Source organism: Psychromonas sp. SA13A, assembly GCF_011378715.1.
Classification (GTDB): Bacteria; Pseudomonadota; Gammaproteobacteria; order Enterobacterales; family Psychromonadaceae; genus Psychromonas.
Genome location: NZ_WTKU01000006.1, coordinates 1 through 218162, shown reverse-complemented (window position 1 = coordinate 218162; position 218162 = coordinate 1). Strand labels below are relative to the sequence as shown.

General features: G+C 37.4%; 185 protein-coding genes and 1 pseudogene. 123 read left to right on the top strand and 63 right to left on the bottom strand.

Annotation, left to right across the window (positions count from 1 at the left end):
- On the top strand, positions 1 to 1009 hold a 1009-nt coding region (locus GQR44_RS08325), incomplete at its 5' end, for an IS30 family transposase (protein WP_240923598.1).
- 580 nt (positions 1010 to 1589) lie between these two features.
- On the top strand, positions 1590 to 3275 hold the full coding sequence (locus GQR44_RS19965) for a flagellin (RefSeq protein WP_166371156.1): 1686 nt from the start codon (positions 1590 to 1592) through the stop codon (positions 3273 to 3275).
- A gap of 615 nt (positions 3276 to 3890) precedes the next feature.
- Here the strand turns inward: GQR44_RS19965 and GQR44_RS08315 are convergent.
- A complete protein-coding gene (locus tag GQR44_RS08315; RefSeq protein ID WP_166371154.1) occupies positions 3891 to 4262 on the bottom strand; it encodes a GxxExxY protein in 372 nt (123 codons plus the stop codon).
- A 979-nt stretch (positions 4263 to 5241) separates the two neighbouring features.
- Here GQR44_RS08315 and GQR44_RS08310 point away from each other — a divergent pair.
- From GQR44_RS08310 to GQR44_RS08190, 25 genes are all read left to right on the top strand, one after another.
- Positions 5242 to 6948: a flagellin gene (locus GQR44_RS08310; protein WP_166371152.1), complete on the top strand. Its 1707-nt coding sequence runs from the start codon at positions 5242 to 5244 to the stop codon at positions 6946 to 6948.
- Positions 6949 to 7036: 88 nt separating this feature from the next.
- On the top strand, positions 7037 to 7453 hold the full coding sequence (locus GQR44_RS08305; RefSeq protein ID WP_166371150.1) for a flagellar protein FlaG: 417 nt from the start codon (positions 7037 to 7039) through the stop codon (positions 7451 to 7453).
- Positions 7454 to 7663: 210 nt separating this feature from the next.
- Positions 7664 to 9703 carry a flagellar filament capping protein FliD gene (gene fliD, locus GQR44_RS08300; protein ID WP_166371148.1) on the top strand — a complete coding sequence of 680 codons (2040 nt, stop codon included), beginning with the start codon at positions 7664 to 7666 and terminating at the stop codon, positions 9701 to 9703.
- Positions 9704 to 10046: 343 nt separating this feature from the next.
- Positions 10047 to 11450 (top strand): tetratricopeptide repeat protein, encoded by a 1404-nt coding sequence (locus GQR44_RS08295; RefSeq protein WP_166371146.1) that lies wholly within the window; start codon positions 10047 to 10049, stop codon positions 11448 to 11450.
- On the top strand, positions 11447 to 12154 hold the full coding sequence (pseF, locus tag GQR44_RS08290; protein ID WP_166371144.1) for a pseudaminic acid cytidylyltransferase: 708 nt from the start codon (positions 11447 to 11449) through the stop codon (positions 12152 to 12154). Before GQR44_RS08295 ends, pseF begins: the two co-directional genes overlap by 4 nt.
- A gap of 3 nt (positions 12155 to 12157) precedes the next feature.
- Positions 12158 to 12844: a methionyl-tRNA formyltransferase gene (locus GQR44_RS08285; protein ID WP_166371142.1), complete on the top strand. Its 687-nt coding sequence runs from the start codon at positions 12158 to 12160 to the stop codon at positions 12842 to 12844.
- Positions 12834 to 13907: a pseudaminic acid synthase gene (gene pseI / locus GQR44_RS08280; protein WP_166371140.1), complete on the top strand. Its 1074-nt coding sequence runs from the start codon at positions 12834 to 12836 to the stop codon at positions 13905 to 13907. Before GQR44_RS08285 ends, pseI begins: the two co-directional genes overlap by 11 nt.
- Positions 13900 to 14565 carry a PIG-L deacetylase family protein gene (locus GQR44_RS08275; RefSeq protein ID WP_166371138.1) on the top strand — a complete coding sequence of 222 codons (666 nt, stop codon included), beginning with the start codon at positions 13900 to 13902 and terminating at the stop codon, positions 14563 to 14565. Before pseI ends, GQR44_RS08275 begins: the two co-directional genes overlap by 8 nt.
- Positions 14565 to 15602 (top strand): UDP-2,4-diacetamido-2,4,6-trideoxy-beta-L-altropyranose hydrolase, encoded by a 1038-nt coding sequence (gene pseG, locus GQR44_RS08270; protein WP_166371136.1) that lies wholly within the window; start codon positions 14565 to 14567, stop codon positions 15600 to 15602. Before GQR44_RS08275 ends, pseG begins: the two co-directional genes overlap by 1 nt.
- Complete coding sequence (locus GQR44_RS08265) at positions 15599 to 16141, top strand: GNAT family N-acetyltransferase (protein ID WP_166371134.1); 543 nt, start codon at positions 15599 to 15601, stop codon at positions 16139 to 16141. Before pseG ends, GQR44_RS08265 begins: the two co-directional genes overlap by 4 nt.
- A gap of 23 nt (positions 16142 to 16164) precedes the next feature.
- The gene (locus GQR44_RS08260; protein WP_166371132.1) at positions 16165 to 16410 is read left to right on the top strand and encodes an acyl carrier protein; all 246 of its coding nucleotides are present in this window, start codon (positions 16165 to 16167) and stop codon (positions 16408 to 16410) included.
- 14 nt (positions 16411 to 16424) lie between these two features.
- Complete coding sequence (locus GQR44_RS08255; protein WP_166371130.1) at positions 16425 to 17153, top strand: SDR family oxidoreductase; 729 nt, start codon at positions 16425 to 16427, stop codon at positions 17151 to 17153.
- The gene (locus GQR44_RS08250; protein ID WP_166371128.1) at positions 17150 to 18580 is read left to right on the top strand and encodes an AMP-binding protein; all 1431 of its coding nucleotides are present in this window, start codon (positions 17150 to 17152) and stop codon (positions 18578 to 18580) included. The genes GQR44_RS08255 and GQR44_RS08250 overlap by 4 nt, the downstream gene beginning before the upstream one ends.
- Positions 18577 to 19638, top strand: coding sequence for an acyl-protein synthetase (locus tag GQR44_RS08245; RefSeq protein WP_166371126.1), 1062 nt, complete (start codon positions 18577 to 18579; stop codon positions 19636 to 19638). The genes GQR44_RS08250 and GQR44_RS08245 overlap by 4 nt, the downstream gene beginning before the upstream one ends.
- Positions 19622 to 20833 carry an acyl-CoA reductase gene (locus tag GQR44_RS08240; protein ID WP_166371124.1) on the top strand — a complete coding sequence of 404 codons (1212 nt, stop codon included), beginning with the start codon at positions 19622 to 19624 and terminating at the stop codon, positions 20831 to 20833. The genes GQR44_RS08245 and GQR44_RS08240 overlap by 17 nt, the downstream gene beginning before the upstream one ends.
- Before the next feature lie 73 nt (positions 20834 to 20906).
- On the top strand, positions 20907 to 21860 hold the full coding sequence (locus tag GQR44_RS08235) for a glycosyltransferase (protein ID WP_166371122.1): 954 nt from the start codon (positions 20907 to 20909) through the stop codon (positions 21858 to 21860).
- Complete coding sequence (gene glf / locus GQR44_RS08230; protein WP_166371120.1) at positions 21861 to 23051, top strand: UDP-galactopyranose mutase; 1191 nt, start codon at positions 21861 to 21863, stop codon at positions 23049 to 23051.
- Positions 23052 to 23105: 54 nt separating this feature from the next.
- Positions 23106 to 24182: a GDP-mannose 4,6-dehydratase gene (gene gmd / locus GQR44_RS08225; protein WP_166371118.1), complete on the top strand. Its 1077-nt coding sequence runs from the start codon at positions 23106 to 23108 to the stop codon at positions 24180 to 24182.
- A complete protein-coding gene (locus tag GQR44_RS08220; RefSeq protein ID WP_166371116.1) occupies positions 24175 to 26022 on the top strand; it encodes a radical SAM protein in 1848 nt (615 codons plus the stop codon). The genes gmd and GQR44_RS08220 overlap by 8 nt, the downstream gene beginning before the upstream one ends.
- Positions 26022 to 27935: a glycosyltransferase gene (locus GQR44_RS08215; protein ID WP_166371114.1), complete on the top strand. Its 1914-nt coding sequence runs from the start codon at positions 26022 to 26024 to the stop codon at positions 27933 to 27935. The genes GQR44_RS08220 and GQR44_RS08215 overlap by 1 nt, the downstream gene beginning before the upstream one ends.
- Positions 27932 to 28783, top strand: coding sequence for a sugar nucleotide-binding protein (locus GQR44_RS08210; protein ID WP_166371112.1), 852 nt, complete (start codon positions 27932 to 27934; stop codon positions 28781 to 28783). The genes GQR44_RS08215 and GQR44_RS08210 overlap by 4 nt, the downstream gene beginning before the upstream one ends.
- Entirely contained in the window at positions 28780 to 29145 is a 366-nt protein-coding gene (locus GQR44_RS08205) for a cupin domain-containing protein (protein ID WP_166371110.1), read from the top strand. Before GQR44_RS08210 ends, GQR44_RS08205 begins: the two co-directional genes overlap by 4 nt.
- A 19-nt stretch (positions 29146 to 29164) precedes the next feature.
- Positions 29165 to 31003, top strand: coding sequence for a radical SAM protein (locus GQR44_RS08200; protein WP_166371108.1), 1839 nt, complete (start codon positions 29165 to 29167; stop codon positions 31001 to 31003).
- Between the two features lies 1 nt (position 31004).
- Positions 31005 to 32861, top strand: a complete 1857-nt coding sequence (locus GQR44_RS08195; protein ID WP_166371106.1) for a hypothetical protein — start codon at positions 31005 to 31007, stop codon at positions 32859 to 32861.
- 123 nt (positions 32862 to 32984) lie between these two features.
- The gene (locus GQR44_RS08190; protein WP_166371104.1) at positions 32985 to 34397 is read left to right on the top strand and encodes a putative sugar O-methyltransferase; all 1413 of its coding nucleotides are present in this window, start codon (positions 32985 to 32987) and stop codon (positions 34395 to 34397) included.
- Between the two features lie 39 nt (positions 34398 to 34436).
- Here the strand turns inward: GQR44_RS08190 and GQR44_RS08185 are convergent, their stop codons facing one another.
- The 6 genes from GQR44_RS08185 to fliS all read right to left on the bottom strand — a co-directional run bounded on the left by GQR44_RS08185 (position 34437) and on the right by fliS (position 40394).
- Entirely contained in the window at positions 34437 to 35882 is a 1446-nt protein-coding gene (locus tag GQR44_RS08185) for a phosphomannomutase (protein ID WP_240923597.1), read from the bottom strand.
- Between the two features lie 9 nt (positions 35883 to 35891).
- Positions 35892 to 37316 carry a mannose-1-phosphate guanylyltransferase/mannose-6-phosphate isomerase gene (locus GQR44_RS08180; RefSeq protein WP_166371102.1) on the bottom strand — a complete coding sequence of 475 codons (1425 nt, stop codon included), beginning with the start codon at positions 37314 to 37316 and terminating at the stop codon, positions 35892 to 35894.
- A 123-nt stretch (positions 37317 to 37439) separates the two neighbouring features.
- Positions 37440 to 38606 carry a UDP-4-amino-4,6-dideoxy-N-acetyl-beta-L-altrosamine transaminase gene (pseC, locus tag GQR44_RS08175; protein WP_166371100.1) on the bottom strand — a complete coding sequence of 389 codons (1167 nt, stop codon included), beginning with the start codon at positions 38604 to 38606 and terminating at the stop codon, positions 37440 to 37442.
- On the bottom strand, positions 38603 to 39604 hold the full coding sequence (gene pseB / locus GQR44_RS08170) for a UDP-N-acetylglucosamine 4,6-dehydratase (inverting) (protein WP_166371098.1): 1002 nt from the start codon (positions 39602 to 39604) through the stop codon (positions 38603 to 38605). The genes pseC and pseB overlap by 4 nt, the downstream gene beginning before the upstream one ends.
- 42 nt (positions 39605 to 39646) lie before the next feature.
- Positions 39647 to 39946, bottom strand: a complete 300-nt coding sequence (locus GQR44_RS08165; RefSeq protein WP_166371096.1) for a hypothetical protein — start codon at positions 39944 to 39946, stop codon at positions 39647 to 39649.
- A gap of 52 nt (positions 39947 to 39998) precedes the next feature.
- Complete coding sequence (fliS, locus tag GQR44_RS08160; RefSeq protein ID WP_166371094.1) at positions 39999 to 40394, bottom strand: flagellar export chaperone FliS; 396 nt, start codon at positions 40392 to 40394, stop codon at positions 39999 to 40001.
- A gap of 438 nt (positions 40395 to 40832) precedes the next feature.
- On the opposite strand from fliS, the gene GQR44_RS08155 reads away from it, so the two are divergent.
- The 6 genes from GQR44_RS08155 to GQR44_RS08130 all read left to right on the top strand — a co-directional run bounded on the left by GQR44_RS08155 (position 40833) and on the right by GQR44_RS08130 (position 49069).
- On the top strand, positions 40833 to 42284 hold the full coding sequence (locus GQR44_RS08155; RefSeq protein WP_166371092.1) for a sigma-54 dependent transcriptional regulator: 1452 nt from the start codon (positions 40833 to 40835) through the stop codon (positions 42282 to 42284).
- 273 nt (positions 42285 to 42557) lie between these two features.
- A complete protein-coding gene (locus GQR44_RS08150; protein ID WP_166371090.1) occupies positions 42558 to 43667 on the top strand; it encodes an ATP-binding protein in 1110 nt (369 codons plus the stop codon).
- 2 nt (positions 43668 to 43669) lie between these two features.
- On the top strand, positions 43670 to 45229 hold the full coding sequence (locus GQR44_RS08145; protein WP_166371088.1) for a sigma-54 dependent transcriptional regulator: 1560 nt from the start codon (positions 43670 to 43672) through the stop codon (positions 45227 to 45229).
- Positions 45230 to 45376: 147 nt separating this feature from the next.
- The gene (locus GQR44_RS08140; RefSeq protein ID WP_166371086.1) at positions 45377 to 46396 is read left to right on the top strand and encodes a Fe(3+) ABC transporter substrate-binding protein; all 1020 of its coding nucleotides are present in this window, start codon (positions 45377 to 45379) and stop codon (positions 46394 to 46396) included.
- A complete protein-coding gene (locus GQR44_RS08135; RefSeq protein WP_166371084.1) occupies positions 46386 to 48017 on the top strand; it encodes an iron ABC transporter permease in 1632 nt (543 codons plus the stop codon). Before GQR44_RS08140 ends, GQR44_RS08135 begins: the two co-directional genes overlap by 11 nt.
- A complete protein-coding gene (locus tag GQR44_RS08130; protein ID WP_166371082.1) occupies positions 48017 to 49069 on the top strand; it encodes an ABC transporter ATP-binding protein in 1053 nt (350 codons plus the stop codon). The genes GQR44_RS08135 and GQR44_RS08130 overlap by 1 nt, the downstream gene beginning before the upstream one ends.
- 265 nt (positions 49070 to 49334) lie before the next feature.
- Here the strand turns inward: GQR44_RS08130 and glnD are convergent, their stop codons facing one another.
- Positions 49335 to 51950 (bottom strand): [protein-PII] uridylyltransferase, encoded by a 2616-nt coding sequence (gene glnD, locus GQR44_RS08125; RefSeq protein ID WP_166371080.1) that lies wholly within the window; start codon positions 51948 to 51950, stop codon positions 49335 to 49337.
- A 139-nt stretch (positions 51951 to 52089) separates the two neighbouring features.
- Complete coding sequence (gene map, locus GQR44_RS08120; protein WP_166371078.1) at positions 52090 to 52878, bottom strand: type I methionyl aminopeptidase; 789 nt, start codon at positions 52876 to 52878, stop codon at positions 52090 to 52092.
- A 410-nt stretch (positions 52879 to 53288) separates the two neighbouring features.
- Here map and rpsB point away from each other — a divergent pair, with 410 nt between their 5' ends.
- From rpsB to tilS, 17 genes are all read left to right on the top strand, one after another.
- Positions 53289 to 54020 carry a 30S ribosomal protein S2 gene (gene rpsB / locus GQR44_RS08115; RefSeq protein WP_028867456.1) on the top strand — a complete coding sequence of 244 codons (732 nt, stop codon included), beginning with the start codon at positions 53289 to 53291 and terminating at the stop codon, positions 54018 to 54020.
- Positions 54021 to 54119: 99 nt separating this feature from the next.
- The gene (tsf, locus tag GQR44_RS08110; protein WP_166371076.1) at positions 54120 to 54989 is read left to right on the top strand and encodes a translation elongation factor Ts; all 870 of its coding nucleotides are present in this window, start codon (positions 54120 to 54122) and stop codon (positions 54987 to 54989) included.
- A 196-nt stretch (positions 54990 to 55185) separates the two neighbouring features.
- Positions 55186 to 55926, top strand: a complete 741-nt coding sequence (gene pyrH / locus GQR44_RS08105) for a UMP kinase (RefSeq protein WP_028867458.1) — start codon at positions 55186 to 55188, stop codon at positions 55924 to 55926.
- A gap of 207 nt (positions 55927 to 56133) precedes the next feature.
- Positions 56134 to 56691 carry a ribosome recycling factor gene (frr, locus tag GQR44_RS08100; protein ID WP_028867459.1) on the top strand — a complete coding sequence of 186 codons (558 nt, stop codon included), beginning with the start codon at positions 56134 to 56136 and terminating at the stop codon, positions 56689 to 56691.
- Positions 56692 to 56756: 65 nt separating this feature from the next.
- Positions 56757 to 57500 (top strand): polyprenyl diphosphate synthase, encoded by a 744-nt coding sequence (uppS, locus tag GQR44_RS08095; protein ID WP_166371180.1) that lies wholly within the window; start codon positions 56757 to 56759, stop codon positions 57498 to 57500.
- Positions 57501 to 57532: 32 nt separating this feature from the next.
- Positions 57533 to 58384, top strand: coding sequence for a phosphatidate cytidylyltransferase (locus GQR44_RS08090; RefSeq protein ID WP_166371074.1), 852 nt, complete (start codon positions 57533 to 57535; stop codon positions 58382 to 58384).
- A 2-nt stretch (positions 58385 to 58386) separates the two neighbouring features.
- Positions 58387 to 59628: a 1-deoxy-D-xylulose-5-phosphate reductoisomerase gene (ispC, locus tag GQR44_RS08085; protein WP_166371178.1), complete on the top strand. Its 1242-nt coding sequence runs from the start codon at positions 58387 to 58389 to the stop codon at positions 59626 to 59628.
- The gene (rseP, locus tag GQR44_RS08080; RefSeq protein WP_166371071.1) at positions 59622 to 61022 is read left to right on the top strand and encodes a sigma E protease regulator RseP; all 1401 of its coding nucleotides are present in this window, start codon (positions 59622 to 59624) and stop codon (positions 61020 to 61022) included. Before ispC ends, rseP begins: the two co-directional genes overlap by 7 nt.
- A 142-nt stretch (positions 61023 to 61164) precedes the next feature.
- Complete coding sequence (gene bamA / locus GQR44_RS08075; protein WP_205963002.1) at positions 61165 to 63582, top strand: outer membrane protein assembly factor BamA; 2418 nt, start codon at positions 61165 to 61167, stop codon at positions 63580 to 63582.
- Positions 63583 to 63692: 110 nt separating this feature from the next.
- Entirely contained in the window at positions 63693 to 64211 is a 519-nt protein-coding gene (locus GQR44_RS08070) for an OmpH family outer membrane protein (RefSeq protein WP_240923596.1), read from the top strand.
- Between the two features lie 12 nt (positions 64212 to 64223).
- Positions 64224 to 65246, top strand: coding sequence for a UDP-3-O-(3-hydroxymyristoyl)glucosamine N-acyltransferase (lpxD, locus tag GQR44_RS08065; RefSeq protein WP_205963001.1), 1023 nt, complete (start codon positions 64224 to 64226; stop codon positions 65244 to 65246).
- Between the two features lie 11 nt (positions 65247 to 65257).
- The gene (gene fabZ / locus GQR44_RS08060; RefSeq protein ID WP_166371069.1) at positions 65258 to 65710 is read left to right on the top strand and encodes a 3-hydroxyacyl-ACP dehydratase FabZ; all 453 of its coding nucleotides are present in this window, start codon (positions 65258 to 65260) and stop codon (positions 65708 to 65710) included.
- Entirely contained in the window at positions 65710 to 66498 is a 789-nt protein-coding gene (gene lpxA, locus GQR44_RS08055) for an acyl-ACP--UDP-N-acetylglucosamine O-acyltransferase (RefSeq protein ID WP_166371067.1), read from the top strand. Before fabZ ends, lpxA begins: the two co-directional genes overlap by 1 nt.
- Before the next feature lie 76 nt (positions 66499 to 66574).
- Positions 66575 to 67723, top strand: coding sequence for a lipid-A-disaccharide synthase (lpxB, locus tag GQR44_RS08050; RefSeq protein ID WP_166371065.1), 1149 nt, complete (start codon positions 66575 to 66577; stop codon positions 67721 to 67723).
- Positions 67723 to 68343 (top strand): ribonuclease HII, encoded by a 621-nt coding sequence (gene rnhB / locus GQR44_RS08045; RefSeq protein WP_166371063.1) that lies wholly within the window; start codon positions 67723 to 67725, stop codon positions 68341 to 68343. Before lpxB ends, rnhB begins: the two co-directional genes overlap by 1 nt.
- 29 nt (positions 68344 to 68372) lie before the next feature.
- Entirely contained in the window at positions 68373 to 71921 is a 3549-nt protein-coding gene (dnaE, locus tag GQR44_RS08040; protein WP_166371170.1) for a DNA polymerase III subunit alpha, read from the top strand.
- Positions 71922 to 71929: 8 nt separating this feature from the next.
- A complete protein-coding gene (tilS, locus tag GQR44_RS08035; protein ID WP_166371061.1) occupies positions 71930 to 73318 on the top strand; it encodes a tRNA lysidine(34) synthetase TilS in 1389 nt (462 codons plus the stop codon).
- Here tilS and GQR44_RS08030 read toward each other — a convergent pair.
- Positions 73298 to 74191, bottom strand: a complete 894-nt coding sequence (locus tag GQR44_RS08030; protein WP_166371059.1) for a GGDEF domain-containing protein — start codon at positions 74189 to 74191, stop codon at positions 73298 to 73300. The two genes, tilS and GQR44_RS08030, sit on opposite strands and share 21 nt — an antisense overlap.
- Positions 74192 to 75023: 832 nt before the next feature.
- Between GQR44_RS08030 and frsA the strand changes: the two genes are divergently transcribed.
- From frsA to GQR44_RS08010, 4 genes are all read left to right on the top strand, one after another.
- Positions 75024 to 76283, top strand: coding sequence for an esterase FrsA (gene frsA, locus GQR44_RS08025; RefSeq protein WP_166371057.1), 1260 nt, complete (start codon positions 75024 to 75026; stop codon positions 76281 to 76283).
- 57 nt (positions 76284 to 76340) lie between these two features.
- Entirely contained in the window at positions 76341 to 76715 is a 375-nt protein-coding gene (gene crl / locus GQR44_RS08020) for a sigma factor-binding protein Crl (RefSeq protein ID WP_166371055.1), read from the top strand.
- 261 nt (positions 76716 to 76976) lie between these two features.
- On the top strand, positions 76977 to 78086 hold the full coding sequence (proB, locus tag GQR44_RS08015; protein WP_166371053.1) for a glutamate 5-kinase: 1110 nt from the start codon (positions 76977 to 76979) through the stop codon (positions 78084 to 78086).
- Between the two features lie 42 nt (positions 78087 to 78128).
- The gene (locus GQR44_RS08010; RefSeq protein ID WP_166371051.1) at positions 78129 to 79376 is read left to right on the top strand and encodes a glutamate-5-semialdehyde dehydrogenase; all 1248 of its coding nucleotides are present in this window, start codon (positions 78129 to 78131) and stop codon (positions 79374 to 79376) included.
- 210 nt (positions 79377 to 79586) lie between these two features.
- Here GQR44_RS08010 and xseA read toward each other — a convergent pair whose 3' ends face one another.
- On the bottom strand, positions 79587 to 80915 hold the full coding sequence (xseA, locus tag GQR44_RS08005; RefSeq protein WP_166371049.1) for an exodeoxyribonuclease VII large subunit: 1329 nt from the start codon (positions 80913 to 80915) through the stop codon (positions 79587 to 79589).
- A gap of 177 nt (positions 80916 to 81092) precedes the next feature.
- Between xseA and guaB the strand changes: the two genes are divergently transcribed.
- The 12 genes from guaB (at position 81093) to lpdA (ending at position 98421) form a co-directional block, all read left to right on the top strand.
- Positions 81093 to 82559, top strand: coding sequence for an IMP dehydrogenase (gene guaB, locus GQR44_RS08000; RefSeq protein ID WP_166371047.1), 1467 nt, complete (start codon positions 81093 to 81095; stop codon positions 82557 to 82559).
- Between the two features lie 190 nt (positions 82560 to 82749).
- Positions 82750 to 84330 carry a glutamine-hydrolyzing GMP synthase gene (gene guaA / locus GQR44_RS07995; protein WP_166371045.1) on the top strand — a complete coding sequence of 527 codons (1581 nt, stop codon included), beginning with the start codon at positions 82750 to 82752 and terminating at the stop codon, positions 84328 to 84330.
- A 200-nt stretch (positions 84331 to 84530) separates the two neighbouring features.
- Positions 84531 to 85076: a 1,6-anhydro-N-acetylmuramyl-L-alanine amidase AmpD gene (gene ampD, locus GQR44_RS07990; protein ID WP_166371043.1), complete on the top strand. Its 546-nt coding sequence runs from the start codon at positions 84531 to 84533 to the stop codon at positions 85074 to 85076.
- Positions 85077 to 85786: 710 nt separating this feature from the next.
- A complete protein-coding gene (gene glgC, locus GQR44_RS07985) occupies positions 85787 to 87073 on the top strand; it encodes a glucose-1-phosphate adenylyltransferase (protein ID WP_166371041.1) in 1287 nt (428 codons plus the stop codon).
- A 665-nt stretch (positions 87074 to 87738) separates the two neighbouring features.
- Positions 87739 to 88212 carry a hypothetical protein gene (locus tag GQR44_RS07980; protein WP_166371039.1) on the top strand — a complete coding sequence of 158 codons (474 nt, stop codon included), beginning with the start codon at positions 87739 to 87741 and terminating at the stop codon, positions 88210 to 88212.
- 35 nt (positions 88213 to 88247) lie between these two features.
- Positions 88248 to 89174, top strand: a complete 927-nt coding sequence (locus GQR44_RS07975) for a tripartite tricarboxylate transporter substrate binding protein (protein ID WP_166371037.1) — start codon at positions 88248 to 88250, stop codon at positions 89172 to 89174.
- Between the two features lie 82 nt (positions 89175 to 89256).
- Positions 89257 to 89733 (top strand): tripartite tricarboxylate transporter TctB family protein, encoded by a 477-nt coding sequence (locus GQR44_RS07970; RefSeq protein WP_166371035.1) that lies wholly within the window; start codon positions 89257 to 89259, stop codon positions 89731 to 89733.
- A 9-nt stretch (positions 89734 to 89742) separates the two neighbouring features.
- On the top strand, positions 89743 to 91233 hold the full coding sequence (locus tag GQR44_RS07965) for a tripartite tricarboxylate transporter permease (protein WP_166371033.1): 1491 nt from the start codon (positions 89743 to 89745) through the stop codon (positions 91231 to 91233).
- 403 nt (positions 91234 to 91636) lie between these two features.
- A complete protein-coding gene (pdhR, locus tag GQR44_RS07960; RefSeq protein ID WP_166371031.1) occupies positions 91637 to 92386 on the top strand; it encodes a pyruvate dehydrogenase complex transcriptional repressor PdhR in 750 nt (249 codons plus the stop codon).
- Positions 92387 to 92582: 196 nt separating this feature from the next.
- Positions 92583 to 95243, top strand: coding sequence for a pyruvate dehydrogenase (acetyl-transferring), homodimeric type (gene aceE, locus GQR44_RS07955; protein WP_166371029.1), 2661 nt, complete (start codon positions 92583 to 92585; stop codon positions 95241 to 95243).
- A 57-nt stretch (positions 95244 to 95300) separates the two neighbouring features.
- On the top strand, positions 95301 to 96884 hold the full coding sequence (gene aceF / locus GQR44_RS07950; RefSeq protein WP_166371027.1) for a dihydrolipoyllysine-residue acetyltransferase: 1584 nt from the start codon (positions 95301 to 95303) through the stop codon (positions 96882 to 96884).
- Between the two features lie 106 nt (positions 96885 to 96990).
- On the top strand, positions 96991 to 98421 hold the full coding sequence (gene lpdA / locus GQR44_RS07945; protein WP_166371024.1) for a dihydrolipoyl dehydrogenase: 1431 nt from the start codon (positions 96991 to 96993) through the stop codon (positions 98419 to 98421).
- A gap of 536 nt (positions 98422 to 98957) precedes the next feature.
- On the opposite strand, the gene GQR44_RS07940 is transcribed toward lpdA, so the two are convergent.
- Positions 98958 to 101762: a bifunctional aconitate hydratase 2/2-methylisocitrate dehydratase gene (locus GQR44_RS07940; protein WP_166371022.1), complete on the bottom strand. Its 2805-nt coding sequence runs from the start codon at positions 101760 to 101762 to the stop codon at positions 98958 to 98960.
- Positions 101763 to 102600: 838 nt separating this feature from the next.
- On the opposite strand from GQR44_RS07940, the gene GQR44_RS07935 reads away from it, so the two are divergent.
- Positions 102601 to 103434 (top strand): winged helix-turn-helix domain-containing protein, encoded by an 834-nt coding sequence (locus GQR44_RS07935; protein ID WP_166371020.1) that lies wholly within the window; start codon positions 102601 to 102603, stop codon positions 103432 to 103434.
- Between the two features lie 192 nt (positions 103435 to 103626).
- Positions 103627 to 103989 (top strand): YacL family protein, encoded by a 363-nt coding sequence (locus GQR44_RS07930; RefSeq protein WP_166371018.1) that lies wholly within the window; start codon positions 103627 to 103629, stop codon positions 103987 to 103989.
- Between the two features lie 143 nt (positions 103990 to 104132).
- Here the strand turns inward: GQR44_RS07930 and mgtE are convergent, their stop codons facing one another.
- From mgtE to kdsC, 9 genes are all read right to left on the bottom strand, one after another.
- Complete coding sequence (gene mgtE, locus GQR44_RS07925) at positions 104133 to 105494, bottom strand: magnesium transporter (RefSeq protein ID WP_166371016.1); 1362 nt, start codon at positions 105492 to 105494, stop codon at positions 104133 to 104135.
- Positions 105495 to 105509: 15 nt separating this feature from the next.
- A complete protein-coding gene (locus GQR44_RS07920; protein WP_028867492.1) occupies positions 105510 to 105785 on the bottom strand; it encodes an HPr family phosphocarrier protein in 276 nt (91 codons plus the stop codon).
- A gap of 6 nt (positions 105786 to 105791) precedes the next feature.
- Positions 105792 to 106634 (bottom strand): RNase adapter RapZ, encoded by an 843-nt coding sequence (gene rapZ, locus GQR44_RS07915; protein WP_166371014.1) that lies wholly within the window; start codon positions 106632 to 106634, stop codon positions 105792 to 105794.
- A gap of 16 nt (positions 106635 to 106650) precedes the next feature.
- Positions 106651 to 107094, bottom strand: a complete 444-nt coding sequence (gene ptsN / locus GQR44_RS07910) for a PTS IIA-like nitrogen regulatory protein PtsN (protein ID WP_166371012.1) — start codon at positions 107092 to 107094, stop codon at positions 106651 to 106653.
- 94 nt (positions 107095 to 107188) lie between these two features.
- Positions 107189 to 108634 (bottom strand): RNA polymerase factor sigma-54, encoded by a 1446-nt coding sequence (locus GQR44_RS07905; protein WP_166371010.1) that lies wholly within the window; start codon positions 108632 to 108634, stop codon positions 107189 to 107191.
- 49 nt (positions 108635 to 108683) lie between these two features.
- Positions 108684 to 109415, bottom strand: a complete 732-nt coding sequence (gene lptB, locus GQR44_RS07900; RefSeq protein WP_299660652.1) for an LPS export ABC transporter ATP-binding protein — start codon at positions 109413 to 109415, stop codon at positions 108684 to 108686.
- Positions 109412 to 109972 carry a lipopolysaccharide transport periplasmic protein LptA gene (gene lptA / locus GQR44_RS07895; protein ID WP_166371006.1) on the bottom strand — a complete coding sequence of 187 codons (561 nt, stop codon included), beginning with the start codon at positions 109970 to 109972 and terminating at the stop codon, positions 109412 to 109414. Before lptA ends, lptB begins: the two co-directional genes overlap by 4 nt.
- On the bottom strand, positions 109959 to 110522 hold the full coding sequence (gene lptC / locus GQR44_RS07890) for an LPS export ABC transporter periplasmic protein LptC (protein ID WP_166371004.1): 564 nt from the start codon (positions 110520 to 110522) through the stop codon (positions 109959 to 109961). Before lptC ends, lptA begins: the two co-directional genes overlap by 14 nt.
- A complete protein-coding gene (gene kdsC, locus GQR44_RS07885; protein WP_166371002.1) occupies positions 110523 to 111071 on the bottom strand; it encodes a 3-deoxy-manno-octulosonate-8-phosphatase KdsC in 549 nt (182 codons plus the stop codon). It abuts the gene before it with no gap.
- A gap of 370 nt (positions 111072 to 111441) precedes the next feature.
- Between kdsC and GQR44_RS07880 the strand changes: the two genes are divergently transcribed.
- Genes GQR44_RS07880 through murA form a run of 7 tightly spaced genes read left to right on the top strand, consistent with a single transcriptional unit; the run spans position 111442 to position 115916 of the window.
- Positions 111442 to 112248 (top strand): ATP-binding cassette domain-containing protein, encoded by an 807-nt coding sequence (locus GQR44_RS07880; protein ID WP_166371000.1) that lies wholly within the window; start codon positions 111442 to 111444, stop codon positions 112246 to 112248.
- Positions 112248 to 113036: a lipid asymmetry maintenance ABC transporter permease subunit MlaE gene (gene mlaE / locus GQR44_RS07875; protein ID WP_166370998.1), complete on the top strand. Its 789-nt coding sequence runs from the start codon at positions 112248 to 112250 to the stop codon at positions 113034 to 113036. Before GQR44_RS07880 ends, mlaE begins: the two co-directional genes overlap by 1 nt.
- A 1-nt stretch (position 113037) precedes the next feature.
- Positions 113038 to 113511 carry an outer membrane lipid asymmetry maintenance protein MlaD gene (gene mlaD, locus GQR44_RS07870; protein ID WP_166370996.1) on the top strand — a complete coding sequence of 158 codons (474 nt, stop codon included), beginning with the start codon at positions 113038 to 113040 and terminating at the stop codon, positions 113509 to 113511.
- Entirely contained in the window at positions 113511 to 114131 is a 621-nt protein-coding gene (locus tag GQR44_RS07865) for an ABC transporter substrate-binding protein (RefSeq protein WP_166370994.1), read from the top strand. Before mlaD ends, GQR44_RS07865 begins: the two co-directional genes overlap by 1 nt.
- Positions 114128 to 114379: a hypothetical protein gene (locus tag GQR44_RS07860; protein ID WP_166370992.1), complete on the top strand. Its 252-nt coding sequence runs from the start codon at positions 114128 to 114130 to the stop codon at positions 114377 to 114379. The genes GQR44_RS07865 and GQR44_RS07860 overlap by 4 nt, the downstream gene beginning before the upstream one ends.
- A 9-nt stretch (positions 114380 to 114388) precedes the next feature.
- Positions 114389 to 114637 (top strand): BolA/IbaG family iron-sulfur metabolism protein, encoded by a 249-nt coding sequence (locus GQR44_RS07855; RefSeq protein ID WP_166370990.1) that lies wholly within the window; start codon positions 114389 to 114391, stop codon positions 114635 to 114637.
- A 19-nt stretch (positions 114638 to 114656) separates the two neighbouring features.
- A complete protein-coding gene (gene murA / locus GQR44_RS07850) occupies positions 114657 to 115916 on the top strand; it encodes a UDP-N-acetylglucosamine 1-carboxyvinyltransferase (RefSeq protein WP_166370988.1) in 1260 nt (419 codons plus the stop codon).
- A 132-nt stretch (positions 115917 to 116048) separates the two neighbouring features.
- On the opposite strand, the gene GQR44_RS07845 is transcribed toward murA, so the two are convergent.
- From GQR44_RS07845 to GQR44_RS07830, 4 genes are all read right to left on the bottom strand, one after another.
- Positions 116049 to 116216: a hypothetical protein gene (locus tag GQR44_RS07845; protein WP_166370986.1), complete on the bottom strand. Its 168-nt coding sequence runs from the start codon at positions 116214 to 116216 to the stop codon at positions 116049 to 116051.
- A gap of 44 nt (positions 116217 to 116260) precedes the next feature.
- A complete protein-coding gene (gene degS / locus GQR44_RS07840) occupies positions 116261 to 117325 on the bottom strand; it encodes an outer membrane-stress sensor serine endopeptidase DegS (protein ID WP_166370984.1) in 1065 nt (354 codons plus the stop codon).
- A 176-nt stretch (positions 117326 to 117501) separates the two neighbouring features.
- A complete protein-coding gene (gene pykF / locus GQR44_RS07835) occupies positions 117502 to 118911 on the bottom strand; it encodes a pyruvate kinase PykF (RefSeq protein ID WP_166370982.1) in 1410 nt (469 codons plus the stop codon).
- A 224-nt stretch (positions 118912 to 119135) separates the two neighbouring features.
- Positions 119136 to 120482 carry a DegQ family serine endoprotease gene (locus tag GQR44_RS07830; protein WP_166370980.1) on the bottom strand — a complete coding sequence of 449 codons (1347 nt, stop codon included), beginning with the start codon at positions 120480 to 120482 and terminating at the stop codon, positions 119136 to 119138.
- A 247-nt stretch (positions 120483 to 120729) separates the two neighbouring features.
- Between GQR44_RS07830 and zapE the strand changes: the two genes are divergently transcribed.
- The 9 genes from zapE to GQR44_RS07785 all read left to right on the top strand — a co-directional run bounded on the left by zapE (position 120730) and on the right by GQR44_RS07785 (position 127711).
- Positions 120730 to 121839, top strand: coding sequence for a cell division protein ZapE (gene zapE / locus GQR44_RS07825; RefSeq protein ID WP_166370977.1), 1110 nt, complete (start codon positions 120730 to 120732; stop codon positions 121837 to 121839).
- A 341-nt stretch (positions 121840 to 122180) separates the two neighbouring features.
- On the top strand, positions 122181 to 122609 hold the full coding sequence (gene rplM / locus GQR44_RS07820) for a 50S ribosomal protein L13 (protein WP_028867510.1): 429 nt from the start codon (positions 122181 to 122183) through the stop codon (positions 122607 to 122609).
- A gap of 15 nt (positions 122610 to 122624) precedes the next feature.
- A complete protein-coding gene (gene rpsI, locus GQR44_RS07815) occupies positions 122625 to 123014 on the top strand; it encodes a 30S ribosomal protein S9 (RefSeq protein WP_025565144.1) in 390 nt (129 codons plus the stop codon).
- 111 nt (positions 123015 to 123125) lie between these two features.
- Positions 123126 to 123650, top strand: coding sequence for a non-heme ferritin (gene ftnA, locus GQR44_RS07810; protein WP_166370975.1), 525 nt, complete (start codon positions 123126 to 123128; stop codon positions 123648 to 123650).
- A 249-nt stretch (positions 123651 to 123899) separates the two neighbouring features.
- Positions 123900 to 124490 (top strand): ubiquinol-cytochrome c reductase iron-sulfur subunit, encoded by a 591-nt coding sequence (petA, locus tag GQR44_RS07805; RefSeq protein WP_166370973.1) that lies wholly within the window; start codon positions 123900 to 123902, stop codon positions 124488 to 124490.
- Positions 124490 to 125767, top strand: coding sequence for a cytochrome bc complex cytochrome b subunit (locus tag GQR44_RS07800; RefSeq protein ID WP_166370971.1), 1278 nt, complete (start codon positions 124490 to 124492; stop codon positions 125765 to 125767). Before petA ends, GQR44_RS07800 begins: the two co-directional genes overlap by 1 nt.
- A complete protein-coding gene (locus GQR44_RS07795; RefSeq protein ID WP_166370969.1) occupies positions 125767 to 126504 on the top strand; it encodes a cytochrome c1 in 738 nt (245 codons plus the stop codon). Before GQR44_RS07800 ends, GQR44_RS07795 begins: the two co-directional genes overlap by 1 nt.
- 106 nt (positions 126505 to 126610) lie before the next feature.
- Positions 126611 to 127246 carry a stringent starvation protein SspA gene (sspA, locus tag GQR44_RS07790; RefSeq protein ID WP_166370967.1) on the top strand — a complete coding sequence of 212 codons (636 nt, stop codon included), beginning with the start codon at positions 126611 to 126613 and terminating at the stop codon, positions 127244 to 127246.
- Between the two features lie 33 nt (positions 127247 to 127279).
- The gene (locus GQR44_RS07785) at positions 127280 to 127711 is read left to right on the top strand and encodes a ClpXP protease specificity-enhancing factor (RefSeq protein WP_205963006.1); all 432 of its coding nucleotides are present in this window, start codon (positions 127280 to 127282) and stop codon (positions 127709 to 127711) included.
- Between the two features lie 335 nt (positions 127712 to 128046).
- Here the strand turns inward: GQR44_RS07785 and GQR44_RS07780 are convergent, their stop codons facing one another.
- The 9 genes from GQR44_RS07780 to miaB all read right to left on the bottom strand — a co-directional run bounded on the left by GQR44_RS07780 (position 128047) and on the right by miaB (position 138374).
- Positions 128047 to 129015 carry an alpha-L-glutamate ligase-like protein gene (locus GQR44_RS07780; RefSeq protein WP_166370963.1) on the bottom strand — a complete coding sequence of 323 codons (969 nt, stop codon included), beginning with the start codon at positions 129013 to 129015 and terminating at the stop codon, positions 128047 to 128049.
- 3 nt (positions 129016 to 129018) lie between these two features.
- Positions 129019 to 130545 carry an inactive transglutaminase family protein gene (locus GQR44_RS07775; protein WP_166370961.1) on the bottom strand — a complete coding sequence of 509 codons (1527 nt, stop codon included), beginning with the start codon at positions 130543 to 130545 and terminating at the stop codon, positions 129019 to 129021.
- Positions 130546 to 130554: 9 nt separating this feature from the next.
- Positions 130555 to 131346 (bottom strand): ATP-dependent zinc protease, encoded by a 792-nt coding sequence (locus tag GQR44_RS07770; RefSeq protein WP_166370959.1) that lies wholly within the window; start codon positions 131344 to 131346, stop codon positions 130555 to 130557.
- A 101-nt stretch (positions 131347 to 131447) separates the two neighbouring features.
- Positions 131448 to 132818 carry an MATE family efflux transporter gene (locus tag GQR44_RS07765; RefSeq protein ID WP_166370957.1) on the bottom strand — a complete coding sequence of 457 codons (1371 nt, stop codon included), beginning with the start codon at positions 132816 to 132818 and terminating at the stop codon, positions 131448 to 131450.
- A 64-nt stretch (positions 132819 to 132882) separates the two neighbouring features.
- The gene (gene lnt, locus GQR44_RS07760; RefSeq protein ID WP_166370955.1) at positions 132883 to 134517 is read right to left on the bottom strand and encodes an apolipoprotein N-acyltransferase; all 1635 of its coding nucleotides are present in this window, start codon (positions 134515 to 134517) and stop codon (positions 132883 to 132885) included.
- A complete protein-coding gene (locus GQR44_RS07755; RefSeq protein ID WP_166370953.1) occupies positions 134514 to 135386 on the bottom strand; it encodes a transporter associated domain-containing protein in 873 nt (290 codons plus the stop codon). Before GQR44_RS07755 ends, lnt begins: the two co-directional genes overlap by 4 nt.
- Before the next feature lie 9 nt (positions 135387 to 135395).
- Positions 135396 to 135872 (bottom strand): rRNA maturation RNase YbeY, encoded by a 477-nt coding sequence (ybeY, locus tag GQR44_RS07750; RefSeq protein ID WP_166370951.1) that lies wholly within the window; start codon positions 135870 to 135872, stop codon positions 135396 to 135398.
- Positions 135872 to 136906 carry a PhoH family protein gene (locus tag GQR44_RS07745; RefSeq protein ID WP_166370949.1) on the bottom strand — a complete coding sequence of 345 codons (1035 nt, stop codon included), beginning with the start codon at positions 136904 to 136906 and terminating at the stop codon, positions 135872 to 135874. The genes ybeY and GQR44_RS07745 overlap by 1 nt, the downstream gene beginning before the upstream one ends.
- Positions 136907 to 136952: 46 nt before the next feature.
- Entirely contained in the window at positions 136953 to 138374 is a 1422-nt protein-coding gene (gene miaB, locus GQR44_RS07740) for a tRNA (N6-isopentenyl adenosine(37)-C2)-methylthiotransferase MiaB (RefSeq protein ID WP_166370947.1), read from the bottom strand.
- A 255-nt stretch (positions 138375 to 138629) separates the two neighbouring features.
- On the opposite strand from miaB, the gene GQR44_RS07735 reads away from it, so the two are divergent.
- The gene (locus GQR44_RS07735; RefSeq protein ID WP_166370945.1) at positions 138630 to 139814 is read left to right on the top strand and encodes an FAD-dependent monooxygenase; all 1185 of its coding nucleotides are present in this window, start codon (positions 138630 to 138632) and stop codon (positions 139812 to 139814) included.
- 193 nt (positions 139815 to 140007) lie between these two features.
- Here GQR44_RS07735 and GQR44_RS07730 read toward each other — a convergent pair whose 3' ends face one another.
- Together GQR44_RS07730 and GQR44_RS07725 are read right to left on the bottom strand one after the other, a co-directional pair.
- Positions 140008 to 141693 (bottom strand): NAD-dependent malic enzyme, encoded by a 1686-nt coding sequence (locus tag GQR44_RS07730; protein ID WP_346774332.1) that lies wholly within the window; start codon positions 141691 to 141693, stop codon positions 140008 to 140010.
- A 208-nt stretch (positions 141694 to 141901) separates the two neighbouring features.
- Entirely contained in the window at positions 141902 to 142810 is a 909-nt protein-coding gene (locus GQR44_RS07725) for a LysR family transcriptional regulator (RefSeq protein ID WP_166370941.1), read from the bottom strand.
- A gap of 293 nt (positions 142811 to 143103) precedes the next feature.
- On the opposite strand from GQR44_RS07725, the gene GQR44_RS07720 reads away from it, so the two are divergent.
- The gene (locus GQR44_RS07720) at positions 143104 to 143790 is read left to right on the top strand and encodes a type 1 glutamine amidotransferase domain-containing protein (RefSeq protein ID WP_166370939.1); all 687 of its coding nucleotides are present in this window, start codon (positions 143104 to 143106) and stop codon (positions 143788 to 143790) included.
- Between the two features lie 205 nt (positions 143791 to 143995).
- On the opposite strand, the gene GQR44_RS07715 is transcribed toward GQR44_RS07720, so the two are convergent.
- Positions 143996 to 144190 (bottom strand): CPXCG motif-containing cysteine-rich protein, encoded by a 195-nt coding sequence (locus tag GQR44_RS07715; protein ID WP_166370937.1) that lies wholly within the window; start codon positions 144188 to 144190, stop codon positions 143996 to 143998.
- Between the two features lie 448 nt (positions 144191 to 144638).
- Here GQR44_RS07715 and GQR44_RS07710 point away from each other — a divergent pair, with 448 nt between their 5' ends.
- The 5 genes from GQR44_RS07710 to GQR44_RS07690 all read left to right on the top strand — a co-directional run bounded on the left by GQR44_RS07710 (position 144639) and on the right by GQR44_RS07690 (position 148157).
- Positions 144639 to 145583: a hypothetical protein gene (locus GQR44_RS07710; protein WP_166370935.1), complete on the top strand. Its 945-nt coding sequence runs from the start codon at positions 144639 to 144641 to the stop codon at positions 145581 to 145583.
- Between the two features lie 59 nt (positions 145584 to 145642).
- Entirely contained in the window at positions 145643 to 146236 is a 594-nt protein-coding gene (locus GQR44_RS07705) for a DJ-1/PfpI family protein (RefSeq protein WP_166370933.1), read from the top strand.
- Between the two features lie 134 nt (positions 146237 to 146370).
- Positions 146371 to 147006: a LysE family transporter gene (locus tag GQR44_RS07700; protein ID WP_166370931.1), complete on the top strand. Its 636-nt coding sequence runs from the start codon at positions 146371 to 146373 to the stop codon at positions 147004 to 147006.
- Positions 147007 to 147089: 83 nt separating this feature from the next.
- Complete coding sequence (gene sugE, locus GQR44_RS07695; RefSeq protein ID WP_166370929.1) at positions 147090 to 147407, top strand: quaternary ammonium compound efflux SMR transporter SugE; 318 nt, start codon at positions 147090 to 147092, stop codon at positions 147405 to 147407.
- Positions 147408 to 147440: 33 nt separating this feature from the next.
- Positions 147441 to 148157, top strand: a complete 717-nt coding sequence (locus GQR44_RS07690; RefSeq protein WP_240923595.1) for an NAD(P)H-binding protein — start codon at positions 147441 to 147443, stop codon at positions 148155 to 148157.
- Positions 148158 to 148313: 156 nt separating this feature from the next.
- Here GQR44_RS07690 and budA read toward each other — a convergent pair whose 3' ends face one another.
- Together budA and GQR44_RS07680 are read right to left on the bottom strand one after the other, a co-directional pair.
- A complete protein-coding gene (budA, locus tag GQR44_RS07685) occupies positions 148314 to 149114 on the bottom strand; it encodes an acetolactate decarboxylase (RefSeq protein ID WP_166370927.1) in 801 nt (266 codons plus the stop codon).
- Positions 149115 to 149219: 105 nt separating this feature from the next.
- Positions 149220 to 149852 carry an antibiotic biosynthesis monooxygenase gene (locus GQR44_RS07680; protein ID WP_166370925.1) on the bottom strand — a complete coding sequence of 211 codons (633 nt, stop codon included), beginning with the start codon at positions 149850 to 149852 and terminating at the stop codon, positions 149220 to 149222.
- A 241-nt stretch (positions 149853 to 150093) separates the two neighbouring features.
- Between GQR44_RS07680 and GQR44_RS07675 the strand changes: the two genes are divergently transcribed.
- The 5 genes from GQR44_RS07675 (at position 150094) to GQR44_RS07655 (ending at position 155090) form a co-directional block, all read left to right on the top strand.
- Entirely contained in the window at positions 150094 to 150588 is a 495-nt protein-coding gene (locus tag GQR44_RS07675; RefSeq protein WP_166370923.1) for a hypothetical protein, read from the top strand.
- 262 nt (positions 150589 to 150850) lie between these two features.
- Positions 150851 to 151849, top strand: a complete 999-nt coding sequence (gene thiB, locus GQR44_RS07670) for a thiamine ABC transporter substrate binding subunit (protein ID WP_346774331.1) — start codon at positions 150851 to 150853, stop codon at positions 151847 to 151849.
- A gap of 7 nt (positions 151850 to 151856) precedes the next feature.
- Entirely contained in the window at positions 151857 to 153488 is a 1632-nt protein-coding gene (gene thiP, locus GQR44_RS07665) for a thiamine/thiamine pyrophosphate ABC transporter permease ThiP (protein ID WP_166370919.1), read from the top strand.
- Positions 153481 to 154191 carry a thiamine ABC transporter ATP-binding protein gene (thiQ, locus tag GQR44_RS07660; protein WP_166370917.1) on the top strand — a complete coding sequence of 237 codons (711 nt, stop codon included), beginning with the start codon at positions 153481 to 153483 and terminating at the stop codon, positions 154189 to 154191. The genes thiP and thiQ overlap by 8 nt, the downstream gene beginning before the upstream one ends.
- A gap of 296 nt (positions 154192 to 154487) precedes the next feature.
- Entirely contained in the window at positions 154488 to 155090 is a 603-nt protein-coding gene (locus GQR44_RS07655; RefSeq protein ID WP_166370915.1) for a PEP-CTERM sorting domain-containing protein, read from the top strand.
- 131 nt (positions 155091 to 155221) lie between these two features.
- On the opposite strand, the gene cra is transcribed toward GQR44_RS07655, so the two are convergent.
- Positions 155222 to 156202 carry a catabolite repressor/activator gene (cra, locus tag GQR44_RS07650; protein WP_166370913.1) on the bottom strand — a complete coding sequence of 327 codons (981 nt, stop codon included), beginning with the start codon at positions 156200 to 156202 and terminating at the stop codon, positions 155222 to 155224.
- A 259-nt stretch (positions 156203 to 156461) separates the two neighbouring features.
- Here cra and fruB point away from each other — a divergent pair, with 259 nt between their 5' ends.
- Genes fruB through fruA form a run of 3 tightly spaced genes read left to right on the top strand, consistent with a single transcriptional unit; the run spans position 156462 to position 160430 of the window.
- Positions 156462 to 157592, top strand: a complete 1131-nt coding sequence (gene fruB / locus GQR44_RS07645) for a fused PTS fructose transporter subunit IIA/HPr protein (RefSeq protein WP_166370911.1) — start codon at positions 156462 to 156464, stop codon at positions 157590 to 157592.
- 3 nt (positions 157593 to 157595) lie between these two features.
- Entirely contained in the window at positions 157596 to 158630 is a 1035-nt protein-coding gene (locus tag GQR44_RS07640; protein WP_166370909.1) for a 1-phosphofructokinase, read from the top strand.
- 30 nt (positions 158631 to 158660) lie between these two features.
- Entirely contained in the window at positions 158661 to 160430 is a 1770-nt protein-coding gene (fruA, locus tag GQR44_RS07635; protein ID WP_166370907.1) for a PTS fructose transporter subunit IIBC, read from the top strand.
- A 115-nt stretch (positions 160431 to 160545) separates the two neighbouring features.
- On the opposite strand, the gene proB (GQR44_RS07630) is transcribed toward fruA, so the two are convergent.
- A complete protein-coding gene (proB, locus tag GQR44_RS07630; protein WP_166370905.1) occupies positions 160546 to 161649 on the bottom strand; it encodes a glutamate 5-kinase in 1104 nt (367 codons plus the stop codon).
- A gap of 666 nt (positions 161650 to 162315) precedes the next feature.
- Between proB (GQR44_RS07630) and ahpC the strand changes: the two genes are divergently transcribed.
- From ahpC to GQR44_RS07610, 4 genes are all read left to right on the top strand, one after another.
- Positions 162316 to 162873, top strand: coding sequence for an alkyl hydroperoxide reductase subunit C (gene ahpC, locus GQR44_RS07625; protein ID WP_028867546.1), 558 nt, complete (start codon positions 162316 to 162318; stop codon positions 162871 to 162873).
- A 206-nt stretch (positions 162874 to 163079) separates the two neighbouring features.
- The gene (gene ahpF / locus GQR44_RS07620; RefSeq protein WP_166370903.1) at positions 163080 to 164672 is read left to right on the top strand and encodes an alkyl hydroperoxide reductase subunit F; all 1593 of its coding nucleotides are present in this window, start codon (positions 163080 to 163082) and stop codon (positions 164670 to 164672) included.
- 410 nt (positions 164673 to 165082) lie between these two features.
- Positions 165083 to 165904 (top strand): hypothetical protein, encoded by an 822-nt coding sequence (locus tag GQR44_RS07615; protein WP_166370901.1) that lies wholly within the window; start codon positions 165083 to 165085, stop codon positions 165902 to 165904.
- 135 nt (positions 165905 to 166039) lie between these two features.
- Positions 166040 to 166198, top strand: a complete 159-nt coding sequence (locus GQR44_RS07610) for a YqaE/Pmp3 family membrane protein (protein WP_166370899.1) — start codon at positions 166040 to 166042, stop codon at positions 166196 to 166198.
- Between the two features lie 135 nt (positions 166199 to 166333).
- On the opposite strand, the gene GQR44_RS07605 is transcribed toward GQR44_RS07610, so the two are convergent.
- Complete coding sequence (locus GQR44_RS07605; RefSeq protein WP_166370897.1) at positions 166334 to 167032, bottom strand: hypothetical protein; 699 nt, start codon at positions 167030 to 167032, stop codon at positions 166334 to 166336.
- Between the two features lie 409 nt (positions 167033 to 167441).
- Positions 167442 to 167855, bottom strand: coding sequence for a hypothetical protein (locus tag GQR44_RS07600; RefSeq protein ID WP_166370895.1), 414 nt, complete (start codon positions 167853 to 167855; stop codon positions 167442 to 167444).
- Between the two features lie 531 nt (positions 167856 to 168386).
- Here GQR44_RS07600 and GQR44_RS19765 point away from each other — a divergent pair.
- Together GQR44_RS19765 and GQR44_RS07590 are read left to right on the top strand one after the other, a co-directional pair.
- A pseudogene (locus GQR44_RS19765) lies at positions 168387 to 168524 on the top strand (excalibur calcium-binding domain-containing protein); the annotation flags it as partial.
- Between the two features lie 67 nt (positions 168525 to 168591).
- Complete coding sequence (locus tag GQR44_RS07590) at positions 168592 to 169068, top strand: DUF3465 domain-containing protein (protein WP_240923594.1); 477 nt, start codon at positions 168592 to 168594, stop codon at positions 169066 to 169068.
- Between the two features lie 104 nt (positions 169069 to 169172).
- Here GQR44_RS07590 and GQR44_RS07585 read toward each other — a convergent pair whose 3' ends face one another.
- On the bottom strand, positions 169173 to 170387 hold the full coding sequence (locus GQR44_RS07585) for a DEAD/DEAH box helicase (RefSeq protein ID WP_166370893.1): 1215 nt from the start codon (positions 170385 to 170387) through the stop codon (positions 169173 to 169175).
- A gap of 5 nt (positions 170388 to 170392) precedes the next feature.
- Between GQR44_RS07585 and GQR44_RS07580 the strand changes: the two genes are divergently transcribed.
- Positions 170393 to 170593, top strand: coding sequence for a hypothetical protein (locus tag GQR44_RS07580; protein ID WP_166370891.1), 201 nt, complete (start codon positions 170393 to 170395; stop codon positions 170591 to 170593).
- Between the two features lie 51 nt (positions 170594 to 170644).
- Here the strand turns inward: GQR44_RS07580 and GQR44_RS07575 are convergent, their stop codons facing one another.
- Positions 170645 to 172261 carry an ABC-F family ATPase gene (locus GQR44_RS07575; protein WP_166370889.1) on the bottom strand — a complete coding sequence of 539 codons (1617 nt, stop codon included), beginning with the start codon at positions 172259 to 172261 and terminating at the stop codon, positions 170645 to 170647.
- A 713-nt stretch (positions 172262 to 172974) separates the two neighbouring features.
- Between GQR44_RS07575 and GQR44_RS07570 the strand changes: the two genes are divergently transcribed.
- Positions 172975 to 173718 (top strand): hypothetical protein, encoded by a 744-nt coding sequence (locus GQR44_RS07570; RefSeq protein WP_166370887.1) that lies wholly within the window; start codon positions 172975 to 172977, stop codon positions 173716 to 173718.
- A 611-nt stretch (positions 173719 to 174329) separates the two neighbouring features.
- Here the strand turns inward: GQR44_RS07570 and GQR44_RS07565 are convergent.
- Positions 174330 to 176573, bottom strand: coding sequence for a peptidase U32 family protein (locus tag GQR44_RS07565; RefSeq protein ID WP_166370885.1), 2244 nt, complete (start codon positions 176571 to 176573; stop codon positions 174330 to 174332).
- A 287-nt stretch (positions 176574 to 176860) separates the two neighbouring features.
- Between GQR44_RS07565 and GQR44_RS07560 the strand changes: the two genes are divergently transcribed.
- A complete protein-coding gene (locus GQR44_RS07560) occupies positions 176861 to 177334 on the top strand; it encodes a peroxiredoxin (RefSeq protein WP_166370883.1) in 474 nt (157 codons plus the stop codon).
- Positions 177335 to 177537: 203 nt separating this feature from the next.
- Here GQR44_RS07560 and GQR44_RS07555 read toward each other — a convergent pair whose 3' ends face one another.
- A complete protein-coding gene (locus GQR44_RS07555) occupies positions 177538 to 178356 on the bottom strand; it encodes a fumarylacetoacetate hydrolase family protein (protein ID WP_205962999.1) in 819 nt (272 codons plus the stop codon).
- Between the two features lie 120 nt (positions 178357 to 178476).
- Positions 178477 to 179172: a DNA/RNA nuclease SfsA gene (sfsA, locus tag GQR44_RS07550; RefSeq protein ID WP_166370881.1), complete on the bottom strand. Its 696-nt coding sequence runs from the start codon at positions 179170 to 179172 to the stop codon at positions 178477 to 178479.
- A 136-nt stretch (positions 179173 to 179308) separates the two neighbouring features.
- Here sfsA and GQR44_RS07545 point away from each other — a divergent pair, with 136 nt between their 5' ends.
- Both GQR44_RS07545 and GQR44_RS07540 read left to right on the top strand, forming a co-directional pair.
- Entirely contained in the window at positions 179309 to 179506 is a 198-nt protein-coding gene (locus tag GQR44_RS07545; protein WP_166370879.1) for a hypothetical protein, read from the top strand.
- 78 nt (positions 179507 to 179584) lie between these two features.
- Positions 179585 to 181213 carry an NAD(P)/FAD-dependent oxidoreductase gene (locus GQR44_RS07540; RefSeq protein WP_166370877.1) on the top strand — a complete coding sequence of 543 codons (1629 nt, stop codon included), beginning with the start codon at positions 179585 to 179587 and terminating at the stop codon, positions 181211 to 181213.
- A 177-nt stretch (positions 181214 to 181390) separates the two neighbouring features.
- On the opposite strand, the gene GQR44_RS07535 is transcribed toward GQR44_RS07540, so the two are convergent.
- Positions 181391 to 183007, bottom strand: coding sequence for a B12-binding domain-containing radical SAM protein (locus GQR44_RS07535; RefSeq protein WP_166370875.1), 1617 nt, complete (start codon positions 183005 to 183007; stop codon positions 181391 to 181393).
- 242 nt (positions 183008 to 183249) lie between these two features.
- Between GQR44_RS07535 and GQR44_RS07530 the strand changes: the two genes are divergently transcribed.
- Complete coding sequence (locus tag GQR44_RS07530) at positions 183250 to 184182, top strand: D-2-hydroxyacid dehydrogenase (RefSeq protein WP_166370873.1); 933 nt, start codon at positions 183250 to 183252, stop codon at positions 184180 to 184182.
- A gap of 145 nt (positions 184183 to 184327) precedes the next feature.
- Here GQR44_RS07530 and GQR44_RS07525 read toward each other — a convergent pair whose 3' ends face one another.
- From GQR44_RS07525 to queF, 7 genes are all read right to left on the bottom strand, one after another.
- The gene (locus tag GQR44_RS07525) at positions 184328 to 185623 is read right to left on the bottom strand and encodes an NCS2 family permease (protein ID WP_166370871.1); all 1296 of its coding nucleotides are present in this window, start codon (positions 185621 to 185623) and stop codon (positions 184328 to 184330) included.
- Positions 185624 to 186044: 421 nt separating this feature from the next.
- A complete protein-coding gene (locus tag GQR44_RS07520; RefSeq protein WP_166370869.1) occupies positions 186045 to 187775 on the bottom strand; it encodes a hypothetical protein in 1731 nt (576 codons plus the stop codon).
- Positions 187776 to 188131: 356 nt separating this feature from the next.
- Positions 188132 to 188920, bottom strand: a complete 789-nt coding sequence (gene xni, locus GQR44_RS07515) for a flap endonuclease Xni (protein ID WP_166370867.1) — start codon at positions 188918 to 188920, stop codon at positions 188132 to 188134.
- Between the two features lies 1 nt (position 188921).
- Complete coding sequence (gene ppnN / locus GQR44_RS07510; RefSeq protein WP_166370865.1) at positions 188922 to 190274, bottom strand: nucleotide 5'-monophosphate nucleosidase PpnN; 1353 nt, start codon at positions 190272 to 190274, stop codon at positions 188922 to 188924.
- A gap of 296 nt (positions 190275 to 190570) precedes the next feature.
- A complete protein-coding gene (locus GQR44_RS07505) occupies positions 190571 to 192040 on the bottom strand; it encodes a diguanylate cyclase (RefSeq protein ID WP_166370862.1) in 1470 nt (489 codons plus the stop codon).
- Between the two features lie 67 nt (positions 192041 to 192107).
- The gene (locus tag GQR44_RS07500; RefSeq protein WP_166370860.1) at positions 192108 to 194138 is read right to left on the bottom strand and encodes a GGDEF domain-containing protein; all 2031 of its coding nucleotides are present in this window, start codon (positions 194136 to 194138) and stop codon (positions 192108 to 192110) included.
- A 312-nt stretch (positions 194139 to 194450) separates the two neighbouring features.
- Entirely contained in the window at positions 194451 to 195308 is an 858-nt protein-coding gene (queF, locus tag GQR44_RS07495) for an NADPH-dependent 7-cyano-7-deazaguanine reductase QueF (RefSeq protein ID WP_166370858.1), read from the bottom strand.
- A 104-nt stretch (positions 195309 to 195412) separates the two neighbouring features.
- Here queF and syd point away from each other — a divergent pair, with 104 nt between their 5' ends.
- From syd to GQR44_RS07465, 6 genes are all read left to right on the top strand, one after another.
- Positions 195413 to 195970 (top strand): SecY-interacting protein, encoded by a 558-nt coding sequence (gene syd / locus GQR44_RS07490; protein ID WP_166370856.1) that lies wholly within the window; start codon positions 195413 to 195415, stop codon positions 195968 to 195970.
- Positions 195971 to 196225: 255 nt separating this feature from the next.
- Positions 196226 to 197110, top strand: a complete 885-nt coding sequence (locus GQR44_RS07485) for a DMT family transporter (protein ID WP_240923593.1) — start codon at positions 196226 to 196228, stop codon at positions 197108 to 197110.
- Between the two features lie 445 nt (positions 197111 to 197555).
- Positions 197556 to 198404 carry a PA4780 family RIO1-like protein kinase gene (locus GQR44_RS07480; protein WP_166370853.1) on the top strand — a complete coding sequence of 283 codons (849 nt, stop codon included), beginning with the start codon at positions 197556 to 197558 and terminating at the stop codon, positions 198402 to 198404.
- Positions 198405 to 198903: 499 nt separating this feature from the next.
- Complete coding sequence (locus tag GQR44_RS07475) at positions 198904 to 199341, top strand: TerB family tellurite resistance protein (RefSeq protein ID WP_166370851.1); 438 nt, start codon at positions 198904 to 198906, stop codon at positions 199339 to 199341.
- Positions 199342 to 199363: 22 nt separating this feature from the next.
- Positions 199364 to 201028 (top strand): SagB/ThcOx family dehydrogenase, encoded by a 1665-nt coding sequence (locus tag GQR44_RS07470; protein WP_166370849.1) that lies wholly within the window; start codon positions 199364 to 199366, stop codon positions 201026 to 201028.
- Between the two features lie 37 nt (positions 201029 to 201065).
- Complete coding sequence (locus GQR44_RS07465) at positions 201066 to 201458, top strand: 4a-hydroxytetrahydrobiopterin dehydratase (protein ID WP_166370847.1); 393 nt, start codon at positions 201066 to 201068, stop codon at positions 201456 to 201458.
- 130 nt (positions 201459 to 201588) lie between these two features.
- Here the strand turns inward: GQR44_RS07465 and GQR44_RS07460 are convergent, their stop codons facing one another.
- Positions 201589 to 202110, bottom strand: coding sequence for a GNAT family N-acetyltransferase (locus GQR44_RS07460; RefSeq protein ID WP_240923592.1), 522 nt, complete (start codon positions 202108 to 202110; stop codon positions 201589 to 201591).
- A gap of 168 nt (positions 202111 to 202278) precedes the next feature.
- Here GQR44_RS07460 and GQR44_RS07455 point away from each other — a divergent pair, with 168 nt between their 5' ends.
- Positions 202279 to 202902: an alpha/beta family hydrolase gene (locus GQR44_RS07455; RefSeq protein ID WP_166370843.1), complete on the top strand. Its 624-nt coding sequence runs from the start codon at positions 202279 to 202281 to the stop codon at positions 202900 to 202902.
- Between the two features lie 376 nt (positions 202903 to 203278).
- Positions 203279 to 204346 carry a branched-chain amino acid aminotransferase gene (locus tag GQR44_RS07450; protein ID WP_166370841.1) on the top strand — a complete coding sequence of 356 codons (1068 nt, stop codon included), beginning with the start codon at positions 203279 to 203281 and terminating at the stop codon, positions 204344 to 204346.
- Between the two features lie 180 nt (positions 204347 to 204526).
- Here GQR44_RS07450 and GQR44_RS07445 read toward each other — a convergent pair whose 3' ends face one another.
- The gene (locus GQR44_RS07445; RefSeq protein WP_166370839.1) at positions 204527 to 205483 is read right to left on the bottom strand and encodes a LysR family transcriptional regulator; all 957 of its coding nucleotides are present in this window, start codon (positions 205481 to 205483) and stop codon (positions 204527 to 204529) included.
- A 192-nt stretch (positions 205484 to 205675) separates the two neighbouring features.
- Here GQR44_RS07445 and GQR44_RS07440 point away from each other — a divergent pair, with 192 nt between their 5' ends.
- From GQR44_RS07440 to GQR44_RS07430, 3 genes are all read left to right on the top strand, one after another.
- Complete coding sequence (locus GQR44_RS07440; protein WP_166370837.1) at positions 205676 to 206881, top strand: multidrug effflux MFS transporter; 1206 nt, start codon at positions 205676 to 205678, stop codon at positions 206879 to 206881.
- Between the two features lie 137 nt (positions 206882 to 207018).
- On the top strand, positions 207019 to 207807 hold the full coding sequence (locus GQR44_RS07435; RefSeq protein WP_166370835.1) for a M48 family metallopeptidase: 789 nt from the start codon (positions 207019 to 207021) through the stop codon (positions 207805 to 207807).
- A 413-nt stretch (positions 207808 to 208220) separates the two neighbouring features.
- On the top strand, positions 208221 to 208709 hold the full coding sequence (locus GQR44_RS07430) for a hypothetical protein (RefSeq protein ID WP_166370833.1): 489 nt from the start codon (positions 208221 to 208223) through the stop codon (positions 208707 to 208709).
- A gap of 163 nt (positions 208710 to 208872) precedes the next feature.
- On the opposite strand, the gene GQR44_RS07425 is transcribed toward GQR44_RS07430, so the two are convergent.
- A complete protein-coding gene (locus GQR44_RS07425; protein WP_166370831.1) occupies positions 208873 to 209856 on the bottom strand; it encodes a hypothetical protein in 984 nt (327 codons plus the stop codon).
- Between the two features lie 255 nt (positions 209857 to 210111).
- On the opposite strand from GQR44_RS07425, the gene GQR44_RS07420 reads away from it, so the two are divergent.
- A complete protein-coding gene (locus GQR44_RS07420; RefSeq protein ID WP_166370829.1) occupies positions 210112 to 210570 on the top strand; it encodes an Lrp/AsnC family transcriptional regulator in 459 nt (152 codons plus the stop codon).
- A gap of 105 nt (positions 210571 to 210675) precedes the next feature.
- Here GQR44_RS07420 and pntB read toward each other — a convergent pair whose 3' ends face one another.
- From pntB to rapA, 4 genes are all read right to left on the bottom strand, one after another.
- Complete coding sequence (gene pntB, locus GQR44_RS07415; protein WP_166370827.1) at positions 210676 to 212046, bottom strand: Re/Si-specific NAD(P)(+) transhydrogenase subunit beta; 1371 nt, start codon at positions 212044 to 212046, stop codon at positions 210676 to 210678.
- A 2-nt stretch (positions 212047 to 212048) separates the two neighbouring features.
- The gene (locus tag GQR44_RS07410) at positions 212049 to 213590 is read right to left on the bottom strand and encodes a Re/Si-specific NAD(P)(+) transhydrogenase subunit alpha (protein ID WP_166370825.1); all 1542 of its coding nucleotides are present in this window, start codon (positions 213588 to 213590) and stop codon (positions 212049 to 212051) included.
- A 342-nt stretch (positions 213591 to 213932) separates the two neighbouring features.
- Positions 213933 to 214592, bottom strand: a complete 660-nt coding sequence (locus GQR44_RS07405; protein ID WP_166370823.1) for an RluA family pseudouridine synthase — start codon at positions 214590 to 214592, stop codon at positions 213933 to 213935.
- A gap of 65 nt (positions 214593 to 214657) precedes the next feature.
- Complete coding sequence (gene rapA, locus GQR44_RS07400) at positions 214658 to 217570, bottom strand: RNA polymerase-associated protein RapA (protein ID WP_166370821.1); 2913 nt, start codon at positions 217568 to 217570, stop codon at positions 214658 to 214660.
- Positions 217571 to 218162: the final 592 nt, after the last annotated feature.

Here is a 218162-nt window from a genome sequence, read left to right as displayed (position 1 = left end):
TATGCTTATCGCTTTTTCTCCGGCAAGAGATGCAACAATGAAAACATATAAACAACTGACCTACGAACAACGATGCCAGATTTATGCGCTAAAGAAAATAGGCATGAGTCAAAATAAAATAGCTAAACAACTGAATGTGAATCAATCAACGCTTAGTAGGGAGCTTTCTCGCAATACAGGTAAGCGAGGTTATCGAATTAACCAGGCCCAACAAGCTGCAGTTAAAAGGCGTATTGAAGCGCGTAAAGCGATTAAAATGACATCTACTCTGATTGCATTAATAAATGTAAAACTAGGTGAAAAATGGAGTCCTGACCAAATCTCAGGATGGCTTAAGAAAGAGCATGGTACCAGTATTAGCGATGAAACTATTTACCAACATATTTGCTCCAATAAGCGGAGTGGTGGTCAATTATTCCAATATCTGCGTCGAAAAGGCAAGGCTTACCAAGCGCGCAATAAAGATAAACAAGCTGGTCGAGGTTTTATCAAGAACCGCGTCAGTATTGATGAGCGACCTAATATCGTTGATACACGTAGCCGAGTTGGTGATTGGGAAATAGATTTAGTCATTGGTAAAGGGCACAGCGGCGCATTAGTGACTATTGTTGAGCGTAAAACGCGTTTTACAGTATCGACACGTATTGATGATAAGTCAGCAAAGACTGTCACTGCGGCCACACTTGCATTATTAAAACCATTTAAAAATGCAGTATTAACCATCACCGCTGATAACGGTAAAGAGTTCGCTTATCACGAAGAGTTAACCAAAAAATTAAAGTGTGCAGTCTATTTTGCAGACCCATACTGTTCATGGCAACGTGGTTTGAATGAAAATACAAATGGTTTGTTAAGACAATATTGGCCCAAATCTACCGACTTTAAAAAAGTATCGAATTCATTAGTAAAAGAGGTAATATTGAAACTCAATGACAGACCAAGAAAGAAATTAGATTACAATACGCCAGCCAAATTAATGGCTGAACATATGGTAGCTATAGCTGCTTAGTCGTTATGCACTTCAGAGTTGAATCCGCCTATGATTACACTCAGCCCCAATTCATTCAGAACGTACGAACCCCTTTAAAACTCGCGCTATCTAAGATCTAATGAAGATCTTTTTTTTGTTTATGCTCGCCAATCTATCGCTAGTGTCGGCGGTTGATACTCATAATTATTGTTAATATTCACGGACTTTATAGCGCCCTTAGATTGGCATAAGTAGTTTGATAATATCCCACTAATACCATTGCCCCTTCTTTAATATCAATCCTCTAAATTTCTATGCCTTTAGCCGCTACAAGCCGTCGCGTCATTTTTTAGTGGCGGTAACAATACACCGCCTCGATTTTTTGACTTTCTGAATATCTTCACCGAATTGAGTATTTATTTAATATCAATAACTTAATGTTGTAATTGTAAGTTACTAATATTAAATAAATTTATTTTAATTTCTCTCGATAGAATATTAAAAATAAAAGTTGGCATAAAAATCGCTTTACAACCCTTGAGAGTAAAAAATTGACGGCAAAACGAACAAATCTTGCCGATTTCCCCAATAAGGGACTGAAGGAACAAAGGAGCAATTTATGTCACAAGTAATCAATACTAATATCATGTCGCTAAATGCACAGCGTCAGTTAAATAAAAGCCAAATTACACAAAATGAAGCCATGGAGCGTTTATCTTCTGGTTTGCGTATCAACAGCGCAAAAGATGATGCAGCGGGCCTTGCAATTTCAACTGGTATGCAATCACAAATTAAAGGAATCAATCAAGCAGTTCGGAATTCAAATGACGGCATATCAATGACGCAAACAGCAGAGGGGTCAATGGATGAAATGACCAACATCCTACAGCGTATGCGTGAGCTATCAGTACAAGCGGCAAATGATACAAATTCGTCTGAAAATAAAGCCTCAATTCAACAAGAGGTTGATCAGTTATACAGCGAATTAGACCGTATTTCAGAAACGACACAGTTTAATGGTAGAAATTTATTAGATGGTTCAAATCCATCCACCACATTGCAAATTGGTGCTAATTCAGGTGAAAATTTAACTTTTTCTATCCCTTCTGTAACCACTGCTGCACTTGGACTTGATGGTGGTGTTAATAAAGGCGATTTAAATGGTGGTCGTGTAGGTACTACAGGTACTGATGCTGGTGATGTTGCAATAAATGGTATCGATATTAGTGCTGTTGCAGCAGATGCTGGCGCAGAAGAGATGGCGCGGGTTATTAATTTAGCAACAGCTTCAACTGGAGTGTTAGCAGATGCATATAATGTAGTTGAAGGAATGAGTGATAGTACAACTAGTGGCATAACAAATGGACTAGAAATCTCTGTTGGTTCAGGAAGTACAATAACACTCGGCGCAACATCATCAATGGCAAATCTTGCTGAAACAATCAATCGTGATGTGGAAGGTGTGACTGCTACAGTGGGCGACGCAGGTAATCTTATCCTTAATAATGATACGGGAGAGTCAATAACTATCGGAGGGGATGTTGGAGCTTCTGGCTTAGAGGGATCGCCGACAACTTTTGAAGGTTATTTAGGATTAACCAGTCAAAGTAACGAACCGATACAAGTTAGCCTGGGGAGTAGTGGTAGTACAGGTGATAATGAGCAATTTGGATTTATGGTTACTAATGGTAGCGCCGTTACAGGCAATCAAATCACTGGTATTGCTCCTATAGCTGCTGCTGATGCTATTTCTATTAATGGTGTTCCATTAGAGATATTAGGTACACCCTCGGCCGCAGATAAAATAGATGCGATTAATGCCTTAACAGACCAAACGGGGGTTACTGCTACACCTTCGGGGAGTGCTGGTATATTACTAACTTCAGCTGATGGTGGGGATATTGTTGTAGAAAGTGGTCAAGCCGCTTTGTCCGACCAAAAAGATTCTTTGGAAAAATTAGGTTTAATTGATGTTGGTGGGACAGGAGTAACAGATTTAAACTTAAGTGTAACGACTTCTGAAAAAGCGGTTAGAAGCTTAGATAAAATCGATAATGCTTTACAGCAGATTTCAGAATCCCGTGCAGGGTTAGGTGCGATTCAAAACCGTTTAAGCTCTACTATTTCTAACTTAGAGAATGTATCGCAAAATTTATCGGCATCTAACTCGCGTATTCAAGACGCAGATTTTGCAGCTGAAACCTCTAAAATGAGTAAAGCGCAAATATTACAACAAGCAGGTACCTCAATGTTATCGCAAGCGAATGCAAGTACACAAAATGTACTGTCATTACTGCAAGGATAAAGTGAGTTGATAAACTCGTTTAATAAAGGCAATTTATTGCCGACTTAATTCGATTTATCATTACAAGTAAAATGGGTGAATATCTTACAGGTTTTTACTCTCATTTTCTCCTCAGTTCCCACCCATTTAAAGGCAGCCTAGGCTGCCTTTTTCTATACTAGTTACCACGACCAAAGCCATTAACTACAAGAAAACCTTTAAAAAATTAAAAAACATTAAAGGGTTACAATAAATAAAGTGTTTTAAGATTTTGACCTTACTTCTTCACCCTTCGTGGTTAAATCGCTTTTGACCTTGAAACCGCAAACCCCATTAACCACGAAGCCGCTGCGCTGCACAGAGGACACGAAGAAAACCCTTAAACAGGTTAAAAGATTAAAAAATAAATAAGGTATTTAGGTTGCCCTAATAAAATTATTTTGTGGGTCTTAGGTCTTGACCTTACTTCTTCATCCTTCGTGCCTTCGTGGTTAATTGCTTTTGCTTTTGCTTTTGCTTTTGCTTTTGCTTTTGCTTTTGACTTTGACTTTGACTTTGATCTTTATTTTCATATTCCAAGTTTCGTGGTTAATAGCTTTTGGTTTGGTATATCAGAGTCATCCGATTGCAGATAAATTAAAGCTTAAATCGCTTAATACCATTTTTCAAAACAACGGTATTAAAATTGATTAATAAACCTGTTTGTATATTCGCTAGTTTCATATAAGTGATAATTTGCGCTTCATGTATCGCAGTTAAATGCTGAACACTTTTAAGTTCGACAATAAGCTTGCCCGCAATGACTAAATCAAGTCGATAAGCACAATCAATTTCAACGGACTTATATTTGATAGGTAAAGTAAGCTGTTGTTGATAAGGTATGTTGAGGCATGATAATTCATAGGCTAGGCATTTCTCATAACTAGACTCCAACAACCCTGGGCCCAATTGTTTATGAACCTCAATCGCACACCCAATCACTTGATACGATAAATCATCAAAATCCATATTCATATCCTCCGTATTTAAAGTAATTATGATTATAGATAGCTAATGCTAATCCCACCATTAACCTAAAGATCCATTTACATGAAGAAAACACTTAAAAAGCTAAAACCGTAAAACCCATTAACCACGAAGCCGCTGCGCTGCACAGAGGACACGAAGAAAAGCCTTAAAAAATTAAAAAACGTTAAAGGGTTAAAAATCAATAAAGTATTTTAAGGTTTTGATCTTACTTCTTCACCCTTCGTGCCTTCGTGGTTAAATTGTTTTTGATCTTGAAACCGAAACCCCATTAACCACGAAGCCGCTGCGCTGCACAGAGGACACGAAGAAAACCCTTAGAAAATTAAAAAACGTTAAAGGGTTAAAAATCAATAAAGTATTTTAAGGTTTTGATCTTACTTCTTCACCCTTCGTGCCTTCGTGGTTAATTTGCTCTTGACCTTGACCTTGACCTTGACCTTGACCTTGACCTTGACCTTGACCTTTACAACCATAATTTCGTGATTAATCGGTTTGATTCCCAAGGAAGGCCACAGAGTAGCTATCGCCACACAAAGAACACGAAGAAAAACCTAATAAAATTATTTTTTAGGTTTTTGACCTTACTTCTTTACCCTTCGTGCCTTCGTGGTTAATTAGCTTTTGACCTTGACCTGGCTTTTACACGTAAAATTTTGTGGTTAATGCTTTTGATTTTCACCCCAGAAACCCTCGGTGGTTAAGGGCTTTAGATCCTTTTAAAAAATAAAACGATCTTTTTTTAATCTACCCCTAAAGTAATTGTTTTGTCGGTCGATAAAGTTATTAAGTCCGAACATCGACTGTTTTGAAAATGAACCGTTTAGCTAGAAAAATTTTTAATTAAACAAAAACATTAAAGTTATTTTTTAAGCGGTCGATACTAATTACATACTTAATCAAACTGATTAAAAGTTTTATAAACAACTTAAGTCAGAAATAAATAACCAAGGAGCACATCATGGCCTCAGTAGTAAATACAAATGTAATGTCAATTAACGCTCAGCGTCAATTAGGCAAATCACAAGCAACACAAAATGAAGCAATGGAACGTTTATCTTCTGGCTTACGTATCAACAGTGCAAAAGATGATGCAGCGGGTCTTGCTATTTCAACCGGCTTTCAATCACAAATTACAGGTATTACCCAAGCAGTTCGTAACGCCAATGATGGTGTGTCAATGACACAAACCGCTGAGGGTTCAATGGATGAAATGTCTAATATCCTACAGCGTATGCGTGAGCTATCAGTGCAATCTGCGAATGATACCAACTCATCTTCTAACCGTGCGGCCATTCAAGAAGAGGTTGATCAATTACACAGTGAATTAGACCGTATCGCAGAAACAACAGAATTCAATGGTACTAAACTATTAAATGGCACTGCAGGTGAAACAACATTGCAAGTTGGTGCAAATTCAGGTCAAACATTAAGCTTCTCAATTGATTCTGTTACAACCAATGATTTAGGTCTTAATGGTAACCTTAATAAAGCTGAGTTAAATAGTGGTCGAGTTGGGATTGCTGATACGGCTGCTGATGAGTTTACTGTCAACGGAACTGATATCGGTGTTGTAAACCTCGATGAAGGTGACTCAGCAGTAGCATTGAAAGATGCTATTAATCTTAAAACATCTGAGACGGGCGTCACTGCTAGTGCTTATAATGTAGTGCAAGGCGATGATGCTAGTGCAACTGTAACAGGCATTACAAATGGGCTTGAAATTTCTGTTGGTTCGGGTTCTGCAGTTACACTGGGTGCTACCTCATCAATGAGCAGTTTAGTTGAAACAATTAATCGTGATGTAGCCGGTGTAACAGCATCTTTGGGTGATAAAGGTGAGCTATTACTAACTAATGATACTGGTGAAGATATTGGTATTAAAGCTAGTGCCGCTGACAAAGCCGCTGCTGGTTTTAGTCAACAAACAGATGATACCGAAAAAGTTTATGCAGGCTACATAGCTTTAGATTCTGCAGATAATACTGATATAGCAGTAGATGGTACATCGGCTGCCAAAGCTGGATTTGCTGTATCAAATGGTGCAGATTCAATTACTGGAGCTGGGTTCACACTAGCGGAAATAAAAGCTGAAGATAAATTGCAAATAAATGGTGTTGATATTGGTGCTATTGGCGATGGTTCTGCGCCAACAGCAAGTGAACTTGAAGACCATCTTAATAGTTATTCAGATCAAACTGGGGTTACTGTAACTGTTGATGCCTCAGATGGTATACAATTTTCTGCTGAACCTGGCGTTGGTGTTGAAGTATCATCATCAGCTTCTACACAAGAACTTCGAAGCACCGCCCTTGGTAAGCTTGGAATGGGCGGTGAAATGGGCGGTAAAGTTATCGACTCTTTAGGCACTAACGTATCCACAATGAATGGCGCAATGGACTCTATTGATAAAATTGACTCTGCTTTAGAGCAAATCAGTGCTTCACGTGCAGGATTAGGTGCAATTCAAAACCGTTTAAGCTCTACTATTTCTAATTTAGAAAATGTATCACAAAACTTATCTGCTTCTAACTCACGTATTCAAGATGCTGACTTTGCGACAGAAACGTCTAAAATGAGTAAAGCACAGATATTACAACAAGCAGGTACATCAATGTTGTCACAGGCTAATGCTTCAACGCAAAGCGTACTTTCTCTTCTTGGTTAGAACGCTAGGGCTCTTAATTGATTGATTTAATAGCTCCCTAGCAATAGGGGGCTTTTTTGCTTATTAGGTAGGCTAAAAGAGGTTTATTATGTCAGAACTAAATATTGCAACATCGGCAGCGGGATATACAGGAATAAAGCAAGAGAATTCAGTTGATTCTTTAGTCAAAGCTTCCATTTCCCCTTCAGAAGCGGTGGTTACTGAAGCAACTCAAGCAACAAATGCACTGCAAATAGATAAAGAATTAAAAGGGATGCCTTTAGAAAAAGAGCAACCTCTCACTGATAAAGAAGTGAACGATACAGTAGATGAGTTGAATAGTTTTTTACAGGATATGAAACGTAATTTATCATTTTCTGTGGATGATACATCAGGTGAAAGTGTTATCCTTGTTAAAGACTCTGAAAGTGAAGAAGTGATCCGCCAGATCCCTTCTGAAGAGTTAGTGGTTTTACGTAAAAAAATGGATGATTTAACGGGGCTGCTTTTTGATACTAAGGTATAAATGATTAATTTTTAATCATTATTTGTTAATTGCTAAATAATTAGAGTAATTTAGTTTTTGCTTAATGGTTTCATGTGATTGAGCAAACTAGCGCAAATTAATTTTTCAACATGATATTAGTTTTATTAAATATGGTCATAACTTTATTTTATGGATTGATTCTTGCTTATAATTTTTAATGAAAAAGTATAAGCGGATTAAGGGGCAATAATGACATCAATTACTTCAACTGGCTTAGGTTCTGGGCTTGATATTAACAGTATCGTTACTGCCATCGTTGATGCTGAAAAAGATCCTGCCTTAGCCTCGATGACAAGTGCAGCAGCTGCTGCAACGGCAGCTATTTCTGCTTATGGTGTATTAAATAGTGAACTATCTGCATTTAAAGATTCCTATGAAGATCTTTCTCGCAGCTCAACCTTTTCAGCTGCGACGTCTTCAAGTAGCGACAGCGGCATACTAAATGCCACTCTTGGTATTGGGGCTGCAACAGGAAGTTGGAGTTTTGAAGTTGAGCAACAGGCGAAAGCACAAACAATTGTTTCATCTTCTGCTAATTCCTATACTGATTCTGCCTCTGAAGTGGGCACAGGTACTATCTCTCTTAGCTATGGCTCATACGGAACTGATGGTTCATTCTCGATCAACCCAGATAAAGCAATAGAAACATTAACCATTGATGCCTCAAACAATTCACTGGGCGAATTACGTGATGCTATTAATGAAGGCGATTATAGTGTTTCTGCTTCCATTATTGATGATGGTAGTAACTATCGACTAGTATTAACCAATAAAGAAACAGGCGAAGAAAACGCAATGCAATTGACCGTTGTCGATGATGATGGTGATAATAGTGATGCAACTGGTTTATCTGCATTAACTTACTCTGCTGACGTCAAACACATGGATCAAACATCTACCGCTCAAGATGCAAAAATCATTATGAATGGCATTGAAATAACCCGTTCGACTAATGAGATAAGCAGTGTTATTGAAGGGGTTACCTTAAATATCGGTGGTGAAACTGAAGTGGGTGAAACGGTTTCTTTAACTATCACTCAAGACACCAGCGCAGTAGAAGAGCAGATTAATGCTTTTGTTGAAAATTACAATAATACTATTACGCAGATGAATTCGTTGACTGCTTACGGTGGAGAGTCTGGTTCTGATGGTGCTCTTAATGGTGATTCAACGGTACGTAATATTCAAAATCAAATGCGAGCTGTGTTAAATACGACTGTATCTCACAGTGGAGGCGTTGTTCAAAGTTTTGCTGATTTAGGTATGTTGACCAACTTAGATGGTACATTATCGTTGGACGAAGATACTTTAACCGCTGCGATGAATAATGATATGGAAAGTATTGCTAACTTTTTTACTGCCTCTGGTGGTGCAAGTGACTCATTAATTGATTTTGAAAGTAAAAGTACTTTTACAGTGCCTGGCACTTATGATCTGGAAGTAACAAAGCTCGCCACGCAAGGCGTGTTAACAAACTCTGCTCCGACGATGCCATTCACTATTGATTCGAGTAATGATACTTTTAAAATACGTCTCGACGGCTTTCTTTCTAATGATATTGTATTATCCGCGGGAACTTATAATACGATGGAAGAATATACGACTGAACTGCAGTCTAAAATAAACTCCGATGCTAACTTTGTCGAAAATGATTTAAATATGAGTATTCTTGAAAGTGCAGGAGTACTTTCTTTTACCTCTAATAGTTACGGTTCGTCATCTACGGTTGCAATAACAGAAGTTGAAAATGCAAGTCTAGGCTTAACTGTTGGTGGTGGTATTAATGGCGAAGATGTTGAAGGGTTAATTGCTGGTGTGATTGCTTCTGGTGAGGGACAATATTTGTTATCTAATAGTGGCGACTCCCAAGGTCTCAAGGTACAGGTGAACGGTGGTGATTTGGGTGATCGCGGTACCGTTACTTATTCTCAAGGAATGAGCTCAATGTTTGATGATATGCTCGATGGTGTTATAGACAGTAATATTAGCTCATCTGAAGGTGACACAGGTACAAGTGGCACCACCATTGATGGAAAAGTTGATTCACTTTACAAAAAAATAGCATCGTTAGAAGAACAAGAAGAGAGTTTGACTTATAAAATGGATAAATTAGAGACTCGTTTATACACTCAATTCAACGCCATGGATATTGCTGTGTCTAGTTTAAATAACACGATGTCATACCTTGAATCTACTTTAGATGCATTGCCTGGATATAGTAATGATTAAACTTGATAATTTATTACTTGCTTACATAAAAAAGTAGGTTGTGACATAAGCAATCGTTGATAGTTTTTCTATTGCAGACTAATACCTCGGACCTTTCATTTATAAGTAGTTAAGTTAGCAGTAATATTACTGCTAACTAATTGTATTTTAAATAGCATTAGTGAAACCCTTAATTCATTAATACTATTTCCTTGTAGTTGAGTTGAACTTTAGACTTTTCATTATATTTTCTTTTTATCGTCATATTGACCCTCCTATCTGTATAATAACTAACTAAAATAACCATCTGCACTGAATGATTAAACATATACGAGTGCTTAGTGTAAGTAAGGAAGCCAATATAATGCAGTCTCAAAAAATGCTGATTAAATTAAAAAAAGCACAATCAGAGTTTCAAAAAGGTAATTACTCAAAGTCGGTTTCTGCTTGTAAAAAAATACTTGAAAAAGAAAAAGGTTATGTTCCAGCTTTAAAACTATTAATTACTAGTTTAATTAAATTAAATCGCTTTTCAGAAGTCGAGATTGCTTTACATAAGGTAATAAAGTTAGTTAATAAAGAGGAGGCTTACCCTTTATTGCATTTGTTGGGTTGTAATTATATAAGTCAATTCAAATATTCTATGGCTTTAGGTATATTGGAAAAACTATTTAATCAAACTGGCGAGAGTAAAGTCTTATTAGATATTGCTTTATCCTACTTTAAACTTGGTAATTATGAAGCTGCTCGTGATGTATATTTTAAATTAATTGAATTAGAGCCAAATAACCATCAAGCTAAATTTAATCTTTATCCTATTTTATTACATTTTAAAGACTATAAAAATGCATGGGTTTGTTTCCATAGCCGGCTTCAACGCCAAGAAATAATTGATCAAGTGCATTGGTTCGCTCCTCAATGGAATGGTGAGTCACTGGTAGGAAAAAAAATATTAATTTACCCTGAGCAAGGTATTGGTGACAACTTGTCTTATGCTGAATGCTTTGAAGAGGCTATTTCTGACGCTCATGAAACCCATATCGTTTGCGATAAGCGCTTGAAAGATCTTTATACACATAATTTCACTGATGCAACAATCCTATCTTATGAAGATATCAATAGAGAGCAGTCCATCAATGCTGACTTTGACTGCCAAGTTTTAGCTGGGTCACTGTCATATTTATATAGAGAAACTGCTGAGTCATACTCCAATCAAAAGAGTTTACGTATCGAAAAAGGATTAGTTACTGAAATTAACAATTTGCTTTCCAAAAAAAATCTACGTGTAGGACTTTCTTGGTTTCATGGCCGCAGAAATGATGGCAATGAGTATTCTATGTATCTTGAAGAGTTGCTACCAATTTTAAAAATAGAAGGTATTGAATGGGTTAATTTACAGTTTGGTGAGTGGCAAGATGAAATAGAAAATATGAAGGCGAAGCATGGTATAACTATCACACATATAGAAGAGTGCTCTGCGGCTGGTGACTTTAACCAATATGGTGCATTGATTGCTAATTTAGATTTAGTCATTGCTTCTAGTAATGCTGCACTAATGTTTGCTTCTCGCCTAGGGATAGATACTTGGGTATTTTTACCTGATATTAATGATGAAGTGCAAATAAATAGCAGCCGAGATCCTTTGGCTATTAAACACGATCGTGCATTTTATAATGGAAATACAAAAACATGGGATGTTGTTATTCAACAATTTAGAGAAGAATTACTTTCGCGTTTAGAAAAGCTTTCCCATAAAGAGAATAGATGAAAAATATTGCAATAATTCCGGCTCGTGGTGGTAGTAAGCGTATTCCTCATAAAAATATTAAGCTTTTTTGCGGTAAGCCAATTATTGCTTATAGTATTGAAGTCGCGTTAAAATCAAAGCTATTTGATGCAGTTTTAGTGTCAACTGATGATGAAGAAATAGCTACAGTTGCTAAAAAATATGGAGCAGAAGTTCCTTTTATGCGACCTGAACACTTAGCGGATGATTACACTGGAACGACAGAAGTTATAAAGCATGCTATTGAAGAATACCAAGGAATGAGACATATTATTAATTTTGCTTGTTGTATCTATGCAACAGCTCCTTTTTTGCAAGAACAGACTATCTTAGAAGCAACGTCTCAATTAGTAGATCATCCAAGCAAACGTACTGCTTTTACTGCTTGTAAATTTAACTACCCTATACAGCGTTCATTTACGATTGATTTTCCTGAGCAGAACGTTAAACCTATTGATGAATCCTCGCTCACTAAACGCTCTCAAGATTTACCGAGTGTATATCATGATGCTGGACAGCTTTATATTGCAAAAGCCGAGGATTTCTTAAATGGTACATTTAATATCTTTTCCGATACGTCTATTCCCATTATTTTACCTCATTATTTAGTACAGGATATTGATGATGAGGATGATTGGATAAGAGCGGAATATATGTATCAAGCTTTTCTTAAAGGTAATCATTAAATCATGTCTGCATTTTTAGTTTTGTCGGAACAGTCTCGGCATAAAATATTATTTGAAAAATTATCCAATACATTAATGGGTGACTGGTATTTCATTGATAATAAAAGTAATTTTAATTTACAGATCATCTCTCAAATTAATCCGCTTTATATTTTTATTCCTCATTGGTCTTATAAAATCCCATTAGAAATAACGGAACGTTTTGCTTGTGTCATTTTTCATATGACAGACTTACCTTATGGTCGCGGGGGAAGCCCCTTACAAAACTTGATTGTCCGTGGGTTTAAAGAAACTAAATTGACCGCTTTTAGGTGTATTGATGAATTAGATGCGGGCCCTGTTTATTGTAAAGCTACATTGATACTCTCTGGCACTGCAGAAGAGATATTTAAAGAAGCAGACCAATTGGTTATGAAATTAATTTTTGACATCATTCAGAATGACTTAACTCCCAAAGAGCAGCAAGGCGAGGTCGTCTCATTTCAGCGGCGAACACCTCAACAAGGTGATATTATACTATTAACTACGCTCAATAATATTTATGACTATATTCGTATGTTAGATGCCGATGGTTATCCTAATGCATTCATTGATAGTAAATATTTTAAACTTAATTTTTCTAATGCAAGCTTTGAAAATAATGAACTGACTGCAAAAGTGGTGTTCAAGGAATTAAATAATGACAGTTAAACTTAACAATGAAGTCTTTATCCAAAATAGAAAAATTGCATTAACAGAGGCGCCTTTTGTTATTGCTGAATTATCGGGTAATCATAATCAATCATTAGATCTTGCGTTTAAAATGATAGAAGCCGCTGCAGGAGCTGGCGTCGATGCGATAAAGTTACAAACCTACACAGCAGATACAATGACTTTAGACTGCGATGCTGATGATTTTCAAATATTTGAAGACAGTAACCTCTGGAAAGGTAACTCTTTATACAAGTTATACCAAAAAGCTTATACCCCTTGGGAATGGCATAAAGCATTATTTGGGAAAGCAAATTCATTAGGTTTAATTGCATTCAGTTCGCCCTTTGATATTAGCGCCGTTGAGTTTTTAGAAACATTAGATGTTCCCTGCTACAAGATTGCTTCATTTGAAAATAATGATATTCCTCTTATTAAGCGAATTGCTCAAACTGGCAAGCCCGTCATTATTTCAACAGGCATGGCATCATTAGTTGAAATCGCGGAAGCGGTAGAAACATTGAGAGAAAATGGATGTTCACAAATTGTATTATTAAAATGCACCAGTGCTTATCCTGCTTTACCTGTTCAGGCTAACTTAAAAACAATCCAACATTTAAGAGATACATTTCAATGCGAAGTGGGTATTTCTGATCATACTTTAGGTATTGGCGTCGCGTTGGCAGGCGTCGCTTTAGGTGCTTCGGTGATAGAAAAACATTTTGTATTATCGCGTGATGCTGGTGGTGTTGACGCAGCTTTTTCATTAGAGCCAAGCGAGCTTAAAATGCTTGTGTCAGAAAGCCGTTCGGCTGCATTAGCTGGCGGTAACGTTTTATACGGGGGTGACAGTAGTGAGCAGGATTCTAAAAAATATAGACGCTCAATTTATATCTCTGCAGATGTCGAAGGTGGCGATGTTTTATCGTCAGATAATATTAAAATTGTTCGACCAGGCTTAGGATTAGCACCAAAATATTATGATCATGTATTAGGGCGTAAAATTGCTAAAAAGACAGCAAAAGGAACTGCATTGACTTGGGAGTTGTTTAAAAATGACTAATGTACTTGTTGTTGTCGCGCATGCTGATGATGAAGTTTTAGGCTGTGGAGGAACAATCGCTAAACATAGTGAAAATGGCGATCACGTTACGTTACTTGTGATGACTAATGGCGTTTCTGCACGGGAGCAATGCCATAAAAATTCACAATTAATTCGTGAGAAAGCATTAGCAAATTCTTGTGAAATATTAGGTATTAAGTCGGTAATTCAATGTGATTTTCCAGATAATCGAATGGATAGTATCGATTTATTAGAAATCGTTAAAACAATTGAAGTAAAAACAAGTGGATTAAATCCCAGTGTTGTTTACTGCCACTCTCCTGCAGATTTAAATATTGATCATAAGATATGTGCTCAAGCGACTTTAACGGCTTTCCGACCACTACCAGAAACATCTACAAAAACGATATTAGCCTTTGAAGTACTTTCGAGTACAGAGTGGGATTTTTCTTCTGTTTCTTTTCAAGCAAATTGGTTTGAAGATATCTCTGCATCTTTTAATAAAAAGCAACAAGCACTCGCTTGTTATGAAGATGAATTACGATCGGCACCTCACCCTCGCTCGTTAATTATTTGTGAAGCACTTGCTAATCTCCGAGGTTCAACGATTGGGGTAAATAAAGCAGAGGCATTTCAATTACTGCGACATCAAAGATAATGTCTGAGCTTTTATTGTTTAGGTTTGATGCATCAAGTGAAATGGGTATTGGTCATGCTTTTCGCTGTATGGCACTGATAGAACAATTAAGCTTACAAGATAGAGTTCAGTGTTTAGTCATTGCAAAACCGCCACCACAATTTATTGTTGATCGGTTAAATGTATTACAAGCATCATTAGTGTTACTTGAGGTAGACATCTCTACTGAGGTAGAGCTAGCGGTGATCGAAAAAGAGTGTTCGGCGCGAAGTGCCAAGGCGATTGTGTTAGATGGTTACCAGTTTACTCAAGACTATCGAAAATCACTTTTTAGTTTAGGGCTTAATGTGATCGTATTTGATGACTGCAATGATTTAGAACGATTATTCTGCCATCTTGTGATTAATGCATTGCCCTTTGCCTATGAGCTTGGCTATGAACATAGTGCACCGACAGCCTTACATCTATTAGGGTTAGATTACAGTATCATTCGCCATGAATATTTAATCGCAAAATCGCTTCCCTTTCAGTCTCGTGATAAATTATTAATTAACTTTGGTGGCAGCGACATTGCTGATTTAACCTTGCCACTGATTAAAAAATTAATGGCCGCAGAGTTAGTTGATACGCCTGAGGATATTATCATCATCACTGGCGGCGCTTATGCTAAACAGAGTGAAGTAGCTAAGTTATCGGCTTTAGGTGGATTTACACACATTCATAACTGTACGAACATGTCTGAAGTATTGCCTTTATGTAAAATGGCCATTTGTGCCCCTGGAAGTATTGTCTATGAGCTTGCTTTTTGTGGGGTTCCAAGCTTATTTTTGACTGTTGCTGATAACCAGTTATTATCTGCAAAAGCACATCAAGAACTTGGCTGGTGTAAAGTTGAAAATGGTTTAAAGAGACAGGGAATGGATAATACTTTAGATCATTTAATTTCATTGTGGCCACAGGAGAAGGTATTAGAAAAAATGTCATCTCGTGCAAATTACTTGATTGATGGCAAAGGTGTTAAGCGTATTTGTGATGAAATTAAAGGACTATTACCATGATGCTGAGTGGTTATGGTATTGAGTTATCCTTGGTTACCGAGGACAAGATAGAAAAAATAAGAGGGTGGCGTAATCATCCCGAGATTATTGATGTGATGCTAGATAAAAATGAAATATCGTCAGAGGAACAAAAAGCTTGGTTTCAATCCTTAAAAGAAAAGCAACATTGTTTATATCTACTCATCAGCTATAAAAATGAAGATATAGGCATGATTTATGCTCAAGTAGGTGAGAATCTGTCATTAACAATGGCAAAGAGTATTTCTCCTGGACTCTATATTGCGCCAGATTGTAAGTATAAAAACAGTGTATTAGCATTTTGCCCTTCGCTTGTTTTTATTGATTATCTATTTAAGCAAGGTACTTGTGAAGAATTAGTCGCACAGGTTTTTGAGTTTAATGAAAGTGCGATTCGATATAATAAAATGCTAGGTTATCAAACGGTTGGAGTGGATGAGCAAGGTCTATTGACAATGAGACTTAATCGCAGTGATTTTGAATTTGCTAAAAAAGAGTTAAGTAAAATATTACGTTTTTAAAAACGTCACAGGATAAGCCAGTTATGACAGACCAAATAAGATTAAAAAATGTATTCTCTACTGCGTTAGAGTTACCGATTAATGAAGTTGATGATGAGTTAAAATACAATGCAGATCCGCGTTGGGATTCAACTGCCCATATGATTCTCATTGCACAGCTAGAATCAGAATTTGATGTGATGCTTGATATTGACGACATTATCGATATGAGTTCATTCCATCAAGCGAAAATCATTCTGCAAAAATATAATTCAGATTTATCGTTTTAGGCGAGGTGTATAGATTGGTTATTCTTATAACAGGCGCTTATGGCGGTATTGGTCGTGATATCTGTTTATCCTACCTAAAAGTTGCGAGAGAGTTATTCATCACAGGGCGAGATCCAGTAAAGCTTAATCAATTAATGGATGAATTGAATCAATTCTCAGACGTTCCTATTCATGCAATTCCTGCTGATGTTAATGATGACGTCACCATCACTAATATATTTCAACAAATTAATAACCAATGTAAACGTTTAGACGTACTTGTACACTGCGCAGGAATCTTAACTCAAAAGTCGTTAATGATGACTCGATTAGCTGACATACAACTTGATATTAGTACTAACTTGATTAGCAGTATTGTCTTTTGCCAACAGGCAAGCCGGTTGATGTCGAGAAATAAACAAGGAGTGATCACCTTGATGAGTTCTGTTGTCGCGAATCAAGGTAGCGCAGGACAAAGTGTTTATGGTGCATCAAAAGCAGGTGTTGAAGGATTAGTAAAATCCTTAGCGAAGGAATTTGGCCCGTTAGGTATTCGGATTAATGCTATTGCACCAGGGGTGATTAATACAGAGTTAGTATCTGCTTTTACTGAACAAGATAAAAGTAAATTAGCTGATAAAACTTGTCTCAAACGATTGGGAGAACCAGAGGATATAACACCAATAGTTCAGTTTTTATCTTCAATGGGAGCTACCTATATTACAGGACAAGTGATAGCCGTAGATGGTGGGTTAGCCCTTTGAGCGCTAATGGTGCATTTTGGAATACTGAACAGTTAGCTGAACAGTATGGTAATAATATTGCCTTAATTGAAAGAGTTAATAACGTTGATAATGTAGTGACCTACTTGCAATTAGATCATCTCGTTACTTCAGCTAAAGTTGTATTGTATAAACGTTTACAAGGGGAGCCTGAGCAAAAAAAATTGTTGATGATGGTTGCACACAATTCAATTAATAGCATTGTGTATTACTTGGCTGCTTTACAATTAAAACTGGTTATCTGGTGGGTCGATAAAAATAGCGATGAAGCCCGTTTACAGGAGTTACAACAACACTATGCCGTTAACTTGTTTATTGATAATGGCGAAATAACAAAGCTTAGTAATCACGTTAATCGATTACACCCTGACTTAGCAATACTCATCACTACTTCTGGTAGTACCGGTAGTCCAACACTTGTTCGCTTAAGTTACAAAAATTTAGCGAGTAATTGTCATGATATCGTTCAAGCATTATCATTAAAGTCACTTGATAACACCATAACGACATTACCGCTTCAATATAGCTTTGGTTTGTCGATTGTAAACACTCACTTACTTTCAGGTTCAGCTATCGTTTTGAACGAGCATTCTTTCGTTAGTCGCGACTTTTGGAACTTGATGACAGAGCATAATATTCAGTGCTTATACGGTGTTCCTCATAGTTTTGACATGTTATTAAAGTTGTCATTACCTCGTTTGCCTTTAAAATCATTACGATTTATGGCGGTTGCTGGTGGGAAGTTATCTGCTGATAAAGTTTCTGTTATTAATGATTATTGCAGTGATAATAATAGCCAATTTTATGTGATGTATGGTCAAACGGAAGCAACGGCAAGATTAACGATTTTATCACCCATTAAAACAGCACAAAAACCTTTTTCGATTGGCAAAGCAATTAATGGAAGATTGTGGTTAGAAAGTGATGATAAAGTTATTGATACTGCTGGTGCTGTTGGCGAACTTTGTTACCAAGGTGATAATGTGATGATGGGACTTGCTGAAACGGTCGATGATTTAGCACTACCTTTAATGCTGTCAATATTACATACAGGTGACCTTGCACAGTTTGACCAAGAGGGGGACTTTGAAATAGTCGGGCGCTTAAAAAGGATCGTAAAAGTAGCGGGACATCGCATCAATTTAGATGAAATTGAAAAGTACTTTTCCGCACAACATCGCAGTGTTGCCTGTACAGGTCAAGATGATAAAGTATTTTGTTATTTATTAAATGAATCATCTCATGAGCAAAGCCAGTTGAAACAATATAACAAGCAATTGAGTGAATATTTATCGATACATTCAAGTTACTTTGATTGGATTTGCGTAAACACGTTCCCTTACCTCACATCAGGAAAATTAGATTATCAACAACTTGATCAAATGCATCTGAGTAGGGAAAAGTCATGAATTGGCAAAACTTACTGACATTGCCAGTTTATGATTTAGCGCGAAATGAAAAACAAAGTATATTTTCTCCTGCGTTATTAACATTAGCTAAACATCATTATCAACATAGTGATGACTATCGTGCGATTATTGATAGTGTCTACCCTGATTTTTTACAACGTGGCGAAGTACCAGCGCTTGCCGTTCGTTTATTCAAGCACCATCTACTCAAAAGCATTACAGAACAAGAAATTTTTAGAATTACCACTTCATCTGGTACAACCTCGCAGCAGGTTTCTCAAATTGTATTAGATAAAGAAAATGCTATGCGACAACAAAAAGTCTTAGCGACAATAATGAAACAGTGGTTAGGCAGTAAACGTTTGCCGATGTTAATTATTGACCATCCCAATGTAATCAAAGATAAATTCTCTTATTCAGCTCGTGGCGTCGGTATTCAAGGTATGTCATTGTTTGGTTTTGATCATACTTATGCATTAAATGAAGATATGAGTATTAACCTTGACGCAGTAAGTCAATTTTTTGACAAACATAAACGTAAAAAAATATTAATTTTTGGTTTTACCTTTATTATTTGGCAGTATTTCATTCAACAACTTAATGAACTCAATATTCATTTTGATGTTGATGAAGCTGTTTTATTACATAGTGGTGGTTGGAAAAAGTTACAGGATAAAGCCGTTTCAAACAAAGAATTTAAATCTGAACTTAATCATGTATTAAGCAATACTAAAATTCATAACTTTTATGGCATGGTAGAGCAGACTGGAACTGTTTATGTCGAATGTGAAGCTGGTTATCTACATTGCCCTATTTGGAGTGATATCAGCATTCGTAAAAAATCAGACTTAACTGAAGAAAAATCAGGAATAGAAGGCATTATTCAGGTGAACTCATTACTGCCTTCTAGTTATCCTGGGCATTCACTATTAACAGAAGATTTAGGTGTTTTATTAGGTGAAGATAATTGTACCTGTGGCCGAAAAGGCAAGTATTTTCAAGTTAATGGGCGATTAGCGAAAGCGGAAGTAAGGGGTTGCAGTGATACTCAATCTTAAAGCGATACCTGTCAAAATATTATTACCAGTAGCTCATTCAGGTGACATAGAAACAACCTTAATTTGTACGCCATTTTCAGATAAATTAATTAATGAATTAAGCCTATTAGGTACCTATTTAATGTCTCGAGGTCGCACTACTTCTAGTATTGTTGCTACGGGGTATTGGCTGAGAAAAAGTCATCTGTTATCAATAAAATCACAATATCCAACGGATGAACTGCAAGCTAAAGGCATGGTCTTTCATATCGCACCGGGTAATGTTGATACGCTCTTTTTCTATTCAATGATCATTTCAGTATTGTGTGGCAATCAAACCTTATTGAGAATGAGTAATGATTTAAATGAAGATGCACAGAAGCTATTAAAATTTATTAATCAATTTTTGAGTGAGTCTTCAAATATTATTTTATTGCCATCATTAATGACGGTTATTCAATATAAATATAACGATCAAGTGACTGCTGAAATATCGGCTTGCTCAACTGCAAGAGTAATATGGGGAAGCGATCAAACCATTGAAAATATTAGTAAATTTCCACTTTCAACAATATTACAAGAAGAGTCAGAAGTAAGTTCAAATAACATCTGTTTTCCCGATCGATATTCCGTAGCTATTATCCAACTGGATGATGAAACAGACATTGAAAGTGCATCCGAAAATCTACTGCGTGATATCAAACCCTACTTTCAACAGGCTTGTTCATCCCCTAAAGTAATTTATTGGTTAAATACGGCACAAGGCTTGCAAGATAAATTTTGGAAAAGAGTGAGTCAACATTTAAGTGCACAAGAAAAGCTAGATGTAGCCGATCTTATGTCACAGTTATTATTCGTGCAAAGACTACCTTTGTTGCTTAATACTCAAAAAATCAATAAAAACAAAACTTTATTAAAAAAATATGATGTTATACAAGTAGTTGAGGTTGAATCCCTTACCTTAGATAGCATAAAGTCACATACAGGCTTATGGGTGTTATTAAGTAAACAAATTAAACACTTAGATGAAATTAAGTTATTTGAACATTGTCAGACCGTGACAATGTCAGGCTTAGACCAATCAGATTGCTTGAGTTGGAAAGAAACAACACCGCAACCAATGAAACGCGTTGTACCGGCAGGGCAAGCACTAGCTTTCTCTCATGTGTGGGATGGAGTTGATTTAGTAAAGGAGCTAACTATTAAAAGTTTCTAAACTAAGTTATTGAGCTAGTTATTTGAGTGAGTGGTTTAGATGCTTTTTCCTATTTTAAAAGAGAACGTTTCCCATGTTAAAACTAAGTGTCATCGTGCCCGTTTATAATCTAGAGAAATATGTAGAGGAGTGTTTGTTAAGCCTTCTCGAACAAAAAACTGATTTTGTTTATGAAATCATTGTGTCAGATGATTGCTCAACTGATAGTTCTTCCTCTATTATTCGTGATCTTCAAATACAATTCCCCAATAAACTAAAGTCTATTATTAAGACAAAAAATGAAGGCTTAGCAGAAAATATTCGTAGCTTATTAAAAGCAGTAAAAGGTCAATACATTGCTTATATTGATGGTGATGATCTTGCTTTACCAAATAAATTACAATGCCAAGTCGATTATCTAGATGAACATGAAAAATGCGGCATGGTTTATCATGAATCAGATGTATTTGATTCTAATACCAATTTGTCTTTAAAGAAATATAGCCGAGATTATTATAATTGGCAGTACATAGAGACTAAATCAACGGTTAATGACTTAATATTGTATGGGACGTTTTTGCAGGCAGGTACGGTCATGTTCAGAAATCATTCGCGGTTACTTGAGTCTGTATCTGAACGGTCACAAATTATTCTAGATTATCCTTTTTATATTTCTCATGCTGCGTTATTAGGTGGCTCAATTGATTTTATCGATCAGATGCTAGGGCGCTATCGTATTCATCAGGATAGTTTTGGACAACAAACACAACACTCTGTGGAGCGACGTTTGCAATCTCTAAATGACATGTGCTATGCCTGTGAAAGGGCTAGTAATTTTGGTATTGATGAATCGGTTATTCAAAAAGGGGTTTACCATCATTATTACTCTACCGCATTGTATTTTTTAAAAAAAGGTAACCTAAAACAGTTTTTAGATTTGATTATTCAATCTACAGATAGTATGTGGTTTTTTGATGATAAGCATAAATTTACTTATCAAAATAGACTTTCACCTTCACTGGTCTATAAGCAATTAGGCTTCAAATAAATGCAAGTTAAAAAATATGATGTCATTATTGTTGGTGCTGGATTCTCTGGTGCGGTAGTCGCAGAACAATTTGCTAGCCAAATGAATAAGAAAGTTTTAGTGCTTGAACAGCGAAATCACGTGGCTGGAAATTGTTTTGATAAAATAGATTCAAATGGCGTACGTATCCATCAATATGGTCCTCACCTTTTTCATACTCGTCATGTAAATGTATGGAACTATTTAAGTCAGTTTACTAAATGGCATAAATATGAGCATAAAGTGTTAGGCAGTATCGATGGAAAACTAGCACCTGTTCCTTTTAATTTAAACTCTCTACATGTATTTTTTCCTAAGGAATTAGCCTCAATTTTAGAGAGAAAGCTAATTGCTAAATATGGGGATGGTGCAAAAGTTCCAATTCTTGAACTAAAGAAAACAGATGATACGCAACTGCAAGAGCTGGCCAAGTTTATTTATGATAAATTATTTGTTAATTACACATGTAAACAGTGGGGATGCAAGCCTGAAGAAATAGCACCTGAAGTTACTGCTCGAGTCCCGGTTGTGCTCTCTCGTGATGATCGATATTTTCATGATAAGTATCAAGGTGTACCTGATAAGGGATATACCGCTTTAGTTAAAAATATATTAATGCATAAAAACATCACAACTAAGTTGAGCTGTACTGCAAGTGAGTTAGTTAAGCTTGATATTATAAATAAAAAAATATTAGTTTCGGGAGAAGAATTTAACGGCGTTCTCGTCTATACCGGAATGTTGGATGAGCTATTTAATTATAGCCTAGGGGAATTACCTTATCGTTCCCTTAAATTTAAATTTGAACAACATGATAAAGAATACTATCAACCAGCGACAACTGTAAATTATCCAAATGAGCACAAGTATACTCGTATCACCGAATTTAAACATTTACAGCCCAATTTATCTGGCATTCAACAAAGTACAACCATCGTTAAAGAATTCCCATTAGACTATTGTAGGCACGATTTATGCAAAAGTGTTCCGTACTACCCAATTTTGAATGATGCTAATAATAGTAAGTATTTGGATTACGAATGTTTAATTAAAGAATTTTGTAACGTATTGATTGCTGGGCGTTTGGCGAAATATAAATACTTCAATATGGATGACACAGTGTTAAATGCAATTGAAGCATTTGAAGAATTTAGAGGAAAATATAATGAATAATAAATGCGTGTTTTTTTCTTTACATATCACTCGGTTGGTTAAAGGAATTAGATAATGAAAAAAGCACTGATATTTGGAGTTACTGGCCAGGATGGATCATATTTAGCTGAGTTATTGATTGAAAAGGGCTATGAAGTACATGGAGTAAAGCGACGTTCTTCATCTTTTAATACAGTTCGTATTGAGCATTTATATCAAGATATTCATGTCAAAGGAAGAGCATTCCACCTTCATCACGGAGATATTACTGACTCCAGTAACGTAGTGAGATTGTTACAAAGTATTCAGCCAACTGAAGTCTACAATTTAGCCGCACAAAGCCATGTTGCTGTTTCTTTTGAGCAACCAGAATACACCGCTAATGTAGATGCTGTTGGCACATTGAGGATTTTGGAAGCTATTAGAATTCTTGGTCTTAAAAACAAGACAAAGTTTTATCAGGCTTCCACTTCTGAGCTTTATGGCAAAGTTCAAGAAATCCCGCAAACTGAATCAACACCTTTTTATCCTCGCTCACCTTATGCTATTGCTAAATTGTATGCTTATTGGACCACTGTAAATTACAGAGAGGCATATGGAATTTATGCATGTAATGGGATTCTATTTAACCACGAGTCGCCAAGACGGGGGGAGACCTTTGTTACACGAAAAGTGACAATGGCATTAACTCGAATAAAGTTAGGTCTTCAAGAAAGGTTATACTTAGGTAACTTGGATGCACTAAGGGACTGGGGGCATGCTAAAGATTATGTTCGAATGCAGTGGTTAATGTTGCAACAGGATAAACCTCAAGATTTTGTTATTGCGACAGGTAAGCAGTATTCAGTTAGAGAGTTTGTTAAACGTGTTGCAGATGAATTAAGTATTAAACTTACCTGGAAAGGAACGGGTGTAGAAGAAAAAGCATATAGCGAAGATGGTTCTGTCATTATAGAAATCGACCCAATGTATTATCGACCTACTGAGGTAGAAACTCTGTTAGGTGACCCTTCAAAAGCAAAAGAAGAACTAAATTGGGAACCTGAAATTACTTTTGACGAACTTGTAAAAGAAATGGTTGCTGAAGACCTCAAAAAAGCAGAAGTAGAATATTTAATTAGTAAAAATAAGAGTGGTACTGGGCATGAATAAAATAAGTGTGTTACTTGTTAACCCTCCCTGGTATCAACAACCTCAAGAAAAAATACCTGGTTGGCATGGTGTTAGGGCTGGTTCTCGCTGGCCTCATGATTTTCCATATTATTCTCATACAGTAAAAAATGGAATTGTCTCTGAGTTATTAGGAACGTACATACCTTTCCCATTTTGGCTGGCAACTGCTTCTGCATTGCTGAAGGAAAATGGGTACGATGCTTATTTGCACGATTCAATTGCTCTTGGGGAAACCTATGAGAGTTTTACAAATTTTGTCCAAAATTACAATGCAGATTTCATGGTGTTTGAAACAGCTTCTGCTACTTTGGAACATGATTTATCGATAATAGATAAAATAAAAAAGTATGACCCTAGTGTGGTTATAATTTTGACTGGTCTTCACATCGAGCTGGAAGATCCTTCTTTTTTGCAAGCACATCCTCAAATAGACTATATCGTGTATGGGGAGTATGAAGGATCCTTGCTAAATCTAATGAAAGCATTAGAAGGAGAGGGGGCTCTTACAAATGTTTCAGGGCTTGTTTATAGAGATAGCCTAGGTAAAGTTAACAAAACAAATTTTATAGAAGTATCCAAATTTAACCATTTACCATGGCCAGATCGCTCAGATAAAAACTGTTTAAAAAATTACAATGATACTGCTTCTGGTTTACCGACACCTCAATTACAAATTATGGCAACGCGAGGTTGCCCTTATGGCTGTGTGTTTTGTATTTGGCCACAAATTTTTTATAAAGGTGGAAAATTCCGTAAACGTGATGCTGAAGATGTCGTTAGTGAGCTTTCTTTTTATATGGAGGGCGGTGATTATAAAAGTTTTTATTTAGATGACGATACTTTCAATATTAACCGAAAATTTGTTATTGAATTGGCAGAAAAAATTTCAGAAGCTGGTTTAAACAAATATCCTTGGGGGGTAATGGGGCGGGCAGACCTTATCGATCAAGAACAGTTGGATGCGTTGCATAAGGCTGGATTACACAGTGCAAAATTCGGCGTCGAATCTGCTTCGCAAGAAGTATTGGATAATGCCAAAAAACATATATCGATAGATAAAGTAATTGAAGGGATTAAGCTAACCCATGCGATGGGAATAAAGGTTCACTTGACGTTTACTATTGGGTTACCTGGAGACACTAAGAAATCAATTGAAAGCACTATCGAGCTAGCTTGCCAGCTACCCTGTGAATCAGTGCAATTCTCAATTGCGACGCCATACCCCGGTACTACTATGTATGATAATTATAAACAGGAAGGCTGGCTTGTTTCTGATAAATGGAGTGATTATGTTGGATCATCAAGTGCAGTTTGTAGGACTGAAAACTTTTCAGCCGCAGAGCTTGAGTATTATGTTCAGCATGCAATGTCTCGATATGCAGAGGCTGATTCTCTGAGAAAGCTAGGTTGCCCTAACTTCATAAGTCGCTTAGAAAAAAAATTGAGTAACACGCTAAAACCTGGTGCGACTATTGTTGTTTTGCAAAGTGCTCGAGTCTCCTTTACCTGCGAATTGATTAAAGCGTTAATAAAATTGGGTTATCAAATTAGTGTGTATACACACCATCGTTTTAATGAAAGCTTTGAGTTAATTAAAGGGGACCTTCGAATTCATTCTTTTTCTGAGTCGAGCAATTTTGAGTTAAATGCATTAAAGCAAAATATCGACGATCTTCTTCAAAAAAATAAATTTGAGGGGGTTGTTATCCCATATAGCCATCGCTTTGGTTCCGGTTATGATGAAGTCGAAAATGTAGCTAAATATCTTGGTGGAAGCATTGTTGCGGGTATTAATTTGGATGGGGAAATCATTAAGTAATGGCAAAAATATTAGCGATAGGAGCATTTAATTATCCATATGTTAGGGACAATTGGTTAACCCCTATAAAAGCTCTATATGGTGACAATGCGATATCTGTTGATGTTAACACGCTACTGTCAGATCACAATATAAAGTGGCTTGAAGAATATATATTTGATTTAGTCAATGATCATGGCGTTCAGCTAGTTCTTTTTTATCACGATATTATCTTTGCTGATTTCAAGCCTTCTTTTTTTGACACATTAAGAAAGCATAAAGTAACGATTAGTGCTTTTTATGCTGATGATGAGCCATCTATTTGGTACCAAAGGAATATAAAGTACGATGGTAACTATGATTTTGTAGCCTCTCATTCTAAGGCAGGTGCAGAGCTTCGTGCGGAGCAATTCCCTCTACAGCGCAGTTGTTATCTACCTTGGGGATACAGCTCTGAGCAGTTTTTTCCTCATTTCAATGAAAATTATAAATACGATGTTGTTTTTATTGGCAAAAATAAACAATCAGTTAATCAACAAGGAGTGTACATAGAAGACGGAAAAGAAAGAGATAACCTGTTGGAAAAATTAGCTGATATGTGTGATCGTCATCAATGGGGATTTAGTATATTTGGTTTTGGCTGGCAACATAATAAAAAATTATGTAAATATTATCGGGGACAACTCGACGAGCAACAGTTGCTAAACGTATTACAGCAAACCAGAATTGTATTCAATCCTGCATTTTCGAGTGATGGTCAAAAACAATCAGCCCAAACAAAATTACGACATTTTGAAGTTGCAGGTAGTGGCGCAGTACAACTTACTAACTACAACAAAGAATTAAGCGCTCTTTTTAAAAGTAATCATGAGATATTGGTTTTTGAAAATGATAAAGAAATTGAGCCAATTTTAAGTGCATTATTGAGTGATGATTTGAGATTGAAGCAGATTGGTCGCAACGCTTATGATTGCGCTCATAAAAAACATTTAATGTCACAAAGAATTGACTATTTGGTAAAGCAGTCATTTGGAAAAAAAATAGATTTTTTGAATAGTTCAAGAAAAAAAGTTGCACTCTTAGGTATTGATGACATTAATGAGATGTTTGTTACTGGATATTTGGACAATTATAAGGAATATGATTATCTACATATTATTCCCAAAGCGGTCGAAGTAGATATTGATTATGCTTTTTTAGCTCCCCAGTTAGATTTAAATCCTGAATTATTAACTTTTAGACTGAATTGTATTTGTAATAACCCCAAAAGAGATTGGGTGCAACCGCGCAGGGAAGAAATATACAGCCAACTGCTAGAAGGCTTTTCGTCTTCTAGCATGCTCACTCAACCAATAATACTACAAAATAAAGTAAGAGAACTATTTTCATATCCAGAGCTACCAGACAAAGTGAACCTTGCTGGGTTATTAATAAAAACTAAAAATGCCAAGGAAATCATCCAAGCAATTATAACCGATGGATTCTATTCAAAAAAAATGGTTAGCAAAGCAATCTGCGGAAGTATTTATCTTAATGAAAATTATTACCGAAAGGAATTGGGCAATCAGCCTAAATATATTAATTCCCTTGTTGAGGCCTTGACATATGCATCAACCTATAATGCTTCTGTTGCAATTTATGGGTTGCGCGGGGACATGTCTGAAACTGTAATGGCTCACTTATGTAAATGTACTACTGTGAATATTTGGGGGCTGATAGACAATGGTCTGAAAGGGCAGTTCTTTTTAGACTGGCAAGTCAGAGGACAAGAGGCATTAGAATTATTGGATAAACCTGATCTCTTATTTATTTCAGCTGCAATTTCTGGACCTTCAATATATCAGGCGATAAATCATCTACAAGATTCTATAAAGATAATGCCTTTATATGATTTATCCAATCCTATATGGGAAACAATGAAGGTGAAAATATGAGAGTAATTATAATTGGTGCGAGTGGTTATATTGGCAGCATCTTGTCTAGAGGGCTTGGTCCTACTTTTTCTATATTAGAGATAAATGGGCCAAACACTCGCAGTGGGTTAAGTGTTGATTTTACAAGTTTGCCTCAAGTTGATGAATTTAAAAAACTCGTTGAACCAATTGACGTAATTATAAACTGTATTGGTTTTAAAGATATTAATCGTAGTGAACTTGAGCCTGATTTAGCTTACAGAATAAATGTACTTACAGTAAAAAATCTGCTGTCCATATTTTCTGAACACTGCAACATAATCCATTTAAGCACCGATTTCGTCTTTGGTGGGAGCTCTGGAAAATATAAAGAAAGCGATAAATGTAACCCCTTAACTGTTTACGGAAAAACCAAGCTTTCTGCTGAGGCTTTAATACGGGAAAGTGCTGCAGAAGGAGCGATTGTTAGGATTTGTGCCCCTTTTGATAATCAGGCAGCGTTTCCTAAGTTTATTACAGAGTCTATCTCGAAGAATAGGGTTATTGATTGCTATCAAGACGCATACTATTCGCCTTTGTCAGTTTTACATTTTGTAAAAATGATGGGTAACCTCATTCTTTCACTGGAAGGTGCCTTAAAAACACTCCATTTTTCTGGAGAAAGAATAAGTCGATACCATTTTGCAAAGTTATATTCAGAATCACTTGTCGGCAATAGTGAATTAATCTCTCCAATCAACAGAGAAAAAACTAATTTGTTACCCATGTCTGATATATCAATTGATAATCATTACACTTTGCAGTTTTTAAAATATGCGTTGCCACCTATAAAAAAGCAAATTGAGCGTGAGGTAAGGTTTGAAATATGAAAAAAATTTATCCGTATTTTATTAATAAAGACGAACGAGGGGTTATCAAAGGAATCTGTAACCATTTGAAGATTGAGGAAATTAATTTTGTTAAATCTGAAGCTAATATAATACGGGGGGGGCATTACCATAAGGATACCCAGGAACTTTTTTATATTATAAATGGTGAAGTAGAAGTAGAAATTCAAGATTTGAAAGGAAATGTTTTAAGCTCTGATAGATTCATATCTGGGGATATATTTGTTATTGAACCCTATGAGCTTCACACATTTAAAGTTTTGGTTCAATCTTGCTGGATAAATGCATTAACTAAAAAATTCAGCTTAGATTCACCAGATATTTATCAACTAAATAAAAAATAAAAAATAAAAGGATAAAAAGATGAAAGTTCTATTTTCTAATCCACCTTGGCATGAAAAACCTGTTGATGGTAATTTAGGCTGGCGTGGCGTTCGAGCTGGTTCTCGATGGCCACATACTTTTGAGTACGCTAAACATGAGCCTGTTGATGGAATAATCCCGGAATTAATAGGCGGATACCTTCCATTCCCATTTTGGCTTGCTACGGCGGGAGCGCTTGCCAAAAGACATGGCTTTGATGCTTATACGAGAGACTCTATTGCCTTAGGTGAAACTTACGAATCATTTTATAATTTTATTACTGAGTTTATGCCTGATTTTTTCATCATTGAAACAGCTTCTGCAACATTAGAGCATGATTTAGAAATTGTGCGTAATGTACGTAAAATTCAGCCGTCGGTTAAAGTTGTGTTTACTGGCCTCCATACTGAGCTTGAAGAAACACAGTTTCTATTGGCACATAAAGAACTTGATTATGTTGTATACGGTGAATATGAAGGATCCGTTATTACTCTGCTTGATAGGCTCAGAGCCGGTGAGTCAATTTCAGAGGTTCCGGGGTTAATTTTCAGAAATGATTTAATTGGGGCTCAGAAGAATGAATTTGGGAAATTAATCAAGCTAGATGAATTACCTTGGGCGGAGCGAGAAGATGGTGTGCCAGCAGAAAACTATTTCGATGGTGTTTGTGGTTTAAAACGGCCTCAGTTACAACTGATGTCGACCCGAGGGTGCCCTTATGGCTGTATTTTTTGTGTGTGGCCACAAATGTTTTATAAAAGCGGAAAATTCCGTAAACGTTCGCCTCAAGATGTAGTAGATGAAATAAAAGCTAATTTGGAAAAAGTGGATTATAAAAGTTTCTATATCGATGACGATACATTTAACGTAAACCGTCGCAACGTTATCGATCTCGCAAACTTAATTAGAAAAAATAATTTGCATACCATTCCTTGGGGATCAATGGGCCGTGCCGATCTGGTCGATGATGAACAATTAGATGCTCTGGTTGAAGCTGGCATGTTCAGTGTTAAGTATGGCGTTGAGTCCGCTTCTCAGCAAGTTCTTGATGCTGCCGATAAGCAAATTGACTTAAAGAAAGTGATAAAAGGTATTGAAATGACAGCCGCCAGAGGCATAAAAGTTCATTTAACGTTCACCTTTGGCTTACCTTTAGATACCGTAGAAACAATTGAAGATACCATTGCACTCGCTTGTCGATTGCCTTGTGATACCGCCCAATTCTCAATTGCGACTCCTTATCCCGGGACCGTAATGTATGACATGTATAAGGAAAATGGCTGGCTGACGAGTGAAGACTGGAAAGATTATGTCGGGTCAACGAAAGCAGTCTCAAGAACAGAGCATTTCACTGGTGAAGAGCTGGAGTTTTATGTCAAGGAGGCTTATAGACGTTTCAATGAATCGCGCTGGGCTAAATATCTCCGTGATGGAAGTTTTGATCAAAAAGTGATCGAGTTACTCGCAACTAAAAAGGGCAATGGAAAAGTCGCTATTTTTCAATCTGCTCATTTGAATTTTACAAAATTTCTTATTGAAACGGTTCAATCTGCAGGAAGAGAAGTTGTGGTCATTTGTCACGAACGATTTAAAGATAACTTTAATAAGTTACTAAAACCTAATGAAATGTATACCTTTGACAATGTATATAACTTTGAGCTGGCTAGCTTAAGCTCATTCATTAATGAAATTAGTACATTGGGAGTTGTTAGTGATGTTATCACACCTTATTCAAATGATGATGGTGAAGGTTATGAACAGGTTGATGCTTTAGCTAACTGCTTTATAGGTACTGCAGTTACTAGGGTCACGATGTCTGGAAAAGTGATTGAGAAATAATATGATTTTAGCGATAGGTGCATTTAACATAGAATATATTCATGATAATTGTCGGGAACCTCTTAAGCACATATATGGTGACAGTATTACTACGGTTAATGCACTGCCGTTAATTTTATACTTAGGTTTAAAAAAAACAGAAAATATTATTTTTCAACAAATTGAAAATAATCATGTGACAACAGTTTTTTTCTATCATGATTGGATAAAAGGCAGTTTTAGTGAATGCTTTTTTACAGAGATACGTAATTTAGGTATCAAAACCGCTGCTTTTTATCCTGATGATGAACCTGAGTATTGGTTCAATGATAACCTAAAGTATGATCATCATTATGATGTGATTGGAACACACTCTGAGCAAGGTTGCTTAAGAAGACTGGAAAATAATGATAAGTGTGATGTTATACATGCACCCTGGGGGTTTAACCCTAGGATTTTTTCGAGCTTAAATATAGCTAAAAAATATGATCTGATTTTTGTCGGTAAACACAAATCATTAAAAGAAGATGGACAAGCTAGAACCGCTTTTTTAGAAGAAATAGTTAAGTTGGTTGAGCTTAACGGTTGGAGCTTTGCTATCTATGGTTATGGATGGCAACGTCACCCTACGCTTGCTAAGTATTGGCTAGGAGCGGTAACAGGGGAGGAATTGCCTAAGGTAATTTGTTCTGCAAAAATAGTTTTAAACCCTGCATGGTCATCAGACTCAGAAAGCCCTAAACCTCAAGTGAAATTGCGTCATTTTGAAGTGTTGGGTACCCGTAATATTCAATTAACTAATTTCAATAGTGAATTGCTACAAACGATTGGTCCTGTTCCGCACGTTGTTTATTACAAAGAACTTTACGAGCTTGATTATGTTATTTCTGATGTTTTAAATAGAGATGATAACAAAGTTCAAATAGAACCTTATGAAAAACTACATAGTATGGATGCTCGCTTACAAAAAATAATTGAGCATGCCAAAAAAAATGATTTAAGCGCAGTGAGCGAGTTATCTCAAGTTAAAGTAGAAAAAGTGCGATATAGCTTATTTGAGAACCAAGAAGACTTCACTAATAAGGTGCTGCAATTAGCAAAGAGATGTGATTATCTGCATTTTATTAACGATGGTTTTTCAGATAATTATTGCGATTATACAAATTACAATTTATCTAACGCTTCTCCTGACTCATTTATTAAAATAAATTTTTCAATAAATTTTTCAACGCATCAAAAAAACCATTTGCATACTGATGATGCCAATAATGTTTTTTGGGAGTTCTTTGATCAACACCGCGACTATAATTATTGGCAGTGTAAATACCCCCAATTTCTAGAAAAAATATCCCGTATTATTGAGTTAAATAGCGAAAAAATACCTATTGAGGGTGTTCTAATTCCCTCTTCAAAGCTTCACTCTTTTTTAGATTGGAAAAACAATATTTTCACTGATTGTAACGTTGAAACTCAACCTGATAGTTATGGCGTTGAGTTAACTCCCTTAAATGAGTTTGTAATAGCATCTAAGTTTGATGACTTTACGTTAACAAGTTTGTTTGAGTCAAAGATTACTTTGTTAGTTGAAAAGCTTTCAAAAAATAACATATCTTTCGGTATTTATGGTGCTCGAGGACATGTGAGTACTACGCTACAAAAAATATTGTCGCAAAGAGCAATAAAACCACATTTAATTATTGATAACGGCATTGTTGGCGAGTATGTCGGTTCTATTAAGGTACAAAGTCATTTTGATTTGTTAAATAACGCTCCAAAAGTGATGTTGATTTGTGCTGAAGTATCAGGCCCAAGTATTATTAGTTCCATTGAAAAAGATGCTATTCAATGTGAAATTTTGACGGTTTACAATCTGAATTAACCTTTTGTAAATAGCTTTCAGATTAACGAATACGAAGTATCGATATGCATATTAATTAAAATATTACGCCTATGGGAATAATGAAGCTAAATTTTTTTACAATATAATTACAAGGAATTTTTAATGAAAATCATTTGTTTTGGAAGGGGATATGATATTTATGATGTCCATTTAATGGAAAAAGAACGAGAATTTGAAATAGTCGAACTTCTCGAATGGTGTGATACAGGGTTAAAGTTGACCGTTGCAGATAAAGTTATATACGATGAAGATATAGATTTCTCCAGTTTTGAGTTCGATTACATTTTAATTATGAATGGTGCATATGCTCGATATGAAGAAATATTGATCAATAAAGGTATTTTAAATAATCGTATATTATCCATTTATCGAGATGAAGCTTTTACCTTACGCATTTTAGGTCAGAAGAAAAATTTAGTCTTTAGGATGAAAGGAAAGCGGGAAGAGTACGTAAGCTATAAAATTGGCAAAAAAAATGAGCCGGCAGTTAAACCTGGCAATGTGGATGAACGAAAAACGGTATGTTCTCGCTTAATAAACGTATTTGAAAAACAAGTAGAAGATAGAGCAGGGGTTGATCAAATATACCATATAGGTAAAAACTGGCAGGGACATTTACTGGAAACAAGAAAAGAATTCTATCATGCGCTGGAGTTGTCAGTAGATGTGAAAAACACTCTTATTTTTGAAATGATTGATGATTTTTTTCGGACATGTATGGGGGAAGGCATGGCTGGTGGGAAGGCCGCTTATGCAGGTTATAAAGTTACTGACGAGTATTCGCTAGCAAAAAGCCTAGAAACTAATATGCGAATTTGGTATTACGGGCTTGATGAACATTTAGATATAAAAGAGTTAGCCGATAATGGAGTTGGTGGTCCATTGTCTTTAGAATTAAATGGCATTTCTCTACATATAAATACATTCTTCAATCATAGTCGTATGTGCTCTTTTAAAAGGTTTTTACAAGAGGAAGAGCACCCTGTAATTGCGGAAATTGGTGGTGGATATGGAGGCTGTGGATATTTTATTTCTAAAGATATTCTTAACGCGACTTATATCAACTTTGATATTCCAGAGATACTGTTGGTTTCTTCATATTACTTATCAACACAATTTCCAAACAAAAAAATTCTGTGCTACGAAGGTATTGATATGGACTTATCCCCAGAACGTATTAAGTCTTATGATATTGTGCTATTACCCAACTTTATGATTGAAAAATTTCAATCAGACAGTGTTGATTTATTCTTTAATACTATCAGTATGGGGGAAATGGAAATTAATATAGTCAATAATTATATAGAGCAAGTTGGGCGGATCAGTAGTAAGTATTTTTATCATGAAAATCTAATTGAATTCCACTCTAGCTATAGTTTTAACCCGTCAGATTTATATGAAGCTACAATTAACCAATATTTTGATCTTTTTTATAAATCAGCTGACCGTTGGCCATTCTTTAATTTGGAAACTAAAGTTCACCGGTTTATGGAAAATCTTTACATTAAAAAGTGACTCTAAAATAGTGGTCAACTAGATATGGCCACTATTTTTTTATTCAAGGATAAGGTTCTGTAATGTAATTCCCTTTAAAATACAAGTAACATATTTTACAGTATCAAGGTGACAACTTGCTTCTACATAACAACGTAACTCTGGTGCATTACCCGATATTCGTAAGTGAATAATAATTCCATCAGTTAATGTTATTCTAAGCCCATCAGTTGTATCCAACTCTTTAATATTTACTTGCTTAAAACCAAACTGTATTAACATCCTTTCTGGTGCTTGTTGGATGCCTTCGATAATTGCTCGGCTTTTCTCTGGTGCAAAATTCTGTATACGGTCACTGTGAGTAAAACGCTTTGGTAGATCATTAACTAATGTGGAAATACTATTATTGTCCGCAGAGGCTAATAACATAATTGCAGGAAGTACCGCATCACGTGTAGGCAATGCTTTTAATAGTTTACCATTTAATACGATACTACTAGCAAGCATGAACCCACCATTTGCTTCAAAGCCAGCTACTGTTGTAAATTTTTTTGATAACCTTTCAAACTCAGCGATGACATAAGGAGAGCCAATTCTAGTGCGTTCAATTTCTTTAAAGCATTTGCATAATTCAATGGCGGTATTACAGTTAATTGGAACGGCAATTGCTTCAATGTTTAAAGCCTTTGCGGTTAGCAAGCCTAAAATATCTCCACGTAACCATTGGCCGTTTTCATCAGATATTAATGGACGATCACCATCACCATCCGTTGAAAAAATAGCGTCAAGTTTGTACTTCTTAGACCATATTCTCGCCATAGAAATTTCTCTGTCTGCTACTGCCTCGGTATCAATTGGAACAAAGTGCTCTGTGCGATCTAATGAAATAACTTCAGCGCCTAGTTTTTCAAAAATGCGATAATAAAGATCTCTACCTGCACTTGAGTGCTCATAAACCCCTATTCTTTTTCCCTTTAAAGGAGTGTCAAATAATGACGTATAACGCGCAATATATGCTTCTGAGGCTCGATTAGATATATTCAATATTCGAAGGTTTTTAAGATGGTAGAATTCAATGTTTTCAGAGAGAATTGATTTCTCATCGGCTTTACTAATTTCACCATCAGGGCGATAAAACTTAAGGCCATTTCGATCAAAGGGGATATGGCTTCCTGTAACCATTATCGCTGGGATTTTATCCTCCATGGCGATGTTTGCTAAAGCGGGGGTTGGTACAACACCAAAATAAATAACTTTAATGTTTAGCTGCGTTAAAGCACTTGCGCAAGCCTGTGCCATTGCATAGCTACTTGGGCGATTATCAATGGCAATCGCGATTGTTTGAAAGTTGAACGTTCTTTTTATACTGCCAACAAATGCGACGGTAAAAGCTGCACAAACCTCTGCGCTGAACTGTGAAACTAATCCTCGCACACCACTAGTTCCAAACACAATTCCACTTTCTCTCATTACCTTTGCACTATCTAACATAAAGTCATTAATCATCGTTATACCTTAAATTCGTCCGTAACGGTCTTTAAAACGAACAATATCGTCTTCGCCTAGGTATGTACCGGATTGCACTTCAATCATTTCTAAGGGAACTTTCCCCGGATTTTCTAGAGCATGAATAATACCAATAGGAATAAACGTTGATTCATTTTCAGCGAGAAGGAATGTGTTATCACCATTGGTAACTTTAGCCGTACCTGAAACCACTATCCAATGCTCTGCTCTATGGTGATGCATCTGAATTGATAATTTTTCACCAGCTTTAACTGTAATTCTCTTCACTTGGTAACTATGACCGTTATCAATAGACTCGTATTTTCCCCAAGGGCGGTAAACTTCGCGGTGAATCTTATATTCATCGCTATTTTTATTTTTTAGTTCTTCTACAATATTTTTGACATCTTGAACTTTATCTTTTGATGCCACTAATAGCGCGTCTTTGGTATCAATGATGATCATTCCTTCTAAGCCTACCGCCGTAACAAGACGCTCTCCCGCATGAATCAGACAGTTTGAAGTGTCCTGTAAAATAATATTTCCAATGTTGGCATTTCCTCGTGAATCCTTGTCATTCATTTCCCATAGGGCAGACCATGAGCCAATATCATTCCATCCCGCATCTAACGGTACTACAACCGCATCATCTGTTTTTTCCATTATCGCGTAATCAATTGACTCATTAGGACAGTTACTAAACTCTTGTTCATCTATGCGTATAAAATCTTGATCTCGAGATGTCTTTTCTAAAGATTTTTTACAAGCTACGTATATATCGGGGCGAAATTTTTCTAACTCTTGTAGATAACGACTTGCTCTGAATAAAAACATGCCACTGTTCCAATAATATTCACCAGACTCTAAATATTGTGTTGCTGTTTTAGAGTCTGGCTTTTCGACAAATTCAGCAACCTGATAAGATTCACTTTGAGTTTTTTCTATTATCGTATTATCGAGAGATTTCCCACGCTTTATATAACCATATCCGGTATGTGCTTCGGTAGGTACAATTCCAAAAGTAACCAGTTTACCTTGATTAGCGAGTTGGACTGCTTGATTAACTGCATGGGTAAATGCAGCCTTATTTTCAATGGTGTGATCAGCGGCTAATACGAGAAGTAGAGGGTCGTTATTATTTTTGGTGATCTCTGCTATTAGTGCGACAGCAGGTGCTGTATTTCTACCAACAGGCTCTAATATAATCGAGCCATTACTTTCTATTTCACGTAATTGCTCGGCAGCAATAAAGCGATGGTCTTCATTGCAAACAACTTGCGGTGCGCTAACGTCTAGGTTTGATAACCTCAACACCGTTTCTTGCAACATTGTTCTATTTCCCTGTAAAGCTAGAAACTGTTTAGGGTACAAGGAACGACTAAGTGGCCATAAACGGGAGCCTGAACCACCTGCTAAAATAATGGGCGTTATCATAAATTATCCGAGAGTATTATGTATGAATGTCGACGAAACAACTTCAGTAAAAATAAGATTCAGTATTAACTCTACTCGTTCCATATCAATGAAGAAAAAATGCAACATGAGATAAGTAATTTACTATAATTTTTCTTTCAATATTATATTTAAATACGAGATCACTGCCTGTAGTTCATTATCAGAAAGCTGAACAAAAATTGGAATGCTAAATGCACTAGAGTAATACTTTTCCGCATTGGGAAAGTCACCCGCTTTAAACCCCATATTTTGGAAGTAGGGTTGCAAATGTACTGGTATATAATGCAAGTTAACGCCAATACCATTTTCTCTAAGTTCATTAAAAACTTGTTGATGAGTTTTATCTATCTTATCGAGTTCTAATTGAATGATATAAAGGTGCCAAGCAGAATCTGTAGTTTCTAGTTGTTTAGGTAAAATAATGGGTAATCCGGCCAACTTTTGACTATATAGTGCAGCAATTGCTTTTCGCTTTGTTACAAACTCAGTTAAGCGTTTCAACTGACTGATGCCTAACGCTGCATGCAAATCACTCATGCGATAATTAAAACCCAATTCAAGCTGTTGGTAGTACCAATCACCGTGAGAAGGTTCGGTCATCAACGACTCTTCTCTAGTTATGCCGTGAGAACGTAATCGCTGCATTGATGCAGATAAGTGCGGACAATTAGTGGTGGCTACTCCACCTTCTGCGGTTGTCACTATTTTAACTGGGTGAAAGCTAAAGACGGTTATGTCGCTATAACGACAATTACCAATAGGTTTACCCTGATATTTTCCGCCAATCGCATGAGCCGCATCTTCAATGATCTTAAAATCATACTCAATACTGAGTTGGTGGATCTTTTGCATATCGGATGATTGACCGGCTAAGTGAACAGGAATAACAACTTTTGGTAGTTTGTTTTGTTGCTTGGCAAGTTTGAGTTTCTTTCTTAATTCAATAGGGCACAGATTATAAGTTTGTTTATCAATATCAACAAAATCGATACTAGCGCCACAATATAAAGCACAATTAGCGCTGGCAACAAAGGTAATAGGGCTTGTCCAAACAATATCACCTTTACCCACACCTAAAGCTAAACAAGCAATATGTAACGCAGAGGTAGCTGAGTTTACTGCAACAGCATGCTCACTTTGTGTTACATCATTAATCGCTTTTTCAAAGGGAGGAACCTGAGGACCTTGTGTTAAAAAGTCAGATTTTAACACACCAATAACAGCATCAATATCATGTTGATTAATATCTTGCTTACCGTAAGGAATCATTTTTCTGCTAACTCATTAAGCTTTAGTAATTCTGATTGTGTTAAGAAATGGGTATTATTTTTAGAGTTATATTCATAACCATGTTCAACAAGCTTTCCTTTTTCATTAATGTCATTAATGGTGAAGTCATTACTACGATTAAAAAACTTAATTGAAGGCGCAATAATGAAATGATCGTCATATTCATAGGTATGGTATGAGTCATCCGCTGGACACATTATTTCATGCAGTTTTTCACCTGGGCGAATACCTACAATTGTAGTGTTTAAATTAGGAGCCATTGCTTTGGCTAGATCCAGTATGCGCATAGAAGGAATTTTAGGAACAAATATTTCACCACCTAACATGCGTAAAAAATTCTTTAAAACAAAATCCACACCGTCTTGTAATGTTATCCAGAAACGAGTCATTTCAGGGTGTGTGATCGGAATTTCTGTTGCACCATCATTAATTAATTTATCAAAGAAAGGGACAACACTACCGCGAGAACCAGCAACATTTCCGTAGCGTACAACAGAAAACAGAGTTTGATGCCCACCTGACATATTATTAGCTGCAATAAAAAGCTTATCGGAAGCCAATTTAGTTGCTCCATATAAATTAATTGGGTTAGCGGCTTTATCGGTCGAGAGTGCGATGACTTTTTTGACGTTGTGATGAAGCGCTGCATGAATTACATTTTCAGCCCCATTGATATTTGTCTTTATGCACTCGGTCGGATTGTATTCAGATGCAGGTACATGCTTCATGGCTGCTGCATGAATAACATAGTCAACACCATTCATTGCTTGAATTAAGCGGTCTTTATCACGTACATCGCCAATAAAGTAACGCATACAAGGGACATTGAACTCTTGCTGCATTTCAAATTGTTTAAGTTCATCACGAGAAAAGATAATTATTTTTTTAGGTTGGTAACGCTCGAGTAATGTTTTGACATACTTTCTGCCAAATGAGCCAGTCCCACCGGTTATTAAAATAGATTGGTTGTTAAACATGATGACCTTAAAAATGAGGTAGCGAGTGTGATTAAATAAATTTTATTTATATGCTTTTATTTTTTTTTTGTTGCGTTGCAATGCTAGTGATTTATCTTTTAAGATTTTGACGCTATTATCGGCTTTTTCTTGCAATACACTAATTTTTTTCTTAAGTCTTTTAAGTGGCTCAATCACACTTAATAATTCATTTTCAGAGTGTTTAGTGAGGAAATCTTTTAATAAGTCTCCAAAGAGATCTTGTTGTTGTCTAAATGATTCGTACTCTTCCTCAACTATCAATAGATTGAGTTTTTTTTCAAATTCAAATAGTACTTCAAGTTTAGCGTTGATGTTAGTCATTAAAGATCCGATTTAAGCGTTTTATTAGCGATTGTGTATTTAACGAATAGTATTAACGGTTATATTGCTGACGAATATCTTGTGGAATGCCATCCCAACCGGATTTTATTTCAGTGATTAAAGCACCGACTTCGGTTAATGGTTCTGTTGTATTTTTTAAGTTCGCTTGGTTAACTTGGCGAACCATATAGCTGTACAAGTCATATAGGTTAGTTGATAGATCTCCACCTTTTTCCATATCTAAACTATTTTGTAATTCACCAATTAAGCCAATCACTTTTCTAAGCATTTTATTTTTATTTTCAAAATCTTTACGATCAATTGCGCCTTTTGCACCTGCTAGATTACCCAGTATATGCTGCATTATCAGGGATATAAGGGTATGAGGATCTGCTTGTTCGATATTGTTCATATTGGAGTTTTGATATTGTTGGACAGAGCGACGCATAGTTATTTCCTTGCTAAAAATATTTAATCTATCGTAAGCAGTGTACTTCTAGTTTCTATAATTACACTGTTATTTATATTGTTTTTTTAAGCCTTGTTGATTCTCGGTATATTTTGTCATTTAAGCGAACTTGTACACTCGTATAGACAAGCCATCGTAGTATTAATCTACATATAGTAGGTCAATCTCCAGCTAGGTTGTACTAAAGCAACATATAATGGGAATACAAGCAAAATATATACCATTTTTATTTTTTTAATGATTTTCAATTATTTTACTTATGACAGTCGTATAAATATTGTTATTTATACTACCTCTAAAGGTTTATTGTGTCATTTTACAGGCATCGTCATCTTTTTGACGATTTTTCAATGCAAATATTAAAAATTGTTCTATCATAACCTTCACATCTTGGTTTCTTTGATATGAGTACTGATTATGCCACAACGCCCGCCGATTTATTTAGTCGATACAACCGCTCAACAGGTAGAGATATTACAAACTGTTTTACATTTTGTTGGTGAAGCTTATCAAACGGTTGCTGTTGAACAATTAGCGCAACAGGTAGAGCAACAAGCGCCTTTGTGCGTTATTTATGGCAATCAACATCAGCAATTGGATGCACTACTAAATAGCTTTGCTAAGACTCCTTTTATTAGTATCTCTGGGCAAGTGGCGAGTGTCGACAGTAATCACATCGGTGTGCTTCATTTACCTATCGTCTATTCAGAGTTGACGCAGTTATTACATTATTGCCAAACCTATTCGAATCCAAATCATAAATTAAGTAAAGCCAATAAATATTTAATTACCTCTTTAGTGGGCAAAGGGTTACGTATTCAAGAAATTCGTTATTTAGTAGAGCAAGTAGCTGAAAGTAATGCCAATGTGTTGGTTCTAGGCGAATCAGGAACTGGTAAAGAGGTGGTTGCGCGTGCTATCCATGAAGTATCTGGCCGAAATAAAGGGCCTTTTGTACCGGTTAACTGTGGTGCTATTCCCGCTGAACTATTAGAGAGTGAATTATTTGGGCATGAAAAGGGCGCGTTTACTGGCGCTTTTTCTGCTCGTAAAGGGCGTTTTGAGTTGGCTGAAGGCGGGACGCTATTTTTAGATGAAATTGGCGACATGCCAATGCCGATGCAAGTGAAATTATTACGTGTGCTACAGGAAAGAACCTTTGAAAGAGTCGGTGGCAATAAATCTTTGCAGGCGGATGTGCGCATTGTAGCGGCAACCCATAGAAACTTAGAAGAGATGATTATTGCAGGTTCTTTTCGAGAAGATCTGTTTTATCGTTTAAATGTATTTCCTATTGAAAAGCCTGCATTACGTGATCGCCAAGAAGATATTCCTTTGTTGCTACAGGAGTTGTTATCTCGATTAGAAAAGGAACATAAAGCGACACTGCGTTTTACTCAACGTGCGTTAGATTCATTAATGAAACATGCTTGGCCTGGAAATGTGCGTGAGCTGTCTAATTTATTAGAGCGTTTATTAATCTTACACAGTAATAAAATAGTGGATGTGACTGAGTTACCGGTTAAATATCGTTACTTAGATGAGCAGGGTGAGGCGGTTGAACATATTCACTATAACCCAGAAGAAGAAGCATTGATGGAACGTGATGCGTTATCGGGTATGTTTGGTGATGCGCCTATTTTATCCGACGAAAGTGAAATGCACGATGAATCACTTGGATTTTTAGGGCATTTGCCTGCGGAAGGCATGAATTTAAAGAATAAGTTAGTCGAGTTTGAAATTGAGATGATTCGTCAAGCGATTGACTCTCAAGATGGTGTGGTGTCACATGCTGCTGAGTTATTATCGATGCGTCGAACCACCTTGGTAGAAAAAATGAAAAAATATGGGTTGAATAAAGAAGGCTAAGCTATCTATTAAGCTAATCATCAAACTGATTAGCCAAACTAAGTATTAAAGTCATCTTCAAAAAGTAGCATCAAAAGTAATATCAAAAGTTAAGCTGAATATTTAGCGATACTTTTACATCAGAAACCGCGCTTTTAATTGTGCGGTTTTTTCATTTTTAGCACTGTCATTTTTATGGCTATTTACTTTTATCTTACTGTAAAGTAATCGGTTTATTCGATTGGCATAATAACTGCTTAGTAGTGATATCTATCTTAATTTTTAGGTGTTGCTATGACAACTTCACAATCAACAAATAATACGCCATTACAAACTGAACGTTATGTCGGTGAGCTGCAGCAGTTACGTGCTCAAGCGAACTACATGGATCAATTGTATAAAGAATTGCCGTCTGGATTGATTGTGATTAATGGTAATGGGATTGTGGAGCAAGCAAACCGTGTTGCCGTGCAGTTGTTAGGTGAACCCTTAGAGAATATGCTTTGGGGTGATGTGATTAAACGCTCTTTTAGCCCTAAAAATGACGATGGCCATGAAATATCATTGAAGAATGGTCGCCGTATTCAGTTATCTATCTCCTCTTTGCAAGGTCAGCCTGGCCAGCTTATTCTACTTACGGATCTTACCCATACTCGTCAACTACAAGAGCATGTTGCAACATTAAAACGTTTATCCTCTTTAGGTAAAATGGTGGCGTCATTAGCGCACCAAATCCGCACTCCATTATCGGCGGCTATGTTATATGGCGCTAACCTTGCCAATAAAACTTTAAATGAAAGCTCTCGTGCTCGCTTTCAAGGCAAGTTAATGAACCGCCTGCAAGATTTAGAAACACAAGTGAACGATATGTTGTTATTTGCCCGTAGTGGTGAACAGAAGATTGTAGAGGAAGTCTCCGTTGCAACATTATTAGAAGAAGTACAAGAAGCCAGTGATGCGATGTTATTAAGTGTTAATGGCCATTTGCAGTGTCGTTTACCTAATCCTGATCTATTTATTCTGGCTAATAAAAATGCATTAACCAGTGCCATGACCAACCTTATCTCAAATGCAATTGAAGCTACCGGTGAAGGGGCTCAATTATATATTAGTGCTGTGCAACGAGGTGCTTCGCATTTAGAAATCTCTGTGATGGACAATGGGCCTGGTATTGAAAAACAACGTTTAGCGCAGGTGATGGAAGCTTTTTATACCACTAAATCTCAAGGCACAGGTCTTGGCCTTGCGGTGGTGCAAAGTGTTGCTCAGGCGCATAGTGGCACGGTGGAAGTAAAGTCGGAAGTCGGCAAGGGGAGCTGTTTTACTTTAGTGTTGCCCTTGCACCGTATTGCTGAGTTTAGAGAAAAGAACAATGTACAAATGAGCAAGGTAATAGGAGCTTAATTATGTCGCATAATCAATCACAGGGTCGATTATTAGTGGTAGAAGATGATGCTGGATTACGTGAAGCGTTAATTGATACTTTGTTATTAGCAGGTTATGACTGTCAAGAAGTCGACAGTGGCGAAGCGGCGTTGGTTGAACTTAATAAAGCATCACTTGGTAAATCACGTTACGACTTGGTGATCAGTGATATCCAAATGGGCGGCATGAGTGGTTTAACCTTATTGCAAAATATTAAAAGCCTTCATCCTGAAATACCTGTTTTATTGATGACGGCTTACGCAACTATTGATGATGCGGTCAAAGCCATTCGCGATGGTGCCATTGATTATTTAGCAAAGCCTTTTTCACCTGAGGTGTTATTAAATCAAGTTAGTCGTTATGCGCCTGTACATAAAGTGCCTTCGTGTACGCCTATATTTGGCGACCCTAATACTGCGGCTTTATTTAAAATGGCTGAAAAAGTGGCGGTTTCCGATGCCTCAGTAATGATCACTGGCCCAAGTGGTTCAGGTAAAGAAGTGTTATCACGTTATTTACACGATAAATCATCGCGTAAGGATGAAGCTTTTGTGGCGATTAACTGTGCGGCTATCCCCGATACTATGCTTGAATCTACTTTATTTGGTTATGAGAAAGGGGCCTTTACTGGCGCTGTTCAAGCTTGCCCTGGTAAATTTGAACAGGCGCAAAACGGCACGATTTTATTAGATGAAATTAGCGAAATGCCCTTAGAGTTACAAGTTAAGCTATTGCGTGTTTTACAAGAAAGAGAAGTGGAGCGTTTAGGCTCACGTAAAACGATTAAATTAAATATTCGTGTATTAGCCACCAGTAATCGTGATATTAAAAAAGCGGTAGAAGCGGGGACTTTCCGTGAAGATTTGTATTATCGCTTGAATGTTTTTCCACTACAGTGGTTACCGCTAAAGCAGCGTAAAGGCGATATTATTCCACTTGCTGAACACTTATTATCACGTCACGCAAAGGAGCAATCTTCTGCGATCCCTTCATTATCGGAAGCGGCTAAGCAATGTTTATTTGCTTATTCATGGCCAGGCAATGTGCGTGAATTAGATAATGTAATGCAACGTGCCTTGATTTTAGGTAATGATGATGTGATTGACTGTGACGCGCTGATTTTAGAAGATCAACAATTTGAGCATATGCAACAACCAAATACATCAACGACCACAGCGCAAGCTCAATCAGCAGCAATGGATGCTGTTTCGACAGGTCACGTTGATTTTCGCTCTGAGGGGCTAGTGCATAGTAATAGTACCAACAATAATAATAGCGACTTTGATAGTGACCTTGGTAAAAACCCTACTAGCGACTCTGATAACGCAACAATAAGTAGTAATGCAGTAAGGACTGAAACTGAAGAGCCAGAAGCTTTAGGGCAAGGTCTCAAACAGCAAGAGCAAAAGATTATATTAGAAGCATTACAGACCTGTCGTGGTAAGCGTAAAGATGTGGCAGAGTTACTGGGTATTAGTCCTCGCACATTGCGTTATAAAATTGCGCGGATGAAAGAACAAGGCATTGCTTTACCTGCGTAAAAAATAATAACCTTAGATCACATACAACGATCTTTGACAGAATATGACACTTTTTATGCATTAATTGGGCTATTACACTTGTAAATAAGAATTGTTATCATTAGAATGCCGTTCTATTGATCATCACGCTTATTTATGGGAAACAATATGTCTATTAAAAAAAGTTTAACAGTTTTGTTAGCAGGTACATCGGCACTTGCGAGTTCAATGTCTTTTGCTGCTGAAGAAGTAAACGTATATTCGTATCGCCAACCGTTTTTAATTGAGCCGATGATGAAAGAGTTCACCGCTGAAACGGGCGTTAAAGTGAATATTCTATTTGCTAAAAAAGGCCTGATTGAGCGTATTAAGCGTGAAGGTAAATTATCTACAGCCGATCTTATGTTAACGTCTGATTTTAGCCGCTTAACTATGTTTACGGAAGAAGGTCTAGCACAGCCAGTTGATAGCGACATTCTAAATAAAAACATTCCGAGTCAATTTCATGGCGCTGAAAAACAGTGGTACGCATTAACTAGCCGTGCACGTAACATTTATTCTTCTGTAGAGCGTGTTGGTCCTGCTCCTACTATTACTTACCAAGATTTAGCGACACCTGCTTTTAAAGGCAAAGTATGTATGCGCTCTGGTAAACACCCTTACAATGTTTCTTTGTTAGCGTCTATTATTGCTCACGAAGGTGAAGCAAAAGCAAAAACTTGGTTAGAAGGTTTAAAAGCAAACTTAGCACGTAAACCACAGGGTAATGACCGTGCACAAGTTAAAGCCGTTAAAGAAGGTTTATGTGATTACGCTTTAACTAACAGTTACTACTTGGGTAAAATGTTAAACGATCCAAAACAAGTTGCTTGGGCTGAATCAGTTCATATCAATTTCCCTAATCAAGCTACGACGGGCACACATGTTAACGTAAGTGGTATTGCACTGACTAAGTACGCACCTAATAAAAACAATGCTATCAAATTGATGGAATTCCTATCGGGTGATGTTGCACAGAAGATGTATGCTGAAATCAATTACGAATATCCTGTAAAAGAAGATGTACAACCTTCTAAATTGGTTGCATCATGGGGCAAGTTTAAAGCAGACGATATCAAACTATCTGATATTGCTGCGCAACATCAAGCCGCCATTAAGTTACTGGATGAAGTGAAATTTGATCTCTAAGTCGTTCAACCTGTACAAGTTACTGCCTTGGGTAGTAACTTGTATTTTGTTATCCCCTGTTCTTGCTATATTTTTCAGCGCTTTCTCTGTCGACGAAAGTGGTAGTTTTCAACACCTGATTGATACCGTTTTATCAACGTATATTAGTAACTCACTGTTAGTTATAGTGTATGTTGTTCTATTAAGTATTCTGTTTGCTTTGCCCTGTGCTTGGTTTGTGGCCTGTTGTGAGTTTCCTACTCGTGAGAAGTTACAGTGGATGCTGATGTTACCCCTCGCTATGCCGCCCTATATTATCGCGATTGTTTATACCGATTTATTAGACTTTGCTGGCCCTGTACAGTTAACGATACGGGCTTTGTTTCACTGGCAACCTAGCGATTATTATTTCCCTGAAGTGCGCACCTTATTTGGTGCTTCTGTTATTTTAGCGTTATCGCTTTTTCCTTATTTATATCTGTTATTACGTGGCGCTTTTTTAACGCAATCTGCGGGATTATTTCAAGCGGCAAGAACCTTAGGTGTCCCTCCTTTACGTGCCTTTTGGCGAGTCAGTATTCCTTTATCTCGTTCTGCGATGGCAGTGGGCGTCTCATTAATCGCCATGGAAACATTAGGTGATTTTGCCACGGTTAACTATTTTGCTGTGCATACGCTAACCACCGCCATCTACGATACTTGGTTAGAATTAGGCAGTTTGACTACCGCCGCCAAAATATCGTCTTTAATGCTGTTAGCGATTGTGATTCTAATCTCCTTAGAAAGTTATAGTCGCCGTAAACAACAAGTTTATCAGCGTAATGGTAGTGGCAATACCGAGTTACGTTTTGTATTAACGGGTTGGCAAAAGTGGGGCGTATTAGCATTCACTTGGTCGTTATTAGCTTTCTCTTTATTTATACCGATTGCGACGCTTTTATATTATGCGGTTAACTATTTTAATGCTTCGTTAAACAATGACTTAATGCACTACACCCTAAATAGTCTGTGGTTAGCTTTTTTAGTTGCAATACTGGCTATATTAGTGGCGCTGCTGGTTAACTTTTATCAACGTTTAAGCCCTGGCTTAGGTGCAAAATCTAGCATTCGCCTGTCTTCACTTGGTTATGCGGTACCGGGGACTGTGGTTGCGATTGGTGTGTTGATCCCGCTTACGAGTATCGATTTATGGTTAAATGATGTGTTGCTAGCTTGGGACCTTAAACCTGTTGGGTTGCTGTTATCTGGTTCATTGGTTATTTTAGTATTAGGTTATTTAGTACGTTTTAGTGCTATTGCGGTAGGCAGTATCGATAGTAGTTTAGTACAGGTTTCACCGTCGTTAGATCTTGCTTCTAGAACCCTAGGTAATGGCCCTGTTAAAACACTTTGGCGGGTTAATGTTCCATTAATTAGAAAAGGCATGCTTACGGCTTTTATTTTAGTTTTTATTGAATCTATGAAAGAATTGCCTGCGGCGCTTTTATTGCGACCTTTTAATTTTGAAACATTAGCCACTTACGTTTATCAATTTGTATCCGATGAGATGATAGAGCTAGCAGCATTGCCTGCGCTAATGATTATTGTATTAGGCTTAGTTCCTTTTATTGTGGTAAATCGTTTGTTGGAGAAAAAAACTTAATGAGTGCGTTAAATATCCAAAATTTAAGCTGTTCTTATCAAAAAACAGCGGTCTTAGAAAACTTGGATCTGAGCTTACATGATAATGAAATTGTGTGCTTATTAGGTGAAAGTGGCTGTGGTAAAACTACCTTACTAAGAGCGGTTGCCGGTTTGCAAACAGAATTAACCGGGCAAATTAGTATTCGTCAAAAAATATTAAACGATCCACAAACCTATGTTCCACCTGAACTGAGAAAAATAGGCCTTATTTTTCAAGATTATGCACTTTTTCCACATTTAAATGTTTTTGATAATGTCGCTTTTTCACTAAGCAAAATGACTAAGCAAGAAAAACAACAGCGTGTGCAGGAAGTCCTGGCGCTAGTGCAATTAAGCGACCTTAGTGCGCGTTTCCCGCATCAATTATCTGGCGGACAACAACAGCGTATCGCTATTGCACGTGCTTTAGCTTATCAGCCTGATTTAATGCTGTTAGATGAACCTTTTTCTAATTTAGACCAGCATGTACGTTTTCAATTAATCCATGAGATCCGTCAATTATTTAAGCAGCGTCAAATGAGTGCTTTATTTGTGACTCACTCTAAAGAAGAAGGTTTTGCTTTTGCTGACCGTATTGCACTGATGCAAGCGGGAAAAATTGTACAAATAGATACGGCTCAAAAATTGTATCGTAAACCTAACTCTCCCTATGTCGCTAATTTTATGGGACAAGCTAACTATATTGATGTGCAAGTGGTGGACAAATACAGTTACCAAAGTTGTTTTGGTTTATTAGGCAGTAATAGCGTGATTGAACAAACGATTGGTAAGCAGTTACGTTTGTTATTACGTCCCGAGCATATTGAGATAACCCCTGACCTAAAAGGCGAAGCAACGGTCAAACAGGTTGATTTTCAAGGTGCATTACAACAAATCAGTGTGCTATTCGCTGGGCAAGAGTTCACCGTGAGATACAGTAATAGTAGTAGCGAATGTTTAGCGTTTAGTGTTGGTGATAGAGTTTCTTTGACTATATTGAATCATGAATTTGTTACCTTTGAGAATTGCTAGTCGACGCTGACTCTGAGTATCGTCTGACTTTAATTTTTGATGTGCTAGATGATAGCTTAGTGAATTACTAGCTTATAGATTACTGGGTTACAGGTTTACGCTAGTAAATTAATTAATAGCTTAATAGTGAGCAGAATAAGAAAAGCCAGCGATGCAATGTATCGCTGGCTTTTTGTTTTTCAAGCGTACCTTTTTAAAGTGCGCTTGTTTCTAGTGTGCGATGGCAGTGACAGTAAAAGTAAAAAAGAAAATAAAGTGCAAGCGATTAAGTACTTGGGCTTAGCTCGTACATTAAACTCGCCTTTAAGCTCTCTTCTTGCTCTTTTGTCAGTGAATCCCCGTCAGCAGTGGAGACGATAAATAAATCTTCTGCACGTTCGCCTATGGTCGATATTTTCGCTGTATCAAGCATTAAACCGTGATCTACAAATACAGTTCCTATATTAGCCAGAATACCGGGCGCATCGAATGCTACCACTTCAATCTGAGTGCGTTTACGACGTGTTGGTAGAAACGTTATTTTAGGCTCAAATTTAAAGGGACGCTTAACTCGCTCCAGTCTAATGATGTTGGAGTTAACCACATCTGGTTTTAATAACGTATCTGTTATCGCTTCTCGCAAACGTTGAATTTTATCGTCATCAATATGCTCACCATCTTCTTCTAATACGGTAAAGGTACTGAGTGAATAATTATCTCGGCTAGAGAGAATTTTTGCATCGTGCACACTTAGTTTCTTATTATCTATTTCAGTCACAACGGAAGAGAATAAAAGTGGCATATCTTTATGATAAACAAATATCTCACTGCCCCCGCGTGCGTTATTAGTACTGATCAAAACCAAAGGTTTAGTGTGGTCTTGGTGATGTAATAAGTTCTGCGTGTGCCAGCAAATCTGTGCCGAGGTATAACGGAAAAAATAATTGAGCCTAAAGCGTTTCCATAATGGCTTCACTTTTTCTTCGCTAATTCCTAACTCAGCTAAAATACCCAATGCTTTTAATTGGCGATCTCTAATACGATCACGAATATCCGGTGGATTTTCTAAACCACGACGTAACATGGTCAGTGTTTTGTAATAGAGGTCACGTAATAAAGTGCCTTTCCAGCTATTCCATGTTTCCTCGTTGGTTGCACAAATGTCAGCCACGGTTAAGCAATACAATAAGTTAAGGTATTTTTCATCACGCACGGTTTTAGCAAAGGTAATAATAACATTAGGATCACTGATATCACGGCGCTGGGCGGTAACAGACATGGTTAAATGTTGTTCTACTAACCAAGCAACTACTTTTCCTTCATGGCGAGTAAGTCCATGCAATTCACAAAACGCTAAGGCATCCACTGCACCTAATGTTGAGTGATCACCTTGTTGGCCTTTAGCAATATCATGGAAAATAGTGGCTAAGAATAACAGCTCAGGTTTTTCTAACTTTTTATATATTTCATGGGCTAGTGGATGCTCGGCTTTGCTTCTTGGGTAGTTATAGATGAATTTAGCGAGCTTATGCGTATGTGCGTCCACCGTGTAAGCATGAAACAGATCGAACTGCATTTGCCCGACGATACGGCTCCATTGTGGAATGTAAGCGGCTAACACACCATATTCATACATTAAGGTAAAAGGGATGCCCATGCCGCGAGGATGCCTAATAATTTGCATAAATACAGCGCGACATTCTGGAATATTTTGCAACCAATGGGTCAAGCAGCGTCTTGCCTCACGCAGTTCGCGTAACGTGCTTGAATAAATACCTTTAATACGTGAGTCATCGGCAATATGCACAAACAGTTGTAATATCGCTTCAGGGTTATCCTGAAAGTAACCGGAGGTGGTTAGCTCGATTTTATTACCACGGATTCGAAAATTGTCATCGATATCATGAAATTCAGTAGTCGTTACATTACCTAAAATCGCTTCATCAAAATATTGTAGTAACATTTCGTTAAGCTCTTTTACACGGCGAATAGTTTGATAGAACATCTTCATCATCTGTTCTACGGCTTCATTGCGCTGACCTGTGTAGCCTAATAGCTTTGCTACTTCACTTTGGAAATCAAATAGTAAGCGGTTATCTGGGCGGTTTGTGACTGTATGTAAAGCAAAACGTATGGTCCAAAGCTGCGACTGACAATCACTAACTTCGTGGTATTCACCCTGTGTGATATAACCGTAAGTAGTTAATTCTAATAGGCTATGAGCATCAAAGTGACGTTTGGAAACCCAGGCAATAGTCTGAATATCTCGTAAACCACCACAACCATTTTTAATATCTGGTTCTAGGTTATATCCATCACCTCGGCAGTTTTTATGGCGTCCAAACTGCTCTTCTTTTTTGACTGTAAAAAATTCATCCGATGGCCAAAAGTCATCTTTACTAATCAGCTCTTGTAGTTTTTCAAAGGTACTTTCATTGCCTTTAATCAAGCGAGATTCAATCATGCTGGTGGCAACAGTAATATCGGCTTTACCCTGCTCTAAACAATCCTTTAGGGTGCGAACGCTATTACCCACATCCAGTTTTAGATCCCAGAGTAGGGTGATTAATTGCCCTATTTTTTCTTCTGATTGTTTACTAAAACCATGGTCTGAAAGTATTAACAGGTCGATATCAGATTTGGGGTGTAGTTCACCACGGCCATATCCACCGACAGCTAAAAGACTTAAATCATAGCTTTCATCTAATCCGACTAAGTTCCATAAACGACTTAAAAGTTCATCAACATAACGTGCACGTAAGGACACAATTTTATTAATGTTTTTTTTCGCTTTGAATTGTTCAAGTTGCCAGTCAGAAAATCGTTTTAGATGTTTTTTGATGAAAGGAATAGTGAGATCTTGTTGTTGAATTTGTAGCGGGGAATACTGTTCAAAGTCCATTTAATGCCTCGATTTTATGCCTTAACGTAGTGCCTCAACGAGATGCTTCGATATTAACGGCCCGATATTAGCGCCTTGATAATAGCCAGTACGTTATTGAAAATGTGCTGGCTATTTACGTTCATTCTTTAAATGCTACTTACGCTGGGTTAATGATTCGTTCAATGGTTTCTTCTGGACGTAATGTTAAAATTTCAACACCCGTTTCAGTTACCAATAAAGTATGTTCCCATTGTGCCGATAGTTTTTTATCTTTAGTCACAACAGTCCATTCATCTTTTAATACTTTACAATCACGTTTGCCCGCATTCAGCATTGGTTCAATGGTAAAACATTGGCCTGCTTTTAATACTTCGCCAGTGCCTTTTTTACCGTAATGCAATACTTGTGGTTCTTCATGGAAACCAGCACCGATACCGTGTCCGCAATATTCGCGAACGATTGAGTAGTTGTGGTTTTCAGCATGCTTTTGAATTGCAGCACCGATATCACCTAAACGAGCACCAGGCTTAACCATATTAATCCCAATGTATAAACATTCTTGTGTTACACGTGCTAAACGTTCAGCCAGAATAGATGGTTTTCCGACCATGAACATTTTAGAGGTGTCACCGTGGTAACCATCTTTGATAACGGTGATGTCTATATTTAATACATCGCCGTCTTTCAGTGCTTTATCGTTAGGAATGCCGTGGCATACAACATAGTTTAATGACGTACAGATAGACTTAGGAAAACCATGGTAGTTCAACGGAGCGGGAATGCCTCCTTGTTCATTAACGATGAAATCATGGCAAAGCTGATTTAGTTCGTTAGTAGTTACCCCTTTTTTAACATGAGGTTCAATCATGGTTAATACGTCAGCAGCTTGTTGTCCTGCGATGCGCATTTTTTCTATTTCTTGAGCAGTTTTAATGAGTCCAGACATATTATATCTCTATACTTTGAATAAATTGTTATAGGACAACTATAAAGAATTTTAGGCGATGGTGCTAGATAAAATCTATTTCAGAAAGCCTTACAATGGGCAAGGATTTGAATGTTATTTTGAATGTTATATAGGGGATTAGAAAATATCTTATTTAGTACGCTATTTATTGAGATAATTCGGTAACTGTGGTATAAAGCGCACCGAGATTGATAGATTAATTTTTTAATCGCTTTCTCAAATAATCAATATAATCCATTCAAAACATTCAATGTATTGAATAATAAGGATTATTACTTAAATAACACACACGCATCGACACGTCACTCGGGGTGCCTTTTTCTGTATAAGAAATTAATGGTCGAGTGTATGGGATGTGTGGAGGCCTAACCCCCTAAAAGGAAATTCAAATGGCAACAGTATCAATGCGCGATATGCTACAAGCAGGCGTTCACTTCGGTCACCAAACTCGTTACTGGAACCCAAAAATGAAACCATTCATTTTTGGTGCTCGTAATAAAGTTCATATCATCAACCTTGAAAAAACAGTTCCAATGTTTAACCAAGCGCTTAACTTCTTAGAAGCTAAAGCATCTAAAAAAGGTAAAGTCCTTTTTGTTGGTACTAAACGTGCTGCATCAGAAGCGGTTAAAGAAGCAGCTATTGCTTGTGACCAATTCTATGTTGATCACCGTTGGTTAGGTGGTATGTTGACTAACTGGAAAACAGTTCGTCAATCAATCAAACGTTTGAAAGATCTTGAAGTTCAAAGCCAAGACGGTACTTTTGACAAGTTAACTAAGAAAGAAGCGCTTATGCGTACTCGTGAATTAGAGAAGCTTGAAAAAACACTTGGTGGTATCAAAAACATGGGTGGTATCCCAGATGTAATCTTCGTAATCGATGCAGATCACGAGCACATTGCAATTAAAGAAGCGAATAACCTAGGTATTCCTGTTATCGCTGTTGTAGATACTAACTCTTGCCCAGATAACATCGATTACATCGTTCCTGGTAATGATGATGCTATCCGTGCAGTTAAGCTTTACTTAAGTGCAGCTGCTACAGCTGTTAAAGAAGGCCGTACTGCAGAAGTAGTAGTAGCTGAAGGTTTTGTTGAAGAAGAATCAGCTGAGAAATAAGTTCTTCTAATAATAGAAGCTCTTATTAACCAATCATTGGTTGGTTATCAGGGGTCTATATGACCCCTTTTTTATAGAATAAAAATAGGAATTCGAACAATGGCTATTACAGCTCAGCAAGTTAAAGAACTTCGTGACCGCACTGCTGCGGGTATGATGGATTGTAAAAAAGCATTAGTTGAAGCAGATGGCGACATCGAGCTTGCAATTGAAAACATGCGTAAATCAGGTGCTATCAAAGCAGCTAAAAAAGCAGGCCGTATTGCTGCTGAAGGCGCTATCTTTGCAAAAACTAACGGTACTACTGCATTAATCATCGAAGTTAACTGTGAAACAGACTTCGTTGCAATGGATAAAAGCTTCTTAGCATTTGCTGAAAAAGTAGCTGATATCGCGCTTGCAAATAAAGTAGACAGCGTTGAAGCATTAAACGCACTAGCATATGACGATTCTACAGTTGAAGAAGCGCGTGAATTGTTAGTTGCTAAAATCGGCGAAAACATCTCTGTACGTCGCTTACAAATCGTTGAAGGTGAAAACCTTGGCGCTTACGTACACAGCCGTAAAATCGGTGTTGTCTCTGTGCTAACTGGCGGTGATGCTGACCTAGCTAAAGATATCGCGATGCACGTTGCTGCAGCGGCTCCTCAGTTTGTTAAACCTGAGAATGTACCTGCTGACGTTGTTGCTAAAGAGAAAGAAATCCAGTTACAAATTGCTATCGAAAGCGGTAAACCTGCTGAAATCGCAGAAAAAATGGTTTCTGGTCGTATGGCTAAATTTACTGGTGAAGTAAGCTTAACTGGTCAATCATTCATTAAAGATCCATCAATGACTGTTGCTAAACTTCTTAAAGGTGCAAATGCAGACGTTGTCTCTTTTGTTCGTTTAGAAGTTGGTGAAGGCATTGAGAAAAAAGTAGAAGATTTCGCTGCTGAAGTTGCTGCAACTATGGCTGCTTCTAAGTAATCTACTTTATAAACAATAGGTAATGTTTTTTAGCATTGTTCCGTTGTAAAAAAGAACCGCGGCATGCCTGCGGTTCTTTTATATTCAGAAGAAAGTGAATATAGCTGCTTAATAAACCAATTTGAGACCTATTTTTTAAAATATCTTGCATGATTTTTTAAAAAATCGGTATTATTTCAACTTAAGGAATGAAATTATGAGCACTAACCCTAAATCAGCATATCGTCGTATTTTATTAAAACTGAGCGGTGAAGCCCTCGTTGGTGAAGAAGGGTTTGGTATTGATCCTAAAGTATTGGATCGTATGGCCTTAGAGATTAAATCTTTGATTGAATCTGGTGTACAAGTTGGTTTAGTGATCGGTGGTGGTAATATTTTCCGTGGTGCGGGCCTTGCTCAAGCTGGAATGAATCGTGTAGTAGGCGATCACATGGGAATGTTAGCGACGGTGATGAATGGATTAGCAATGCGTGATGCATTACACCGTTCACACGTTAATTCTCGTTTAATGTCTGCTATTCCTTTAAATGGTGTTTGTGACGATTATAACTGGGCCGAAGCAATTAAATATTTAAAATTAGGCACTGTAGTTATTTTTGCTGCGGGTACAGGTAATCCTTTCTTTACTACCGATTCTGCTGCTTGTTTACGTGGTATCGAAATTGAAGCGGATGCAGTACTTAAAGGTACTAAAGTTGATGGTGTTTACGATGCAGACCCAGTAAAAAATCCAGATGCGAAATTATACAGCGTATTAGATTACCAAACGGTACTAGAGAAAGAGCTACAAGTAATGGATTTAGCTGCATTTACCTTAGCACGTGACCATAGCCTGCCAATTCGTGTTTTCAACATGAATAAACCCGGTGCATTAAGTCGTGTTGTTTTAGGTGGTGATGAAGGTACAACTATCACCCACGCACAGGAAAATATTTAATTATTTATTTATCGATTACAACGCTAAATAAAGTTGTAGTCGTTAAAAGCAGTGACTATTTGTAAAGTATGGCTATTTGTAAAGTATAACGAATAAAATATCGTGGTTATTGCTAAAGCGATATTGATTAAAAGCGTACTAGTTAAAAAATAGTTGCCAATATAGATAACAAAATTTGATAATGAACTAACAAGTTAGGAACTAAATATGATTAACGAAATCAAAGATGATGCTCAAACTCGCATGAATAAAAGCATCGAATCATTTAAAAGCCAATTAGCTAAAGTACGTACAGGTCGTGCACACCCTAGTTTACTTGATGGCATCATGGTGCCTTATTACGGTTCTAATACACCGTTACGTCAAGTGGGTAATGTATCAACTGAAGATTCACGTACATTAACAGTGACAGTATTTGATGCGACTTTAATTGCAGCAGTAGAAAAAGCAATTATGGGATCTAACTTAGGTTTAAACCCTATGTCTGCTGGTACTGTTATTCGCATTCCTTTACCGCCATTAACAGAAGAGCGTCGTAAAGACTTAATTAAAGTGGTTCGTGGTGAAGCTGAAAATACACGTGTTGCTATTCGTAATATTCGCCGTGATGCTAATGGTGACTTTAAAGATCTAGAAAAAGAAAAAGAAATCAGCGAAGATCAACAACGTCAAGGTGAAGAGTTAGTACAAAAAGTAACTAATGAAAGCATCAAAAAAGTGGATGAAGTATTAGCGGTTAAAGAAGCTGAATTGTTAGAAGTATAAAACTAACTAGTGTTCAAAAATGCACCCTCTAGTGACTAGTCGGTGCATTTAATTGTTAATAAAGGATTATTGTGAGATCAGAAACACTTAAAAGTAATTTCCCTAGACATGTTGCCATCATAATGGATGGAAATGGCCGTTGGTCAGAACAAAAAGGAAAACACCGAGTTTTTGGTCATAAACACGGCGTAAAAGCGCTACGTAAAAGTATTGCTTTTGCCGCTGAAAAAAATATTGAAGCATTAACCATCTTTGCTTTTAGTAGTGAGAATTGGAAACGTCCTGAACAGGAAGTGAATATGCTGATGGAGCTGTTTTTTACCGTACTTGGTAGTGAAGTAAAAAAACTCCATAAAAATAATATTAAGTTAACTATTGTTGGTGATATATCTGGTTTTAGTGATCGCCTGCAAAAAAAAGTACATGCAGCACAGTTATTAACTGCAAATAATACCGGTTTAGCATTAAATGTAGCTGCTAACTACGGCGGCCGTTGGGATATTGTTAATGCAACCCAAAAAATAGCGCAACAAGTAAAAGAAGGTGCCCTAGAAGTTGATAGTATCGATGAACAATTATTGACTGGCACACTGTCTTTAGGTGAATTACCTGATGTTGATTTGATGATACGAACGGGAGGAGATTACAGAATAAGTAATTTCTTACTATGGCAACTTGCTTATGCGGAGTTATATTTTACCGATATATTATGGCCTGATTTTGATGCCAAAGCCTTTCAATTAGCTCTAGATGTATTTTCAGGTAAAGAGCGACGTTTTGGACAAACCAGTGCACAAGTAAATAACTAATTTTTACCCAACAGATATAACGGGATTTCTCTGTGAAGCAACGAATTATTACCGCGCTTATATTAGCGCCACTAGCCATTGCGGCTATTTTCTTTTTACCTCTTCAATTTTTTATGCTGTTTGCTGCTGGTATTTTTTTACTCGCTAGTAAAGAGTGGGCCGGTTTTGTTAGTAAAGAACCTTCTTCAGCTACCCTTTATATCTTTGGTTTGATACTCGGTATTACGCTGATGTTGATGCCTATTGGCTTGATCTGGGGACCTGAACTACCTCATCATTATATAATTACTGGATTAACTGTGGCTGCGGCTTGGTGGTGTGTTGCCTTAGTGATGGTTGTGCGTTATCCGACTTCAGCAACACTTTGGCGAAACAGTAAACTCCTAAAAAGCATTTTTGGGTTACTTACTTTAATTCCTTTTTTCTGGGGATTAGTAGTATTACGTTCAGTGAATATGCATCACGACTTCTATTTTGGTGCGGAATTATTGATGTTTGTATTTTTATTGGTGTGGGCTGCTGATTCTGGTGCTTATTTTGCGGGAAGACAATTTGGTAAACATAAGTTAGCACCTAATGTAAGTCCGGGTAAAACCATTGAAGGATTATTAGGTGGCTTAGTGAGTGCCGTTATCGTTGCTTATTTTGCGAGTCATTACTTTGCTATTCCGGCTGAAAAATTAGGATTGTTTTTTGCGGCTTCAGTGATCACTACTTTAGTCTCTGCATTAGGTGATTTAACCGAAAGTATTTTTAAACGAGAAGCTGGTTTAAAAGACAGTAGTAATTTATTACCTGGACATGGTGGCATTTTAGATCGCATAGATAGCTTGACCGCTGCTGTTCCGGTGTTTGCTCTTATTTATATTTATTGGCTTGTTTAATGATGACCAACAATACAACCAACAATAACGCACTAAAGCAATCAGTGGCTAAAAACTTAGCCGTATTAGGTGCAACGGGATCAATTGGTGATAGTACTCTGAGTGTCTGTCGTCATAATCCTGAACTGTATAATGTGCAGTTTTTGTATGCGGCAAGCAATATTGAAAAAATGCTCGCTCTTTGTATCGAGTTCAAACCTGCCTATGTTGCGTTATCAAATCCGCAAGCGGCATCACAACTAAAAATCTCATTACAAGAAAACAAGCTTAATTGCCAAGTGTTACCTGAATCTGAAGTACTGGCATTATTAGGCAGTGCTGAGATTGATTCTGTGATGGCTGCAATTGTAGGTTCAGCGGGTTTAAAAACAACGCTGGCAGCTGTACATGCAGGGAAAGAGGTTTTCTTAGCAAATAAAGAATCTTTAGTAATGTCCGGTGCATTATTTATTGATGCGGTTAAAAAGTCGGGTGCAACACTGTGGCCCGTTGATAGCGAACATAACGCTATATTTCAATCTATGTCGCCGAACTTACAACAAACTATTGGCCACTGTGATTTAACTGCTGAGGGTGTTTCTAAGATTTTATTAACTGGCTCTGGTGGACCTTTCTTAACCAAGCCGTTGCACGAGTTTTCAAGTATTACCCCTGATGTGGCGATTAAACATCCAAATTGGAGCATGGGCCCTAAAATCTCTATCGATTCTGCAACCATGATGAATAAAGGCCTTGAGTACATTGAAGCAAGGTGGTTATTCAATACCAATAAAGATCAGTTACAGGTGATTATTCATCCTCAATCAGTGATCCATTCTATGGTGCAATACCAAGATGGTAGTGTCATTTCACAAATGGGTAACGCAGATATGCGCATACCTATTGCACATGTTATGGGTGGTAAAAAACGCATTAAAAGTGGGGCTGCAGAGTTTGATTTTTTTAACACGGCAAACTTTACCTTCGCTGAACCTGATTATGACCGTTATCCTTGTTTAAAATTAGCGATACAGGCTTGTTATGAAGGGCAGCATGCGACCACATCACTGAATGCGGCTAATGAAGTAGCAGTGCAAGCCTTTTTAGAACAACGTATTAAGTTCACGGATATTCCACGTATTGTGGATAGTATTTTAAATACATTAGAACATCAAAAAGTCTCGTCCATTGAGCAGTTATTAGAAATTGATAAGCAGGCTAGAGCCGATGCGATAAAATTGATTAATCGAGGTGGAGTTTGTTAGATTTTATATGGAATACATCGGCATTTATTATTGCGTTAAGTATTCTAGTTGCCATTCATGAGTATGGACATTTTTGGGTTGCTCGTCGCTGTAAAGTAAAGGTACATCGTTTCTCCATTGGTTTTGGTAAAGTCCTTTTTAAAAAATTGGATAAGCATGGTACTGAGTTTGTGATTGCAGCTATTCCATTAGGCGGTTATGTGAAAATGCTTGATGGGCGGGTTGAAGAAGTGCCTGAAGCATTATCTGAATTCTCTTTTGATAAAAAGTCAGTATGGCAACGCATTGCCATTGTTGCAGCAGGGCCTATTGCCAATTTCCTATTAGCTATTATTGCTTTCTTTTTAATGTACATGATTGGTGTAGGAAGTGCTAAACCCGTTGTTAATGGTGTACTTGAAAATTCACCAGTTAGTGTGATCACAACTCAATCCCCTTTTCAGGTGAGTGCGGTTAATGGCCGAACCGTTAATGATTGGGAAGCGCTAAACCTTGCTTTAGTTGCACAGATTGGAGAGCCAAGTGTCGAGCTCAGCGTAACGCCTGTTAATTTGTTTGACCTGAGTTCAAACTCTCAATCAACACTGAGCGAGAATAGGGAACCAAGTCAAACTTATACAGTCTCATTAGCTAATTGGAAATTTGACCCTAAAAAAGAGTCGATTATTAGTAGCTTAGGACTTATTCCTTACTCTCCCAAAGTACATTTAAGTGCCGCCAGTATCGCTGAAAATGGTGCCGCACAACGAAGTGGGTTAGAAATTAATGACAAATTAATCGCCATTAATGGGATCCAGTTAGACGATTGGCAACAATTTGTTAAGTTGATTCAAGAAAATGCAAATCAACCATTACGACTAGTGATTGAAAGAGGGGCGATAAAACACACGCTAACACTTGTCCCCGACGCTCGTGAAAGTGCTGACGGTACATTACGAGGTTATATCGGTGTTGCTCCAAAGGTTGACCCTTACCCTGAAGAGCTTAGAGTAAGCTTAAAATATGGACCGATTGACTCTTTCTTAAAAGGAGTTGATAAAACTTGGCAGCTCAGTGAGTTAACTTTTTCGACATTAGTTAAATTAGTGACCGGTGATTTATCGGTAAAAAATCTCAGTGGGCCTGTTGGAATTGCTAAAGGTGCCGGAATGAGTGCGGACTATGGATTTGCATACTTCCTAGGGTTTATTGCTTTAATTAGCGTTAATTTAGGTATTATGAATTTAATACCTTTACCTGTTTTAGACGGTGGTCATTTGATGTATTACTTTGTCGAAGCGATTACGGGTAAACCAGTTCCTGAAAGGATCCAAGAGTTTGGTTTTAAAATTGGTGCTGCGGTTTTATTCACATTTATGTCAATTGCTGTGCTGAACGACTTTAATTTATTGTAAAAGAAACAATAAAATTTATTATAGAATATAAACAATGAGATAGTGCTACTTTCTAACACGATTTGAAAGTAGTATTCACTACCCATTGACCTGGATATTTAAATTGTTTTGCACTGATGTGCAGTAAAGGATTTTGTAGATAATGTTTAAGAAATATTTGTTAGCATTGACATTTACTGTCACCAGCTGTTTTTCTAACCTTGCTTTAGCTGAAAAATTTACCGTCTCTGACCTACAGTTTGAAGGACTCCAACGAGTAACACTGGGCGCTGCATTATTGAGTCTACCAATCCGTGAAGGCGATGTGGTCGATGAATATGATCTATCGCAGGCTATTAAAAAAATGTATAGCAGTAGCTACTTCGAATCGATACAGCTATTCAAAAATGAGTCTGTACTTATTTTTAAAGTGAAAGAACGCCCAACGATCAGTGCCATTGAATTAACAGGTAATGACAAACTTACTGAAGAGCAAATATTTGATTCCTTAAAATCTTCTTCTATCCAAGTTGGTGATGCGTTAGATAGAACCGTTCTTACCAGTATTGAAAAAAGCTTAGAAGATTTCTATCACAGTGTGGGTAAATACAGCGCACAAGTAGAAACGATTGTGACACCTTTACCTAGAAACCGTGTTTCTATTCAATTTGTATTTCGTGAAGGGTTGACGGCAAAAATCGAACAAATCAATATTGTTGGTAATAATGTTTATTCCGATGAAGACTTGTTAAAGCGATTAACATTAAGTGATTCTGCTGGTTGGTGGGATCTTTTTGCCGACGATAACTACCAAAAACAAAAGTTAGCCGGTGATTTGGAAGTTATTAAAAGTTATTACCTAGACCGCGGTTACATTCGTTTTAAAATTGATGAAACGCAAGTAGCACTTAGACCTAATAAAAAAGGGGTTTATGTTACGGTCAATGTTAACGAAGGTAATATTTATAAAGTGTCAGATGTAACTTTTATTGGTGATCTATTAGGGCACGATGCAGAAGTAAAAAGCCTAGTCGCGTTTGCTAATGGAGATACTTATGCCGCATCTGACGTGGCTGCCTCGGAACAAAGTATTCGCAAATACTTTGGCCGTTTAGGTTACGCATTCCCAGAAATCAATACTTACCCTGAAATCGATGATGCAACTAATACCGTTGTGGTTAATTTCTCCGTAGCTCCAGGGCAGCGTGGTTATGTTAGACATATTAATATTTCAGGTAATACCACTACCAAAGATGTTGTGTTGCGTCGTGAAATGCGCCAGATGGAAGGCGGATGGTTATCTAGTGAAGCAATCGAAGCATCTCGCGCGCGTTTAAACCGTTTAGGTTTCTTCTCAACCGTTGATATAAATACCGAACGTGTCAGTGATGATTTAGTTGATGTGAGTGTTAATGTAGCTGAACAAGCGTCAGGTAGTTTTAATGCCGGTATTGGTTTTGGTACAGAGTCTGGGATTAGCTTAAGCGGTGGTATTCAGCAAAATAACTTCCTAGGTAGTGGCGATAAAATTGGCTTTCAAACTAAGTTTAATGACTATAGTGTCAGTGCTGATATTAGCTACGATACCCCATATTTAACCAAAGATGGTGTTAGTGGTGGGGCTCGAATTTATTATGATAAATTTGAAGCGGGCGATGCGAATATTGTCGATTACACCAATACGACTTATGGTTTACGTTTCAGTACCGGTTTTCCTGTTAATGAAATAAACCGTTTAGGGTTCAGTGTCGGCTGGGAAAATAACGGTATTTCTCAGTTAAAAAGTTACGAGCAATTAAGTACTTTTTGGGATATCTATGGTTCAATGCAAGATGATGATGGTGGTGCTGACTTTAGAAACTTTGACCTTACCACTACCTGGTCGCGCAATAACTTAGACCGAGGTCAACTAGCTACGCAAGGTATGTCACATACTTTACGTGGTAAAATAACGATTCCAGGTTCAGACCTGCAATACTTCAAACTTAATTTTGATATTCGTAATTACCAACGTATTACCGAAGACGGTGATTGGACTACCCTGTTACGCGGTAGTTTAGGTTATGGTAACGGCTACGGTAAATTTGAAGGTAATGATCAAATATTGCCGTTCTTTGAAAACTATTATGTAGGTGGTTACCGAACTCTTCGTGGATTTTCTAGCAATACGGTAGGGCCTCGTGCATTGTATACTGGCGAGCAGAATGGTAATGGTAATGCTACTTATACCAACAGTGCAGTGGGCGGTAATGCAAAATATACATTAAGTGCGGAACTTATTTTCCCTGTACCGTTCTTAGATGAAGCCTATGCACGTCAAGTGCGTAGTAGTTTGTTTGTTGATGCCGGTGAAGCGTGGGATACCGAGTTCGATTATGATGCGTATAAGGATATGTGTGCGTTCAATTGTGATTACGCTGGTGACTACTCTAAACCTGGACGTATTCGTGCATCGTTCGGTACTCAGTTGACTTGGGTTTCTCCAATGGGACCGTTAGTATTTACATTTGCCGTTCCAATAAAAGATTATGCGGGGGATAAAACCGAAGTGTTCTCATTTAACATTGGTGATGTTTTCTAAGTATATTTAATGGATGTTCGAACAATGCCATTGTATCGACATTAAAATGTGCACTCAGTGCACGATTTCTTTTTTATTTTATTACAGATTTATTAATACGGAGTTATAGCATGAAAACCATGAAGACCTTTTTTAAAGTAATTACCTTAGCCGCTGCAATGGTATCTGTGTCAGCAGTTCAAGCCGCAGAAACATCAAAAATTGGTGTTGTATTCCCATCAAAAGTGATGAAAGAGTCTCCGCAACGTGCACGTATTATTAAACAGTTAGAAGGTGAGTTTAAAGGCCGTTACGAAGAGTTACAGCGTTTAGAAAAAAGCATTAAAAAAATAGAGACTAAAATTAAGAAAGATGGCGAGCTATTAAATAAAAGTGAAGTCACTGCTTTACAACGTGATATCGAAGGCAAAATCTCTGAGTACAAATTAAAACGTAAAGCTTTCGAAGAAGATAACCGTCGTCGCCAAGGTGAAGAGAATCAAAAAGTCCTAGCTGTAGTTAGTAAAGTGATTAATGAAGTGGCTAAAGAAGGTGGATACGATTTGATCTTAAACGGCGAACAAATTGTTTTCTCAAAACCTGCTTTAGATATTTCAGACAAAGTTATTCAAAAAATTAGCACTAAGTAGGTTTAGATTATTATGGCTTATTCATTAGCAGATTTGGCACTTCAACTTTCAGCGCAATTAAGTGGTGAAGAAGATCTACAAGTATTACGTTTAGCGACCTTTGAGTCCGCTACACAAGGTGATATTACTTTTGTATCTGACATTAAGTTATTGGCTCGCTTAGATGAGTGTAAAGCGAGTGCAATTGTATTGCCTTCATCAATGCAAGACAGCTATAAAGGCAATGCGTTATTTATGGATAACCCTTATGTTGGTTATGCATTGTTAGCGCGTTTGTTTGATACCACACCCAATTTACCAGTGCTTATCGCTGAGTCAGCTCAAATTCATGATACAGCGGTGATCGGCAATAATGTGGCTATTGCAGAAAATGTGGTGATTGGAGCAGGCGTTACGATTGGAGATAATACGCAGTTATTTGCGAATTCTGTGATTGGAGAAGGCTGTCAATTAGGTTCGGGCTGTAAAGTTTACCCGAATGTGTCTATTTACCATGCTTGTGAAATTGGCAAAAATGTCATTATTCATGCGAATGCTGTTATAGGATCCGATGGGTTTGGTAATGCCCCTTACCAAGGGACTTGGGTTAAGATCCCACAAATTGGTAAAGTAATTATTGGTGATAATGTTGAAATTGGATCGAATACGTCAATTGATAGAGGTGCGTTATCGGATACTATTATTGGTGACGGCGTTAAGATTGATAACCAGTGTCAAATTGCCCACAACGTACAAATTGGCGACCACTCTGCTGTGGCTGGCGGTACCTGTATCGCTGGTAGTACCAAAATAGGTAAGAACTGTATTGTAGGTGGTAGTGTTGCGATGAATGGTCATATTACCATTGCTGATAATGTTATTATCACCGGTGACAGTATGGTTATGCGTAGTATTAAAAAAGCAGGTGTTTATTCATCTGGTGTACCTGCTCAAGAAAATAAAGCATGGCGTAAAACAACTGCTTATACATTAAAAATTGAAGAGTTATTCAAGCGCGTTAAGCAACTTGAAAAACAAATTGAAGATAAAAATTAAGGAAAATCATCGTGTCTAACGAATTAAACAGTCTTGATATTAAGGAGATCATGGATCTTCTACCGCATCGTTACCCATTTTTATTAATCGATCGTGTAGTTGATTATGTACCTGGTAAAACACTATCAGGTTACAAAAATGTCTCTTTTAATGAACCACAGTTCACAGGACATTTTCCAGGCACACCTGTTTTCCCCGGAGTGATGATTTTAGAAGCATTAGCGCAGGCAACGGGTGTATTAGCATTTGCAACTTACGGCAAACCTGCAGAAAATGAGCTATATTTTTTAGCGTCTATTGACCAAGTACGTTTTCGTAAACCGGTTGTACCTGGTGATAAATTAGAGTTAGAAGTTATTTATCTTAAAGAACGTCGCGGTATGGGCAAATTTGAATGTATCGCTAAAGTTGACGGCGAAGTCGCTTGTCAGGCAATGATCATGTGTGCAAGAAGAGAAATTTAATGATTGATTCTACAGCAAAAATTCACCCAACAGCGATAGTTCATGAAAATGCAATTATTGGCAAAAACGTAGAGGTCGGTCCCTATAGCATCATCGGCGATAATGTTGAAATTGGTGATGATTGCTGGGTCGGTCCGCATGTTGTGGTTAAAGGCCACACTAAAATGGGTAAAAATAATAAAATTTACCAATTTGCTTCGGTCGGTGAGGATTGCCAAGATTTAAAATATAATGGCGAAGTTACCTATCTTGAAATCGGTGATAATAATGTTTTCCGAGAAAGCTGTACTATTCATCGTGGCACAGCGCAAGATGAAAGCTTAACTAAGATTGGTAATAATTGTTTATTAATGGCGTATGTACATGTCGCACATGACTGTATACTGGGCAACAATATTATCCTGTCAAATAACGCAACTTTAGCTGGGCACAGTAAACTGTCTAATAATGTGATTATCGGCGGTTTAACGGCCTTGCATCAATTCACTCGAGTGGGTGAGTATGCAATGATTGGTGGTTGTTCTGCAGTTAATAAAGATATTCCGCCTTACTTTATGGCATCGGGTAATTACGTTCAAGCTCAAGGAATTAATTCCGTTGGCTTAAAGCGTCATGGTTTTAGTAGTGCGACAATTATGCAAATTAAACGCGCTTATAAATCAATATGCCGTAACGGTAATACGTTAGCACAAGCCAAAGCTGAAATAGCAGAAAATGCTGCAGATTGCCCAGAATTAAAAACGCTTTTAGATTTCATTTCAGATGAAAATCGCGGTATTGTTAGATAAGCCACTTTCTTAAAATATCGTAAAAAAAGGCTCTTTTGGAGCCTTTTTTTTTAACTTCATTATATAAGAGTAGATCATGACTAAACCATTGCGTATTGGATTGATAGCCGGTGAAACATCTGGTGATATCTTAGGTGAAGGGTTAATTAAAGCCCTAAAAAAACAATATCCTAATGCTATTTTTGAAGGTATTGCCGGCCCTCGAATGATGGCGCAAGGATGCACGGCTTTGCATCCTTTAGAAGCTTTATCAGTAATGGGATTTGTTGAGGTATTAGGTAAATTACGCAGTATTTTACGTATTCGAAAATCAATTATTGAACATTTTATCAATAATCCCCCTGATATATTTATAGGCATTGATGCACCTGACTTTAATTTGACGGTAGAATTAAAACTTAAACAGCAGGGCATTAAAACCATTCATTATGTGAGCCCTTCGGTGTGGGCTTGGAAGCAATGGCGTATCCATAAAATTGCCAAAGCAACGGATCTTGTTTTGGCTTTTCTACCTTTTGAAAAAGCCTTTTATGATAAGTTTAATGTGCCATGCCAATTTGTGGGGCATACTCTAGCGGATCAACTGCCGTTACAGCGCGATAAATCAAGCGCACGTGCGCAATTAAATATTCATCCTGATGAAAAAATATTAGCCTTATTACCGGGCAGTCGTAAGGCTGAAGTAGAGATGCTTGGCCCTATATTTTTGCAAGTGGCACAAGTTATCCATCAAAAATACCCCGACTATCGATTTATTGTGCCGGTGGTCAATGATCGTCGCAAACAGCAATTCCAACTGCAAATAGAGGCGTTGTCAGAAGCACTTCCTATTACTCTGATTGATGGTCAATCCAGTGCTGTTTTACAGTCTGCGGATACTGTGTTGTTAGCATCTGGTACTGCCGCATTAGAAGCTATGTTAGCTAAAGCTCCGATGGTGGTTGCCTATAAAGTCTCACCAATCACTTACCTGATCGCTAAAGCGTTAATAAAAGTTAAATATACTTCACTACCCAATTTAATTGCTGATAGGGAAGTGGTTAAAGAACTAAGTCAAGATGATTGTACCGTAGAGAACATAGTGGCTGAATTAGAGCGTTTAATTGCACATGACGGACAAGCAATGGTTGAAACCTTTACCGAGTTACATAAACTTATTCGATGTGATGCGGACACTCAGGCTGCGAATGCAGTGGTTGAGTTATTAAATAGAGATAATAAATAATGGTTGCTAAAAAGATACAATATCCAGACGTTATTTACCCAGACGTTGCCTTTATTGCTGGAGTAGATGAAGTTGGGCGTGGTCCTTTAGTAGGGGATGTTGTCACTGCGGCTGTTATTTTAGATCCTAACAAGCCAATCGCGGGGCTAGCTGATTCAAAGAAATTAAGCGAAAAAAAATTAGCTTCATTATTTGAACAGATAAATGCTAATGCGTTAGCAGTGAGTATTGGCAGAGCATCACCGGCTGAAATCGATGAGCTAAATATATTGCATGCGACTATGTTAGCCATGCAACGAGCAGTGCAAGGTTTAACAATAACTCCCGAATTTGTTTTTATTGATGGTAACCGTTGTCCTTCATTAGCAATGCCTAGTGAAGCGATTGTGAAAGGCGATTCACGTGTTGCTGAAATCAGTGCTGCATCGATTATTGCTAAAGTTACCCGTGATAGAGAAATGGTTGAGTTAGATAAACGCTACCCAAATTATGGTTTTGCTCAGCATAAAGGTTATCCTACTAAAGCGCACTTTGCCGCCTTAGAAGCGCACGGTGTGATTGCTGAATATCGACAAAGTTTTAAACCTGTTAAAGCTATTTTAGCTTTAACTTCAAAATAGGTTCTTGAAAGTATAATGTTATGTCTGAAATGAGTACCGAAGCATCTGAGTTATTACCTGTAGAAGCAACTGCACCTTTAATCAATCCTAAGTTTGTGCATTTACGTGTGCACAGTGATTTTTCAATGGTTGATGGTTTAACTAAAATAAAACCATTAATTGCTAAGACTGCTGCATTAAAAATGCCGGCCATAGCGATCACTGATCAAACTAATTTTTGTGGCTTAGTTAAATTTTATACCGCGGCACATGGTGCAGGTATTAAGCCTATTGTGGGTGCTGATTTTTGGGTTAAAAGTGAGTTATTAGGTGATCAACAGTTTCGTTTAACGGCATTAGCGATGGATGCTGTTGGTTACAAAAATATTACTGAGCTTATTTCAAAAGCGTATTTACGTGGCCATGTTAAAGGACGTGCGGTATTAGAGCAGTCTTGGTTAGCCGAACATCAACAAGGTGTTATTTTACTATCGGGAGCCAAAGACGGTGACTTAGGAAAAATGCTCTTAAAGGGGAATACTGCGGCTGCTGTTGAGATCACTGAATTCTATAAAACGTATTTTCCAAATAGATATTATCTAGAGCTAATTCGTACCAATCGTGTTGCTGAAGAAAATTATTTACATCTCGCCATTGATTGGGCTGCTCAATACCAACTCCCGGTTGTTGCGACTAATGAAGTCGTATTTGCAGACCGCTCATTATTTGATGCGCATGATATTCGTGTTTGTATTAATCAAGGGTATGCACTCGGTGATGAAAAACGTCCCAAAGATTATAGTCCTGAACAGTACTTACGAAGTGAAGAGGAGATGTGTGAACTCTTTTCTGATATTCCCGAAGCTTTGCAGAACAGTGTTGAAATAGCAAAACGATGCAATGTCACGTTACGTTTAGGTGAATACTTCCTGCCCGACTTTCCAACCGGTGATTTAGAGATCGATGAGTTCTTTTGTAAAGTTTCTCGTGAAGGCTTAGAAGCTCGCTTAGAATTTTTGTTTGATAAAAATAGTAAAGATTTTGCAGAAATAAGAAAACCCTATGATGAACGCTTAGAAATAGAGCTGTCGGTTATTAACAAAATGGGCTTTCCGGGTTACTTCCTGATCGTAATGGAGTTTATTCAATGGAGTAAAGATAATAATATTCCAGTTGGACCTGGCCGTGGTTCAGGTGCCGGATCGTTAGTGGCTTATGCATTAAAAATCACTGATCTTGACCCATTAGAATTAGAGTTACTGTTTGAACGATTTTTGAATCCCGAACGTGTTTCTATGCCCGATTTTGATATCGACTTTTGTATGGATAGACGTGATGAGGTGATCGACCACGTTGCACAGTTATATGGGCGTGATGCGGTATCACAGATTATTACCTTTGGAACCATGGCGGCAAAAGCGGTTATTCGCGATGTGGGACGTGTATTAGGTCACGCCTATGGTTTTGTTGATGGTATTTCAAAGTTAGTGCCACCAACACCAGGTATGACGCTAAGCAAAGCCTTCGAAGAAGAGCCTCGTTTACAAGAACGTTATAATGCGAGTGAAGATGTGCGCGCATTAATTGATATGTGTCGTACTTTGGAAGGTACCATTCGTAATGCAGGTAAACATGCCGGTGGTGTTGTTATATCACCGACCACTATTACTGATTTCGCGCCCTTATATTGTGATGATGAAGGCCGCAACCCAGTCACACAATTCGATAAAAATGATGTAGAAACAGCCGGTTTAGTTAAATTCGACTTTTTAGGATTACGTACTTTAACGATTGTGCAGTGGGCTTTGGACATGGCCAATGCACATAAACATGATCGTGGTGAAGAACCTATTTTTATTGAAAAAATAGATCTAACTGAACCTGCTTGTTTCGAGCTGTTAAAGCGTTATGAAACTACTGCAGTATTCCAATTAGAGTCGCGCGGAATGAAAGATTTGATCCGTCGATTACAGCCTGACTGCTTTGAAGATATGATCGCCTTGGTGGCATTATTCCGTCCGGGTCCACTTCAATCGGGCATGGTAGATAACTTTATCGAACGTAAGCATGGCCGAGAGGTGGTGTCCTATCCAGATGAAAAGTGGCAGCATGAATCTTTAAAAGAGATCCTTGCACCGACCTACGGTATTATTTTATATCAAGAACAAGTAATGCAAATTGCACAGGTATTATCGGGTTATACGCTTGGTGGTGCCGATATGTTACGTCGTGCAATGGGTAAGAAAAAACCAGAAGAAATGGCCAAACAACGTGCGACTTTTGAATCGGGTGCGATTGAAAATGGTATTGATGGCGAGCTAGCCATGAAGATCTTTGACCTGGTAGAAAAGTTTGCAGGTTACGGGTTTAATAAATCGCATTCTGCAGCTTATGCGTTGGTGTCTTATCAAACCTTATGGATGAAAACATTTTATCCATCCTATTTCATGGCGGCGGTAATGTCTGCGGATATGGATAACACTGATAAAGTCGTTATCTTAGTGGATGAATGTCAAAACATGGGGTTAACTCTGTGCCCGCCGGATGTTAATGAAGGTTTATTTAAATTTAACGTCGACAAAGACCTGCGTATTATTTATGGAATAGGGGCGATCAAAGGCGTTGGCGAAGGGCCCATTGATGCCATTATTGAAGCTAGAACTGAAGGCGGAAAATTCAAAGATTTATTTGATTTTTGTACACGGGTTGATTTAAAGCGTTGTGGTAAACGTATTATTGAAAAGCTAATTTTAGCCGGTGCATTGGATAACTTAGGGCCACATCGTGCGGCGTTAATGAGTAACTTGAGTGATGCACTGACTGCTGCATCACAATACAAAAAAGCAGAGTCATCGGGACAATCGGATTTATTTGGCGTATTAACCACTGACCACGATGAAATCGAACATAAGTTTTCTGTGGTTGAAAAATGGCCTGAAAAACAATGGCTGAAAGGTGAAAAAGATACGCTAGGATTGTATTTGACTGGGCATCCCATTAACCAATATGAACCACATCTGCGTGCGATTAACTGTGTCAAGCTAGGTGCGTTAACGGTTAATGGTCGAGGTCAAAATAGCCGTGTCTGTGGCTTAGTGTTGGCAATGCGTGTGATGGTCACCAAAGCGGGTAAGCGCATGGGGATTTTGACCTTGGATGATAAAAGTGCGCGTATGGATGTGACGGTTTTTGCTGACTTACTGGACCAGCATGAAGCTTTATTGTTCACTGACAATATTGTGGTTTTACAAGGTCAGGTAAGTGAGGATTATTTCAATGGCGGCTTGAAAATGAATGCCCGTGAAATAATGAGTATTGACCATGCTCGTGAACGTTTTGCCAGTAAATTACGTTTAACAATTACTTCTAATGTTCTGCAACAGCTATCATTGCCACAATTTCAATCTCGTTTAAATGAAATATTAGCGCCCGCTTCAGGTGGTTTATGTCCGGTTTTTATTAACTACCAAAATCATCAGGCACAAGTTGAAATTGAACTCGGCATTGAGTGGTCTATTACCCCAAGTGACGATCTGTTATTTGAATTAGGGCGATGGTTAGGCGAAGACAATGTGACTTTGCATTTTGATCAAGGTTGATGTTAGCAATGCAGGCAGATATATTTAAAAGCTTTGATAAACACTTTACTGAGTTACTGGCTACGCTAACCGTTAGTTCAGCAAAAAGCATTAACAACAGTGATGATCACGTTATCTTAGGGTCGCTTAAGCCGCGTATTGTAGTGGCGTTAAGTGGTGGCGTTGATTCCGTTGTGTTGTTACATTTATTATCTCGTTATCAGCTTGTGCATAAAAATATCACTGTGCTAGCACACAATGTTAATCATGGCTTGAGTGACAATGCTGAAAATTGGGCTGCTTTTTGTACTGCCTATTGCCAACAGCTGGATGTTAAATTAATTTGCTCTCATGTCCATATCCAGAAAAAAAATAGAACTAGCTTAGAAGCGCTGGCTAGAGATGCGCGTTATCAATGTTTTCAAGAAAAAATGCAATCTCATGATGTGATTGTTACTGGTCATCACCAAGACGATCAACTTGAAACATTGTTATTAGCTTTAAAAAGAGGATCTGGTAGTACAGGGTTACAGGGGATCCGCCTTTTTCAGTCTTTTTTTAACGGTTATTTATTACGGCCTTTATTAAACTTTTCTCGACAGCAATTAATGGATTATGCTCAGCATCACCACCTGCAATGGGTTGAGGATGAGAGTAACCTAAATATCGATTTTGATCGTAATTTTATACGCCAACAAATCTCACCGTTACTAAGCGCTCGTTGGCCTGCTATTGCACAGTCAGCATCGAGAACTGCTCAGTTATGTCAAGAACAGCAAAGTTTATTAGATGAAGTGGCGAAGCAGGACTTAAACCTTTGTATAGAAGAGCGTTTTACACAACAAACATTAACTATTGCGGCACTCTCGCAATTTAGTGAAGCAAGACGAAATAATATATTACGTTATTGGCTTAAAAGTAATGGCTTGCAATACCCTAGTAGCAAGCAATTAATGGTTTTATGGAATGAAGTTGCACTGGCACAGAGTGATAAACAACCGAAATTACAGTTACCTATGGTGGCTATTTGTCGTTATCAAGGCCAGCTATATATTGTGCCTGATCAAACCCTAAACATCCCTGAATATCCCATCTTGTGGTCCGGTGAGCCTATATTATGGTTACAATCGGGTTATTTAAGTGTTGATTTTTCGCAGGTAGATAGCGAACTGTCAAAGCGTTATAAAGTGCAGTGCTGCTTGAGATCTCATTTGAATGCTCAGTTAACTTGCTTACCTGAAGGGCGAGATAAAAAACGAAGTATTAAGAAGTTATTACACGAATACCATGTGCCGCCTTGGTTACGTGACCAAGTGGTTTTTATTGTTGTCGATGGTCAACTACTGGAAGCCTTAGGGTTGTGGCGATGCCAAATCAAAGACATGCCACAAATGCAGTTATCTCAGCACTTTTGTTGATGCTTTATGATGGTATAAATTTTGGTCTGCAGATTCAAATAGCTGAATTGAACTCATACCAATTTCCCAATGGCTATGTCCTAAGCTAAATGTACAACCTATCTCTTTTAAAATTGTATTTTTAAGTATCGCTTGATTGATACGCCTATGCACTTTAGCTATAGAGCAGTTTTCAGAGGGTTGTAATATGATAGCAAACTCATCCCCACCTAAACGAAATGGCATATCCGAAGCTCGCACACTCTGCGTTAATATTCGTGCAAATTCTTTTAATACTTGATCACCCTTGAGGTGGCCGTAAGTGTCATTGATAGGTTTAAAGTCATTAATATCTAATATCATTAATGACAGTCCTAGATGAGTACGGTTACTTTGCTCAATGGCATACTGGATAGATTTTTCATAATAAGCTCGGTTACCAATGCTGGTTAAATGATCTTGATAAACCATTGTATTTAATTCAGAGAACTTGAGAGCATGCTTTAAACTGGGCAATAATAATTGGTGTAGTTCGGTTAATAATTTATCTTCGTCTAAGGTTAATGCAACTTCACTTTGATAAGTGATAGTACCTAATCTAGTTGATTGCCCCATTGAGCCTAAATTAAAACTTTTACTAAAACTGTTACGTTGCATTTGCACTAAGCTAAAGAAACCATGAGCAGATTGAAAACGAATATTAAAAGGGCGGATAAAGTCTGCCACTAAAGCGGCAAAATTGTTCATCATCTCTTTTAAGTCTAAGTTTTGTTGCAGTGATTCTAAACTAGAGAGTTTATCTTCAATACTTAGTAAAGGTTCATTGGAAAATACAGTAAACAGCGGCGCAGTATGTTCGAAAGTACTGTGGTTTGTGTTTGGTATGGTTTCCATGCGAGTTTCCTTATCTATGTCACAATTAGTATTTTGCTAAGTGTGTAACGAAACCTTTGTTACTTTTTAGCACCTACTTTTATTTATTACTACTATATGAATAGTATTTAAACAATTCTTTGCAGTATTTATGCCAACTTTTAATTGATCAATGGCGATGCAAACAGGTAAAGATCTTTACCTGATCTTCAATGATTTATAATTAATATTTATCAATCTTAGGCTCGCATAATAAGTTGTTGTCATTTGTTTTTTAGTAAACTAAAACAGTGTCTTACATCTATATTTTAAGTGGATGATAACTGGTATCTTTTGTGTAATAGCTTCACTGTAGTTATAGAACGAATGCTCTAAAATAGAAGTCATATTTTTTGAGTGTGATAATAAATAACATTTATTTGTTATATCTTCTTAAATCGTCGTGAAATTGACAGCCTTTAGTAAATGGCAAGCTGTAGATGAATAGATGAATGAATAAACGAAGAAGAACTGAATAAAGCATCTCGATTGATAACGGGTATATATAAAATCAAGACTGTTAAGTCTGAGTAGAATTTACTTATTCGAGATCAGCTTAATGGATCGTACGCTATTAATTGTTGTGTTTTGTCATTGTTGGCAATTTTTAACATGTTATTCTAAGTCACTACACTCGGTTTTATTGGGTGACAAACAGATTACAGTAAGCTTTGTTTGAGTGTGATTAGAGATTATTTTCGTGAACTTTTGCTCTGAACTATTTTCAAATAAGTTGATGCAGCACTAGCTCGAGATTAAGTTTACTAACTCGTTTATTGAAATATTTTAAACTCCGTTATTTAATGGGAAATTTATGTCTGAGAATTTATCTGAAGTTTTATTTTCTGAAAAGTTTAATGTGCAAGAAACCTCTACTTTGATAGCAAATAGTGGTTCTAAGAAAAATAAAAAATTGTATAACTCAACCATGGACGGTGAAGAAAAGGTGGGGTGGTATCGACTGCTTAAATTGCTGCAATGGGCTTGGCAGGGATTAGATATTATTGACTGCTATGAAGTGCTCGCCAAAATAAGTGCTTCCACTAATAAGCGCAGTGATCCCGATTTATTAGATACAGTGGTCGGATTCCGTTCCGGTAATTGGAGTTATGAATGGTCAAAAAAAGCCATGCAATTTCAAAAACAGGCTAATGAGCTTGTTCAATACGGTCAAAAAGAACAAGCTAAAAATGCTTATTATCTCGCTTCTCAATATTATAGTGTGGCCAGTTACCCTCACCTTAAGGGAGATGAAAGCAGTATTCAGGCGCAAACCTTAGCATTTAGTAATTATCGTAAAGCCTTTGAACAAGATGAAAACGCGTTGCTTAAAGAGATTGATGTTCCCTTTAAAGGCAAAACTGTGCGTTGTTATTTACATTTACCGCACGATGAAACTATTCACCCAGTGGTTATTGTGAGCGGTGGTATTGATACTTTACAGTGTGATTTATTGCCTTTATTCGAAAAGCAGTTAAAACCTGCCGGCATTGCAATGTTAACGGTAGACATGCCTGGAGTTGGTTTCTCAAATCATATTAAATTAGAGCAAGACACTTCTAATTTACACCAAGCGGTATTGCATCATATGGATAATGTACCATGGGTGGATCAGTCTCGTGTTGCATTAATGGGAATGCGTATGGGTGGCAATGCACTAAATCGCTTGGCTTATGTAGAGCCGAAACGAGTGCGTTCGGTGGTGAGTGTTGGCGCAGCTGTGGGTAGTGTGTTTGATAGCTTTGATAACTTTTCAAAATTACCACCAATGACCTTAGATTGCCTTGCTAGTCGTATGCAAATGAGTCATTCCGATGTGGCAAGTTTATATCAACTTTGTGTTCCTTTTTCATTAATTAAACAGGGGTTGTTGGGACGCAAACGTATTAATACGCCGATGCTGAGTATTGGCCATTCACAGGATATTATGTGTAATGAGCAGGACTTGAAATTAATTGCACGGGCAAGCTATGGCAGTGAGTCTAAGATTATTGATAAACCTCCCATTTTTGACTCTTATTTGAGATCTTTAGAGTACTCTGCACAATGGTTAACAAAACATTTACAAGAGTAAGTGATATATTGAAGATATTATTGTTCGCTATTAAATTATACAAGGAAGCCTCTTAACATGTCAGATACTCTTATAAAGGGACCATCACGTGGGCGCTTATTCAAATTATTTACTGATTTTGGACCTTTTTTCCGTAAATTAAAATCAGATGAAAAAACGTTCTTTTTTGATTGTTTAGAAATATGTGTTGATGATAAAAAAGAGCCAGAGGAAAGAATCTTTTTAGGCTGGTGGGCGGAATTAACACGTAATGGTAATACATTTACTTATCAGCGCTTTAATGGACTGTATGATATTGAAGGCAATTGGGTTAGCAATAAAATAACTAAAAAAGAAATGCTACAAATTGATCAATCATTTAATACTTTTATTGAAAAATTAACTGAAATGATTGATGTCGAAGTGGGCTATGAATTAACAGAGCAGATATAGCTAGTTAGATGTTCAACTTTCTGCCTAGAAGCTAATCACCTCACAACTTGCTGAACTTTGCATCTTGAATGGTAACGGGTATATATGCGTAAGTTTTAAGCTCCCTCTATTTTTGCCCCTTTAATTTGCGCAATAATGGTATACTAATCAACAGCAGCTATTTAAGTTGCTGTTTTTTTTTGAGCTCAATGACGGTTATTATTGGTAGATCACCTCATATAAATTGAGCTTTTTTATTTTTCTGAAATGAAGCATAAATAAATGAACGCGAATAAAAAAACAATTGTAATTAAATTGGGTACCAGTGTATTAACTAGCGGAACAGCTAAGTTAGACCGAGCGCAAATGGTTGAAATAGTTCGCCAGTGCGCGATATTACATCAACAAGGTCATCCTATTGTAGTGGTCACTTCAGGCGCAATTGCTGCAGGTAAAGAGCATTTAAATATGCCCAATATTGAACCCACTATTGCCAATAAACAGATGCTAGCCGCAGTGGGGCAAGGGCAGCTTATTCGGGAATGGGAAAACCTATTTAAAATATATGGGTTACATGTTGGACAAATGTTGCTTACACGTGCAGACCTAGATGATAAAGGTCGTTTTCTCAATGCACGTGATACACTTAATACGTTACTAAAACATCGTATCGTGCCATTAATAAATGAGAATGATGCTGTTGCTACACGTGAAATAAAAGTAGGTGATAACGATAATTTGTCGGCATTAGTCGCTTTATTAGCTGATGCAGATCAGTTGATACTATTAACTGATCAACCCGGGTTATTTACAGCCGACCCTCGCAGTAACCCTGATGCAAAATTAATTACAGAAGTAACTGAAATAACAGAAGCTATTCATAGCATTGCCGGCGGAAGTGTTGGTGGGTTAGGAACGGGAGGTATGGCAACCAAGATCGAATCGGCGACGGTTGCTAATCGAGCAGGTATTGAGGTAGTGATTGCCTCTGGCCATCGTAAAAATGTTATTTTAGACGCCGCTAATGGTCTACCAGTTGGCACAAAATTTGTGTCTGCAAATAACCGTTTAGAAGCAAGGAAAAATTGGATCTTCGCTGGCTCTCGCCCAGCAGGATTGATTTTTGTTGACCCAGGAGCAGAGCACGCCATTATTAACGGTGGTAGTAGTTTACTTGCAAAAGGTATTAGCTCTGTGCAGTCGCACTTTTTACGAGGTTATGTGGTCTCAATTTGCAACCATAAAGGTAAAGAGATTGCGCGCGGTATCGTGCGTTATAAAAGTGTCGATATAGAACGAATTAAGGGACAACATTCAGATCAAATTGAAAAAATATTAGGTTATGAACACGGTACTGTTGTTATACACCGTGATGACCTAGTTATTTTATAATAAAGACTCGTTAATTATGGAGTCTGTTTTAAAGGAGTAGAAATGAATTTACAACAAATAGGTCAACAAGCGAAAGAAGCAAGTTACGAGTTGGCAATCACTGATACGACTACAAAAAATGCAGCGCTTGAAGCGATTGCGATTGAATTAGAAAGTAATGCGGCAGAAATAGTCGCAGCTAATCAAAAAGATATTGAAGCAGGTAAAGCGGCTGGATTAACCGACGCTTTATTGGATCGCCTGTTATTAGATGAAACCCGCTTAGCCGGTGTTATTAGTGATTTACGTAGTGTGATTGGACTTTCTGACCCAGTTGGAGAAGAATTTGATAGTAAGCTATTAGAAAATGGCTTAAAACTTTGTAAGCGCCGTGTACCTGTAGGCGTGTTAGGTGTTATTTATGAAGCGCGTCCTAATGTAACCATTGATATTGCTGCATTGAGCTTGAAAACGGGTAACGCTAGTATTTTGCGTGGTGGTAAAGAAACCATTAACTCTAACTTAGTGCTCGTTAAGTTTATTCAAAGCGCATTAGTAAAAGTAGGCTTACCAAAAACGTCTGTGCAATATATAGAAAATACAGATCGCGCATTAGTAGGCGAGTTATTAAAATTAGATAAATACGTGGATATGATCATTCCTCGTGGTAATGCGGGCTTACAAAAATTCTGTAAAGAGAATAGTACTATTCCTGTGATTATTGGTGGTATTGGTATTTGTCATTTATTTGCAGAGAAAACGGTTAATGTTGAAAAAGCCTTAGCGATTATCGAAAATGCTAAAGTACAACGTCCAAGCGTTTGTAATGCGTTAGATACGTTATTAGTAGAAGCTGATATTGCTGAGACTTTCTTACCTAAATTGGCTGCACACTTATTACCGCTAGGTGTTACGTTAGTGGCAGAAGAAAAAGCGAAAGCTATTTTAGGTGATGATGCACAGCTTGCTCAAGAAGGCGACTTTTCACGTGAGTGGTTATCTCTAAACTTAGGCGTTAAAGTGGTGGCTAATTTACATGAAGCCTTGATGCATATCCGTGAGCATAGCTCTGAACATTCTGATGGCATTTTGACCAATGACTTTACCGTGGCGAATAAATTTATCAATGCGGTTAACTCGGCGGCGGTTTATGTTAATACCAGTACTCGGTTCACCGATGGCAGCCAATTTGGTTTAGGCGCTGAAGTAGCAGTATCAACCCAGAAGTTACATGCACGTGGGCCAATGGGCTTACCTGAATTAACTACCTATAAATGGATCGGGACCAGTGATAATTTAATCCGTTCTTAGGAATGTAATACGAAGCTAAATTTTTAGCTGAAATAACTAAAAAGGGCTTGATACAATTTGTATCAAGCCCTTTTTGTTTTTTATTAATTAATACATTTACTTAGACTGTAACAATCAATCAATCAATCAATCAATCAACCAAACAACCATATAATTACATGTTTACATCAGGACAGTTTTAAAATAACTACAGTTTTAAAGCAACTACAGCTAAATAACCTGCGCTTTAAACTGCCCTTTATCAAGGGTCACTTCAACTGTTTCTCCTACTTTGAGTTTTGCAGGATCAGTGCTTACCTTGCCTTTTTCATCTTTAACTATTGCATAACCACGGGCTAAGGTTGCTAGTGGACTAAAGGCATTTAGTTGTTGTATTTGATGATGTAAGTTCTGTTCCGCGTTATTTAATTTTGCCGTCATTGCTTGTGTTAATTGACGTTTTAATTGTTGTTGCTTTTGCAGTTCAATATTAATGTGATGAGCAGGACTAGCCTGTTGTAATCGATTTTTTAACTGTGAAGTCTGGTGTTGTTGCCATTGCATTTTTTGTTGCATAGCATGTTGTAAGCGTAAACTTAATTCATCTAAGTTTTGTGCCTGCTGTTGTAATTTATGTTTAGGATCGTGTTGTAATAAGGTTTGTTTTAATACACTTAGCTGGTGGGTCTTATGTTGCAGCCTATTTTGTATAGACTGCTTAAGGCGTGCGACTAAGTTATTGAGTTGAGTAGAAACAAAGGTTTTATGTTGACTTACTAACTCAGCTGCTGCTGATGGCGTCGCAGCTCTGAGATCGGCAACAAAATCACTAATGGTTACATCTATCTCATGCCCAACAGCGCTAATTACAGGTAATTGGCTATTATAAATAGCATAGGCAACATCGGGCTCATTAAAGCACCATAAGTCTTCTAAAGAGCCGCCACCACGGCCGACGATTAACACATCACATTCATTACGAATATTCGCTAAGGCAATTTGAGCCGCGACGGAGAATGCACTACCTTGTCCCTGTACTTGAGTCGGATAAATAACCACTTGCAAACGTGGATCTCGACGTTGTAAAACACTCAGTATGTCATGTAACGCAGCACCGGTTGATGAAGTAATAATGCCGACACGTTTGATAATCTCAGGTAAAGATTTTTTTATCGCTTCAGAAAATAAACCTTGCGCAGCTAATTGGCATTTTAATTCTTCAAATTGTTGTTTTAATAATCCATCACCTTCTGGTGCCATGGTTTCTGCGATTAACTGATAATCTCCACGTGCTTCGTACAAGCTTAATTTTCCACGCACTAATACTTGTTGCCCGTGTTTAGGTGTAAACCCCGCACGGCTATTATTGCCTCTAAACATGGCACATTTTATTTGCGCGCCATGATCTTTTAACGTGAAATACCAATGCCCTGAAACTGCGATAGTTAGGTTAGAAATCTCACCAGATAACCAAATCACCCCTAATCCTGTCTCCAGTAAGGATTTTGCGGCTTTATTGAGTGAGCTTACGCTGTAGATGTTGTTGTTTTTTATCGCCATAACAAAAAATTTTACCAATTAAATCAGGGGCTAAATATTAACACAGTAAAAACTGTGTATAAAAACATAAATTGTATTGTACTTATCATAATTTACGATTAAAATCCCACCGCAATATCATACCCAAGCAATTTTGGGTATATCTAAAATGCTCCCAACTATAAGTGAGATATTGCAATGCTAAGAATAGCAAAAGATGCGTTAACATTTGACGATGTATTATTAGTGCCAGCCCACTCGACAGTACTACCTAACACTGCCGATCTAAGAACTCAATTAACAAAAAATATCTCGTTGAACATTCCTGTCGTTTCTGCGGCAATGGATACAGTTACAGAGGCACGCTTCGCTATTGCTTTAGCTCAAGAAGGCGGCATGGGCTTTATCCATAAAAATATGTCTATTGAAGTACAAGCTGAACAAGTTCGTTTAGTAAAAATCCACGAAAGCGGTGTGGTAGCTACGCCTATTACTGTTTCTCCTTCTACAACCCTGGGTGAAATTAAAGAGTTAACTGAAAAACATGGTTTTGCCGGTTACCCTGTAGTTGAAGACTCTGGCGAATTAGTCGGTATCATTACTGGTCGTGACGTCTTATTTGAAACTGATTTAACAAAACCTGTTTCTGCTGTAATGACAATAAAAACCGACCTAGTTACTGCAAAATCGAATACTCCTCGTGATGAAATCGAAGCTTTAATGCATAAACACCGTATCGAAAAAGTTTTATTAACAGATGATAACTTTAAGCTTAAAGGCATGATCACTGTTAAGGATTTCCGTAAAGCAGAGCGTAAACCAAACGCATGTAAAGACGAATTAGGTCGTTTACGTGTTGGTGCCGCTGTAGGTGCTGGTGCAGGTAATGAAGAACGTGTTGATGCATTAGTAGAAGCGGGTGTTGATGTCTTATTAATTGACTCTTCTCACGGTCATTCGCAAGGTGTTTTAGATCGTATTAAAGCAACTCGCGCAGCATACCCAAACCTAGAAATCATTGGTGGTAATATTGCAACAGGTGACGGTGCTAAAGCATTGGTTGCTGCTGGTTGTAGCGCTGTTAAAGTAGGTATCGGCCCTGGTTCAATCTGTACTACACGTATTGTTACAGGTGTAGGTGTTCCGCAAATTACTGCTATTTCAGATGCAGTGGATGCATTACAAGGTACTGGTATTCCTGTGATTGCTGATGGCGGCATTCGTTTCTCAGGTGATATTGCTAAAGCACTGGCTGCTGGCGCATCATGTGTGATGATGGGAAGTATGTTTGCTGGTACTGAAGAATCGCCAGGTGAAATTATTTTATACCAAGGTCGTTCATACAAATCATACCGTGGCATGGGCTCTTTAGGCGCGATGTCTCAAGGTTCATCGGATCGTTACTTCCAATCTGATAATGCAGCAGACAAGTTAGTACCTGAAGGTATTGAAGGACGTGTTGCTTATAAAGGTAAAGTAAAAGAAATTATTCATCAGCAAATGGGTGGCGTACGTTCATCGATGGGGCTGACCGGTTGTGCAACGATTCAAGAAATGAATACTAAAGCAATGTTTGTAAAAATTACCAGTGCAGGTATGGGTGAAAGCCACGTGCATGATGTTGCTATCACTAAAGAAGCGCCTAACTACCGTAGTGGTGGTTAATTAATGTAATAAGCGTTCAGGTTTGTGTAATGTAGAAAGCGGCTTAATCGTTAGCAAATGACATTACACAATAACACTGAACATCTTATGCCGTTAATTTAGCTTCATTAAAGCATCAATTTAAAGACGATATTTATCGTCTTTTATTATTTTTAGCAATAAAAATTTAAGTAAGATAAAGGACAATATGATGAGTACAAATATTCATGAGCAACGCATCCTAATATTAGATTTTGGTTCTCAATATACACAGCTAATTGCACGTCGTATTCGTGAAATTGGTGTTTACTGTGAGCTTTGGAGCTGGGATGTTGACGAACAAGACATCAAAGAATTTAATCCTAACGGTATTATCCTTGCGGGTGGTCCTGAAAGTGTAACCGCTGAAGGTTCACCACGAGCTCCTGAATATGTATTTAACGCTGGTGTGCCAGTATTAGGTATTTGTTACGGTATGCAAACTATGTCGCATCAATTAGGCGGCGCAGTGATTAAAGGTGAAGGCGAGGGTGAGTTTGGCTACGCAAAAGTTGAAGTGCAAGCTGAATCTGCTTTCTTTAATTCGATTGAAGATGCGATTTCAGAGCAAGGCAAACCTTTATTAGACGTATGGATGAGCCATGGTGATAAAGTGTCAGCTATTCCTGCTGATTTTATTACGGTTGCTAATACTGCGACTTGTCAATTTGCTGCTATTGCCAATGAAGAAAAACATTTTTACGGTGTGCAATTTCACCCTGAAGTAACACATACTCGCCAAGGTGAGCGTATGTTACGTAATTTTGTCGTTGATATCTGTGGCTGTGAAACACTATGGACGCCTGCATCAATTATCGATGATGCAGTGGCTCGTATGAAAGAACAAGTCGGTGATGATGAAGTTATTCTAGGTTTATCTGGTGGTGTTGATTCATCGGTGGTGGCGATGTTATTACAACGTGCTATTGGTGATAAGCTGACCTGTGTTTTTGTTGATAACGGTTTATTACGTTTAAACGAAGGCGCGCAAGTAATGGATATGTTTGGTGATCATTTTGGATTAAATATTATCCATGTTAATGCTGAACATCGTTTCCTAGAGCAAATGGCTGGCGAAAGTGATCCTGAAGCGAAGCGTAAAATTATCGGTCGTGTATTCGTTGAGATCTTTGATGAAGAATCTAAGAAATTAGCCAATGCAAAATGGCTTGCACAGGGCACTATTTACCCTGATGTAATTGAGTCAGCAGCTTCTAAAAACGGCAAAGCACATGTTATTAAATCTCATCATAATGTTGGTGGGTTACCTGATGATATGGCGATGGGCTTAGTTGAACCTTTACGTGAATTATTTAAAGATGAAGTACGTAAAATTGGTTTAGAGTTAGGCTTACCATACGATATGCTATACCGCCATCCATTCCCTGGACCAGGTCTAGGTGTGCGTGTACTAGGCGAAGTGAAGAAAGAGTACTGTGATTTATTACGTCGTGCAGATGCTATCTTTATTGAAGAGTTACACAAAGCAGAGTTATACCATAAAGTAAGCCAAGCCTTTGTTGTATTCTTACCTGTACGCTCTGTGGGTGTAATGGGTGATTGCCGTAAATATGACTGGGTTGTGTCATTACGTTGTGTTGAAACTATCGACTTTATGACGGCTCGTTGGTCACACTTACCATATGAATTAATCGGTCACGTATCTAACCGTATTATCAATGAAATTGATGGTATCTCACGTGTTGTTTATGATGTATCAGGCAAACCACCTGCGACGATTGAATGGGAATAACCATTAATAGAAAGTAACTATTTATTAGAAAGTACTATTTAATAAAAAGTAACTATTTCATAGAAAGTGCTACTTAATAGAAAGTACTATTGAAGTTAAGTTAGGTTATGATCTATAACTATAAAAGGTGGCTACTTAGCCACCTTTTTTGTTGGATTTTTTACTTTTTAGCTTACGATTTGTTTTGATGAGGAATAATAATGATCAACTCACTTGGTTTATTGAGTACTGCACAATTCATTAAAAGCCCATTTTATAATCAACGTCCTGTTGAGGCTGACATTAGTTTATTAGTGATCCATTGCATTAGCTTACCGGAAGGGCAGTATGGTACTGAACATATTAAGAACTTATTTACAGGATGTTTAGATTGCGCAGCTGACCCTAGTTTTGTTGATTTGCAAGGATTAGAAGTGTCTGCGCATTGTGTCATTCGTCGAGACGGTTCAATAGAACAATATGTTCCTTTTACAAAGCGTGCATGGCATGCCGGTATTTCGAACTTTGAGGGGGTAGCAGGTTGTAATGACTATTCAATTGGTATCGAGCTAGAAGGAACTGATTGCACTGCCTACACAGAGTTACAATATCAAGCGTTAGTTGATGTTACGTTACAAATACAACAGCAATACCCTTTAATTACTAAGCAACGTATCGTTGGCCATAGTGATATTGCACCTAGGCGAAAAACCGACCCTGGTAGTAAATTTGATTGGCACTCTTTTAAGTTAAGCCTAGCCCTTTAAGCTACGTTTAGCGCTTTAAATTATTTTTAGGGCTTTAAATTACGTATAGAACTTTCAGTTATTTTTAGAAAAATAATTCTCGTTCAGAGAACGTTATCAGCAGTGTTTAGAAAACAATCTCGGTGTTTACTAGAGTGGATGAAGTTACCTAGGTCTATGGTAAACTTTTCATTTGTTATCAACGCTGATGCGGAGTAACACCAATCAGTTCATCTCTTTGATTAAAAATTTAAGTGCTGCATTGCCCTGAATCCTTATGATTAGATATTCAATAATCAACTAGCTGACCTTAACTATCTTTCCTTAATTATCTTTTCTTAACCATCTTTTCTTAACTACCTTTCCCTAACAAATTCATCACTCTTCATTCATCACTCTTCATTCATCACTTAGGGCATCAAAATCACGATTAACGGTGGTCTTAGAGTGCCACTACAACCTTATCGTTTAGATCTTATTGTTTGATTTATTTTTTATGGTTTTTCAGGTGTTAATTGTTAGTTTTTCTATGCTTGTATTTGATTCTGATTATCTAGTAACTGTTTGTTAAGTAATGTTTATATATTATTAATTTGATCTAGATCAATAGGTGAATTTTTGTTGCAATTTTCAGCTTGCTTGTTTAACTTATAAAGCGCTAAATAGTTATATATTGCTTTAATGTTGACTTTTATTGTGATTGATTAAGGTTTAGCTAAAGGGAGGGGAGTATGTTGAATAACGATCAACGATATATAAGTAATTTGAGTAAAGATACCTATGCAATTATTTTAGCGGGAGGGCGCGGTAGTCGTTTATTTGAGCTAACTGATCGTCGTGCTAAACCCGCCGTTTATTTTGGTGGCACATTTCGTATCATCGATTTTCCACTTTCTAATTGTTTAAACTCAGGTATTGGCCGTGTAGGGGTTGCAACCCAATATAAATCACACTCTTTAATTAGTCATATTCATCGTGGATGGGGTACTTTTAAGGCTGATCTATCAGAATTTGTTGAGGTATTACCAGCATCGCAACATAAAATGAATGATTGGTATTCAGGCACTGCCGACGCAGTTTATCAAAATATAGAGATTATTCGCACTCACAAACCTAAGTACGTTTTAATTTTATCTGGTGACCATGTTTACCGCATGGATTACGGTAAGTTACTTATGCAACATGTAGATAATAAAGCGGATATGACGGTGTGTTGTATTGAGGCAAGCATTGAAGAGGCTGCGGGTAGCTTTGGTGTGATGACGGTGGATGAAACAGGTAAAGTGATTGCATTTAATGAAAAACCAAGCTCCCCTAATGAAATCCCCGGTAAACCTGGTTTCTGTTTAGCATCAATGGGAAATTATGTTTTTAATACTGATTTTCTATTTGAGCATTTAAATAAAGATGCGGCTAATCCTAACTCAAGCCATGATTTTGGTTTAGATGTTATTCCTTCTATTATTAAAGAATATAATATATTTGCTTATCCCATTGAAGACCCTGATGCAGACAAGCAAGCTTATTGGCGTGATGTGGGTACAATAGATTCACTTTGGGAAGCTAATATGGAGTTAATAGAGCCTGAGCCACAGTTTGATCTTTATGATCGATCATGGCCTATTTTTACTTACCAAAGCCAGTTACCTCCTGCTAAATTTATCTTTGATAATGAGACTCGTCGAGGTACCGCACTTGATTCCACCGTGGCTAGTGGTTGTATTATTTCTGGATCAACTATTCGTAAATCAATATTATATTCAAGTGTACATACCCACTCTCACAGTTTAATCGAACAATCGGTATTGATGCCGGAGTGTGATATCGGTGAGAACTGTAAATTGTTTAGAGTTATTGTTGATGCTAACTGTCATATTCCTGCAGGGTTCATTATTGGTTATGACAAAGAAAAGGATGTTGCTAGAGGCTTTCGAGTCTCAAATAAAGGCGTTACTTTAGTGACTAGTACGATGATTCATGCTCTCACTAAAAAAGAAAAGCAGCTTATGGCACATTAAATCGTGCATTGTGCAGACAAAGATGATGTCTGCACTGATCGTGCGTAGCTAATACTATTAAATTGCGTTTATTAAATTACTGGCTATTAACGACCTACCTATTAGACCCCCTATCTATTAGTTTCCTATCGATTCATCTCTTATCAATTGTAAATTTTGCGATTAAATCTTCATTTATTAAATTATCGCAAAGTGAAGTCATGTATGACATTTAATTTTTTTTAGTACAGGAAAATTGTAATAATGAGTCGAGATGTAAAACTTGTTTATTTAAATAAATACCTCGTTGTTACCTTTATTCTATATATGATCATAATATCACCCTACTTAAAATGTAATTTATAGAAACACCTAATCATTGCTTTTTTAAACGATTAAATCTAAGGATGAGGAGTGATGTGAATTTAAGTTTATGATTTTGTTATAAATTAAATTTATTTCCTAAAGCGCATATCTCTTGTTAATTAACTTTTTTATGTAAATTTGCTTTTAAAAGTTAGATTCTAGTAAGTCAATTCTTGTCACTAACGATTACTTCTAATTTGAGGTATAGCTCTCATAATCGGTTGTGTAACAAGAGCCAACTCACAAAAATTACCGCGCTTACTTTCGATTATATAATACTACAATACTATTAAATAATATCTAAACAGAAGGAATATGACGTGATATCGCACAAGCAGTTAGCAATTGATGCAGTTGAGTTAGTGACCCCTGCAATTGAACGCCTTTTTGAGAGGACTAATCGAAAAGAGCTTCATATTGTCATTATGGACCCGACTATAAAACCATGGGAGTCATGCTTTGAAGATGCCATTTTGTATCAGTCTTCTCTCGGTAACCCTGAACAATGGACCATTCCATTTGATCAGCTTGCTAGAAAAAAAGCACATCAAGCATGGCGAGAAGGTAGTGCCAATATGAATCTTCAAACATTGCATCCAACATCGTTGCACCAAGGTGACGTCCTTTTTTATGGATCATTTGTTTACGGAAATATTGTAGTTGCTTGCAGTGGCGTCGAACAGTGGTTTGATATGTTAGTAAGTGGTTGGATTGCTGTAGCTATTGAACAGTTAGCAATACATGACTATCAAACGACAAAAGTAAAAAATCCAACTCAAACCTATAGAGATTAATTAGTAGAATTTATTTAATACAAAGGGAATATAAAATGAAAAAGTTATTGAAAACAGCCTTGATCAGCGCCGGATTATTAATGTCAGCAAGCTCTTTTGCTGCTGATTATCCATCAAAAAACATACGCTTAATTGTGCCGTTTGGCGCAGGTGGTGGTACTGATGCAGTAGGGCGTACATTAGCAAATAGCGCTAAAGATATTCTAGGTACAAGTATTTCAGTCATGAACCGCACAGGTGGTGCAGGTGCAGTGGGCATGAGTTTTGGTGCTCGTCAACGTGCTGATGGTTACACATTAACCGTGGTAACTCGTGAAATTGCTTCTTTACCGCAAATGGGATTAATGCAAAATACCGCCGACGATTTTAAATTAATTCGTATGGTTAACTTAGATCCTGCTGTTATTTTAGTACCTGCTGATAGCCCATTCAACACGGTTAATGACTTAGTGGCTGAAGCTAAAAAAATGCCGGGTAAAGTTAAATTTGCATCAACTGCTGCACCAAACTTCTACTTAATGGCTCTAGAGCAATCGCAAGATATTAAACTTAATGCTGTTCCTTACAATGGTTCATCGGAAGCGATTCCTTCTGTATTAGGTCACCACACACAAGTCACTATGGTAACGCCTGGTGAAGCAATCGCACAATTACGCTCTGGTCAACTTAAAGCACTAGGCGTGATGTCGGAAGAACGTATTTCTTATATACCTGATGTACCAACATTAAAAGAGCAAGGTATTGATGCAACTACGGGTACATGGCGCGGTATTGGTGCACCGAAAGATACACCAGATGAAATCATTGAAATCTTAGGTAATGCCTTTGACCAAGCAATGGCGTCGGCAGAATTTAAAGACTTTATGGCAAAAGGTGCGATGACAATTCACCCACTTAAAGCACAAGAGTTTACTGATTTTGTAAAAAAAGATGAGAAAGTGTTAAGTCAATTTATTAAATAACCCCTACTACAAAAACCAAGGAATAGGCCTTGGTTTTTGTTTCTCATGACTAAGCGCAATAGCGTTTATTAGCGAGTTTATTATGCTTAATCGTAATATTTTTTTTCCCAGTTTAATTATTTTACTGAGTCTTATCTTCTTAGTGTTTATCTCTCAATTTCCTGAGCCTCGATACCAAGATGCACCCGTTGGAGCTGGCTTTTTTCCTGCCGTAATAGCGGTCCTTCAGATTATTATTTGTAGCGTGTTAATTTTTCAATATAAGCAAAAACAAAACAATCAACAGGCAGATAAGCAAAAACAACAAGAAACAAACGAGATCCCACTAGTATCCAAACATTCCATTTTTGGTTTTACGCTGTTGATTGGTTATGCCGCGCTGATAACGCTAGTCGGTTACTTACCAGCTAGTTTGGTTGGTTTTACTTATTACTTGGTCTATTACCGAGTGAAAAAACCACTTTATTATGCAATTGCGTGGATATTTGTATTCACTATCTATTTTCTGTTTGGTGAAGTTTTTGTTATTTCACTGCCAGAAGGTTTACTTTTTTTCTAGGTTATTATTATGACAGAATATTTATTAAGCGGTTTTGCTTCTGCGTTTAGTATGGCGGTTTTCCCTGTCCTAGTGTTTGGAGTATTGGGGGGCGTAATATTAGGTGCCTTACCCGGTTTAACTGCAACCATGGGGGTAGCTATATTACTACCTTTTACTTTTGGTATGGACGCAACACCCGCATTAGTGATGCTGATTGGTGTCTACATCGGTGGTATTTACGGCGGTTCGATTGCAGCTATTTTATTAAAAACACCAGGCACTCCCGCTTCAGCAGCTACTGTGTTGGATGGGCATACCATGGCTATTAAAGGCTTAGCAGCAAAAGCGTTAAGTATTGCCGCGGTGGCTTCTTTTATTGGTGGATTAATCAGTACCATAGTATTAATTGCGGTAGCGCCTATTTTAGCTGACTTTGCACTACGTTTTAATGCGCCAGAATATTTTGCATTAGCCTTATTTGGTTTAACTATTATTGCCAGTGTCTCCGCTAAAAACATAATGAAAGGTTTGTTAGCAGGGACCATCGGATTGTTGGTGTCAATGGTGGGTTTAGACCCTATTAGTAGTGTGCCCCGCTTTACTTTTGGTGTAATGGACTTATACAGTGGTATTAATATTATTCCGGTGTTAATTGGTTTGTTTGCGATTGCAGAAGGGTTAAATCAGCTAGAAAAAATGTCTAGCGATAAACAAGAGATGCCGCCTAAATTTAGTTACAAACTACTTAGTTTTGCTGATTTTAAAAAGATATTACCGACCACCATAAAAAGTGGTTTAATTGGTACTTCAATTGGTTCTGTTCCCGGTGCCGGTGCAGACATTTCAGCCTTTGCTTGTTATAACGAAGCTAAGCGTGTGGCGAAAAATCCAGAAGAGTTTGGTAATGGTTCAATGCATGGATTAGCGGCAGCAGAGTCTGGTAATAATGGTGTTACTGGTGGTTCTTTAGTGCCGCTACTCACTTTAGGTGTACCAGGTGATGCGGTATCAGCTGTATTATTAGGTGCTCTAATAGTACAAGGATTAACACCTGGGCCGTTGCTGTTTACACAAAACCCTGAAATTGTTTATGGTATTTTTAGCTCGATGATTGTGGCAAATATTGTGATGCTGATTATTGGTTTTCTGGGTATTCGCTTCTTTTGTCGAATTATTGAAGTGCCAAAAATCCTGATGATCCCGATTATTATCTTTTTGTCTGTGATCGGTGCTTACGCTATCAATAACTCTATGTTTGATGTGGGTATTGCTATTACTTTTGGTTTATTAGGCTTCCTATTAAACAAATTAGATATTCCTTCATCACCTATTTTATTAGCGATTATTTTAGGGCCGATGGCAGAAACAAACTTACGTAAATCATTGATTATGTATGAAGGCAGTTGGTCTTTTTTATATGACCGTCCGATTGCTTTAGCATTTATTTTGTTTGCTATCTTCTCGGTTTATTCAACGATTAAGCTTAAAAAGAAAGAGCGTCTAGCAGAGAAAAAGTAAGTGTTCCATAAGCTAATTTTTTAATATAATAAAGGCCCAGTGAAAGATTGCTGGGCTTTTTCTTATTAATAATTGGCGTTATCTTTGTATTGATTATTTAGCGCATGAAGTAGGTTAAAAATAATGTTAATTTAACGCTTTATTTGTTTTATAAAAGTGATCTTATTTTTTCTTTTTTTTGTCATTAATGCAAATGGTCTTACCAATTGTTTGTTTTCTAGCAACTTCTAGGTATAACTGCCTTTATTCATCATTTAAGTTTGATTTGGATCATAAAATTCTAGACATAAATTGTTAATTTTGTTAATTTCTATGCCTAATTATTAATTGGTAATACCATTTTACATTTTGATGTTATTAATGCATCTCAATAACCTGTGCGATTAACTGATTTAGGGCTTTCATGACTTACGCAAAAATTAAACAACCTAAGCTTGCAGATGTGATTGAATCACAGCTAGAAAGCATGATTTTAGAGGGGAGTTTAGAGCTAGGTGAGAAGTTGTTACCTGAACGTGAGTTGGCTAAGCAGTTTGATGTATCTCGTCCTTCATTGCGTGAAGCTATTCAACGTTTAGAATCCAAAGGTTTGTTAACACGTCGTCAAGGCGGTGGTACTTATGTTAAAGAAGAGCTACGAGCACAATTAACGGATCCATTATTTGAATTATTAAATACCCACCCTGAATCAAAGTATGACCTATTAGAATTTCGTCATGCAATTGAAGGGTTTTCTGCTTATTACGCTGCTTTACGTGGCACTTCTGATGACTTTAATAAAATAAAAACAAGTTTCACTGCTATTGATATCGCTAATGCTGCTGGTAACATCGAACAAGAGATTGCGTCGGTTGCGCAGTTTTATCTTGCGGTTATTGAAGCATCGCATAATGTGGTATTTTTACATTTAGCGCGTGGCATTAATCCATTATTACATCGTAATATCTCGGATAATGTTAAACAATTGTATTTATATCCTGAAGTGGCTAAAAAAATTCATCAACATCGTTTACAGTTAGTGGATGCTATTTTATCAAAGCAACCGATGAAAGCGAAAGAAGCATCAGATCAACATCTGAATTACATTGAAGAAACACGTTTAGTTATGTTATGCGAAGAGAGTGCCTTTAAACGCGAGTTAGGTGGCTTTTGAAAAAAACTGCCGTTTTATAGTATAACGGGCACAGTTTTACTGTGAAAATATACTTATATAAATAACTATTTAGATTACTTATTGCCGAAATGGCATACAAACGTGCTGTGAAGCAGGTAGTGGTTAATGTAAATAATTATAAAACAACGCTTGGCTTTCGAGCTGAGATTATCTAGTGATATAGAAGGAAAGTGTCATGACTGACATCCTAAAAGATATTGATGCGCAAGAAACTTCTGAATGGCTTGAAGCATTATCAACCATTCTTGAAGATGAGGGCTCAGAACGTGCTCAATTTATCCTTGAGCAAGTGATGGATAAAGCACGTAAAGAAGGTGTTAATTTGCCACACGGCATTAACACTAATTATGTGAATACTATCCCATCTGACCAACAACCTGTTTACCCAGGCGATCTAAAAATAGAACAACGTATTCGTTCAATCATTCGCTGGAATGCGATCATGATTGTTATGCGTGCTTCTAAAAAAGATTTAGATCTTGGTGGACACATGGCTTCTTATCAGTCAGCTGCTGCATTTTACGAAGTATGTTTTAACCACTTTTTCCGTGCTCCAAATGAAACAGATGGCGGTGATTTAGTTTATTACCAAGGTCATATTTCTCCTGGTATTTATGCGCGTGCATTTCTTGAAGGTCGCTTAACTGCTGAACAGTTAGATAACTTCCGTCAAGAAGTAGATGGTAAAGGTTTACCTTCTTACCCGCACCCTAAACTACTTCCTGAATTTTGGCAGTTTCCTACGGTATCAATGGGTCTTGGCCCAATTGCTGCTATCTACCAAGCGCGTTTCTTAAAATACCTTGACGGTCGTGGTTTAAAACCAACGTCTGCACAACGTGTTTATGCGTTCTTAGGTGATGGTGAAATGGATGAGCCAGAATCTCGTGGTTCATTATCTTTTGCTTCTCGTGAAAAATTAGATAACTTATGTTTCTTAATTAACTGTAACTTACAACGTTTAGATGGCCCAGTAATGGGTAACGGTAGCATCATTCAAGAGCTAGAAGGCCTATTTACAGGTGCTGGTTGGAATGTTGTTAAAGTTATTTGGGGCGGTAACTGGGATGCCTTAATTGCTAAAGATACGTCTGGTAAATTATTACAGTTAATGGAAGAAACTGTTGATGGTGATTACCAAACATTCAAATCTAAAGACGGTGCTTATGTTCGTGAGCATTTCTTCGGTAAATACCCTGAAACAGCTGCACTAGTTGCAGATATGACCGACGAGCAAATTTTTGCACTTAAACGTGGTGGTCATGATTCATCTAAACTGTACGCTGCATTTAAAAACGCAGAAGAGACAGCGGGTAAACCAACAGTAATTCTAGCTAAAACAGTTAAAGGTTACGGTATGGGCGCTGCGGCTGAGGGCAAAAATATTGCTCACGGCGTGAAGAAAATGACTGAAGAGCATATCGAAACGTTACGTGATCGTTTAGGTTTACAAGACTTATTAAGTGATGAGCAAGCTGCAACACTGCCTTACTTAACACTTGAAGAAGGTTCTGAAGAGTACAACTACTTACACGGTAAGCGTGAAGCATTATTAGGTTACACACCTAAGCGTCTTCCTAAGTTTACTGAAAAACTAGCTGTGCCTGAATTAGATAAATTCTCAGCGCTATTAGGCGAGCAAAAACGTGAAATTTCAACAACAATGGCTTACGTACGTATTCTAAATATATTGTTGAAAGATAAAGGTATCGGTAAAAATATCGTTCCAATCATTGCCGATGAAGCGCGTACTTTTGGTATGGAAGGTTTGTTCCGTCAAGTGGGTATTTATAATCCGCATGGTCAAGATTACATTCCTGAAGACCGTGGCGTCGTTTCTTACTATAAAGAAGCAACGTCTGGACAAGTATTACAAGAAGGTATCAATGAACTAGGTTCTATGTCTTCTTGGGTTGCTGCTGCAACGTCATACAGTACTAATGACTTACCAATGATTCCATTCTACATTTACTACTCTATGTTTGGTTTCCAACGTATTGGTGATATGGCATGGATGGCGGGTGATCAACAAGCACGTGGTTTCCTATTAGGTGCTACTGCTGGTCGTACTACATTAAACGGTGAAGGTTTACAGCATGAAGATGGCCACAGCCATATTCAAGCAAATACTATCCCTAACTGTATTTCTTATGACCCAACATTTGCGTACGAGCTAGCGGTTATCGTTCAACACGGTATTGAGCGTATGTACGGTGAGAAACAAGAAAACATATATTATTACTTAACGGTAATGAATGAAAACTATGCAATGCCAGCTATGCCAGAAGGTGCTGAAGAAGGTATCCGTAAAGGTATTTACAAATTTACTTCATTGCCTGGTAAGAACAAAGTACAGCTATTAAGTTCTGGTACCATCATGAACGAAGTACGTGCTGCTGCGACTATTCTAAGTGAAGAATATGGTGTTGCTTCTGATATCTTCTCTGTGACTTCATTCAATGAATTAACACGTGACGGTCAAGACGTTGAACGCTTTAACATGTTAAACCCTGAAGCTGAGCAAAAAGTACCTTACATCACATCTGTATTAGGTGATGAGCCAACGATTGCTGCAACGGATTACATGAAAAACTATGCAGAGCAAGTACGCGCATTTATCCCTGCTGATTCATACAAAGTACTAGGTACTGATGGTTTCGGCCGTAGTGATAGCCGTGAAAACTTACGTCGTCACTTTGAAGTTAATGCCGGTTACGTTGTTGTAGCTGCGTTAACTGAGTTAGCAAAACGTGGTGATGTTGAACGTAAGGTCGTTACTGAAGCGATTGCTAAGTTTGATATCGATGTAAACAAAATCAACCCATTATTTGCATAAATCAGTCTCGGTGTTAGTCAAACCTAACACCGACTTTTATTGATTAGGAAAATTATTATGTCTGAATTAAAAGAATTTTTACTACCTGATATTGGTGCTGATGCGGCTGATATTACTGATATCTTAGTTGCAGTTGGCGATACCATTGCTGAAGACCAAGATGTATTAACGATTGAAGGCGATAAAGCGTCAATGGACGTACCTTCATCAGTTGCTGGTGTAGTTAAAGAAATTAAAGTAAGCGTTGGTGACAGTGTTTCTGAAGGTAACCTAGTATTAATCGTTGAAGTTGCTGGTTCTGCAGCTGCTGAAGCACCTGCAGCCGCTGAAACGCCAGCTCCTGCGGAAGAAGCTGAACCTGCAGTAGCTACTGCGACTGCTGTTAAAGAATTATGTGTGCCTGATATCGGTGGTGATGAAGTTGAAGTGACTGATATTCTTGTTGCTGTTGGCGATACGATCACCGAAGACCAAGATGTTATTACTGTTGAAGGTGATAAAGCATCAATGGACGTTCCTGCACCATTTGGTGGTGTTGTAAAAGAAATTAAAATCGCAACAGGTGATAAAGTATCTGAAGGGACTTTGATCCTATTAATTGAAGCTGAAGGCGATGCGCCTGCTGCTACTCCAGCTGCTGCCTCTGCTCCTGCTGAAGCACCTAAAGCTTCACCTGCTGCGGCGCCAGCTGCTCCTGCAAAAGTTGAAGTTGCACCTGTTAGCGCTGCGATTAAGGCTTCTCCATCGGTACGCCGTATTGCACGTGAGTTTGATTTAGACTTAAATGCAATCGCTGCTTCTGGTCCTAAAGGCCGTACAACTAAAGAAGACGTACAAAAATTCGTTAAAGCACAATTACAAGCTGCTAAAAACGGTGGCGGTGTTGGCGCAGGTGGTTTAGCTGTTGCTGCTTCACCTAAAGTAGATTTTGCTAAATTTGGTGAAGTGGAAGTTAAAGAACTTTCTCGTATCCAAAAAATCTCTGGTCCTGCTCTACATCGCAACTGGGTAACGATTCCACATGTTACACAGTTTGATGAAGCTGATATCACAGATTTAGAAGTGTTCCGTAAAGAGCAAAATGCAATTGCTGCAAAACAAGATCTTGGCGTTAAAATTAGCCCATTAGTATTCATGATGAAAGCAGTTGCTAAAGCGTTGGCGTTATACCCTAACTTTAACTCTTCTTTATCTGAAGATGGTCAAAGCCTGATCCTTAAAAAATACTACAACATTGGTATTGCAGTAGACACGCCAAATGGTCTAGTTGTACCGGTTGTTAAAGATGTATTAAACAAAGGTATTTTTGATATTTGTCGCGAAATTGGTGAAATTTCTAAGAAAGCACGTGCAGGTAAATTAACATCTAAAGATATGCAAGGTGGTAGCATGACTATCTCTAGCCTTGGCGGTATTGGTGGTACACAATTTACACCTATCGTTAATGCACCTGAAGTAGCTATTTTAGGTGTTTCTAAATCTGCTATGAAACCACAGTGGAATGGTAAAGAATTTGAACCTCGTTTAATGGTTCCTCTTGCGCTTTCTTATGACCATCGTGTTATTGATGGTGCTGACGGTGCACGCTTTATTACTGCTGTTAACAACTACTTATCTGATCTACGTACCCTGATCTTATAATCTTTGTTAACTAGGTCGGCATTTGTGCCGACCATTCATTTTACATTCATATAACATTTGAATAGACTATAAACCCTATTTTGAGTGTTCGTTTATTGAGGTCAACATGAGTAAAGAAATTAAAGCACAAGTTGTTGTATTAGGTTCTGGCCCTGCGGGATACTCTGCAGCTTTCCGTGCAGCAGATCTAGGTCTTGAAACTGTATTAATTGAAAAATATGAAACGCTTGGCGGTGTTTGTTTGAACGTTGGTTGTATTCCTTCTAAAGCATTACTACATGTGTCTAAAGTAATTGAAGAAGCAAAAGCATTATCTGAGCATGGTGTACTATTTGGTGAGCCATCAACAGATATCGATAAAATTCGTATCTGGAAAGAAAAAGTAGTATCACAGCTAACTGGCGGTCTACAAGGCATGGCTAAAATGCGTAAAGTAACCACCGTTAACGGTTGGGGACGCTTTACTGGCGCGAATACTATCGAAGCTACAAACCGTGAAGGTGAAGTAACAACAATCACTTTTGATAACGCAATTATTGCTGCCGGTTCTCGCCCTGTTAAACTTCCGTTTATTCCACATGATGACTCACGTGTTTGGGATTCTACTGATGCATTAGAGCTTAAATCAGTACCAAAACGTTTACTTATTTTAGGCGGTGGTATCATCGGTCTTGAAATGGGAACTGTTTACAAATCATTAGGTTCTGACGTTGATGTTGTTGAATTTGCAGACCAATTAGTACCTGCTGCCGATAAAGATATTGTGCAAGTTTATACTAAGAAAGTTAAAAATAAATTCAACATCATGCTTTCAACTAAAGTAACTGCTGTTGACGCAAAAGAAGATGCGTTATACGTTTCTTTTGAAGGTAAAAATGCACCTGCTGAAGCAAAACCTTATGATGCTGTATTAGTTGCTGTTGGTCGTGTACCTAACGGTCTTACTATTGATGCTGAAAAAGCTGGCATTAAAGTAACAGAGCGCGGTTTCATTGAAGTTGATAAGCAAATGCATACTAATGTACCGCATATCCATGCTATCGGTGATATTGTTGGTCAACCAATGTTGGCTCATAAAGGTGTGCATGAAGGTCATGTTGCTGCTGAAGTTATTGCTGGCAAAAAACATTACTTTGATCCTAAAACAATTCCTTCAATTGCCTACACAGAGCCAGAAATGGCATGGGTTGGTGTAACTGAAAAAGAAGCAAAAGAGCAAGGTCTTAACTACGAAAAATCAGTATTCCCTTGGGCGGCTTCTGGTCGTGCAATCGCGTCTGATTGTTCTGATGGTTTAACTAAGCTTATCTTTGATAAAGATACTCACCGTATTATTGGTGGTTCAGTGGTTGGTACTAACGCAGGTGAACTACTAGGTGAAATCGGTCTAGCAATCGAAATGGGTTGTGATGCTGAAGATATCGCATTAACTATTCATGCTCACCCAACGTTACATGAGTCAGTTGGTTTAGCTGCAGAGATTTATGAAGGTTCAATTACTGATCTTCCAAATGCTAAAGCAGTAAAACGTAAATAATACTCGTTTATTTCTAGCATATTAAAAAAGCTTGTTGCCTTAGGGTAGCAAGCTTTTTTTATGGGCGAAGGTTTTTCAGCGCTTTATCTCATATGGTTTATGCATTCCTGTTTTCATTAATGCTGTTTTCATTGATACAGAACGATATTGTAGTGTTTGATATTGTAATGACTGATAGTACCTTGATCGAAATATTTCAATAAGTTAGTAAGAGCGATTGCTAGAATCAGAACCTAATAGGCGTAATATAAGCGACTTTCGTAACGCTTTAATACAACTAGGTTATACAAACGCATTATACGGGCTTGGCTTGCAATAAGGTGCTTGACGGGCGAAGGTGATATGACGTTGGAAAATATGAGTTAAAGCGGTGAGATTGTTATTAATTTTATAAAAAAGGGCTACTTATTATGGTTGATTATAAGATTTCTCTTAATCAACCAAAATAAATAACCCATATTTATTTTAAGTATTTTAATTATTATTCAAGTAACTATTCAAATGACTGTTCAAGTTACTCTTTAATAAATAATATGTTACAGCATTCTAACAGCAACAGGTTTGCCAGTGTATTTAGTGTTCATCTCTTGTGCAGGTGGCACAAAATCAGTTAGGTTAATACCTTCTACTGCTTGTTTGTACTCTTCAATCGTAGGGAATCGACCTAATACGGTTGCTAGCACAACTAAAGGTGTAGAACCTAACAATGATTCACCTTTCTTCTCGCTAGTATCTGCTACCACACGACCTTGGAATAAGCGTGTTGATGTTGCAATAACAGTATCACCTGGTTCAGCTTTTTCTTGGTTACCCATACACAAGTTACAGCCTGGGCGTTCTAGGTACATAATATTTTCATATTTAGTACGCGCCGAACCTTTAGGGTTAGCGTCATCGAATTCAAAACCTGAGTATTTCTGTAAAATATCCCAATCGCCTTCAGCTTTTAGCTCATCAACAATATTGTATGTTGGTGGGGCAATAACTAATGGTACTTTAAATTCAACTTTGCCATTATGTTTTTCAATGTTGCGTAACATTTGAGCGATGATTTGTATGTCACCTTTATGCACCATACATGAACCAACAAAGCCTAAATCTACTGGTTTATTATTGTAGAAAGAAAGAGGGCGGATCACATCATGTGTATAACGCTTAGATACATCGTCATTATTTACATCTGGGTCAGCAACCATTGGCTCATCGATAGTATCTAGGTCAACAACTACTTCTGCGAAGTACTTCGCATTGTCGTCCGGTGATAAAGCTGGGTTTGTACCAGATTTGATTTCTTCAATACGTTTGTCAGCTAAAGCGATTAAACCGTGTAGTGTTTTCGCTTTATTTTCCATTCCCTTGTTGATCATTATCTGGATACGGCTCTTAGACAGTTCAAGAGACCCAATTAATGTATCATCCTGAGAAATACAGATAGAAGCTTTTGCTTTCATTTCTGCAGTCCAGTCAGTGAAAGTGAATGCTTGGTCTGCTAATAAAGTACCAATGTGTACTTCAATTACGCGGCCTTGGAAAACGTTATCGCCAAATTGCTTAAGCATTTGCAATTGAGTTGCGTGTACCACATCACGGAAATCCATATAAGGTTTCATATCACCTTTAAAGGTAACCTTAACTGATTCAGGGATAGGCATTGTTGCTTCACCTGTTGCAAGTGCAAGTGCAACAGTACCTGAGTCAGCCCCAAATGCGACACCCTTAGACATACGCGTATGAGAATCACCACCAATAATAATCGCTTGGTCATCAACGGTTATATCATTCAATACTTTATGAATAACATCGGTCATTGGAGCATATACACCCTCTGGATCACGGGCGGTGATCAGACCAAATTTACTCATGAAACTCATCAACTTAGGGATGTTAGCCTGTGCTTTACTGTCCCATACTGATGCAGTGTGACAACCAGACTGGTAAGCGCCATCAACAATAGGAGAGATTACCATTGCTGCCATTGACTCTAGTTCTTGAGAGGTCATTAATCCCGTTGTATCTTGAGAGCCAACGATATTCACTGTTACACGTACGTCAGAACCCGCATGTAGATCTGATTCTGAAGCAACACCTACTGCATTTTTATTGAATATTTTTTCAACTGCAGTTAAGCCTTGTCCTTCATGAGAAATCTCTTTAGAAGGGGCATAAACAGGTTGTAGTGGAACACCTAGTGTTTCAGCTGCAAAGTTTTGTAGTTTTTTACCAAAAACAATTGCGTAAGAACCACCGGCTTTCATGAATTCAACCGATTGCGGTGTGAATGCAGAAGAGATATCGACTAGCTCTTTATCACCGTTGTATAGTTTCTTAGTTTTGGTGTTAATAGTCAGTACGGTACCTGTTGCTACTGAATAAACTTCTTCTAATACAGGGTCACCATTGTCGTTAAGTACTGTTTTACCATCGGCATCGGTCTTTTTAACCCAGTTTTTAAGATCTAAACCGATCCCGCCAGTTACACCAACTGTGGTTAAAAATATTGGAGAGATACCATTGGTACCGGCTACAACGGGAGCAAAGTTTACAAATGGAATGTAAGGACTTGCTTGTTCACCTGCCCACAAAGCAACGTTGTTAACACCAGACATACGAGAAGAGCCCACGCCCATTGTGCCTTTTTCAGCAATCAACATTACTTTTTTGCCTGGGTATTGCTTTTGCAGTGCTTGAATGTCTGCTTGTGCTTCTGGAGATATTAAGCACTTTCCGTGTAGTTCACGGTCTGAACGTGAATGCGCTTGATTACCTGGCGATAATAAGTCAGTAGAAATATCACCTTCACCAGCGATGTAAGTAACAACTTCTATTTTTTCAGCTATTTCAGGAAGTTTGGTGTAAAAGTCTGCTCTGGCATAACTTTCAAGAATGTCTTTAGCAACAGTATTACCTGCTTTGAAGGCTTCCTCTAAACGGCTTGTATCTGCTTCATACAAAAATACTTGTGTTTTTAATACTTCAGCGGCGGGGTGTGCAACTGATAAATCGTCAGATAATGCTAAATCAAGAAGAACTTGAATTGAAGGCCCACCTTTCATGTGTGACAACAACTCAAAAGCAAATGTAGGGGTAATTTCTTCTACTACTGACTGACCTAAAATAATTTCTTTTAAAAACTCAGACTTAACACCTGCAGCGCTAGTTGTGCCCGGTAAGGTGTTATAGATGAAAAAATGCAGTGAATCTTTACGATACTCATTATTTACATCTTTAATTTGAGCAATTATTTCAGATAATAATTCAGCACCATCAATCGGCAGAGGAGCCAATCCAAGATCCTTTTTACGACTTTCAATTTCCTTGATGTACTCTATATATAGATTCATTTAAAACTCTCTCTAGCTATAATGTGCTAACAATATTGTCATCATTAGCAAGGACAAAATTCAGCAGTAGTTTACCTTATTTTTCTACTACTAAGAATCATTTGCTTAATTTAACATTAAATTAACATTAATCTTGTGATTTATGCCTGATAGAATAGACACTTATATTAATCTTATTAAATTATTACTCATTCCGTTAACGCTTTTCCTTGATCTCTCCTATGTGTATTTATTTTTGCTTATTGAATGGTAACGGCCATACATAATTAAAAATTTAATGTCTAAGAAAGGTACGATTTTACTATAAAAATGGCTCTGCTTAATGATAACTGCGCCGCTTATTTTCTTTTATTATGAACTATTAATAGTTATAAATGTGATTATTTATTGGTCATACACTAAGCATTTAAACAAACACCATGATGAAGCGGCTTATAAGGGTGTTTGTACTAATATTAGGGAAATTATTTGCTTAGCAACTGAGATAAAAAGGGATCAAATAAAAAGCTGATTTAGTAAAGCTGATACAGTGCTAGTGACTTGAAAGGCTGAGTTTTTAATATGGCATTCATACTATTTTTAGAATGAAAAAGCGTGCTTAGGTAACTAATTTGGTTTTTTATTTGCATGATATAAAACTTACCCTATAGTAAATGTTTATGATAAAATTATTACAAAATTATGATGATCATGAAATACGTTTGTGTTTTTATGTTAATTTGATAATATGTTTGAGATTCTATAAGAGATTGCTCAAGCAGTCCGAAAATTAAAATAAAAAATGGTCAAATCCACAGAGATTGGCATTTATATAAAACAAAAAATGGGTACTATTATTATGTTAGAAAAAAGTTTAGTTGTGGGTGAATTCCACATTGATACAAGCCAAAACAGTTTAATACACGGAAGTCGAAAAGTTTATTTAGGTCCATTGCGTACATCACTTTTACATTTTCTATGTAAAAACGTAAACACAGTGGTTACTCGCGAAGATCTTGCTCAACATGTATGGGGACGTCTAGTTACAGACCATACTATCAACCAACATATATCTCAACTACGCAAGAGTGTAGGTACTTTAAGTCTTCATGGTTTAAACATTTCTACTATCCCTAAGCGTGGCTACATTGCGCGTATGGAAGGGTTAGCTGTTTCTGAAAGTACAGTATCTCCAATGGCTCAAGGCGATTTAACTGCAAACGCGATTACAAATATGAAAGTATTAGTCGTTGAAGGTGAAGCTGAAGGTCGTATTCAACTGATTGAACAACTTGAAGCATTGAATGTTTCTTATGTTGAAGGTGTTGCTACTCGCGTAGAAGCAGAGCGTTCAATCGCCCTACAGGATTTCGATTTAATCATTGTTGATGCATTATTAGCTGATTGCTCTGGTATCGAGTTAATTAAATCAATTCGTACTGGTCAAACATCAGCATCTGCTGATATTAGCATCCTAAACTCTCACCACGACGTACAACGTGAGTTATTAGGGTTAAATAGCCTATTAGACGTTCAAGGTTTATTGTTAAAACCATTTGAATCAAACCGTTTGAAACAAATGTTGATGGTAGCAAGTAAATCTAATGTTGTTTTAAAACCACAAGCTGCTTATGAATTAATACCAACTAATGTTGTGGCAACTGCACAACTAAAGGTAGCAGTTAACTCTTAGTAGTTAACGTATATATAAAAAAAGCCTTTGCATCAGCAAAGGTTTTTTTTTGCCTAAAATATCATTGATATTCATTAACGACTACTATTACCCATCAAAACTATTAACTTATGGTTTCGCATAAATTTCCATGCAGCTATTCTAAAACTGTTTATACTTCTGCTATTAAATAAATCAAAAGAGATTAACGTAATGGAATTTGACTTTAAAAAAGACTATTTCAGTGATAAAGCGACAGTGAAACTGTCCATGGGTCATGAAGCATTTGGGACTTGGTTAGAGCAAGAGGGTCAAAAGAAAGACTGGGTAGAAACATTAATTACTGTGATTAAAAAACTACAACAACGTGAAATGAAAGAGTATAAATTAATAGGTAGTGAGTTTTGTTTATACTTAAATACAGAAGAAGCAAGTATCATCAATCATAGTTTACATCATTCAGAGTCTGATTTAGAGGATGCAAATGACTTGAATTTTTATGATCAAGAAATCCAAGCTGAATGTGGCTTGGAAGACTTTTTGAATTTATTAGAATCTTGGTTAGACTTTATCTGATCCTGTCATCGCTAAAAATGATAACAAATAGACAGTTATTTATTTCAACCATTTACTTTAATTAAAAAAGTAAATGGTTGTTTATTTCGGCTAAATTTTAAATCTTACCTTTTGAAGTTATATCGAATCTTTAAAAAATAGGACTAGTGGCGTAATACTAATGTAGCCATTCCTAAGAATGAGAATAGACCAATAACATCCGTTACCGTTGTTAATGCCATACCACCCGCTAATGCAGGGTCTATTTTATATTTATGCATCAATAGCGGAATACATACGCCCGCAACACCTGCAATTGAAAGATTGATGAACATCGCGCCAGCAATAATATAACCAACTTGCATATCACCTTTCCATAGAACAACCGCAGTAGCTACTAACACTGCCCAAATCATACCATTTAATAGGCCAATGGCGGCTTCTTTACCAATTAACCAGCGCGTATTACTACTACTTATGTGTCCAACGGCAATGCCGCGTATGACTAAGGCTAAGGTTTGATTACCGGCAATACCGCCCATACTAGGAACAATGGTCATTAATACAGCAAGTGTTGCTACTTGCTCTAAAGTGGCTTCAAACATATTGGAAACAGAAGCGGCGATAAAAGCGGCAATCAAGTTAACTGATAACCAAACCGTACGACGTTTAGCACTGGGTAAAATGGGAGCGAAGGTATCTTCATCGTCATCCATACCCGCCATACCCATCATTGAATGTTCTGCATTCTCTCGAATGATATCAACGACATCATCGATGGTAATACGACCTAGCAGTTGCTTATTATTATCGATAACGGGCGCTGAAATCCAATCATGCCGTTCAAATAGTTTTGCTATTTCATTTTCTTCCATTAACACTTGTAGTGGTTCAGTGTCATGATTCATCACATCGCTAATAATTGAGGTTGGTTCAACGGTAAGTAAGGTTGATAGAGAAACATCACCGAGTAATTTGTTATCAGTGTCGACTACGTACAAGGCATCCGTAGTATCTGGAAGTGAACCTTTTAAACGTAAATAGCGTAAAACCACTTCGATAGTGACATCGGGACGAACGGTTACCGTATCGGTATTCATCATTGAACCGGCGGTATCTTCTGGAAAGGCCAGAGCTAATTCGACTCGTTGTCTATCTTGAGCATCCATTTGCTCTAATACAGCACGGTAAACTGTATCGGGAATACCACGAAGGACATAGGCTAAGCCATCGGTTTCCATACCTTCAGTCGCTGCGACTAGATTATCGGTGCCCATTAAATTAATGATGCCATCTTTTGCATCTTCGTTTAATTCTTCGAGGATTTCCCCGTGTTGATCATGGTCAGTTAAATTCCATAATACTTTACGGTTAGCAGGGGGAGAGGACTCTAATAGAAAGGCAACATCACAGGCTGGCATTTTGTCCAAAATACTACGTGCTCGGACAAACATTCCACTATCGAGTGCTTTATTAACTTCTTTAAGTCGTAGCTGGGTATTATCAACCTTAGTGTTTTCCAGCATACGAACTCCTTTTTACTATTCTTCTTCTAAGAACTTATTTTCAATGAGTTCTGTGACGGCTTGCATCGCTTGTTTTGCTTCTGGGCCTTTCGCTTCAATTTCAATTTCTTGACCAAAACACGTTTCTAATACTAATAATCCTAAAACACTACCAGCATCAGCTTGTTTACCATTATGAGTGATGATAATTTGCGCATCAAAAGCATTGACGAGTTCAACTAATTTGATGGTTGCTCGAGTGTGCAGACCTAATTTATTTTGTATTGTAATTGTTTGCTTAATGATATCCAACAGGAATTACTCCTTTAAACATTTATGTTCAATTTGTACTTGGTATTTGTGTTTGAAACGGGCTGCTATTTGCTCTGTAACATAAACTGAACGGTGTCTACCACCGGTACAACCGATAGCGATTGTTACATAGTTTCTGTTGTTTTGTTCTAAATGTGGTAACCAAGTAAGAAACAAGTTTTCTATATTCGTGATTGTTTCTTTGACTAAAGGAAATGTATTCAAATAATCTTGGATCAGTTTGTCCTTGCCAGAATATTGTTTTAAATTCTTTTCCCAGTAAGGGTTAGGCAGAAAACGGACATCAAAAATATAATCAGCGTCTTCAGGGTGCAAGTGTTTAAACCCAAAAGATTGAAAAATCACTAATACATTGCTTTTACTAGAGCCTTGCAAGTAAATCTTAAGGTGTTCATTTAGGTTGTGGACGGAGAGCGAGGTGGTATCAATTGAAAAAGCGGCCAATGCTTTTAAAGGAGCAAGCATTTCATTTTCTAACTCTAAGGCCTGAGATAAAGATAACTTTTGCTTAGACAGTGGGTGTAAACGTCGAGTTTCGCTATAACGTCTAATTAATTCACTGGTTAATGCGTCGATATAGATAATTTCTAATTCGACTTTTTGTTGCAGCGACTCAATCAGTTTTTTTATTGCATCAACGTCAGAGGGCATATTGCGGATGTCTAAACTGACTGCTACTTTGTTATCTTTAGGAGCTACCGTATCAACTAATTGTTCTAATAATTGATACGGGACCCCATCAATGCAGTTGTAACCTAAATCTTCCAGGACATGGAGGGCAATTGTTTTTCCTGAGCCTGACCGACCACTAATAACAATTAACTTCATATGTTCTCCTAAAATTTTATAGGGTTAATAACTCAAATAGCTCTTCATTAGTCTTTGCGCAACGTAATTGACGCAGAAATTGCTTATCTAACAGCTTTTGGCTTATTTCTGACAGCGCAGCAAGGTATTCTTTACACAGATCCTCTGGAACAAATATAGCAAATAATATATCTACTTTGTTACCATCATATGAATCATAATCGATGCCTGATTCACATTGTAAAAATACAGCTGTCGCAGGGGAGTCGCTAGATATTTTAACATGAGGGAGAGCAATGCCAGAACCTACACCAGTAGAGCCAATTTTTTCGCGGGCAATTAAACTTTCGAATAATTCCTGAGCATCTAAATTTAATTGTTGTGCAGCAATAATACTGATTTTTTCTAATGCACCTTTTTTACTGGTGCATGCCGTTTGGCAGAAGACTGAATCTTTATTTAATAAAGTAGATATTTTCATAATATATTTAACTGTATTTAACGAACGCGCGAGTTTAGCAGGTTAGTATTAAATGACTATAGTTAATCTCATTTTTATTTGCATTGCTCACTATTTAAAGTAATTGTTTACGTTGGTTAGAAGGCGGAATACCTAAAGATTCACGGTATTTTGCAATGGTGCGTCGTGCAACCTGAATACCTTTTTCTTCCAATAATTGTGTTATTTTATTATCACTTAAGGGTTTATTTGTCGGCTCTGCTGCGACTAATTTTTTAATTAATGCACGAATTGCCGTTGATGAACATTCGCCACCACCATCGGTTGCGACATGACTTGAAAAGAAAAATTTTAATTCATAAATACCGCGAGGAGTGTGCATAAATTTTTGTGTTGTCACTCGGGATATAGTCGATTCATGCATTTCTACTTCAAAGGCAACATCATTTAATACCATAGGTTTCATGGATTCATCGCCATATTCGAAAAAGGCTTGTTGCTGTTGAACAATACAGTTAGATACTTTTAATAAAGTTTCATTACGGCTTTCTAAGCTTTTAATAAACCATTTTGCCTCTTGTAAATGACCTTTGATAAATTGTGAATCTGTTTTACTGATATTACCTTTACAAAGGCTAGCATATTGTTCATTTATAGATAAGTTAGGGTCACAATCTTGATTTAATGAAACACGCCACTGGCCGTTAATTTTCTTAACATAAACATCAGGCACTATATATTGCGTTTCACTGGTTTCAATGCTGTTACCAGGCCTCGGTTCTAGGCTCTGAATTAAGCGCATTATTTCAGATAGTTGGCTTTCTTTGAATTTGCTTTTTCTGGCTAATGTTCGATAGTCTCGATTACCGAGTAACTCCATATATAGCTCAAGAATTAAAATAGCTTCTTCACGCCAAGGAGTGGTAACGGGTAATTGGCGTAGTTGAATTTGCAAGCATTCTTGTGTTGAACGTGCGGCAACGCCTAGCGGGTCAAAATGTTGAATGCGCTTTAATACAACTTCAACTTCATCCAACTCTAAGCCTTCAAGATCTGCTTCTAAACTTTCTAAAATACTGTCACAACTTGTCGTTAAATAACCGGATTCATCAATGGAATCAATAATCGCCATGGCAATGACTTGGTCGGTTTCAGTAAAGGGAGTGAGTTGCATTTGCCATAACAAGTGATCCTGTAATGAAGTTGAGGACTCACCTTGGTAAACGGAGTCTTCACCATCATAGGCTACAGCATTGGAGCTAGTGCCTGTAATAGGTGTTGACGTGTAAGACTCTTCCCACTCTTTTTCTGCCGGTAAATCATCGGAAAATTCTTGTTGTGAGATAGCGTCAGAAGTATCAAGTTGGCTACTGTCAGATTCTTTGACTGTTTCTTCTGAGCCCGTTTGATCGTCTTGTTCTAAAAGAGGATTGGAATCTAGCGCGTTTTGAATCTCTTGTTGTAGATCGAGTGTTGAAAGCTGCAACAATTTTATTGCTTGTTGTAATTGAGGGGTCATCGCTAATTGCTGACCCATTTTCAATTGTAAACCTTGTTTCATCAAAACATATATTCCTAGAACTTATTGCTCAATTAAAAATAACTATACCTTAAAGTTTAAATTCTTCACCTAGATAAACGCGTTTTACATGATCGTTTGCTAATATTTCGTCTTGCGTCCCAATAGCTATAATTTCTCCGTGACTTACGATATAAGAGTGCTCACACACATCCAAGGTTTCACGTACATTATGATCTGTAATTAACACACCTAACCCACGGTCTCGCAACTGTTGGATAATATTCTTAATATCAATAACCGAAATAGGATCGACACCAGCAAAGGGTTCATCGAGTAAAATAAATTTGGGTTCAGTAGCCAGTGCACGTGCAATTTCAACACGGCGTCGTTCGCCACCTGATAAGCTCATGCCTTTATTATCTCGAATATGAGTAATATGAAACTCTTCGAGTAGCGTATTCAATTTCTCGTCTCGCTCAGCCTGCGTTAATTCTTTACGGGTTTGCAGAATACCCATGATATTTTCTGTCACAGTTAAACGACGAAAGATAGAAGCTTCCTGTGGTAAATAACCAATACCTTTTTGCGCGCGAATATGCATAGGATCACTGGATATATCTTGATCATCAATGATAATAGAGCCTTGATCTTGTTTCACTAAGCCAACAACCATATAAAATGAGGTGGTCTTACCTGCACCGTTAGGCCCTAATAACCCTACGATTTCACCTGTTTTAACGGTTAACCCTACACCGTTAACAACAGTTCGGCCTTTATAGCTTTTTACTAATCCCGTCGCACGTAATTCAGCCATCGTTATTTTTCCTCTTCTATTGTTTTTGGTGTAGAGGAATTAGATGACTTTTTAGTTTTATCTTTTTCAAATTGAGCGGGTAAAAAAACTGTTTGAACCCGTTCTTGTTTTGCTTTATCGGTGCTGACATTAAGTTCTTGAGATTCTAAAAAATAAACAATTTTAGCGCCATTAATTTGGCTATCTAGTTGTTTTACCTGCGCATTTTTAGTCAAGGTTATGGTGCCTTTCGCGACATCATAGAGAATATGTTTTGCTTGAGCATCTAGGGGTTTTCCATCATCCTGCGTTTGATGAAAAGTAGCCACATTACCTTCTGCTATCATCGTTTCATGGTTAGGTTTATTACCACGCACAACAGTAAGCTTATCGGCTGTAATTTTAATCGAGCCTTGTGTGAGTAAAACTTCATCTGTGAAAATGACAGTATTGCTCTTCATGTTTGCATGCTGTTTTACCGATGAAACATGGATCGCTTGATCAAAATCAGATTCTAATGCTAGGGTGCTTGCACTGAACAATGTGATAGTAATAAGTGAAACTGCTAATTTATTTAGATTCATTAAAATATACCGCTTTTGTATTCGAATTAAGTGTCATTTCTTCTGTTTCCATCGATGCCCACATTCCAACGCCTTGCTGGCGCATTTGTGGCCCAGTCCAGTCGACTTGTAATGGCGTGGTGATAATTTTACTATCTAGCATTACCGTGGCTTCATCGGTAGACATTGTTTGTACAATCTGATCTTTACTTAAGTTTTCAATCAATACTTCACCTGAAAGTACTAATTTATATTTATCCGTTAACGTACCCTTTAGGCTAGTTAATTGCCATGTAGAAACGACACCGGTTTGTGTGTTTTTGTTATAAACGATTACTTTAGGCGACTCAAAATGAGTTGACTCATCTTCCGAATAGTTAGTCATCTTATCTGCAAAAACACGATAATCATTGAACCCTAGTTGATCATAATGCTGGCTTGTAACATCATCGGCGATATAACTTGGATGGTGTTCAGGTAATGAGGGCGCCTCTGTTTCTGGTTTAATATACACCCAAAATACAAAGGCGACGATTAAAGCAATAAAAGGAATGCTTTGACGTTTATTCATTTATTCACTTTTACCTTGCGTCATAGATAGTTGACCATGGCATTGTAGGAATAGGTCACATATTTCACGTACCGCACCAAATCCGCCTTTAATCGTTGTCACTAAATCTGCCTGCTGAATAACCAACGGATGAGCATCATTGACAGCAACACCTAATCCAGAAAGTACCATGACAGGCAAATCCACAACATCATCGCCGATATAGGCCGTTTGCTCAGGTGTTAATTGTAATTGTTCAAGTAATGACTGATAAACCGTTAACTTGTCATCTTTACCTTGAAAAATATGTTTAATACCCAATGCCGTCATTCTATTTTTTACGATGTTAGATTCTCTGCCTGTAATAATGGCAACATCAATACCTTGTTGCATGATCGCTTTTAATCCAAAACCATCTTTTGTATGAAATGCTTTTAATTCTTCGCCGTCATTTCCCATATAAATCCGACCATCTGAAAAAACACCATCTACATCACAAACAAAAAGTTTTATTTTTTGTGCTCGTTGAAAATTAGTTGTGCTGATTTTTCCATAGGGTGTATCGATCATTTATAGGCTCTTTTTTAAATAGGTGGTGATTTAAGGGTAAAAATATCAAAATGTGTACATTAAGGCGAGCATTGTTTACTTGAGTATTTAACTGTCATCATAACAAGACTGCTTATTATTAAATAGCGTAAACAATACTAATACTTAGATTATTTAATTAATTTACTAACTAAGTAAATAATGAAAACAAAGAACAGCCTATGATAATTGAAAATAACCGCTATTCTTCGACTAATTTTTGCTTTTTTAGAACTTTATGGGGTAAATTCGCTCTAAATTGATACTTTACTGACTTTATAGTCGATTATTAATTGCCTTTCTTGTCTGAATTATTAGACTGAGCTTTCGTTTCCTTAGAGAAAATGTATTCATGCCAACATCACACATTGTTATTAATCAACTTAGTTTCTCGCGCCAGCAAAAGAAAATATTTGATAACCTCGATATGCAATTTGAACGAGGTAAAATTACTGCCGTGCTTGGGCCAAGTGGAATAGGTAAAACTACTCTATTAAAATTAATCGGTGGACAGATCCCCGCGGACAGTGGCGAGGTCATTTTTAATGGCACATCTATTCACCAATGCTCGCAAAAAGCGCTTTATGACGTTAGAAAAAAAATGGGCATGTTATTTCAAAGCGGTGCTTTATTTAATGATCTCACGGTATTTGAAAATGTCGCTTTTCCGCTACGAGAACATACTCAGTTAGACGAAAAGCTCTTAACAACATTAGTGTTAATGAAATTGAATGCGGTCGGTTTACGTGGTGCAAAGGATCTGCATCCTTCGCAATTGTCAGGAGGGATGGCAAGGCGTATTGCGTTAGCGCGTGCGATTGCACTGGATCCTGAAGTGGTCATGTATGATGAGCCCTTTACTGGTCAAGATCCTATTTCAATGAATGTATTATTGAAACTAGTTAAACAACTTAATGATACCTTAGGTTTGACTTCTATTATTGTTTCCCATGATGTCAACGAGGTACTTTCGATTGCCGACAATGTGTATGTATTTGCAGAGAAAAAAATCATCGCTGAAGGCTCTGTCGAGGAAGTGTTAGCGCAAAAAGATAATGCATTATTACAACAATTTTTAGCCGGTGCAGTGCAAGGTCCTGTTCCATTTCATATGCCTGCTGATGATTACCAAGCAGACTTAGAAAAGGCGAATTTATAATGCTACAAGGGGGACTGCAATTGTTACAAAATATTGGTGCATTTACTTTACAACAAATCGAGGGTGCCGGGAAATCAGCGTTGATGTTTTATCGTACGTTGTTTACTAAACCTCATCCTAAATTATTTAGTTTGTTTATTAATCAACTATATCATTTAGGTATTTTATCCTTGCCTATTATTGTTACAGCTGGCTTGTTTATTGGTATGGTGCTGAGTTTACAAGGTTATTATGTTTTAGTGGATTATGCAGCGGAAGAAAGTTTAGGCAGTATGGTCGCGCTATCATTATTACGCGAATTAGGGCCTGTGGTTGCAGCATTGTTATTTGCGGGAAGAGCTGGATCTGCGTTAACTGCTGAAATTGGCCTTATGCAAAGTACAGAGCAAATTGCGAGCATGGAAATGATGGCGGTGTCGCCATTAAAACGTGTTATTGCACCTCGACTCATTGCTGGTGTGGTGGCATTACCTTTATTAACACTTATTTTTAATGTGGTGGCTATTTGGGGCGGATATTTAATTGGTGTGAGCTGGATGGGAATAGATGGTGGTGCTTTCTGGTCGGTAATGGAAGGCAGTGTTAATTTCGGTCCCGACGTGCTCAATGGTATAATCAAAAGTCTGATCTTTGCTGTTATTGTTACTTGGGTTGCTTTATTTAATGGCTTTCACGTTATCCCTAATGCACAGGGCATTAGTAGAGCAACCACAAAAACCGTGGTGTTAGCTTCATTACTCGTTTTAGGAATGGATTTTTTACTAACTGTTATTATGTTTGGAGGCTAAAATGCCACAGAAAAAATTAGAAATATGGGTCGGATTATTTGTTGTTGCAGCGATAGCCTCTTTTGTCGTGTTAGCATTTAGTGTTGCAGGACTATCATTTAAAGGTGAAGGTAATAGTTATACGTTACAAGCTAATTTTAATAATGTCGGTGGGTTGAAACCTCGTGCACCGGTTAAATTAGGTGGTGTTGTTGTTGGCCGTGTGGAATCTATTACCTTAGATAAAGAGTCTTATACACCGCTAGTGACACTTTCAATGTTTGAAAAACAAGGTTTTTATCCAGAAACTTCTTCACTTGCCATTTTAACTTCTGGTTTATTAGGTGAGCAATATGTCGGTATTAAACCTGGTTTTATCGATGACGGTATTGAAATGTTAGCCAACGGTGACATGGTTGAAGATACTAAGTCTGCATTAGTGCTTGAAGACCTAATTGGGCAGTTTATTTACTCTATTAATAATAAGGACGACTAATGCGTTTATTTATTTATGTTTTTGCATTTTTATATTCTCTATCATTTTCACTGATCGCAAGTGAGAGTGACATTACCAACCCTAATCAAGTACTACATTCAGTCTCAACGACCACGTTTAAGCGCTTAAACGATGAAAAAAGCCGCTTACAGAGTGAGCCTGAATATATTAAAGTGATCATCAAAGAGGAACTTATCCCTTTCTTTGATTACAAATACACTGCCTATAGTGTGGTAGGGCCTAATTTAAAAAATACCACCCCTGAACAGCGTGAACAATTTGTAGATGCTTTTCTTGCATATTTAATCAATGCTTATGGACACATATTAGGTAAATACGAGCAACAATCACTGTTGATACTTGATATTAATAACTTTAAGGGTAAGAAAATTGTCAGTATTCCTGTTAGAATGACCGACAATAATGGACAAGTAACGCAATTAGATTTTAAATTGCGTAACAATTCAAAAACAGGTGAATGGAAAGTTTTTGATGTGATTGCGGAAGGTGTCAGCATGTTAGATACCAAAAAATCTGAATTACGACCATTGATCCAGAAACAAGGGATTGATGAAGTGATCAAACTACTATTAGAGAAAAATAGTGAGTTTGTATCATGAGCAACGACCTGTTGCTTAGTCTAGATTTATTGCTCGCTAATTTAAGTGAGCAAACTTACCCTGCGATAGAGACTTACCAAACGGTTAATAATGTCGATTTATCTCAAATAAATAAAATTGATTCCGCTGGTGTCGCTTACTTAGTGCAAATTAAAACCAAATACCCTGCGCTGAAGTTGATTAATGCTTCGGACAAATTACGCATTCTCGCTGAGCTTTATGGTGTAGAAAACCTTTTTGAAAAATAGTGGTTTATTATGAATACAGAAACAATTAAAGAGAAATTGGAGCAAGCTTTAACATTAGATGTTTGTATTGTTAAAGGGGAAAGTGGCACTTTTCAAGTGATCGCAGTAAGTGAGATGTTTATTGACATGAGTCGTGTTAAAAAACAACAAACAATTTATGCTCATTTAGCGGATGATATTGCTACTAATGCAATTCATGCGTTAACCATTAAAGCATTAACGCCAGATGAGTGGCAAAAACAAAAACATTTTATTTAGTAGGTTAATAAGGATTTTCATGGGTCAATTTATTATTCAAGGTGGCTGCCAGTTAAATGGCGAGGTAACTATTTCTGGGGCAAAAAATGCCGCATTACCAATCCTATTTGCTACTTTATTATCTGAAGGTGATATTACATTAAGTAATGTACCTCTATTAAAAGATATCTCTACAACGCTTGAGTTGTTGCAAGAACTTGGTGCAACCACACAACAGGATAAGCACACTGTAAAAATTAATGCTAAAGGCGTTAAAAATTACACCGCTTCTTATGAGTTAGTAAGAAGTATGCGCGCTTCTATTTTAGCATTAGGACCATTGGTTGCGCGTTTTGGTGAAGCAGATATCTCGCTACCTGGTGGTTGTGCAATTGGTGCTCGCCCTGTGAATCTACATATTCACGGTTTAGAGCAAATGGGTGCCACAATCAAAGTTGAAGACGGCTTTATTAAAGCACGTGTTGACGGACGGTTAAAAGGTTGTCATTTATACATGGACCTAGTGAGCGTAACAGGTACGGGCAACTTAATGATGGCTGCTGCGTTAGCCGAAGGTGTTACTACCATTGAAAATGCAGCGAAAGAGCCAGAAATTGTTGATCTTGCTAATTTCATTAATGGTATGGGTGGTAAAATATCAGGTGCTGGTACTGATACCATTACTATTGAAGGTGTTGAGACTCTAGGTGACTGCACTTATCAAGTACAACCTGACCGCATTGAAACCGGTACCTTTTTAGTTGCTGGTGTAGTGAGTGGCGGTAAAGTACGTTGTGTCAAAACTGATCCTCAGCTATTAACCGCTGTTCTGTCTAAGCTTGAAGAAGCAGGTGCATTAGTGACAACCGGTGATGACTGGATTGAAGTTGATATGACTGGTCGTACTTTAAAATCAGTTAATATTACGACTGCTCCACATCCTGCGTTCCCAACGGATATGCAAGCACAATTTACGCTACTTAATACGGTTGCACCAGGCACAGGTCGTATCAAAGAAAATATCTTTGAAAACCGCTTTATGCACGTACCTGAATTAATTCGTATGGGCGCTAATATCGAGCTAGATGGCAATTTAGCTATTTGTGGTGATAATGATAAGTTAAGCGGGGCAATCGTTATGGCAACTGATTTACGCGCATCTGCTAGCCTTGTTATTGCTGGTTTAATTGCACAGGGCGAAACAATTGTTGATGAAATTTATCATATAGACCGTGGCTATGAAGCGATTGAAGATAAATTGATTCCATTGGGCGCAAAAATGCGTCGTGTAGAGTCTTAATTGATATAGCGTATTCTCGCTATTGATGAGACAGATAAAAAAGAAAGCTAAGGCTTTCTTTTTTATTATCTAATTTTTACGAATAATGGATCATGCTTGGGCTTTATTAACAGAATGAAGTAGCTAATTTGGCTACTTTAGTACTGAAATTGTCGTAGCTGTTTTACTTATTTTAGTCAGTGAAGGTGTTGTAGTTGCTTTGGTTGTTTTAGTTACTGAGGGACTTGTAGTTGCTTTGGTTGTTTTAGTTGCCGTAGATTCTTTAGCTGCTTTGGTTATTTTAGTGAATATAGTTGTCATAGCTGCTTATGCCTGATCTAAAATCAGACATATTATTGTTCGCTTTATTGTTGCAATTCACCAATCATGACATCAAGGACTTGTTCTTTACCCTCTCTTAAGATTGTTATTTTTGTTGCAGAGCCAGGTTTAATTTTAGCTATTTTATCCATCGTTACAATTAAGTTAATTGCATCTTTATCATCAATTTTTAGAATAATGTCATTCTTTTGCATGCCGGCTTTTTGTGCTGGTCCGTTGTCGATTATTTTTTTAACTATAATACTATTTTTAGCCTCTAGCCCCCATAAGCGAGCTAGTAAAGGATCTAAATTCTCCGCTTCAATGCCTAATGAACCACGAATTACTCGGCCATCTTGAATTAGACTCTGCATTACAAATTTTACTAGACGGTAGGGGATTGCAAAGCTAATACCGTAAGTCACATTACGTGTACCTGTGTAAAATTCTGACGTATTAATGCCAACCAGTTCTCCGTAACTATTGATCAATGCACCACCGGAATTGCCTTCATTAATCGCAGCGTCGGTTTGAATAAAGTCTTGTCGTCCTGTGCTGCTCATTCCGCTGCGACCAGTTGCACTGATCACGCCTTGAGTAATGGTTTGGCCAAGATTGTAAGGATTGCCAATAGCTAAGACTAGATCTCCGATTTCTGCAATATAATCAGAGTTTTGTGGGATCACTGGAAGGTTGTTTGCTTCAATTTGTAATACTGCTAGGTCAGTGATCACATCACTACCAATGACATTAGCCGTGAATAAGCGACCGTCCTGTAAAGCAATTAAGATTTGATCTGCCTCAGAGATAACATGGTGATTAGTGACAATATAACCTCTCTTATCAAGGATAATGCCCGAGCCTAATCCCGTAGGTTGTAACTGTTGTTTGGATCCCACACTAGAGTCTATATATTGCTGAGAGTATATGTTAACAACTGATGGTGCTGCTTTTTTTACTGCATCTGAGTAACTAATAAGTGCAGGTTTATAACTGCGATCATTTTCTAAGCTCTTATATATTTTTGGCCCATAAATAATCAGCGCGGCAAGAAATAACCCCCACAGAACAGGTTTAACTAGATAATTAACGTATTGTATTAGCTTCATATTTTTGACTAATGGGTAATGAATACAAAAAATGGAAGCTTAGTATATAGAAAACTATGCACAGACGGAAAATTAGTTTTTAATTAATGGGAATTTGCACAAAAAAAAACATCGCCCTGAAGCGATGTTTGATTAATTTATTTTCTTATTTCAATCGCTCAAATAGCGACTAATCATTAAGAAATAACGTGTACAGAAGAAGTATTAGTTGTACCAGAAGAAACTAGCGCACCAGTTACCATCACGACTTTATCGCCAGTAACTACTAAACCTTGCTCTTTAGCTAAATCCATACCTAATTTGTAGAACTCTTCCATTGATGCTTGTTGTTCGATAACTTTTGCAGAAACACCTTTAGTTAATGCTAATTGTTGACGAGTTTTAGCATTACTAGTTAGTGCTAAAATAGGCATTGATGGGAAATATTTACGAATTGAACGTGCTGATTTACCTGCACCTGTCGCAACGATAATTAATTTAGCACCTAGTTGCTCTGCATTTTTAACTGCACCGCTACATACTGCTTCAGTAATACGAAGGTCCGCATCTTTTTCTTCTACTACTGGGTGAAGTACACTGTCAGTACGTGCACAGATAGAAGCCATAATTTCCACTGCTTCTGCAGGGTATTTACCTTTAGCTGACTCGCCTGAAAGCATTACTGCATCAGTACCATCGATAATTGCATTCGCAACATCACCAGCTTCAGCACGTGTTGGACGTGGGTTTTTGATCATTGAATCAAGCATTTGAGTTGCTGTAATAACAGGCTTACGTGCTTTATTTGCTTTCTCAATCATCATTTTTTGTGCAAAAATTACTTCTTCAACCGGAATCTCAACACCTAAATCACCACGAGCAACCATGATTGCGTCAGAAACCGCTAGGATCTCATCAAAGTTATCAACGCCTTCTTGGTTTTCAATTTTAGAGATGATTTGAATGTTTTCGCCGCCATTTGCTTTTAATAGCTCACGAATTTCTAGTACGTCTTCTTTCTTACGAATAAATGATGCTGCAATGAAATCGACATCTTGCTCACAACCAAAGATTAAATCGCCTTTATCTTTCTTAGACAATGCAGGTAGTTGAACTTTAACACCAGGTAGATTAACACCTTTGTTTTCGCCTAGCTCACCCGTATTCATTACTGTACAGATAACATTAGTATCAGTGATGCTTTTTACTGTCATTTCAATTAGACCATCGTCTAACAATACAGTGTTTCCAATAACAAGATCTTTTGTTAAGTTTTCGTAAGTTACTGCAACGATAGTGTTATCACCAACGATTGTTTGGTCTGTAGAAAGTGTGAATTCTTGACCTGCAGTTAATAATACATCATTACCGTTTTCTAATTTGACAGTACGGATTTCTGGACCTTTAGTATCTAAAAGAACAGCAACATTTTTACCAGTTTCTTCACACACTTCGCGGATACGTGTAATTCGAGTACCATGTTCGATGAAGTCACCGTGTGAAAAGTTAAGACGCATTACATTCATGCCGTTCTCAACTAGTTTTGTTAACATTTCTTTAGATTCTGATTTTGGACCTATCGTACATACAATTTTAGTTTTTCTCACCGTCTTTTCTCCAAGAGTGATTGTGCTTTTATTACTTATATTATTTATAGTTTTCTTTAATTTTCTTTTTTATTCTTTAGGGCGCGTATTTTACAAGAATTTTTTGAATAAAAAATGATTTATGATCAATAAATCTCCGTTAAGTAGATATTTATCCAAATTAAGCAGATATTTATCTAAGTTTTTGTAAATTTCTGTAAATTTATTACATTTTCTAGTTGAGCCTAGTCCAAAATAATATAAATGAGTCGGTTATTCCGCATTATATTTAATGCTCTCATATTTTGGGCTTGCTCCAGTGCAGAAACAAGTTCCGCTTGATTACTGATCGCAGTCTTATTAACCGCTATTATTTTATCATCTTCAAGTAAACCGATACGGCTTGCCATTGAGTTTTGTTTTACTTCAACTACATTAACGCCAACGACTGATTGCCCAGGTGCTATATCCTTTAAGATCGCACCTTCAAAAATAACCGGCAGGATAGGTGTTAATTTTGCTTTTGCAGTTGCTGTGTTGCCGCCTAATATAACGTTAATATTTTTATATTTATTGTCCTGAATCACGCTTAGGCTTACTTTTTTGCCTGCACTTAACGTTCCTATTTTTGCACGTAATGCTGCAAATGATTTTATAGCGGTTCCATTGATCGCGGTAATTACATCTCCTGCTTTTAAACCGGCTTTATCGGCAGCTGAATCAGGAGTGACTTGATAGATAAAGGCTCCTTTTGTTACATCTAATGAAAAGCTTTTAGCTAAATCTGGTGTCACTTCCCCACCCTTAATACCTAGAATACCTCGACGAATTTCGCCAAACTCCAATAATTGTTGTGTGAGGTTTTTAACCATGTTTGATGGAATAGCAAAAGCAATACCAATGTTGCCGCCATTAGGACCCAAAATAGCAGTATTAATACCAATTAATTCGCCATTTAAGTTAAGCAATGCACCACCAGAATTACCGCTGTTAATGGCTGCATCTGTTTGAATGTAGTTTTCTAGGTTTTGTAAATTAAGACCACTTCGCCCTAATGCACTGACAATGCCCGAGGTAACCGTTTGCCCTAAACCAAAGGGGTTGCCGATAGCGATGGTAAAGTCACCGACCTGCAATTGGTCTGAGTTTGCAAATGTGATCGCAACTAAAGGCTGCTTACTTTTTATTTGTAATAATGCAATATCACTTTGTGGGTCTTGCCCAATCACTGTGGCTTTATATTGATGCCCTGAAGTTAGACTGATAACGATATCATCTGCATTTTCAATTACATGATAATTAGTGATGATATATCCCTGCTGTGCATCAATAATTACACCGGAACCTAATCCTGAAAATTGTTGTGGAGGGCGTTGTGGTTGTAAAAATTCTAATAACTCATTGGGTACACCTGGTGTTGCTGTGCTTTCACCAAACACTGAAATATCAACGACGGCGGGACTTACTTTTTTAATCAGCGGTGCGAGTGTAGGTAATGCTTTACCATTGATGTTATTAGGTAAGGCGGCAATGGAGTTAAAGCTAGTGATTACTAAAATCACCAATAAAAGGGAATGTTTAAAAACACGCATTGGGGCTCCTTGTAAATGATGTTCAAAGCATCTGTTATTTATTCATTATAAAAGATAATAATGATGATTGATGACATTTCAACTTTTTTAATAATGTGACTACTAACCTTTATTAAGTTGTTAACCATTGCATCAGTATTTCGAGAGATAAACCGCAAAACCTATTTCCGTTTGCCTTTGGTACTATTTAAATAGTGCCAAAATATGTTATATAAAGATTAACTTACTGAATTATTAAGACATTAATGTGACACCACTTTCTTTATATCAAGCCGACTTATTAAAACCCAACTTTTTTGCAGATCCTGCTCAATTGCAAGCCGTTACTATGTTACAACGGTTATATGATGATTTATTACAAAATCAGACTAAGCCAGTACAAAAAAGTTCACTATTGCAACGACTATTCAAGACCACTAACTCGTCTAAATCCGAGATCAAAGGTCTGTACTTTTACGGTGGAGTAGGGCGCGGTAAAACTTACCTTGTCGATTTATTTTTTCATGGCCTCAAAACAGAGCGTAAGCAACGTTTACATTTTCATCATTTCATGCTGCAAGTCCATAAACAGTTAACCTTATTGCAAGGGCAATCAGACCCATTAAAAGAAATTGCTAAGCAGTTTGCGAGTAAAACAGATATTATCTGTTTTGATGAGTTTTATGTGGAAGATATTACCGATGCAATGATATTAGCCGGTATGTTTGAGGCATTATTTGCACAAGGAGTCGTACTAGTTGCAACCTCTAATATACATCCCAACAATTTGTATCGAAATGGCTTGCAACGGGCGCGATTTCTACCTGCGATTGATTTAATTAATCAGCATTGTGAAATATTTAACCTCGATGGTGGAAAAGACTATCGATTAGGACGATTAATTGAAGCTGAAATTTATCACTATCCGTTAGATAAAAATGCAGAAACTCAAATCAAAAGTAGTTTTGAAACCTTTGCTGCCGGAGATAAAGAGTATCAGCAAACGATTGTTATTAATGACCGTTCGCTAAAAACAATCGCCTTTAGCAACGATACATTAAGCATTGAATTTAGGGAACTGTGTGATGGTCCTCGAAGTGTGCATGACTATATCGAGCTGGCTATTTTATATCGAACAGTATTAGTGTCGAATATTCCTAAAATGGATGACCAACATAACGATCTAACACGCCGTTTTATTGCTATGGTTGATGAATTTTACGACCGCAATGTAGTCCTTATTATTTCTGCAGAAGTGGATGTATTAGATCTATATCATGGAACTCGTCTTGCTTTTGAATTTCAGCGCTGTGTTTCTCGGTTATTAGAAATGCAGAGTAAAGCCTACCTAAGTAAAGCCCATCACCTAGATTTATAGACCTTGCTTTATAAATTTTGAGTTCTATTTTCATCAAAAAGTAGAACTCAAATAATGTGTTTTTATGGGTAATCGCGATAGGCATTTTAGGTCCGCCATGAAGCTTTTATAATGCTAAATTCTTGCCTGTTAAAAACTTGTACATAAATATGTAATAAACAGGTGATCTCTGTTGTTGTTTTCTATACAATATGGCCGCCCACGTTATCCACCTCCCCAATTGTTATGGTGGATCTGTTTACGCTAGACGTATTCGAAGGGATACGGAAAGGCGAAAAATACATTTTTGACTGCAATTATGCTGTCATATTTTTTTAAATCATTAATTTGGGTATAACTTAATGAAAACTTTTGTTGCAAAACCAGCTGAAGTAAAACGCGACTGGTTCGTAGTTGACGCTGAAGGTAAAACACTAGGTCGTTTAGCTACTGAAATCGCTTTACGTTTACGCGGTAAACATAAAGCTGAATACACTCCTCATGTTGATACTGGCGATTACATTATCGTTATCAATGCTGAGAAAGTTACTGTAACTGGTAACAAAGCTAAAGGTAAAATTTACTACCACCACACAGGTTTCATCGGTGGCATTAAAGCAATTAGCTTTGAAGACTTAATCGTACGTGCTCCTGAGCGTGTTATTGAAAAAGCTGTAAATGGTATGTTACCACGTGGTCCTTTAGGCCGCGCAATGTACCGTAAATTGAAAGTTTATGCTGGTTCTGAGCATCAACATTCTGCACAGCAACCACAAGTTTTAGACATCTAATAGGAATATAAAACAATGGCAAATCAATACTACGGCACAGGTCGTCGCAAAAGCTCTACAGCTCGTGTGTTTATGAAAGCAGGTAGTGGTCAAATCACTATCAACAAACGTAACTTAGATGAATACTTCGGTCGTGAAACTGCATGTATGGTTGTTCGTCAACCATTAGTGTTAGTAGACTCTGCTGAGAAATTCGACCTAAACATCACTGTTAAAGGTGGTGGTACAACTGGTCAATCTGGTGCAATCCGTTTAGGTATCACTCGTGCATTAATGCAGTTTGATGAAACATTACGTTCTGAATTACGTGGTGCAGGATTTGTAACACGTGATGCTCGTAAAGTTGAACGTAAGAAAGTCGGTTTACATAAAGCACGTAAACGTCCACAATTCTCTAAACGTTAATTTCGTTTTCACGAATTGCAAAAAAGCCCAGTTTATACTGGGCTTTTTTTTGCTTGTTTTTTAGTGGTATGAGCCTTAAGGTTAGGCAATAAATAATAAGAGGAGAAAATAATGCTGAACGTGGCGATGGTTGAAAAGTTGAATGAGCAAATTAACTTAGAGTTCTACTCTTCAAACTTGTACTTACAAATGAGTGCTTGGTGTGAAGATAAAGGTTATGAAGGTGCTGCGGAAATGTTGCGTAAGCATGCAACAGAAGAAATGGAGCATATGAATCGCTTATTTACTTACGTTAGTGAAACAGGTGCATTACCTATTTTAGGCTCAATTGATGCGCCCCCTGTAGGTTTTAAATCATTGAAAGAAGTATTTCAAGAAACCTATGAACATGAATGTTTGATTACTAGAAAAATAAATGAATTAACGCATGTCGCTTTCACTACTCATGATTATTCAACATTTAATTTTTTACAGTGGTATGTTGCTGAACAACACGAAGAAGAGAAATTATTTAAAGGTATCTTAGATAAAATCGATTTAGTTGGAGAAGATGGTAAAGCGCTATATTGGATTGATAAAGATCTTGCTGAAATGGCAAAATCGGGTGCAACTTCAATTATGGATAGTGCTGTTTAAGCTGATAAAATTGAGTCGTTTCTTGCTTACAGAGCAAATCTAATGAGAGCATGGTCAATTAAGCCATGCTTTTTTGTATTTCCCCCTCAAAAGTAATGTTAATGGCTTGTAAATGGCAAGCGACTTCTTTAAAATTCAGCGAGTTTTTATGCAAACATTCGTAATTCATGATTCAACGGATTGATGTATACCCCCCAGTTTTGTATTTTTTGAACTGCTTTTTTAGTAGCTCACAATGGAGATGGTTAAATGAGCAATGCGCCTGTTAATTCTGGTCGTCGCAAGTTTCTGACACTAACAACAGGAGTTGTTGGTGGAATAGGGGCTGCTGCAGTGGCAGTACCTTTTGTGAAATCTTGGAGTCCAAGTGAAAAAGCTAAAGCTGCTGGTGCGCCAGTTAGTGTAGATATTAGCAAAATCCAGCCAGGTCAGTTAATTCGTGTTGAATGGCGAGGTAAACCTGTATGGGTTGTCTCGCGTACACCAACAGTAATTGAAGAACTCGCTACGTTAGATAGTAAATTACGAGATCCTGAATCTAAAGAACCTCAACAACCTGAATATGCGAAGAATGCTGGACGTTCTTTAAAACCAGATTTATTCCTTGCTGTTGGTATTTGTACTCATTTAGGTTGTTCACCAACTTATCTACCGGATTCATTCAACGAGCAAGTTGAAGGGGTAGAGTCTGGATTCTTCTGTCCATGTCATGGATCAAAATTCGATATGGCAGGACGTGTATTCCAAAACGTACCAGCACCATTAAATTTGGTGATCCCTCCGCATTATTATGTGGATGAGACAAATATTCTCATTGGCGTAGACAAAGGAGATGCCTAATGCTTAAAAAATTAGTAATGGACGGCATCGATTGGATCGATACTCGTATCCCAATGACGGAAACGTGGAATAAACATCTTGCGCAATATCCAACACCCGTTAACTTTAATTTTTGGTACTTTTTTGGTTCATTAGCGATGTTAGTGCTAGTTAATCAATTATTAACAGGTATCTGGTTAACAATGCACTATAACCCTTCTGCTGAAGGTGCATTTGCGTCAATTGAATACATTATGCGTGATGTACCTTACGGTTGGTTATTGCGTTACATGCATTCAACCGGTGCATCTGCTTTCTTCGTGGTTATCTATTTACATATGTTTCGTGGATTAATTTACGGATCATATCAAAAACCACGTGAATTAATTTGGATCTTCGGTATGTTGATCTTCTTAGTGTTGATGGCTGAAGCATTCATGGGTTACTTATTACCTTGGGGACAAATGTCTTTCTGGGGTGCGCAAGTAATTATTTCATTATTCGGTGCTATCCCTGTTATTGGTGATGACCTAACACTTTGGATTCGAGGTGATTACGTTATTTCTGGTGCGACGCTTAACCGCTTCTTTGCATTACATGTGGTGGCATTACCACTGGCTTTAGTGGCCTTAGTCTTCTTACATATTGTTGCCCTACATGAAGTGGGTTCAAATAACCCTGATGGTGTAGAGATTAAACAGAAGAAAGGTTCTGCCTCAGAAGAAGCTAAAGGCAAGTTCACGTTCCACAAACAATACAGTGGTAAAAAAGATATTATTGATGCAATTCCGTTCCACCCGTACTTTACGGTGAAAGATATCATGGGCGTGTCAGCATTCTTAATCTGTTTTGCCGCAGTGATATTCTTTATTCCAGAGGGCGGCGGTTTCTTCCTTGAGCCACCTAACTTTGAAGCTGCAAATGGTTTGAAAACACCTGCTCACATTGCACCAGTTTGGTATTACACGCCGTATTACGCCATTTTACGTGCGATTCCAGATAAATTAATTGGTGTTGTGTTCTTTGGTGGCTCTATTGCGATCCTATTCTTATTACCATGGTTAGATCGCTGTAAAGTTAAATCAATACGTTACCGTAGTTGGATTCATAAACTAAATATTACACAGTTCATTATCTGTTTCATCGTATTAGGTGTGCTAGGTGCCTTACCTGCAACACCGTTATATACGCTTATTGCACAGATTGCATCTGTCGGATATTTTGGATTCTTTATTGCACTGTTCTTGTACAGTAAAAATGAAAAAACCAAACCACTACCAACGAGGTTGACACACTAATGAAAAAATTATTGATCGCCTTAGTGGCATTTTTACCAAGTTTAGTATTTGCATCGGGTGCAGCGATTCATTTAGATAAAGCTAACTATGATTTAACGGATAAAGCTTCACTGCAAAATGGTGCAAAATTATTCATGAACTACTGTTCTGCTTGTCACTCAACTGCACATCAACGTTATCAACGTGTTGCGACTGATTTAGGGATTCCTGATCAGTTAATGAAAGACAACCTAATTTTTACAAATAGTAAAATTGGCGAGTTAATGAAAAACAGCATGGATAAAAAAGATGCGGCTAAATGGTTTGGTAATGCACCATTAGATTTAACCTTAGAAGCCCGTTTACGTGGCCCTGATTGGATATATACTTACTTACGCTCTTTCTATAAAGACCCTAATCGTCCATTCGGCGTAAATAATGTTGTCTTTAAAGATGTGGGTATGCCACATGTATTAGAAGAACTGCAAGGTATTCCAACGGCTATTATTGAAACTCACGTTGATGAGCAAGGTGTCGAACACCATACCGTTGTCGGGCTTGAAAGTAGCGGTACAGGTGAGATGTCATCCGATGAGTATGACCGAGCGGTGTTAGATCTGGTAAACTTCCTAGTCTATTCAGGTGAGCCGAATAAACTAGAGCGTCAAAGCTTAGGTTTCTGGGTAATTGGTTTCTTAATTATCTTATTTGTACTGAGTTACTTATTGAAGAAAGAGTACTGGCGCGATATTCACTAGTCGTCACAACACTTTCTCTATTATCTTATCGGCAATGGTGTCACTATGACGTCATTGCCGTTTGTGTTTTTTAAACACTTAATTTTTTAACTACTAGGGGTATTCCATGGCCGTAGCTGTAAATAAACGTTCAGTAATGACGTTGTTCTCAGGACCATCTGACTTATATAGTCATCAAACTCGCATCGTATTAGCTGAAAAGGGTGTCAATGTTGACATCACATCAGTAGACGAAGAGAACCCATCTGAGGAGTTAGCTGAGTTAACGCCAAATAGTGATGTTCCAACATTAGTTGACCGTGAATTGGTTTTATATAACTCACGCATCATCATGGAATATTTAGATGAGCGTTTCCCGCATCCACCATTAATGCCTGTATACCCAGTTGAACGTGCTAAAAGCCGTTTACTGATGCAACGTATTGAAAGTGAATGGTATCCTTTAGTAGCACTAATAATGTCAGGTAATGAAACTAAAGCTGAGCCTGCTCGTGTAAAATTACGTGCTAAAATTCTTGAAGTTGCACCTGTATTTGAACATTTCGCTTATTTCATGTCTGAAGAGTTTACGATTGTTGATTGTTATATGGCTCCTTTACTATGGCGTCTACCTGAGTTGAAAATTGACTTAGGTTACGACAATGTAACTGGCTTGAAGAGTTATATGGTTAAAGTATTTGAACGTGAATCTTTCCAAGCTTCAATGACTGAAACTGAACGTGAAATCCGTATCGGTGCTTAATTCTTAATTTTGTAGGTATTTTATATGTCGGAAATGTTAGTACAACGTCCTTATTTAATGCGCGCTTTCTATGACTGGATAGTTGATAGTGAATGCACGCCTCATGTAATTGTCGATGCGACCAAACCACATGTTGATGTACCATTACAATTTGTAGAAAATGGCAAAATTGTATTAAATATTGCGCCACGCTCTGTGCTTGATTTTTCATTAGATGATAATGCGTTATCCTTTAATGCTCGATTCTCAGGCATACCTACACAAGTTTATGTGCCTATGTATGCTATTGAAGGTATTTATGCGCGTGAGAATGGCGCAGGTACTATTTTTCCCGATGAGCCAGCGTATGATGAATATGATGCGCCTATGCAAGCCGTTGAAGATAAGAAACAAGTACAGCAAGATGCAAAAGGCACTAATACAAAAGGTACTAACAAAAAATCGTTTCTTACTGTTGTTAAGTAGCTAAATACTAGTGGTTAAGTAGTTAAGTAGTTAAGTAGTTAAGTAGTTAAGTAGTTAAGTAGTTAAGTAGTTAAGTACTTAACTACAGTATATAAAACTTTTAGTTATACCTTGAAAAACCGAGCTTACTCGGTTTTTTTATAACTTTTAAAGTCAGTAAATCAATGGCTTAGGAAGTTGCTGACGAATCTGAGCATGCGGATTTATGCATTAAAAAATAAATAATCAAAGATTAGCTTATGAAAGTAAAAAGCCGATAACAGGATATGTTATCGGTTTTTTCGTATGTGCTGAGTCAGCCTTTAAAAAGAATGCTACTTAATATTTAATTATGTTCACTCTGTTTCTATTAAGGGCGTTTCTGCAAAATGTTGTTTAGAAAAAGCAACGCGCTCTTCCACGGTCATTTTGTCTGCATCCTTTAAACTTTCCACTAATTTAAGGCGAGGCAAGATGCCGGTGCCATTAGCAATTTGAATAGCCAATCCAGGGCGAGCATTGAGTTCTAATAGCATTGGTCCTAAATCGCGATCTAATACCATATCCGTTCCTAGGTAGCCCATCCCTGTCATCTCGTAGCAACTAGCTGCTAAGTAAATCAAACGTTCCCAGTTAGGCACTACAAGCAATTTTAACTCTTTATCTGTGTCAGGGTGGCGTTCAACAGGTAAGTCGAACTGAACCGCATTAATGGCTTTTCCTGTTGCGATATCAATGCCAACACCGACAGCACCTTGATGTAAATTTGCTTTGCCATCGGAAGCGGCCGTTGAAAGGCGCATCATTGCCATCACAGGAAAACCTTTAAATACGATAACACGTACATCAGGAACACCTTCAAAGCTAAAACCATCAAATGCACTATCAAATTGAATTAAACCTTCGATCACCGCAACATCTGCGCTACCACCTAAGCTGAATAAGCCCGCTAAGATATCCGTTACATGACGTTTGATCTCTGAAAGGCTTTCTTCATTACCATTGGATTTATAATAGCGACCATTTTCAACTTTAGTAATAACAAGAATACCCTTACCACCACTGCCTTTAGCGGGTTTTATTACAAAGCCTGGAGTATTAGTAATGAATTGTTCTACAGTTTCTACTTCCGCTTGCATGGTGATCACACCTAAAAGAGCAGGGGTAGTGACATTTGCATCGCGCGCAATAATTTTAGTTTTTAATTTATTATCCACTAAAGGATATAAACGTCTAGGGTTGTAACGGCCGATATAGCGGCTATTACGTTCATTCATACCCATTATGCCTTTTTTCTTTAACTTAAAAGGGCTACTGAAAAACATGCGCTACTCCTTGTCCACTAATGGCTTGAAGCGGCGTAATTCTAATAAGCGGTAACCAGTGTAACTACCCAGTAATAATACTAGCGCCATGACCACAAATTGCAGTCCGATAAAGTTAAACATTAGGTGTCTAGTGACATCATTACTCATTACAAAGTAAGCAAATACAGCCACGATCAAACTACCGCCACCTTGCTTGAATACTTCTTTAGCACCTTCCTCTTCCCATAACACTGACATGCGCTCGATGGTCCAAGATAAGATGATCATTGGGAAGAAGGTGATTTTGAGGCCTTCGGTTAAGCCAAGTTTATAAGACAAAACACCAAATAGGGCGATTAGTAAGATAACCATTATTATCACTGTCGATATCCGTGAAACGAGTAATAAATTTAGGTGAGAAAGATAGGAGCGAATGAATAAACCTACTGCCACCAACATCACAAAGCCGACAATACCAGTGATTAAGCTAGTTTGAATAAAGGCCATTGCGATCAATACCGGCATGAAAGTACCAGATGTTTTTAAACCAATCAAAACACGCATCATAACTACGATCAGCACACCCAATGGAATCATTAAGATGCCTTTAAACAAAGACTGATCTTCAATAGGTAAACTATGGATCGAGAAATTGAATAAATGTTCGTTGTCATTCTTTTGCAAAATAGCCGCTAACGCTGGTTGGTCTTGCTGAATCATTGAGAAGCTGACTTTAGAGTTCACTCCTCCAGTTAATTCTAATAATGCTTTACCACTTTGATCCCACAGTAATAGATCTTTGCGATCCACCTCTTGAAGGCTTGAAGCATCAAATAAGCGAGATTCAATTTTTCCATTTTTTTCTTGGAAAACTTCAACCAAAGGTTGCAAATGCTGACGACGACGACCATCTTCTAAAGCTAATGCTCCCACTTTTTTAGTAGGAATTTTAGCTTCGTTAAGTAATCCAATCAGAATGTTTGTTTTAGAGCTTTTAGACGCAAGGACTAATCTTATGCTTTGATTAGGCTGTTCAGTGTTTAATTGCTTTAAAATTTCGCGGGTGAAACTAAAAGCATCTGCACTAGTTTTAAAGGCATCTTTAATAATATCAGTGCCAGCGGCTAAGCCAGCAGCACCATATTCAGTATCAAATAACTCAGGCATCTTAGTGATGGGTTGATCCACACTATCACTATCAACTAACAGCTGAATATTATAATAAAGTGTCTGAGGACCTGTCGCTTGGCGGATTGTCCATTGTGCTTGTGGTTTATTATCTTCATATAAAAAAGATAAACCGTAACCCGGAGAAGCTGCATTTTGACTGATTTGCGTATAGCCCGCTTGGCTATTTGGCGTACTCAATGAGGCGAGTACAGGTTTTCCAGTCGCTTCAAATTCAATCTTGGCATCAATATTCCAGACCGACCGTGTTTCACCTGGCATCCAAGGAATATCAAAAGCCAAATGGCGTTGTACTGTTTGAAACACACCCAGTAAAAAAAGTCCTGCTACTAAGGTGAAAAAGAAAATACGAGCATTCATGGGGGTTTCCTATTTATTATCTTCAGCTTGATACTTAGGATGAATATAATCTTGGCTAACATCAACAATCATCACGTCTTGTATAAAGCTACGCCCAATGAGTACTGCATAGTCCATATGTTGACGGTCGGTTAAGGTAAATTCAGATTGTTGAGTAATACCACCCATACGAACATTAAGCTTGATCACTGGACGTCGATCTCTTTCACCAGGTTCACTAGACTGTAATATTTTCACGTAACGATCTATTCTTGCTTCAATGATGTTGGCTTCTGCATCTTTATCGTGTGCGATGTTAAATCGAACCCAATTTTTACCATCACGTTCAAAATGTTGAATATTCACCGCGTTAATTGACGAGGTAGCGGCACCAGTATCAACACGTGCTCTAAAACTTTTCTTCGCTTTATTGATATATAGCCATTCAGTTTGACCCAATACCGTTTTATCTAGATAAATATCGCGTTTGCTCACTTTGCTAACTACAACATTGCTTCTTTTGGGTGTTTTTGCTGCAGCAGCTTTTTGTTTTGCTATTTGCTGAGCTAATTGTTGGTTAAGTGTTTGCGCTTCTTTTTGGGTTTTTTCTAAGTCAGTTTGTACAGCTTCTAATGAGTTTTGTTTTTGCTCAATATCTGCTTTAGAAGTCATTAATTCAGTTTCTAACTCTGTAATTTTTGTCGCTTGTTCGGTGAGTGTTTGCTGAATTTTTTGTTCAGTTTCAGTAGTAGAAATAGAGATACATCCAACGGTCAAAAATAGTGAAGTAAGTGTTATAATGGCCGTTTTTTTTAAAAACATGCGATTTCCTTAGCGTTAGTTAAAAATCAAAAAAATATGGTATCAGTTTGCGTTATAAATAGCAGTGATAAATTGTTTGTGACGCCCTTTATCGTTCAGGTTTAAGTAGGTAATACATTCCTAAGCCAGTGTTTTTTGTGCACACGATGAATGACTAATATTACTTTTATTAACTCTTCGGAAAGCGTAACAATATAAGCTTCTACTAAACTGAAATTATAATAAGTAACTGCAACGTAAGTCAGTGGAATACCAACACACCACATGCAAAAAATATCCATAAACGTACTGTAATTGATATCTCCACCGCTGCGTAATACGCCAATAATACCGATAAAGTTCACAACACGAATAAACAGGGCACAAGCAAGTACCAGTAACACTTGTGATGCGCTCGCATTAGCGGACGCAGAAAGTGAAGGAAATAGCGATAATACCGGCTCTCTAAAATAAATGATCAGCGGTATAAATATAAATGCTAAAACCGGCACAAATAAAATAAATGTCCAAGCCTGTTGCCAAGCTCTATCGAATGCTTTTGCTCCTAGCTCATGACCAATCATGGTACCACTCGCAATTGCTACGCCGATAAATAAGGCGAATATCGTTTGTTCTATCGTCGATACCATGCTCATTACTGCTAGTTCTTGCACACCAATCATGGCAAAGATCAGCGTGTAAACAAAAACACCTAAAGCCCATCCGCTATCATGCAATATCATTGGAATTGCAAGTTTCAAATAACGTTTGATGTCTAACAGCGATAAAGCAGTCTTTATCTCTACTAAACTGGCTAAGATAAAAGGCCTTTTTTTAGCAATAAATAATATCAATAATAGCATTTGAATAGCGCGAGCTAAAAAAGTTCCCCAAGCACTGCCTTCTACTCCCATAGCGGGGAAACCAGCATGCCCAAATATTAAGATATAGTTAAAAAAAGCGTTCAGTGGCAGCACTAAAAAACTAATATTCATGGCCGTTTTAGTATCGCCAGCAGAACGTAGTGCGGTTTCTAATGGTAAGACGACTGCGATAAATAAAAAGCTGTAGGCTGTGATTTTTAAATATTGGTTAGCAAAAACAAGCAATACAGGGTCATCACTGGCTAAACTTGTGACAGTGCTTGGTGAGAGCACATAAAATGCAACAAAAGGTAGGGTGACAACAAAACTAATTAATAAAGAGGTGATTAAACTACGACGTAAGCCTGAAAGCTCTTTGGCACCAAAATATTGAGCGGCGAGCACACCGCCTGCATGGCTGACACCGACCATCATTAATAAGTTAAAGAAAAATACTTTATTACCTAAGCCGACGGCAGCAATTTCAGATTCGCCAAGTTGACTCACCATCAGAATATCTACTAACCCGAGAAATGAATAAAGTAGTGATTGTAGAGTGATAGGTAGTGCCAAGGTCCACAATTTTTTTTGAAAGCTTTTATCGCGAAACGTAAGGATTTTATTTTTCATAACACGCCTTAATCAACCTCTGAGAGAGCAGTTTAGGAAATAGTTTTTGTGAAGGTACTGACGATTAAGCGGTTTGTCTTTTGTTTAAAATAAAAGCTGATAATAAAGCAAAAAAACAAAAAATAAATAAAGGGATTTGGCCCATTTTTTGATAGGGGGTTTGTCCATAGGCTGGCTGTATTGAACGTCTTAATACTGCGGCTGTATTTGATGGTAATCGCCCTAATTCATTACCCTTACTGTCATAGATAGCGGTGATCCCGTTATTGGTACTACGTAATAACGGACGTCCTAACTCAATAGCACGCATTCTGGCTATCTCTAAATGTTGTGCAGGGCCAATTGAGTGTCCAAACCAAGCATCATTGCTCAGGGTAATAATCATGCCCGTTTCTATACCAACATTTTTTCGCAATAGTTCGGGAAAGGCAATTTCATAACATAGTGAAGGGGCTAAGGTTGTTTGCTCAAAGCTTAGGTTTTTTTGCACTTCTGGGCCTCGATTAAAACTCGACATGGGTAAATTAAAATAAGGCGCTAACGGGCGTAAAATATCTTCAAAGGGCACAAACTCACCAATCGGTAAAAGGTGATGTTTATTATATCTATTTGGACTTATTGGTGAATAACCTTGTCCTTCAGGGAGTTTGCCAAGCATGATAATGGTATTAAAATACTCATTCTCTCTAATATTATAATTAATAATTCCGGTTAATAGAGTTTTTCCTTGTAGTGCCAACTCTTTTGATAAAGGTTGTAAAAAACGCTGCATGTCTATTTCCAAGCCTGCAATAGCGGATTCAGGCCAAATGATTAACTCATTATCATTAGTCTGCGCTTGGTTACTCTTTTGCGGAATAGTATCAGGGCTGTTTTTATTTGTTGCAGGAGAAATGAGCTTCGAACTTGCCTTGGACAAGTCTAAATATTTGAACAAAGAAGGGTACAGCTGGTCTGCTTTCCATTTTTCATTCTGATCGATGTTACCTTGCACTAATGCAACGTTGACCGCTGGTTGTAATTCGGTAAAGGTCAGTTGTTTTAAAGCATAACCACTCGACACTAAAAAAATAATTAACAAGCAAGATAAGCGCTGAAATTGTTTGATTAATATTAACGTCAGCGCACAACAAATAAGCATTACCGCTAAAGTGATGCCTTGCACACCAAATATAGGAGCAAACCCTGCTAATGGGGTATCTGCATGGCTGTAACCAAGGTAGGCCCAAGGCATACCCGTTAATACCCAACCCCGTAACCAATCCGTGAGCAACCACAAACTAGGTAAAATGAGTAGCAACCTAATAGCTGAACTATTTTCTGGTAATTTAATTTTATAACTTAACCATAACGCGAGGGTTGGAAATAAGGCGAGATAAGCACACAACACAACAATCAATAAGCCGCTAACAATACTCGGCATTCCGCCAAAAAGATCCATGCTGACATAGATCCAATGCATAGTGGCAATGAACATTGATAAGTTAAAACTAAAGCAGACTAAGAATAATTTTTTGTTTACTAATTGCGTTTGTTGCAGCAATAAAAACAAGCCAACAAAGGATGGGTATAAAACCCACCATTGTTGAAAAGGTGCAAAAGCAAATACTTGTATCGCGCCTAACAATACTGCAATTATTAATTGCGCGGCCAGAGAAGAGATGATCTTGCCCTGTAATTTGCTTAAGCTTTTTTTCAATCTCTTTTGAGCTCTTTTTTAAGTTCTTTTGGAACACGTACTTGTAACTGTACTAAGCGACGATTATCTGCATTAGTGACTTTAAACTTATGCTCTGCAATAGTTATTTTTTCACCACGGCTAGGTAAGTGACCTAGCTCATGCAAAATTAAACCGCCAATCGTATCTTGAATTTCAATATTATAATCAGTTTCAAAAAAAGCATTAAAATCAGCCAGAGTGGTGAGTGCACTTACAGTATAAGTACGTTTACCTATTTGACGAATTTCATCTTCTTCTTCGTAATCAAATTCATCTTCAATCTCACCCACAATCACTTCTAAAATATCTTCAATAGTGACCAAGCCAGATACACCACCGTACTCATCGACGACGATAGCCATATGGTAACGTTGACTGCGGAACTCTTTTAATAGGGTATCTAAGCGCTTACTCTCAGGCACCACTACGGCTTCTCTGAGAATATCTTCTATTTTAAAATCATCTGGATCCGAGCTGAAACCATATTGAATCAAGTCTTTTGCCAATAGCAAACCGACGACATGGTCTTTATCTTCTGTGATAACAGGAAAGCGGGAGTGTGCAGATCTGATAATTTCTGGCAACAACTCTTCAACAGGCTGATGTAAACCTAGGGTTACCATTTGTGAACGTGGGATCATGATGTCTCGAACGCGCATCTTAGATACGTCGATCACACCTTTTATCATTTCTTTGGTTTTTTGATCGATAACTTGGCGCTGTTTAGCGCTATCAATCACATCTAATAACTCTTCTTGACTCTTTGGCTCGCCTTGGAAAAGGTTGCCGATTTTATCGAGCAGGCCTTCTTTAGGCTGCTCGTTGCTAGAATGATAATCTTCCGACATTAATTTTATTTACTCTTTTTCGCTTAAATAAGGGTCACTGAAACCTAACTCAATCAGTAGTTTAGTTTCAATGCTTTCCATCTCTTCTGCTTCATCATCATCAATATGGTCGTAACCTAATAAATGCAGCGTACCATGTACTAGCATGTGTGCCCAATGTGAGGTCAACGCTTTCTGTTGTTCCATTGCTTCTTTTTCAACCACCTGTTTACAGATTACTAGATCCCCTAATAAGGGTAAAGTGATCCCAGGCGGATTTTGGAAAGGAAAAGATAAAACATTAGTTGGTTTATCTTTGTCTCTATATTGGTGATTCAACTGCTGACTTTCTTCACTATCTACAATACGCACCGTTAGTTCCGCATCATCGCGCATTTCATCGCTAGCTGCAAGGAGGGTTGTACTTATCCACTTTTCTAATTGGGCTAAGTCTGGCAGTGCTTGTTGGTCTTCAGTCGCCAGCTGTAAATCCACATAAAGTTCCATTACGCGTTACTCGCTTCACTTTCTGCAATTTCTTTTTTTCTATCAAAGGCATCGTAAGCTTTCACAATACGCGCAACAACCGGATGGCGTACTACGTCATCGGCTAAGAAAAAGTTAAAACTGATACCTTCATCGACTTCGCCTAATACTTCAATGGCATGGCGTAAACCAGACTTTTGATGACGTGGTAAATCAATTTGCGTGATATCACCGGTAATAACCGCTGTAGAGTTAAAACCAATACGGGTCAGAAACATTTTCATTTGTTCTGTTGTCGTATTTTGGCTTTCATCCAAAATAACAAAAGCATCATTTAGAGTACGTCCGCGCATGTAAGCCAACGGTGCAATTTCAATGATATTTTTTTCAATTAGCTTTTCAACTTTTTCGAAACCTAACATTTCAAATAATGCGTCGTATAAAGGGCGTAAGTACGGATCTACTTTTTGTGATAAATCACCTGGTAGAAAACCTAGCTTTTCGCCTGCTTCAACCGCTGGGCGTGTTAATAGAATACGACGCACTTCTTGGCGTTCTAAGGCTTCAACTGCACAAGCCACAGCTAAGTAAGTTTTACCCGTGCCGGCAGGGCCAACACCAAAGGTAATATCATTACGTAAAATATTACTGACGTATTTAGTTTGGTTTTCACCGCGCGGTTTAATCACACCACGTTTAGTTTTAATGGTTAAACTTTTAAAACCAGGATCTTCAGAGGCTGGTTTTACTTCTAACAAACGATGTTCACTGAATAAATTCTGTAAAGCTAAATGTACATCTTCATCGGATAAGCGCGGTGCTTTGCCTTTAATAGGCTGTGTTTCAATGTACAAGTCATTTAATAAATCACTGCAAGCTTGGGCATAACGGTGTTCGCCTACTACTTGAAACTGCGCATCTTTATAAATGATTTCAACACCCAAACGGCGTTCAATTTGTTTAATATTATCGTCAAATGAACCGCATAAAACCGCTAAACGGTCTTTGTCTGCTGGGACTAATTCAAGATGTACTGTCGTTAATTTTGTGGTCAAATTGTAACGCCTTCTTTTGCTGAGCTAAAAATTATAAAAATAAAAATTAAGCTGGGATAAAAGTTTCAACACCAAGCTTATTTGCTTTTTTATTCACAATATCACTTGGTCGAATTGATTCACGTAGATTCATTTCTGATTCTCCACGGATAAACTTACCACGAATTGAGTTGGTATGTACTTCTGTAATTTCAACATCAACAAAACCACCGATTGAACGATGATCACCTTCGAAATTTACGATACGGTTGTTTTCAGTACGCCCACATAATTCCATGATGTTTTTACGAGAAGGGCCTTCAACTAAAATTCGTTGTACTGAGCCGACCATACGGCGACCAATCAATTGCGAATGCTGATGAATACGATCTTGTAAGATAGCTAAGCGTTTTTTCTTTGTTTCTAAGGTCACATCATCAGGCATATCTGCTGCTGGAGTGCCTGGACGTTGGCTATAAATAAAGCTGTAGCTAGTATCAAAACCAATAAAGTTAATCAGATCCATTGTTTGCTGAAAATCTTCATCCGTTTCATTTGGAAAACCAACGATAAAATCTGAGCTGATGGTCAGGTTAGGGCGAACTTCTTTTAATGCGGCAATTTTTTCTTTGTATTGCGCTATCGTGTGGCCACGTTTCATTAAGTTCAAAATACGATCCGCCCCTGCTTGAACAGGCAAATGCAAGAAATCAACTAATTCAGGTGTATCACGGTAAACGTCAATGATTTCATCAGTAAAATCAATTGGGTTACTGGTGGTATAACGTAAACGATCAATACCATCAATTGAGGCTACGTAACGTAATAATTCAGAAAAGCTACATTCTTCACCATCATGCATTGCACCAATGTATGAATTTACATTTTGACCCAATAAATTAATCTCACGCACACCTTGTTCTGCAAGCTGCGCAACTTCTAATAAAATGTCATCTAACGGACGGCTAACTTCTTCACCACGTGTATAAGGTACAACACAGAAAGTACAATATTTAGAACAACCTTCCATGATCGAAACAAAGGCCGTTGCACCGTCTGCTTTAGGCTCTGGCATTGAATCAAATTTTTCAATTTCAGGGAAACTAACGTCAACCACGTTACCTTTGTTTTCTTTCACATCTTGAATCATTTTTGGTAAACGGTGTAACGTTTGTGGTCCAAAAACAATATCTACATAAGGCGCACGACGACGTATAGCTTTACCTTCCTGTGAAGCAACACAGCCACCAACACCAATAATGATATTAGGATTTTTTTCTTTTAGTTTTCTCCAACGACCTAATTGGTGGAATACTTTTTCCTGCGCTTTCTCACGAATAGAACAGGTATTGAGTAAGATCACGTCAGCATCTTCTGCTTCATCAACAGAAACATATCCGTTGCTTGCACTTAAAAGGTCCGCCATCTTAGATGAATCGTATTCATTCATCTGACAACCCCAGGTTTTAACGTGTAATTTCATGCTCATATTCACTGCCTACTATGCTGACTAATTAGTGTGTTTCTTAAAACGAGGTCGCATTTTACGCATATCAAAGCAATCATGCTACTTTTTGTTTGCATGCTTTTCATTCACTTTTATTTTTATCTTGGTAACCGCTTGTATCTTGATTTTAAGCAATTAAAAAATCAGGTTAATTTTCCCAAGTCGCTTTCTTTTACGTACAATGGATATTCAATACCAATGCAAAAATTCAAGGTCAATTCAAAAATTGAGGGTGTAATGGCAAATAGAGAAATAATTATTGTTGGCGGTGGAATGGTCGGTGCGTTATCTGCATTATTACTCGCTCAGCATGGTGATACATTACACCTGATTGAAAAGTCTTCGGTACAAATGCCAGCGCAAGATGCCCCCTTTGACCTCCGTGTTTCAGCGTTTAGCGCGCAAAGTAAGCACTTACTTGAGCAAGCGGGAGTCTGGGACGATATTCCATTAGAGCGCTTATGTGCTTATCAAGGTTTACAGACGTGGGAAAAGGTCAGTCAAAAGTTAGTTTTTTCAAGTGATGATATAGGCGCAGAACAATTAGGTTATATCGCAGAGAATCGTTGGATCCAAGCGGTATTGTGGCAACGCCTTAAACAGTTAGCAAACGTTCACTTCTATGAAAATACTCAAGTAGTCGATATTACTCAAGGTCTTGAGCAAGATAATGGCAAAAACCATCAACGTGTGACAGTGACTCTTGCGGATCAGCAGATCATCAAAGCTGAGTTATTGCTTGCCTGTGATGGTGGTAACTCAGCAGTACGTAAACACTTACAAATGCCAGTTACAAGTTGGGATTATCGTCAACATTGTTTATTAATTAATATCACCACGGACTGCCCACAGCAAAGTGTCACGTGGCAAGAATTCAGAGAAACAGGGCCCTGTGCTTTTTTACCACTAGCGGGTAATAATGCGAGTTTAGTGTGGTATCACAGCCCACAGAAAATAAAGCAACTGCAAAGCTTAACTAACCAGCAACTCAAGCAAGCCATTCTAACTGAATTTCCTAAACTTGATTTTGATTTTGAAGTGCATAACAAAGGTGGGTTTCCATTGGTTCGACGCCATGCTAAACATTATTATCAAGGTAGTGTCGTTTTAGTTGGTGATGCTGCACATAGTATTAATCCATTGGCTGGACAAGGAGTTAACTTAGGATTTAAGGATGTGCAATGCCTTGTTGAATTACTCACTCAATGCAGTGATTTGCCGATACCTGAATTACTAAAACGCTACCAATGTCAGCGACGACCTGCCAATCTATTAATGCAAACAGGCATGGATGTGTTTTATAAAGTCAGTAAATCAGATGACCCATTGATTCGTATCATAAGAAAAAGCTTTTTAGGTGTAGCGCAACAATCGGGGCAGATTAAAAATAGAGTTATGCGTTATGCGATGGGAATTAATTAATAAGTATACTTGTTACCCATCGATATACTGAACTTCGCATCTTGAATGGTAACGGGCATACAAAAAAGCCGCTCATTGACTTTAGAAATTTCAAGTGCGGCTTTTTTGTTGTTCTTTTTTTATTTACAGTTAGCTAGTTAACAGTTAGCGAGGTTGTCGTTTAACTGTTCTTTCCTGAAACGAATTACTGTTCCTAGAAAGAAGTACGACGGTAGCTACGGTATTTAGGTAACCAGAAGTTGTCTTGCAAGCGACGTTGCATGTTCTCTTCTGTTACAGGCAATGCTAAATCATCTGCTATGGCTTGTTTTGCAACGGCGTAAGCTATTTTCTCACTGATCTCTCTAATCACTGCCAATGGCGGTAATAGTGCACCCGGTGCTTTATCATAATCCATTGATGCATCAGCTAAGGCTTGGCTAGCCGCCATTAACATATTGTCACTGATCCCTCTTGCGCGTGAGGCTAATACACCTAAACCAATACCTGGGAAAATATAGCTGTTATTACATTGCGATACTTCAAAAGATTGATCTTTAAATAGAGTGTTAGGGAATGGGCTGCCCGTTGCAATAATCGCTTTGCCATTACTCCAATTAGTAATATCTTGCGGTGTTCCTTCAACGCGAGAAGTTGGGTTTGACAGCGGTAATACAATCGGATTTTCAGTATTTGCACATAAGCTTTCAATAATGCTTTGCGTAAATAAACCTGTTTGACCACTAACACCAAATAACACGGTTATCTTAGCTTGTTTAACCACTTGCTCTAACCCTAATGGTTGGCTGTGATCCCAGTTTTCGATATCAGTTGCCTTTTGTACTAAAGACGTTTGGAAACTTTGTAAGTCAGTCATGTTATCCGTTAATAAACCATAACGGTCAACCATAAATACACGCTTGCGAGCTTGTTCTTCAGTCAAACCTTCACGTTGCATTTGTCTAATAATATGCTCAGCTATACCACAACCTGCAGAGCCAGCGCCTAAAAAGGCAATATTTTGTTGGCTAAGCTTTTGCCCTTTATTTAAACAAGCCGCTATCAGCGTACCTACGGATACGGCAGCAGTACCTTGAATATCATCATTGAAACAACATAGTTGATCGCGATATTTGTTTAACAATGGTGTCGCATTGGTTTGTGCAAAATCTTCAAATTGTAATAACACCTCTGGCCAACGACGTTTCACCGCTTGAATAAATAAATCTACAAATTCATTATACTCTTCGCCTGTGATGCGAGGGTTGCGCCAGCCCATGTACATTGGGTCATTAATTAGTTGGCTATTATTAGTACCTACATCTAATAAAATAGGTAAGCAATGCGCTGGGCTAATACCGCCACAGGCTGTGTATAAGGCCAGTTTACCAATTGGGATCCCCATACCACCGATACCTTGATCGCCTAAACCTAAAATGCGTTCACCATCGGTCACTACAATCACTTTTACGTTTTGTTTAGTAGCATTCTGTAACATATCATCAATTTTATGACGTTCTGGGTAAGAGATGAATAGACCACGTTTACGGCGGTATATTTTAGAAAATTTCTCACAAGCTTGACCAACCGTAGGTGTATAAATCAACGGCATTACTTCTTCGATATGTTGCTCAATGAGGTGATGAAATAAGGTTTCATTAGTATCTTGGATGTTACGTAGGTAGATATGTTTATCAAGATCGCTTTTAAATGAAGACAGTTGCTGATATGCACGTAATGACTGCTCTTCAATGGTTTCAATAGTGTGTGGTAACAAACCCGTTAAATTAAAATTATCGCGTTCATCTGATGAAAAAGCGCTGCCTTTATTTAATAGTGGCGTTTCTAGCAGTGCAGGCCCTGCAAAGGGGATATATAAAGGACGTTTGAGTGGCATAATAAAATCTTCTTAGTGAATAAAAGTATGTCTTAATACATACCGATAATTAATTGTATAGGAATTCAACGAAGATCGGCTTAAAAGATGTTAAATTTTTGTTAACTAGCTGGGATCTGTTGTTCTTTTAACTTAACTTTTGTTTACAAAATAATATCAAAAGATCAACCTACCTAAAACAAAAACGTTTAAATTATACTCGAATTAATGCTTAACTCAGGCCCTGTTGACCTTTTTTAAAGTAATTTTTTAGGTAATCGATTAATAACCGCAATTTTTTAGATTCTGCAGCACCTGGAGGGAAGACGGCATACACCTCAATATCATTAAATTGATAGTCAGAGAGTAACTGCACTAAGCGTCCAGACTTTATTTTAGGCAGTGCATCATAACTTGGAATACGTCCTAAACCATGACCTCCCTCAACAAAAGCAGTACGTGCTGCGGCATTATTGGTGCTGATATTTCCTTTTAATTTAACGCTATAGGAACGACTTCCTTTTTTAAGTTCTAACGTAGTAGGTGCAAGTTTATAAAGGATCCATTGATGTGCCGTTAATTGAGCAGGAGTTGTAGGGCGTCCATGTTTTTGTAAATATTCAGGCGCAGCGCACAAGCAGGTATTCAAAGTTGATAGCTTAGTTGCCTGTAAACCAGAGTCAGCTAATTCCGCACCACGAATAGCAATATCAAAACCTTCTTTTATAATATTTACCACTTCATCACTGAGGTTTACATCTAGTTGAATATTAGGATAAAGCTTCGCAAAAGCATTCAACGCAGGCACGATGGCGTGTAACCCAACATTCATTGGGCAGGTTATTTTAATTAACCCCGTTGGGTTGTTTTTTAAGTTTTCTATTTGCTGATTTGCAGCTAAGGCTTGTTCGACAATCACTTTACACCGTTGATAATATTCGCTGCCAGCTTCAGTCAATGCAATGCTTCGAGTCGAGCGATTGAGCAGTTTAATACCTAATTGGCTTTCTAGTTTTTTAATATGGTAGCTAACAACGGCGCGTGACAATCCAACATGTTTTGCAGCTGCACTTAAACTACCTTGCTCAATAACTTGGGCAAACACCACCATACTTTTTAATTGTTCAAATGACAGTTCCACAGTGACCTCTTTTCTTCATTTATGGGTGTTGCTTAGAGTAATACATTGATTACTACACATGTTTTAATCTAATTGATTGATAGTAAATAATTTTATTATTTCGGCTATGACTCAACATGACTTATTCGCAAGTCAGATATCTCTAGTGCATGCTCATATAATTTTTTAATTGTATCAATTATTGTAACAATGTTGTTGATAAAGTATGCATTGTTCAATTTTGTGTAAGGTTTATACTTTTCAAATCAGCTAATAACTAGCTATTAAACACAATCAACATTAAGGGCATTATCATGAGTAAGAAAATATTAATGGTTCTAACATCACATGACAAACTAGGCGATACAGGCAATAAAACAGGCTTTTGGGTTGAAGAGTTTGCAGCCCCTTATTACGTTTTTAAAGATGCAGGTCTTGATATTACATTAGCATCGCCATTAGGTGGACAACCACCCATTGATCCATCAAGCGAGATGGAGGATTTTGTTACTGGCGCCACTAAACGTTTTGATGAAGATGCTGAAACAAAACAACAACTAGCTAATACAGTGGCGTTATCATCAGTGAATGAAGCTGATTACGATGCAATATTTTACCCTGGTGGCCATGGGCCATTATGGGATTTAGCGACAGATACTAAATCAATCAAATTGATTGAAGATTTTTTAGCGGCTAATAAACCGGTAGGGGCGGTATGTCATGCAAGTGCAGTATTATTAGATGTTAAAGATAGTGCCGGTGAATTTGCAGTTAAAGGTAAAGCGGTTTCTGGCTTTACGAATAGCGAAGAAGCTGCAGTTCAATTAACTGATATTGTGCCATTTTTAGTGGAAGATGAACTGATTAAACGCGGTGCAGATTACCAAAAAGTAGATGATTGGAATGCTTTTGCAGTACAAGATGGTTTGATTATTTCAGGTCAAAACCCTGCAAGTTCAGAGCTGGTGGCTGAAAAATTGTTAGCACATTTGAATGCTTAATGATTAACAATTGAGTTACCGTTGTTTAAGGTAACCTTTCTTATCATAAAAAGTTATCATAAAAAGTTATCATAAAAAGTTATCATAAAAAGTGACCATAAAAAATTAGCATATTAAAAAACCGCAATAAATAATATTTATTGCGGTTTTTTTGTGGATAAACCTATATGTAGTGGTTCGGTAAACATGTCTTAATGGCTGCCATCTAATAGCTATTATCACTACTCACATTAACACTTAATTCGCCGTTTTCATCATCACTAACAAAGAAGTTAATAGGTTGGCAGCACACTTGGCAATCTTCAATATATTCTTGATCGGTATCAGAGGGGTCAAGTAGTATGGTGATGGTTTCACCACAATAGGGGCAGTTGATCTCTTCTTCTTGCAGAAATGCCATGTTGTATCCTTTTCTTTATTTCAATTTCGCTTAATAGTAATTTAACACTTATTTTAATAATTGATGGTAATAATTCGTCTGCGTTCATCTATTCATTGTCGCCATTATTAGCTGTTATTTCGCCCTTGCGGCGACACTACTTTCTTTTGTCAGAAAAGAAAGTAGGCAAAGGAAATGACACCGAGTCACTTTCAGATCCAAGTTATCATTTTTTATTCAACAGTTTAAATTGATAAAAGTAAGGGTAGTATTTTACTTGGTCATTTTCTAAAAATTATAAATATCGCAATGAATAACTTTATATTAATCCAAGTTAATTTAAGCAATTTATTAAAGTATTAGGCTTAGTACGGTATTATCAAAATAAAGTAAAAATGATTGTTCGATCTATTCGTTTGGTAAATTTGAATATCATACTTAATCTATTATTATAATTTGAGGAAACTTCATGAGTAGTCAAATATCTCAGATGCTTAGTGTAGCTTTGGCTATCATCGTGTCATTTGTAATGAATTCAGGTCTTTCATATTTCATTAGTGATAATGGTGTTGTAACGATTGGTGATAAATTCGAATCTAAAGAGTTTATTTTTCAACCCTTAGATATTTCAAATTTTTCTGAGCATACTATTAATAACCTTAGATTCTCTATTCCATATGACGTAGATCTCTCATCGATAATAGTTTCTTCGGCGATACAAGTTGAGTTAGTAAAAAATTCAATATCACCAGAAGGAAAAAAAATTATAACAATGTCGAGCATAAAACCGACAACTAATGTCCGCCTTCTCATTCCTCTAAAAAATAATTCAGAACAATGTTGTGAAGCTTTAAATTTAAAAGATCTAAATTTCAGTTTAGAAAGTGATAAAAATATCCAAAGTAAATTTAATCTTGCTGTTGATCACGCATTTATAACAGCGATTATTTATGGTGTGTTTTTTTACATATTTTCTTTATTTAATAGTAATCAACTAAACCATAAATTGGGAAAAATTAGAAAGAAGAATGATGATATACAAAAAGAATATAACGACATTAAAGAAGAATATAACGACATTAAAGAAGAATATAGAACTAGTTCTTTAGTTATAAAAAAAGATCTGCTGTCAATTACTAATGAGCTTAAAGAGAATCGTTTATTATATAAACGGCAAAGATTGTTTTTGTTGAAAAGGATTGCTGAATACTCAAAAGAAATTCAGTTTTGGAGGGCTACTGTAAAGCAGATCTTAATAAATAATACAAGCTCTTCTGAAGTAGATAAAAAATTTACAGCTATTAGTGACAAACTAGATACAAGGTCTACGCATGGAAATATACATAAAGAGTATGAAGACTTTGAAGATCTAATTCCTTTAGTAGATGCAATAACGGAGCAAAGTCAAACATAACAATGTTATTTAAAATATATATTAAATATAGTTCGTTATTCAAGAAGGAAACATAACCGATGAATATTGGAATATACATATACGATAATGCAGAGGTACTTGATTTCTCTGGTCCATTTGAGGTGTTAAGTACCGCTAAGCGTTTGGCTGGGCATGATTGGAATATCTTCTTGATTGCCGAAAAACTGGCGCTTGTGCAGGCGCGAGGCGGGTTTCCTATACAACCACACTTTTGCTTTGATGCGCATCCCGATATTGATGTTCTGATAGTTGTTGGTGGCGTGCATACAGAGGAAGTTAAAAAAACAAATGTGATCGCTTGGGTGGCGAATGTTGCTGATAAATCAGAAAGGGTGCTATCAGTATGTACTGGTGCATTTATTTTGGCTGAAGCGGGATTGTTAGATGGTTTGACAGTCACCACGCACTGGCAAGATATTGATGATCTTAAGGCGGATTATCCGAAGTTAAAGGTAATAGATAATCAACGTTGGGTTTCTCAAGGCAAATATATTACATCGGGAGGTATTTCGGCTGGAATAGATATGAGTTTGCACTTAGTCTCCGAGCTAACAACATTCTCATTGGCAGAGAAAACGGCAAAGCAAATGGAATATCATTGGCAAAAATATCCATATTCTGAATGTAAATAAGCTACTCGAATATTTTTTGATGTGGATATAAATGGCTTTTATCACTTTAATACAAACTTTAAAAAATATACGCGGCATCAAATAAATGATATTGATGTCTGCATAAATAATTTTTCAACAACAGGGACTCATAAATGGACATCGCAAACTATCTACCCGAACTGCTTTCTGTCAGTGTGATTGCTATTTTTATGGCGATTAGTCCAGGTGCTGACTTTGTGGTGATCACGCGTAACAGTATGTTTCATGGAAGGCAGAGTGGCTTGTACTCTGCATTAGGCATAGGTTTGGCAATTTGGATCCATGTTGCTTATTCGATTGCAGGGTTGGCGATTATTATTTCAAAATCAATCATTTTATTCTCATTGATCAAATATTTAGGCGCGGCTTATCTTATTTATATTGGTTATAAGACCTTCACTTCCAAAGGTAAATTGAGCGCAGAAGGGCAAACGGTTGAGCCTAAGTTATCTCGTCTAGGGGCTGTCAAACTGGGTTTTATTACTAATGCATTAAACCCTAAAACAACACTATTCTTCTTGAGTTTGTTCACGCAAGTGGTTAATCCAACAACACCCGTTTGGGTGCAACTGTTATATGGATTAATCATCTGTTTAGCACATGTTTTATGGTTTACAGTGGTGTCGTTATTTTTTAGTCATCCTGCGTTGGTGAAAAAGTTTAATACTCATAAACAAAAGATTGAAAAAGTGGTTGGTAGTGTCTTAGTGGGATTTGGTGTTAAAGTTGCGCTCACTAGCGGTCAGTAATCGAACCTAAAAAATTAAAGAAGTGAGGACGGCCTCATCTCTCAATCTAATAGTGGGGACGACCCCAATAATGGGGGATGAGTATGAGTTGGTTTTTATTAGTGTTAGCAGGTTTGTTTGAAATTAGCTGGGCAGTTGGGTTGAAGTACACAGAAGGCTTTACAAAGTTGTGGCCAACCCTTTGGACGGTCTCCTCGTTGATCATAAGCTTCACTTTATTGGGGCTGGCAGTGAGAACTTTACCCGTCGGCACCGCTTATGGAGTGTGGGTTGGCATAGGTGCTATAGGTACGGCTATTTTAGGTATTGTATTATTCGGTGAATCAGCTTCTTTATTGAAATTTTTCAGCCTTGCTTTTATTTGTGTTGGCATTATCGGCCTTAAAATAGCACAAAGTTAAGCTGACTCATTTTCAACTAAGGTAGAACATAATATGAATTTAAAGAAAGTCATTATGCTAGGAGCAACCGGCGCAGTAGGTAATCAAGCTGCGCTGCAACTCTCTAAAATTCCGCAGTTAGGTCAATTAACCTTATTGGGGCGAAATCAAGCAAATAATATTGTTGGTGAAGTCATACAGCAACATCAAGTTGATGTTTGTAAACCGGATTCTTACTGTTCATTATTGCAGGGGCATGAGATTGCAATCTGTACTCTTGGTGTTGGACAACCTTCAAAAATGAGCAAACAAGCGTTTGTTGAAATTGACAAAATAGCGGTGTTAGATTTTGCAATCGCATGCAAAGCTGCAGGTATTACTCACTTTCAATTATTAAGTTCAGTGGGGGCTAGCGCAGCCTCACGTTCATTTTATTTACGCAGTAAAGGCGAACTTGAAGATGCGTTAAAAGCGCTTAATTTTGAACGATTAAGTTTGTTTCAACCCTCGATGATCATCACACCTAAAAACCGCTATGGATTATCACAAGCGCTGTTTTTAAAGTTTATGCCATTGCTTGACCCTCTATTAATTGGCTCTCTTAATAAATTTAGAAGTATCGTTGTTGATAGGTTAGGAAAGGCGATTGCTTTTAATGTGTTCACTGAATATGCAGATATAAATAAAAGCGAGACATTGCATTGGGCTGATTTTATTACGTTATCAATGAATATTAATAAATTAGATAACAGTATTGTTATCGATAAATGAGTTTAGGTTTAATGAACCATCGCGAACTGCTCACTATTATTCAGTAATTTAGGGCTTTAAAGCTAAAATGCCAACAATCATTGATAGAAAGTTGGCATTCAAATTATTTGTACAAATCTAGGAGTTAGTGATTTAACCTAAATATTGTTGAATCTTTTATTTATGCTTATTGGCTGCTGGAACCGCTACTTGTTGCAGTTTGTGTTCTCTAAATTTAGTCACTTGCGGCAATGTTAAGTTGATCTTGTTTATTTCTTCGATTTCAACGCTGACTTGATCAAAACTAATACCTTCAAGATGACCACCTAGTTTTTTATCGCTTGATACAAAATGAAAGTGCATGCCAGGAATGCTAATATTTCCTAGGTATTCAGGTGTATATAGCCCTACTAATGTCCCCTTAATATTTTCTTTGTTGTACATTACGCGTGTTTTTAAATACTCCATTAATGGCACTTTATCATTTTCAACTTTTTCTGCTGATGCCATTTTTAAGTGCTTGAAAGTACCTGTGATTTTGTAAGCATAGAAACTGTTTTTAGATGTCATTTGTGCGCTTAATTTATCACCGAGCTCTGCTAAGGAACTTACATCTTTTAATGTTATGTGTTGGTTAGGGTTAAATTTAAACATGCTCATATAAGGTGCTGTTAACTCTGCAGGTGCTTTGACTAATGATCCATCAAGTTCTATTTTATAAACCACACCATCAAGAGCTACTAGTTCACCATCAAGGTTATCGGCTGTGCCTAAACCCAATTCGCCTTTTTTAAGCATATCGGCAGGCGTAATATCGCCCGTATAAATTTGATTAACCAAAGCAAGCGGAAAGCCATATTGTTCAACTGTGTTTTCAACAGAAGGGGCAGAAAAAACACTAGCGCTGAATAAGCTGAATGCTAAAACCGCTAAGATACTTTTTTTGTTAAAGTGTGTATTGATAAAAGTTGTTTTCATAAGGCTTCCATAAAGATTAGATAAAGTTAAGAGCAAATAAAAAGACAGATAAAATTTACCTATTTTATCTGTCAAGGTTGGGGGTCGGTTAAAGCCTTAATAAAATTAAAGTTCAGTAACAAAATTCATGTATTGCTCAAGGTCACCAACAACGGCTTGGTGCATTAACTTGCCGGTTTCTACTGCGTAAGGCTGATTGAAGTGGATATCCCACACATCAGATTCTTTACGCCAATGTTCATAGACCGCTAGCGTATCGTCTTGACCCTCAATGGTGTACAAATCAAAAAGGATATTACCTTCTTCTTGGCTGCGAGTTTGCGTTATATGATGCTCAAATTGTGTGAGTAATTGCTCTCTATACTGCGGTTTTATTTTGAAAATAAAGAAAATAATAAAAAGTTCATCCTGTGCATTGGCACTTTTAGGATTTTTCTCATAAAGCGGTGCAGGCGTTGTTTCGTTTAAAGGCATTACTTCTGGTGCGCTATTACACATCACAGCTAGTGCTTCAAGTAGTCGTTTGGTATAAGCCTGCGCAGAATGGTGATCAACTGCTGCTTGGTTTTCAAAACGTTCATAGGCAAAAAAGAGATTAGGAGATTTTTTATCTTGATATAAACGCATTTCAAGTAAACCAGCTTCATTTTTTGAACCTTGTTTATCATCATCAAGTAATATTTTAAATTGTTCAATGTATTCAGTTTTAATATCAAACTTAACTATTTGTATCATCATTGTGCATTCCTATTCGCTGTAATATGTTGTGAATTATGCGCACTAGTGATAATTAGAGAAAGAGAGTAAACATCCAATTAATATGGAACATATTATCCATAATCTTGATGCTTTTGTGGCAAGGGTATTAAAATTGCAATAACCTAAATGATAATTAATATCAATGTTGTTGTTTTATTGTCTTTTTTAGATGATAATTAATATCATTTGTAAGTTTGTGAATGCTCAAGGAAGACAAGTTATGTTTAACTGGAAAAATTTAACGAACAAAGTTGTTGGTACTTTTTTAAAATATGCGTGTGTTAAATCATTCGTAATAGCTCAGGCTGATACTGCTGCAAGCCATCACGAAATTGGGTCGATGGCATTAGAAAAGCAAGTGTCATCAACGCAAAAAAATCCTAGTAGTGTTGGTCAACATACTGATATAGATTTCATTTCGTCAAATCAACACGCATTAATACAATTAAACTTATGTGGTGATATTAGCTCCGATATTGAAGCTGCTAATGAAGTTATTACGGCAGCTACCGATGAATTTTTAGATAAGGCGAATGCATATAATGCTTCTGGAGATCTGGTTTTGGCTAATATTCAATATAAAAAAGCCATTACCTTGTTACAAACGGTACTTGGTAGTCACGATGTCAGTGATAAATATTACGCACTGCTAATGCGTACTATTGGCCGTATTCGCTGTGAATGGGAGCTATTTAACCATAATACTCAAACATAGATTGAAACATAATTATTGGTAGTGTCAGGGTTTACAAACTCTATTCAAACTTTATTCAAACCCTATTCAATCTCTAACTAAACAGAAGAGGGGATGACGATGATTATTTTTTATTGCTACTCGATTATTGTAGTGAATAGGAGTCTATTTTAGACATTAGTATTGAATAATGGTCGATACTGTAAATAGTTGATCATAGTTATTGAGCAATTGTTATAATCCATCAATACTTTAATATTAATCATTAGTAATGGATGACATAGTGAATAAGACTCTCAGTAATTTAATAACCTTAGCAACATTAATAGCAACGCCTGTTTTCGCTGCATCGCAGGAAAAATTAACCGTCTATACATACAGTTCGTTTGCTTCAGACTGGGGACCAGGACCAAAAATAGAAGCTGAATTTGAAAAGTCTTGTGCATGTGACCTTGAATTTATTGCCTTAGATGATGGTGTGTCGGTATTAAATCGCTTACGTTTAGAAGGTAATAATAGCGAAGCTGATATTCTATTAGGACTTGATAATAACTTAATGGCAAGCGCTAAAAAAACAGGGCTATTGAGTGAACATAATATTGATTTAAGTGCGATTAAGATGTCCATTGATTGGCAAGATAAAACCTTTGTGCCTTTTGATTATGGTTATTTTGCATTTGTTTATAACAGTGAAAAGTTAACTAACCCGCCTAAGAGTTTAAAAGAATTAGTTGAACAACGTGATGACTTAAAAATCATCTATCAAGATCCTCGCACTTCCACACCTGGGCTAGGCCTAATGCTTTGGATGAAGTCTGTTTATGGTGACGAAGTCAATCAAGCTTGGAAACAACTTGCTAAAAAAACGGTCACCGTAACTAAAGGTTGGTCTGAATCCTATAACATGTTTTTAGAAGGCGAAGCCGATATGGTGCTGTCTTATACGACCTCTCCTGCTTATCATATGATTGCTGAAGGCAAAAATCAGTACCAAGCTGCGAGCTTCACCGAAGGTCATTACACACAAACTGAAGTGGCGGCTGTGGTTAAGAGTAGCAAACATAAAAAATTAGCGAATGAATTCATGAGTTTTATCCTGAGTGATGCTTTTCAATCTAAAATCGCAACTGGTAATTGGATGTATCCGGTTACCGATGTAGCATTGCCAGAAGAGTTTAATCAACTCGTCTCACCGGCTAAGGCATTGTCATACTCAAGTGATGAAGTAGCAGCAAAACGCAAAGCATGGACAAAAGAGTGGTTGATCTCATTAACAGATTAATCGCTTAATGCCACTTCCTAATCCATTAACGGTATTTGTCAGATTAATTAAGCCTGTTCAAATCCCCGGGCTTTTACTGTCCATTGGCATCTTTTTGTTTGTGCTAATGGCAGTAAATGCGTTGTTCGCTCATTCTCCTGTGTTAGAAGTAACGGCTATTTGGTCTGATCCTTATTATCGGCACATCACCAAATTTAGTTTTTATCAAGCTGCACTATCCACTTTATTAAGTGTTTTATTTGCGATCCCCATTAGCCATGCTTTATTTAGGCGGGAGTTTAGAGGCAAAGCTTTATTACTAAAATTATTTGCAACAACCTTAGTCTTACCCGTGCTGGTGGCCGTCTTTGGGTTGTTAGCAATTTATGGTAATAGTGGCGTGTTAGCTGGTGTTTTTGAATATTTTAATAGCGTATTACCTTTCTCAATCTTTGGATTAAATGGTATTTTATTAGCCCATGTTTTTTTTAATCTACCCTTTGCTTGTCGTCTATTTCTACAGGCATTAAATGCTATTCCAGATAAACAGCACCAATTAGCAACGCATTTAGGAATGAAGCATTGGAATAAATTTCGATTTGTTGAATGGCCACAGATTGTTGCTCAATTACCACATGCTGCAGGGCTTATCTTTATGCTTTGTTTTACCAGCTTTGCAACGGTAATGGCATTGGGTGGCGGGCCTAAATCAACCACTATAGAGCTGGCTATCTACCAAGCAATTAAATTTGATTTTGATTTGCAGACGGGCGCTTTACTTGCGTTATGGCAGATTTGTATATGTGCTGTTTTAGCTATTTTTATTCAAAAACTATCACGATCATCATCTTTAACAGCCAATTATCAAGGGCCTAAAAACACCTTTTATCAAGATTCATGGATTGCTAAATGTTGGGACTTTAGTTGGATTATTGTTATTTCCCTACTGGTAATCCCACCGTTGTTAATGGTGGTTATTGCTGGTTTAAATGCTCAGTTTTTTGTCGTCCTAACTGATATTAAATTTTGGTTAGCTTTTAAGAATTCATTGCTTATTGCTTTTTTTGCTGCTCTTATTGCTGTGAGCTGTGCTTTTTTTATTTTGTTAGCGAGTCGGCAGTGGCGATTGATTGGATTCAATGGCCATGCTGATAAAATTGAAATGTTAGCCACCATCATATTAGTCACCCCTGGTTTAGTGATCAGCACAGGGTTATTTTTACTATTAAGAGAAATTGGGCATTTTTCCTCCCTCGCCCTATATATAGTGATTGCGGTTAATGCATTAATGGCTTTGCCTTTTGTATTAAAGAGTTTGTCATTACCCATGTTACATAATGCTCAAAAATATGAATTATTATGTGCCAGCTTAGGTGTATTTTGGTGGCATCGTTTTTATTGGGTTGAATGGAAAGCGTTACGACGACCTATTCTACAAGCCTTGTGTTTGAGCTTTGTGCTGTCCGTGGGGGACTTAAGTGCCATTGCATTATTTGGTAGCCATACTTTTAGTACTTTACCTTTATATCTTTTCCAATTACTAGGCAGCTATCAAATGCAATCTGCAGCTGTCGTCGCGTTGGTGCTATTGGTGTTAAGTGTGGGTGTTTTTATGGTGGTAGAATATCTGTTTAAAGAAAGAAGAACTCAATATGATTAAGTTTACAGACGTTAATTATCATTATAAACAGCAAAGCTTTCATTTTGATTTAGAGGTTGAAGCCGGTAGTGTCGTTGCTATTCTAGGGCCAAGTGGAGCCGGTAAAAGTACGCTTTTAAATTTATTGGCAGGTTTTATTGCGCCTGTGAAAGGAGAGATCAAAATAAAGGATCTCTCAATCCTAAAACAAGCACCTCATCAACGACCACTTTCGATATTATTTCAAGATAACAATCTCTTTACCCATCTTTCTGCCTATGAAAATATTGCTTTAGGTTTACATCCTGGTTTAAAACTTAATCCCCAGCAAAAGTTACGTCTACACGCTGTCAGCGAGCAAGTTGGTGTACAAAACCTATTAGATCGTTTGCCTGCTCAACTTTCTGGAGGGCAGCAACAGCGTATCGCGTTAGCACGTTGCTTTGTACAGGATAAACCTATCCTACTGCTCGATGAGCCTTTTTCAGCCTTAGATCCTGTGTTACGGGTTGCAATGTTGAAGTCAGTTAAGTCATTAGCTAAATTACAAAATGTTACCGTATTGATGGTGACTCATCATATTCATGATGCATTAGACGTTGCTTCTGACTTTGTCTTTATCGATCAAGGCACTGCCTTAGCCGTTGAAAAAATAGCTTGCCTCAATACTACTCATAACAATAAACAACTAGTGGATTTTTTGAGCGCCGAAATGAATAGATGATAGCGTCTTTATCTGTGTGCTGTGCAATCAACTTAGGCCACATCCTCTTGCCAAAACAATAGCTTATGATTCTGCTTTAATCATTTTAGTTCCACCAGTTGTATTATTTACAATGATTTATTCCATGGAAGTGTCAGCTTTTTTTACAACTTAATTATAGGTAACTAATTGTGGGTAATTATATGATTGATATTTAAGCGGTTTTTAAAGTTGGATCGTTACTTGCTCCTTTGTAGGTATATTTTTGTTTAACTATTCCCTATAAAACGTAAACAAGGGAAGTAAAGGAGTATTTTATGAAATTGAAATCAATGAAAACGATAGTGGCAGGCGTGATTTTCTCAATTGCGAGCTTATTTAATATAGCCAATGCAACTGTGATAACTGCTAATCTAACAGTTGATAACGAGTATTCTGTTTATTTAAGCACCGATGACAGTACACAAGGCACTTTAATCATGTCAGATAATAATTGGTATTCTACAGAATCTTTTAGCGCTAATTTAACAGCAGGTACTGATTATTTCCTACACGTTGCAGGTGTTGATGTCGGATGGGTAGCTGGATTTTTAGGGGATTTTAGTCTTGATACTAGTGATCATGTGTTTAGTAATGGTCTGTCACAGTTATTAACTAATACAATTGATTGGAATGTTAGTACAACGGGTTGGACTAACTATGTAACTTCAAGTGATTACGGAGTTAATGGTGTTTATCCATGGGGTAATCGTACAACTATTGACGCTGGTGCAGAGTGGATTTGGTCAGCAGATAACGACTCAGATAATACTGTGTATTTTTCAACTGCAATAACAGCTGTGCCAGCGCCATCAACAATGATTATTTTTGGTCTAGCGCTTGTTGGTTTAGCATCGCGTCGATTCAAGAAACAAGCTTAATTTAATACACTTAATTCATAAATTAAGATTTGCTTAAAAAGCACCACTCGAAAGTTTGGTGCTTTATTGTTTTTAAGATTCAAAGATTCAAAGATTCAAAGATTCAAAGATTCCCTTGTGTCAGACCGGTTTTATGCTCGAATGATAATTTGTCTTGGTATTAACTCTAACCCTGCTTGATAACGTTTAGCGGAAGCATTTAAACCCAGTGCTAAGGCGCTATCTGCGATTAATTCAAATTGTTGTGCTAATGAATTAATTTTAATAGGTAAAAAATCTAATAAACGATTATCACCAAAAGTGCCCAATTTGAGGGTTTTCATTAATTCGGGCTGTGCAATTAAAACATCTAAAATACCTTCTAACATAGTATAGGAAGTGACAATAATCGCGTCGGGTACCTTATCCTCTTTTATCCATTGTAGAAAAACTGCTTTACCGGATTCGCTATTAAAGTGCTCTCCATAAGTGGCAGTGCAAGTCACGCCTTGTCTTTTCGCTTGTGCTTCAAAACCGGCATGACGTTGACGCGAAATATTTAATTTAGGTAAGGCTCCAATCAGGCCAATAGACTTTACCTTCTCAGTGATCACGGAGCCGGTTAATTCATAAGCCCCATCAAAATCTTCACTGATCACACAACCAAAATGTTCATCATCTAAGGCGCGGTCGAGTGCAATAATTGGCGTACCTTGCTGTTGTATTTTTAAATAATACTCACTGCCATCAGCTAATGAGCTAGCAACAAAAAGCGCATCGATACGGCGGCTAAGTAAGGCTTTAACTAAGTTTTTCTCTGTTTCTGGGTCATCGTCAGAGCAACCAATGAGTATTTGGTATCCTGCTTTACGAGAATTAGATTCAAGCAATTTAGCTAATTTTGTGTAGCTACTGTTTTCAAGATCTGGAATGATCAAACCAAAGGATCGACTACTACCTGCTCGTAGTGCTGATGCCGCATGATCAGGGCTATAATTATGTTCATTCACCACCGCCATCACTTTGAGTTGTGTTTTTTCACTGATCCTATGCTTCTTCGCTTTACCGTTAATGACATAGCTTGCAGTGGTTTTTGATACGCCTGCTAATTTGGCAATTTTCTCTAATGTCATGCTTAAGATCCTTTTATGTCGATAAGATCAAATTATTGGTAATCTATTTTATTCGCTGGTTGCATTATAAGCTGAATCGATTCACTATAATAGCTGAAACGATTCAGTAAGCCTTGAAGTTGTAATAATTGAGACCAAGATAACGTATCAATTAACATTGTATAAGCTTATTGGACTTTTTTTTGAATGTTTTGCTGAATCGATTCAGTAAGGCTCGAATAGTTGCTAACTCATAAAATATAGCGAGAGGTTAAGACCGATGCTGACACTAACTAATAACGATATAACCTTACAACAAAGTGCAAGTGATAAAATCACGGCCATTAAAGCGATTGCTAAACAACTTGCAGATAAAGGCTTAGTTGCCGAGCAATATGTTAAAGGGATGCTTAACCGAGAAAAACAAAACTCAACGTTTTTAGGTAATGGCATTGCAATTCCTCATGGCACAACAGATACGCGAGATCTAGTTAATAAAACAGGTGTTGCAGTTCAACACTTTCCTGAGGGGGTTAATTGGGGGGATGGAAATATCGCTTATGTCGTCATTGGTATTGCCGCTAAATCTGACGAACACTTAGGTATTTTAAAGCAATTAACTAAAGTGTTATCGGCTGATGATGTTGAAGATAAATTAAAACAAGCGACAACAAAAGACGACATTATTAAGTTATTAAATGGTGACGTACAGTTTGAAGCTGACTTTAGCCCCGCATTAATACAACTAAACTTTCCTGCTTCTGACATGATTCAAATGAGTGCAGTCGCGGGTGGGTTATTAAAAAATAGCGGCAATGTTGAGAATCAATTTGTTGCTGAGTTAGTCACTAAAGATGCAACACATTTAGGTAATGGTTTATGGCTTGTGAGTGGGGAAAAAGGTGTTAAACGTTCAGGGATGTCTATTTTAACAACTAGTGAAACCTGTGAATTTAATGGTTTTCCTGTCAAAGCACTGATTGCTGTTGCAGCTTGTAATAGTTCTCATGGTCCATTTTTAAATATCATCAGCCAATTAGTTTTTGAGCAACAACAAGCAAAAGTATTCAGCTCATGCGTTGAACAGTTGTTGGCAATATTTACGACTTCTACCCCACAAAATATTGTTGATAGTGACAATGTGGGAACCTTTAAAATTAATAATGCACATGGATTACATGCCCGCCCGAGCGCGATGTTAGTGGCCGCAGTTAAAAAATATAAATCAGTGGTTAAAGTTGCCAACATTGATGGTGATAATAAATTTGTAGATGCAAAAAGCCTGATGAAAGTGATTGGTTTAGGGGGTAGACACGGAGATTCATTACAATTTATTGCAGAAGGCCCAGATGCAAAAGAAGCACTAGCGGGTATTGCTGAAGCGATTGCTTCTGGCCTGAGTGAGGGGTAAACCATGAGTCATCAAAATACTATTAGCAATAATAAAGTAGTTACTATCACCTTAAATCCAGCATTGGATTTGACGGGCGGTTTAGATACTTTAAATATTGGCTCGGTTAGCTTAGCTACTACCGGTTCCCTGCATGCTGCAGGTAAGGGCGTTAACGTTGCAAAAGTACTCTCTGATTTAGGCGCAGAGGTAACGGTAACAGGTTTTTTAGGGCGTGATAATGAAGCTTTATTTTGTACCTTATTCAGGGAAATGAATGCTCAGGATGAGTTTATCCGTGTTGATGGTTCAACGCGTATAAACGTTAAATTAGTCGAAAAAAATGGGCAAGTTAGTGATATCAATTTCCCAGGTGTAGAGGTTTCTGAGCAAGCGATTAATGAGTTTGAACGCAGTTTATTTAAATTAGCCGAAACGCATCAGTTTTTTGTATTAGCAGGTAGCTTACCTAAAGGTATTTCACCTGAACTTTGCGCAAGCTGGATAGAAAAACTACATCAAATGGGTAAAAAAGTGATCTTTGATAGCAGCCGCGCTGCCTTAGCTGCTGGATTAGATGCGCACCCTTGGTTAATTAAACCCAATGACGAAGAATTGTCTGAATTTGTTGGACGTGAACTTAATACTGCTGAAGCCTGTCAGCAAGCCGCTCAAGATTTAGTTAGTAAAGGTATTGATAATATCGTTGTTTCATTAGGTGCTAAAGGGGTGATGTGGTTAGGAAAAAATGATCAAAGTAGCTCTCATAGCAATACTTCAAGCGATGCTCAAAGCAATACCTCAAACAACAGCCTATGGCGTTATGCCCAGCCACCTAAAATGAATGTGGTGAGTACAGTGGGAGCGGGCGATACATTAGTTGCAGGCCTTTGTTGGGGGCATATGCAAAAGTGGCAAGCAGATCGGACATTATCCTTTGCCACCGCGTTATCTGCATTAGCGGTGACGCAAGTAGGCGTAGGCGTACCTAGCCTGGAAGCGGTAACAAATTTACAAAAAATGATCACTCACAATAACCCTATTTCATCAAACGTGTAAATACGTCGATAACTAATTTAAGGATTGAATATGAAAAATATAGCTATTGTAACTGCATGCCCAAGTGGTGTCGCAAACAGTATTATTGCTGCTGGCTTGTTAAAGCAAGCCAGTGCAAAATTAAATATTAAAGCATCGATAGAGTGCCAATCAACGGTATTACCGGTTGAAGTGTTATCAACTGAAGATATAGCTGCAGCTGATGTGGTAATTATCGCCAGCAATAGTGATATTGATACGACACGTTTTATAGGTAAAAGTGTATATCAAGGTGCAATTGCAGATTGCACTGAAAATCCACAAGCTTGGTTAGATAATGCGATTAATAACGCGCAAGAGCTAACGGCAGCTAATGCAAGTAAAGGGGCGGTAAGCCAACTTGATAGCAGTAATGTTAATAGTAATAGCTCAGACAGTAATGGCGTGAAAAAAATTGTTGCTATTACAGCTTGTCCTACTGGAGTTGCACACACCTTTATGGCTGCTGAAGCCTTAGAGAGTGAAGCGAAACGTCAAGGGCTTATTATTAAAGTAGAAACGCGTGGTTCGGTAGGTGCAAAAAATCAATTAACAGATCAGGATATTGCTGATGCGGATTTAGTGATTATTGCTGCTGATATTGAAGTGCCACTTGAGCGTTTTAATGGTAAACGACTGTACAAAACAAGTACAAGTTTAGCACTTAAAAAAACCGAGCAAGAAATCACTAAAGCATTTGCACAAGCTTCTGTTTTTCAAGCAACAAGTAATGCAAACTCTTCTCAAAATGAAGAGGAAAAGGGCGTATATAAACACCTTATGACAGGGGTTTCGCATATGTTACCTGTGGTCATTGCCGGTGGTTTATTGATTGCGCTTTCGTTTGTATTTGGTATCGAAGCATTTAAAGAAAAAGGCACGATGGCTGCAACCTTGATGGATATTGGTGGCGGTGCTGCTTTTGCATTAATGATCCCGGTATTGGCTGGTTTTATTGCTTTCTCGATTGCTGATCGTCCTGGCTTAGCGCCTGGTTTAATTGGTGGTATGTTGGCAAGCCAACTTGGTGCTGGTTTCTTAGGTGGTATCGCAGCGGGTTTCATCGCAGGTTACGCGGCTAAATTTATTGCGGATAAAGTGTCATTGCCACAATCAATGGAAGCCCTTAAACCTATTCTGATTATTCCTTTTGTAGCGAGTCTATTCACTGGTTTAGTGATGATTTATGTTGTCGGTGGCCCAGTTGCTAGCATTATGGCTGCACTTACTGAATTCCTAACTAATATGGGGTCAACTAATGCTGTTCTATTAGGTATAGTGTTGGGTTGTATGATGTGTTTCGATTTAGGTGGTCCTGTTAATAAAGCGGCATACACATTTGGTGTCGGTCTATTAGCTTCTCAATCATACGGCCCTATGGCTGCTATTATGGCTGCGGGTATGGTACCTGCACTTGGTATGGGCTTAGCAACTTTCCTTGCGAAGAAGAAATTTATTGATAGCGAACGTGAAGCCGGCAAAGCATCATTTGTTTTAGGCTTATGCTTTATTTCTGAAGGCGCAATCCCATTTGCAGCAAAAGATCCGATGCGTGTTATTCCAAGCTGTATGGCTGGTGGTGCATTAACGGGTGGTTTATCTATGTTGTTCGGCGCACAGTTACTCGCTCCGCACGGTGGTTTATTTGTTCTGTTGATTCCAAATGCAATCTCACCGGTATTATTATACTTAGTGGCAATCGCAGCGGGTACAGCAGTAACAGGTTTCACCTATGCTTTCTTGAAAAATAAAGAAGAAGTAAAACAAGCTATTGCAGTTTAAAAAAAATGAGTTTTTAAATAGCTCAATAAAAAAGGGAGCTTACGATATTCGTCGTAAGCTCCCTTTTTATTTACAGGGGCTTTTTATGATGAGTTTTAGCCCTAAACATATCGCTTTATTGGTCTAAGACTGCAATATTTTTATCCGATACTAACGGACCTGTTTGATGCTGATATTCATTTTCATCATCTTGATTGTCATGTTCTGAAATGAAGTTAAGTAAACAGCTGCTGTAGTTAGCTTCAGCTTTAGCCAAGTGTTTACCATCATCACTACGAATTAAAATAGTATCTCCGGCTGAGAATTCACCGACCACTTCAACTATTTCATTACTCGTTAGCTGGTCACTATTTTCATGTAGAGGGTATTCAAATCCATCTCCAATAACAACCTCACCCTGTGCTCTTGATGTATGAGTCATCCAATGTAAATCTTCTTCCATTGGTTTTGCATAAGGTGCAAAAACAGTACCGGGGTTATTCCCCAGTATTAACTGCTCAAAGGAGCTTTCTTTAAAGCCATTGATTATATAGGTAGTAAGACCATGTGAGGTTGCTTTTTCAGCTGCTTCTATTTTAGTTTGCATACCACCAGTACCAACGCTGCTATGTGCGCCTCCGGCCATATCGTAAATGCTTTGATCGATAGCACTCACGTTTTTAATCATCACTGCATCGTCATTAGTATGTGGGTTTTTATTATATAAACCGTCAATGTCAGAACAAATGATTAACGCATCTGCATCTGCCGCCGCTGCGACCATTGCTGATAAATTATCGTTATCACCCACTTTTAATGCATCTGTTGTTACTACGTCATTTTCATTAACAACGGGTAAAATTCCATGTTCGAGCAATGCGAAGATAGTTTCACGCACACTGTCATATCTTTCTCTGTCTTGGAAATCACCGTGTGTTAAAAGAATTTGAGCTGAAGGGAAATCAAAGAAACGATCCCATGCTGCCATCATTTCATTTTGACCTGCTGCGGCCATTGCTTTTTTGATTGGGAGAGATGGGTTTTCTATTTCACCGAAAAAGTGTGCGCCAGCTGCAACTGAACCTGAAGACACAAGAATAACTTCAATACCCATATCTCTGCACTGTAATATAAATTTGGCGATATGTAATAAGTAGCGTGAACTACAACCTTTTCTCTCTGGTGCAATTAATGCGCTACCGACTTTAAGTACAATTCGATTCCATTTATGATTTTTCATATTTTCTCTTTTAACTTTACTGCATTACTCTTTTTATAAATGTGCAACATCAATCGCAAGAGTAAGAAGCGATTTGTCGCATTGAAAATTTTTAGTTATTTTTAGTTTGGAAAAGTGTTGTATCTTGGAGGGGGAAGCGTGGTTGATATATTATAACTTCTCAATAGAGTCATTATTCTATGTCCTGCCTTACTAAGTTGATTTAAAGGTTACTCAGATGAAGTAATTCCATATGATTTGTGTAGTGTATCACAAAATTATGCTTATATTTTGTTTGATTTTTGTTTGAATTAAATACGTTTATTCCTAAAGATGCTGCTTTTACACTAATCATGGGCCTGTGAGGCTATTTTGATATTTAAAAAATCATTCTAAATTTTATTTTTTATTGATAAAACTCAAAACGTTTTTATCTCTAAAATCATCTATCTGTAATAACCTTTTTAAGTTCCCCGCTTTAATTAGCTATCTGTGTTTTAACTATCCCTCTTTCTAGCTAGCAGCTTTATCTAGCGTTCTATCGACTTTACTTTTGATTTGTTATAGCTATTGATTTAATTGAAATTAACAATTTTACCTATCAATTGGTTTGCTACATAATGCTTTCCATGGACTCGCAGAACGAGCCCAATTAATGTAATTAACTCACTTAATAGGAATAACAAAATGATCAACTCTAAACTTAAACCATTTAACGCGACTGCATTTAAACAAGGTGAATTCGTAGAGATTTCAGAGAAAGACGTACTAGGTAAATGGTCTATCTTTTTCTTCTACCCAGCTGACTTTACGTTTGTTTGTCCTACTGAGTTAGGCGATGTTGCTGACCATTATGAAGAATTACAAAAACGTGGTGTAGAAGTTTTCTCTGTATCAACTGATACGCACTTCACTCACAAAGCATGGCACGATAGTTCAGACACAATTGGTAAAATCAACTACTTCATGGTTGGTGACCAATCTGGCGCTATCACAAACAACTTCGGTATGATGCGTGAAGGTCAAGGCCTTGCAAACCGTGGTACGTTCTTGATGGATCCAGAAGGTGTTGTTCAAGCATTAGAAGTTACTGCTGAAGGTGTTGGCCGTGATGCTGAAGACCTAATGCGTAAAGTTAAAGCGGCACAATATGTTGCTGCACACCCAGGTGAAGTATGTCCTGCTAAATGGAAAGAAGGTGAAGCAACGTTAGCACCTTCACTAGACCTAGTAGGTAAAATCTAAGTCTAAAGAGCTAAACCTAAAAGCTAAGCAACCTATAAGTTGCTTAGTAATAAATAGACCTTAGTCCTATCGACTGAGGTCATTTAAAAATAGATTTTTATAAAGCCTTGTTGACCAGAGAGTCGATTTTTAAATTAACCAAAATTGCTCATTACGTTTTTAACTAAGCGTAAATAAATACAGCCAAAAAATATAAAGGTGACATTATGTTAGACCAAAATATGAAAACCCAGCTTAAAGCATACCTAGAAAACTTAAAAACAGACGTGCAATTAGTATTAAGCCTTGATGACAGTGAAACGGCAACAAAATTACACGCGTTAGCAACAGATATAGCTTCATTACACGATAAAATTACTGTGATTGAAGATGCCGCTGCAAGTGTACGTAAACCTATTATGCAAGTGGTTAACCCAACTAAAAATACCGCTATCGGTTTTGCTGGATTACCAATGGGTCATGAATTCACATCATTAGTATTGGCTTTGTTACATAGCGGTGGTCATCCTATGAAAATTGATGCAGAAGTGATTGAGCAAGTAAGAAACTTAGAAGGTGAGTTTAACTTTGAAGTGTTTATTTCTTTAAGCTGTCAAAACTGTCCTGATGTTGTACAAGCATTAAATATGATGGCTGCGATTAATCCAAAGATTAGCACAACCATGATTGACGGTGGTGCCTTCCAAGCGGAAGTCGCTGAACGTAATATTATGGCAGTACCCAGTGTATTTTTAAACGGTGAAGTCTTTACTCAAGGGCGTATCACATTAACTGAAATATTAAGTAAAGTAGATACTGGTGCGGCAAAAAAACAAGCGGCTGCCTTAAATGAAAAAGAACCTTATGAAGTCTTAGTTGTAGGCGGTGGACCTGCGGGTGCATCAGCTGCCATCTATGCAGCACGTAAAGGTATTCGTACTGGCGTTGTTGCTGAACGTTTTGGCGGACAAGTCATGGATACAATGGCGATTGAGAACTTTATCTCAGTAAAAGAGACGCAAGGCCCTAAATTGGCGGCTGCACTTGAAGAGCATGTAAAAGAATATGACGTAGATATTATGAATGAGCAACGTGCCGGTGCGGTTGTTGCTGCTGAAAAAACAGAAGATGGTTACATTCATGTTGAACTTGAAAGTGGTGCAATATTAAAAAGCCGAAGCGTCATTTTATCTACTGGTGCGCGTTGGAGAAAAATGAACGTACCCGGTGAAGAGCAATACAGCAATAAAGGTGTTGCCTACTGCCCACATTGTGACGGCCCATTATTTAAAGGCAAAAAAGTAGCGGTAATTGGTGGCGGTAACTCAGGTATTGAAGCGGCTATCGATTTGGCAGGGTTAGTTGAACATGTAACAGTATTAGAGTTCGCAGATACACTACGAGCAGATCAGGTACTTGTAAACAAAGCAAACAGTCTGGCTAACGTTACTATTATTAAAAGCGCGCAAACAACAGAAGTTATTGGAGATGGGACTCGTGTGACTGCTCTCAACTATATCGACCGTGTTAGTGGTGAAGAAAACCAAGTTGAGCTTGCTGGCATCTTTGTGCAAATCGGCTTAGTACCAAACAGTGATTTCTTAAAAGGCAGCGGTGTTGCTTTATCTCCTCGTGGTGAGATTGAAGTGAATGCAAAAGGGGAAACGTCATTACCGGGTGTATTTGCTGCAGGCGATGTAACAACCGTACCTTATAAGCAAATTATTATTGCGATGGGGGAGGGGTCAAAAGCGAGTTTAAGTGCCTTTGACCACTTAATTAGAACTCCTATTCCTGTAGGAATCGCTGCGGTAGCGTAATGATTGAATAGTAGGTTTAACCGTTCAAGTCGGGACTTAAAGAAGAGTAGGGCACATTTTGTTGTGCCCTATTTTTTTGTCTGTAAACAGTGTCGATTAACCATAACCATAACCATAACCATAACCAAAATTTTAACTAAAATATCGAACTACAAACTCTATCCTCCAAAGCAGTGACTCCTGCTGCTTATAGAAGCTTATTAGCCTACCCTTTGTATTAAATGATCTTTAGTGATATTTATTAAGTGTCTGATTTCTTTACAAATTACCCATCCACTTTTAGAACGTTTCTTTATTTAATTTCTAACCTATTGATAATTAATATATATTTTATTTTGGAATGTTTCTTGCTCATAAAATGTTCTCTAACTGATTGATATCAATAACTTTTAAATAAGGATATATAAAGAATGAAAATCATCAACACGAACAAATCATTTAAATTCGCTTTGGCTGGTGCGTTAACATTGCTTGTGTCGAGTGCCAATGCGTCTGTTATTGAAGGCGTGGGGGCATATACTTCTGTCGGAAACTCAGGATATTGCCCATCTTATTGTTCAGGTTCATTTTCTTCTGCATCAGATGGTGGTGAAGGCTCAACGCAGGCATATAGTGAATTAAACGAGTATGCTTATGGGCAAGCTTACTCAAGTTTTGTTTCAGAATCATATATGCCATTACTTCGTGTAGAAACAAATGCTGCTTTTAAGAAAAGTTCATCTGCTATGGCATGGTCAGTTCAAAACTTTACTAATACGGGATTAGAAACCAAAACAATTGACCTCGATGTTAATCTTCATGGTTCTGTGGGAAATAATGAAGAGGGGTATGCTTATAACTATCTCAGCGCATCAATTGCTATTATTAGTGGTACTTCATTACAATGGTATCCAAGTTTCGGGACATTAATTTATGAAATAGCTAGCCCTATTATGAATCCAACATCAATTTATATAAGTGATGGTTTGGATGTAAATATACCTGAAACTATTAGTTTTGATGTTGCAGCAGGAGAGAGCTTTTATATCGTTTCTGAGATGAGAGCCGCATCTCAAAATGGTTATGCAGATGCATGGAATACATTAAGCATGAGCTTTAAAGACGGCTCTGATCTTCAAGCTGCAATTCAAGTGGCAACTGCACCTGTCTCAGTACCTGAGCCAAAAACATTATTCTTGTTGGCGCTTTGTTTGTTGGCTATTTTGGTCAAAAAACGTGATTTATTAGCTTAATCAAGTTTATTAACTTCGTTTGATAGTTGAATAAATATAAACGGTACCAAGCTGTTTTTTGTCATAGAAAAATAACCTTGGTACTTTGATTTTTATGTTAAATTATATTCACTGTTTAATGTTAAGGAGAGTATTTTGAATCAATTACTAAATATTATCATCTGTATCTTATTACCACCTTTGGCTGTTTTTCTAAAATTTGGACTAGGAAAAGATTTTCTTATTAACCTTATTCTTAGTATTTTCTTTTTTGTACCCGGCATTATTCACGCGTTATGGCTTACAACCAGATAAGGTATTTTAAATAATAAAATAAGCGTTAAAAAGCATGGTGACGGATATCTTCATCTTAATCCTGCTCTCTTTAATACATAACAAAAAGGCCATAAACAGTCTTGTTTATGGCCTTTTATAGTCGTTGTTTGATACTTATAAATCAGTACAGATAATGTGCTCTGAATGTAACTGTTGTTGATCTGCTGTTTTAGTTGTCAATTGTTGGCCAGCTAAAAAGCTGTTTAAATATCCCATGGCAGCATAAAATATAACGGTATAACCTAGTACTTCCAATCCTTCCTCTACCACCCGCTTTATAATACGTTCATAGTCAGGGCCTAAAATCCCTTGCCATAAATCACCCATTCCAAAAATACGAGAGAAGACCAGCAATAAAGCCATGCCAATGCTTAAGGTGACAAAATGTCGACTTTGTATGAATCTAGCGAAGGCACTTAAGGTCTTTTCAGGGGCTTTTAATGCATGAATAATCGAAAATAAAGCAACCAATGTTGCAGGGTAAACCCAAAAACCATGTCGTATGTTATCCAGTAAACCATCAAGTTCGCGAATTAGCATACAAGCAAAGAAGCCTGTAATAAGCACACTGAAATGTCTGACTGAAGGATCTTTATATGCTGTATAGGCAAAAGATAAGGTAGTGCAGAATAATAATGTTTCCTGTAAAAGCTCTGTTACAGAATATTCAGAGATACCCTGATCTAAGTTTATCACACCGTGCTGCATATAAATAAGATCAAAGGCAAGGGCTAAAATAGGTAAGGTTACTAAAAGAGATAATAACAAAAATTGTTGAAACCCTTTTAAGATAATGCGTAAATCAGATGACATAATCACTCCGCTAAAATAAAGTATGGTGTTTTGTCCTTAATGCGAGATTCCGTTCTACTTTATTAATGGGACGGCATATTATATCTCCATAAATAAAAAATCACATTATTTACATAGGTAAAAAGTAAAGATAAATAATTAATATTTGTGATTTTAGTTGTGTTTTATGCGGTTTTATTGGGCTAATTGTTTGAATTAAAAATTAGGGTATTGAAATGAAATATATTTGGTTGAAATTAGTGTTAACGGTATTGGTTTTTGCTGGATTGTTTGCTTGGATTTATTATTTAGTTTCGAGCGGTAATATCTAATTATTATTAAAAATAGTTTCAAAAAATCGCCAACCCATTACATATAAAACATAACATTGGGTTGGCGATGAATTGATAGGCTAGCTAACGTGTAAAAACTACTTAACCGTTAGTTTTACATCTGCATCACGTAGAAGATAAAGCGCAATACAAGCGGCAAGCATAGGCCATGCTGCAAAAAACAATAGATTGTTGAAGCCGTCAATATAGCGAGGGAATGAAGAAAAAGTAGATGCGGCGTGCATTAATAAAATAATACCGTAAGTAAGGCGTTTTTTGATCCCAGCAACAAATGCAAGAACTAACAATAATTGTAGCGCGCCAAGAATATAAAAGATGGTATCACTTGCTCCACTGATACCATAAAATGCTTTCATAACTATCGCACTGTGTGCTGGATTGATAAATTTATCTAACGTCCACATAAAGAAAACGATAAAAATACCTAAGCGTAATGAAAAGAGAGACCACTGAAGGCGGTTTTGTAGGTTTGCTGAAACAGGTTGTGACATAGGAAGATCCTTAAAAGTGTTAAATGGTTTAATACATAACTTATCAAGACCGTGGCCTATGTTGTTTTATTTCACAAATTTATAATTAATTTTCAAATAATGACGCGTTAGTTCATAAGTATCATTCGTGATGCTTTACAAAAAGTATTCATTTAGGCGCTTTTTATGTTGCTTATCGTCATTGGCTCATACTAGTAGCCAAAGAATCAGGGTAAATTAAAGAGACTTTCAATGATGAAAATGTTCACAATATTAATACTACTTATTGCTGGTGGATACGCTTATTTTTTATATTCAAATAATGAATTGCCGTTTATTGCAGCTAACTCATCAAGTGTTTCCATTGATGACAAAATAAAATGTACGACTAAAGAAGGCCGAATTTTATACGGGAAAGTTCCTGATGGTGTGATTTGTGATCGCCTTGAGTCAGTAAAAGGATCGATTATTATTTTGCCAAGTGAAACCAAAAGTGAACGTAAAGATTCTATTAATTTATTTAATAAAAAAAGTGAACTGGCAAATTCAAAATATCGATGTGATGGTAGAACCTATTGCAGTGAAATGCGTTCAAAAGCGGAAGCGATCTTTTTCATAGAGAACTGTCCGAATACTAAAATGGATGGCGACCACGACGGCCAGCCCTGTGAAAGTGATTCTCGTTTTTAAATCAATTTATAACCGTTAACGGATAGGGATTATAAATAATTGCAACTCGGGATAAGGAAAAGCATCGATGAAAAATAGTATGTTTATGCTGTTAGCGCTGTTGCTTGTGGCGTGTAATAACGAAAGCCAACCTAATGGAGTTAGTTCAGAGTCATTAGCAACAGCTGAACAGACAAAAGAAGCGGTTTACACAGTCAGCGTTTCAGCTAATAGCGAACAACGTCTGAGTGATGCTTTTAAAGATAAACGCTCTGATCTACAGATCGCTGGTAAAGGAACGGTGATCAAGCTACTTGCTGATGACCTAAAAGGTTCTCAGCATCAACGCTTTATTATAAAAACGAATACTGGGCAAACAATATTAGTCGCACATAATATAGATTTAGCGCCAAGAATAAATACTCTAAAAGTCGGCGATAGCATTGAATTTTATGGTGAATACGAATGGAATAAACGCGGTGGTGTGATGCATTGGACGCATAAAGATCCTAAGCAACGTCATATCGATGGGTGGTTAAGGCATGCTGGTCTAGTTTATCAATAACAACAAAAGTGCCGTTAAACTTAAAATGAGCTCAGCATTCGAGCTCATTAATTAGCCTTAAAAGTTGTTTATCACTGTTAAGGCAAGTGATCACTAATATTAGTTTAGCGTTTGATTGATGATTGGCGACGACGGCCTTTTTGCGCTTTTTTCGGTGCGTGTGCAGCATTTGAATCAGGCACAACCAACTTTGCTTCAAAGCCTTCAATCACTTCACGGTTAATGAAGTAACCTAAATGACGTTCGATAGCACATAGGTTTCTAAAGTCATCACGCGATACCAATGAAATAGCTTCACCTTCAGCGCCAGCACGACCAGTACGACCAATACGATGTACATAATCTTCAGCTTCATCGGGTAAATCATAGTTAACCACTCGTTCTAAATCATCAATATCAATCCCACGAGCGGCAATGCCCGTTGCCACTAAGAACTTGATTTTACCTTCTTTAAAGTCAGCCATTAATTGCTCTCGCACTGCTTGGCTACGTCCACTATGGAATGACTCTGCTGCAATCTCTCGCTTTTCTAACTGGCTAACTAATTTAGCGGCACCACGTTTAGTTTCAATGAATATCAAGGCTTGCTGCCATTTATTCTCATGGATCAAATGGCTTAATAATGCCGATTTAAACTCTTTATCGACAGTGATCAAACGTTGTGCAATCTTAGGCACAGTAACATTCTCTGGTGCAATTGATATCTCTACCGCATCTGTCACAGCTGTTCTTGCTAAAAAGCGTACTTGCTTTGATAAAGTTGCAGAAAATAACAGATTTTGACGTTGCTCTGGTAACTTCTCAACGATTTTATTAATGTCACTAATAAAGCCCATGTCTAACATGCGGTCGGCTTCATCAATCACTAGAATAGAGGTTTCATCAAAGTGAATAGCACGACGTGTGTACATATCTAACAAACGACCAGGCGTTGCTACTAAAATATCAACACCTTCAATCAAGCTTTGCTTTTGTGGTTCAACATCGACGCCACCGTACATCGCCATCGAAGTAATATTAAGGTGCTTGGCATAAAGTTGAATATTAGCTTCCACTTGAATCGCCAGCTCACGCGTCGGAGTTAAAATCATCGCATGCACACGTTTAGGGCGAACCAATGGCGCATCAATTAATTTTTGTAAAATAGGTAATACAAAACTTGCAGTTTTACCGGTACCTGTTTGCGCCGCGGCAATCAGGTTTTTTCCTTTTAATACAACAGGAATCGCTTTTTCTTGGATAGGTGTTGGCGCAGTGTAACCCTGTTCAGTTACGGCTTGTACGATTGGATCACTTAATCCAAGGGATGAAAAAGGCATGTTATTTGTCTCTACTTATCAAGTTAAAATGGTATAAAACGGCCACATTTTTACATAAGCAAAGTATCAAGCGTATCTCACAGTCGCAAAAGCTAAACGATGAGGGGCATGACAAAGATGGAAAAGTGACAGGTTTTATGAGTTATTCGGTTTTATTTATTGCTTCTTTCTTTATTTCTTTATGTCTTTATTTCTTTGTTTCTTAATGTTTCAAATCAGCAGCGCTGAACGCAACTACTGATTTGAAGTGTTGTGCTTTATTGTAGGTTTAAGCTTAATTTTTTCGCTTCTGACTGACTTGCTAGGTATTCGTTATAAGTACCTTGGAAATCAACCACTTTTGTCTCTTTAATATCAACAATACGGGTTGCTAATGAAGATACAAATTCACGGTCATGACTTACAAAAATAAGCGTACCTTTAAATTCTTTTAATGCATTGTTTAATGCATCAATCGCTTCTAAGTCCATGTGGTTAGTGGGTTCGTCCATTACTAACACGTTGATGTCTTGCATCATTAACTTACCAAATAACAGACGGTTTTTCTCACCACCAGAACAGTTACGTGCTTTTTTGTTTGCATCGTCATCGGTAAATAATAAACGACCTAACATACCACGCACGATTAAATCGCTGTGTTTGCTAGTACGCCATTGACCCATCCAGTCCATCAAGGTTAAGTCGTTATTAAAATCTTCAGTGCTATCTTGTGGGCAGTAGCCGATAGACGCATTTTCAGACCATTTAACAACGCCTTCGTTATGTTGTAAGTCATTCACTAAACAACGCATGAAGGTTGTTTTACCGACACCATTCTCACCAATAATAGCAAGTTTAGCACCGGCTTCTAAAATAAGGTCTCCACCACTAAATAATGGCCCTTCTTCAAAACCATGCCCTAGACCTTCTAATACTAACGCTTGACGATGCATTTTCTTGCCTTCATCAAAAGATAAAGAAGGGTGCATACGGCTTGTTGATTTAACATCATCAAGTTTGATTTTATCCATTTTTTTAGCACGTGAACTTGCTTGTTTTGCTTTAGAAGCATTCGCACCAAAACGGTTTACAAAGTCTTGTAGTTCGTCGATTTCAGCACTTTTCTTCGCATTTTCAGATAATAACTGCTCACGGATCAGTGAAGAAGCTTCAAGGAAGTATTCGTAGTTACCTGGGTAAATACGTAATTCACCGTAATCAATATCAGCCATGTGCGTACACACAGAGTTTAAGAAGTGACGGTCATGCGAGATGATAACCATAGTACAACGACGTTTATTCAACTCTTCAGACAACCAGTTAATGGTATTAATATCCAAGTTATTGGTTGGCTCATCGAGTAATAATAAGTCAGGGTTTGCAAACAATGCTTGTGCTAATAGAACTCGCAGTTTCCAGCCCGGTGCCACTTGTTTCATTAAACCAAAGTGAAACTCTTCTTCAATACCAGCATCTAATAAAATGTCACCAGCACGACTTTCAGCAGTGTAACCATCCATCTCAGCAAACTCACTTTCAAGCTCACCAACTTTCATGCCGTCTTCTTCAGTCATTTCTGGTAAACCGTAAATACGGTCACGCTCTTTTTTGATTTCCCACAACGCTTTGTCACCCATAATAACGGCGTCAATTACTGTGTACTCTTCAAAAGCAAACTGGTCTTGGCTTAACGTACCGACTTTCACACCCGGATCTAATGATACGTTTCCTGAGCTTGGCTCTTGTGCACCGGTCAAAATCTTCATGAAAGTTGATTTTCCGCAACCATTAGCACCAATTAACCCGTAGCGGTTAAAGTTACCAAATTTGGCTGAAATATTTTCAAATAAAGGCTCGGCGCCAAATTGCATTGTAATGTTTGCGGTAGATATCAAAGTCAAGATTCCATCAGTTTAGAGCAGCACTGATTCACCTAAAAGTGATTAACAGCGTTGCAGAAATAATAAGGTCGCGAAGTATACAGATTAAGCAATTAAAATGTCGAATTATGTGAGTAAAAGCAGGTTATTTTTTGTTTTATTTTTAATCACATTGAGATAGTAGTTAGAGAGAGCTTGATTGGCCTAAGCAAACTAAGTGTGAAGTGCTATAGATAAAGGGGAGGTTTTTTGTTTAATGATTGGTTAAGTACTTTTGTGCTTTTATAGCTTGAAGTTCGACTTTATAAGTGATTTATTTCAAAAATATGTGGATGGCAGTTAATAAGCTCCTCTAAGCTACATTATATTTTATAACTGTGAGGTTGTTATTGTGTTACTCACTTAAAAGTAATTTACAGCGTTGTAGAAATATTAAGGTCGAGAAGTATGCAGGTTAAGAAATTAAAGTGTGGAACTATGTAAGTAAAAGCAGGTTGTTTATTTTTTAATGTGAGGCTTCTATATGTATTTAAGTCATTACTTTATAGTGGTTCCGGTAGTTTTTACATGATTAACTTTTGATCTGGTTATTTAACTTATTGATTATTTAATTTAAGTTGGTTACTTTGTGTGAAATTTAAATAAAATAAAAGGTCTGTCTATCCACTGCAAACATGGAGCGATTTGGCTTATTTTAACTGTTATACCTTTTCATTTAGGAGTGAGTTGTGAGTCTGAGTCAAATTTTAATAGCAGTGCTTTTCCTTTCATTTTCAATTAGTGGTCATGCTCAAGAAAAACCAATTATTAAACTTGCTAATCAAACGAAAATGGAGCTTTTATACGAAAGTAATATACGTCTTATGGAACAAAATAGAATACTACAATCAACAGCCTCTGACTTGAGAAGTACCTATCATTGGGCTCTTGGGTTTTCAGCAACATTTTTGTTGTTATTTCTTGGTGTTAATATTTATTTCTTTAGGAATAGGTATAACGAGGAAAAAGAATATCTATTAATGCATATTGATGACAGCATTGAAATTAAGAAAACAGAAATTGACACCTCACTTGCTAATAAATTAAGTGAAGTAGAGTCAAAGCTAGAAAATAAAGTTTCTTCACAAATAGAGTTTTCACTAGCGAAAGTTCTACAAAAAATAAAATTAAATGCAAATGATATCCAATTATGTAAAGTTGAAGCTTTAAAACTTAAATTAATTAATACCAATAATTCTGGTGTAAAAGAGAACATCTTGTCTGAAAACTTTCGATTAGCTGTTGAGATTAGAATGTTATCTGGTAAATCTTGGGATTGGGATGTATCTAACGTTTTAGAAAACATTAATGCTTTGTTACTCGAAGGAACTAAATTTGATCCCATGGAAATGCCTGAAGTTTCAACATTTTTAAATAACTTACCTGCACAATTCACTGATCAAGTCACTAAAATTCGTTTTTCTATCCATTAGCTATTTTACAAATAAAGGTTGGAACCTCTATGTCCACACCTTGCCTAGCGGAGGGATCTTACCTGTACAAAATAACGGATATTATATATTTCTTAGCGACATATCAGTTAACTAAATGCTTAAAAATAAATCAATGTGGCTGCTTCATTGTCCCGTCAAGTTTCCCCAAGGTAACGATTCATTTTAGCAACAGCAAACAGGACGTTTGCTGTAATGTCAGAATGGCCATGGACGGCCATCCTGACATGGTGCGTTTAAAATGAATGGTTAGCTTGGATTAGGAAACGTCACGGGTGGCCTTTCTTTTGGTTCTGTTTTCTTTGGCCATTTAAAGAAAATGAACCCGCCGCAAGGGCGGAATACCAAGGTCAGTCGTAATCTAAAAGCCCCGATGAGCACAGACGAACCTACACCAAACTAATCTAATTCAAACTACTGCACTGAGAGTAGACAAGTTAGCAAACTAATTCGATTAGCGCAGACAAAGCTATTAAGTTAATTCAAACTGCCTAGATGAGCGCAGACGAACCTACACCAAGCTAATTCAGATTACTACACTAAACGCTGACGAAACTGACAAAATAAACACCAAGATTGATCAATTATCTAATTTACAATCCTTGTTGATATTGCGCATTGGTCGCAACTGTCACCATACCTGTAACCGTTGCTGCTGCTTGTTGATCGCCATCTAAGAAATCCTCAAAGTGCTTAATTAACTGCGCTTTATCCTGTTTCTCTTTTGAACCTGAACCAATATCCGTTAGGTCGATAAAGAACTCATCAAACAAATCTGAGAAATCTCTGACAGCATCAAAATTTAAGAACTGTTCATGGTTATAAATACTTGGGTAACCACCTAACTGCTTATCAACGGCGAAAGAGATACCTTTCACGTTGGTAATTGTCGTCGCTTTTTGACATTTCAACATACAGCCATCTTCAATGCTTGGTTTGTTACAACCCACGGTTTGTTGAAAGAAACATTGGCGGCTAGTCATCATTAGAATAGGGTGGTAAATGCTGTATAACATTTTGAAGTTAGCAGGGCGTTTGATGTTTTTGATCTGGTTACGGTTAATTTCGTTTGAGATAAATGCACCGGCACAATTTAACTCTTCTTGCATAGTTAATAAGGCATAGGAGTTAGTGGTGTTTAAAAATGGACCGGCAATCCATTCAATACCCATTTCAAAAGCTTTATATGCAATACCAGTATTATTGGTAACAATACGAGCAGGTTTCAACTCTTCTAAAATGCGTACCGCTTCAATGTAATCTTTACCGATTAATACCGCTGGGAACCAAGGAATAAAGCGCGGATTACGCACTAAAATATCACGTTGTTTGTTGCAGCGTTTTTTAAAGCTTTCGGGTAATTTAAAGTAGATGTCAGCATCGGTTAAGTCACCTAAGTGTGCATCTTTTTCATCGCTGATTAATATTGATAACGTTGGCTTTTCGTTTAATTTAGGGTGAGAAGCTAATGGCGGTAAAGTGACTGCTGGGATCACGTCTTTTTCGCCATTTAAATAATAAGCGACTTTATTTTTAACTTCCGTTAACTCTTTAAATGGGATAGTTAAATGATCATCCAGTTGCGAAAAGTCAAAGTCAGCAACGTTGTAACGGCTATTTTTAAAGCTTTTAAAACGTTTTTCAATGGCTTCAACAGTGACTGCTGATTGCTCAGAAGCAATCATGTTTGAGTTTGATTCTACTACAAAAGTTTTTTCATCAATGACGATAGTCACTTTGAACGGAGTATTCAATTGCCCTGAGAAGCTTAATGATAAATCGCTTTTATCGATATTTAAGGTTGCTACTTTAGCGGCAACTTCATCAACGATTTTATTTTTATCGTCACGTAAGTCTTGTTGTACTTCTTGAATTTGTACTACTGAAATCGCATTGTTTTTTTCATTGGCATGGGTAAAGCTGTTATCGCGTGGATTGTCGATAAACATATCTTTAGTTAGGTTGCCTTTCAAAAATGAGTTAGTGAAATCACGGTTAAATACTTTGTATAAAGCAGAGTCATCGGCTAATAATTTACCGGTATCTACAAAAGTATTGATCTGCTGACGCCAGCTATCCACAACCGTATGCACGTATTGTGCGCCTTTAATACGACCTTCGATTTTTAATGAGTCAACACCGGCTTCTACTAAATCAGGTAAATCAAACCACGCAGAGTTATCTTTTAAATTAAGTGGGAATTTATTACCTGCAGCAGTGACTTCATATTCATCACGGCAAGCTTGACTACAGCGACCACGGTTACCTGAGTTACCTACACTCACTGAGCTTGAATAACATTGACCTGAAAACGCGATACATAATGCACCGTGTACAAACACTTCGGTTAATACTTCATTATCATGTGCTAAAGCAGTCAGTAGTTTGATTTCAGTTAGGTTTAATTCACGTGATAAATTAGCGCGGGTTGCACCAATTTTAGCAAGGAATAAAATTTGCCCTTCATTGTGCGTTGTCAGCTGTGTTGATGCATGAATATGTAAGCTTGGGAAAAACTTTTTAATCAGGTTAAAGATACCTAAGTCCTGCACGATGATGCCATCGATACCGGTATTAACTAACTGGTTTAATAGTTTAGTGAGTGTTGGGATTTCATGCTCTAGGATCACGACATTAAGCGTTAAAAACACTTCACATTGATATTCATGTGCTAGCTTAATGATGCCGACTAAATCATCAAAGGAAAGGTTGGCTGCACGGTTACGAGCGTTAAAAATATCTAAACCGCAATAAATCGCGTTAGCCCCTGCAATTATCGCCGCTTTAATCGCGTCAACATCACCACCTGGGGCTAATAATTCGATTTTTCTACTCATAACTTGTCACCATCTATTTAATTCATTTTTATTTTGAGGCGCGAGTTTACCTTTATCCAAAGTGTTTTGCCATCGCGCAAGGGAGCTAGAGTTAATCGACTTAAAAGTAATTGAATAGCCACTTTATTATTCAGTGTTTGTTTAGCTGGTTTAGGGATAGACTGTTAACCTGTAACAGTCTGTTATTGATTATATTAATAGACGCGATTGTTATATTTAAAGTAGCAATTGTAATGGCAATAACTAAAAGTAATTAAAAGTAACTTAAATTAACTAAGGATAATAAAATGATTGAAGTAGGCCAAAAACTACCAACAGCAACCCTAAGCCAATTAACTGCTGAAGGTATGGTTCATCATGACGTTGCTGAATTATTTGCAGATAAAAAAGTAGTCTTATTTGCTGTACCTGGCGCATTTACGCCAACTTGTTCTGAAGAGCATTTACCAGGTTATGTTGTACTTGCTGATAAGTTTCAAGCAAAAGGTGTTGATTTGATCGCTTGTGTTGCTGTGAATGATGCATTTGTGATGAAAGCATGGGGTGAAGTACATAACGCATCTGAATTATTAATGTTAGGCGACGGCGATGCGAGCTTTTCTAAAGCACTTGGTTTAACGATGGATACTGCAGGATTCGGTGGCGTTCGCTCACAGCGTTATGCAATGGTCATTGAAAATGGCACCGTCACGTTATTAAACGTTGAAGAAGCGGGTGAATTTGAAGCAAGTAAAGCAGAAACAGTGCTAGCTGCACTTTAATTTTAGATGGCTCATCTGCTTTCATAAAGTTCCATTTGAGCTAATTAATTGTCCCTTACAACGCCGTTGTAAGGGATTTATTGTTGTCTGCTACCTTTCCTATTTCTTTGTTATCTATGTTGTCTGTTTATTTTTAGCTTTTACATATAATAGGTTGCTGTTGTTATTGTTATTGTTATTTTCACAGTTGTCACTGTGAGTATTTAACGTTTAATTTTATTCTCCACTGTCCCTACCTGATCAATCGTCACGGAGACTGTGTCACCATTATTCAACGCTTGGGTTCGACCTGGCGTCCCCATAAAGATTAAATCTCCGGGCATTAAGGTGAAGTATTGGCTTAAATAGCTGACTACTTTTGCTGGTTTGTGGATCATATTTTGAGTATTTTCCTGCTGTACTATTTTGCCGTTTAAGCGAGTCGTCAGGAGTAAGTTATTATAATCAACACCTACTGTAATGATTGAGCTAATAGGGCCGAATCCATCGCTGGCTTTAGAACGCATCCATTGCAGGTCTGAACTTTGCCAGCTACGTTCGGTTAAATCATTGCCTGCTAATACACCGAAAATAACTTCTTCTGCCTGTGATTCTTTAATATGCTTAGCCTGTTTGCCAATCACTAATACTAACTCGCCTTCAAAATGCACGTTATTTGCATCTTCAGGTAGGACAATAGTTTCTCCTGAGACGATTAATGACGAAGGTAATTTAAGAAATAACGGCGGTGGCGCTTTTGATGGTGATGAGATATGACTACTAAAGTTCATACCCACGGCAAATACTTTCTGCGGCGTTGTAGGAAGTAATAATTTAACCTCTGCTAATGCAATAGGGTCTCCTTTGGCGGTTAACTGAGTAGATAACTCACCGCTAAGCGGTTGAATCAGATCTCCTTTAATTTCACCGTAACTGATTGCTTGATGGTGCTTAAAGCGTGCAATTTGCTTTACATCGGCACTGACCATTGAGGGCAGGCTTAACCCTGTCACTAATCCTATGACTAACATAATTTTTTTCATTATCTGACTCCTGTCTTTTTTGTTCCATTAATGTTTCGGTTTAATAAATGCCAGAGCTATTACAGTCTTGTTAATAACCACTACTTTCAAGCTAGCGATTACTCTGCTTGCTGTTCATTTTCATGTGTGGGAGTTAACAATATTGCTTAAATTCGGGAAATAACAAATGACTTCAACGCCTGCTTGTTTTGCCTGTGCGAATAAGTCGGCATATTTTTTGTCGATAAAGTCTGCGGGTTGCACTCTTTTTATCGCGGAGTGTAATACCGCAAATAATAAAACACTGCGATAGCCTTGTTGTTTCATTTCTATTAATTCGCGTAAATGCTTTTGACCGCGAGTTGTCACTGCATCTGGGAAGTAACCATCACCCGCCTGTTTGCGTTCGTCTAATAGGGTGCAGCTTTTTACTTCTACATAGCAATCCACTTTATTGTCATCGCTTAATAAAAAATCGATGCGACTATTTTCCTCTCCGTATTTTACTTCTGCTTTGCACTGTTGATAGCCGAGTAGTTCAGGGATTTGTTGTTCAGAAATCGCCTGTGCAACCAGCGCATTGGCTTTGGCTGTATTTACACATATCCAATGGCCAGCTTGAGTGAGCGTAAATTCCCAAGTGTATTGGTATTTACGTTTTTTATTGCTGGAGGTGCTATATAAAACGCTATCGCCTGGGGTTGCACAACCCGTCATTGCGCCGGTATTTGCACAATAAATAGTTGTTTCACTGCCATCTTCTAAAATTACATCGGCTAAGAATCGCTTGTAACGTTTTATTAATGTCGCTTTTTTAAAGGGAGTTTCAAATATCATTATTGTTTAATAACCTTTATTGATGTTGTACTTTTTAACAAATAAGTAACAAGTGTGTTGTTATCGCGTTTTATTTAAGTGATAATGGTTATCATTAACTTTTTTCTTCACTTATCTTCAAAGGAGTGTGTTTAAAATGACTATTCAAATTGAAATTGATAAAGATAAATTAATGCATTTATTTGAACAGGGTGTGTTGTGTGCTGCTGATTTTCGCTGTTTAACCACGGAGTCAAAACAACAGGTTTCACAATTATGCCTGACAAACTGTTCAAAACGTTTACAGGCTATCCCCTGTAGCATCCCTATCTCTATCCATAAACAAGCACATTAGGGTTTATTAAACCTTATCATTTGATTGTAGATCACGTAAACTACGCGCTTATTTTTTAAGCCAATTTTTAGGTGCATCATGATACGTCTCAACCAAGTTAAATTACCGCTGGACCACGAAGAAGGTGCGTTACAGCAGTTTGTATTAAGTAAGTTAAATATAACTGCACAGCAACTGGTTAATATCCATGTTTTTAAACGTGGATATGATGCGCGTAAAAAGAACCAAATCACACTTATTTACACTTTAGATGTTAGCGTGACCGATGTCGATCAAGCTAAGTTATTAGCGAGCTTTGAAAAAGATCCAAATGTGCGTGTTTCTCCGGATACTGATTATCAATATGTTGCTACTGCTCCAGCAGACTTAGCGGAGCGACCTATTGTTATTGGCATGGGGCCTTGTGGGTTATTTGTTGCTTTAATTTTAGCGCAAATGGGTTTTAGACCGATTGTATTAGAGCGCGGTAAGTCGGTACATGAGCGTGCTAAAGATACGTTCCGTTTTTGGCGTACGAGTGAGCTTAATACCGAATCAAACGTACAGTTTGGTGAAGGTGGCGCAGGTACATTCTCCGATGGCAAGTTATACAGCCAAGTTAAAGATCCTGGTTTTAAAGGATTAAAAGTAAAACAAGAATTTGTTGCTGCGGGTGCTCCTGCTGAAATTATCTACGTGAGCAAACCACATATCGGTACCTATAAGTTAGTGACTATGGTGGAAAAAATGCGCCGTAAAATCATCGAGTTGGGTGGCGAGATCCGTTTTGAAACGCGTGTTGAAGAACTCAATATCGAAGACGTTGATGGTAAAAAGCAAGTGACTGGCGTGACCTTAAAGGGTGGAGAAGTGATCAACTCACGTTATGTGACCGCCGCTATTGGACACAGCGCACGTGATACTTTCCAAATGTTGCATGATAAAGGTGTACATATGGATGCGCAGTCATTTTCGATTGGTTTCCGTATTGAGCATAAGCAAGAGATGATTGACCAAGCTCGTTTTGGTATTAATGCTGGGCACCCAATTTTGGGTGCTGCGGATTATAAGTTAGTACACCATTGTAAAAATGGTCGTAGTGTATATAGCTTCTGTATGTGTCCGGGTGGTGTTGTTGTTGCGGCAACATCGGAAGAGCATGCCGTGGTAACTAATGGCATGAGCCAATATTCTCGTAGTGAGCGTAATGCAAATAGTGCGATTGTAGTGGGCATTTCTCCTGAAGACTTTAATAACGACCCATTACAAGGGGTTGCATTGCAACGTAAATTAGAGCGTCATGCCTATGTGATGGGTGGCAGTAATTATGATGCGCCTGCACAAATGGTAGGGGACTTCCTTGCTGCGGGTAAAGGTAAACCCTTTGAGAACGTTGAGCCTTCTTACAAACCGAATGTGAAAATGACTGACTTAAGTGATGCATTACCGCAATTTGCAATTGATGCGATTCGTGAAGCGTTACCAGCTTTTGCTAAGAAAATCCGTGGATTTGATAGTAAAGATGCGATGTTAACAGGCGTTGAAACACGTACTTCATCACCTATACAAATTAAACGTGGCGATGACTTACAAAGCATTAATACGCAAGGTTTATACCCAGGCGGTGAAGGTGCTGGTTATGCTGGTGGTATTTTATCTGCGGGCATTGATGGTATTAAAATCGCGGAAGCGGTGGCATTAAAAATGTTAGCGGATTTAGAGGCTTAATCTTTTCCTAGGTATCTCACCTTTTTAAACATTTAGATTGTTAAGTTTTATAAAGCAAGTCGGTTGTGTTTTATAAAGTAAACTTGTTAAGTTTTATAAAGTAAGGCCGCTGTGGTTTATCAACCACAGCGGCCTTTTTGTATTTGAAAGCTTATTTCTTTATTACTTTCATTACCTCTATTGCATATGCTGCTTTTGTCGCTGTAATAATTTACTACCACTGGTGGATTGTTTTTTCTGGCCGCCATAAAGATTAAGGGTATTAAACGCACCTTTTAATCTTGATGCTGTGTAATCTAATTCTATCTTAGGTAATAGTGTTTGGTGCATTTCAGGGAATAACGCTTCAACACATTGCGAAATTAATTCAAATAATCGTTTTAGATTAATCTTATGCGTTTGTCCTGTTTCTTCAAATAACCAATTGGTGATGGCCATAAAGTGCTCAAAAGGGTCATCCGCTAGAATATGCCCTAATGAATGTTTAAAACGTCCTGAATTTCCTATCATATCCCAATATCTTGCAAAGCGATTAACCAGCTGCATGGTGGCAAAATCTACTCTGTCGGTACTTAAAATATTAAACGGTGGTAGTGGGTTAAAGCGTAAATCAAAGGTTTCAGTGTGCCTAATAATCGGGCTACCTTTAAGGCGTTTTAAAATGCCCATTTGAATCTCATGGGGATGGCATTCATATAGTTGGTTGAAGCTGTCTTTAAAGCTTTCAAAGGTTTCACCGGGCAGGCCAAAAATAAGATCCGCATGAATATGTGCGGTGGTATTTTGTTTTAACCAAATCAGATTTTGTTTGGATTTAGCATTGTTTTGCTTACGGCTAATATTGGCTTGTACTTCTTGATTAAAGGTTTGAATACCCACTTCGAATTGCAAGCTGCCCTCAGGAAATTGCGCTAGCATCTCTTTTAATTTGCGAGGTAGATGATCCGGCACTACTTCAAAGTGTAAGTACAAATCATCACTCATTCTGTCTAAGAAAAACTGCATAATTTGTAACGAGGTATTAATGTCTAAATTAAAGGTTCTATCAATAAACTTAAAGTTACGCGCACCACGTTGATACAAGGTTTCCATCTGTTTTAAGAAAACAGTTAACTCGTAAGGATTTGATTTAGTATCTAAAGAGGACAGACAAAATTCACACTTAAAGGGGCAACCGCGAGAGGCTTCGACATACAATAAACGATTCTTTAAATCTTCGTCGCTGTAATACTGATACGGCATTTCAAGGTCTTTTAAATCCACAGGTTTAGACTTCAAAATTTTATTGCCTGGTGGATTGTTATTGATTAGATCCTGACATAATTCGTAGAAACTGATATCTGCTTCACCGGTTAATACATAATCTGAAGCTTGTACTATCGCTTGTTGCTCAGATTCATAACTTACCTCTGGTCCACCTAATACTACCTTGACTTCCGGTGCGATCACTTTCAATAGGCTAACCACATTAGTGGTTTCGACGATATTCCAAATATAGACACCAAAGCCAACAATAGTCGGTTTGGAAGCTAAAATTTGCTCAACGATATCAATAGGCCAAGTTTGAATAACAAATTCTTTTATTTCAGCGATAGGCTGTAGATCTTTTAAATTGGCGTATAAATAACGTAAACCTAAACTGGAATGAATATATTTAGCATTGATTGTCGCTAATACTATTTTTGGCGAGGCAGACCCGTTGATAGCTACGGGCTTAGCTTGGCTGCTTGCGACAGGCTCTGGTTCACTTAGCGTTGTACGCATAATGGTTAGGTCATGGTCGAATTGTTGCATAGCAGTTGAGGCTCTTCAGTATTTAGGAAATATGCGCGAATAATACAGTAATCGATGAGTTTATTCAGTGCTTGATTTATTGTGTTAAGAAAAGCGAGGCTTTGGTTTATTTTTTGAGAAAAGAGAAGCATTAATTATTGCTATAAAGTTTATTGATTTTATATCTGCAATGGTAACCAGTATCAAAATCCTGTATATCTAAGACTCTCAATTTATTGGCTTTTTCGTATTAAGGGATAGAAATGAAAATTGTTTTATTAGATGCATTAACATTAGGTGACAGTGATTTATCTGTTTTTGATCATTTAGGCGAGTTAACTGTTTTCCAGACAACAGATGAACAACAAACTGCTGAGCGGGTAGTAGGGCAGGAAGTTGTTATTACTAACAAGGTACTGATCACTGCACAACATATGGCGGATAACCCACAGTTAAAGCTTATTTGTATTGCTGCAACAGGCACTAACAATGTAGATCTAGAGGCCGCGGAGAAAGCGGGTATTACAGTTAAGAATGTATCGGGTTATTCTACGGAAAGTGTTAGTCAGGCAACCTTCTCTCTATTGTTTCAATTAATACATCAAAGCCGTTATTACGACCAATATATTGCTAAAAAAGGTTGGTGTGATAGCCCTGTATTCACTCATATTGAGCGTCCTTTTTATGAGTTAAAGGGTAAACGTTGGGGCATTATTGGCATGGGCACTATTGGTCAACGAGTTGCAGAGCTAGCAACTGCTTTTGGTTGTGATGTTTGTTATTACTCGACTTCAGGCAAAAATTCACAACAGTCCATTGAACAGGTAAATTTAGCTACGTTATTAAGTGACTGTGATGTTATCTCTATTCATGCACCACTTAATGCACAAACTGAAAACTTGATTGCTGCTGAGCAAATACAGCAATTAAAAGCGGGGGCGGTGATCATGAATTTGGGGCGCGGTGGGATCATTGATGAACAGGCAATGGCGACAGCATTGGATACACAAGATATTTATCATGGAACTGATGTATTGGCGGTAGAGCCTATGTTATTAAATCACCCTTATCTGTCAGTAAAAGCGTCACAGCGTTTAGTGGTCACACCGCATACCGCTTGGGCAAGTGTAGAAGCTCGTCAATGTTTGTTAGAAAAAATGGTGGAGAACATCAAGAGCTACGTGGCAGCAAATTAGTAAGTTAATGTAACAGTATAAAGAGACAGTAAACTTAGGTTTTAATCTCTAGAATAAAAAATGCCGCGCTTTAATCATTTAGTTTCAAATAATAAGCGCGGCATTTTTATAATTAATATTTATCTGTTATTGCAAGTCAGATTGCTTAACCAGGAAAGAAAACCAATTTAAGAAAGAATAAAACAGCAAGGAACCAAACGCTTGCGCTTAACTCTTTCATTTTACCACTAGCCACTTTGATCGCAGCGTAAGCAATGAAACCAATCGCAATACCGTTAGCAATTGAGAACGTTAATGGCATCATGATGGCTACAATAACCACGGGTGCGGCTTCAGTAATGTCATCCCAGTTAATGCTTTTTAAACCACCAACCATTAATACTGCTACATATAATAATGCGCCTGCTGTTGCATAAGCCGGAACCATGCCTGCTAAAGGAGCAAAAAATAGAGCAAGTAGAAATAGGATACCAACAACCACAGCAGTTAAACCGGTACGACCACCTTCAGCAACACCAGATACACTTTCGATGTAACTTGTTGTTGTAGATGTTCCTAACATTGAACCAGCCATAGAGGCGCCACTATCCGCTAATAGTGCGCGGCTTAAACGTGGTAAGTTGCCATCTTTATCCAGTAGTTTTGCTTTATCTGCTACCGCAATTAATGTACCTGACGTGTCAAATAGATCCACGAATAGGAATGCGAAGATAATGCTGATCATACCTACGTTTAAAGCACCGGCTACATCCATTTGCATGAAAGTAGGCGCAATACTTGGTGGCATTGACATAATACCTGCATATTGAATATCACCCATTAATAGGCCGATAACAGTAACACCCAAGATAGCTAGCATCACGCCACCTTTAACTCGGTAGTGTGCAAGTGCAATAATGGCAATAAAACCTAAGCAAGCTAAAGCAGCTGGTAATGCAGTTAAATCACCTAAACTCACTAATGTCGCTTGATTTGCAACTACGATACCGGCATTTTTTAAGGCAATTAAACCTAGGAATAGACCGATACCAGCTGCAATCCCTTTACGCATTGGTAGCGGGATTGAGTTGATGATCCACTCACGGATTTTGAATAAACTTAATAAGGTAAAACAAACACCTGAAAGGAATACGGCACCTAAAGCAACTTGCCAGCTGTAACCCATGTGTAATACCACTGTGTATGAGAAGAAAGCATTTAATCCCATACCCGGTGCTAAAGCGACAGGGTAGTTAGCGTATAAACCCATAATGAAACAGCCAATTGCAGCTGCTAAACAGGTTGCGACGAATACAGCACCCGAGTCCATACCGGTTGCTGATAACATTGATGGGTTAACAAAAATGATATAAGCCATGGTTAAGAAGGTGGTGAAGCCTGCAACAATTTCTGTTTTCACATTACTGTTGTGTTCGCTTAGTTTAAATAATTTTTCTAACATAATTTTTCCATTACTCGCGCGTGTGGAGGTCTACTTCCTTCCGACCTATTAATATCCATGATAATAATTAAGTGATCTATATTATTGCTCAAAATCACTTACTTAATACAATCGACATAAGATGAACAAATTCTCTGTGTGAATTTCGCGCAATTATAAAAGAACTGGTTTTATTAGCTAGTCTAAAAGGGTAATTAATCTCATTGATACTTAGATCTCGCTTGGCTTAGATCAAAAAACAAGCTACTTTTTGCGAGTTCAAAAAAAACTGACCTCAGTCAGCTTTTTGTTTGATATCTCATTTTTGTCAGCTGATGTAATTATTGTTAGCTTGAGATAATTGATGATATTGATTACTTTTAGGTGAGTTATTTGCCCGTTAGCATTTATGTGCATAAATGCTAACGGGTAAAGCTACTTTTTATTGTTGAGGTGATTTATTATTCACCGTTGAATCAAAACGAATACCTTGCTCATTAATATCTAAATTGATATTCATACGTGCGTCATAATCCATTAGGAACTGCATTTCATCAGCGATTGATTCCCCTGACATTAACTGTGTTGCACTAGCGAAAGGTGTAAGCATTTTATTCACGTCAAATGATAATTGATACAGCCCATTAGCAGATAATGGTTCCTGTCCAAGTTTTTCAGCGGCTTGTTCACCTTTAGTTCCATTATAAATCACTAAATGTTTACCTTTGATGGCAATTTTAGGATTGATGTTTAAAGCAACCGGTACAGGGAATAAGTCTTTTAATGAAATCGCTTTGCCATCATCACTTAAATTAACTTGCTGCAGCTCTGGGCTAAACATTCTAATGGAGTTAAAAATAGCTAATGGGTTATCAGCATGTACTGCTAATAACGCGTCAAAACTATCCAATTGTGTTGGTTCTGTTTGACTCATACTGTAATCAAACAGTGCACCACTAAGACCTTTTAGACCTGCTGCCATATTTGCACTCATACCAACCATTGCTATCGACTGTCCATTCGCAGCAATTTGTGATTGTAGTTCTGCTAATGGCTGACATTGATAAGCTGGTTTTTGTAAATCACCCCAAATAGTGGTTAATGCGTTAGAGAGTTCGCTAACATTCAAGCCAATCGCTGTTGCTACAACACTGTCGTTAAAGTTTTGTGTGTAATTTGGGATGAAGCCTCGCATGCTGCTCAGTGCTTTTAAAATCACTGCATTTTTACTTTCTATGACCGCTGAAAATCCGAGTGTTGACTCTGTTTCACTGATATCCATTTGGGTGTAACCAAAGGCTGTGCGTGGCCAATTTTTTGCAATGCCAGTGAATTCTTGATGACAAACAGGTGTTTGTAAGCTGGCAAATGGATTATCATTTTCTACCTTAGTTATTTCAGTTAGTTGTCTTGCTAATTGATTACCGTCGGTTGTTGTTAAGCCTTTAATAATCTCAACATGATTAATAAAACCAACACTCGCATCAGAGAATTGATGTTGTTTAATGATATCTGTTAATAATGTGGTATCTGATATTGGTGCTGTTACTTTTTCTAGACCGAGCGCGGTTGCCAATAACTGCTCAGAAACAAATCGCGTTTTTACTGTGACGGTTAAAATACCGTTGGCCTGTGCCACAATAACATCAACTACTTCGTCTTCATCGGGTGGGGTTATCGTATAAATGCGGTAAGCAAGATCTTGGATTTTTCCTTGTTTATGTTCAAAGCCTGTTTCTTGTTCATTTTTATCTAATAAATCCCAGATAGCTTGCGGGTTAGCAACTTCTAGTTTTATAACTGGCAGCCACCCTAGTGTATAAGCGTAAGCTCGGATTTGATCGCTCAATCCAAAGGTTTTAACTAATAAATCAGCATCTTTTAAGCCGTCTTGATAAGCTTTGATTAAATTAGCAACAAAGTGCAGGCCTGGTTCATCAGATTCATACAATGCATCTAATTTTGCTTGGTCGCTTGGTGTTACTAATTTTGGCGCGGAAGCAATGTAATCTTTAATTGGAAATGGAGTTAATTGGCCTGCAAAAAAAGGAGTGTCTGACGGGACATAATTTAAAACATTATAGGCAGCAGCTGCAGGTTGTTGAGATAAGTAAACGCCTGCGCCAAATGCGCCAATAGCTACCACAGCAGCAGGGATTAATAATTTTTTCACAGTTAAAACTCCAAAATTTATTTATTAGGATGTTATAAATAGCAAACGCTATGCGTTGCTAATGTAAGGTTTATATCGCTTACTAGTGGCGATAACGATTTTCCAATAATTGTTTGAGTAAATTATTTCAATAAAACGTTTCAGTAAATTTGTTCATCATATATTTAAAAATTGACCGAGGTGCTTAATTTCAAGTTACTTAATTTTAAATTACATATCTTATAAACAATGTAACGGCTTATAAGAGCTCCACCCCTTTTTAACGTGAGTGCTCGAAAAGTGGTGCAGACAGGGTAAGTTTATTGGTCATTTTTTTTAGTCTTTTGTTCATTAAAGTTATTCTTTTGTATTCTTTATTATTTTGTTTGATAACGTAAATCTTTTAAATTAAAACCTAATCCAATTTGGGTTTTTAAAGTAACCAGTTGTTTGGATAAAAGCGCGTCAGCCTGATGTGCTTGTACTTTTTGCAGGCGTTTATCTTCGCTAACTATCGGTTGTACTTGTTTTAACATGTTATCTAGACTTTGATATTGCTGCAAAAGTGCTAATGCGCCTTTATTACCAACTCCCTCGACACCTTTAATATGGCTACTACTTATACCTGTTATTGCCCAGTAATCGATTAATTGGTTTATTTTTAAGCCCAGTTTATGCTCCACATAATAACTGTCCATATGTAACGATTGAAAATAGTCGTAAATACTGGTGTAGGCATTTAGTAATTGGTAAAAGCCTTTATCCGTGGACACTATGATACAGCGCTGTTGACTCTGCGTTACTTTGCTTGTTAACGTTGCAATTAAATCATCCGCTTCGTCTTGTTCTGTGACTAAAGATTCAATACCCATTTCGTAAAATGCGTCTTGAATTTGTGGTAAATAGGCTTTTAAAGCCTCGGGGATCGGTTTTCTACCTTCTTTATATTCAGGTAGTAACTGATGGCGCCAGCTTTGCTGGTGGCTATCAAAAACGCAAATAACATGGCTCGGCTGATGCGCCCTTAACATCTTTTGAAGTGCATTACAGGCGGTGTTATTGGTTGCACTTAATGCAAAGTCGATATTTTTATTTTGTTTTTCTTGTACTGCATAGATACGACGAATTAGGTTCATCGCATCTATAATTAATAAACAAGCACTCATATTAAGTTTTAATCTTATAGCAAGGGGTGTAAACCGTTCCTGGTAGTTTCATTCGCCCTTGTTCAATGAAACTCTTTAATAATTTGTCTACGCGTTGCATTAAATCTTTTTCACCGGTTAACAAAAATGGACCATTTTCTTCAATGGATTTTATGCCTTCATCTTTTACATTACCACCAACGATCCCAGAAAAAACACGACGTAGATTGGACGCAAGTTGATCTTTTGGCTGATCGCGATGCAAAACCAGGTTTGCCATATTTTCATGATTTGGAATAAAAGGAACTTGGAAATCATGGTCGATTTTTAATGTCCAATTAAAGGAATAAGCATCTCCAATTGCTTTGCGATACTCTTTAACGCGGCGCATGGACTTTTTAATGAGCTTGGCGACTAATGGCGCATCGTCAATAATGATTTGATAATGCTGCTGTGCTTCCGGCCCTAATGTATTCACAATAAATTCATCAATGGCTTTAAAGTAATCAACACTACTTGCTGGCCCTGTTAATACGATAGGTAAGGGCTGACGTTTATTTTCAGGGTGCATCATAATACCTAGAATATAAAGCAACTCTTCCGCTGTTCCTGGGCCACCTGGGAAAATAACGATGCTATGAGTAAAGCGCACAAAAGCCTCTAAGCGTTTTTCAATATCTGGTAAAATAACCAGTTCATTAACAATTGGGTTAGGTGGCTCAGCGGCAATAATACCTGGCTCGGTTAAACCAATATAACGACCATTATTGACACGTTGTTTTGCGTGTCCTACTGCGGCACCTTTCATCGGACCTTCCATGGCACCTGGGCCACAACCTGTACAGATATTAAGTTCTCGTAACCCTAATTGATTGCCAACTTCTCGGGTATAAGCAAACTCAATATCATTAATAGAATGTCCTCCCCAACAAACGACAACACTGGGTTCGACACCGGCTTTAAGTACATTAGCATTACGCAAAATCGAAAACACTAAGCTGGTCGCTTGTTCGCTGTTGAACGCTGATGGTGGGTTGGGTTGTAATTGTGTGTTGACATATAAAAGGTCACGTAACACTGAAAACAGGTGATCTTGCATGCCTCTGATTAGCTCGCCATCGATGTAGGCATCTTCTGGTGGATTTAATAGCTCTAAGATGACGCCACGTTCTTGGTGGAGTACATTAATTTGAAAGTCTTTATGTTGTTCAAGGATCTCTTTACTACTGTCGGTATGGCTACCTGACTTTAATACTGCTAAAGAGCAGTTTCTAAATAATTGATAAACTTCGCAAGAGGCACTGTATTTTAGTTGGTTTACTTCTAATTGAGATAATAGCGCCATGCTACCAACGGGACTGATATGTGAAATCATAGCTTCTCCTTTTGACTGTCTATTAAGACTAACTTAGTTAGATAGAGATGCCATCAAAAAGTACCAGTTATTTATTAAATAATTGAATTAGCTACAGACTTTACTAGGATCTCAGCTTAGAGAACTAGGAGCTTAGCTAATGGAAACGAAGTTTAAATTACAATAGCCGAAGTTGCATTAAATTTGCTTAGAACATTCGTTTTATGCTTAGAGATTCATCATCTTATTGCTTGCTGAATTTGCACCTTGAATGGGAAACAGCACAGACAATTTATTTATCTGTTGCCAGTTAAATCTTATTTGTCATCGGTTGCTGTTTTTTCTATAAAGATGACGCGATCTTTGCCCTCTGCTTTTGCTTGATATAATGCTGTATCAGCACGTTCAAACGCTTCATCTTGATCATCACTTGAAACTAAGGTGGTAAAACCAACTGAGATGGTGATGATTAAGTTTTCTTCTTTGAATCTGAAAGTGATTGCTTTAATACGATCTCGTAATTTATTTAATACAAACTGTGCTTGTTGTTGGTTTATCTCAGGTAATAATAATGCAAATTCTTCGCCACCGAATCGGGCGATGTAATCTGTTTTACGAATTGATTTTTGTAATGTTTGAGCGATGGCATGTAGGACTTTATCACCTGCTAAATGGCCAAAATTATCGTTAATACTTTTGAAGTTATCGATATCGATGACCGCCATTTGTAGCGGGGTTTTATAACGTTTTAAACGCGTTATTTCAATTTCTAGGCGTTCGCTCCAAGCAGCTCTATTGGGGATTTTAGTCAAAAAGTCGACGTGTAACTGTTTAGTTTGGTGTTTGAGTGTTTTTTGATAGCTCTGTGTTTCACTTTGCAGTTCTTTAATTTGTCTCACCATACCTTGAAATTTATGACGAAACTTTTGCTCTTTCTTTTTCTCTTGTTCAGCAATGACATTTTTCACTTCACTCACGTAGCTAGTAATGTAATTACGTAAACTATCGATATCTTGTGCTTCTTCACTTTGTTGCTGTAGACTTTTTGCACTCTTTTCTATCGATACAAAGGTATCTTTTTGTTGTGCAAAACCAGCTTCAGTTGCATTTAAGGTTTTTGCAAAATTTAAATAAAACTCGGTTAAGCTATCATTCAGTGTATATAAAAAATGACGTGAAGAACTACGCTCTTCACGTGTACTGTTAATGATTAGATTAATGACTTGTAAACAATGGTGAGGTAATTGAAAAGGATCACTTTCGTTACTGATATTAATACGTAGTTTTTCAAGATCTTGTACATAAGCTTCACCAACATCTAACTCTAATATCACTTGCTGCAGTTCTTCATTAATAAATTCTACGTCACCCTTATGATCGTCGTCAGATTGCATCGAACGTTTACTCAGTTCTATTACTGCGCGTTGATAAATTTTGATCAGTTCTTTTAATTCAACTTGATGCTCAATAATAGTGTAAGGGACATCTCCATCTTGCATTTCTAGGAGTCGAGTTTTAATGGAGTTTGATAAAGAATCTATTTGTTGTAATTGCGTGATCGAGTGACGAGAAATTAAACGTCCCTCTGAGAGCTTGTCATCTAAATTATTTGGGATTGTTGCTAACTGTACGACGCATTCATCGAATAGATCGTTGTCGCTTTCATCGGTAGATGTTGCTTGTAATTTTTTTAGGAATCGGATTTGATATTTATCAAAAGCTTTATCTTGGCGATAATTTCGTCTTAAGAGTTGTTGTAATAACCTTGTTAGCGCCGATGATGCCATGAATATAATCCTTTAATATTTGTAATTTTCTTAATGTGAGCTAATTTTTATACTAAATTACAATCGCTTAGCGACTAATCTCTGGCCATGCAATAGGGATGTTGGGATGGCTCGTTTTCAATTTTACTATTCCTTTATCGATCCCTGCTTGACCTAATAACCACAAATCTCCATCAAAGAATGCAGGTTGAATTTTTTCTATTGCATATAATTCTAACCAGCTACTTTCGTGTACTATCTCTCTTATTTGACAAGCACCAAATAAAGCTAAACAAGTGATATTAAGCATGCGTTCCGGCGCTATTGCACGAGTGACATTGTTTAAAAAGGGAAAAGCAACTATGCCTGTTGAAACTCTTCCATCTAAATCATAATTCTCTGCAAATGTTTGAAAGAAATATTCAATATCCTGTGCTAATTTTTTCGCTTCACCATGATGTTCTTGTTCGGCAATAAATAGTAGTTGATTATCTCTGACTTGACTAATTTGTGTATGTTGAGAAAAGTTAGCTTTTAATTCTTGTCCTAAGGCTAACTCTATTTTTTCTGCACTGAACAAACCTTTTGAACCGTTTAAATTACTTAAAAATGGAATATGTACCAAAGCATAAAACAGGGGACGTCCTTGATACTGTTGATCATATTCCTGTGCTTGTTGTGATATTAAACGTGTTCGAGGGTGATGCAACCATTTTTTACGCGTTATTTGTTCTCTAATTACGAGTTTTTTATGACGAATAAAGATAAATAATGTAAATAATGAAGTGACGCCTAATAACGCCAATACAATATAGGCAATGTTTTTAAAGCGATTATTTTTGAGTAATAACTCATTGTTTTTGGTTTCTAGCTGGATTTGTTGCTGTGTTTGCTCAATGAGTTGAAATTGCTCATTAATTTTTAATTGTTGCAGAGCAAATAGTTTTTCTTTAATTGCATTTTGCAAAGAGTGGAAGTTTTTAAAATGAAAATTTGCTTGCTGATGGTCGCCGGATAACTCATAGCTTAGGGCGAGCATTTCAAAAGCCTTTACGCGTAGCTCTGGAAATCTATCCTTGGCCAAAGTTAATACACTTTCTAATTGTAGAATTGCTAAACCCGTATCTTGACTTCGAATGTTTAATTGCGCCAATAATAAAGTGCTTTCAGTTTCTTGTTCAAGTCGATGTAATTTTTGAAAATGATAACGTGCATTTTGCAAATATTTCTGTGCTAATTCGGTGTTCTTTTTTAAATCGTAAGGCATCGAAGCATAAGTTCTACCGAGTTCTAAATAGGTGTAAGCAAGTAACATTTTATGCTTCTTTTCTACCAGTTCAAACGCATTAAATAAGTAGATAATCGCTTGATTGTATTCTTTATTTTGACGTTTTAAAATCGCAAATTTTAATAGGCTATCCGCCTGCTGTACATAATTGTCTGTGGGCAATAAAAGCTCAACACGTTGGCTAGCAAAATCCATTGCTTGTGTGTAACGATGTTTTTGTTGATAAAGATTGGATAAACTTTCTTTCACTAAACTGCTTAATTTTATCAGGTGTAGTTGGTCTGCCATTTCGTTTGCTGTTTGAAAGTTGGATATAGCTAATTGTTGCTGATTTATTTGATCGTAATAATGACCATAATAATAAGCTAACCACGCAACTAACTCTTTATGCTTGGTATTTTTTATGTTCTTTTTAACTTGGCTTAACGACTCATTCGCTAATTGATATTGGTGCGTCGCTAACGCGAGTTTAGCGATAGTTAAACGAAGAATATCGACTAGGTTTGACTTGTTTGCATGCTTTTTATCTTTCATAGACTCAATTGAATTAAGCAGCATTTTAATTAGTGCTTCATTACTGAGCTGTGGACGCTCAGACTCTGGTATCTCGCTAGCAATGATATTTAATGTTCTGATTTCATCGGGAGTGATACTTGGCGTTTTTAGTAAAGGGATCAGTAACGCTAAACTGTTTTCGTAGTCTGCAAGCTCTGTATAACAAGAGGCTAATAACTGTGAAGGCGCATGATTAGGAATACGTTTAGTAGAGGTCAACCTATTCTTAGGCATGGTGCCTTCAGCATAAGTGGGCAGAGCTTCTACCTTATTCATAAATTTAGTAACGGAATTAATACAATTTAGAGGTTCCAATTGACGCGTTTTATAACTTTCTTTGATTGAAGCAGGGATAAGTGCCCCCGATAATTCAAGGGACCATAGGGGATGGCTAACAGAAAGTAAAAGGCAGCTAAATAAGACTCTTGAAAACAAACGCATTAATAATTAAAACCTCATCACAAAACGGTGGCGGTACAACTAAATAATTTAAGTAAGTGCAACATAACATGTAAAAACGCGATCAGTTGCACTTCTGCTCATAATACTGACTTAATAAGCACTATTAAGTCAGTATTATTAATAAAACTACTGGCGTATCAAGCGTATATTATTAATTGCAGATTCCATTGACGTACTACGTAAAGGATTAATATCTAAGCCACCTCTACGTGTATATCTAGCATAAACGGTTAACGATGTTAAAGAACCATACTTCATTAAATCACAGAAAATACGCTCTACACACTGCTCATGGAATTCATTATGTTGGCGAAATGAAATTAAGTATCGCAACAACTTTTCATGGTCGAGTGATTTACCCGTATAGCTTATTTCAACACTTGCCCAATCTGGTTGGCTAGTGATTAAACAATTTGATTTTAATAAGTGTGAGTAGAGTGTTTCCGTTACTGTGGTGTCAGAGCTAATATCCGTTAATAATGACGGTAACAGTTGATACTGGTCAACTTCAATATCTAACTCATCTAGGTTAACACCGCTAAAAGTACCCAGTGACTCGTTAATCATATCTAGATTTGCATTAAGGTCGACGCTAACCGGTTTGTTGGCACAGGCTGATAAGTCTGCAGTTAATATTGCTTGTACCGCTGCAACGGACTCAAATTTACTTTGATTAAAGCTGTTTAAGTATAATTTAAAGGATTTTGATTCTATTAAAAACTCACTATCAAAGGGGACCTTAACAATCCCCGTTGCAACCATTGGTTTACCTTTATTATTTAACCAGGAAAGTTCGTAAATATTCCATAGATCAAAACCATGAAAAGGCAGTGCAGAGGCATCTAAGTTAAGCTCATTACGGTTCAAACTACGTGGAACTCCTTGCAATAAGGATTGATCGTAGTGGCATTTATACTCTGTGACTTTACCTAAAGATAAGTTTTGTAATGTTTCATCTTGGTTATAAAGTGTTGAATTTGGCATGGAACATCTCATTTAGAGGAAAGCGTTGTCAGAAAAACAAGACAAGGCTGCCCGAATAGTTACAATATGCCGTATTGTAACTAAAAAGAAGAATTATTCGAGCTATGAATACAGATACACAACAGCAGTTATTTGCATTATATCAACGTCATCAACAATTATGGCAATCAATACAGCAAACTTTACCGACTCAATCTTTTGACCCTGAATGGTTGTCTCCTTGTCAGGTTGGTAACGTTGAGGATGATAAAATAACATGGCAGGCTGTGCCGAGAGAGCAAAAATCGAGCCTTAATAATATTGAGCAAGCACTGGAAGTGACTTTACATCCTTCTATTGAAGATCTTTTTTGCAGCGCTTATAGCGACCACCTATGTTGCGAGTTTGAAGGGCATCCAATTGAACTTATTCAAGTGTGGAATGAACAAGACTTTAATGTGTTGCAAGAAAATATGATTGCTCACTTTATGATGCAAAAACGATTAAAAAAACCAGCATCAATGTTTATTGCAACCTGCAGCGATGAGATGCAAGTCATTTCTATTTTAAATGAAACAGGGCAAGTGCAATTAGAAACCTTAGGTAAAAAACAAGAAGCAGTGTTAGCGGAGTCATTAGCGGAATTTCTAGAAAAGTTAACGCCTATTATGACCGATAGTTAAAAGATACGGCGGATAGTTAAAAGATATGGCTGATAGTTAAAGGGCATATAAATATTGCTTCATTTTAAGTTTTGCTATGCTTCTTTATATCTCGCGAGGTAGATGAGCATTGATGAATGATATTGAATAATGTTTGTTATCATATTAACGTTTAAATCAGTGCATAATCTGAAAATTAAAGATTCAAATAAATAACTAGGCGATGCAAAATACGATAAACTGCACGTCTATTTTTTTAATCAAATTAGTCTAATTATGTTACGAAATTTTTTCTTGTCGATACCGATTAGCTTACGGTTTATGTTGCTGTCAGCTTTTTCCTTTGCATTGATGACTGCCTGTGTGAAGCTGGTAAGCACCCATAATATTCCTGTCTTTGAAATTGTTGCTGCTCGCGGGATTATTTCATTGTTGATTAGTTACGTTGATATTAAACGTAAGAAAATTCCTGTGTGGGGAAATAACAAAACGCTACTTATTGCTCGTGGAGGAGTAGGGACCTTAGCGTTAATTTGCGTCTATTATGCAGTCACGACTTTACCATTAGCTGAAGCGACTTTATTACAGTATCTGTATCCCGTCTTTACTGCTTTGTTAGCTTTTTTCTTTCTGAAAGAAAGGATCCAACGTTCAACATTAATTTGTATTGTGCTTTGTTTATTTGGTTTACTGGCGATGGTTAAACCCAATTTATCGATGACAGGAGAAGCGGTTTTACCTTGGTTTAGTGTTTGCGCTGCATTATTAGGCGCATTAGGCAGTGGGACTGCTTATGTATTAGTTAAGCGTTTAAGTCAATCCGAAGACAGCTCCGTGATTATTTTCTATTTCCCCCTGATTGCCTTACCATTATCAGTTATTTTGTTAGGCGATAACTTTGTTATGCCCAATACCGAAGCGTTGATTTTATTATTGTTTGTAGGCATTTTTACCCAAATTGGACAAGTCGGCTTAACTAAAGCTATGCAGAGTGAAGTTGCTGCTAAAGTCAGTGCTTTTTCTTATGTACAAGTTGTCTTCTCGGCTATCCTTGGGGTTATTGTTTTCAATGAGATACCTTCTATTTGGACTTTAATTGGAGGTTCATTAATCGTTTTAGGTGCACTAGTGAATGTTTTTGGCAAAAAGACAAAATCATAAATAATCACCTATTATAAAATCTATTTTAGGGCTTGATCTAGTTCTTAACTGCTAAGTATTTTCTATGCTGTAAAAGTAAAATTAAGTGGATTTTTATTTTGCATGTCATGAATTGAACAAAAAGAAACAATGAAACGATTGCTTTTATAGTATTATGGACGGTTATACCTTTTGATATAAGCGCTGGTTACTGTTTTATTAATACACTACTTAGTTAAAAGGCAGTATAAAAGAGGCGTTATAAATGTAGCCGTTATTTATTTGATGAATTGCCTAGGCATATATTTAAGACTAATGAGTATATGCTTCTATCTCACTATTACTTGGTGTAACTATTACCTATTAAGGTAATGACTGGGTAATACTGTTTCTGCTTTTTAGCTCTTTATTTAATTAAATAGCATTTAGCTCAATCAATTAAAATATTAGAAAACAAATTATATAAATGAAAATACCTAAAAGAATTCAACCATTAGTTGACGATGGCATCGTCGATAATGTACTACGCCAGTTAATGAGCGGCAAAGAAGCAACGGTTTATGTTGTTCAATGTGGTGATCAAGTTCGTTGTGCAAAGGTTTATAAAGAAGCTAGTAAACGTAGTTTTAAAAATGCGGTTTTGTACAATGAAGGACGAAAAGTCCGCAATGGTCGTAATGCACGTGCAATGCAAAAAGGCTCTAAATTTGGGCGTGAGCAACAAGAAGAAATTTGGCAGAGTACTGAAGTTGATGCCTTGTATAAATTCGCCGATGCAGGTATTCGAGTGCCTACACCTTACGGATGTTTCGGTGGAGTGTTGATCATGGAACTGATCACCGATGCTGAGGGTTTTGCAGCTCCGCGCTTAAATGATGTAACCCTGTCTCAAGAAAAGGCAATGATTGACCACGCTAAAGTAATGGACTATGTGGTTCGTATGCTCAGTGTTGGTGTGATCCATGGTGATTTGTCAGAGTTTAATGTGTTGGTGGATGAAGAAGGTCCTGTGATTATTGACTTACCACAGGCCGTAGATGCTGCTGGTAATAATAATGCGAAGAAAATGTTGTTACGTGACGTGAATAACATGACACAGTATTATTCTCAATTTGCACCTGAGCTTGCTAAAACACGTTATGGCGAGGAAATTTGGTCTATTTTTGAAACGGGTGAGTTATCACCTAAAACAATATTAACGGGACGATTCGTTGACTCAGACATTGATGCTGACGTTGATGGAGTACTGCATGAAATTAATGCTGCTCGAGAAGAGGAACTAGACCGTTTAGACCGTATTTCTGATGTTGATTAAGTTCTTTTAATAACGTAAACCACTTAATATAACAGTGGTTTACGCTATTTAATTACGCTACTTGATTATGTTACATAGCTACGTTACATAGCTACGTTACATAGCTACGTTACATAGCTACGTTACATAGCTACGTTACATAGCTACGTTACATAGCTACGTTACATAGCTACGTTACATAGCTACGTTACATAGCTACGTTACATAGCTACGTTATATAGCTACGTTACATGATCATGCTGCTAAAGAGTAACAAACGCATGACGGTGAGTTATTCGTCATTTCAAGCATAACTCAAATTTTAACCTTCCAATCCAAATCCTAAGCTTTCTTCAATCCCTAATCTACTGAGTATTTTGTTATATAACGTGACAACTCAGACACTTTGATTTCTATTTTGATTAAGGCTAGGATGACCAATTGATAATGGATGAGCCTTTTAATTCAAAAGCCCAGCATTAAATCTTTATCCATTCTTTTCATTCCTATAGGTTGAAATATGATTGCAACAGTTAAACATTTTATAAGTTCTCTGATATCTGATGAACACCCTGAATTCGATAATACTCTAGCGATTGCTTCTTTATTGTGTGAGGTTTGTATCGCAGATCATCACCTCAGTGCGGATGAAAAAATAGTTGCTACTCGCTCGCTTGAAAAAGTACTTAATGTTAATGCTGAGAAAGCAGCTGAATTATTAAGTGTAGGTATGCAGGAGGCTAAAAGTAGCCAATCTGTTTTTGATTTTACTTCACAACTGGGTGATTTAGAGCGAGAACAGCGTATTGAGTTGATAAAAGTCATGTGGCAAGTCGCCTATGCCGATGGTCACTTAGATGAAATGGAAGAAGCATTGATACGTAAGGTGGCAACATTAATTTATGTTAATCACAGTGACTTTATTCGCACTAAACTGGCTGTTATGCCGCAATCATAAGTAAACTGATAAGAGTATTGATATGATTCAATCTTCATTGCAAACCGTTAAAGATTATCATCAGCGTACAAAACACAGGCCTGGTGCATATGCTCGCTCTGCGGGGTATATGGATTGGGCGAATCAACCCTTGCCCTATCGATTATATCAAGGGACAGATAAAATATATTTGCCATTAGGGCAAGGCAAAGATGACTCTCCTGCGAGTGACTTATTTCAACAATCAGTATGTGCACCTACTGTTATTTCTTTACAGAGTGTTGCTTCACTACTGCAAAACAGCTTAGGTTTATCGGCGTGGAAATCCTATAACGGTAATGAGTGGGCACTACGTATTAACCCTTCTAGCGGCAATTTGCATCCCACTGAATGCTATTTATTACTGCCTGAGTTGCAAAGCCCTACAGTGCAAAATCCAGAGCTGAACAAAATACATAGCGTGCATTACAACCCTTATCTTAATTGTTTAGAGAAGCGTGCTATATCAACAGACTCAAGCGCTGAATTTTTGGCAGAAGCTAAAGGCTTTGCCATTGTGTTAACCAGTATAGCTTGGCGAGAAGCGTGGAAATACGGGGAACGTGCTTATCGATACTGCCAACATGATTTAGGGCATGCATTAGGTGCATTGAACATTGCCGCTAATTTAAATGGTTGGAATATAACGGTATTAGATGAGTTGCCGAATACAAAAATAGACTCGTTATTAGGGCTTAATCAATCATCACAGTTAGCGCAAGAAGTTGAATATGTTGATTGCGTATGTTGGGTAAGTGCAGAGCCAACAGACTTTCATAAAGTAAAGCAATGGCTCAATGAACTAGCTGATTTTAATTATATTGATCAAGCTAATCAATTGAGTCAATCACATCAAGATTGGCCGGTTATTGATGCTGTTTTTAAAGCAAGTCATCAGGTAGATTTTTCATTTATAAGTGAAGATGCAGAGGCTTCAAACAGTCATACTGTAAATTATGAATATGCCACGAATTCTAAAAATAGCTCGCCACTAGATGAAAGTGCGCAAGGTTTGATCCAGCAACGTAGGAGTGCTCAAAGTTTTGATCAACAAGCGAGTACCATCTCCAGCGAATTATTTTTAACGCAACTGCAAAAAACATTGCCCACACAAAGCGTGCCTTTTTCTGTCTTGCCACAAACAGCGCAAGTAAATTTGTTGTTATTTATTCATAATGTACAGGGCATTGATTCAGGTCTATACGTTTGGGTACGTAATGCTAGGCATCTACTAGATTTAAAATCTGCGATGCATAGCAATTTTCAATGGCAACAATGTTATCCCGATAAACCTTTGTACTTGTTGAAAAAAGGCGATTATAGACGGGTGGCTAAGGCGTTAAGTTGCGAACAGGATATTGCTGCAGATAGTGCATATAGCTTGGGTATGTTAGCCCGATTTGAAGATAGTCTGAATTATTCTGCTAGCCAATATCCTTTATTATTTTGGGAAACTGGGTTAATTGGTCAAGTATTATATTTAGCTGCTGAGAGTGATGATTTAAGAGGAACAGGTATCGGTTGTTTCTTTGATGATTTGGTACATGACTTGTTGGGATTAAAAGATCAACAATGGCAAAGTTTGTATCATTTTACTATCGGCAAGCAGCTAGATGATGCGCGCATATCAACTAAACCGGCTTATTTTCATCTGCAGGATATACGCTAATAGACTTTTAATTTTAAAATAGATGCAGGAGTGATAGATGACATTGTTAAAACAACAAGTTTGTAGGGCCTGTGATGCGAGTGCCACTGATAAAGCACTGCTACTAAATCAAGATCAAGCTATTGAGTTACTTAAACAGTTAAAGGCACAATCAGCTGAGTCGGATAATTGGCAGTTAGTTGAGGAGCAAGGCATACAAAAACTAACTGCTGAGTTTGCGACTAAACGTTATAAAAAATCAATGTTATTTGTTAATCAAATAGCCGATTTAGCTGAGTCGGTCAATCACCACCCTTTGATGCTAGTCGAGTATGGGCTGGTGGGCGTCCAGTGGTGGAGCCATAATCTAAAAGGATTAAGTCAAAACGATTTTATTATGGCGGCTAAAACCAGTGCTGTATTTGCTGAAATGGCTGAAAGGAAAGTATAATCCTAGTTGTTTTGCACTCGTTTTTTAATGTTTAAACAACTGGTATTATTCAGGTGTTATGCAAGAGAACTTTACAGTGGCTATGCATGAGTTATGCATGGGCTATAAAGGAGATTATTAAACTATCTATTTACAGATCTTTGCGGAGCAATAAATCAGTTTGAATATCGCCCGCCATATCAAATCCATGTTCACCAAACTGTTCAAACCCCATTTTTTTATAAAAATTTAATGCAGAAAAATTATTTTCCCAAACACCTAGCCAAAGGTGTTCTTTATTTTGTTGTTGAGCGCGCTTAATTGCAAATGAAATCATTTGCTTACCTAATCCTTGAGATAAAAACTCTTTTAGGATGTAGATTTTCTCAACTTCTAATGCCTCAGGATCTAATAGATCCGTTTGTGCATCATCTATGTTCAGCTTGAGGAAGCCGGCGAGTTTAGCTTCAGGGTCAGCAAGCGGAGCTGAGTAGATAAAATAAAATTCGCTATTAGTCATTTTTAGCTGTGCGGATAATTTTGTTAGGTTTAACGATTGTTTATAATACTGCTGTAGCAAATCATCACTATTACTCTCTGCAAATGTTTCTTGGTAGGTTTGTATTGCGATTTTTTGCAGTAAATGTACTTGGCCGAAAGTACATTTTTTCATATTCTGACCTAGCATGCCCATTCTCTCCCATGAGTTATATTTTAATCGTTAATCGTTAAGCGGTAAGCACAGATTGTAGCTAATAATTTAAGCTATTGCATGAGCTTTGCTTGACCATTCAATCGCTTACTAGCATGATCATTATTTATCTATTTGGCAGAGATTGACATGCAGCTTATTTTTGATGGTCCAAGCAATGGTCCCTTATTTGTTTTTGCCCATGGAGCAGGGGCGCCATTAACATCAGACTTTATGGAAAAAGTGGCGACTGGTTTAGCTAAACAAGGGATTCGCGTTGCTCGTTTTAATTTTAATTATATGCAGCAACGTATTGAGACGGGAAGCCGTCGCCCTCCGGAGCGAGCGCCGCATCTGATCAAGCAATTTATGGATGTAATACAAACATTAAATCAACCGATGGTGATTGGTGGGAAATCGATGGGAGGCAGAATGGCCACCTTGTTAGCGGCACAGGAGCCCGCCGAGCTTTTACAAAATGTAAAAGGCATCGCTTGTTTAGGTTATCCATTTCACCCGCAAGGGAAACCGGAAAAACTTCGCACGGAACACCTGCCAGCAATTAAACAACCCGTGGCGGTAATTCAAGGTTCGCGTGATAAGCTTGGTGACAAAGAAGAGGTTGAAGGGTATTCGCTACCTGAGCATTTCCAATGGTGTTGGTTAGAAGATGGTGACCATGACTTTAAACCAAGAGTAAAAAGCGGTTTGACTCAGCAGCAACATATTCAATCTAGTATCGACTTTCTTGTCGCTTATATTAGAAGCTGTTGAACTTTGCATTTGAAAAAGTAACTTTGAAAGCATAACTGCACTTAAAGGTTGCTTTAATAGCCCTATATTAAACGTAATGCTGCATAACAATATGTAATGAATGTCTTTAATCTATTGATATAGATTACTATTGTTTGTTTTTATTTATTGTTGCGGTTAAACGATAGCGGAGTATGCTACTTATTTATTTTAATATTAAAAAATTTCAACCGTTATTGTTAGGCTAATAATTTTACTTAATCCTATTTTTTTTAAAAGAACAGTGGATGTATGGTGGAATATTTTTTAGAATCTAGCTCCGCCCGACACGTGAGCAATAATGCTTATGCTTTTCATTCGTTGTCGCAAAAAGCATTTAGATACAGAAGGGATTTACATGTCAATTGATATCAAACCGTTAGCAGTTTCAGAGCGTAAAGCTTGCCCAGCAGAATTTAGTTTTGGCGAAGTGTTTGCCGACCACATGTTTACACAATCATTTGATACCGCTCAACAGTGGTCAAATGCTGAAATCAAACCTTATCAAATGCTACAACTGGATCCTTCGGCATCAGTTCTACATTACGGGCAAGAAATTTTTGAAGGTATGAAAGCATACCGTACTGAACAAGGGGATATTAACTTATTCCGCCCACGTGAAAACTTTAAACGTTTTAACCGTTCAGCTACGCGCATGGTAATGCCAGAAGTTGATGTGGAATTCCATCTTAAAGCGGTAATGGAACTATTAAAAATAGATAACCAATGGGTACCTGACAAAAATGGTACTTCTTTATACATTCGTCCTACTATGGTCGCGACTGGTGCTAAGTTAGGCTTAGGTGCTAGTGATAAATACTTGCACTTTATTATTACAGGCCCTGCTGGCGCATATTTTAAAAATGGTTTTTCTCCTGTTTCTGTTTATGTTGCTGATAAATATCGTCGTGCTGTTGTAGGTGGTGTTGGTGAAGCTAAAACAGGTGGTAATTATGCTGCGAGTTTATATATGTCGGAAGATGTTGCTAAACGTGGTTATTCTCAAGTACTTTGGTTAGATGCCATACACGGTAAATATATCGAAGAAGTGGGTGCGATGAACATTTGTTTTGTTTATGGCGATCATATTGTGACACCTAAGTTAAGCGGCAGTATTTTACCGGGTATCACTCGTGACTCTATATTGCAACTGGCTCCAACGTTAGGATATACGGTATCTGAAGAGCAAATTGCCATTGAAGATATTTTAGCTGATATTAAAAGCGGTAAAATTACTGAAGCCTTTGGTTGTGGAACTGCTGCAGTTATTTCTCCGGTTGGTCAATTATGTTGGAAAGACGAAGACTACTTTATTAATGATAATAAAGCCGGTACTGTTTCTCGTAATTTATATGATGAATTAACAGGCATTCAATACGGATTACGTGAAGACAAATTCGGTTGGATTGAAAAAGTTAACTACTAAAGCGAACTGCTTAATCGAATTACTTAAGCAAACACTACTTTTAAGTTAACTTTACATAATAAAGGCGCTTTAAGCGCCTTTATTATAGCTCTAGTTTTAAATCAGTAATAAGTTCGATTAAACAGTGTGACTACATAACCTTGTTTATTCTCATACTATCTAGTCTGCTCTCAATAACTCTTAGTTAAACGTATCCGCAACACTTCGGCAAATCATTTCTCTTACCCATTTATGCCCTAATTCATCACTATTACGTTGATTCCATAATAAAACATAAGCCATATTTTCAAATGTAAAAGGCAGAGGAATTTCTTTCAGCGGATAGAGTTTTTGTGCGTGCGGTACAAAGCTTGAAGGAAGGGTAAATATTAAATCACTATGAGCACAAACACTCGCAGCCCCATAGAAGTCAGGTAAAGTACTAATAATATTGCGCTTTTCACCTTTTTTTTCTAAATGATAATCTAATGCCCATAGGTTATTCCCTTCACAACAAACTTGTAAGTGATTGTATTGTAAATAAGTCTCCCTATCCCAAGTCCCACTTTCTAGTGCAAGTAATGCGGGATGGTGTTCATTCACTAAGCAGGTTTGTTGATCATGAAATAATATGCTGTGGGCAATACCATCAGGTAAGTTCTGTGTGCTTAAACGCTGATCTTGATAGAAATCTATTCCGGTAATACCAAAGTCCACTTTGCCTTGAAGTAGCGCCTGCATTGAACCTTCTTTCCAACTTAATACATCCAAGCGAATATGCTTTGCTTGTTGTAATAACGGACTAATGAAGCAAGCTAATAATGTGGCGTAAGCACTTTCGAGCATGCTGATGGAAAAGTGTCTGTCACTGCTAAGTGGATCAAAATTTGGCGCTTGTGTAAGTTGGTATAAACCTTGTAATAAAGGGGATAGTTTCGGCTGTAGCTCTAGTGCATGAGTCGTTGGTTTTAAACCATGCGCAGTACGGGTGAACAATGGATCATGTAGTGTAGCCCGTAAGCGGGTTAAACTCTTACTGAGGGCTGACTGACTTAGGTTTAAGCGTAACGCTGCCCGTGTCACACTCTCTTCTTCCAGTAGTACCTGTAAAATAAGCAATAGATTTAAATCTACACGCGCAAGTTTATCAATGTTCATGGGTGATATTCCTATTGGGAAATTAAGATCTGAATTAATATCATTTCTGTTCATATCATAACTGATTTACACTACGAAAGTTAATTACCCTTTATTTTTAATTTTTTTAATGTGCCTTACTAATAGTAGCCGTACTAATAGTATCTAGTGCATTAAAGATTGCCAGTTACCTATTTTATATAAGAGATTGAGATGACCCTGAAGTTATTACCTATTTTAATGATCATGGTGGTATTAAGCCCCTTGGCGATAGATATCTATTTGCCTTCGATGCCACAAATGGCACAAGATTTTTCTGTTTCAGATATGCAGGTTCAATCTACGTTAGTGTTATTTATATTTTCGATGGGGATAGGGCAGATTCTGATTGGTCCCTTAGCGGATAGATTTGGGCGTCGTCCTATTGCTCTGTTTGGTATTTGTTCATATATCGCGAGCAGCCTACTAGCAGCTTTAGTTGTAGATTTTGAATATTTACAACTAGCACGTGTATTACAGGGCGTTGCTGCCTGTGCTACTTCTATTGTGGTATTTAGCGCCGTGAGAGATCGGTTTGATGCACAAAAAAGTGCACATTATTACAGTTATTTGAACGGTGTTATTTGTGTTATCCCTGCTTTAGCTCCAACTTTAGGTGGGTTGCTTGCATTACAGTTTGGTTGGCGTTCTACTTTTATATTTATGGCTTTATACGCTGTAATAGTGTTATTTGTGGTGGCATTTAAATTACCTGAAACACGTCCCGAACACAGTAATAATAATGCTGCTTTATACCGCTGGGCACGTTATCAGCCAATTTTAGCTAACAGCCACTTTGTTTTTTATGCTCTCACTTGCATGATCGCAATGGCTAGTATTTTGACCTATGTTTCCTATGCGCCGAGTTGGATCATTAAGCACTTAGGCTTGGATGAACTGACCTTTAGTTATTTATTTGGTTTTAATGCGATCGTTAACATTAGTGCGTGTTTTCTTGCCCCTAAAGTGATTAAAAGATTAGGCAATCATAAAACGGTGACAGTTGCATTGTGGACTATGGTGCTTTCTGCTGTTTTACAGGTCATATTCCAACAACTACCCGTCACCAACACATTATTAGGCGGGTTGTACTTTATGGTCCCTATGCTTTTTTTATGTATTGGTTTTGCATTATTATTAGGGCCTGCAACATCAATGGCTTTAAGTGCCTTTGGAGAACGGGCGGGAACGGCTAGTGCTCTTTTAGGCTGTATTCAAATGAGTGGTGCTGCCTTACTAGCTGGATTAATACAGCAAACAAACCTGAGTGCTCCCTATGCAAATGTAGTGATGATTGGTGCTGGCAGTGTAATATTATTAATGACTATGTTTTTGCCGCAATACAAACATTGGCATCAAGAGCAAATAAGTTACACATAAGAGGCAAACGATGGCTGCATTAAATTGTATAGCCTATTAATTCTAAAGTAGGTGTTTTTTGATATTTAAAATACATTGGCATTATTGGTTTTAGCCTGAGATAATAAATTAATTAACCATTTGTAATTGGACTTACTATGAAGCATTCAATCTTAAAATTATCACTACTAAGCTCTGCTATTTTATTAACTGCATGTGTTACCTCTTCACCTACAGGGCGTAACCAGGTGTTATTGTTTGATGGCGCTGAAATGGCTGACTTAGGTGCAAAATCATTTGCGGAATTAAAAACACAGGAAAAAATCAATCAAGATCCTAAAGTGAATACCTATGTACAATGCGTTAGCAAGCAAATCACTGATACCTTAGGTAAACAACCTGATTTCGACCAGTGGGAAGTAGTGGTATTTGATAGTGAACAGGTGAATGCCTTTGCATTACCGGGTGGTAAAATAGGTGTTTATACTGGTTTATTGCAGGTAGCAAAAAATCAAGATCAACTCGCTGCGGTTATTGGACATGAAATTGCACACGTTCAAGCAAACCATTCTAATGAGCGTTTATCTTCAAGCCAGATAACAGGCTATGGAACACAAATAGCACAAACTGCCATAGGTACGACTGAATATGCTGATATGGGTATGGCTGCCCTAGGATTAGGTGTTCAATATGGTATTACTATGCCCTATGGTCGAGCTCAAGAATCAGAAGCTGATATTGTAGGTCTACACCTAATGAATGATGCAGGTTTTGATGCTCAGGAAAGTATTGCGCTCTGGAGAAATATGGCGATTGCTTCAGGTGGAAGTGAGCCAATGGAGTTTTTATCAACTCACCCATCTAATGAAACCCGTATTAATAACTTAAGTGATGAATTAAAAAAATTAACTAAAAGCAGTAAACAACATCCTAACTGCACAATGTAATTTGCTCAGTTGTAATTTACTCAGTATAGCTATGCCACTTTAACTTGTACTAGAACAGTGGCGTAGTAGTTTGAGTATGGTATTTTGCTTCAAGTGATCTAGGTGAGTTAAGTAGTCTAGTTCACTATTAACCTTGCTCACCATTAACCTCGTTCATTGCTAATCATAATCAGCTCTTATTATGCTATAAGTATTTATTTTTAACTCCTTCCATTTATAGCACTCCCACAAGATTTGTTTATTTAACTCACTTTTACTGCTTAATCTCATACCTCAATAGTTTATTTTTTACTGAGATAGTCATTATTTTTGTGCTTCAGTATGCGTTTTTCTATATCCAATATGACCCATACTTTTCTAGGAGTAACATCAAGCCTCTTCTTCTGCTTATTAATAATTGGGAGGTGTGTGCTATGAGTTACCGATGTAAGCATTATGATATTAAAGAACTTGTGACTCCTCAGATGTATAGCGATTGGGGGGATCGTTGCTGGACCTTATTTGATGATAGATTATTACGGCTAATTGATACCTTAAGGGATCAGTTAGGATCCTGTACTATTAATGATTGGTCATGGGGAGGTAAATTTAAAAATAGTGGGCTTAGAGATCAACACTTTTATGGCTCAACGGACAAATATTTAGCTAGTCGCTCACAACATAAATATGGTCGAGCTGTTGATATGAAGTTTAAACAAGTTTCAGCTCAAGCAGCCAGAAAATATATTATTGAACATCAGGCACTATTAGGTGATATTAAGTTTGTAGAGTGTGGTCCGTTAAAACAGGGGCAAGAGATGAACTGGGTGCATATCGATGTAAGGAATGAACTGCAACTTTGTTGTTGGTCGCCTTCTGAAGGAGTTATTGACCAAGCAGAGGTGGTTAGACGTCACCTTTAATTTTCATGCTAAAGCATTTAAAGTAAATGCCATATAAGATAACCATATACATTTTATAATATTATTAAGTTAATGGTACTCAGTTCAAGCTAACTCTTTAGTGTAGTTAGCTTAATATAGATTGCAGTTAGCTTATATGGTGTATGTATTCCTTTGTTATTGCCTATGTTGCTGATTGCATCTTGTTTGATGCAACACTGCGATATAAATAACGTTCGCAAAACACTGGCGATAGTTTTCTGATGGTTGCTGCTAATACGGCAATGATAATAAATGAAAACAATAATCTCCCCCAAAAAATGGTATTAAAATCAGCTCCCATTAATAAAATTAGTAATGTATCCTCAATTAAACTATGTAATAAATTTAGCAACATAATTGAAGTGAATACATCACGTGCCGCTACATGTCCTTTTTGCGCTTCGTGTATTAATAACCCTCCGCCAAATGAAAGTCCTAATGTAGCACCAATAATAGTAATATTAGTCGCCTCTTGGCTGATCCCTAATAACCGTAAAAAAGGTTTCAAGATGATCGCCATTAACTTTTCAATACCTAGTATTTTTAAAATCTTTAACGTGAATAGCAAGATTGATATAACGAAGAAGACCATCACTAAATTTTGCAGCTGGTTCATTGCCCAGTCAAGATAACCACTTTCCACACTGACTTCAGGAGACCAAAGCATTTTAGCGGGCTGGTTAAGGCTATCCGTTAATTGATAGGTCAGGTGTAATAACCACGCTAATAGTAAGCTGCCGCCAATGCGCAGAGTCAAGGTAACCCATAAACTGACTCCGGCTTTTTTCGCGATTGTGGCCTCAATAGGTAATGAATGCGCAAGTAGCATCATGCTGCCGAGCACCGAGGCTTGTGCGACAGTTAGTGTGTCATCTATGGTAATTAAGACGATCAAACCAGCATAAATATTGGTCAGTAGGGTTGTTGCCCAGACTAACCCCATGCTATCCGGTAAGCCTACGGTTTGCATCAGAGGTCCAAGTAATTCACTTAATAAAACAATCCCACCTAGATCTTCAACGATTTTTATTACAATTAATACTGGGATCATGACTTTAAAAAGAGTGAATGTAACATTAAAAATATCTCTGCCTAGCTCAATGAAAAAATGTTTAACGGATTGCATCATACTGACCTTTATTATGTGTTTTCTTAAATTTAATAAGCTATATGATACATAAGATAGTTGTAACTAAATTTCAAATATTGTTTCCTAGTTGCTTAATATTTCTTTTATTTCTCTTTTAAAGAAATATTTCCACTAATAATGGGGCTTGAGAGAAATAATAGATTACAGAGAAAATGTTAAAGTTAAGGTGAAGTCATAGAGTTAAGGTAAAGTCATAGGGTTAAAAGAAAATAATAGTGTTAAGGCAACATAATGGATATTGATAGAATTGATCGTGCGATATTGATGTCGCTACAAAAAAATAATCGTCTACGTAACATTGAGCTTGCTGATAAAGTTGGGTTGTCAGCGCCCGCTTGTTTAAAGCGTGTTAAACGTTTACGAGAGGGCGGAGTTATTATTGCTGATGTTTCAATCATTGATGCGCAGTTAGCGGGCAATAAAATGACCTTGATTGTTTCTATTGAGATGGAACGAGATAGAGCTGATATTTATCAGAAATTTAAAAACTCAATTATCAAAGCTAATGAAGTGATGCAATGTTACCAAATATCCGGAGCATATGATTTTGTACTGATTGTTTGTGTACAGGATATTCAAGCCTATGAAGCATTTGTTGACCGTGTGTTACATACGGATTTAAATATTAGGAAGTTTCATACTTCAGTTTCATTGCGCACGGTAAAGCATAGTACGGCTATCGACCTTTAATAAACAAAAAAGCCGAATCATCATTTTGATTCGGCTTTTAAAGTAAATGTTACTGCTTACTTAACTATTTATTAGCTTGCTAATTAAAGGTTATAAGCTTGCTAATTATAGGCTAGCTAAAATTGCATCTACCGATGCTTTTGCATCACCTAATAACATTTCAGAGTTGTCTTTAAAGAACAGTGGATTTTGTACACCAGCATAACCAGCGCCCATTGAACGTTTAAATACGACTACTTTCTCTGCTTCCCAAACACTTAATACTGGCATACCTGAAATAGGTGTACCTGGTTCGTTTGCTGCAGGGTTAACGGTGTCATTTGCACCAATAACTAATACAACATCAGTATCAGGGAAATCTTCATTGATTTCATCCATCTCTAATACGATATCGTAAGGTACTTTTGATTCTGCAAGTAGCACGTTCATGTGACCAGGTAGACGGCCCGCAACAGGGTGAATACCAAAACGTACATTTTTACCTTTAGCGCGTAAACGTTTAGTAATTTCAGCTACTGGATATTGTGCTTGCGCAACAGCCATCCCGTAACCCGGTACAATAATGATATTTTTTGCAGCATTTAATGACGCAGCAACTTCTTGTGCCGTTGTTTCATGGTGCTCACCGTATTCTTGGTCACCTTGTTCAAATGTTTCAGTACCAAAACCACCTAGGATAACGCTCACAAATGAACGGTTCATCGCTTTACACATAATGTAAGATAGAATCGCACCACTTGAACCCACTAATGCACCTGTGATGATAAGTAAGTCATTTGCTAACATGAAACCTGTTGCGGCAGCTGCCCAACCTGAGTATGAGTTAAGCATTGAAACAACTACTGGCATATCAGCACCACCAATAGAAGCCACTAAGTGCCAACCGAATGCTAATGCAATCACAGTCATGATGATAAGTGCTGTTAAGCCTAAGTCACCGCTTACAAAAGCAACTAACAGGAAGGCTGCAGAAGTTACCGCTGCAATGTTGATCCAGTTTTTACCCGGTAAAGATAACGCAGAGCTATTGATTTTTCCGCTTAATTTACCGTAGGCAACGATAGACCCAGTGAAAGTAACCGCACCGATGAAGATACCTAAGAATACTTCAACATCATGGATAGTTTGCGCTGCAGAGGCTAAAACTGCATGGTCTAAGTAAGAGTTAAAACCAATAAAGGTTGCCGCTAAACCTACGAAACTATGCAGGATTGCAATTAGCTCAGGCATCGAAGTCATTTCAACTTTTAATGCTAAGCGAACGCCAATACCAGCACCTACTGCCATGGCAATGGTGATGTAACCTAAACCAGAAACCTGTGAGCTAGCAATGGTGGCAAAAACGGCAATAATCATACCGATAATACCGAATACATTACCTCTTCGTGCACTTTCTTGGCTACTTAAGCCACTAAGGCTGGCGATAAACAGGATGGCTGCAATAACATAAGCAGCAGTAATTAATCCTTGAGACATGATTATTTATCCTTCTGGAACATTTTCAACATACGATGTGTCACGGTAAAGCCGCCCACGATGTTGATGGTTGCAATTAAGATTGCAATCGTTGATAAAGCGGTAACAACATTACTATCACTACCGACTTGCAGTAATGCGCCGATAATGATGATGCCACTGATCGCGTTGGTAACACTCATGAGTGGTGTGTGTAGTGAATGAGCAACATTCCAAACTACACCGTAACCAACAATACAGGCCAACATAAATACAGTGAAATGCGCTAGGAAATCAGCAGGAGCAACACTTGCTAACCAACCAAATAAACCAGCCGCAACAACCGCTACAGCAGGTTTAATCCATTTGTTTGGTTCTTTTTCTTCAACAACAACTTCAGCTTTTTGTTCTGCTTTTGCAGTCGGTGCTGCACTAACATTGATTGCTGGTGGTGGCCAAGAGATTTCACCTTCTTTAACAACCGTTGCACCACGGATAACTTCATCTTCAAAGTCGATATCTATTTGACCGTCTTTGTTTTTACAAAGCAGTTTCATCAAGTTGACTAAGTTAGTTGCATATAGTTGGCTTGATTGAGTTGGTAAACGACTTGGTAGATCAGTGTAACCAATAATTTTTACACCGTTTTCAGTTTCAAAGACTTTATCTTTTACTGTTAGCGCTGCATTACCGCCAGCAGCTGCTGCTAAATCAACAATCACACTGCCTGACTTCATTGATTTAATCATGTCTTCAGTAATGATTTTTGGTGCAGGTTTACCTGGGATAAGTGCGGTAGTAATGATGATATCAACATCTTTTGCTTGTTCTGCCATCATTTCAGCTTGCGCTTGTTGATAACCTTCACTCATCGTTTTAGCGTAACCGGTAGTACTAACTTCAGTTTCTTCAGTGTAATTCACCTCAAGAAACTCTGCGCCCATACTTTCGATTTGTTCTTTTACTTCAGGGCGAGTATCAAATGCACGAACAATTGCACCTAAACTACCTGCAGCGCCTAAAGCGGCAAGACCTGCAACACCAGCACCTACAATCAATACTTTTGCTGGTGGCACTTTACCTGCTGCAGTAATTTGGCCTGTAAAGAAGCGACCAAATTGGTTTGCTGCTTCGATAACTGCTCGGTAACCGGCAATATTTGCCATTGAGCTTAATGCGTCTAATGCTTGTGCACGAGAAGTACGAGGTACACTATCCATCGCAATAACGCTGATGTTTTTAGCTTCTAATTGCTTTAATAGTTCTGGGTTTTGAGCTGGCCAAATAAAGCTAACTAATGTTGCGCCTTCTTTGATTAGTTTAATTTCTGCTTGGGTCGGCGCATTCACTTTGAAAATGATATCTGATTGCCAAACCGTTGCTGCATCAGTGCTAATTTCTGCACCTGCATCTTGGTAGGTTAAATCAGAAAAGCTAGCTGCTGTTCCCGCGTTTTTTTCTACCAGGAAAGTGAAACCTTGTTTAATTAATAGCTCAACAGTATTAGGTGTTGCGGCTACACGGTTTTCATTTTCTTGGATCTCTCTAGGTATACCTATCTGCATAGTAATTCCATGATCGCTTATTGTTATATTGAGTTATAAAAAGTGTATTTTATGTGTCATTTAAAAGGAGGAGTAGATATAAATTATCGTTACCTTTTATTAAAATTTACCACTGACTTACAAAAGACTGGCTATGTGCTTTTTTGTATCGTTTATGGATTTTTATTCACAATAAATTTTGCCAAGCTAAAGCTTAGTGAAAAAACGTGACTTAGGCTACCATTTTCAGCGGTTTTGAATGGTTTTTATGCAACATTAAGGTTACTTAATATAACCATTAATCATAAGCAGTGATTTTGTTAAGTTATTGTTAATAGAAACTATCCCTTAATTTATATTTGTTTACATAAAAGGAGCAGGGCATTCAAAAGTGATACGTTTTTCTGTTGTTGGGTGGGTTAAAGTAATACTTCCCGCATGTAAAGCAAGACGTTGTGATAGTTTTTTTCCAAATTCAGAGGCGTAGAATTCATCGCCAATAATTGCATGACCTATCTGCTGTAAATGAACCCGTAACTGATGAGTTCTTCCGGTCAATGGGGTTAACTTGACCAATGTAGTTTGTTGGTTGCGCTTTATTACTTGCCATTCAGTTTGTGAACTTTTACCTAATTCAAAATCTACAATTTGTCGTGGTCTATTCTCCCAGTCACATCGTAAAGGCAAATCAATTAAACCCGCATCTTTTTCAATGATTCCTTCCACGCTAGCAAAGTAGGTTTTATTAATCACTTTTTGCTGGAATTGACGTCCGAGATGACTTTGTGCGGATTTTTTCAGCGCAAGAACAATAATGCCAGAAGTAGCCATGTCTAAGCGATGTACAACACAAGCATTAGGCCAAACACGTAAAACACGTAATGCTAAACTGTCTTTATGCCATGGGTCACGGCCGGGTACACTTAATAATCCGGAAGGTTTATTCAGTACTACGATATCTTGATCTTGATGAATGATATCTAAGTATGGTGACATCGGCGGGTTATATACAAAATTTGGCATTGAATCTCTGCTATCAGCAATAAAAATAATCGGCTACTAAGCATGTTGCTTAATAGCCGAATAAGTTATGAATGAGTTGAAACGATAAAACGAACGGCATCGAGTTTGAGTTGTGTATTATCTAATATCTGCTCAAAACTTGTCTGCTGGTCACGGGAATATTGAATTTCTTCTTCACGTATATTCGGGTTTACCGCTTTCAATGCTAACAAACGTGATCTCTCTTGTTGCAAAGTACGTTGCATTGTTTGCTTCGCTTCATCAATAACTTCAGCCATTAATGTTTGTGCAGTAGGTAAAGACTGTTTAATTAACTGGTCTATTAATGCCTGTGATGCATTGGCCACTTTACGGCTAATATGACGATTGATTGGCGTTAGCTGACGATTGAAACTATCGAAAGTGACATTTTCTCCAAGGTTTTTTGCATTTTTATCTAACAATAAGCGGATCGGAGTGGTCGGTAAGAAGCGACTTAATTGTGCATTTTCAGTGTTTAACGCTTCAACAACGTAAATAAGCTCTAAGAACGTTGAGGCAGCCGGTAATGAATTGTTTTTTAAGATAGCCACAGAGGTTGTACCTGTATCTGAACTTAATACCATATCCATGCCGTTGCTAATGATCGGGTGTTCCCATGTTAAATAAGCAATGTCATCACGACTTAAAGCGGTTTGACGGTTAAAAGTAACCGTGATGCCATCTTCAGGTAACCCAGGATAATCAGACGCTAACATGTGATCTGTAGGTTTTAAAATTAAACAATGTTCACTGCTATCTTCCTGCTGTACCCCCAACACATCAAACATTTGTAATGCAAAACCAGTGAAGTGCGGTAATTGATCTATTTCAGTAATATCATCCAACAAGTTACTGTTTTGTAATACACCACTTGAGTTAATTTCTAATAGCTTATCGCGCCCTTGTTCTAAGTTGGTTTTTAACTCTGCATTTAATTTAGCGGTACGTTGAATCAAGTGTTCTAACTGTTGCTCGCTATTATCACCGGTTGCCAATAAATTAATTAATTCATCTTTAACCGCTTCGTATACCGTATGGCCAGTAGGGGTGGTTTGCGTAAATGCAGATAAACCTTGTTCATACCACTGTTGTAAAAAGGCTTGTGAAGTTTCTTTTAAGTACGGCGTATAAATTTGTATATCACAACGTTGCCCAATTCTATCTAATCGGCCGATACGTTGTTCCAACAAATCTGGGTTTATAGGTAGGTCAAACAAAACTAAGTGATGAGCAAACTGGAAGTTACGACCTTCTGAACCTATTTCAGAACACACCATCACCTGTGCACCATCTTCAACTTGTGCAAAATAAGCTGCTGCTTTATCTCGTTCTATTAATGATAGCCCTTCATGGAAAACGGCAGCTTTGATTGCTTCGCGTGTACGCAATGCTTCTTCAATAGCTAAAGCGGTTTGTGCCTGTGCTGCAATAATTAAGATCTTTTCATCTTTATTCTGCTGGATCAGGTCAATCAACCAGCTAATACGTGGATCAAAGGCACACCATGAATTATCCGTAGAAGCTTCAAATGCTTGGTAGATCTGTTCTGGATACAAGGCTGTAAAAGCTTGTTCAGCTAGAGTACCAACAGGCATCATTTTAGATACTTTCATTGCTGTTTTATATTGGTCAGGTAAGGGTAAAGCAACTGATTTTAATAAGCGTTTTGGAAAACCTTTAATAGCAGAACGCGTATTTCTAAATAATAAACGCCCTGTACCGTGTCTATCTAATAATCCACGGATTAATTCTTGCTGCGCAGACTGTTGTTCATCTTCATCAATAGTAATATCAGTGATCACATTTAATAATGGCTCAACATCTTGTTCAGAGAGCAATTCAGTAATACTGTTTTTTGCTTCATTGCTTAGGAATTTTCCGTCTAATAACTGGTTTACTGCATCTACTACCGGCTTATAGCCTGCTTCTTCATTAACAAAAGCTTGATAATCATAAAAACGATTAGGATCTAATAAGCGTAAACGAGCAAAGTGACTTTCGTGACCAAGTTGATCGGGTGTTGCTGTTAATAACAATACACCTGGAATTGAGTTAGCTAGTTTTTCAATTGCATTGTATTGCACACTTGGTTTTTCTTTATCCCAGATAAGGTGATGAGCTTCATCAACGATCAACAGATCCCAAGTCGCTAGTAACGCATTTTTTAAATGCTTTTGTTTACGAATTAAATCAATGCTACATAGCACAAGTTGTTCAGTATCAAATGGGTTAACAGCATCAAGATAAGCTTCTTCACAGCGTGTTTCATCAAAAATACTAAAATGTAAATTAAAGCGGCGAAGCATTTCTACTAACCATTGGTGCTGTAAATTTTCAGGCAATACAATTAATACTCGTTTAGCGCGTCCAGTGATTAGCTGCTGGTGGATGATTAATCCTGCTTCAATGGTTTTACCCAAACCTACTTCATCGGCTAATAAAATACGCGGTGCATGGCGTTGCCCAACTTCTTCTGCAATATAAAATTGATGAGGAATTAAATCTACGCGAGGGCCCAGTAGACCGCGTAAGTGAGAGCGTTGTTGTTGGTGCTGATTTAATAAAGACTTGTAACGTAAAATGAAACGATCGAATTTATCAATTTGTCCTGCGAATAGCTTATCTTGCGGTTTATTAAATTTGATAAAGTTATTAAGAAAAGTTTCTTTTAATTTAGTTTCTTCACCGGTATCAACACGGGTACCAACATAAGTAATAATATTATCGTTTTCTTCAATATCCGTGACTAATAAAGTCCAATCGGCATGGCTTAAAACTTCATCCCCAATATTAAAGCGTACGCGAGTTACCGGTGCTTCTTGAATCGAATATAGACGTTGTTCTCCCGACGCAGCGAACAACAATGTCAGCATACGTCCTTCTATAGCAACAATAGTACCTAAACCTAACTCTGATTCAGCGTCACTAATCCAACGCTGGCCTAACGAAAATGTCATAAAAACTCACTCATCATTTGTAACTAAAGAAAAACTAACTAACAGAAAAGCTGCGTATGTTACCTAAATCCTAATCAAACATACTAGCGATAAATAGAATAAATATAGTGAAAATAAAAATAGCATATAAATGAAAGAAAAGAGTGGTTTGTTTGATATTTAAGCAAACGAAAATAAATCGTAATAAAACACTTGCCAATGTGATCTCAACCCCTATAATGCGACCCCACAGACACGGGGTGTAGCGCAAGTTACTCAGCGAGTTTGAGAATAGTTTTTAACGTATTAACGCTTCGTGGTTCGCTTCGAAATTAAGTTAAATTAAAACGTTGACAATGTTCGAAAGGCGCGTATTATACGCCGCCTAGCCGCAAGGCACGCTCTTTAACAATTTAATCAAACAATCTGTGTGAGCACTTGTTGTTGATGTGATTTCAAAAAAATCAAAGTCCTACTTGTTAGGCAACATCAATAATAGTGACACACGAAATAATTCATTTACATTGAAAGATTTATCTTTCAATGAATAACGAAGCGAATGAACTTGTTCAATCGCAGTTATTTCAGAATAATAAATTGTTAGTTTCTTATA

Excerpts from the sequence above, each read along its gene's own strand:
- GQR44_RS19965 (WP_166371156.1), top strand. The coding sequence starts at position 1,590 with ATGTCACAAGTAATCAATACTAATATCATGTCGCTAAATGCACAGCGT.
- GQR44_RS08315 (WP_166371154.1), bottom strand. The coding sequence starts at position 4,262 with ATGGATTTTGATGATTTATCGTATCAAGTGATTGGGTGTGCGATTGAG.
- GQR44_RS08310 (WP_166371152.1), top strand. The coding sequence starts at position 5,242 with ATGGCCTCAGTAGTAAATACAAATGTAATGTCAATTAACGCTCAGCGT.
- GQR44_RS08305 (WP_166371150.1), top strand. The coding sequence starts at position 7,037 with ATGTCAGAACTAAATATTGCAACATCGGCAGCGGGATATACAGGAATA.
- fliD (WP_166371148.1), top strand. The coding sequence starts at position 7,664 with ATGACATCAATTACTTCAACTGGCTTAGGTTCTGGGCTTGATATTAAC.
- GQR44_RS08295 (WP_166371146.1), top strand. The coding sequence starts at position 10,047 with ATGCAGTCTCAAAAAATGCTGATTAAATTAAAAAAAGCACAATCAGAG.
- pseF (WP_166371144.1), top strand. The coding sequence starts at position 11,447 with ATGAAAAATATTGCAATAATTCCGGCTCGTGGTGGTAGTAAGCGTATT.
- GQR44_RS08285 (WP_166371142.1), top strand. The coding sequence starts at position 12,158 with ATGTCTGCATTTTTAGTTTTGTCGGAACAGTCTCGGCATAAAATATTA.
- pseI (WP_166371140.1), top strand. The coding sequence starts at position 12,834 with ATGACAGTTAAACTTAACAATGAAGTCTTTATCCAAAATAGAAAAATT.
- GQR44_RS08275 (WP_166371138.1), top strand. The coding sequence starts at position 13,900 with ATGACTAATGTACTTGTTGTTGTCGCGCATGCTGATGATGAAGTTTTA.
- pseG (WP_166371136.1), top strand. The coding sequence starts at position 14,565 with ATGTCTGAGCTTTTATTGTTTAGGTTTGATGCATCAAGTGAAATGGGT.
- GQR44_RS08265 (WP_166371134.1), top strand. The coding sequence starts at position 15,599 with ATGATGCTGAGTGGTTATGGTATTGAGTTATCCTTGGTTACCGAGGAC.
- GQR44_RS08260 (WP_166371132.1), top strand. The coding sequence starts at position 16,165 with ATGACAGACCAAATAAGATTAAAAAATGTATTCTCTACTGCGTTAGAG.
- GQR44_RS08245 (WP_166371126.1), top strand. The coding sequence starts at position 18,577 with ATGAATTGGCAAAACTTACTGACATTGCCAGTTTATGATTTAGCGCGA.
- GQR44_RS08235 (WP_166371122.1), top strand. The coding sequence starts at position 20,907 with ATGTTAAAACTAAGTGTCATCGTGCCCGTTTATAATCTAGAGAAATAT.
- glf (WP_166371120.1), top strand. The coding sequence starts at position 21,861 with ATGCAAGTTAAAAAATATGATGTCATTATTGTTGGTGCTGGATTCTCT.
- gmd (WP_166371118.1), top strand. The coding sequence starts at position 23,106 with ATGAAAAAAGCACTGATATTTGGAGTTACTGGCCAGGATGGATCATAT.
- GQR44_RS08220 (WP_166371116.1), top strand. The coding sequence starts at position 24,175 with ATGAATAAAATAAGTGTGTTACTTGTTAACCCTCCCTGGTATCAACAA.
- GQR44_RS08215 (WP_166371114.1), top strand. The coding sequence starts at position 26,022 with ATGGCAAAAATATTAGCGATAGGAGCATTTAATTATCCATATGTTAGG.
- GQR44_RS08210 (WP_166371112.1), top strand. The coding sequence starts at position 27,932 with ATGAGAGTAATTATAATTGGTGCGAGTGGTTATATTGGCAGCATCTTG.
- GQR44_RS08205 (WP_166371110.1), top strand. The coding sequence starts at position 28,780 with ATGAAAAAAATTTATCCGTATTTTATTAATAAAGACGAACGAGGGGTT.
- GQR44_RS08200 (WP_166371108.1), top strand. The coding sequence starts at position 29,165 with ATGAAAGTTCTATTTTCTAATCCACCTTGGCATGAAAAACCTGTTGAT.
- GQR44_RS08195 (WP_166371106.1), top strand. The coding sequence starts at position 31,005 with ATGATTTTAGCGATAGGTGCATTTAACATAGAATATATTCATGATAAT.
- GQR44_RS08190 (WP_166371104.1), top strand. The coding sequence starts at position 32,985 with ATGAAAATCATTTGTTTTGGAAGGGGATATGATATTTATGATGTCCAT.
- GQR44_RS08185 (WP_240923597.1), bottom strand. The coding sequence starts at position 35,882 with ATGATTAATGACTTTATGTTAGATAGTGCAAAGGTAATGAGAGAAAGT.
- GQR44_RS08180 (WP_166371102.1), bottom strand. The coding sequence starts at position 37,316 with ATGATAACGCCCATTATTTTAGCAGGTGGTTCAGGCTCCCGTTTATGG.
- pseC (WP_166371100.1), bottom strand. The coding sequence starts at position 38,606 with ATGATTCCTTACGGTAAGCAAGATATTAATCAACATGATATTGATGCT.
- pseB (WP_166371098.1), bottom strand. The coding sequence starts at position 39,604 with ATGTTTAACAACCAATCTATTTTAATAACCGGTGGGACTGGCTCATTT.
- GQR44_RS08165 (WP_166371096.1), bottom strand. The coding sequence starts at position 39,946 with ATGACTAACATCAACGCTAAACTTGAAGTACTATTTGAATTTGAAAAA.
- fliS (WP_166371094.1), bottom strand. The coding sequence starts at position 40,394 with ATGCGTCGCTCTGTCCAACAATATCAAAACTCCAATATGAACAATATC.
- GQR44_RS08155 (WP_166371092.1), top strand. The coding sequence starts at position 40,833 with ATGCCACAACGCCCGCCGATTTATTTAGTCGATACAACCGCTCAACAG.
- GQR44_RS08150 (WP_166371090.1), top strand. The coding sequence starts at position 42,558 with ATGACAACTTCACAATCAACAAATAATACGCCATTACAAACTGAACGT.
- GQR44_RS08145 (WP_166371088.1), top strand. The coding sequence starts at position 43,670 with ATGTCGCATAATCAATCACAGGGTCGATTATTAGTGGTAGAAGATGAT.
- GQR44_RS08140 (WP_166371086.1), top strand. The coding sequence starts at position 45,377 with ATGTCTATTAAAAAAAGTTTAACAGTTTTGTTAGCAGGTACATCGGCA.
- GQR44_RS08130 (WP_166371082.1), top strand. The coding sequence starts at position 48,017 with ATGAGTGCGTTAAATATCCAAAATTTAAGCTGTTCTTATCAAAAAACA.
- glnD (WP_166371080.1), bottom strand. The coding sequence starts at position 51,950 with ATGGACTTTGAACAGTATTCCCCGCTACAAATTCAACAACAAGATCTC.
- map (WP_166371078.1), bottom strand. The coding sequence starts at position 52,878 with ATGTCTGGACTCATTAAAACTGCTCAAGAAATAGAAAAAATGCGCATC.
- rpsB (WP_028867456.1), top strand. The coding sequence starts at position 53,289 with ATGGCAACAGTATCAATGCGCGATATGCTACAAGCAGGCGTTCACTTC.
- tsf (WP_166371076.1), top strand. The coding sequence starts at position 54,120 with ATGGCTATTACAGCTCAGCAAGTTAAAGAACTTCGTGACCGCACTGCT.
- pyrH (WP_028867458.1), top strand. The coding sequence starts at position 55,186 with ATGAGCACTAACCCTAAATCAGCATATCGTCGTATTTTATTAAAACTG.
- frr (WP_028867459.1), top strand. The coding sequence starts at position 56,134 with ATGATTAACGAAATCAAAGATGATGCTCAAACTCGCATGAATAAAAGC.
- ispC (WP_166371178.1), top strand. The coding sequence starts at position 58,387 with ATGACCAACAATACAACCAACAATAACGCACTAAAGCAATCAGTGGCT.
- bamA (WP_205963002.1), top strand. The coding sequence starts at position 61,165 with ATGTTTAAGAAATATTTGTTAGCATTGACATTTACTGTCACCAGCTGT.
- GQR44_RS08070 (WP_240923596.1), top strand. The coding sequence starts at position 63,693 with ATGAAAACCATGAAGACCTTTTTTAAAGTAATTACCTTAGCCGCTGCA.
- lpxD (WP_205963001.1), top strand. The coding sequence starts at position 64,224 with ATGGCTTATTCATTAGCAGATTTGGCACTTCAACTTTCAGCGCAATTA.
- lpxA (WP_166371067.1), top strand. The coding sequence starts at position 65,710 with ATGATTGATTCTACAGCAAAAATTCACCCAACAGCGATAGTTCATGAA.
- lpxB (WP_166371065.1), top strand. The coding sequence starts at position 66,575 with ATGACTAAACCATTGCGTATTGGATTGATAGCCGGTGAAACATCTGGT.
- rnhB (WP_166371063.1), top strand. The coding sequence starts at position 67,723 with ATGGTTGCTAAAAAGATACAATATCCAGACGTTATTTACCCAGACGTT.
- dnaE (WP_166371170.1), top strand. The coding sequence starts at position 68,373 with ATGAGTACCGAAGCATCTGAGTTATTACCTGTAGAAGCAACTGCACCT.
- tilS (WP_166371061.1), top strand. The coding sequence starts at position 71,930 with ATGCAGGCAGATATATTTAAAAGCTTTGATAAACACTTTACTGAGTTA.
- GQR44_RS08030 (WP_166371059.1), bottom strand. The coding sequence starts at position 74,191 with ATGGAAACCATACCAAACACAAACCACAGTACTTTCGAACATACTGCG.
- frsA (WP_166371057.1), top strand. The coding sequence starts at position 75,024 with ATGTCTGAGAATTTATCTGAAGTTTTATTTTCTGAAAAGTTTAATGTG.
- crl (WP_166371055.1), top strand. The coding sequence starts at position 76,341 with ATGTCAGATACTCTTATAAAGGGACCATCACGTGGGCGCTTATTCAAA.
- proB (WP_166371053.1), top strand. The coding sequence starts at position 76,977 with ATGAACGCGAATAAAAAAACAATTGTAATTAAATTGGGTACCAGTGTA.
- GQR44_RS08010 (WP_166371051.1), top strand. The coding sequence starts at position 78,129 with ATGAATTTACAACAAATAGGTCAACAAGCGAAAGAAGCAAGTTACGAG.
- xseA (WP_166371049.1), bottom strand. The coding sequence starts at position 80,915 with ATGGCGATAAAAAACAACAACATCTACAGCGTAAGCTCACTCAATAAA.
- guaB (WP_166371047.1), top strand. The coding sequence starts at position 81,093 with ATGCTAAGAATAGCAAAAGATGCGTTAACATTTGACGATGTATTATTA.
- guaA (WP_166371045.1), top strand. The coding sequence starts at position 82,750 with ATGAGTACAAATATTCATGAGCAACGCATCCTAATATTAGATTTTGGT.
- ampD (WP_166371043.1), top strand. The coding sequence starts at position 84,531 with ATGATCAACTCACTTGGTTTATTGAGTACTGCACAATTCATTAAAAGC.
- glgC (WP_166371041.1), top strand. The coding sequence starts at position 85,787 with ATGTTGAATAACGATCAACGATATATAAGTAATTTGAGTAAAGATACC.
- GQR44_RS07975 (WP_166371037.1), top strand. The coding sequence starts at position 88,248 with ATGAAAAAGTTATTGAAAACAGCCTTGATCAGCGCCGGATTATTAATG.
- GQR44_RS07970 (WP_166371035.1), top strand. The coding sequence starts at position 89,257 with ATGCTTAATCGTAATATTTTTTTTCCCAGTTTAATTATTTTACTGAGT.
- GQR44_RS07965 (WP_166371033.1), top strand. The coding sequence starts at position 89,743 with ATGACAGAATATTTATTAAGCGGTTTTGCTTCTGCGTTTAGTATGGCG.
- pdhR (WP_166371031.1), top strand. The coding sequence starts at position 91,637 with ATGACTTACGCAAAAATTAAACAACCTAAGCTTGCAGATGTGATTGAA.
- aceE (WP_166371029.1), top strand. The coding sequence starts at position 92,583 with ATGACTGACATCCTAAAAGATATTGATGCGCAAGAAACTTCTGAATGG.
- aceF (WP_166371027.1), top strand. The coding sequence starts at position 95,301 with ATGTCTGAATTAAAAGAATTTTTACTACCTGATATTGGTGCTGATGCG.
- lpdA (WP_166371024.1), top strand. The coding sequence starts at position 96,991 with ATGAGTAAAGAAATTAAAGCACAAGTTGTTGTATTAGGTTCTGGCCCT.
- GQR44_RS07940 (WP_166371022.1), bottom strand. The coding sequence starts at position 101,762 with ATGAATCTATATATAGAGTACATCAAGGAAATTGAAAGTCGTAAAAAG.
- GQR44_RS07935 (WP_166371020.1), top strand. The coding sequence starts at position 102,601 with ATGTTAGAAAAAAGTTTAGTTGTGGGTGAATTCCACATTGATACAAGC.
- GQR44_RS07930 (WP_166371018.1), top strand. The coding sequence starts at position 103,627 with ATGGAATTTGACTTTAAAAAAGACTATTTCAGTGATAAAGCGACAGTG.
- mgtE (WP_166371016.1), bottom strand. The coding sequence starts at position 105,494 with ATGCTGGAAAACACTAAGGTTGATAATACCCAGCTACGACTTAAAGAA.
- rapZ (WP_166371014.1), bottom strand. The coding sequence starts at position 106,634 with ATGAAGTTAATTGTTATTAGTGGTCGGTCAGGCTCAGGAAAAACAATT.
- ptsN (WP_166371012.1), bottom strand. The coding sequence starts at position 107,094 with ATGAAAATATCTACTTTATTAAATAAAGATTCAGTCTTCTGCCAAACG.
- GQR44_RS07905 (WP_166371010.1), bottom strand. The coding sequence starts at position 108,634 with ATGAAACAAGGTTTACAATTGAAAATGGGTCAGCAATTAGCGATGACC.
- lptA (WP_166371006.1), bottom strand. The coding sequence starts at position 109,972 with ATGAATCTAAATAAATTAGCAGTTTCACTTATTACTATCACATTGTTC.
- lptC (WP_166371004.1), bottom strand. The coding sequence starts at position 110,522 with ATGAATAAACGTCAAAGCATTCCTTTTATTGCTTTAATCGTCGCCTTT.
- kdsC (WP_166371002.1), bottom strand. The coding sequence starts at position 111,071 with ATGATCGATACACCCTATGGAAAAATCAGCACAACTAATTTTCAACGA.
- GQR44_RS07880 (WP_166371000.1), top strand. The coding sequence starts at position 111,442 with ATGCCAACATCACACATTGTTATTAATCAACTTAGTTTCTCGCGCCAG.
- mlaE (WP_166370998.1), top strand. The coding sequence starts at position 112,248 with ATGCTACAAGGGGGACTGCAATTGTTACAAAATATTGGTGCATTTACT.
- mlaD (WP_166370996.1), top strand. The coding sequence starts at position 113,038 with ATGCCACAGAAAAAATTAGAAATATGGGTCGGATTATTTGTTGTTGCA.
- GQR44_RS07865 (WP_166370994.1), top strand. The coding sequence starts at position 113,511 with ATGCGTTTATTTATTTATGTTTTTGCATTTTTATATTCTCTATCATTT.
- GQR44_RS07860 (WP_166370992.1), top strand. The coding sequence starts at position 114,128 with ATGAGCAACGACCTGTTGCTTAGTCTAGATTTATTGCTCGCTAATTTA.
- GQR44_RS07855 (WP_166370990.1), top strand. The coding sequence starts at position 114,389 with ATGAATACAGAAACAATTAAAGAGAAATTGGAGCAAGCTTTAACATTA.
- murA (WP_166370988.1), top strand. The coding sequence starts at position 114,657 with ATGGGTCAATTTATTATTCAAGGTGGCTGCCAGTTAAATGGCGAGGTA.
- GQR44_RS07845 (WP_166370986.1), bottom strand. The coding sequence starts at position 116,216 with ATGACAACTATATTCACTAAAATAACCAAAGCAGCTAAAGAATCTACG.
- degS (WP_166370984.1), bottom strand. The coding sequence starts at position 117,325 with ATGAAGCTAATACAATACGTTAATTATCTAGTTAAACCTGTTCTGTGG.
- GQR44_RS07830 (WP_166370980.1), bottom strand. The coding sequence starts at position 120,482 with ATGCGTGTTTTTAAACATTCCCTTTTATTGGTGATTTTAGTAATCACT.
- rplM (WP_028867510.1), top strand. The coding sequence starts at position 122,181 with ATGAAAACTTTTGTTGCAAAACCAGCTGAAGTAAAACGCGACTGGTTC.
- rpsI (WP_025565144.1), top strand. The coding sequence starts at position 122,625 with ATGGCAAATCAATACTACGGCACAGGTCGTCGCAAAAGCTCTACAGCT.
- ftnA (WP_166370975.1), top strand. The coding sequence starts at position 123,126 with ATGCTGAACGTGGCGATGGTTGAAAAGTTGAATGAGCAAATTAACTTA.
- petA (WP_166370973.1), top strand. The coding sequence starts at position 123,900 with ATGAGCAATGCGCCTGTTAATTCTGGTCGTCGCAAGTTTCTGACACTA.
- GQR44_RS07800 (WP_166370971.1), top strand. The coding sequence starts at position 124,490 with ATGCTTAAAAAATTAGTAATGGACGGCATCGATTGGATCGATACTCGT.
- GQR44_RS07795 (WP_166370969.1), top strand. The coding sequence starts at position 125,767 with ATGAAAAAATTATTGATCGCCTTAGTGGCATTTTTACCAAGTTTAGTA.
- sspA (WP_166370967.1), top strand. The coding sequence starts at position 126,611 with ATGGCCGTAGCTGTAAATAAACGTTCAGTAATGACGTTGTTCTCAGGA.
- GQR44_RS07785 (WP_205963006.1), top strand. The coding sequence starts at position 127,280 with ATGTTAGTACAACGTCCTTATTTAATGCGCGCTTTCTATGACTGGATA.
- GQR44_RS07780 (WP_166370963.1), bottom strand. The coding sequence starts at position 129,015 with ATGTTTTTCAGTAGCCCTTTTAAGTTAAAGAAAAAAGGCATAATGGGT.
- GQR44_RS07775 (WP_166370961.1), bottom strand. The coding sequence starts at position 130,545 with ATGAATGCTCGTATTTTCTTTTTCACCTTAGTAGCAGGACTTTTTTTA.
- GQR44_RS07770 (WP_166370959.1), bottom strand. The coding sequence starts at position 131,346 with ATGTTTTTAAAAAAAACGGCCATTATAACACTTACTTCACTATTTTTG.
- GQR44_RS07765 (WP_166370957.1), bottom strand. The coding sequence starts at position 132,818 with ATGAAAAATAAAATCCTTACGTTTCGCGATAAAAGCTTTCAAAAAAAA.
- GQR44_RS07755 (WP_166370953.1), bottom strand. The coding sequence starts at position 135,386 with ATGTCGGAAGATTATCATTCTAGCAACGAGCAGCCTAAAGAAGGCCTG.
- ybeY (WP_166370951.1), bottom strand. The coding sequence starts at position 135,872 with ATGGAACTTTATGTGGATTTACAGCTGGCGACTGAAGACCAACAAGCA.
- miaB (WP_166370947.1), bottom strand. The coding sequence starts at position 138,374 with ATGAGCATGAAATTACACGTTAAAACCTGGGGTTGTCAGATGAATGAA.
- GQR44_RS07735 (WP_166370945.1), top strand. The coding sequence starts at position 138,630 with ATGGCAAATAGAGAAATAATTATTGTTGGCGGTGGAATGGTCGGTGCG.
- GQR44_RS07720 (WP_166370939.1), top strand. The coding sequence starts at position 143,104 with ATGAGTAAGAAAATATTAATGGTTCTAACATCACATGACAAACTAGGC.
- GQR44_RS07715 (WP_166370937.1), bottom strand. The coding sequence starts at position 144,190 with ATGGCATTTCTGCAAGAAGAAGAGATCAACTGCCCCTATTGTGGTGAA.
- GQR44_RS07710 (WP_166370935.1), top strand. The coding sequence starts at position 144,639 with ATGAGTAGTCAAATATCTCAGATGCTTAGTGTAGCTTTGGCTATCATC.
- GQR44_RS07705 (WP_166370933.1), top strand. The coding sequence starts at position 145,643 with ATGAATATTGGAATATACATATACGATAATGCAGAGGTACTTGATTTC.
- GQR44_RS07700 (WP_166370931.1), top strand. The coding sequence starts at position 146,371 with ATGGACATCGCAAACTATCTACCCGAACTGCTTTCTGTCAGTGTGATT.
- sugE (WP_166370929.1), top strand. The coding sequence starts at position 147,090 with ATGAGTTGGTTTTTATTAGTGTTAGCAGGTTTGTTTGAAATTAGCTGG.
- GQR44_RS07690 (WP_240923595.1), top strand. The coding sequence starts at position 147,441 with ATGAATTTAAAGAAAGTCATTATGCTAGGAGCAACCGGCGCAGTAGGT.
- budA (WP_166370927.1), bottom strand. The coding sequence starts at position 149,114 with ATGAAAACAACTTTTATCAATACACACTTTAACAAAAAAAGTATCTTA.
- GQR44_RS07680 (WP_166370925.1), bottom strand. The coding sequence starts at position 149,852 with ATGATGATACAAATAGTTAAGTTTGATATTAAAACTGAATACATTGAA.
- GQR44_RS07675 (WP_166370923.1), top strand. The coding sequence starts at position 150,094 with ATGTTTAACTGGAAAAATTTAACGAACAAAGTTGTTGGTACTTTTTTA.
- thiP (WP_166370919.1), top strand. The coding sequence starts at position 151,857 with ATGCCACTTCCTAATCCATTAACGGTATTTGTCAGATTAATTAAGCCT.
- thiQ (WP_166370917.1), top strand. The coding sequence starts at position 153,481 with ATGATTAAGTTTACAGACGTTAATTATCATTATAAACAGCAAAGCTTT.
- GQR44_RS07655 (WP_166370915.1), top strand. The coding sequence starts at position 154,488 with ATGAAATTGAAATCAATGAAAACGATAGTGGCAGGCGTGATTTTCTCA.
- cra (WP_166370913.1), bottom strand. The coding sequence starts at position 156,202 with ATGACATTAGAGAAAATTGCCAAATTAGCAGGCGTATCAAAAACCACT.
- fruB (WP_166370911.1), top strand. The coding sequence starts at position 156,462 with ATGCTGACACTAACTAATAACGATATAACCTTACAACAAAGTGCAAGT.
- GQR44_RS07640 (WP_166370909.1), top strand. The coding sequence starts at position 157,596 with ATGAGTCATCAAAATACTATTAGCAATAATAAAGTAGTTACTATCACC.
- fruA (WP_166370907.1), top strand. The coding sequence starts at position 158,661 with ATGAAAAATATAGCTATTGTAACTGCATGCCCAAGTGGTGTCGCAAAC.
- proB (WP_166370905.1), bottom strand. The coding sequence starts at position 161,649 with ATGAAAAATCATAAATGGAATCGAATTGTACTTAAAGTCGGTAGCGCA.
- ahpC (WP_028867546.1), top strand. The coding sequence starts at position 162,316 with ATGATCAACTCTAAACTTAAACCATTTAACGCGACTGCATTTAAACAA.
- ahpF (WP_166370903.1), top strand. The coding sequence starts at position 163,080 with ATGTTAGACCAAAATATGAAAACCCAGCTTAAAGCATACCTAGAAAAC.
- GQR44_RS07615 (WP_166370901.1), top strand. The coding sequence starts at position 165,083 with ATGAAAATCATCAACACGAACAAATCATTTAAATTCGCTTTGGCTGGT.
- GQR44_RS07605 (WP_166370897.1), bottom strand. The coding sequence starts at position 167,032 with ATGTCATCTGATTTACGCATTATCTTAAAAGGGTTTCAACAATTTTTG.
- GQR44_RS07600 (WP_166370895.1), bottom strand. The coding sequence starts at position 167,855 with ATGTCACAACCTGTTTCAGCAAACCTACAAAACCGCCTTCAGTGGTCT.
- GQR44_RS07590 (WP_240923594.1), top strand. The coding sequence starts at position 168,592 with ATGAAAAATAGTATGTTTATGCTGTTAGCGCTGTTGCTTGTGGCGTGT.
- GQR44_RS07585 (WP_166370893.1), bottom strand. The coding sequence starts at position 170,387 with ATGCCTTTTTCATCCCTTGGATTAAGTGATCCAATCGTACAAGCCGTA.
- GQR44_RS07565 (WP_166370885.1), bottom strand. The coding sequence starts at position 176,573 with ATGAGTAGAAAAATCGAATTATTAGCCCCAGGTGGTGATGTTGACGCG.
- GQR44_RS07560 (WP_166370883.1), top strand. The coding sequence starts at position 176,861 with ATGATTGAAGTAGGCCAAAAACTACCAACAGCAACCCTAAGCCAATTA.
- GQR44_RS07555 (WP_205962999.1), bottom strand. The coding sequence starts at position 178,356 with ATGAAAAAAATTATGTTAGTCATAGGATTAGTGACAGGGTTAAGCCTG.
- sfsA (WP_166370881.1), bottom strand. The coding sequence starts at position 179,172 with ATGATATTTGAAACTCCCTTTAAAAAAGCGACATTAATAAAACGTTAC.
- GQR44_RS07545 (WP_166370879.1), top strand. The coding sequence starts at position 179,309 with ATGACTATTCAAATTGAAATTGATAAAGATAAATTAATGCATTTATTT.
- GQR44_RS07540 (WP_166370877.1), top strand. The coding sequence starts at position 179,585 with ATGATACGTCTCAACCAAGTTAAATTACCGCTGGACCACGAAGAAGGT.
- GQR44_RS07535 (WP_166370875.1), bottom strand. The coding sequence starts at position 183,007 with ATGCAACAATTCGACCATGACCTAACCATTATGCGTACAACGCTAAGT.
- GQR44_RS07530 (WP_166370873.1), top strand. The coding sequence starts at position 183,250 with ATGAAAATTGTTTTATTAGATGCATTAACATTAGGTGACAGTGATTTA.
- GQR44_RS07525 (WP_166370871.1), bottom strand. The coding sequence starts at position 185,623 with ATGTTAGAAAAATTATTTAAACTAAGCGAACACAACAGTAATGTGAAA.
- xni (WP_166370867.1), bottom strand. The coding sequence starts at position 188,920 with ATGAGTGCTTGTTTATTAATTATAGATGCGATGAACCTAATTCGTCGT.
- ppnN (WP_166370865.1), bottom strand. The coding sequence starts at position 190,274 with ATGATTTCACATATCAGTCCCGTTGGTAGCATGGCGCTATTATCTCAA.
- GQR44_RS07505 (WP_166370862.1), bottom strand. The coding sequence starts at position 192,040 with ATGGCATCATCGGCGCTAACAAGGTTATTACAACAACTCTTAAGACGA.
- GQR44_RS07500 (WP_166370860.1), bottom strand. The coding sequence starts at position 194,138 with ATGAATAAGGTAGAAGCTCTGCCCACTTATGCTGAAGGCACCATGCCT.
- queF (WP_166370858.1), bottom strand. The coding sequence starts at position 195,308 with ATGCCAAATTCAACACTTTATAACCAAGATGAAACATTACAAAACTTA.
- syd (WP_166370856.1), top strand. The coding sequence starts at position 195,413 with ATGAATACAGATACACAACAGCAGTTATTTGCATTATATCAACGTCAT.
- GQR44_RS07485 (WP_240923593.1), top strand. The coding sequence starts at position 196,226 with ATGTTACGAAATTTTTTCTTGTCGATACCGATTAGCTTACGGTTTATG.
- GQR44_RS07480 (WP_166370853.1), top strand. The coding sequence starts at position 197,556 with ATGAAAATACCTAAAAGAATTCAACCATTAGTTGACGATGGCATCGTC.
- GQR44_RS07475 (WP_166370851.1), top strand. The coding sequence starts at position 198,904 with ATGATTGCAACAGTTAAACATTTTATAAGTTCTCTGATATCTGATGAA.
- GQR44_RS07470 (WP_166370849.1), top strand. The coding sequence starts at position 199,364 with ATGATTCAATCTTCATTGCAAACCGTTAAAGATTATCATCAGCGTACA.
- GQR44_RS07465 (WP_166370847.1), top strand. The coding sequence starts at position 201,066 with ATGACATTGTTAAAACAACAAGTTTGTAGGGCCTGTGATGCGAGTGCC.
- GQR44_RS07460 (WP_240923592.1), bottom strand. The coding sequence starts at position 202,110 with ATGAAAAAATGTACTTTCGGCCAAGTACATTTACTGCAAAAAATCGCA.
- GQR44_RS07455 (WP_166370843.1), top strand. The coding sequence starts at position 202,279 with ATGCAGCTTATTTTTGATGGTCCAAGCAATGGTCCCTTATTTGTTTTT.
- GQR44_RS07450 (WP_166370841.1), top strand. The coding sequence starts at position 203,279 with ATGTCAATTGATATCAAACCGTTAGCAGTTTCAGAGCGTAAAGCTTGC.
- GQR44_RS07445 (WP_166370839.1), bottom strand. The coding sequence starts at position 205,483 with ATGAACATTGATAAACTTGCGCGTGTAGATTTAAATCTATTGCTTATT.
- GQR44_RS07440 (WP_166370837.1), top strand. The coding sequence starts at position 205,676 with ATGACCCTGAAGTTATTACCTATTTTAATGATCATGGTGGTATTAAGC.
- GQR44_RS07435 (WP_166370835.1), top strand. The coding sequence starts at position 207,019 with ATGAAGCATTCAATCTTAAAATTATCACTACTAAGCTCTGCTATTTTA.
- GQR44_RS07430 (WP_166370833.1), top strand. The coding sequence starts at position 208,221 with ATGAGTTACCGATGTAAGCATTATGATATTAAAGAACTTGTGACTCCT.
- GQR44_RS07425 (WP_166370831.1), bottom strand. The coding sequence starts at position 209,856 with ATGCAATCCGTTAAACATTTTTTCATTGAGCTAGGCAGAGATATTTTT.
- GQR44_RS07420 (WP_166370829.1), top strand. The coding sequence starts at position 210,112 with ATGGATATTGATAGAATTGATCGTGCGATATTGATGTCGCTACAAAAA.
- pntB (WP_166370827.1), bottom strand. The coding sequence starts at position 212,046 with ATGTCTCAAGGATTAATTACTGCTGCTTATGTTATTGCAGCCATCCTG.
- GQR44_RS07410 (WP_166370825.1), bottom strand. The coding sequence starts at position 213,590 with ATGCAGATAGGTATACCTAGAGAGATCCAAGAAAATGAAAACCGTGTA.
- GQR44_RS07405 (WP_166370823.1), bottom strand. The coding sequence starts at position 214,592 with ATGCCAAATTTTGTATATAACCCGCCGATGTCACCATACTTAGATATC.
- rapA (WP_166370821.1), bottom strand. The coding sequence starts at position 217,570 with ATGACATTTTCGTTAGGCCAGCGTTGGATTAGTGACGCTGAATCAGAG.